General features: G+C 65.1%; 209 protein-coding genes and 2 pseudogenes (1 of these 211 running past the window's edge). 101 read left to right on the forward strand and 110 right to left on the reverse strand.

Going from position 1 to position 225,434, the window contains the following annotated elements:
• The first annotated feature begins 6 nt into the window (after positions 1-6).
• Genes AAFN84_RS18980 through AAFN84_RS19025 form a run of 10 tightly spaced genes read left to right on the forward strand, consistent with a single transcriptional unit; the run spans position 7 to position 8,984 of the window.
• Positions 7-1,179 carry an acyl-CoA dehydrogenase family protein gene (locus AAFN84_RS18980; protein WP_347516238.1) on the forward strand — a complete coding sequence of 391 codons (1,173 nt, stop codon included), beginning with the start codon at positions 7-9 and terminating at the stop codon, positions 1,177-1,179.
• Positions 1,180-1,189: 10 nt separating this feature from the next.
• Positions 1,190-2,335, forward strand: a complete 1,146-nt coding sequence (locus AAFN84_RS18985; RefSeq protein WP_347516239.1) for an acyl-CoA dehydrogenase — start codon at positions 1,190-1,192, stop codon at positions 2,333-2,335.
• Complete coding sequence (locus tag AAFN84_RS18990) at positions 2,332-3,147, forward strand: enoyl-CoA hydratase/isomerase family protein (RefSeq protein ID WP_347516240.1); 816 nt, start codon at positions 2,332-2,334, stop codon at positions 3,145-3,147. The genes AAFN84_RS18985 and AAFN84_RS18990 overlap by 4 nt, the downstream gene beginning before the upstream one ends.
• A gap of 2 nt (positions 3,148-3,149) precedes the next feature.
• Positions 3,150-4,094 carry a Rid family hydrolase gene (locus tag AAFN84_RS18995; RefSeq protein ID WP_347516241.1) on the forward strand — a complete coding sequence of 315 codons (945 nt, stop codon included), beginning with the start codon at positions 3,150-3,152 and terminating at the stop codon, positions 4,092-4,094.
• Positions 4,094-4,585 (forward strand): MaoC family dehydratase N-terminal domain-containing protein, encoded by a 492-nt coding sequence (locus AAFN84_RS19000; RefSeq protein ID WP_347516242.1) that lies wholly within the window; start codon positions 4,094-4,096, stop codon positions 4,583-4,585. The genes AAFN84_RS18995 and AAFN84_RS19000 overlap by 1 nt, the downstream gene beginning before the upstream one ends.
• Positions 4,582-5,055: a MaoC/PaaZ C-terminal domain-containing protein gene (locus AAFN84_RS19005; RefSeq protein ID WP_347516243.1), complete on the forward strand. Its 474-nt coding sequence runs from the start codon at positions 4,582-4,584 to the stop codon at positions 5,053-5,055. The genes AAFN84_RS19000 and AAFN84_RS19005 overlap by 4 nt, the downstream gene beginning before the upstream one ends.
• Positions 5,052-6,080 carry an alcohol dehydrogenase catalytic domain-containing protein gene (locus AAFN84_RS19010; RefSeq protein ID WP_347516244.1) on the forward strand — a complete coding sequence of 343 codons (1,029 nt, stop codon included), beginning with the start codon at positions 5,052-5,054 and terminating at the stop codon, positions 6,078-6,080. Before AAFN84_RS19005 ends, AAFN84_RS19010 begins: the two co-directional genes overlap by 4 nt.
• 26 nt (positions 6,081-6,106) lie before the next feature.
• Positions 6,107-6,880, forward strand: coding sequence for an enoyl-CoA hydratase-related protein (locus AAFN84_RS19015; protein WP_347516245.1), 774 nt, complete (start codon positions 6,107-6,109; stop codon positions 6,878-6,880).
• 51 nt (positions 6,881-6,931) lie between these two features.
• Entirely contained in the window at positions 6,932-8,095 is a 1,164-nt protein-coding gene (locus AAFN84_RS19020) for an acyl-CoA dehydrogenase family protein (protein ID WP_347516246.1), read from the forward strand.
• A 28-nt stretch (positions 8,096-8,123) separates the two neighbouring features.
• Complete coding sequence (locus tag AAFN84_RS19025) at positions 8,124-8,984, forward strand: MaoC family dehydratase N-terminal domain-containing protein (RefSeq protein WP_347516247.1); 861 nt, start codon at positions 8,124-8,126, stop codon at positions 8,982-8,984.
• Positions 8,985-9,162: 178 nt separating this feature from the next.
• On the opposite strand, the gene AAFN84_RS19030 is transcribed toward AAFN84_RS19025, so the two are convergent.
• The 6 genes from AAFN84_RS19030 to AAFN84_RS19055 form a co-directional block, all read right to left on the reverse strand.
• Entirely contained in the window at positions 9,163-10,662 is a 1,500-nt protein-coding gene (locus AAFN84_RS19030; protein ID WP_347516248.1) for a tripartite tricarboxylate transporter permease, read from the reverse strand.
• Positions 10,662-11,120, reverse strand: a complete 459-nt coding sequence (locus AAFN84_RS19035) for a tripartite tricarboxylate transporter TctB family protein (RefSeq protein ID WP_347516249.1) — start codon at positions 11,118-11,120, stop codon at positions 10,662-10,664. The genes AAFN84_RS19030 and AAFN84_RS19035 overlap by 1 nt, the downstream gene beginning before the upstream one ends.
• Before the next feature lie 58 nt (positions 11,121-11,178).
• Positions 11,179-11,967, reverse strand: a complete 789-nt coding sequence (locus AAFN84_RS19040; protein ID WP_347516250.1) for an alpha/beta hydrolase — start codon at positions 11,965-11,967, stop codon at positions 11,179-11,181.
• A gap of 1 nt (position 11,968) precedes the next feature.
• Positions 11,969-12,394: a carboxymuconolactone decarboxylase family protein gene (locus tag AAFN84_RS19045; RefSeq protein WP_347516251.1), complete on the reverse strand. Its 426-nt coding sequence runs from the start codon at positions 12,392-12,394 to the stop codon at positions 11,969-11,971.
• A 75-nt stretch (positions 12,395-12,469) separates the two neighbouring features.
• Positions 12,470-13,438, reverse strand: coding sequence for a tripartite tricarboxylate transporter substrate binding protein (locus tag AAFN84_RS19050; RefSeq protein WP_347516252.1), 969 nt, complete (start codon positions 13,436-13,438; stop codon positions 12,470-12,472).
• Between the two features lie 59 nt (positions 13,439-13,497).
• Complete coding sequence (locus tag AAFN84_RS19055; protein ID WP_347516253.1) at positions 13,498-14,082, reverse strand: amino acid synthesis family protein; 585 nt, start codon at positions 14,080-14,082, stop codon at positions 13,498-13,500.
• Between AAFN84_RS19055 and AAFN84_RS19060 the strand changes: the two genes are divergently transcribed.
• Entirely contained in the window at positions 14,077-14,886 is an 810-nt protein-coding gene (locus AAFN84_RS19060; RefSeq protein WP_347516254.1) for a GntR family transcriptional regulator, read from the forward strand. The two genes, AAFN84_RS19055 and AAFN84_RS19060, sit on opposite strands and share 6 nt — an antisense overlap.
• A 520-nt stretch (positions 14,887-15,406) precedes the next feature.
• Positions 15,407-16,585 carry an amidohydrolase gene (locus tag AAFN84_RS19065; RefSeq protein WP_347516631.1) on the forward strand — a complete coding sequence of 393 codons (1,179 nt, stop codon included), beginning with the start codon at positions 15,407-15,409 and terminating at the stop codon, positions 16,583-16,585.
• A gap of 46 nt (positions 16,586-16,631) precedes the next feature.
• Here AAFN84_RS19065 and AAFN84_RS19070 read toward each other — a convergent pair whose 3' ends face one another.
• Positions 16,632-17,840, reverse strand: coding sequence for an aminotransferase class V-fold PLP-dependent enzyme (locus AAFN84_RS19070; protein WP_347516255.1), 1,209 nt, complete (start codon positions 17,838-17,840; stop codon positions 16,632-16,634).
• Positions 17,841-17,927: 87 nt separating this feature from the next.
• Here AAFN84_RS19070 and AAFN84_RS19075 point away from each other — a divergent pair.
• Positions 17,928-18,071, forward strand: a pseudogene (locus AAFN84_RS19075) (IS630 family transposase); the annotation flags it as partial.
• Between the two features lie 89 nt (positions 18,072-18,160).
• Here AAFN84_RS19075 and AAFN84_RS19080 read toward each other — a convergent pair.
• Together AAFN84_RS19080 and AAFN84_RS19085 are read right to left on the reverse strand one after the other, a co-directional pair.
• Complete coding sequence (locus tag AAFN84_RS19080) at positions 18,161-18,472, reverse strand: Atu4866 domain-containing protein (protein WP_347516256.1); 312 nt, start codon at positions 18,470-18,472, stop codon at positions 18,161-18,163.
• A 35-nt stretch (positions 18,473-18,507) separates the two neighbouring features.
• Positions 18,508-19,230, reverse strand: coding sequence for an SDR family oxidoreductase (locus tag AAFN84_RS19085; RefSeq protein WP_347516257.1), 723 nt, complete (start codon positions 19,228-19,230; stop codon positions 18,508-18,510).
• 96 nt (positions 19,231-19,326) lie between these two features.
• On the opposite strand from AAFN84_RS19085, the gene AAFN84_RS19090 reads away from it, so the two are divergent.
• On the forward strand, positions 19,327-20,214 hold the full coding sequence (locus AAFN84_RS19090) for a LysR substrate-binding domain-containing protein (protein ID WP_347516258.1): 888 nt from the start codon (positions 19,327-19,329) through the stop codon (positions 20,212-20,214).
• A 171-nt stretch (positions 20,215-20,385) separates the two neighbouring features.
• Here the strand turns inward: AAFN84_RS19090 and AAFN84_RS19095 are convergent, their stop codons facing one another.
• Positions 20,386-21,159, reverse strand: a complete 774-nt coding sequence (locus tag AAFN84_RS19095; RefSeq protein WP_347516259.1) for a helix-turn-helix domain-containing protein — start codon at positions 21,157-21,159, stop codon at positions 20,386-20,388.
• 249 nt (positions 21,160-21,408) lie between these two features.
• Between AAFN84_RS19095 and AAFN84_RS19100 the strand changes: the two genes are divergently transcribed.
• From AAFN84_RS19100 to AAFN84_RS19130, 7 genes are read left to right on the forward strand one after another with little or no spacing between them, the layout of a single operon-like run.
• Positions 21,409-22,350, forward strand: a complete 942-nt coding sequence (locus AAFN84_RS19100) for an ABC transporter permease (RefSeq protein ID WP_347516260.1) — start codon at positions 21,409-21,411, stop codon at positions 22,348-22,350.
• Positions 22,347-23,228: an ABC transporter permease gene (locus tag AAFN84_RS19105; RefSeq protein ID WP_347516261.1), complete on the forward strand. Its 882-nt coding sequence runs from the start codon at positions 22,347-22,349 to the stop codon at positions 23,226-23,228. The genes AAFN84_RS19100 and AAFN84_RS19105 overlap by 4 nt, the downstream gene beginning before the upstream one ends.
• The gene (locus AAFN84_RS19110; RefSeq protein ID WP_347516262.1) at positions 23,228-25,003 is read left to right on the forward strand and encodes an ABC transporter ATP-binding protein; all 1,776 of its coding nucleotides are present in this window, start codon (positions 23,228-23,230) and stop codon (positions 25,001-25,003) included. Before AAFN84_RS19105 ends, AAFN84_RS19110 begins: the two co-directional genes overlap by 1 nt.
• 28 nt (positions 25,004-25,031) lie before the next feature.
• Positions 25,032-26,369 carry an MmgE/PrpD family protein gene (locus AAFN84_RS19115; protein ID WP_347516263.1) on the forward strand — a complete coding sequence of 446 codons (1,338 nt, stop codon included), beginning with the start codon at positions 25,032-25,034 and terminating at the stop codon, positions 26,367-26,369.
• 27 nt (positions 26,370-26,396) lie between these two features.
• Positions 26,397-27,959 (forward strand): ABC transporter substrate-binding protein, encoded by a 1,563-nt coding sequence (locus AAFN84_RS19120; protein ID WP_347516264.1) that lies wholly within the window; start codon positions 26,397-26,399, stop codon positions 27,957-27,959.
• Between the two features lie 59 nt (positions 27,960-28,018).
• Positions 28,019-29,314: an FAD-binding oxidoreductase gene (locus AAFN84_RS19125; protein ID WP_347516265.1), complete on the forward strand. Its 1,296-nt coding sequence runs from the start codon at positions 28,019-28,021 to the stop codon at positions 29,312-29,314.
• A gap of 23 nt (positions 29,315-29,337) precedes the next feature.
• Positions 29,338-29,715, forward strand: coding sequence for a RidA family protein (locus tag AAFN84_RS19130; RefSeq protein ID WP_347516266.1), 378 nt, complete (start codon positions 29,338-29,340; stop codon positions 29,713-29,715).
• A gap of 27 nt (positions 29,716-29,742) precedes the next feature.
• Here AAFN84_RS19130 and AAFN84_RS19135 read toward each other — a convergent pair whose 3' ends face one another.
• Positions 29,743-30,477, reverse strand: coding sequence for an SDR family oxidoreductase (locus tag AAFN84_RS19135; RefSeq protein ID WP_347516268.1), 735 nt, complete (start codon positions 30,475-30,477; stop codon positions 29,743-29,745).
• A 143-nt stretch (positions 30,478-30,620) separates the two neighbouring features.
• Between AAFN84_RS19135 and AAFN84_RS19140 the strand changes: the two genes are divergently transcribed.
• The 3 genes from AAFN84_RS19140 (at position 30,621) to AAFN84_RS19150 (ending at position 34,196) form a co-directional block, all read left to right on the forward strand.
• Entirely contained in the window at positions 30,621-31,301 is a 681-nt protein-coding gene (locus AAFN84_RS19140; protein ID WP_347516269.1) for a GntR family transcriptional regulator, read from the forward strand.
• Positions 31,302-31,340: 39 nt separating this feature from the next.
• Positions 31,341-32,309: a TAXI family TRAP transporter solute-binding subunit gene (locus AAFN84_RS19145; protein WP_347516270.1), complete on the forward strand. Its 969-nt coding sequence runs from the start codon at positions 31,341-31,343 to the stop codon at positions 32,307-32,309.
• 93 nt (positions 32,310-32,402) lie between these two features.
• A complete protein-coding gene (locus tag AAFN84_RS19150; RefSeq protein WP_347516632.1) occupies positions 32,403-34,196 on the forward strand; it encodes a TRAP transporter fused permease subunit in 1,794 nt (597 codons plus the stop codon).
• On the opposite strand, the gene AAFN84_RS19155 is transcribed toward AAFN84_RS19150, so the two are convergent.
• The 10 genes from AAFN84_RS19155 to AAFN84_RS19200 all read right to left on the reverse strand — a co-directional run bounded on the left by AAFN84_RS19155 (position 34,180) and on the right by AAFN84_RS19200 (position 46,609).
• Positions 34,180-34,800 carry a hypothetical protein gene (locus AAFN84_RS19155; protein WP_347516271.1) on the reverse strand — a complete coding sequence of 207 codons (621 nt, stop codon included), beginning with the start codon at positions 34,798-34,800 and terminating at the stop codon, positions 34,180-34,182. The two genes, AAFN84_RS19150 and AAFN84_RS19155, sit on opposite strands and share 17 nt — an antisense overlap.
• Before the next feature lie 47 nt (positions 34,801-34,847).
• Positions 34,848-36,242: a M20/M25/M40 family metallo-hydrolase gene (locus AAFN84_RS19160; RefSeq protein ID WP_347516272.1), complete on the reverse strand. Its 1,395-nt coding sequence runs from the start codon at positions 36,240-36,242 to the stop codon at positions 34,848-34,850.
• The gene (locus AAFN84_RS19165) at positions 36,239-38,278 is read right to left on the reverse strand and encodes a hydantoinase/oxoprolinase family protein (protein WP_347516274.1); all 2,040 of its coding nucleotides are present in this window, start codon (positions 38,276-38,278) and stop codon (positions 36,239-36,241) included. The genes AAFN84_RS19160 and AAFN84_RS19165 overlap by 4 nt, the downstream gene beginning before the upstream one ends.
• Positions 38,265-40,079: a hydantoinase B/oxoprolinase family protein gene (locus AAFN84_RS19170; RefSeq protein WP_347516275.1), complete on the reverse strand. Its 1,815-nt coding sequence runs from the start codon at positions 40,077-40,079 to the stop codon at positions 38,265-38,267. Before AAFN84_RS19170 ends, AAFN84_RS19165 begins: the two co-directional genes overlap by 14 nt.
• 24 nt (positions 40,080-40,103) lie before the next feature.
• Entirely contained in the window at positions 40,104-41,096 is a 993-nt protein-coding gene (locus AAFN84_RS19175) for an oligopeptide/dipeptide ABC transporter ATP-binding protein (RefSeq protein WP_347516276.1), read from the reverse strand.
• A complete protein-coding gene (locus AAFN84_RS19180; RefSeq protein WP_347516277.1) occupies positions 41,093-42,112 on the reverse strand; it encodes an ABC transporter ATP-binding protein in 1,020 nt (339 codons plus the stop codon). The genes AAFN84_RS19175 and AAFN84_RS19180 overlap by 4 nt, the downstream gene beginning before the upstream one ends.
• Complete coding sequence (locus tag AAFN84_RS19185) at positions 42,109-43,008, reverse strand: ABC transporter permease (RefSeq protein WP_347516278.1); 900 nt, start codon at positions 43,006-43,008, stop codon at positions 42,109-42,111. Before AAFN84_RS19185 ends, AAFN84_RS19180 begins: the two co-directional genes overlap by 4 nt.
• Positions 43,001-43,978, reverse strand: coding sequence for an ABC transporter permease (locus AAFN84_RS19190; protein WP_347516279.1), 978 nt, complete (start codon positions 43,976-43,978; stop codon positions 43,001-43,003). The genes AAFN84_RS19185 and AAFN84_RS19190 overlap by 8 nt, the downstream gene beginning before the upstream one ends.
• A gap of 93 nt (positions 43,979-44,071) precedes the next feature.
• The gene (locus AAFN84_RS19195; protein ID WP_347516280.1) at positions 44,072-45,727 is read right to left on the reverse strand and encodes an ABC transporter substrate-binding protein; all 1,656 of its coding nucleotides are present in this window, start codon (positions 45,725-45,727) and stop codon (positions 44,072-44,074) included.
• Between the two features lie 213 nt (positions 45,728-45,940).
• On the reverse strand, positions 45,941-46,609 hold the full coding sequence (locus AAFN84_RS19200) for an RraA family protein (protein ID WP_347516281.1): 669 nt from the start codon (positions 46,607-46,609) through the stop codon (positions 45,941-45,943).
• Between the two features lie 175 nt (positions 46,610-46,784).
• Between AAFN84_RS19200 and AAFN84_RS19205 the strand changes: the two genes are divergently transcribed.
• Positions 46,785-47,558, forward strand: a complete 774-nt coding sequence (locus tag AAFN84_RS19205; protein ID WP_347516282.1) for an IclR family transcriptional regulator — start codon at positions 46,785-46,787, stop codon at positions 47,556-47,558.
• A gap of 143 nt (positions 47,559-47,701) precedes the next feature.
• Here AAFN84_RS19205 and AAFN84_RS19210 read toward each other — a convergent pair whose 3' ends face one another.
• The gene (locus AAFN84_RS19210) at positions 47,702-48,463 is read right to left on the reverse strand and encodes an SDR family oxidoreductase (RefSeq protein ID WP_347516283.1); all 762 of its coding nucleotides are present in this window, start codon (positions 48,461-48,463) and stop codon (positions 47,702-47,704) included.
• A gap of 18 nt (positions 48,464-48,481) precedes the next feature.
• Complete coding sequence (locus AAFN84_RS19215; RefSeq protein WP_347516284.1) at positions 48,482-49,255, reverse strand: SDR family oxidoreductase; 774 nt, start codon at positions 49,253-49,255, stop codon at positions 48,482-48,484.
• Between the two features lie 107 nt (positions 49,256-49,362).
• Here AAFN84_RS19215 and AAFN84_RS19220 point away from each other — a divergent pair, with 107 nt between their 5' ends.
• From AAFN84_RS19220 to AAFN84_RS19255, 8 genes are read left to right on the forward strand one after another with little or no spacing between them, the layout of a single operon-like run.
• Positions 49,363-50,559 carry an acyl-CoA dehydrogenase family protein gene (locus tag AAFN84_RS19220; protein ID WP_347516285.1) on the forward strand — a complete coding sequence of 399 codons (1,197 nt, stop codon included), beginning with the start codon at positions 49,363-49,365 and terminating at the stop codon, positions 50,557-50,559.
• Entirely contained in the window at positions 50,556-51,680 is a 1,125-nt protein-coding gene (locus AAFN84_RS19225; RefSeq protein WP_347516286.1) for an acyl-CoA dehydrogenase family protein, read from the forward strand. Before AAFN84_RS19220 ends, AAFN84_RS19225 begins: the two co-directional genes overlap by 4 nt.
• On the forward strand, positions 51,677-53,350 hold the full coding sequence (locus tag AAFN84_RS19230; protein WP_347516287.1) for an AMP-binding protein: 1,674 nt from the start codon (positions 51,677-51,679) through the stop codon (positions 53,348-53,350). Before AAFN84_RS19225 ends, AAFN84_RS19230 begins: the two co-directional genes overlap by 4 nt.
• Complete coding sequence (locus tag AAFN84_RS19235) at positions 53,343-54,068, forward strand: TetR/AcrR family transcriptional regulator (RefSeq protein ID WP_347516288.1); 726 nt, start codon at positions 53,343-53,345, stop codon at positions 54,066-54,068. Before AAFN84_RS19230 ends, AAFN84_RS19235 begins: the two co-directional genes overlap by 8 nt.
• Before the next feature lie 30 nt (positions 54,069-54,098).
• Entirely contained in the window at positions 54,099-55,100 is a 1,002-nt protein-coding gene (locus AAFN84_RS19240; protein WP_347516289.1) for a tripartite tricarboxylate transporter substrate binding protein, read from the forward strand.
• A 52-nt stretch (positions 55,101-55,152) separates the two neighbouring features.
• Entirely contained in the window at positions 55,153-55,614 is a 462-nt protein-coding gene (locus AAFN84_RS19245) for a tripartite tricarboxylate transporter TctB family protein (RefSeq protein WP_347516290.1), read from the forward strand.
• A gap of 4 nt (positions 55,615-55,618) precedes the next feature.
• Complete coding sequence (locus AAFN84_RS19250; protein WP_347516291.1) at positions 55,619-57,118, forward strand: tripartite tricarboxylate transporter permease; 1,500 nt, start codon at positions 55,619-55,621, stop codon at positions 57,116-57,118.
• Between the two features lie 22 nt (positions 57,119-57,140).
• Positions 57,141-57,956: an enoyl-CoA hydratase gene (locus AAFN84_RS19255; RefSeq protein WP_347516292.1), complete on the forward strand. Its 816-nt coding sequence runs from the start codon at positions 57,141-57,143 to the stop codon at positions 57,954-57,956.
• Between the two features lie 156 nt (positions 57,957-58,112).
• On the opposite strand, the gene AAFN84_RS19260 is transcribed toward AAFN84_RS19255, so the two are convergent.
• The 9 genes from AAFN84_RS19260 to AAFN84_RS19300 all read right to left on the reverse strand — a co-directional run bounded on the left by AAFN84_RS19260 (position 58,113) and on the right by AAFN84_RS19300 (position 66,550).
• On the reverse strand, positions 58,113-59,207 hold the full coding sequence (locus AAFN84_RS19260) for a saccharopine dehydrogenase NADP-binding domain-containing protein (RefSeq protein ID WP_347516293.1): 1,095 nt from the start codon (positions 59,205-59,207) through the stop codon (positions 58,113-58,115).
• Positions 59,207-59,983, reverse strand: coding sequence for an amino acid ABC transporter ATP-binding protein (locus AAFN84_RS19265; protein ID WP_347516294.1), 777 nt, complete (start codon positions 59,981-59,983; stop codon positions 59,207-59,209). The genes AAFN84_RS19260 and AAFN84_RS19265 overlap by 1 nt, the downstream gene beginning before the upstream one ends.
• Position 59,984: 1 nt before the next feature.
• Positions 59,985-60,647 carry an amino acid ABC transporter permease gene (locus AAFN84_RS19270; protein ID WP_347516295.1) on the reverse strand — a complete coding sequence of 221 codons (663 nt, stop codon included), beginning with the start codon at positions 60,645-60,647 and terminating at the stop codon, positions 59,985-59,987.
• A 158-nt stretch (positions 60,648-60,805) separates the two neighbouring features.
• Positions 60,806-61,723, reverse strand: a complete 918-nt coding sequence (dapA, locus tag AAFN84_RS19275) for a 4-hydroxy-tetrahydrodipicolinate synthase (protein WP_347516296.1) — start codon at positions 61,721-61,723, stop codon at positions 60,806-60,808.
• Entirely contained in the window at positions 61,720-62,418 is a 699-nt protein-coding gene (locus AAFN84_RS19280) for a dihydrodipicolinate reductase (protein WP_347516297.1), read from the reverse strand. Before AAFN84_RS19280 ends, dapA begins: the two co-directional genes overlap by 4 nt.
• A 9-nt stretch (positions 62,419-62,427) precedes the next feature.
• Positions 62,428-63,825, reverse strand: a complete 1,398-nt coding sequence (locus tag AAFN84_RS19285; RefSeq protein WP_347516298.1) for an aldehyde dehydrogenase family protein — start codon at positions 63,823-63,825, stop codon at positions 62,428-62,430.
• 7 nt (positions 63,826-63,832) lie between these two features.
• Positions 63,833-65,170: a (2Fe-2S)-binding protein gene (locus tag AAFN84_RS19290; RefSeq protein WP_347516299.1), complete on the reverse strand. Its 1,338-nt coding sequence runs from the start codon at positions 65,168-65,170 to the stop codon at positions 63,833-63,835.
• On the reverse strand, positions 65,163-65,381 hold the full coding sequence (locus AAFN84_RS19295) for a 2Fe-2S iron-sulfur cluster-binding protein (RefSeq protein WP_347516300.1): 219 nt from the start codon (positions 65,379-65,381) through the stop codon (positions 65,163-65,165). Before AAFN84_RS19295 ends, AAFN84_RS19290 begins: the two co-directional genes overlap by 8 nt.
• Complete coding sequence (locus AAFN84_RS19300; protein ID WP_347516301.1) at positions 65,378-66,550, reverse strand: FAD-binding oxidoreductase; 1,173 nt, start codon at positions 66,548-66,550, stop codon at positions 65,378-65,380. The genes AAFN84_RS19295 and AAFN84_RS19300 overlap by 4 nt, the downstream gene beginning before the upstream one ends.
• A 159-nt stretch (positions 66,551-66,709) precedes the next feature.
• On the opposite strand from AAFN84_RS19300, the gene AAFN84_RS19305 reads away from it, so the two are divergent.
• Positions 66,710-67,633: a LysR family transcriptional regulator gene (locus tag AAFN84_RS19305; RefSeq protein ID WP_347516303.1), complete on the forward strand. Its 924-nt coding sequence runs from the start codon at positions 66,710-66,712 to the stop codon at positions 67,631-67,633.
• A 147-nt stretch (positions 67,634-67,780) separates the two neighbouring features.
• Entirely contained in the window at positions 67,781-68,605 is an 825-nt protein-coding gene (locus AAFN84_RS19310) for a transporter substrate-binding domain-containing protein (RefSeq protein ID WP_347516304.1), read from the forward strand.
• Positions 68,606-68,674: 69 nt separating this feature from the next.
• Here AAFN84_RS19310 and AAFN84_RS19315 read toward each other — a convergent pair whose 3' ends face one another.
• The 8 genes from AAFN84_RS19315 to AAFN84_RS19350 form a co-directional block, all read right to left on the reverse strand.
• Complete coding sequence (locus AAFN84_RS19315) at positions 68,675-69,196, reverse strand: DinB family protein (RefSeq protein ID WP_347516305.1); 522 nt, start codon at positions 69,194-69,196, stop codon at positions 68,675-68,677.
• A complete protein-coding gene (locus AAFN84_RS19320; protein ID WP_347516306.1) occupies positions 69,193-70,320 on the reverse strand; it encodes an amidohydrolase family protein in 1,128 nt (375 codons plus the stop codon). The genes AAFN84_RS19315 and AAFN84_RS19320 overlap by 4 nt, the downstream gene beginning before the upstream one ends.
• A complete protein-coding gene (locus tag AAFN84_RS19325; RefSeq protein ID WP_347516307.1) occupies positions 70,317-71,408 on the reverse strand; it encodes an amidohydrolase family protein in 1,092 nt (363 codons plus the stop codon). The genes AAFN84_RS19320 and AAFN84_RS19325 overlap by 4 nt, the downstream gene beginning before the upstream one ends.
• A complete protein-coding gene (locus AAFN84_RS19330; RefSeq protein WP_347516308.1) occupies positions 71,405-73,399 on the reverse strand; it encodes a TRAP transporter fused permease subunit in 1,995 nt (664 codons plus the stop codon). The genes AAFN84_RS19325 and AAFN84_RS19330 overlap by 4 nt, the downstream gene beginning before the upstream one ends.
• A gap of 78 nt (positions 73,400-73,477) precedes the next feature.
• On the reverse strand, positions 73,478-74,698 hold the full coding sequence (locus AAFN84_RS19335; protein ID WP_347516309.1) for a TAXI family TRAP transporter solute-binding subunit: 1,221 nt from the start codon (positions 74,696-74,698) through the stop codon (positions 73,478-73,480).
• An 89-nt stretch (positions 74,699-74,787) separates the two neighbouring features.
• Positions 74,788-75,219 (reverse strand): DUF126 domain-containing protein, encoded by a 432-nt coding sequence (locus tag AAFN84_RS19340; RefSeq protein ID WP_347516310.1) that lies wholly within the window; start codon positions 75,217-75,219, stop codon positions 74,788-74,790.
• Positions 75,219-76,490: an aconitase X catalytic domain-containing protein gene (locus AAFN84_RS19345; RefSeq protein ID WP_347516311.1), complete on the reverse strand. Its 1,272-nt coding sequence runs from the start codon at positions 76,488-76,490 to the stop codon at positions 75,219-75,221. The genes AAFN84_RS19340 and AAFN84_RS19345 overlap by 1 nt, the downstream gene beginning before the upstream one ends.
• A gap of 19 nt (positions 76,491-76,509) precedes the next feature.
• Positions 76,510-77,856, reverse strand: a complete 1,347-nt coding sequence (locus tag AAFN84_RS19350) for an FAD-dependent oxidoreductase (RefSeq protein ID WP_347516312.1) — start codon at positions 77,854-77,856, stop codon at positions 76,510-76,512.
• Between the two features lie 151 nt (positions 77,857-78,007).
• Between AAFN84_RS19350 and AAFN84_RS19355 the strand changes: the two genes are divergently transcribed.
• Positions 78,008-78,967: a LysR family transcriptional regulator gene (locus AAFN84_RS19355; RefSeq protein ID WP_347516313.1), complete on the forward strand. Its 960-nt coding sequence runs from the start codon at positions 78,008-78,010 to the stop codon at positions 78,965-78,967.
• Between the two features lie 110 nt (positions 78,968-79,077).
• Here the strand turns inward: AAFN84_RS19355 and AAFN84_RS19360 are convergent, their stop codons facing one another.
• Together AAFN84_RS19360 and AAFN84_RS19365 are read right to left on the reverse strand one after the other, a co-directional pair.
• Positions 79,078-80,175, reverse strand: a complete 1,098-nt coding sequence (locus AAFN84_RS19360) for an ABC transporter ATP-binding protein (RefSeq protein ID WP_347516314.1) — start codon at positions 80,173-80,175, stop codon at positions 79,078-79,080.
• Positions 80,176-80,200: 25 nt separating this feature from the next.
• Entirely contained in the window at positions 80,201-81,973 is a 1,773-nt protein-coding gene (locus AAFN84_RS19365) for an iron ABC transporter permease (RefSeq protein ID WP_347516315.1), read from the reverse strand.
• A gap of 237 nt (positions 81,974-82,210) precedes the next feature.
• Here AAFN84_RS19365 and AAFN84_RS19370 point away from each other — a divergent pair, with 237 nt between their 5' ends.
• The 5 genes from AAFN84_RS19370 (at position 82,211) to AAFN84_RS19390 (ending at position 87,013) form a co-directional block, all read left to right on the forward strand.
• On the forward strand, positions 82,211-83,131 hold the full coding sequence (locus AAFN84_RS19370; protein WP_347516316.1) for a LysR family transcriptional regulator: 921 nt from the start codon (positions 82,211-82,213) through the stop codon (positions 83,129-83,131).
• Between the two features lie 169 nt (positions 83,132-83,300).
• Positions 83,301-84,419: an amidohydrolase family protein gene (locus AAFN84_RS19375; RefSeq protein ID WP_347516317.1), complete on the forward strand. Its 1,119-nt coding sequence runs from the start codon at positions 83,301-83,303 to the stop codon at positions 84,417-84,419.
• Positions 84,416-85,525 (forward strand): amidohydrolase family protein, encoded by a 1,110-nt coding sequence (locus AAFN84_RS19380; protein WP_347516318.1) that lies wholly within the window; start codon positions 84,416-84,418, stop codon positions 85,523-85,525. Before AAFN84_RS19375 ends, AAFN84_RS19380 begins: the two co-directional genes overlap by 4 nt.
• 3 nt (positions 85,526-85,528) lie before the next feature.
• Entirely contained in the window at positions 85,529-85,939 is a 411-nt protein-coding gene (locus AAFN84_RS19385) for a Rieske (2Fe-2S) protein (RefSeq protein WP_347516319.1), read from the forward strand.
• 48 nt (positions 85,940-85,987) lie between these two features.
• Entirely contained in the window at positions 85,988-87,013 is a 1,026-nt protein-coding gene (locus AAFN84_RS19390) for an extracellular solute-binding protein (RefSeq protein WP_347516321.1), read from the forward strand.
• A 66-nt stretch (positions 87,014-87,079) separates the two neighbouring features.
• Here AAFN84_RS19390 and AAFN84_RS19395 read toward each other — a convergent pair whose 3' ends face one another.
• The 14 genes from AAFN84_RS19395 to AAFN84_RS19460 all read right to left on the reverse strand — a co-directional run bounded on the left by AAFN84_RS19395 (position 87,080) and on the right by AAFN84_RS19460 (position 102,835).
• Positions 87,080-87,916 carry a DUF296 domain-containing protein gene (locus tag AAFN84_RS19395; protein ID WP_347516322.1) on the reverse strand — a complete coding sequence of 279 codons (837 nt, stop codon included), beginning with the start codon at positions 87,914-87,916 and terminating at the stop codon, positions 87,080-87,082.
• Positions 87,916-88,659, reverse strand: coding sequence for an SDR family oxidoreductase (locus tag AAFN84_RS19400; RefSeq protein WP_347516323.1), 744 nt, complete (start codon positions 88,657-88,659; stop codon positions 87,916-87,918). Before AAFN84_RS19400 ends, AAFN84_RS19395 begins: the two co-directional genes overlap by 1 nt.
• Positions 88,656-90,272: an acyl-CoA synthetase gene (locus AAFN84_RS19405; RefSeq protein ID WP_347516324.1), complete on the reverse strand. Its 1,617-nt coding sequence runs from the start codon at positions 90,270-90,272 to the stop codon at positions 88,656-88,658. Before AAFN84_RS19405 ends, AAFN84_RS19400 begins: the two co-directional genes overlap by 4 nt.
• Positions 90,273-90,274: 2 nt before the next feature.
• Positions 90,275-91,132 (reverse strand): IclR family transcriptional regulator, encoded by an 858-nt coding sequence (locus AAFN84_RS19410; protein WP_347516325.1) that lies wholly within the window; start codon positions 91,130-91,132, stop codon positions 90,275-90,277.
• Positions 91,129-91,932 carry an SDR family oxidoreductase gene (locus AAFN84_RS19415; RefSeq protein ID WP_347516326.1) on the reverse strand — a complete coding sequence of 268 codons (804 nt, stop codon included), beginning with the start codon at positions 91,930-91,932 and terminating at the stop codon, positions 91,129-91,131. The genes AAFN84_RS19410 and AAFN84_RS19415 overlap by 4 nt, the downstream gene beginning before the upstream one ends.
• A 69-nt stretch (positions 91,933-92,001) precedes the next feature.
• Positions 92,002-93,015, reverse strand: a complete 1,014-nt coding sequence (locus AAFN84_RS19420) for a TRAP transporter substrate-binding protein (RefSeq protein WP_347516327.1) — start codon at positions 93,013-93,015, stop codon at positions 92,002-92,004.
• Between the two features lie 38 nt (positions 93,016-93,053).
• On the reverse strand, positions 93,054-94,922 hold the full coding sequence (locus AAFN84_RS19425) for a TRAP transporter large permease subunit (protein ID WP_347516328.1): 1,869 nt from the start codon (positions 94,920-94,922) through the stop codon (positions 93,054-93,056).
• A 205-nt stretch (positions 94,923-95,127) separates the two neighbouring features.
• Positions 95,128-96,108: an oligopeptide/dipeptide ABC transporter ATP-binding protein gene (locus AAFN84_RS19430; protein ID WP_347516329.1), complete on the reverse strand. Its 981-nt coding sequence runs from the start codon at positions 96,106-96,108 to the stop codon at positions 95,128-95,130.
• Positions 96,092-97,093: an ABC transporter ATP-binding protein gene (locus tag AAFN84_RS19435; RefSeq protein ID WP_347516330.1), complete on the reverse strand. Its 1,002-nt coding sequence runs from the start codon at positions 97,091-97,093 to the stop codon at positions 96,092-96,094. The genes AAFN84_RS19430 and AAFN84_RS19435 overlap by 17 nt, the downstream gene beginning before the upstream one ends.
• Positions 97,093-97,989: an ABC transporter permease gene (locus AAFN84_RS19440; protein WP_347516331.1), complete on the reverse strand. Its 897-nt coding sequence runs from the start codon at positions 97,987-97,989 to the stop codon at positions 97,093-97,095. The genes AAFN84_RS19435 and AAFN84_RS19440 overlap by 1 nt, the downstream gene beginning before the upstream one ends.
• Complete coding sequence (locus AAFN84_RS19445) at positions 97,986-98,909, reverse strand: ABC transporter permease (protein ID WP_347516332.1); 924 nt, start codon at positions 98,907-98,909, stop codon at positions 97,986-97,988. Before AAFN84_RS19445 ends, AAFN84_RS19440 begins: the two co-directional genes overlap by 4 nt.
• Positions 98,910-98,987: 78 nt before the next feature.
• Entirely contained in the window at positions 98,988-100,520 is a 1,533-nt protein-coding gene (locus AAFN84_RS19450) for an ABC transporter substrate-binding protein (protein ID WP_347516333.1), read from the reverse strand.
• On the reverse strand, positions 100,517-102,031 hold the full coding sequence (locus tag AAFN84_RS19455) for a M81 family metallopeptidase (RefSeq protein ID WP_347516334.1): 1,515 nt from the start codon (positions 102,029-102,031) through the stop codon (positions 100,517-100,519). The genes AAFN84_RS19450 and AAFN84_RS19455 overlap by 4 nt, the downstream gene beginning before the upstream one ends.
• 24 nt (positions 102,032-102,055) lie before the next feature.
• Entirely contained in the window at positions 102,056-102,835 is a 780-nt protein-coding gene (locus AAFN84_RS19460) for an SDR family oxidoreductase (RefSeq protein WP_347516335.1), read from the reverse strand.
• A 280-nt stretch (positions 102,836-103,115) separates the two neighbouring features.
• Between AAFN84_RS19460 and asnB the strand changes: the two genes are divergently transcribed.
• From asnB to AAFN84_RS19500, 8 genes are all read left to right on the forward strand, one after another.
• Positions 103,116-104,636 (forward strand): asparagine synthase (glutamine-hydrolyzing), encoded by a 1,521-nt coding sequence (gene asnB / locus AAFN84_RS19465; protein WP_347516336.1) that lies wholly within the window; start codon positions 103,116-103,118, stop codon positions 104,634-104,636.
• Between the two features lie 566 nt (positions 104,637-105,202).
• Complete coding sequence (locus tag AAFN84_RS19470; RefSeq protein WP_347516337.1) at positions 105,203-106,030, forward strand: response regulator transcription factor; 828 nt, start codon at positions 105,203-105,205, stop codon at positions 106,028-106,030.
• A gap of 242 nt (positions 106,031-106,272) precedes the next feature.
• Positions 106,273-107,688, forward strand: a complete 1,416-nt coding sequence (locus AAFN84_RS19475) for a calcium-binding protein (RefSeq protein ID WP_347516338.1) — start codon at positions 106,273-106,275, stop codon at positions 107,686-107,688.
• 178 nt (positions 107,689-107,866) lie between these two features.
• The gene (locus AAFN84_RS19480; protein ID WP_347516339.1) at positions 107,867-108,559 is read left to right on the forward strand and encodes a hypothetical protein; all 693 of its coding nucleotides are present in this window, start codon (positions 107,867-107,869) and stop codon (positions 108,557-108,559) included.
• A gap of 170 nt (positions 108,560-108,729) precedes the next feature.
• The gene (locus tag AAFN84_RS19485) at positions 108,730-109,002 is read left to right on the forward strand and encodes a hypothetical protein (protein WP_347516340.1); all 273 of its coding nucleotides are present in this window, start codon (positions 108,730-108,732) and stop codon (positions 109,000-109,002) included.
• Between the two features lie 220 nt (positions 109,003-109,222).
• Complete coding sequence (locus AAFN84_RS19490) at positions 109,223-112,240, forward strand: calcium-binding protein (RefSeq protein WP_347516341.1); 3,018 nt, start codon at positions 109,223-109,225, stop codon at positions 112,238-112,240.
• A 28-nt stretch (positions 112,241-112,268) separates the two neighbouring features.
• Entirely contained in the window at positions 112,269-114,101 is a 1,833-nt protein-coding gene (locus tag AAFN84_RS19495) for a type I secretion system permease/ATPase (protein ID WP_347516342.1), read from the forward strand.
• Positions 114,101-115,453, forward strand: a complete 1,353-nt coding sequence (locus AAFN84_RS19500; RefSeq protein WP_347516343.1) for an HlyD family type I secretion periplasmic adaptor subunit — start codon at positions 114,101-114,103, stop codon at positions 115,451-115,453. Before AAFN84_RS19495 ends, AAFN84_RS19500 begins: the two co-directional genes overlap by 1 nt.
• Here AAFN84_RS19500 and AAFN84_RS19505 read toward each other — a convergent pair.
• Positions 115,422-116,063, reverse strand: a complete 642-nt coding sequence (locus tag AAFN84_RS19505; RefSeq protein WP_347516344.1) for a hypothetical protein — start codon at positions 116,061-116,063, stop codon at positions 115,422-115,424. The genes AAFN84_RS19500 and AAFN84_RS19505 overlap by 32 nt on opposite strands.
• Before the next feature lie 326 nt (positions 116,064-116,389).
• On the opposite strand from AAFN84_RS19505, the gene AAFN84_RS19510 reads away from it, so the two are divergent.
• Together AAFN84_RS19510 and AAFN84_RS19515 are read left to right on the forward strand one after the other, a co-directional pair.
• On the forward strand, positions 116,390-116,818 hold the full coding sequence (locus AAFN84_RS19510) for a hypothetical protein (protein ID WP_347516345.1): 429 nt from the start codon (positions 116,390-116,392) through the stop codon (positions 116,816-116,818).
• A 109-nt stretch (positions 116,819-116,927) separates the two neighbouring features.
• Positions 116,928-117,881 carry a DUF1403 family protein gene (locus AAFN84_RS19515; RefSeq protein ID WP_347516346.1) on the forward strand — a complete coding sequence of 318 codons (954 nt, stop codon included), beginning with the start codon at positions 116,928-116,930 and terminating at the stop codon, positions 117,879-117,881.
• A 16-nt stretch (positions 117,882-117,897) separates the two neighbouring features.
• Here the strand turns inward: AAFN84_RS19515 and AAFN84_RS19520 are convergent, their stop codons facing one another.
• From AAFN84_RS19520 to AAFN84_RS19550, 7 genes are all read right to left on the reverse strand, one after another.
• Positions 117,898-118,842, reverse strand: coding sequence for a dihydrodipicolinate synthase family protein (locus tag AAFN84_RS19520; RefSeq protein ID WP_347516347.1), 945 nt, complete (start codon positions 118,840-118,842; stop codon positions 117,898-117,900).
• A 126-nt stretch (positions 118,843-118,968) separates the two neighbouring features.
• The gene (locus AAFN84_RS19525; RefSeq protein WP_347516348.1) at positions 118,969-119,820 is read right to left on the reverse strand and encodes an ABC transporter permease; all 852 of its coding nucleotides are present in this window, start codon (positions 119,818-119,820) and stop codon (positions 118,969-118,971) included.
• A 78-nt stretch (positions 119,821-119,898) separates the two neighbouring features.
• Positions 119,899-120,960, reverse strand: coding sequence for an extracellular solute-binding protein (locus tag AAFN84_RS19530; RefSeq protein WP_347516349.1), 1,062 nt, complete (start codon positions 120,958-120,960; stop codon positions 119,899-119,901).
• 82 nt (positions 120,961-121,042) lie between these two features.
• On the reverse strand, positions 121,043-122,104 hold the full coding sequence (locus AAFN84_RS19535) for an ABC transporter ATP-binding protein (RefSeq protein ID WP_347516350.1): 1,062 nt from the start codon (positions 122,102-122,104) through the stop codon (positions 121,043-121,045).
• Between the two features lie 4 nt (positions 122,105-122,108).
• The gene (locus AAFN84_RS19540; RefSeq protein ID WP_347516351.1) at positions 122,109-122,960 is read right to left on the reverse strand and encodes an ABC transporter permease; all 852 of its coding nucleotides are present in this window, start codon (positions 122,958-122,960) and stop codon (positions 122,109-122,111) included.
• Positions 122,957-124,210, reverse strand: coding sequence for an amidohydrolase family protein (locus AAFN84_RS19545; protein WP_347516352.1), 1,254 nt, complete (start codon positions 124,208-124,210; stop codon positions 122,957-122,959). Before AAFN84_RS19545 ends, AAFN84_RS19540 begins: the two co-directional genes overlap by 4 nt.
• Positions 124,211-124,253: 43 nt before the next feature.
• The gene (locus tag AAFN84_RS19550) at positions 124,254-125,489 is read right to left on the reverse strand and encodes an amidohydrolase family protein (protein WP_347516353.1); all 1,236 of its coding nucleotides are present in this window, start codon (positions 125,487-125,489) and stop codon (positions 124,254-124,256) included.
• Between the two features lie 245 nt (positions 125,490-125,734).
• Here AAFN84_RS19550 and AAFN84_RS19555 point away from each other — a divergent pair, with 245 nt between their 5' ends.
• The 4 genes from AAFN84_RS19555 to AAFN84_RS19570 all read left to right on the forward strand — a co-directional run bounded on the left by AAFN84_RS19555 (position 125,735) and on the right by AAFN84_RS19570 (position 130,241).
• Positions 125,735-126,751, forward strand: a complete 1,017-nt coding sequence (locus AAFN84_RS19555; protein WP_347516354.1) for a GTP-binding protein — start codon at positions 125,735-125,737, stop codon at positions 126,749-126,751.
• Positions 126,748-128,220 carry a M20/M25/M40 family metallo-hydrolase gene (locus tag AAFN84_RS19560; RefSeq protein ID WP_347516355.1) on the forward strand — a complete coding sequence of 491 codons (1,473 nt, stop codon included), beginning with the start codon at positions 126,748-126,750 and terminating at the stop codon, positions 128,218-128,220. Before AAFN84_RS19555 ends, AAFN84_RS19560 begins: the two co-directional genes overlap by 4 nt.
• Before the next feature lies 1 nt (position 128,221).
• Positions 128,222-129,445: a Xaa-Pro peptidase family protein gene (locus tag AAFN84_RS19565; RefSeq protein ID WP_347516356.1), complete on the forward strand. Its 1,224-nt coding sequence runs from the start codon at positions 128,222-128,224 to the stop codon at positions 129,443-129,445.
• A gap of 112 nt (positions 129,446-129,557) precedes the next feature.
• The gene (locus tag AAFN84_RS19570) at positions 129,558-130,241 is read left to right on the forward strand and encodes a GntR family transcriptional regulator (RefSeq protein ID WP_347516357.1); all 684 of its coding nucleotides are present in this window, start codon (positions 129,558-129,560) and stop codon (positions 130,239-130,241) included.
• Between the two features lie 15 nt (positions 130,242-130,256).
• On the opposite strand, the gene AAFN84_RS19575 is transcribed toward AAFN84_RS19570, so the two are convergent.
• From AAFN84_RS19575 to mtnK, 3 genes are all read right to left on the reverse strand, one after another.
• Positions 130,257-133,358, reverse strand: a complete 3,102-nt coding sequence (locus AAFN84_RS19575; RefSeq protein ID WP_347516358.1) for a hypothetical protein — start codon at positions 133,356-133,358, stop codon at positions 130,257-130,259.
• A 137-nt stretch (positions 133,359-133,495) separates the two neighbouring features.
• A complete protein-coding gene (gene mtnA, locus AAFN84_RS19580; protein ID WP_347516359.1) occupies positions 133,496-134,587 on the reverse strand; it encodes an S-methyl-5-thioribose-1-phosphate isomerase in 1,092 nt (363 codons plus the stop codon).
• Complete coding sequence (mtnK, locus tag AAFN84_RS19585; protein ID WP_347516360.1) at positions 134,584-135,852, reverse strand: S-methyl-5-thioribose kinase; 1,269 nt, start codon at positions 135,850-135,852, stop codon at positions 134,584-134,586. Before mtnK ends, mtnA begins: the two co-directional genes overlap by 4 nt.
• A 122-nt stretch (positions 135,853-135,974) precedes the next feature.
• Between mtnK and AAFN84_RS19590 the strand changes: the two genes are divergently transcribed.
• Genes AAFN84_RS19590 through AAFN84_RS19600 form a run of 3 tightly spaced genes read left to right on the forward strand, consistent with a single transcriptional unit; the run spans position 135,975 to position 139,565 of the window.
• On the forward strand, positions 135,975-137,480 hold the full coding sequence (locus tag AAFN84_RS19590) for a sugar ABC transporter ATP-binding protein (protein WP_347516361.1): 1,506 nt from the start codon (positions 135,975-135,977) through the stop codon (positions 137,478-137,480).
• A complete protein-coding gene (locus AAFN84_RS19595) occupies positions 137,480-138,466 on the forward strand; it encodes an ABC transporter permease (protein ID WP_347516362.1) in 987 nt (328 codons plus the stop codon). Before AAFN84_RS19590 ends, AAFN84_RS19595 begins: the two co-directional genes overlap by 1 nt.
• A gap of 52 nt (positions 138,467-138,518) precedes the next feature.
• Positions 138,519-139,565 (forward strand): substrate-binding domain-containing protein, encoded by a 1,047-nt coding sequence (locus AAFN84_RS19600; protein ID WP_347516363.1) that lies wholly within the window; start codon positions 138,519-138,521, stop codon positions 139,563-139,565.
• A gap of 54 nt (positions 139,566-139,619) precedes the next feature.
• Here AAFN84_RS19600 and AAFN84_RS19605 read toward each other — a convergent pair whose 3' ends face one another.
• Positions 139,620-140,084 (reverse strand): hypothetical protein, encoded by a 465-nt coding sequence (locus tag AAFN84_RS19605; protein ID WP_347516364.1) that lies wholly within the window; start codon positions 140,082-140,084, stop codon positions 139,620-139,622.
• Positions 140,085-140,318: 234 nt separating this feature from the next.
• On the opposite strand from AAFN84_RS19605, the gene AAFN84_RS19610 reads away from it, so the two are divergent.
• The 3 genes from AAFN84_RS19610 to AAFN84_RS19620 all read left to right on the forward strand — a co-directional run bounded on the left by AAFN84_RS19610 (position 140,319) and on the right by AAFN84_RS19620 (position 144,476).
• Positions 140,319-141,236, forward strand: coding sequence for a DUF4214 domain-containing protein (locus AAFN84_RS19610; RefSeq protein ID WP_347516365.1), 918 nt, complete (start codon positions 140,319-140,321; stop codon positions 141,234-141,236).
• A gap of 195 nt (positions 141,237-141,431) precedes the next feature.
• A complete protein-coding gene (locus AAFN84_RS19615) occupies positions 141,432-142,376 on the forward strand; it encodes a sugar-binding transcriptional regulator (protein WP_347516366.1) in 945 nt (314 codons plus the stop codon).
• A 42-nt stretch (positions 142,377-142,418) separates the two neighbouring features.
• A complete protein-coding gene (locus AAFN84_RS19620; RefSeq protein ID WP_347516367.1) occupies positions 142,419-144,476 on the forward strand; it encodes a bifunctional aldolase/short-chain dehydrogenase in 2,058 nt (685 codons plus the stop codon).
• A 110-nt stretch (positions 144,477-144,586) separates the two neighbouring features.
• On the opposite strand, the gene AAFN84_RS19625 is transcribed toward AAFN84_RS19620, so the two are convergent.
• Positions 144,587-145,474: an AraC family transcriptional regulator gene (locus tag AAFN84_RS19625; RefSeq protein WP_347516368.1), complete on the reverse strand. Its 888-nt coding sequence runs from the start codon at positions 145,472-145,474 to the stop codon at positions 144,587-144,589.
• 405 nt (positions 145,475-145,879) lie between these two features.
• Here AAFN84_RS19625 and AAFN84_RS19630 point away from each other — a divergent pair, with 405 nt between their 5' ends.
• Positions 145,880-146,746, forward strand: a complete 867-nt coding sequence (locus AAFN84_RS19630) for a polysaccharide deacetylase family protein (protein ID WP_347516369.1) — start codon at positions 145,880-145,882, stop codon at positions 146,744-146,746.
• A gap of 55 nt (positions 146,747-146,801) precedes the next feature.
• Here AAFN84_RS19630 and AAFN84_RS19635 read toward each other — a convergent pair whose 3' ends face one another.
• Genes AAFN84_RS19635 through AAFN84_RS19645 form a run of 3 tightly spaced genes read right to left on the reverse strand, consistent with a single transcriptional unit; the run spans position 146,802 to position 149,781 of the window.
• Positions 146,802-147,692, reverse strand: a complete 891-nt coding sequence (locus AAFN84_RS19635) for an alpha/beta fold hydrolase (RefSeq protein ID WP_347516370.1) — start codon at positions 147,690-147,692, stop codon at positions 146,802-146,804.
• A 7-nt stretch (positions 147,693-147,699) separates the two neighbouring features.
• A complete protein-coding gene (locus AAFN84_RS19640) occupies positions 147,700-148,617 on the reverse strand; it encodes an alpha/beta hydrolase (protein ID WP_347516372.1) in 918 nt (305 codons plus the stop codon).
• 9 nt (positions 148,618-148,626) lie between these two features.
• Complete coding sequence (locus AAFN84_RS19645) at positions 148,627-149,781, reverse strand: LLM class flavin-dependent oxidoreductase (RefSeq protein WP_347516373.1); 1,155 nt, start codon at positions 149,779-149,781, stop codon at positions 148,627-148,629.
• A gap of 192 nt (positions 149,782-149,973) precedes the next feature.
• On the opposite strand from AAFN84_RS19645, the gene AAFN84_RS19650 reads away from it, so the two are divergent.
• Entirely contained in the window at positions 149,974-150,762 is a 789-nt protein-coding gene (locus AAFN84_RS19650; RefSeq protein ID WP_347516374.1) for an SDR family NAD(P)-dependent oxidoreductase, read from the forward strand.
• Positions 150,763-150,773: 11 nt separating this feature from the next.
• On the opposite strand, the gene ugpC is transcribed toward AAFN84_RS19650, so the two are convergent.
• From ugpC to AAFN84_RS19680, 6 genes are all read right to left on the reverse strand, one after another.
• The gene (ugpC, locus tag AAFN84_RS19655) at positions 150,774-151,790 is read right to left on the reverse strand and encodes a sn-glycerol-3-phosphate ABC transporter ATP-binding protein UgpC (protein WP_347516375.1); all 1,017 of its coding nucleotides are present in this window, start codon (positions 151,788-151,790) and stop codon (positions 150,774-150,776) included.
• Between the two features lie 253 nt (positions 151,791-152,043).
• Positions 152,044-152,886 (reverse strand): carbohydrate ABC transporter permease, encoded by an 843-nt coding sequence (locus AAFN84_RS19660; protein WP_347516633.1) that lies wholly within the window; start codon positions 152,884-152,886, stop codon positions 152,044-152,046.
• Positions 152,887-152,891: 5 nt separating this feature from the next.
• Positions 152,892-153,752 carry a sugar ABC transporter permease gene (locus AAFN84_RS19665; protein ID WP_347516634.1) on the reverse strand — a complete coding sequence of 287 codons (861 nt, stop codon included), beginning with the start codon at positions 153,750-153,752 and terminating at the stop codon, positions 152,892-152,894.
• 78 nt (positions 153,753-153,830) lie between these two features.
• Entirely contained in the window at positions 153,831-155,075 is a 1,245-nt protein-coding gene (locus AAFN84_RS19670) for a sugar ABC transporter substrate-binding protein (protein WP_347516376.1), read from the reverse strand.
• A gap of 98 nt (positions 155,076-155,173) precedes the next feature.
• Complete coding sequence (locus AAFN84_RS19675; RefSeq protein ID WP_347516377.1) at positions 155,174-155,971, reverse strand: SDR family oxidoreductase; 798 nt, start codon at positions 155,969-155,971, stop codon at positions 155,174-155,176.
• Positions 155,968-156,735, reverse strand: a complete 768-nt coding sequence (locus AAFN84_RS19680) for a FadR/GntR family transcriptional regulator (RefSeq protein WP_347516378.1) — start codon at positions 156,733-156,735, stop codon at positions 155,968-155,970. The genes AAFN84_RS19675 and AAFN84_RS19680 overlap by 4 nt, the downstream gene beginning before the upstream one ends.
• A 133-nt stretch (positions 156,736-156,868) precedes the next feature.
• Here AAFN84_RS19680 and AAFN84_RS19685 point away from each other — a divergent pair, with 133 nt between their 5' ends.
• The 4 genes from AAFN84_RS19685 (at position 156,869) to AAFN84_RS19700 (ending at position 159,492) form a co-directional block, all read left to right on the forward strand.
• Positions 156,869-158,011 carry a mandelate racemase/muconate lactonizing enzyme family protein gene (locus tag AAFN84_RS19685; RefSeq protein ID WP_347516379.1) on the forward strand — a complete coding sequence of 381 codons (1,143 nt, stop codon included), beginning with the start codon at positions 156,869-156,871 and terminating at the stop codon, positions 158,009-158,011.
• Between the two features lie 10 nt (positions 158,012-158,021).
• Positions 158,022-158,921 (forward strand): DUF6772 family protein, encoded by a 900-nt coding sequence (locus tag AAFN84_RS19690; RefSeq protein ID WP_347516380.1) that lies wholly within the window; start codon positions 158,022-158,024, stop codon positions 158,919-158,921.
• On the forward strand, positions 158,921-159,256 hold the full coding sequence (locus tag AAFN84_RS19695; protein WP_347516381.1) for a hypothetical protein: 336 nt from the start codon (positions 158,921-158,923) through the stop codon (positions 159,254-159,256). The genes AAFN84_RS19690 and AAFN84_RS19695 overlap by 1 nt, the downstream gene beginning before the upstream one ends.
• 62 nt (positions 159,257-159,318) lie before the next feature.
• On the forward strand, positions 159,319-159,492 hold the full coding sequence (locus AAFN84_RS19700) for a hypothetical protein (protein ID WP_347516382.1): 174 nt from the start codon (positions 159,319-159,321) through the stop codon (positions 159,490-159,492).
• Positions 159,493-159,498: 6 nt separating this feature from the next.
• On the opposite strand, the gene AAFN84_RS19705 is transcribed toward AAFN84_RS19700, so the two are convergent.
• From AAFN84_RS19705 to AAFN84_RS19725, 5 genes and pseudogenes are all read right to left on the reverse strand, one after another.
• Positions 159,499-160,350, reverse strand: coding sequence for a DMT family transporter (locus AAFN84_RS19705; protein WP_347516383.1), 852 nt, complete (start codon positions 160,348-160,350; stop codon positions 159,499-159,501).
• Positions 160,347-161,366 (reverse strand): hypothetical protein, encoded by a 1,020-nt coding sequence (locus AAFN84_RS19710; protein WP_347516384.1) that lies wholly within the window; start codon positions 161,364-161,366, stop codon positions 160,347-160,349. The genes AAFN84_RS19705 and AAFN84_RS19710 overlap by 4 nt, the downstream gene beginning before the upstream one ends.
• Before the next feature lie 22 nt (positions 161,367-161,388).
• Positions 161,389-161,637: pseudogene (locus AAFN84_RS19715) on the reverse strand (hypothetical protein); the annotation flags it as partial.
• Positions 161,579-162,202, reverse strand: a complete 624-nt coding sequence (locus tag AAFN84_RS19720) for a 2-dehydro-3-deoxy-6-phosphogalactonate aldolase (RefSeq protein WP_347516385.1) — start codon at positions 162,200-162,202, stop codon at positions 161,579-161,581. The pseudogene AAFN84_RS19715 and the gene AAFN84_RS19720, both read right to left, overlap by 59 nt.
• On the reverse strand, positions 162,192-163,145 hold the full coding sequence (locus AAFN84_RS19725) for a 2-dehydro-3-deoxygalactonokinase (RefSeq protein ID WP_347516386.1): 954 nt from the start codon (positions 163,143-163,145) through the stop codon (positions 162,192-162,194). Before AAFN84_RS19725 ends, AAFN84_RS19720 begins: the two co-directional genes overlap by 11 nt.
• A 113-nt stretch (positions 163,146-163,258) precedes the next feature.
• Here AAFN84_RS19725 and AAFN84_RS19730 point away from each other — a divergent pair, with 113 nt between their 5' ends.
• The 9 genes from AAFN84_RS19730 to AAFN84_RS19770 all read left to right on the forward strand — a co-directional run bounded on the left by AAFN84_RS19730 (position 163,259) and on the right by AAFN84_RS19770 (position 173,019).
• Complete coding sequence (locus AAFN84_RS19730) at positions 163,259-164,176, forward strand: dihydrodipicolinate synthase family protein (protein WP_347516387.1); 918 nt, start codon at positions 163,259-163,261, stop codon at positions 164,174-164,176.
• Positions 164,173-165,342: a mandelate racemase/muconate lactonizing enzyme family protein gene (locus AAFN84_RS19735; protein WP_347516388.1), complete on the forward strand. Its 1,170-nt coding sequence runs from the start codon at positions 164,173-164,175 to the stop codon at positions 165,340-165,342. The genes AAFN84_RS19730 and AAFN84_RS19735 overlap by 4 nt, the downstream gene beginning before the upstream one ends.
• A gap of 28 nt (positions 165,343-165,370) precedes the next feature.
• Positions 165,371-166,642 (forward strand): sugar ABC transporter substrate-binding protein, encoded by a 1,272-nt coding sequence (locus AAFN84_RS19740; protein WP_347516389.1) that lies wholly within the window; start codon positions 165,371-165,373, stop codon positions 166,640-166,642.
• A gap of 82 nt (positions 166,643-166,724) precedes the next feature.
• Complete coding sequence (locus AAFN84_RS19745) at positions 166,725-167,630, forward strand: sugar ABC transporter permease (RefSeq protein ID WP_347516390.1); 906 nt, start codon at positions 166,725-166,727, stop codon at positions 167,628-167,630.
• Between the two features lie 11 nt (positions 167,631-167,641).
• A complete protein-coding gene (locus AAFN84_RS19750; protein ID WP_347516391.1) occupies positions 167,642-168,472 on the forward strand; it encodes a carbohydrate ABC transporter permease in 831 nt (276 codons plus the stop codon).
• Positions 168,473-168,475: 3 nt separating this feature from the next.
• Positions 168,476-169,579: an ABC transporter ATP-binding protein gene (locus AAFN84_RS19755; RefSeq protein ID WP_347516392.1), complete on the forward strand. Its 1,104-nt coding sequence runs from the start codon at positions 168,476-168,478 to the stop codon at positions 169,577-169,579.
• The gene (locus AAFN84_RS19760; RefSeq protein ID WP_347516393.1) at positions 169,576-170,568 is read left to right on the forward strand and encodes an NAD(P)-dependent oxidoreductase; all 993 of its coding nucleotides are present in this window, start codon (positions 169,576-169,578) and stop codon (positions 170,566-170,568) included. The genes AAFN84_RS19755 and AAFN84_RS19760 overlap by 4 nt, the downstream gene beginning before the upstream one ends.
• A complete protein-coding gene (locus AAFN84_RS19765; RefSeq protein WP_347516394.1) occupies positions 170,496-172,244 on the forward strand; it encodes an SMP-30/gluconolactonase/LRE family protein in 1,749 nt (582 codons plus the stop codon). Before AAFN84_RS19760 ends, AAFN84_RS19765 begins: the two co-directional genes overlap by 73 nt.
• A gap of 4 nt (positions 172,245-172,248) precedes the next feature.
• Entirely contained in the window at positions 172,249-173,019 is a 771-nt protein-coding gene (locus AAFN84_RS19770; protein ID WP_347516395.1) for an SDR family oxidoreductase, read from the forward strand.
• Here AAFN84_RS19770 and AAFN84_RS19775 read toward each other — a convergent pair.
• The 9 genes from AAFN84_RS19775 to AAFN84_RS19815 all read right to left on the reverse strand — a co-directional run bounded on the left by AAFN84_RS19775 (position 173,016) and on the right by AAFN84_RS19815 (position 182,250).
• Positions 173,016-174,068 carry a dihydrodipicolinate synthase family protein gene (locus tag AAFN84_RS19775; RefSeq protein WP_347516396.1) on the reverse strand — a complete coding sequence of 351 codons (1,053 nt, stop codon included), beginning with the start codon at positions 174,066-174,068 and terminating at the stop codon, positions 173,016-173,018. The two genes, AAFN84_RS19770 and AAFN84_RS19775, sit on opposite strands and share 4 nt — an antisense overlap.
• Positions 174,065-174,769, reverse strand: coding sequence for a TetR/AcrR family transcriptional regulator (locus tag AAFN84_RS19780; protein WP_347516397.1), 705 nt, complete (start codon positions 174,767-174,769; stop codon positions 174,065-174,067). Before AAFN84_RS19780 ends, AAFN84_RS19775 begins: the two co-directional genes overlap by 4 nt.
• On the reverse strand, positions 174,756-175,781 hold the full coding sequence (locus AAFN84_RS19785; RefSeq protein WP_347516398.1) for an NAD-dependent epimerase/dehydratase family protein: 1,026 nt from the start codon (positions 175,779-175,781) through the stop codon (positions 174,756-174,758). Before AAFN84_RS19785 ends, AAFN84_RS19780 begins: the two co-directional genes overlap by 14 nt.
• Before the next feature lie 18 nt (positions 175,782-175,799).
• Positions 175,800-177,257, reverse strand: a complete 1,458-nt coding sequence (locus AAFN84_RS19790; protein WP_347516399.1) for an enolase C-terminal domain-like protein — start codon at positions 177,255-177,257, stop codon at positions 175,800-175,802.
• Positions 177,254-178,102 (reverse strand): sugar phosphate isomerase/epimerase family protein, encoded by an 849-nt coding sequence (locus AAFN84_RS19795; RefSeq protein ID WP_347516400.1) that lies wholly within the window; start codon positions 178,100-178,102, stop codon positions 177,254-177,256. Before AAFN84_RS19795 ends, AAFN84_RS19790 begins: the two co-directional genes overlap by 4 nt.
• Positions 178,099-178,605: a tripartite tricarboxylate transporter TctB family protein gene (locus AAFN84_RS19800; RefSeq protein ID WP_347516401.1), complete on the reverse strand. Its 507-nt coding sequence runs from the start codon at positions 178,603-178,605 to the stop codon at positions 178,099-178,101. The genes AAFN84_RS19795 and AAFN84_RS19800 overlap by 4 nt, the downstream gene beginning before the upstream one ends.
• A complete protein-coding gene (locus tag AAFN84_RS19805; RefSeq protein ID WP_347516402.1) occupies positions 178,602-179,645 on the reverse strand; it encodes a Gfo/Idh/MocA family oxidoreductase in 1,044 nt (347 codons plus the stop codon). The genes AAFN84_RS19800 and AAFN84_RS19805 overlap by 4 nt, the downstream gene beginning before the upstream one ends.
• Positions 179,638-181,161, reverse strand: a complete 1,524-nt coding sequence (locus AAFN84_RS19810) for a tripartite tricarboxylate transporter permease (protein ID WP_347516403.1) — start codon at positions 181,159-181,161, stop codon at positions 179,638-179,640. The genes AAFN84_RS19805 and AAFN84_RS19810 overlap by 8 nt, the downstream gene beginning before the upstream one ends.
• 81 nt (positions 181,162-181,242) lie before the next feature.
• Positions 181,243-182,250: a tripartite tricarboxylate transporter substrate binding protein gene (locus AAFN84_RS19815; protein ID WP_347516404.1), complete on the reverse strand. Its 1,008-nt coding sequence runs from the start codon at positions 182,248-182,250 to the stop codon at positions 181,243-181,245.
• A gap of 266 nt (positions 182,251-182,516) precedes the next feature.
• Here AAFN84_RS19815 and AAFN84_RS19820 point away from each other — a divergent pair, with 266 nt between their 5' ends.
• From AAFN84_RS19820 to AAFN84_RS19835, 4 genes are read left to right on the forward strand one after another with little or no spacing between them, the layout of a single operon-like run.
• Entirely contained in the window at positions 182,517-183,191 is a 675-nt protein-coding gene (locus AAFN84_RS19820; protein ID WP_347516405.1) for a CerR family C-terminal domain-containing protein, read from the forward strand.
• Complete coding sequence (locus AAFN84_RS19825) at positions 183,188-184,132, forward strand: HlyD family efflux transporter periplasmic adaptor subunit (protein ID WP_347516406.1); 945 nt, start codon at positions 183,188-183,190, stop codon at positions 184,130-184,132. The genes AAFN84_RS19820 and AAFN84_RS19825 overlap by 4 nt, the downstream gene beginning before the upstream one ends.
• Positions 184,129-185,046: an ABC transporter ATP-binding protein gene (locus AAFN84_RS19830; RefSeq protein ID WP_347516407.1), complete on the forward strand. Its 918-nt coding sequence runs from the start codon at positions 184,129-184,131 to the stop codon at positions 185,044-185,046. The genes AAFN84_RS19825 and AAFN84_RS19830 overlap by 4 nt, the downstream gene beginning before the upstream one ends.
• Positions 185,043-186,179: an ABC transporter permease gene (locus tag AAFN84_RS19835; protein ID WP_347516408.1), complete on the forward strand. Its 1,137-nt coding sequence runs from the start codon at positions 185,043-185,045 to the stop codon at positions 186,177-186,179. Before AAFN84_RS19830 ends, AAFN84_RS19835 begins: the two co-directional genes overlap by 4 nt.
• 12 nt (positions 186,180-186,191) lie before the next feature.
• Here the strand turns inward: AAFN84_RS19835 and AAFN84_RS19840 are convergent, their stop codons facing one another.
• Positions 186,192-186,743, reverse strand: a complete 552-nt coding sequence (locus AAFN84_RS19840; RefSeq protein WP_347516409.1) for a cytochrome b — start codon at positions 186,741-186,743, stop codon at positions 186,192-186,194.
• Between the two features lie 126 nt (positions 186,744-186,869).
• Between AAFN84_RS19840 and AAFN84_RS19845 the strand changes: the two genes are divergently transcribed.
• From AAFN84_RS19845 to AAFN84_RS19875, 7 genes are read left to right on the forward strand one after another with little or no spacing between them, the layout of a single operon-like run.
• Positions 186,870-187,646, forward strand: coding sequence for a CDP-alcohol phosphatidyltransferase family protein (locus tag AAFN84_RS19845; RefSeq protein ID WP_347516410.1), 777 nt, complete (start codon positions 186,870-186,872; stop codon positions 187,644-187,646).
• Positions 187,643-189,277: a sulfatase-like hydrolase/transferase gene (locus AAFN84_RS19850; protein ID WP_347516411.1), complete on the forward strand. Its 1,635-nt coding sequence runs from the start codon at positions 187,643-187,645 to the stop codon at positions 189,275-189,277. The genes AAFN84_RS19845 and AAFN84_RS19850 overlap by 4 nt, the downstream gene beginning before the upstream one ends.
• Positions 189,274-190,284 (forward strand): lysylphosphatidylglycerol synthase transmembrane domain-containing protein, encoded by a 1,011-nt coding sequence (locus tag AAFN84_RS19855; RefSeq protein ID WP_347516412.1) that lies wholly within the window; start codon positions 189,274-189,276, stop codon positions 190,282-190,284. Before AAFN84_RS19850 ends, AAFN84_RS19855 begins: the two co-directional genes overlap by 4 nt.
• A complete protein-coding gene (locus AAFN84_RS19860) occupies positions 190,281-191,273 on the forward strand; it encodes an ABC transporter substrate-binding protein (RefSeq protein ID WP_347516413.1) in 993 nt (330 codons plus the stop codon). The genes AAFN84_RS19855 and AAFN84_RS19860 overlap by 4 nt, the downstream gene beginning before the upstream one ends.
• Positions 191,263-192,060: an ABC transporter ATP-binding protein gene (locus tag AAFN84_RS19865; protein ID WP_347516414.1), complete on the forward strand. Its 798-nt coding sequence runs from the start codon at positions 191,263-191,265 to the stop codon at positions 192,058-192,060. Before AAFN84_RS19860 ends, AAFN84_RS19865 begins: the two co-directional genes overlap by 11 nt.
• Positions 192,057-193,643, forward strand: coding sequence for an ABC transporter permease subunit (locus AAFN84_RS19870; protein WP_347516415.1), 1,587 nt, complete (start codon positions 192,057-192,059; stop codon positions 193,641-193,643). The genes AAFN84_RS19865 and AAFN84_RS19870 overlap by 4 nt, the downstream gene beginning before the upstream one ends.
• Positions 193,644-193,659: 16 nt before the next feature.
• Complete coding sequence (locus AAFN84_RS19875; protein WP_347516417.1) at positions 193,660-194,718, forward strand: glycosyltransferase family 4 protein; 1,059 nt, start codon at positions 193,660-193,662, stop codon at positions 194,716-194,718.
• Between the two features lie 121 nt (positions 194,719-194,839).
• On the opposite strand, the gene AAFN84_RS19880 is transcribed toward AAFN84_RS19875, so the two are convergent.
• The 8 genes from AAFN84_RS19880 to AAFN84_RS19915 are packed head-to-tail and all read right to left on the reverse strand — an operon-like array spanning position 194,840 to position 202,219.
• Entirely contained in the window at positions 194,840-195,790 is a 951-nt protein-coding gene (locus AAFN84_RS19880; protein WP_347516418.1) for a fumarylacetoacetate hydrolase family protein, read from the reverse strand.
• Entirely contained in the window at positions 195,787-196,536 is a 750-nt protein-coding gene (locus AAFN84_RS19885) for a glutathione S-transferase family protein (protein WP_347516419.1), read from the reverse strand. The genes AAFN84_RS19880 and AAFN84_RS19885 overlap by 4 nt, the downstream gene beginning before the upstream one ends.
• A 9-nt stretch (positions 196,537-196,545) precedes the next feature.
• Entirely contained in the window at positions 196,546-197,544 is a 999-nt protein-coding gene (locus tag AAFN84_RS19890; RefSeq protein WP_347516420.1) for an MBL fold metallo-hydrolase, read from the reverse strand.
• Positions 197,545-197,563: 19 nt separating this feature from the next.
• Positions 197,564-198,883 (reverse strand): TRAP transporter large permease, encoded by a 1,320-nt coding sequence (locus AAFN84_RS19895; RefSeq protein WP_347516421.1) that lies wholly within the window; start codon positions 198,881-198,883, stop codon positions 197,564-197,566.
• Positions 198,880-199,455 (reverse strand): TRAP transporter small permease, encoded by a 576-nt coding sequence (locus tag AAFN84_RS19900; RefSeq protein WP_347516422.1) that lies wholly within the window; start codon positions 199,453-199,455, stop codon positions 198,880-198,882. Before AAFN84_RS19900 ends, AAFN84_RS19895 begins: the two co-directional genes overlap by 4 nt.
• Positions 199,456-199,463: 8 nt before the next feature.
• Positions 199,464-200,534: a C4-dicarboxylate TRAP transporter substrate-binding protein gene (locus AAFN84_RS19905; RefSeq protein WP_347516423.1), complete on the reverse strand. Its 1,071-nt coding sequence runs from the start codon at positions 200,532-200,534 to the stop codon at positions 199,464-199,466.
• A gap of 30 nt (positions 200,535-200,564) precedes the next feature.
• Positions 200,565-201,482 carry a TetR/AcrR family transcriptional regulator gene (locus AAFN84_RS19910; RefSeq protein WP_347516424.1) on the reverse strand — a complete coding sequence of 306 codons (918 nt, stop codon included), beginning with the start codon at positions 201,480-201,482 and terminating at the stop codon, positions 200,565-200,567.
• Positions 201,404-202,219 (reverse strand): IclR family transcriptional regulator, encoded by an 816-nt coding sequence (locus AAFN84_RS19915; protein ID WP_347516425.1) that lies wholly within the window; start codon positions 202,217-202,219, stop codon positions 201,404-201,406. Before AAFN84_RS19915 ends, AAFN84_RS19910 begins: the two co-directional genes overlap by 79 nt.
• Positions 202,220-202,344: 125 nt before the next feature.
• Here AAFN84_RS19915 and AAFN84_RS19920 point away from each other — a divergent pair, with 125 nt between their 5' ends.
• The 7 genes from AAFN84_RS19920 (at position 202,345) to AAFN84_RS19950 (ending at position 211,548) form a co-directional block, all read left to right on the forward strand.
• Positions 202,345-203,871: a M81 family metallopeptidase gene (locus tag AAFN84_RS19920; protein ID WP_347516426.1), complete on the forward strand. Its 1,527-nt coding sequence runs from the start codon at positions 202,345-202,347 to the stop codon at positions 203,869-203,871.
• A gap of 131 nt (positions 203,872-204,002) precedes the next feature.
• Positions 204,003-205,571: an ABC transporter substrate-binding protein gene (locus AAFN84_RS19925; protein ID WP_347516635.1), complete on the forward strand. Its 1,569-nt coding sequence runs from the start codon at positions 204,003-204,005 to the stop codon at positions 205,569-205,571.
• Positions 205,572-205,647: 76 nt separating this feature from the next.
• A complete protein-coding gene (locus tag AAFN84_RS19930; protein ID WP_347516427.1) occupies positions 205,648-206,589 on the forward strand; it encodes an ABC transporter permease in 942 nt (313 codons plus the stop codon).
• Positions 206,590-206,618: 29 nt separating this feature from the next.
• Entirely contained in the window at positions 206,619-207,473 is an 855-nt protein-coding gene (locus AAFN84_RS19935) for an ABC transporter permease (protein ID WP_347516636.1), read from the forward strand.
• A gap of 3 nt (positions 207,474-207,476) precedes the next feature.
• Positions 207,477-209,138, forward strand: coding sequence for an ABC transporter ATP-binding protein (locus AAFN84_RS19940; RefSeq protein ID WP_347516428.1), 1,662 nt, complete (start codon positions 207,477-207,479; stop codon positions 209,136-209,138).
• Between the two features lie 27 nt (positions 209,139-209,165).
• On the forward strand, positions 209,166-210,329 hold the full coding sequence (locus AAFN84_RS19945; RefSeq protein WP_347516429.1) for a M20 aminoacylase family protein: 1,164 nt from the start codon (positions 209,166-209,168) through the stop codon (positions 210,327-210,329).
• Between the two features lie 88 nt (positions 210,330-210,417).
• Complete coding sequence (locus tag AAFN84_RS19950) at positions 210,418-211,548, forward strand: M20/M25/M40 family metallo-hydrolase (RefSeq protein WP_347516430.1); 1,131 nt, start codon at positions 210,418-210,420, stop codon at positions 211,546-211,548.
• A 62-nt stretch (positions 211,549-211,610) separates the two neighbouring features.
• Here AAFN84_RS19950 and AAFN84_RS19955 read toward each other — a convergent pair whose 3' ends face one another.
• Together AAFN84_RS19955 and AAFN84_RS19960 are read right to left on the reverse strand one after the other, a co-directional pair.
• Positions 211,611-211,853 (reverse strand): helix-turn-helix transcriptional regulator, encoded by a 243-nt coding sequence (locus AAFN84_RS19955; protein ID WP_347516431.1) that lies wholly within the window; start codon positions 211,851-211,853, stop codon positions 211,611-211,613.
• A 55-nt stretch (positions 211,854-211,908) separates the two neighbouring features.
• Positions 211,909-212,928 (reverse strand): LLM class flavin-dependent oxidoreductase, encoded by a 1,020-nt coding sequence (locus tag AAFN84_RS19960; protein ID WP_347516432.1) that lies wholly within the window; start codon positions 212,926-212,928, stop codon positions 211,909-211,911.
• A gap of 167 nt (positions 212,929-213,095) precedes the next feature.
• Between AAFN84_RS19960 and AAFN84_RS19965 the strand changes: the two genes are divergently transcribed.
• Both AAFN84_RS19965 and AAFN84_RS19970 read left to right on the forward strand, forming a co-directional pair.
• Positions 213,096-213,704 carry a helix-turn-helix domain-containing protein gene (locus AAFN84_RS19965; RefSeq protein ID WP_347516433.1) on the forward strand — a complete coding sequence of 203 codons (609 nt, stop codon included), beginning with the start codon at positions 213,096-213,098 and terminating at the stop codon, positions 213,702-213,704.
• Positions 213,694-214,398 carry a gamma-glutamylcyclotransferase gene (locus AAFN84_RS19970; RefSeq protein WP_347516434.1) on the forward strand — a complete coding sequence of 235 codons (705 nt, stop codon included), beginning with the start codon at positions 213,694-213,696 and terminating at the stop codon, positions 214,396-214,398. Before AAFN84_RS19965 ends, AAFN84_RS19970 begins: the two co-directional genes overlap by 11 nt.
• A 12-nt stretch (positions 214,399-214,410) precedes the next feature.
• Here the strand turns inward: AAFN84_RS19970 and ggt are convergent, their stop codons facing one another.
• From ggt to AAFN84_RS19995, 5 genes are all read right to left on the reverse strand, one after another.
• Positions 214,411-216,147, reverse strand: coding sequence for a gamma-glutamyltransferase (gene ggt / locus AAFN84_RS19975; protein WP_347516435.1), 1,737 nt, complete (start codon positions 216,145-216,147; stop codon positions 214,411-214,413).
• A 139-nt stretch (positions 216,148-216,286) separates the two neighbouring features.
• Positions 216,287-217,552 (reverse strand): ABC transporter substrate-binding protein, encoded by a 1,266-nt coding sequence (locus AAFN84_RS19980; RefSeq protein ID WP_347516436.1) that lies wholly within the window; start codon positions 217,550-217,552, stop codon positions 216,287-216,289.
• Positions 217,553-217,624: 72 nt separating this feature from the next.
• Positions 217,625-218,674 (reverse strand): aldo/keto reductase, encoded by a 1,050-nt coding sequence (locus tag AAFN84_RS19985; RefSeq protein WP_347516437.1) that lies wholly within the window; start codon positions 218,672-218,674, stop codon positions 217,625-217,627.
• Position 218,675: 1 nt separating this feature from the next.
• Positions 218,676-219,029 (reverse strand): TIGR04076 family protein, encoded by a 354-nt coding sequence (locus tag AAFN84_RS19990; protein ID WP_347516438.1) that lies wholly within the window; start codon positions 219,027-219,029, stop codon positions 218,676-218,678.
• Complete coding sequence (locus AAFN84_RS19995; protein ID WP_347516439.1) at positions 219,026-219,748, reverse strand: GntR family transcriptional regulator; 723 nt, start codon at positions 219,746-219,748, stop codon at positions 219,026-219,028. Before AAFN84_RS19995 ends, AAFN84_RS19990 begins: the two co-directional genes overlap by 4 nt.
• Before the next feature lie 119 nt (positions 219,749-219,867).
• Here AAFN84_RS19995 and AAFN84_RS20000 point away from each other — a divergent pair, with 119 nt between their 5' ends.
• Genes AAFN84_RS20000 through AAFN84_RS20020 form a run of 5 tightly spaced genes read left to right on the forward strand, consistent with a single transcriptional unit; the run spans position 219,868 to position 224,692 of the window.
• Positions 219,868-220,638, forward strand: a complete 771-nt coding sequence (locus AAFN84_RS20000; RefSeq protein WP_347516440.1) for an ABC transporter ATP-binding protein — start codon at positions 219,868-219,870, stop codon at positions 220,636-220,638.
• The gene (locus AAFN84_RS20005) at positions 220,635-221,366 is read left to right on the forward strand and encodes an ABC transporter ATP-binding protein (RefSeq protein WP_347516441.1); all 732 of its coding nucleotides are present in this window, start codon (positions 220,635-220,637) and stop codon (positions 221,364-221,366) included. The genes AAFN84_RS20000 and AAFN84_RS20005 overlap by 4 nt, the downstream gene beginning before the upstream one ends.
• On the forward strand, positions 221,363-222,274 hold the full coding sequence (locus AAFN84_RS20010) for a branched-chain amino acid ABC transporter permease (protein ID WP_347516442.1): 912 nt from the start codon (positions 221,363-221,365) through the stop codon (positions 222,272-222,274). Before AAFN84_RS20005 ends, AAFN84_RS20010 begins: the two co-directional genes overlap by 4 nt.
• Positions 222,271-223,227: a branched-chain amino acid ABC transporter permease gene (locus AAFN84_RS20015; protein WP_347516443.1), complete on the forward strand. Its 957-nt coding sequence runs from the start codon at positions 222,271-222,273 to the stop codon at positions 223,225-223,227. Before AAFN84_RS20010 ends, AAFN84_RS20015 begins: the two co-directional genes overlap by 4 nt.
• A gap of 4 nt (positions 223,228-223,231) precedes the next feature.
• The gene (locus AAFN84_RS20020) at positions 223,232-224,692 is read left to right on the forward strand and encodes an aldo/keto reductase (RefSeq protein WP_347516444.1); all 1,461 of its coding nucleotides are present in this window, start codon (positions 223,232-223,234) and stop codon (positions 224,690-224,692) included.
• 4 nt (positions 224,693-224,696) lie between these two features.
• Here the strand turns inward: AAFN84_RS20020 and AAFN84_RS20025 are convergent, their stop codons facing one another.
• Positions 224,697-225,365, reverse strand: coding sequence for an aspartate/glutamate racemase family protein (locus AAFN84_RS20025; RefSeq protein WP_347516445.1), 669 nt, complete (start codon positions 225,363-225,365; stop codon positions 224,697-224,699).
• A gap of 10 nt (positions 225,366-225,375) precedes the next feature.
• A protein-coding gene (locus AAFN84_RS20030) for an aspartate/glutamate racemase family protein (protein ID WP_347516446.1) crosses the window boundary here: on the reverse strand, positions 225,376-225,434 show its final stretch. The gene runs 700 nt beyond the window's last position; the window shows 59 of its 759 coding nt (coding positions 701-759); the start codon falls outside the window, past its right edge — the gene reads right to left on this strand; it ends in the stop codon at positions 225,376-225,378.

The raw sequence follows: 225,434 nt of genomic DNA on the forward strand, positions 1-225,434 counted from the left end.
TAACCCATGGATTTCCGATTTTCCGAAGACGAGGTGGCCTTCCGCGACGAGGTCAGGGATTTCCTTCGTCGCGAGCTCACCGCGGATGTCATCAGGGAGCATCGCGACCATTCCGAACAGGGAATGTGGACGGCGAGCTTCACCAAGTCCTTCCGCCGCAAGCTCGGTGACGCTGGCTATATCGGCATGGGCTGGCCCAAGGAATATGGCGGTGGCGGCGCCAGCAAGCTCTATCAGATGATCCTCTGGGACGAGATGGAGTATCATCGGGCGCCAGGTATCGACCGCTCGGTGACGTACATCCCCAACGCGATCATGTCGTTCGGATCACCGGCGCAGAAGGCCGAGTTCCTGCCGAGGATCGTCAAGGGCGAACTGTCCTGGTTCGTCGGTTACAGCGAACCGGAGGCCGGTTCCGACCTCGCGGCCCTGAAATGCGTCGCGGTAGAAGATGGCGACGATTTCGTCATCACCGGCCAGAAGGCGTTTTCAAGCGACGCGCATATGGCCGATTATGGCTGGGTCGCGGCGCGTACCGACGTTGGAACCAGCAAGCACCAGGGCATATCGATGTTCATCGTCGACATGTCGCTACCGGGCGTCCACGTAACGACGCAGGAGACGCTCGCCGGGTGGACTCACCATTCGGTCTATTTCGACGCGGTTCGGGTTCCTCGTTCGATGCTGGTCGGCGAACGGGGCCAGGGTTGGAAGGTCGTCATGGGCGCGATCGATCATGAGAGGGCGGCACTCGCCAGCCCCGGCCTGGTCTCGATGCAGATCGATCGCCTGCTCGATTTCGCGTCGGTCGAGACCGACGGCGAAAGACCGATCGACGATCCTGTAGTCCGCGACAGGCTGGCTGACCTCGCGATAGAGGCCGAAGGCGCACGCCTCATCGCATACGAGGTCGCCTCAATGCACGTGCGCGGCCTGTCGCCCCAGCACGAGACGTCGGTCGCGGTGCTGGCAAAGCGCGAGACGGCGCGCAGCCTCGACGCGTTCGGCCTCGACATGCTCGGTCTTTCGTCACCGCTTCGAGCGGGCTCGGAACACGCTCTCCTCGGCGGCGACATCGAGCTCGAATATCGCGACCACCTCTATTTCCAGTTTGCCGCCGGCGGTTTCGACATCACGCGCAACATCGTTGCGATCCGTGGCCTCGGATTGCCTCGCTAGGAGAAGCGCCATGGATATCACGCTCACCGACGAACAGCGCATGCTTCAGGAGACCGCCGCAGCCTTCGCTCGCGATGTATCGGATGCCGCGCGGTCGCGTCGGCTGGAGGCGGGAGAAGCGTCCTACGACAAGGACGTCTGGACGCAGATGGCCGAACTCGGCCTTGCAGGCGCTCCGCTGTCTTCCCGTCACGGCGGCTCAGAGCTGAGCATGCTCGAACTGGGCCTGATCGTGGAGGCGATGGGCGCGAACGCGCTCGCCAGCCCGCTCTTTTCAAGCATCGTCGAGGCCGGAATGCTGCTTGCCGATTGCGCCCCCGAGGGGGTGCAGGACAAATGGCTGCCGCACGTCGCCCAGGGAGACAAGACCCTTACGGTTGCCTATCTCGAGACGCAGCGAAACTACGATACCGCAATCGCCCGCACGACCCTCCATGCCAGCGGCAATGGGCATGTGCTGAACGGAGCCAAGCGCTTCGTCCGCGATGCAGGATCGGCGGATGCGATCATCTGTTCCGCGACTGCGCAGGGCGGCGGCACGGTCCTTGCCATCGTCGATGCGCAGAGCGCCGGTGTCCGCCTCGAGAGAATGCCGGCGGCGGGCGGCGAGGCGTTGTGGGCCGTCGAGCTCGACAGTGTTTCGATCGCCGAAGACGCGGTCGTTCGCGGCAACGACATCTCGGGAGCGCTGGAGCGACTGGGGCAGCGAGGCGCGGCGCTCAAGGCGTGCGAACTCGTCGGCATCGGCCAGGCGGCGCTGGATCTTACGGTTGAATACGCCAAGGGCCGCAAGCAGTTCGGCGTGGCGATAGGCAGTTTCCAGGCTGTCCAGCACCACTGCGCGGAGATCTACAGGGATATATCGATCACGCGTCTTCTGGCCAGAAGTGCATGTGCGGCGATCGACAACGCTGCCGATGCGCAGCGGGCAGTTTCCTTCGCTAAAGCCAAGGCAAGCGCGTCCATGACTGCCGCGACCCGCATCGCGCATCAGGTTCATGGCGCCGTCGCGTTCTATCGCGATTACCCGCTCGAACTCTATTACCACCGCGCCATCGCGGCCCAGGCGGCCTATGGCGACACGATGCATCACAAGCGGGTGCTTGGCGCGATGCTCGCCAGCGACCCGTCGCGTTTCAGAGGAATGCTCGCATGAGTTACGAATTCATTCTTGTCGACCAGGATGAGCACGGCATTGTCACCGTGACGATCAACGATCCGGACGCGAAGAACGCGGTCAACTGGACGATGAATGCCGAACTCATCGCCGAGATGGAGCGGATCGAAAACGATCCTTCCGCCCGCGTGATGATCCTGACAGCCACCGGCCGGATATTCTGCTCTGGCGGCAACATCAACAGGATCATCTCGACAGGCAAGGTGCTGGAGCCGCCGAACCCCTCCGTCCGTGAGGTGCTGTTTCCGTCCGAAGCCGACATCAAGCATGTGGTGACCAGCCTGCGGACGATGTCGAAGCCGGTCATCGGGGCGATCAACGGTCCGGCCGTCGGCTCGGGCGTCGGCCTTGCCGTGGGCTGCGACATTCGCATCGCGTCGACGGCGTCGCGCTTCGGCTGGGTATTCGTCAAGCGCGGGATCGTCCCCGACGACGGCAGCGTCTTCTACATGCAGCAGATCGTCGGCTACGCACGCGCGTTCGAATGGGGCGTGACGGGCCGCTCGCTGAGCGCTGAACAGGCGCACGAGATCGGTTTCGTCAATCACGTGGTGGAGCCGGATCAGCTCATGGCCAAGGCGCGCGAGATCGCCATGGAGATCGTCGAGAACTGCCCCCCGCTGACGGTGCAGGCGTTCAAACTGACGCTTGGCGAGTCCTTGACGCAATCCGTCGAGGAGGCGTCGCGCTTCACTGCGCGCGCGCAGGATTTCGTCGGCGCCACCGAGGATCACCGCGAGGCCGTGCGTGCCTATGCAGAACGCCGCAAGCCGGTCTGGGTGGGACGATAGACGTGCAGCTCAAGCCACTGGAACCCGACGACTATCCGTTCTTCGACTACCGCAGGTTCACGTTCTCGCTGGGTATCGAGACGCCCGAGGGGGTCTGGCTGTCCGGCAGTACAGCCGTTCGCCACGATCCCGAGACCAAGGCGATGGTGGTCCAGGGTGGCCTCGTCACCCAGGCCGCGGTCATTTTCGAGAAGATGGAAGCGGCACTCGTTCCGGCCGGACGGTCCCTGCGGGACCTGACGCGCCTCGTGCGCTACGTCAGGTCGGACGCGATTGCCGACTTGACGTTTCTCGACGCCTACCAGCGTACGGTCCTGGGCGACGTGGTCGTTTCCACCATCATCGTCGAGCGGCTTCTGCGCGATCATGCTCTCGTGGAGATGGACGCCGCGATCACCACCGACGCCGGTCAGGAAACCCTTCCTTCCATCATCGCCAGCAGCGCGCAGGCAGCGGAGGAGGCTTTCGCCGGAGAACTTGCGTCCCGTGGCAGCGACGAAGGCAGCGTGCTGCGTTTCGCGCAGTTCCTGACCGATAAGGTGCCGCCGGTCAACGGCCGTCAATCCATAACGGTCGTGTGTCCGAGCCTGCCGAACGGGTCATCGGGATTGCAGATCGAGGCGACCTTGGCGAAGCGGGCGGACAGCCGGATCATTCATGTCGGCGCGATGGGCGACCCTTCAATCGAGGGCATCGTGGGGCAGTGCCGGGATGCCCTTTCGCGGATCGAGGCACAGCTCGACACGGCGGGTGCAAGCATGGGTGGCGTCATCAAGACGACCGAGTTCATCGCGCCACAGGGCCTGTCCGACTATCGCGACACCGCAACGGTGCGCCGTGACACCTTCGCCGCGCCCTACCCGGCCGCGACCGGGGTGATCTGCAAGGGGTTTCCCGAGCCTGGCTGCCTCATTGCCATCGAGGCCATAGCGAGGATCAACGACTGATGATCAAAGCGACTTCCAATCCGGAGCTCCTCTCGTGGATCGGGCGGGAGGCGACCTATACGGCGCGCGAGGAACTCGGTCGCGCGTCGATCCGCTACTTCGCCCTCGCCATCGACGATGACAACCCGCTCTATCGGGATGCGGACTATGCAGCCGAGAGCCGCTATGGCGGGATCGTTGCGCCACCGACGCTGATTTGTGAAACGAACCAGTTCGCCGGAGAGACCGAGGACAGCAACGGCTATATCGGCCACCACTGGGATCTGCCGATCAACAACGGCCGCTTCATGCGCGGGAGCAACGATTACGAGTTCTTCCACCCTGTCTTGCCGACGGATCGCGTGACCGTGAAATGGAAGATCACCGAGATCTATGAGCGGAAGACGCGGAAACTGGGTACCCTGATATTCGTGTCGTCGGTCGCGTCATACCATAACCAGGACGGCAAACTCCTGGCAACCAACAAAGAAACGAATATCTATCAGCCATGACTATGGTCAGTAAAACCTATGAGTCCGTTACGGAAGGGGAAGTCCTTCCACTCATATCCTACACGGTGAATTTGCACTCACTGGTGAAATATGCCGCGGCGACATGGGATTTTCACCGCTACCACTATGATGCTGAATTCGCCAAGAGCGTAGGGATGCCGGCGCCGTTCGCCGACGGCCAGATGTTTGGAGCCCTGCTTGCGCGCCTGGTCATGTCGTGGGCCGGGCGGGACGCATTCATGCGGCGTCTCCAGTACCGTCAGAACGCAACGGTGTTCGCGGACGAAACCATTATCGTGACGGGCCAGGTACGCCGCAAGTCCATGGATGGCGGCAAGCCGGTCATCCACGTTGTCATGGCTGTCACCAAGGCAGACGGTACATCCGTCATTCGCGACGCGACCGCGCAGGTCGAGCTCGCTCCTGAGGCCGCTCCATCAGCGGCGATGCAACGCGACGAGGCACAATGAGAGCGATCATTTCACGCGAGCCGACGGGTCCGGACGGCCTGTTCGCCGTCGACCTGCCCGATCCGGTTCCCACGAAGAGGCAGGTGCTCGTGCGCGTGCGGGCCTGCGGCGTCTGCCGGCGCGACGTCCTCGTCAGCCGAACCGCCGGCAGGCGCGGGCTGCACGACCCGCTTGTCCTTGGCCATGAGATCGCCGGGGACGTCGTCGGGCTGGGGCCGGAGGCGCGCGGGTTCGCCATTGGCGACCGTGTCGCCTCCACGCAACGCGAATATGTCTGCGGATGCTGCACCAAATGCCGGACTGACCGCGAGACACTGTGCGCAGACCTGCGTTTCCTGGGCCAGCAGGCGATGGGCGGATACGCCGAGCTGGTGCTCGTCAACGACGACAACCTTGCCGTGCTGCCGCCCGAGATCGATTATGTTCAGGGCGCGATCGTCGGTTGCCCGGTGGGCACCGCGTTCAATGCCGTCTGCGACACTGGCGGGTTGCGTCCGAGCGAACGCATCCTGATTACGGGAATGGGGGGGCTCGGCAGCCATGCCGTGCAGATTGCACGGGCGACAGGAGGCTACGTCATCGCTTCGACGCGGACGCCTGCAAAGGAAGCCATGCTGCGCGAGATCGGGGCTCATGTCGTCATCGTCGCGGAGGATGGAAAGTTCTCGGCCGGTGTCCGCGCCGCAACACAAGGCGAGGGGGTGGACATCGTGGTGGACACGGTTGGAGGCGCCATCTTCAACGAGGTTCGCAAGTCAGTCACGTTTGGCGGTCGCATCGTGCTCGTCGGCGACGTCACAGACACCAAGGTCGAACTGACGATCGCCGGCATCTATCGACGGGGCCTCGAGCTCAGGAGCGCGGTGAGCACGTCGCGTCGGCAGTTGCGCAATGCGCTGCGGCTCGTCGCGGACGGCAAGGTCAGGCCGCTGGTCGACCGTACGATGCCGCTCGCCGAAGCCGCCGCGGCACACCGCATGGTCGAGGCGAATGCGGTCGCCGGCCGCATCGTGCTGGTGCCGTAGTCTTGGCCGACGTGGAGAAAGCGGGATTGGACCACGAACTCATCATCGAGACCGAAGGCGCAATCCGGATTTTGACGCTCAACCGTCCCGAGCGGCGCAATGCGCTGTCGCGGACGCTGCGTGAAAAGCTGATCGAGGCGTTCCTCGATGTGCGCGCCGATCCGGCGATCTGGGTCGTTGTTCTGGCTGGTGCTGGCGACAAGGCGTTCTGTGCCGGCGCCGACCTGAAGGAAGGGCCGGCGGCATCGGGACGACGCGATCTGGGTCCCATGCATGCTGCCGCACCGCTGCTGTTCGAGGTGATCGCGGATACCGGCAAGCCGGTCATCGCAGCGGTCAACGGTGCCGCCATAGGCGGCGGCCTCGAACTGATGCTCGCCAGCGACATCTGCATCGCGGCACAGGGCGCAAAGATTGGCCTGACCGAGGCGAAGGTCGGGATGGGGGCTGCCTATGCCAGCGTCGTGCTGCCGCGCGCGATTCCTTCCGCCATTGCGTTGGAAATGATGTTTACGGGGCGACTGATCGATGCCGATGAGGCGCGGCACTGGGGGCTTGTCAACAAGGTCGTCGCGGCTGAAGAGGTCCTTGATGAAGCGATGGAGATGGCGCGGACCATAGCGGGCAATGCGCCGCTGAGCGTCCAGCGCATGAAGGAAATGGCGCGCAAGAGCGAGGGATTGCCTCGGGCGGCTGCCCTGCGGCTCGACGTCGGCCCCAACCCCTACCTTTCCGAGGACAGGCATGAGGGGGCGCGGGCCTTTCTCGAAAAGCGCAAGCCCGTCTGGAAGGGCCGGTAGCTTTGCACTGGGTGCCCGAGCACGATTGATACTTGACCACGGAGTGACCCAATGCAGACGACTGCCGGTGCGGCCCATGACGATATTCGCGAAGCCGTTCGGGCGCTCTGCGCGGAGTTTCCAGCGGAATATCATCGCAAGATCGACGAGGCGCGGGGCTATCCGGAGGCGTTCGTCGACGCGTTGACGAAGGCCGGCTGGATGGCCGCGCTGATCCCGGAGGATTATGGCGGGTCCGGCCTCGGGCTGACGGAAGCCTCCGTCATCATGGAGGAGATCAACCGGGCCGGCGGCAATTCCGGCGCGTGCCATGGCCAGATGTACAACATGAACACGCTGGTGCGCCATGGTTCGGAGGAGCAGCGACAGCGCTACCTTCCGCGTATCGCCACAGGCGAACTGCGGCTCCAGTCGATGGGTGTCACGGAGCCCACCACCGGCACCGACACGACGAAGATCAAGACCACCGCCGTTCGCAAGGGCGACCGCTACGTCATCAATGGGCAGAAGGTGTGGATCAGCCGCGTCCAGCATTCGGACCTGATGATCCTGCTGGCCCGCACCACGCCGCTCGACCAGGTGAAGAAGAGGTCGGAAGGCATGTCGATCTTCATCGTCGACCTCAAGGAGGCGATCGGCAAGGGGCTCGACGTCAAGCCGATCCTCAACATGGTCAACCATGAGACCAACGAGCTCTTCTTCGACAATCTCGAGATACCGGCGGAGAACCTGATCGGCGAGGAAGGGCAGGGGTTCAAGTATATCCTCACCGGGCTGAACGCCGAGCGGACACTGATCGCGGCGGAGTGCATCGGCGACGGCTACTGGTTCATCGACAAGGTGACGGCCTATACGAAAGAGCGCGTGGTGTTCGGCCGGCCCATCGGACAGAACCAGGGCGTGCAGTTTCCCATTGCCGAGAGTTTCATCGAGATCGAGGCCGCAAACCTCATGCGCTACGAGGCGTGCCGCCGCTTCGACGCAAATGAACCATGCGGCACGCAGGCGAACATGGCGAAGTACCTTGCGGCCAAGGCTTCGTGGGAAGCTGCCAATGCGTGTCTGCAGTTTCACGGCGGTTTCGGCTTCGCCTGCGAATACGACATCGAGCGCAAGTTTCGCGAGACGCGGCTCTACCAGGTGGCGCCGATCTCCACCAACCTGATCCTGTCCTATGTGGCCGAGCACGTGCTCGACCTTCCGAGGTCGTTTTGAAACCGTCCGAACGCGTGGAGACAGCACTATGACCGAAGTTTCCGCCCCGCTCGATGTCGCCCATCTGCGATCGTGGATCGGCAGGCAGGATACCGTAGACGACCTGCTGACGGTCGATCTCGTGCGCAAGTTCCGCGCGACGTTCAACCAGCCGGGTGAGGTGCGCGTCGGCGACGTGGCGCCGCAACTGATCCACTTCTGCCTCGGGCAGCCATCCGCGCCGACCGCGTCGCTTGGCGCCGATGGTCACCCCGCACGCGGCGGCTTTCTGCCGCCCGTGCCCCTGCCGCGCCGCATGTGGGCAGCGGGCAAGCTGGTCTTTCATGGTGATCTGCGCGTCGGTGACAGCGTAAGTCGGGTTTCAAGGATTGCGGACGTCGCCGTCAAGGAAGGGCGCAGCGGCACCCTTTGCTTCGTCACCGTCGAGCACGATGTGCTGATTGGCGGCGACCGACGCATCGAGGAGCGGCAGGTCATCGTCTATCGCGAGCCGGATGCGGCTGCCCCCTCCCAGCCGCCGAGCCCCGTCGACCCGGCGCCGGAAGGCGAGCGCCAAAGGCGGGTCGAACCGACTGCGGCCCTGCTGTTCCGGTACTCCGCGATGACCTTCAACGGGCATCTCATCCATTACGACCGCACGTATGCGACGCAGGTCGAAGGCTATCCCGGGCTGGTCGTCCACGGGCCGATGCAGGCCACAATGCTGCTCCAGCTCGCGACCGAACTGCGCGGCAAGGCGCCAGCGCAGTTCTCCTTCCGCAGCGAGTCTCCGCTCTTCGACTCGGACCCGATCGTCCTCCATGCCACCGATACGGCGCAGGGCATGAGCTTGTGGACGACGCGCGAGAACGGCCCGTTTGCGATGCGGGCGGATGCTGCCTGGTCCTGAGAATTCGCATGTCGGTGAAGCGGCGTCCGTGCGCGTCAACGGCGATGCCCCCTTCGCAGGCGAAACGCTTACGATGCGCCGCCTTGTGCAACGGCCAAAGTTCCGAACGGACCATGAGGACAGGGCGGATCACCAAGGTGAGATGGCCGATTCCAAGACAGGTTTGCAGCCCAACCGGTCATGAGCTCAACGAGCCTTCCCTGTCCTTCGATCGTGCCTGTCTCACGCTCCAGATGAGGATCAAGAACGTGATCGCCATGATGACGCCGCTGACAGGACGCTCGACGAAGGTCATCAGGTCGCCTTGCGACAACAGCATTGCGCGGCGGAAATGTTCTTCCAGTAGCGGTCCGAGCACGAAGCCCAGGAGGAGCGGGGCGGCAGGAAACCCGAGGACGCGTATGGCGTAGCCGGTCAGACCGAAGAACAGCACGATCCAGACGTCGAATATGCTGCGGTTGACACTGTAGACGCCGATCAGGATGAACATCGTGATCGCGGGATAAAGGTAGTGGTAGGGGACCTGTAGCAGGCGGACCCATATGCCGATGAGCGGGATGTTCAGAACCACCAGCATCACGTTGCCGATCCAGAAACTCATCACCAAGCCCCAGAACATCTCGGGATGCTGCACCATGACGAGCGGCCCTGGCGAAATGCCGTGCACGATGAGAACGCCAAGCAGAAGCGCCATCGTCGCGCTTCCAGGAATACCAAGCGTCATAGTCGGGATGAAAGCCGTCTGATCCGCGGCGTTGTTGGCGGCCTCGGGCGCGACCACACCCTCGATCGCACCCTGGCCAAACCGGGAAGGGTCTTTCGCGACGCGTTTCTCCAGCGCATAGGACATGAATGACGCGATCGTGGCGCCGGTGCCTGGAAGGGTCCCGAAGAAAGAACCGATCGCTGTGCCGCGCAACGTGGGCAGGATCGACCTGCTCACGTCGGAGCGGGTCGGCAACATTGAGCGCCACGACACTTTCCGTACTTCGCCGGGCTGGACAATCCCTATGCTCGATATCACCTCCGCCATGCCGAACAGGCCCATTGCGAACGCGACAAGGCTGAGGCCGTCCATCAAATCGAGCGTGCCAAAATTGAAACGCGGAACACCAGTGTACATGTCCATGCCGACAGTGCCGAACAATATGCCGAGAACGACCATCGAAATGGCCTTGAGCGTCGACCCGGACGAAATGGTCGACGCGGCAATCAGGCCGAGGATCATCAGCGAGAAGTATTCGGCAGAGTTGAAATGGCGCGCCGCATTAACGATCAGGGGCGAAAAGATCATCATCAAGACAATGCCGATGCTGCCCGCGACGAAGGACGACAAGGTGGTCATGAACAGCGCGACGCCGGCACGTCCCTGCTTGGCCATCGGATAGCCGTCGAGGCATACGATGGCGCTGGATGGCGTACCGGGAACATTCAGCAGGATTGCCGCGGTCGACCCGCCGTAGGCGGTCCCGTAGAAAATGCCGGCGAGCATGATGAGCGCGGATGTCGGCTCGAGGTGATAGGTGATGGGGAAAAGCATGGAAATGGCGGCGAGCGCGCCAATTCCCGGAACCACGCCGATCAGCATGCCCAGAAAGACGCCGAGAAAGCAGTAGAATAGATTGTAGCCCGCGATGGCAGTGAGCAAACCGGCTTCGATATTGGCGAGAAGATCCATTAAAGGGGCCACCGTGCTATGCTGATATGCATGCCCAGCGCTAGCGGGAAGAGCGCCACGGCTATGGCCGCCAAAGCCGCGGCCAGGCATAGGCGGGCGCGCCAGGTCAGCCGCGTTTCGAAAATCGTCGTGGCCAGGCTCGTGCAGACGACTGCCGGCGCGAGTCCGAACGTCTCCAGCAACAGCGCAAACGCGACCGCGCCCATAGTGATTGCGAAGAGGGCACGAAGGTCAAAATCGATAAATCCGGGGTTGTTTCGAAACGAGGAGCCGACCAGGACACCGCCCAAAATTGCCAGGAGAGCGCCGAGCAGCACCGGAACCATACCTGGCCCCATCCGGTTCAGGCTTCCCAGTTCATAGTGCATCAACGCATAGATCGCGACGCAGATGCCGATCACCAAGAGGGCAGCACCGCCTACGGCATCGCGACTTGCTGCAATTCTCGTCAAGTTCATGCATTGCCCTCCGCAATTTGGCTGCGACCTGCCGATCGGCCAATCGCCGATGATGGAGCTAGTATCGATCCAGGAACCGTTCGACGTGATCGAGTACCTGTCCGGGAGCCTCGATCAGGAGAGAATGCCGCAGCTTTGGTAGGATCACGAGTTGCGATCCCTCGATCTGGCTGTGCATGAACGCAGCCATGCGTGGGTTCGAGCCCTTGTCTTCTTCGCCTGTCACGATGAGTGTCGGGATCTGGATCTCACGAAGGCGCTCGGCAAAGTCGGTCTTGGCCAATACCGCGTAGGCCGCCGCGTAGGCGGCCGAATCATTGGCCTGATTGCGCGCCGCATAGCCCTCAATGATCTCGGGATAGAGACGACGGAAATCGTCGGTGAACCATCGCTCCACGGAATTGCTGAAATGCTGGCCCGGGATTCCGCCCTGCACGATCGCGAGTCGGTCGAGGACCAGCTTCTTCTCCTGCTCCGTACGTCCCGCGATCCCGGCGAGCAGCACGAGGCTCGACAGTCTTTGCGGGTCCGCGAGCGCGAAGCCCTGCGCCACCAACGCGCCGAGCGAGGCACCCGCGAGATGGCAAGACTCAATTCCGAGCGTATCGAGAAGTTTGCGGAGATCGCCGGCGAGATCATCTATGTGATATGGCCCACGGGGCTTGTCAGATTGGCCGTGCCCACGCTGGTCGAACCGCAACGTTCTATACCGTCCTCCCAATAGCGTGACAAAACGATCCCACTGGTGAAGGGAGCCGCCAACGCCGTGGACCAGGACGAGCCAGTCGCCGTCGCCTTCAACGCGATAACGGATTTTCAATCCGTCCAGATCTGCAAAGCGATCCATCTCACTCATTGCCTTGGACTGTTGATGCGCCAACGGCGTCTCTCTCGATTTCCTCAATCACGCCATTTGCAACCTTGAATGCGTCTAGGCCTGCGGGAATGCCGCAATAGACGGTGGCATGCAGGAGAATTTCCTTGATCTCCTCCTTTGATACACCGTTGGTCAAGGCTCCCCGCGCATGCAGTGCAAGCTCCTTTGGCCGATTCAGGGCTGTCAGCATCGCCAGGTTGAGCATGCTTCGGGTCTTGCGGCTCAAGCCGGGCCGCGACCAAGTATAACCCCAGCACCACTCGGTGGTGACCTCCTGGAACGCCATCATGAACTCGTTGGCCTGCGCCAGGGATGCGTCCACATAGTCTTCGCCCAGCACATCGCGGCGTATTGCCAGGCCTTGGTCAAAGAGCTTGTTCTGGAGTTTTTCTGTCATTCGCGTTTCCATCTCTCCGCCTATAGACGGCGGGACCCCTTCGGCGCCCGCCGTTGATACTGTGATAGACTATGTCTATTGGGCCTCGACACCGGCGGCACGAATGATCTCGGTCCAGCGCTCGATCTCGGAAAGGAAGAACGCCTGTGCTTCCGCTGGGGTGCCCCTGCGAACGCTCAGCCCCTGCGTGGCGAACTGCTCCTGCAACTGCGGATCATCGAGGGTCTTGAGCGTCGCTTCGGAGATCTTTGCCACGACGTCGTCCGGCGTGGCAGCCGGCACGAAAAGGGCGATCCAGCTTGTGTGCGAATAATTGGGCAAGGAAAGCTCTGCGATCGTCGGGAGATCCGGCAGGGCGTCCGATCGTTCGGCACTGCTGATCCCCAAAGCCTTGACGGTTCCCGCATTGAGCATTTCGGCAGCACCGGTGGCGGTCGTGTAGATCGCCTTGACCTCGCCCGCCAGCAGATCGTTCATCGCGGCGCCGGTGCCCGGATAGGGAATGTGAAGCATCTCCACGCCCAGTTCGCGCCACAGCAGTTCGGCAGACAGATGCATGGCGCTACCCACGCCTGCGCTCGCATAAGGGATCGTGCCCGGCGACGCCTTTGCAAGATCGACGAACTCATCCAACGTGTCGGCAGGGAAATCGTTGTTCACCAGGAGCACATATGGCTGCTCCGAGACGAACGCGATCGGCTTGATGTCGCTCTCGAGATCGTAGGGCAAGGATTTGAAGAGCGCCGGGTGAAAGGTAAGCGTGCTGCCGTTCATCAGGATGGTGTGCCCATCCGGTGCCGAGTTTGCTACATAGGCTGTGCCGACTGTAGTTCCCGCGCCGGCGCGGTTGTCCACGACCACGGTGCCACCGAGATTCTGTGCGAACTTGTCGGCAAATGCACGAGCGATGAAATCGGTGCCGCCTCCCGGCCCGAACGGTACCACGATGGAGACCGTATCCGAGGGATAGTCCTGTGCCACGGCAACTTGCGACCATGTCGCAACGACCGCAACGAGGGCTCCTGAGAGAAAATTCTTAAACATCGCCATTTCCTTGTGGGTTGTCTATCGAACGGATGCTTGTCGGGCATGAGCGCAACGCTTCACGCGTGTGCCGAAAGGTCTTCCATATCCTGGTACCTGTCGCCGATGCGGTGATTTGGCCGAGGTCCGGTCGCAACTGAAATCGCCACGACCATCTCTTCGGGAGCGGGTGCATCCGGAATGCTGAATTCGCTTGTCAGAAAATGACCGCGCGAACCTTCTTGCTCCCTGATCTTGTGCTTGAGCGGGATGGTGATGCTGCAGCCGGGGCCACCGCGCTTGTTGGTGAACGGAAGGAACGACGTGCCCTCGAACGCATCCCGCACCGCGTTTCCGAACCAAAGCGTGTGGATCATTGCTGCGGCGTGCTCGACCTCCCCTGAGGTGCCGACGACAGCGGCCTTGCCGATTGCTTCGACGTGTTCCGCCTTTCCGACACGCGCCAGCGTGGCCTCGATCAGAAGTGCGCTGACAGATGGAGCCAAGGCGCGGGCAAGAGTGCGGAGGTCGGCAGAATAGCCCTTCCATGGGTTCGCCATGACGATCGCCGACGAAATGAGACGGAGACGCGGAGAGGATGCCTGGCCACCCTCGCGATGCAAGGTTTCCTCGTAGACCACGACCTTGCGGATTTCAGCTTGCAACAAAAGCAGTCCCCTCACCCACGTGACACACATTGTCTTCTTGTCATACAAGAATACCATCATGTCAAGTTGAACTCGACGTGCGTTTCTCGTAGGAGAGACCACCACCACCCGTTTCGGAAGGGCCTGAACTTGAACCTGTCCATGAAGATCGAGTCGGCGCCTCGGCTCCGGGAAATGGTCGCGACAAGGCTGAGGCAGGCAATTTCCGTGGGCGAGTTCCATGCCGGCGACAGGCTGATCGAGCGAGAACTATGCGAGTCGATGGGCGTGTCGCGGACGTCGGTAAGGGAGGCCCTGCGCGAGCTCGAGAGCGAAGGCCTCATATCGATGCTTCCGAATCGTGGCCCGATTGTTGCGCTCCTGAGCATCGAGCAGGCTCGATCCATCTACGAAGCGCGGATCGCCTTGGAGGTCCTAGCCACCAAGCTTTTCACTGAACGCGCCAGCGACGAGCAGAGATCACAGTTGCAACAGGCGGTGAGGTTGCTGGAAGAGGCTTATGCTGGCAGAAACCCGCAAAAGATGATTGCCGCAAAGAGCGAGTTCTACAGCGTCTTGCTGGAAGGGTCCGGAAACGAAGTCATCTCGCAGATGCTGCGTGTGATCCACATCCGCGTCTCGCAATTGCGCATCACGTCTCTATCCCGCCCCGAGCGCGCCGAGCAGTCGATCGCCGAAATCCGAGCGATGACCGAGAGGATTGAGAAAAGGGATCCACAAGGTGCCGCGGCGCTTTGCCAGCAACATCTGGAGAACGCAGCGGCGACCGCCCTGGGCGCGATCGCCTCCAAGCCGAAGTGACTTGAACGCCACCCGCCTGAGCCCTGAATTTCTTCAGGCGTCGATGCAGAACGTCTGTTGACCTGGAACGGACGCTGCTCCGTTCGTGGAATGCGGTCACGGCGCGGCGGAGAATTCGTTCGTTTGCGCACTGCGCCCATGCCTCTGCCTCAGCGTGGAACTGGTCAGGAAAGCCGCTGGGTCGTCCGTTTCGTACCCAACCTCTGGAGCATACGACCGGCGCAAGCATTGCGTCACCGGCAGGCAGCCTCTGGCCGACCGCCAGATCTGGTGATCGAATTCTGATGAATGGGCGCACCATCCAAGAGAGGCTGTGATGGGCCTGCTTTCTGGGGTAAGGGTCATCGGCCTTGCCTTCGGTCCTGACGGGGCCGTCCGCGACCCAGTATCTGCGCGACTGCGGTGCGGATGCATCAAGGTGGAACCGCCGTCGGGCGATGGGATCCGTTATGCCGGACCGTCGCGCCTGCCGGCGATGGGGCCGCTGTTCTTCAACAGCCAACTGTCGAGCTGCTGCGTGATGAAAAACGAACCGATCTTTCCCTTGCCGACCGAAGACGATCTGCGTGAACTGACGGCTTTCCGGCAGGATCTGCATCGCTATCCCGAGCTCTCCGGAGAAGAAAAGGAGACGGCGCGGCGTGTCTGCGAGATGCTGGCTCCGACGCGACCCGACAGGGTGCTGACCGAAGTGGGCGGCCATGGCGTCGCGGCAATCTACGACAGCGGCGCGCCGGGGCCGACGGTCCTGTTCCGGTCAGAACTTGATGCGCTGCCGATCCAGGAACTCGGCGCGGCGGAGCATCGCTCGACCGTACCTGGCAAGGCGCATCTGTGCGGTCATGATGGTCATTCCACGATCCTTCTCGGGTTGGCGCGCATTCTTTCGCGGTCGCGCCCCACGAGTGGGCGGGTGGTGCTGATGTTCCAGCCGGCGGAGGAAAACGGAGCGGGTGCCGTCGCCGTCGTGGCCGATCCCCGCTACCCGGAAATCAAGCCGGACTGGGCGTTCTCGCTGCACAACGCGCCCGAAGTGGAGTTTGGCTCTGCCAGGCTCGGCGTCGGGCCGGTCAACTGCGCCTCGCGCGGCATCCGCATACGGCTGACGGGCAGCACGGCGCATGCGTCGCGGCCCGCCGATGGCCGCTCGCCGATGCTGGCCATCTCGGAACTGATGCCCGCGCTGCTTGCCTGCGGCAGTGGCAAGCCGCTTGGGCCTGGCTTCACCATGGTCACGGTGACGCACGCGTCCATGGGCGCCGAATCCTTCGGCGTTGCGCCGGGCGAGGCGAAGATCATGGCCACGCTGCGCACGGTCTACGACGATGACATGGAAAAGCTTGTCGCGCGCGTCGAGGGCCTGCTCGCCGAAACGGCGGGCCGTCACACCCTGTCGCTCGAGTTCAGCTACGACGACGTGTTCTCCGCCTCGGTCAACGATGAGGAGGCGACAGGCATCCTGTCGAGCGGCATGAAGCGGGCCGGCGTGAAACGGCTGGACCAGAAGGTGCCCTCCGTGGGTTCGGAGGATTTCGGGCAATTCGGGCTCAGCGGCGCCAAGGCCGCGATGCTCTTCCTCGGGTCCGGCCCCGACTGGCCGCGCGTCCATACGCCTGAGTACGACTTCCGCGATGAACTGATCCCTGTCGGCATTCGTATTTTCTCGGAAACGCTCGCTGCTTGTCTGGAACGTCCTTGAGGGACGGATCGCGGGCAAGCCCTGGCCGTCGTGGCCAGCGCTTTCCTCAGGATGCGAGAACGGCCGCGGCGCGCGCCAGCGCGCTGCTGCCGTGCGGGATGTTCAGGGCGCTCATGCCGGCCTCGATCGCGCCAAGGACGCCGAGCGTCATATGCGTGTTCACATGTCCCATATGCGCGATGCGAAGATAGCCGTCCGCCCCGAAATCGCCTTCAGGGGCCATGCCGAGCCCGACCCCCAGGGTGACGCCCGCATGAGCCTGGGTCCAGTTGCGCAATTCGGTGGCGTGTGGGGATACGAACTTCACGGTGGTGACGGCATGCGACCGGCTGGAAGGGGCAGCGACGTTAAGGCCGATACCGGTCGGCTGGCCGTCTTCGCCTTCACCCCAGGCGTCGAACGCAGTCCATACGGTGCGCGCCAGACGCTCATGGCGGCGCCATGCTGCCTCGACGCCTTCTTCGCGCACCAGCATGTCCAGCGCGGCGCGCAGGCCGAACAGATGATGCGTCGGGGCGGTACCGCCGAACAGCTGGTAGAAGCGGCTGGGATCGATGCGCGGCAGCCAGTCCCAGTAGGGGGTCCGCCAGCGCGAGCCGAGGCTCGCCTGCCGGGCCTTTTCGTTCATCCATACGAAGCCCAGACCCGGCGGCGTCATCATTCCCTTCTGGCTGGCGCTGACCATCACGTCGACGCCCCATTGGTCCATCTCGAACACGTCGCACCCCAAAGACGCGATGCAGTCGACCGCGAGGAGGGCGGGATGACCTGCCCGGTCCAAAGCGGCGCGGACCGCAGCCACGTCGTTGCGCACCGAGGTTGTCGTGTCGACATGCGACATCAGCACGACCTTGATCCTGCCATCCGTATCGGCGGCAAGCGTTGCGGCCACCGCTTCCGGATCGACCGGGGACTGCTTGCCGAAATCGAGGCGCTGCACAGTGACCCCGAGGGCCTCGACCGACTGCGCCCAGCCTTCGCCGAACCTGCCCGTGACCAGAGCGAGCGCGTGATCGCCGGGACTGAACAGGTTCGTGTTCGCCGCTTCCCAGGCGCCATGCCCGTTGGCGATATAGATTGCCACGTAGTGCTTCGTGCGCGCGAGCTTTTTCAGGTCTTCGTAGATGCCGGGCATGATCTCATGCAGCTCGCCGGAATAGATGTCCGGCGACGCGCGGTGCATCGCATTGAGAACGCGATCCGGCACGACGGACGGGCCGGGAATTGCAAGGTAGTGACGGCCAGTGTTTGTCATGATGATGAAGTCCAGGTGGGACCTCAGCGGTATCGTGGCCTTTGGCGGTAGGTCAAGCCCTGCCTGTGCTCGCGTAGACGTGGATCAAGACCAAACATGGCACCCCTGTGCGGCCGGGAGCGGGAGAGCAAGCGGCGGCGCGGGTTCGCCCCGCACCGTCACTGGTGCACGCTGACTTTCATCGGCGCGTTGCGCTGCGACTGGCTCACGGCGCCATGCGTGTTCGACGGTGCAGGCGGTGATGACGCCGCTTGCAGACGGTACTTCTGGCAAGCTGGTCTCGGTCGCTGGACCAGGAAGGCACGGCCTGGGGCTCTGCATCACTGGCGATGCAGGATCATGCCGGCGTGGTGGAGGACGTCGTCGATGAAGTCTCCATCCGCGGTGAAGCCGGTATCGTCCCAATACTCGATATGGGTTCCCGTCACCTCGTAGCGGCCCTCATAGGCTCGTTCCCGGGAGCCGCGGGCTTCCACATAACGCCCGTTGGGCAAGAGTTCATGACGGATGCGCCCATCCGACGTAACCCACATGCCGACATAGGGGTGATTGGCTTCCATTTCTGTTTCCTCGGCTGCAAGGGGTTGCATTAGAAGTGTTGCGGTGATCGCGGCTGCAAATATGCGCTTCATGATTGGTCTCCTCTCTCGTTGCAGGTCGTCCGGCCTCAGTTGCTCGACGCCGTTGGCCGGATGGTGATCTCGCTCGTGTCCACCTCACTCGGCGCCTCGATCACATGGCGTATCGCGCGGGCGATATCCGCCGGCCGCAGTGCGATCGCGCGATAGGCATCCATTGCCGCCATGGTCTGCGCATGAGTGATGGTGGAGGCGAGTTCGCTTTCCACGACGCCGGGATTGACGCAGGTGACGCGGATGTTGGGACTTTCCTGGCGCAGCCCGTCCGAGATCGCCCGGACCGCGAACTTGGTGGCGCAGTACACGGCGGCCGTTGGCACGACTGAGAGCGCACCAATGGAGCCCATGTTGATGATCTGTCCGCTGCCCTGCGCTTCCATCGACGGCAGCACGGCACCGATGCCCCAGAGCACGCCCTTGATGTTGACGTCGACCATGTGATCCCACTCGTCCTGCTTGCCGGCGGCAAGTGGCGAGAGAGGCATCACGCCCGCATTGTTCACGAGGACGTCGATCCGGCCCCACGTATCGATCGCGGCTTGAGCGAAAGCTGCCATCGACCGGCGATCCGTGACGTCCAGGCTCCGGGCCTCGGCGATGCCGCCCTCGTCACGGATGTCTGCCGCAATCGCTTCGACGCGATCCAGCCGACGGGCGCCCAGCAATAGCTTCGCACCCGCTGCGCCGAGTTCTCTGGCTATGCCTTCGCCAATCCCGCTGGAGGCTCCGGTGATCAGGATGATCTTGTCCATGTCCATTCTCCTCTTCAGTTCGCAGCGAATATGGACAATCGCCAGTGGTGCCGGTATCCGTCGCTTGCTCGACTGAATGTTAAGCCTGGCTGGACAATGAAACTCGATCTCAACCTCCTGCCGCTGTTTCTCGCCGTTGCCGAAGAGCACAATTTCCGCTCCGCAGCCGATCGTCTCGGCGTAACCCGTTCTGCCGTCAGCCAGGGCATCCGGCGGTTGGAGGACGAATTCGCCACGACACTGGTGATGCGCACGACGCGGTCCGTGCATCTGACGGAAGCGGGCGAACGGCTGCGCGAGGCGCTGTCCAGGCCGATGTCAGACATCGAAGCTGCGCTCGAGGCGGTGTCGTCGGAGAACACGCCGCGCGGTCTGCTGCGGATTGCCGTCACGTCGATCGCCGAGCGGTTCCTGTCAGGGCCGCTTCTCGCCGCATTCGCCGCGTCGTACCCCGAGGTGACGATCGATGTCACGGTCACGGATGGCGAGTTCGATATCGTGGCGGCCGGCTATGACGCCGGCGTCAGGCTTGGAGATGTCATCGAGCAGGACATGATCGCCGTTCCACTGACCGGCAACCAGCGCGAAATGGCCGCTGCGGCACCCTCCTATCTTGCAGCCCATGGAGCGCCCGCGCATCCGCGCGAACTGGTCGCGCACAAATGCATCGGCTGGCGCCCGGCACCGAACGTCGCGCCATATCGCTGGGAATTCGAGGAGAACGGGGTTCCCTTCGACGTGGCCGTCGAGCCGCAGATCACGACCAACGACCTGCGCCTGATGCTGCGCACCGCGCTTGCGGGAGGCGGCATCACCTTCGCGCCGGAAGAGACCTTTCGGCCCTATGTGGAAAGGGGCGAACTCGTGCCATTGCTGGGCGAGTTCCTGCCGCCGTTTCCCGGTTTCTTTCTATACTTCCCGCAGCGCCGCAACATGGCGCCTAAGCTGCGCGCCTTGATCGAACATGTCAGGAACTGGAAATAAGCGCATCGATGAACGCCGCATGTGGCGCTGGAACCGGAACGCTACGCCGTCATGTGCCGCCGCCGTCCTCGTCTTCCGATCTCGCATTTTCCGCCAGCCCGAAGCTGAAACTGCAGTGGCAGTCGCCGCCCGCCAGCGTTGTCGAGCGCGTGCCGCTCCGGCGTCGCGCAGCTAGCGTGATCCCACGAGGTCGGGACCCAGGCAGTCGCGCAGTTCGTTGATCGTCGCCTCGATCCAGTCGTCGGTCATCATCTCCAGTGGTGCGTTGAAGGATACCGCGACATTCACCTCATAGGCGCCGCGCCGTGGCACGGGCAGGCCGATCCCGCCTTCTCCCGGCAGGTAGTAGCCCATGTTGATCGCGTAGCCGCGCGTGCGCGCCTGCGCCACGAGTTGAGCGATGAGAGCAGCGTCGACGTGCCTCAGCGCGGGATGGCGCTCGTAGCGTTCCGCATTGGCCCTGATGATGCCGGCGGCCGCGTCCTCGGCTAGCATCGACATCAGCGCGAGGCTGCCGGCGGCGACGCCCATCGGCACGCGCGCGCCCACGCCCATGGTGAACTGGCGCCGCGTCGAGCGGCTGACCATTTCGGCGCAAACGGCGTCCACGCCGGCCTGGACCATCAGGTAGACGGTGAAACCGGTGCGGCGGGCAAATTCGGTCATGCCGGGACGAATGAGCTGGATTTGGGGTTCCAGCCTTTCCTGCCGCCCGGCGATCATCGGGATGGCCGGGCCAAGCCGATAGTACCCGTAGCGCCCGGTGGGTTCGGCGAAGCCCTTGTGGAGGAGCGCGGCGAGGCTGCGATGAGCCGCCGACTTGGCCCCGCCGATCCTGCGCGCGATCTCCGACAGGCTCAACCCCTCCGGCCCGACCTCGCCCAGGACGAGCAGGATTTCCAGCGCACGCTCGGCATTGAGCGAAGATGCGTTCAAAGCCGCCATGAATGTGTCGAATGCTCCAATATTCTGATTATCAGAACAATATCATCGATTCCGTGCTGAATAAAGGAATATGTTGACAGGTCTGGTCAAACGCGTTTTCCTGAGACGGCAAATTCAAGTCTACGGACATCAGGGGGCGGGAGGCTGCGACGAGCCTTTCGATCCTGCGCCCCACAAGGGCGTGGGAGGGGACAGTCGTGCCTTCACCTGCTTTCCCATGACCTGCTTTGGTGCAAAGGGGACGAGCGGATGCTTCCATTTCTCATCAAGCGCCTCGGCTTTGCCATCCTGACCCTGTTCTGCGTGCTGACGCTGGTCTTCCTGATCGTGCGCATCCTGCCGGGTGACCCGGCGCTGGTGATCCTCGGCGACCAGGCGAGTCCGGCCAGCGTCGCGGCGCTGCGCGAGCGCCTGGGGCTCGACCAGCCGCTCCTCGTCCAGTACGGCCAGTTCCTGCTGCAGGCGATGCGGGGCGACCTCGGCAACTCGATGGTGACGGGGCGCCCGGTCTCGCAGGAAATCCTGACCGTGCTTCCCTATACGCTGGAGCTGACGATCGCCGCGCTGGCGCTGGGCGTGGCGCTTGGCGTGCCGGCCGGCGTCTGGGCCGCGGTGCGGCGCAACCGCCTTCCCGATTACGTCTTGCGCTTCATCTCGCTGCTCGGCCTGTCGCTGCCGGCCTTCGTCGCTGCGATCGTGCTCCTGATGGTGTTCGCCATCCAGCTCCGCTGGTTTCCCGTCATCAGCGCCGGCTCGGGCGAGACCATCGCCGACCGGCTGCGGCAGATGGCGCTGCCGACGCTGGCGCTGGCGCTCATCATGATGGCGTACATCACCCGCGTCACCCGCTCGGCCATGCTGGAGGTGCTGAACCAGGACTTCGTGCGCACCGCGCGCGCCAAGGGCGCGAGCCGGGCCGCCGTCGTCTGGAGCCACGCGCTCGGCAATTGCATGATCCCCATCACCACCGTCGTCGGGCTCTATCTCGGCATCCTGATCGGCAATTCGGTGCTGACGGAAATCGTCTTCTCACGCCCCGGCCTCGGCAAGCTGATCCTCACCGCGCTGACCCAACGCGACTACACGCTGCTGCAGGGCATGATCGTCGTCTACACGCTGATGGTCGTCGTCGTGAATCTGTTGACCGACCTGACCTATGGCCTCCTCGATCCGCGGGTTCAGTACAAATGACCGACACCACGCTTGCAAACGAGGTTCCGGCGAAACGGCAAAGCGGATTCCGCAGTTTCATCGGGCGGCTGAATCTCTCGACCTGGATCGGGCTGGCGATCGTCCTGGCACTGGTGGCGGCGGCGATATTCGCGCCGCAGCTCGCCACCCATGAACCGGCCCGCCAGAACATCATGGACCAGTTGATCCCGCCCGGTTCGCAATACCTGCTGGGCTCCGACCAGTTCGGGCGCGACATCTGGTCGAGGCTGCTCTACGGCGCGCGCTATTCTCTGACCATCGGGATGTTCGCCATCATGCTCGCGCTGGTGGTGGGCACGCTGATCGGCATGATCGCCGGCTATCTCGGCGGGCGCATCGACATCATCTTCATGCAGGTGATGGACGTGGTGCTGGCCTTCCCCTCGCTCATCCTCGGCCTTGCGCTGGTGGCACTGATGGGGGCGACGCTGACCAACATCATCATCGCCATCGCGTTCACCGCCACACCGGCCTTCGCGCGGATCGCACGCGCCGGCGTCATTGCCCAGCGCGACCGGGAATATGTGCAGGCCTGCCGGGCAATGGGTTTTTCGGGACCGCGCATCCTGTTTCGCCACATCACGCCGGCGATCCTGCCGGAGGTGATGGTCATGGCCTCGCTGTGGATGGCGACCGCCGTGCGCACCGAGGCGTCGCTCGCCTTCATCGGGCTGGGGCTCGCGCCACCCACGCCGACATGGGGCGGCATGGTGCGCGACGGCTTCGACAACATACTGAGTGCGTTCCATCTCGCGCTCGTCCCGAGCCTGGCGATCCTCGTTCTGGTGCTGGCGTTCAACCTGATCGGCGACGGCCTGCGCGATGCCATCGATCCCCGGCTGAAGGACGCTTCGTGATGGACCATAAGCCCGTCATTTCGGTTCGCAACCTGAGCATCTCCTTCGGCCGCAGCACGGTCGTGCACGACCTGAATTTCGACATTGCCTCCGGCAGTACGCTCGCCGTGGTCGGCGAGTCGGGCTCGGGCAAGAGCGTCACCTCGCTGGCGATCATGGGCCTCCTGCCCGAGCGGATCGGCCGGGCAACCGGTTCGATAACGCTCGAGGGCCGCGAATTGCTGGGACTGCCCGAGCCGCAGATGCGCAAGGTGCGCGGCGGCCACGTCAGCATGATCTTCCAGGAGCCGATGACCTCGCTCAACCCGGTGCAGCGCATCGGCGACCAGCTTGCCGAGGCGATCAGCATCCATCGCGGCCTGCGCGGCGCGGCGCTGAGCGCAGCGGTGGTTGAGATGCTGCGAAAGGTGCGCATCCCCGATCCCGAAACCCGCATGCGGCATTATCCGCACACGTTCTCGGGCGGCATGCGCCAGCGCGTCATGATCGCCATGGCGCTTGCCTGCAACCCGGCGCTGATCATCGCCGACGAGCCGACCACCGCGCTCGACGTGACGGTGCAGGCGCAGACGCTGGCCCTGCTGAAGGACCTGCAGCGCGAGACGGGTGCGGCGGTGCTGTTCATCACCCACGACATGGGCGTGGTGGCCGAGGTGGCGGATCATGTGCTGGTGATGCGCGCGGGCCGCGAAATCGAGAGCGGCACGGTGCACGAGGTCTTTTCCAATCCGCGTGATGCCTACACCCGCAGCCTGATCGAGGCCGCGCCGAGCCTGGTCGGCAAGCTCGCCGACACGGCGGTCGCCGCGCATCCGGTCGAGGGCGTGCCGGCGATGCCGGCAGGCGAAACGCCGGTGCTGGAGATCGAGGACCTGGCCGTGCGCTTCCCCGTCCACAGCGGCTTCTTCGGGCGGCTGACGGGTATGGTCCATGCGGTGGAGGACGTGTCCTTCGCCATCGGCAAGGGCGAGACGCTCGGGCTCGTGGGCGAATCGGGTTCCGGAAAGTCGACCATCGGCAAGGCGGTGATCAACCTGGCGCCGATCCATTCCGGCGCGGTCAAGGTGGCGGGCGAGCGCGTCGACTATGATGATCCGCAAAGCCTGGCGCGGATGCGCCGCGCCGTCCAGATGATCTTCCAGGACCCTTTCGGCTCGCTCAATTCGCGCCAGACCATCGGTTCCGCGATTGTCGAGCCGATGCACGTGCACGGGCTGGCGCGCGGCGCGGAGGCGGTCGAGAAAATGGAATGGCTGATGCAGCGCGTCGGCCTCGATCCGGCGCGCGCGGCCAGCCTGCCGCACGAGTTCTCCGGTGGGCAGCGCCAGCGCATCTGCATCGCGCGGGCGCTGGCCATGTCGCCGAAGCTCATCATAGCGGACGAGGCCGTGTCGGCACTCGACGTGACGATCAAGGGACAGATCATCGACCTGATGATCGATCTCCAGGAGGAGTTCGGCGTCTCCTACCTGTTCATCAGCCATGACATGGCGGCCGTGGAGCGCATCTGCGATCGGGTCGCGGTGATGTATTTCGGCAAAATCGTCGAGATCGGCGCGCGCGACGACGTGATCGGCCGGCCCGGACACGACTACACGCAACGTCTGTTGTCGGCGATCCCGATCACCCATCCCGACCAGCGCGGCACCAGGGCCGTTCCGCCGGCCGGCGGTGACGGCCCGCCACGCAGCCCGATCAAACCGCTCGACCATCACCCGTCACCGGCGCGTTGGAGCATGGCCTCGCAAGGCCATTTCATTCGCTACGCCGGCTGAACGCAGCAGCAAAGAGGACCCCGCCTGCATGCATGCAATAGAAGAACTCGCCGGCTTCGTCGCCGGCCATCGCGAAGGAACGTTGCCGAAGCCGGCGCGTGAGACCGCCGCCTTGCTGGTCACCGACCTGATCGCGGCGACAGCGGCGGGGCTGAACTCGACGCTGGCTGCGTCCGCCCGGGCAGCGGCGGCCGAGCTCTACGGTTCGGGCGCCGCACGTGTCTGGCTGACCGGACACTCGCTGAGCATCGCGGGCGCCGCCATGGCCAATGCGGCAGCCGCCAGCGCGCTCGACATTGACGACGGCCATCGCGGCGCGGCGGGCCATGCCGGCGCCGGTGTCGTGCCCGCCGCGCTCGCGGTCGGGCAGGCCATCGGCGCGCCGGACGAGCGTATCCTCGACGCGATCGCGCTGGGCTACGACATCGCCCTGCGGGTGGCGACGTCCCGTCCCACGGCAATCATAGAAACCTATTCCAGCGGCCGTTGGGTCGGTTACGGCGCCGCCGCGGCCGCGGGACGCCTGCTCGGGCTCGATGCCGGCCAGATGGCCCACGCACTGGCGATCGCCGGAGCCGAGGGGCCGATCAGTTTCCCGACCGGAAGCTCGCTCTATCAGGGCAGCACGGTGAAGGAAGTGATCCCGCCCGCCGTTGTCGCGGGCCTGACCGGTGCCTTTCGCGCCCGCGCGGGAGCAAACGGACCGCTCGACCTCCTGGACGACGATGGCCGCCATGTACGCGCTGTGCTCACGGGTGGGCTGGGTGAAACGTGGTGGCTTCAGCAATGCTACCTGAAGCCCTATGCCTGCTGCCGCTACATGCACGCCGCGATCGATGCGATCGTGGAGCTGCGTGACTTCGGCAAGCCGGTCTCGAAGTTGCGCATCGAGACCTTTCCGCAGGGCTTGCGCCTGTCCAATGCACGGGCGCCGAAGACGCTGGAGGGCGGGCAGTACAGCTTCTATTTCAGTTGTGCGCTCGCAGCGCTGCACGGCGCGGAGGCGCTGCAGCCGGTCGATCCCGCGCGGCTCGCGGACGCCGAGGTGCTCGAACTTGCCGCCCGCATCGAACTTGCCGCGCATGAGGACTTCGCCGCTTCATTCCCCGTCGGCACGCCGTGCCGGGTTATTCTCGACCAGGGCGACGGGCCACAGAGCCTGACCGTGCCGCACCCGCTGGGAGACGTCGCCAACCCGATGTCGCGGGCGCAGGTCACCGAGAAATTCCGCCGCATCGCCGCCGGCAGCATGGGCCCCGACTGGCAGGACAACGTCCTGGCTGCGCTGGACGGGTTGCTCGACCAGGGGTTCGGCCCGCTCTTTGCTGCGCTGGCCGCGCCACGACTGATCCTTGCAGCAGAATAAAGCCGATAACCAATGGAGGTAGGAACAATGATACGCAAGATTTCCGGAACTGTCGTCATGACCGCGCTGCTCGCCGGCGTCGCACTCGCGCCGCTGCCGGCCCATGCGGCGAAGACGGAGCTGAACCTCGGCGCGGCCGCCGCGGACATCGGCTCGCTGGACCCGCATTATGCCGCCAGCACCACCGACCGCACGCTTGTCGCGTGGATCTATGGCGGGCTGGTGCGTTTCGCTCCCGGCACCACCGACCCGGCACAGATCGAACCTGACCTAGCCGAGAGCTGGGAAGTCAGCGACGACAATCTCGTCTGGACGTTCAAGCTGCGCGAAGGCGTGCAGTGGCATCACGGCTATGGCGAGGTCACGGCGGAAGATGTGGTGTTCAGCCTGGAAAAGTCGGCGGATTCCGACCGCTCGGCCTTCGCCAGCGACTATAGCGCCTTTGAAAAGGTCGAGGCGGTCGACCCCTACACGGTGCGCATCACGCTGAAGAACGTGATCCCGAGCGTGCTCGGACCGCTGGCGAACTATGCCGGAGGGTTCATCATCAGCAAGAAGGCCTACGAGGAGCGCGGCGACGAATTCTCCCGCCGGCCGGTCGGCTTCGGCCCGTTCCAGCTCGATTCGATCGAACCCGGCGTGGCGGTGCATTTTACGGCGCATGCCGATTATTTCCGAGGCGCGCCAAAGCTGTCGAAGGTCACCTATCGCTTCCTGAACGCGGCCGCTGCGCGCGATCTGGCCTTCGTGGCCGGCGAGGTGGACGCCGCCACCGGGCTCGCCGACCAGCGCTGGCTGCAGCGCACGCTCGCCACGGAGGGTTCGACCGTGGACATCTTCGATCCGGCAGAACTGACCGTACTGCACATCAACACCAAGAAGGAGCCGTTCGACGACATCCGCGTGCGCCAGGCACTGGCCTACGCAATGGATCCCAGCCGCATTGCCCAGTATCGCGGCCCCGAGTTCACCCGCGTCGGCGAATCGGTGATCCCGTCGAACAATCTCGGCTACACCGAGGACAACGGCCTGCCCTCGTTCGATGCCGAAAAGGCCAAGGCACTGCTGGCAGAGGCTGGCTATCCCGACGGGCTGACCGTCAAGATGATCTCGAGCCAGCTTCCCAGCTACGAGTCCTCCAACCAGATCCTCCAGGCACAGCTCGAGGAGGCGGGCTTCACGCTGGAGCTGGAGCCGGTCGAGCATGCGACGTGGCACCAGATGATCCGCCAGGACCTGAGCCCGCTGGTCACCTACGGCGCCGCGCGCTTCCCGGTGGCGGACGTCTACCTGACCCAGTTCTTCCACTCCAACAGCATCATCGGCACACCGACGGCGGTGACCAATTTCAGCCATTGCGACGTGGCTGACGCGCAGATCGAGGCTGCCAGGGTCGAGACCGATCCTGAAAAGCAGATCGCGTTGTGGGAGGAAGCGCAGCGCCTGATCATCGAGGAGGTCTGCGGCATACCGATGACCGAGACGGCGCAGGTCTGGGCACGCAAGGAGAACCTCGACTGGGGCTTCGAGCTGAAGGGGTCCATGTCGCTGGGACCGCTCGTCACCGAACTCACCCACTTCACCGAATAACCGGACCGGGGCCGTGGCGATCGTTTTTCGCCACGGCCTCCTTCCGCCAGATGGCGACCATGTCCAGACAGACCTTTCCGAGCTATTCCAATATCTGCGGCTGGAACGCGATGCTGCCGCCGCGAACGCCCCGCCCCGCACTCTCTGACGACCTGACCGTGGACTATGCGGTGGTCGGCGCCGGCTTCACCGGCCTCGCCGCCGCCCGCCGGCTGAGCGAACTCGACCCGCAGGCACGCATCGCCGTGCTGGAGGCAACGACGGTGGGCGAGGGGGCGTCGGCACGCAATTCCGGCTTCACCGGTTCCGACGTGCTGCCACGCACGGCGACCCTGCAGGGCGCGGAGAAGGCGCGCCTTCAGACCGCGCTGATGCGCGGCGCCTTCGACTGGCTGACCGGCCTCATCCAGGAACACCGCATCGACTGCGACATGCAGAAGGTCGGTTCGATACGCGCTGCCGCCACGCCGGCCGGCGAGGCCTCGCTGCGCAAGGTGGTCGAGGTCGCGCAGGTCAACGGCATCAAGCACGCGGTGCTCGATCGCGCCGCGATCGGTGAGCGCATCGGCTCCGACTATTACAGGTTCGGCATCCATCTCAACGACACCTACCTGCTTCAGCCGGCCGCGCTGATCCGGGGCCTGGCTGACGCGCTGCCTGAAAGCGTCGCGCTTCACGAGAACACGCCGGTGCAGCAGATTGCGCGCAGCGGCGATGGGTGGGAACTCGCCACCGAAGGCGGGCACGTGCGGGCGCGCTGCGTGGTGCTGGCCAATAACGGCTTCATCCGCAAGTTCGGCTATCTGACGCTGCGCATGGCGACGATCTATACCTATGCCGCCGTCACCGCGCCGGTGCCCGATGCAGACCTGCCGCATCTGGGCGCGATGCCTGCGTGGGGTCTGCTTCCCTCGCACCGGCTGGGCACCACGTTGCGCCGGATAGGGCGCGACCGGATCATGGTGCGCTCGCTCTACGCGCATGAGAACCAGGTCGAGCAGGAGACGGCCGCAGCCAAGCTTCGAGACCGTTTCGAGCGCCGCTGGCCGGGTCTGCGTCATGTCAAGTTCGAGTATCTGTGGGGTGGCGCCACGGCTTTCACCATGAACGGGGCCCCCTGGTGGGGAAAGCTCGATGACGGGCTCTACGCGTCCGGCGGCTGCAACGGCTCCGGTATCGCCAAGGGGACCATGCTTGGCGGCCGCCTGGCCGAACTGATCCGCGGTGTCGGCGATCCGGCGGAGGTGATCGACGCCATGGGCGTGGCAAGCCGCATCGCGCCCGAACCGTTCCGCAGCATCGGCTTTCGTGTCATCTCGGCGCTGGAAAGCCGCAGGGCCGGCCTCGAAGCCTGACCGGGCACAAGAAGGGATCATCCATGAAGATCGAACGATTCGACGTCAACGCGCGCCGCAGCCGGCTCGTGAAATACAACGGCGTCGCCTACCTGTCGGGACAGTTCTCCGACAATGCCGGCGACGTGGCGACCCAGACGCGCGAGACGCTCGCCAAGATAGACGACCTTCTGGCGCGCGCGGGAACCGACAAGTCGCGCCTGCTCACCGCCGAGGTCTGGATCACGACGATGGCCGACTTCGCCGCGATGGACGCGGTGTGGAACGAATGGGTCTCTCCCGGCAACCCACCCACGCGCTGCTGCTGCGCCGTCGAACTGGGCGACCCGGACATGCGCGTCGAGATCATGGTCTCGGCCGCGCTTGGCGATATCGACGAGGTGCCGTTGGAGGACCGATGATATCGGGCGCCGCGGGGCGACCGCCGGTCAGGCCGGCGCTATTGCCGCCGAGGCGCCGCCATCGACAACCAGCGTCTCGCCGGTCATGAACGTGTTGGCGTCTGAAAGAAGGAACATCACGGCTTCCGCGACTTCTTCCACGCGCGCGACGCGCCCGAGGGGCGTGGCGCGGTTCCAGAGCTGGCGCGAGGGCGCGCTGTCGCCTTCCTGAAGCCCGGCGGTGACCGGGCCGGGGGCAACCGCGTTGGCGAGGATGCCGTGCGGCGCCAGTTCGATCGCCATGGCCCGGGTAAGCGCCAGGATCGCGCCCTTGGAGGCGGCATAGGCGGACCGTCCATGGCTGGTGCGCAGGCCATGCACCGAGGCGATGTTCACGAGCCGCCCGCCGGAGGCGTTCGCCACCATCACACGCGCCGCCGCCTGCATGGCGAGGAAGCCGCCGACAATATTGACGGCCGTCACCGCGTGGAGGTCATCCGCCGTCACGTCGAGAAAACCGCCGCGCCGGATGATGCCCGTGGCGTTGACACAGGCGTCGAGGCGGCCGGCGCCCGCGACGTGCCCGAAGGCGTCGTCGATGCTGTCTGGAGAGGTGACGTCGCAAGCGACGAAGCGCGCGCCCGAGGTGCCATGGCGCTTCTCGACGTCGTCGCGTCTGGCGGGAAGATCGAGCAGGAACACCTGGTCGCCGCGTTCGATCAGCCGTTCCGCGATATGCTGCCCGATGCCGCCTCCCGCGCCAAGCACCACCGAAACGCGCATATCATCCCCCGAAATGTATTATAATCCGATTGATCCTTATATGCGCGACGCTATAGTCGCAAGCAACCGCAGCCCACTGGCAGTGGTGCGTTGCTTGAGGAAGGCCCGGGGGAGACCGCGCCTGCGGCGGGATGGAGGGCAAGGTGATCGGAGGCGGCGCGGAAGCGATGCGGCATGGGCCGGGCGCGGGCCCGGTCGTGCAACATCTGGTCGACGACCTCCGCCGCGCGATCTCGCTCGGGGAATTCCGTCCCAGCCGCAAGCTCAAGATCGAGGAACTGCGCCGGCACTTCGGCGTCAGCGCCATTTCCGTGCGCGAGGCGCTGTCGATCCTGACGGGCGAAGGCTATGTCAGCGCCTTCCCGCAACGCGGGTTCTTCGTCAGCGCCTACTCGCTCGAAACCCTGCGCGACATGACGCGGGTTCGCGGCGAGATGGAAAGTGTCGGGCTTCGCTGGTCTATGCGCAACGCCACCCGGGACTGGCGGGCCACGGTTGCCGGGGCCTATCACGCGCTCAACGAGGCCGAAAAGCTGGTCCGCGAGGACCGCGCCGTGCATGGCGTGGAATGGGACAGTCGAAACAGGGATTTTCACCTGGCCTTGTGCGCGGGATGCGGGTCGCCGACGCTTCTGGAACAGGTTCAGTCATTTTACGATCTGACGCGGCGCTACCGTCTGGCGTCCTTGACGGACACCGGCACGCCACGCGCGGATTCGATGCGTGAGCATCAAGAGATCTTCAGTCTGGTGCTGGAGGGGGAGGCCGAGAAGGCCGAGGAGACCCTGAGACAGCACATCTGGAGGGCAACCAGCGATATCTGAACCGCGGATTTCGCCAAAGCAACAAAGGGAGGATCGGAAATGTTCCACTTCAAATCCATCATGCTCGCATCGGCGGTATCCGTCGCCGCCGCCATTGCAGGCATCCAGGGTGCCGACGCGCAGACGCGCGTCACCTACAAGTCGGCAGCCTCGGGAACGGCGTATTACCAGATGGGCGTCGAGCTCTCGGAAGCGATCCGCAGCGGCACGTCCGACGCCGTCGTGCTGACGCTCGAGGAAAGCCAGGGGTCGGTCCAGAACGTCCTGGAGGTGTCGGTCAGGCAGGGCAACTACGTGTTTACCACGCCGCCCGGGCTGGTGCGCCAGTCGCAGGCGGGCGAGGGTCCGTTCGCGGACCGGCCGAGCGAACGATACGCCGAGATCCGCGGCCTTTTCCCGATTCCCGCGATCACCATGCACATCGTGGTCGGCGGCGACGAGGGCGTCATCGGCCTCGACGACCTGGAAGGCAAGCGCATTCTCATCGGGCGCGGCAGCTTCGGCGCAACGGAGGCGCAGCGCTACATCGACCTGTTCGAAATGGGAGACCGGATCACGATCGCCAACGCGGAAATCGGCAGTGGACCGGACGCGCTCAAGAACGGCCAGATCGACGGTTTCGTCACGGCCAGTTCCTTCCCCACGCCGAACGTCATCGAAACGGCCGCCGGCATGCCGATCAGCCTCGTCTCCTTCACCGACGAGCAGATCGAGGCGACGGGCGCCGCGCGCCAGACCATTCCCGCCGGGACCTATCCGGGCATCGACGAAGACGTGCAGACGACCTCGCTACCCGTCATCGCCTATACCACCACGGACATGGATGACGACACGGCATACCAGATCACCAAGACATTCTGGGAGCGTCGTGACGCGCTGGCACAGAACACGCCCTGGTGGGGTGGCATCGTGCCGGAGATGGTGGGCAACATTGCCGGAAAGATCCACCCCGGAGCCATCCGCTACTACGACGAGGCCGGGTTCGACATTCCAGACGAACTCCGCTGAGGCCTGCCGTCGCTGCCCCGTCAGCGGGGCGGCGACTGTGCCGATCACCGCGCGTGGCGCCGCTCACAAAGACTTTGCCGGTACATCATGTCGATGCCAATCGAAAACGCGGCTCCGCCGCAGGAAGCGCGCGCCAACATCCATATTGGCTGGGTGACGCTGGGCGCCATTTCTGTGGTCTTCCATCTCGGCCTGATCTTCTACGGTCTGACGCCGGCGCTGATCAGCCGTCCGATCCACATGGCGCTGACGCTGCCTTGGATCCTCGTCTTTGCCGCCAAGGGTCGGGTGCAGCGCGTCAGCGGTTGGGTCCTGACCGTGCTCGGCGTTGCGGCATGCGGCTGGATCGCGCTCAACGAAGAGCATCTCGCCAACCAGTACGGCTTCATCAGCGACAATTTCCAGATGGTCATCTCGGTTTTCCTGATCGTGCTGGCGCTCGAAACAGCGCGTCGGGCCATCGGGTGGCCCTTGCCGCTGGTGGCGGCGGCCGCTCTGGTCTACGCGGTCTTCGGCGACCGCATCCCCGGCGAGTTCGGACATCCCGGGCTGCCGATGCAGACATTCGTCGGGACGTTGACGATTGCCGAGGGCGGACTGTGGGGCTCGCTCACCGGTGTCAGCGTCGGCGTCGTGGCGATTTTCGTCATATTGGGCGCGATGCTGAACGCCGGTGAAGCTGGGCAGGGGTTCATGAACCTCGCCAGCGCCGTTGCCGGACGTCTCACCGGTGGCGCGGCCAAGGTCGCTGTGCTTTCCTCGGCGCTGTTCGGATCGATTTCCGGCTCGGCCTCCGCCAACGTGGCATCGACCGGCGCCATCACCATTCCAACGATGATCCGCCTGCGCTACCCACGCTCGTTTGCCGGCGCGGTCGAGGCGGTCGCCTCTTCCGGCGGCCAGATCATGCCGCCCCTGATGGGCGCGGGCGCGTTCGTGATGGTGGAACTGACCGGCACGCCCTATTCCCAGATCATTATGGCGGCGATCCTGCCTTCGATTCTGTATTTCACAACCGTATGGATCGGCATCGACGCCTATGCGACGCGCTACGACCTGAAGCCGCTGGATGCCAGCCAGCAGCCGGGCGGGCGGGAAGTCTTCATCACCTCGATGTTCTTTGCGGTTCCGTTCGTGATCCTGCTCGAACGCATGTTCCATGGCGGGTTCACGCCACAATATTCCGCCAGCATCGCCATCCTCGCGGCCGCCCTGCTGCTGTTCGTGAATGCGCGCCTCGAATTCTCGCTTCGCGGGTTTGCCGTCCGCCTAGCCGACGCGCTGGTCAATTCGGGAAAGCAGATCGCGCTGATCGGGTCGATCATCATCTGCGCCTCGCTGGTCATTGGCGTTCTCGCCATGACCGGGCTGGGGGTGAAGGTCACCTCCCTGATCCTGTCGGTATCCCGCGACGCCCTGTGGCCGGCGCTCGTGCTGACCGCGATCGCCTGCCTGATCCTCGGCATGGAAGTTCCCACGACCGCCGCCTACGTCATCTGCGTGTCGGTGGCCGGACCCGCGCTGACGGCGCTGGGGCTCGAGCCGTTGCTCGCGCATCTCTTCGTGTTCTGGTTCGCGCTGATTTCGACCATCACGCCGCCGGTATGCGGCGCCGTCTTCATCGCCGCGGGCATGGCCGAGGAGAACTGGCTGAAAGTGGCGCTGACGGCGATGGCGCTGGGCATCGGCCTCTACATCATTCCGCTGGCCATGGTCGCCAATCCGGACATCATCCGCCTTTCCACCGAACCGGCTGCAGCCCTGATCGATTCCGCGAAGATCGCGATCGGGCTGGCGGCGGTGTCCTATGGCGTTCTGTCGAAACTCGCTCCGGCTCTGCGCGTGGGACTCATCCTGGCCGGGTTGGGGGCTATTTTCCTGATCTGACGCCGGCGAACAGACGGACGGCGGGCGCTTCCGGGTCGAGCACGAAATCCTCCGTCAGCGGTTCTCGCCCGAACAGGACCCATGCATCGAGCGCGGCGCCGAGTTCGCGATCAACGCGCAGCCGATCGGGATATCGAGCGGCAACATCCAATGCGGCGATGCCAGAATCGTAACGGCCGGCGAGAAGCCCCTCAGCCACCGCAACGATCGTCGGTTCCTCGACCTGCGTCGGCCAAGGGGACAGGTCGGTGTAGTGTCGCGTGGCCGGCTGCAGGCCGATCGACCCTGGCACCGTGACCTCCGTTCGGCTGAGGATTGCAAGCGGCCTGCTCCTGGCGATGAAGGTGTCGACGATGAACGCGCGACCCATCGTCCTGCTGACCCACTCGCTGTGCGAAGCATGTGCCGAGACCTGCAGCACATAGTCGACCGACCCGTCCAGCAGCGCGGCGAACGCCGCCGAGAAATCGCCGAACAGGCATTGCTGCCCATCGGCCAATCCGCGCCGGACGAGATAGTGCGACAGGATCAGTGCATGGTTGCTCTGGGAAGGCCCCAGCGTGCCGAAGATGGGATGCCGTTGGTCTGGTGTTTGGCTTGCCATGACATGCTCGGGCTTGTTTCCGGAAACGCCTCGCGTTGCCTACTCCATCATGTTGCGCGGGCGACGGACTCGCGTGAGAGCTGGCCGAGCTGGTGCAACAGGGCGCTGCCGGTACGGATGCCGTCGATAAAGCGTACGATCTCGAGATTCTCGTTGGGAGCGTGGTTTGCCTCGTCGGCATTGGCGTAAGGCACGACGAAGGACGGTATGCCAAGGATCTTCGTGAAGACGTAGTCGGGCAGGCTGCCGCCGGCGCTGGGATAGAGCAGCGGCTCCGTCCCGCGCGCGTCGACGATGGCCTTGCGGATCGGCGTGGCGAATGGCTGGTCGATCGGCGTCTTCGACGGCAGCATGCCGTGCCCGGGCACGAATTCGACGTCCGGCGCGTGGCGCTCGACATGGGCTGCGACCTTGTCGAGCACATAGTCGGGTGTCAGCGGCTCGACCAGGCGAATGTCGCATTTGGCGAAAGCCTCGCAGGGTAGCACCGTCTTCGACCCCGGCCCGCCATAGCCGCCATGCAGGCCATTGATCGTCAGCGTGGGATGAAACATCAGGCGCTCGTAGTAGCCGCGCTCGCGGGGTTCGTCGAACGCCGCCAGGCCGAGCTTGGCCTTGACGCCCTCGATGTCGACCGGAAGGTTGGCGACGGCGTCGCTTTCATAGTTCGTCGCGGCGATGACGGGCTCGTTGATGCCCTCGATGGTGATCTCGCCTTGCGGGGTTTTCATCGTGGCAAGCAGGTTGACGAGCTTCCAGATCGCGTTGGGAACCACGCCGCCGAAATTGCCGGAATGCACGTCCCGGTTCGCGGTCTTTGCCCGCAACTCGAACGTGGCGATGCCGCGAACGCCGAAATGGATGACCGGCGCGCCGGATTCATGCAGGGTGCCGTCCGAGGTGATCACCAGATCGGCCTTGAGGCGATCCGCGTGCTCGCGCACGAAGTCGGCGATCTGCGGGCTGCCGATTTCCTCCTCGCCCTCAAGCAGGAAGATGACGTTGCACGGCAGTTCGCCATGCACGGCAAGGTGCGACTCCAAGGCGAGGAGTTGGGCGAAGTGCTGGCCCTTGTTGTCGCCGATGCCGCGCGCATAGATGCGGCCGTTGCGGATGGTCGGCTCGAAGGGCGGGCTGTCCCACAGCTCCAGCGGGTCCGGCGGCTGGACGTCGTAGTGGCCGTAGAGCAGCACGGTCGGCTTGTCGGGCGACACGTCGCGCCGGCCCAGCACCATGGGATGGTTCTTCGTCGCCACGGTCTCGGCCTCCATGCCGAGCCCCTTGAGGATATCCACCAGCATGGCGGCGACTTCGCCGATGCCGACATTGTGGGCGCTGATGGACGGATGCCGGACATAGTCCATCACCCGGGTGATGAAAGAGTCGCGGTTTGCCTCGACATGGTCGAAAACGCGCTGGAGGCGTTCGTCTATTGTGCTCATTGCACCGGCCCTTCTGCTTTAGTCAGGAGCATGGCTCCATTCTCCGCGACATAGCCGTTCCATCCCGGCGCGACCAGCGTCGTCGTATCGAGCTGCGTCACGATCATCGGCCCCTTGAAGCGGGCACCGGCGCCGAACGCGCTTCGTTCGTAGAGCGGAACCTGCTGGACGCCGGTGGCGAACGCAACCGGCGCGTGATCATAGGGTTGCGGCACCGCCGAGACCGCCAAGGCGATCTGCGGCGGCTGTACCGTGACACCCGTCGCTTCCACGCGCAACGTCACCACCTCGATCGTGGTCTCCATGGCGAAGCCGTAAAGCTCCTTGTGGCGGGCGGCGAAATTGGCCTCCACCGCTTCGCTGGATCCCGCCCACGGGATTGAAATCTCACCGCCCTGGCCATGATAGCGCAGCAGGGCGACGCGGGAGATGCGCCTGTCCTGGTCGCCAACGCCTTCGGCCGCCAGCCATCCGTCGGCCTGCGCTTCCAGTTCATCGAAGACGGCTGCTGCAGCATCCATGTCCACGACGCCAGCGCGAGGGAGCGTACGGCTGAACTCGGCGCGCAGATCCGCGAAAAGCAGACCGTCTGCACACAGGATGCCTGGAGCCGGGGAGATCATGACGCTCGACATGCCAAGCAGTTCGGCCAGCGCGCAGCCATGCAGCGGACCGGCGCCGCCGAAAGGCATCAAGGTGAATTTTCGAGGATCATGGCCGCGCTCGACGGACACGACACGGACTGCCCCGACCATGTTGTTGTCCACGATGGCCAGCATGCCGCGTGCGGCCTCTTCGACCGACAGGCCGAGTGGCCGGGCGACTTTGCCCTCGATCGCGGTGCGGGAGGCCTCGACGTCCAGTTCCATGCGGCCGCCGAGCAGCCGCGATGGCAGGTGACCGAGCGCGACATGCGCATCCGTCACCGTCGGTTCGGTTCCACCGTGTCCGTAGCAGGCAGGGCCTGGCCGCGCACCGGCACTTTGCGGACCGACGGAGAGCGTGGAATGCTCGATCCTGGCGATGGAGCCGCCGCCGGCCCCGATGGTGACCATGTCGACCATGGGAAGCGGAAGGGGCCACTCGCCCACCTTGCCCTGCTGGGTGAGGCCGATACGTCCATCCTTGATGAGACAGATGTCGGCGCTGGTGCCGCCGATATCGACAGTGATGATGTCGGCTATGCCGCAGGCAGCGGCGACAGCGCGCGCGCCGACCACGCCGGCGGCAGGGCCGGACAACGCCGTCAGGGCAGGAGCCTGGCGGATGGCGGCTGCTCCCGCCACGCCGCCGTTCGACTGCATCAACAGCAGCGGCGCTTTCACCTTCTCGTCCGCCAGACGCTGTTCCAGCCTCTCGACATAGGTGGTGACGCCGGGCATGACGGAGGCGTTGAGAACCGTGGTCATCGATCGTTCGAACTCGCGGGCAACGGGAAGCACGTCCGTCGAAATCGTCACGGCGACGCCCGGCAGCTCGGCGCGCAGGATCTCCGCTACGCGTCGCTCATGGGCGGGATTGGCGAATGCATGAAGCAGGCAGACGCCGACGGCCTCGACCTGCATATCGCGGATGGCGGCGGCGGCGGCGAGCACGCTCGTCTCGTCGAGCGGCAATGTCACCTCGCCGCCCGCAATGATGCGCTCGTCTATTTCCACGATGCGCGAGGCGGGCACCGGACGCTCCGGCTTCACCCAGGTGTAGAAATTCGAGTGACGTGGAATATCCTGGCGGCCGATTGCCAGCACATGCCGGAATCCCCTCGTGGTGACGAGCGCCGAACGCGCGCCCTTGTCCTCCAGGATCATGTTGGTGGCGACGGTGGTGCCGTGAAGCACCTGCGTCAGGGCGGAGGCCGGCATTCCAGCGTCGGAGAGCGCAAGCCTGATCCCGTTCAGGAATGCTTCGGATGGGTCCGACGGTATGCTCGGCGTCTTGGCCCTCCAGACGCGTCCGGTAACCCGGTCAAGCAGCGATATGTCGGTGAAGGTGCCGCCGATGTCGACGGCGATCGAGAGTGACTCAGGCGAGGGCATCGACATACTCCTGGCGATGGAAACGGCGAACTGCGGGACGTGAGGATCGATGCGCCGTCGTGGCGGCCTCGTCGATGCGGTTGCCGTCGAAGACGACGCCGTAGTGACGCTCGGCCGCCTCGCGGCTGACGAAGCCGCCAAGCACATCTTCGAGAACGGCATCGAGGGCGCGATCGTAGGGGTGGCCATGTCCGCCGCCTCCGCCCGTCGCGACGCGAAGGATGTCGCCGCGAACCAGCCTGTTGCCGTCCGACAGCGGTTTGAGAACACGTTCGCGGTCGGTGCCGGGATTGACGATGGCGCGGCCGATGCCGCCCGACATGCCGCCATCGAAGCCCCAGGGGGGATTCGAAACGCCGGAAATGCGCAGCGACAGCATGACGTCCTCCGCCATGATCTCGTAGTCGCGCAGGATGCCGCAGCCGCCACGGAACCGTCCGGGGCCGCCGGAATCTTCCGCGATGCCGTAGGCGCGCAGCCGCACGGGGTATCCGGCCTCGAGAAATTCTACCGGATAGTTCTCCTGGGCGACGAAATAGACGGCGTCGATGCCGTCGGAATCCGGCCGTGCGCCATACCCGACGCCGATGCCGTCACCGAGCAGGAAGCGTTCGAGCCCACCGGTTTCGGTGCGGAACGTGCCGCGAAACGTGGCCACGACATAGGAGGAGTTGCCTGCCGCGGCATTGCCCCCGGCAGCGTTGATGAGGCCGGTCACCGAGGAGAAGACGCGCATCATGGTCAGGCCGCGCATGCCCAGCGCGGCTGGAAATTTTGGCAGCAGGATCGAGCCTTCGCGCAACCGCACCTCATCGATCGCATTGGGGCCGCCGGCATTGTTTATCTGCGAGGAATCGCCGCCGAGATAGTAGAGGCCGAGCGCGATGCCGGGCACGCCGACATTCATCAGATAGTTGATGGGCCCCACCGCCTGGTCGTCGGATTCGGTGGCGTCGAAGATGAACCGGTCCTCGCCGTCGCCGCCCCGCTCACGCGTCATGGCAAAGCGCAGCTTGAACGGTCCGTTGCCATGACCGTCGCCGTCAATCGAATCCGTGAAGCGGTGTGTGCCGTAGTCGAAGCTCTCCGCCAGCCGCTTGCGCACGAGGTTGCGCGTGCGCGCCAGCAATTGGGCGAATGCGTCCGAGACCACCTCGACGCCGAAACGCTCCATGATTTCGCGGACGCGACGCACGCCGAGCTCGACGCTTGCCATCAGCGCGCGCATGTCGCCTTCGCTTTCATCGGGAAAGCGCGAATTGCGGTGGAAGATTTCGAGCGCGGCCTGATTGAGCCTGCCGCCTTCGCTCAGGCGCGTCACCGGAATGATGATGCCTTCCTGGAAATTGTCCGTGGCGTCCGGGCTGATGGAGCCCGGGCGAATGCCGCCAATGTCGGCGAAGTGGGCCCAGCACATGACGAAGGCGCATCGCTTTCCGTCATGGAAGACCGGCGCGAGCAGCACCTGATCATTTGAGTGCGAGACGGCGCCGCGCGAGCCGTAGCAGTCACTGTACCAGAAGAGGTCGCCCGGCTTCATCTCGTCGACGGGATATTTCTCGAAGACGGGAGTCGTCATGTCACCGAAAAGCGGCACGTTGGAGCCGACCGCCATGACGCCGTCGGCATCGAAGAGGGCGGTGAAGAAGTCCTTCTTCTCGCGAATGCCGGCAGAAATGGCTGTACGCTCCAGCAGCGCTTCCATCTCGGCCCGCGCGGCCGCGATGGCGCCGCGGACGATCTCCAGGGAGATCGGGTCGCAGACAACCCTGGTTGACGTTTCCACGGGCGATAGATGCATCGGTTTTCCTTCGTGTCGGCAATGTCAAACGAGGTGGCAGGCCACGCGACGCGTGCCCACCGACCTGAGTTCGGGCGCCGCAGTGGCGCATAATTCGATCGCCCTGGGGCAGCGGTCGCGAAAGACGCAGCCGGAGGGTGGATTGCGGGAGTCGGGAGCACCGCGCCCGATCGGAAGAGGCGCGTGGCTCTGGTCGGGATGTGGCACGGGCACAGCGGCGACCAGCGCCTGCGCATACGGATGGAGCGGGTCGTGGACGATGTCCTCGGTCGGACCATCCTCCATGATCTTTCCCAGATACATGACGATCGTGCGCTCGCAGACATAGCGCACCAGTGCGAGATCGTGGCTGATGTATATCGCGGTTAGGCCGAGGCGATCGCGCACGTCGCGGAAGACGTTCAGAACGCCGGCCCGCACCGAGACGTCGAGCATCGAAACGGGTTCGTCCGCAACGACGAAGTCGGGTTCCAGGATCAGGGCGCGTGCCATGACGATGCGCTGCAACTGACCACCCGAAAGCTGATGCGGGTAGCGGTCGAGGAACTGGCGTGGCTCCGGCAGCCTGACAAGTTCGAGTGCGCTGATGATCCGCTCTTCGCGCTCCGAGGCCGGTATGCGGGCGTTCTCCAGCGGCTCGGCCAGGATGGCCCGGATCGAAAGCCGCGGATTGACGGCGTCGAACGGGTTCTGGAAGATCAGCTGCGCGCGTGCTCGATAGCGCTTCAGCCCGGCGCCCTTGAGGGTCTGGATATCCTCGCCGTCGAAGAGCAATTCTCCCGACGTTGCGGTTTCCAGCCGCAAGAGCATCCGGCCCATCGACGTCTTGCCGCATCCCGATTCGCCCAGCAGGCCGACGCTTTCGCCGCGCCCGATGGTGAACGAGACCCCGTCGACGGCCTTCACCAGTGTCGAGCGTCCGCCCAGCGATGCCAGGGCGCCGCCGACCTTGTAGTGGAGCCGGGCGTCACGCACATCGACGAGCGGCTGTCCCGCAATGGTAGAGCGGATGCTCATGCAGGCACCATCCAGGTCTCTGCCTTTTCGGCGATCTGCCGCAGAGCGCCTGCCTCGTCTGCGCGATGGCATGCAGCAAGGTGCGATGTGGTGACGTTCACCGGCGGCGGCACGACGCTTTTGCACATGTCCATGACAAAGGGGCAGCGCGGGGCGAAGCGGCAACCGGGAGGCGGCGAAGCGAGGTTGGGCGGAGCGCCCTCGATCGGGGTCAGCACGCCCGACGCGGCGCCCTTCAAATCCGGAAAGGCATTGCGCAGGCCCATCGTATAGGGGTGGGCGGGTTGCAGCAGGGCATCGCGGGTGGTGGCCTGCTCCGCGACGCGGCCGGCATACATGACGACTGTCCGGTCGCAGATATACGCAACGACCGAGATGTCGTGCGTCACCAGGATCACCGAGATGCCGAGCCGCTTCTGCAAGTCCTGCAACTGGTCGAGAATCTGGCGCTGGACGATGACGTCGAGCGCGGTGACCGGTTCGTCTGCAATGATCAGCTTCGGGTTCAGCGCGAGCGCCAGGGCGATCGCCACGCGCTGGCGCATGCCGCCGGAAAACTGGTGCGGATAGTCGCGGAGCCGCTTGGCGTCGACGCCCACCATATCGAACAGTTCTTCGCAGCGCAGCCGGGCTTGCGCCCTGCCCATGCCTCCGCGCCGGCGCAGGACTTCGTTGAGCTGGTATTCGACGGTGTAGACCGGATCGAGCGAGTTCATCGCGCTTTGCGGGATGAAGGCGATATCGCGCCAGCGCAGTGCGTTCATCTCCTTCTCGGGAAGGGCCGCCAGGTCTCGGCCTTCGAACAGCATCTTGCCGCCCGTGATCCTGGCGTTGTCGGCGATCACCCGCGTCAGGGCGCGGGCAACAGTGGTCTTGCCACAGCCGGATTCGCCAACGAGGCCGACGATCGACCCCGTCTCGACGTCGAAGCTTGCGCCATCGACGGCATCGATCTGGCCTCGACCGACACGGTAGCTGACCGTCAGGTCCTGTACGGAAAGCAGAATACCGCTCATCGTCCGACCTTCGGAAACAGGATGTTCTCGTAGCCACGCGTGATGAAGAAGCCGGCCGACACGACGAGGATGATGCAGAGGCCGGGCGGGATAAACCAATGATAGGACTGCTTGGCCAATGCCTGGCTCGCAAACGCGTCCTGCAGCATGTAGCCCCAGCTTATCGATTGCGGGTCGCCAAAGCCGAGGAAGCTGATCGACGCCTCGGTGAGGATCGCCCAGCCGATCGCGACGGAGCCATAGAGGAACGACATCGGCAGGATGTTGGGGGCGATGTGTCGAAGGATGATCTTGATGTCCGACGACCCTGCTACACGCGCTGCATCGACATAGCCGCGTGAACGCAGCGTCAGTACCTGGCTGCGGATGACCCGTGCCGTGTCGCGCCAGAGCACCAGGGCCATCGCCAGCACGACATTCCAGATGGATGGTTCGAGGAAGGCGGCGAGAACGATCACGAAGGGCAGGAACGGGATGCCGAATGCGATGTCGGCGAGCCGCATCAGCACCATGTCGACCCAGCCGCCGAAATAGCCCGAGACAAGTCCGATCACCGAACCGATCAGCGCCACCATGAAGGCAGCCGTGATGCCGACGAGCAGCGCCGAGCGCGTTCCCATGACGATCTGGGAAAAGATGTCACGGCCGAGGCTGGTCGTGCCGAGCACGAAGCCCTCGGTGAAGGGCATCAGGTCGGAGGCGAGATCGTAGTCGGCCGTGAACAGGATTTCGGTCGGATCGTATGGCGCGATCCGATCCGCGAAGATCGCGGTCAGCGCGAAGACCGCGTAGATCACCAGTCCGGCGACAGCGAAGGGGTCGTTCAGCGGCAGCCGCAAGCTGCGGAACATTGCCGCGAAAATACGGGACGGTCTTCCGGCGATCGCCTCAAGCATGGCTGATCCTCGGGTCGAGGAACGCGTAGAGCAGGTCGGCTACCAGGTTCATCGCGATAACAACGACGGCGATGGCGAGGAACGCGCCCTGTGCAAGTGGGTAGTCCGATCCAGAGACGGCGTTGACCAGCTCGCGTCCCAGTCCGGGCCACGAGAACACCGACTCCACCACGACATTGCCCTGGAGCTGGTAGCCGACAGCGATCGCGAACGAGGTCATCACCGGCAGCAAGGCATTGCGGGCGGCATGGCGCACGATGACCGTCCAGTTTGACAGCCCCTTGATGCGGGCCATGGTGACGAAGTCGTCCTTCATCACGTCGAGCATGTTCGAGCGCATGAGAAGAAGCGGCAGGCCCTGGCTGTAGATCGCAAGCGTCAGCGCCGGCAGAGCGAGATGGGTGAGGAACTCCGTGGAGGTGTAGAGCGCGAAATAGCTGTCATAGCTCGCTCCCGCCCCGCGCGTGCCACCCGCCGGAAACCAGCCGAGCCAGAACGAGAACACCGCAAGAAGCACCATGCCCAGCCAGAACTCGGGCATCGCGCGTGTCGTCAGCACCAGCGGAATGGCAATGTTCTCCACGGCGCTGCCGCGCCGCCAGGCGAGGTAGGCGCCAGCGAGGATGCCGAACGCATAGGCGACGATGAGCGAAGAGAATGTAAGGACCAAGGTATTGGGCAGGAGCGACAGTATCCGCCCCGCAACGGGCTCGCGGTAGCGGAAGCTGTCTCCGAGCTCGCCCTGCAGCAGGTTGCCGAGGTAGATGAAGTACTGTTCCCACAGCGGCTTGTCCAAGCCGAACTGGGCCATGAGGATTTCCTGCTGCTCGACCGTGAATGTCGGGTCGATATAGGCCGCCATCGGATTGCCCGGCATCAGCCGGAACATGAAGAACAGGATCGTCACCACCGCCCACAGCACGAAGACGAGCTGCAGCAACCGGGCCGATGCGGGTTTCAGGAAGGACATGGACTGCTCACAGCATCCTGAGGTTCAGGAGACGTTGGTAGATGCCGGACGAACCGGTCGCGGCGCGCCTCGCGAGGAGGCGCGCCAACGCCGCTATTCGGTAATCGTTTCCTTGATGTCGCCCGGATAGTGCAGGCGACCGTCGATCAACTCGTAGCCTGCATCCTCGAGAAGTTTCGCGGCATAGTCCGTGCCGGTCTCGAAGCCATCCGACAGGCCCGGCTTGCGCCAGTAGTCGAGTGCCGGCGAGATCACCGAGTTCGACTCTTCGGCAAAGCCCTTGTAGGCGGCATTGACGATGAGCTTGCGGTTTACCGACCGCGAGAGCGCCTTGCGGAAGGCAGGATCGTTGAACGGCGCCCGGCGCAGATTGAAGGCGATGTACTTGAAGCCCATTTCGATCGTCTGGGCGATTTCGAGATCGCCGTCTTCGGCGGCCATGTCGATGAGCACCTGCGGGTCGCCCGGATAGTCACCGAGGAAGTTGATCTCGCCCGACCGCAGCATGCCGAGCGTGGCCTCCACATTCGGAACGATGCGCAGGATGAAGCGCTCGGCCTTCGGCGGCTGGAAATGGGTCGGCACGGCCTCAAGTACGACTTCCTCGTTCGACAACCAGCGGACGTACTTAAACGGACCGGAGCCGACCGGCATTTCCTCCTGATAGGATTCGGCGTTCTCCGGCTTGGTCTTGAGGTCTTCCAGGATCGGCTCCCAGATATGCTTGGGAGTAATGTTCAGCTTGGCGAAGCTGGAAGTTATGAAGCTCGCCGATGGCTGCTTGAGCTTGAACACGAGCGTGGTGTCGTCGACGATCTCGATCGATTCCACATTGGATGCGAAGGGCTGGTACATCGGCGCTTCGCCGCTGACCGCCGCGTCGTAGGTGAACTTGACGTCCTCGGCGGTCAGCGGGACGCCGTCGTGCCACATCATGCCGGAGCGAAGCTTGACGTTGATCGTGGTGTCGTCGACCCACTCGTAGCTCTCCGCCGCCCAGGGCTGGGGTAGTCCATCGGGCCCGACACGTGCGAGCCGGTCATAGAGCAGTTCGACCACCCAGCTATCGACCGCGCCGGACTGGCGCAGCGGATTGATCATGTTCAGGTTGGTGCCGGAATTGACGATGATGTCCTTCTGGTCGCCAAGCGGGGTGATGTTGTTGAACGTCCAGGTGTTGCGGATGCCGATGCCGCTCTGGTCGACGACGGATGCCGGATCCCAGACGGTCTTGTCGTAGGCCAGCACCACGGTCGAATGCGCGAGCATCATGTTGGGCTCGTCGCGCGCGAGAATCTCCTGCGCCTCGAAGATCAGTTCGCGCCGCTTTTCCGGATCGATCTCGATGCGCTGCGCATCAGCGACCGCATCATACTCCGGATTGACGTAGCCGATGAAGTTGTAGCCCTTCTCGACGGTGCTCGAATGGAAAAGATTATGGATGAACTCGTCGGGATCGGAGCGTTCGGGACGCCCGACCATCTGCCACGAGCCCGTATCCCACGTCTCGCGGTTGTACCAGACGACGTCGGTGATCTGCTCCCAGGGGATCGCCCGCACGTTCACGTCAAGGCCGAGCTTGCGCCATTCCTGCGCGACGAGCTGCGCCGACTGGAACTCTGGCGGATTGACCGCCTGAGGGCGCGTCAGAATGTCGATACGCCGAATGGGGTCGCCGGCGAGAGCCGGCGATGCGGCCGTGAGCGCGATCAGCGCACCGGCCGCCAACATCTTGTATGTGGATCGCATGTGAAATCCCCTCACGAGGTTGTTTTATCTGTCGAAACATCGTTTCGTGGCATGAACATGAAATCACAATCGGCGAAGGATGCAAGCGGCTATCGGCATCCCGCCCGCAAAAAAGCGCGTGGTGCCTAAACGACTCGCAGAGATGATCGCCAGATGCACAATCGATGAGCCGGCTGCCTGTCACGCATGCATGCGCAAGACGCCGTTGCCGGTTCACCAGGGCGGTGTCTTGCCCTGGGCTTCCAGGCCGCGCCGCACGATCGCATCGGCACCGGAAAGGTCGCCGAGCTTCACCCCCGCCTGGAGTTGTTCGACCGTGGCCGGTTTTCTTGCCTGTCGCGCAAGTGCCTCCGAAGTTATCTCCGCGACCCGCCAGGGCGAGGAGATAAAGACTCCGTTGTCGTCGGCGAGAATGGCGTCGCCCGGACGGATCACGACGCCGCCGATCTCGACCGGGACGTTGAGGCCACCGCCGAGCCCGAGCTTCTTTGTCGTAAGCGGAGACGTCCCCCGACCCCAACAAGGCATGGCGGCGGAAAGTTGGTCGGCGACGTCGGTGGTGGGGCCGTCGATGATCGCACCCGAGACACCTGCAAGCTTTGCCGCAAGCGCAGTGGTTCCGCCCCAGCACGCGTGGTCAGTCTCGCCTCCGCGCGCAATGACGAGCACATCTCCAGGGCGGGCACCGCTGATGGCGTAATGCACCAGCACTGAATCGAGAGGCGGCGTTTGAATTGTCACCACGGTTCCAGCAATCCGCTGCCCGGCAATGACCGGCATGAACGAGGTCGGCAGGAACCCACCATTCTCGAAATGCCCGATCGTCGCGGTATTGCAGCGCGCCAATTCGTCGATCAGTTCACGCTCAACCTGCGCCGGCATGGGTTCTATTGAATAGGGCATGGCTTCGAAACCGAATTGATAAGACCGGGATTATCGAGACTAAGCGAAGGCAAAATACGGCGGAACAATCGTGCGTTTCGCCTTGTAAAACGATATTTCGGCATTCTATACCACCGCACATGCATCGGCTGCGAGCACAAATGAAGGTTTTTCCATGAACGACAGCGACGGCAAGGACTATACGATTGCCGCGGTGGACCGTGCGATGACGGTTCTGGAGGCTCTGGGGGAACGCTCGGAACAAGGAGTGACGGATCTGTCGAAAACGCTCGGCATGACCAAGTCGCTGGTTTTCCGGCTCCTCCACACGCTGGAGGCGCGCGGCTTCGTCACGCGCGACCCGAACACGTCGACCTTCTCTCTGGGCTATCGGGTCGGCGTACTGGGCGAACGCATGGGCCACCACGGCAGCCTCGTCTACGCGGCGCGGCCGGTCATGGAGAAGGTGCGCGACCAGACGTCGGAGACGGTCAATCTCGTCATTCGCGAGGGCACCCGTTCGCTCAACATCGCCAACAAGCAGGGCCATCATTCGATGCGGATCTATTCGCATATCGGGCACGGGCCGCTGTATGCCGGTGGTGGATCACTCGTCGTCCTGGCCCACAGCGGAGACGCGGTGCTGGACCAGTTGCTGGCAACACCCCTCGAGCAGCTTACCCCAAAGACAGTGACCGAACCGGAGAAGCTGCGCCTTCTCCTCGCCCGTATCCGGGCGCAGGGCTACAATATTGCCCTCGACGACATGATCGACGGTGCGTTCGCGGTCGCCGCGCCGATCCGCGACAGCCATGACGAGGTCATCGCCGCGCTTTCGATCGCCGGCGCCTCCGTGCGCTTCACAGAAGAGACAAGGGGGATGTTCATCCGGCAGGCCGTTGACGGCGCCGCCGAGATTTCCGCCAAGCTGTCGCTTCGCAGGGGTTGAGAACCGGGAGCTGTAGCAGCGCGGCCAGCGCCTCGACCCATGGCCCGTCCAGAACCGGTAGACGTTCAGACAGCGTCGATCGCCGACGCTCGCGGCACCCGCCGATGAGAGATCAGGGCCGCCCCGCTCGCCGAATAGCTGCCCTATGCCGTCATGCCGCCGTCGACCGTGTAAATCGCGCCTGTGACATAGCTCGCCTCATCGCTCATCAGCCACGCGATCACATTGGCGATCTCGCCAGGGTTCGCCTTGCGCGTGATCGGCCTCTTCTGGATGTCCGGCCTGCTTCCGCCAAGCATGCGCGCCGCGTCGACCTGCACGGACATTGGCGTCTCGGTCGCCCCCGGAGCGACCGCGTTGATGCGGATTCCGTGTGCGCCGAGGTCGTGACTGGCGCCCTGGGTGATTGCGATCACTGCCGCCTTCGAGGCGGCATAGGCGAGGCGCTTCGGGTTTGCACGCATCGCGCCGATGGATGCGGTGTTGACGATGGCGCCCGGCCTGCCGGCGTCGATCAGGTGCCGCGCCATGGCGCGCATGCCAAGCACCACGCCGCGCGCGTTGACGGCCATCACCTGGTCCCAGTTCTCCATCGACAGTTCCTCAAGCGCCGCCGTGGCGCCGAGAATCCCGGCATTGTTGGCGAGCAGGTCTGCTCCGCCGAACCGGTCTTCAGCCGCCCGCATGATCTTCGACCAGCCATCTTCCGTGGCGACGTCGGCGGCGACGGTTGCACAGGCGCCGGTCTCATCGGCCTGTGAAAGCGCAGCGAGGCGGTCGCTGTCCCGATCCACCGCCAGCACGCGCGCACCCTCCGCCAGCAGCCTTGCGACGAGTGCTTCTCCGATGCCGGCCCCGCCGCCCGTCACGATGGCGGTCTTGCCCGCGATGCCCTTCAAGCTCATTGGCTTACAGTCCTTTCTCTATCGCACGCCGCGAATCTGTCCGTCCGAACCGGCGCGCATCACCTTGAGCGGCAGCGTCAGGCCGCCATCGGCGACGATCGTCTGGCCCGTCACGAAACTCGCAAGCGGCGAGGCAAGGAACACCAGGACCTGCGCGATCTCCGAAACCTCCCCGGCTCTCTGTAGGGGTGTTTCCGCCGCGACCTCCTGCCACTGCGCGGTGCTGAAGCGATCCAGCATCCGGGGCGTGCGCACGAAGCCGGGCGCCACCGCGTTGACGCGAATGCCGCGATGACCGAGCTCGGCCGCGGCGCCGGCGACGAGATGATGGAGCGCAGCTTTCGCGGCACCGTATGCCGTCTGGCGTGGCAGGCTCATCACGCCGGCGACCGATCCGACGAAGGTGATCGAACCGCCGTTGCTCAGATGCGCTGCCGATTGCCTGACGACCGAGAACTTGTGCGTGAGGTTCAGGGCCAGTTCGCCGGCGACCGCCTCTTGCGACTGCTGGTCGATCCAGCCCCCGTTCGACGCGCCGACGATGTCGATGACGCCGTCGAGGCGATCCTTCCATGCGAAGGCGTGGCGGAAGGCACCGGCAAGCTGCTCTTCGTCCCCAAGTTCGGCTTCTACGGGCTCGCCACCCACCGACGCCGCAGCCGCGGCGGCACGCCTGCGGTCGCGGTCCACACAGCACACGGATGCGCCTGCCTGAGCCAATAACTCGACGGTAGCCAGGCCGATTCCCTGCCCGGCACCCAGCACCATGTACGTTTTTCCCGACAGATCCATCGCCGTACGCCTCCTCCCTGGTCGTCTTCAAAAAAGATTTGACTGACCAGTCACCATTATGCAAGAGATTTTATGACTGGACAGTCAGAAGAAGGGCGACGCGGCGCATGAGGCATTGGGAGGACGAGGATCTCGGCAGCTTCCGCAGGGAAGTGAGGGCGTTCTGCGCGGAAAAGCTCCCCCAGGACATCCGCAACAAGGTCGAACTCGGCATCGTCCTCGAAAAGGAGGATCAGGTCCGCTGGCAGAAGATCCTTCATCAGCGCGGCTGGTTCCTGGGGCACTGGCCTCGCGAGCAGGGCGGCCAGGGATGGGACGTGCGTCGCAGGTTCGCGTTTCTCGACGAGGCCACCGCCGCGGGCGCTCCCCGTCTGTCGCCTTTCGGCCTGAGCTATGTCGGACCGGTTCTCTACACGTTCGGCACCAAGGACCAGTGCGACCGGTACCTGCCGGGAATCAGGAATTCCGACACCTGGTGGTGCCAGGGCTATTCCGAGCCGAATGCGGGATCCGATCTTGCGAACCTGAAGACCAGGGCGGTGCGCGACGGCGACTCCTATCGCGTCACCGGACAGAAGATCTGGACGACCACCGCCCACTGGGCCGACATGATGTTCTGCCTGGTACGCACCTCGGTGGAGGAGCGTCCGCAGCAGGGCATCACCTTCCTGCTCATCGACATGAAGAGCCCCGGTGTTTCGGTCCGGCCGATCACCACGATGGATATGGTGCACGAGACCAACGAGGTTTTCCTCGACGATGTCGTCGTGCCGGTCGAGAACCGTGTCGGCGAGGAAGGCAAGGGCTGGACCTATGCCAAGTTCCTCCTCGACAACGAGCGGATCTCGATGATCTACGTCGTCGGGCGCATCAAGCTGATGTTGCGCCAGCTCCGTGAGCTGGCGGGCAAGGTCGACGAAGGGCAGCAGCCGATCTCGTCCGACCCGTACTTCTGGCGTGACTACGCGGCCCTGGAGGTCGATGCGCATACACTCGAGGCACTGGTCGCACGCCAACTCGTCGACGCCGGGGTCGATGACGTGCAACGCACCATCGGCGCGTCCATCCTCAAGCTGAGATGCACCGAAGTCATGCTCGCCATCGCGCAGGCACAAGTCGACCTGATGGCGCGTCTGGGCCTGCCTTATGACACCAGCCGCCTGCACGGTGACGGGCTGTCGCGCGACGATGCGCTGATGATGACCGGTCTCCTGCGAGGCCACCTTTCGGGCCGCGCGGCGACCATCTATGGCGGCACCAGCGAAATCCAGAAGAACATCGTTGCAAAGGCGATCGGGCTATGACTCCGCTCGACATCGAAACGCGCACCATGTTCGCCGCCACCGTGGGCCGTGTATTTTCCACGTCCGACGCCGGCGCAAATGTCGACGGCATATGGGCGGAACTCGCCGAAGGTGGCGTGCTTGCGCTCGGCATACCCGAATGGGCCGACGGCGTCGGCGGCGGCATGGCTGACCTCGGCATGGTGATGCGGTCGATCGGCGCCGCTCTGTCGCCCGCGCCATACCTGTCGACGGTGGTGATCTCTGCATGGCTGGTCGCGAGCCTCGAAGGCCGGCGCGGTAAAGAGGGATTGTCGGCCTTCGCGGCGGGCAAGCGGCGGATCTCCCTCGCGCACTACGAACCGGATGCCGGATATTCGGGCAGCGCGTCGCGCACAGCCGTGGCAGAGAGAGGCTCGGGCCCGGTTCTCAACGGCCGCAAGCACTTCGTCCTCGATGCCGAGCACGCCGATGCCTTTCTGGTGACCGCACGCGATGCGGCGGGCCTGACACGGGTCTGCCTGGTGGACCGTCACGCTCCGGGGCTCGAGGTCTCGGTCGAGCAGGCGGTCGATGGCACCCGGATCGGGCGGCTGACGCTTCGTGGCGCGACGGCGAAGATCCTCGGCGACGGAGACGCGGCCGGCAGGGTCGAGGAAGCGCTCGAACGGGCCAACGTCGCCGTGTGTGCCGAAGCTCTCGGTGCCATGGAAGAGATTACCGAAAAAACGCGCGAATACCTGAGAACCCGCCGCGCCTTCGGGCGTACGCTGTCGCAGTTCCAGGTGCTGCAGCACCGGTTCGTCGACATGCTGATCGCCCTTGAGGAAACCCGCGCGGTGGTCGAGGCCGCCGAGGCCGCGTGCGATCACAAGGACGCGGATCGCGCGACCGCTGTCCATGCCTGCAAGATCACGACAGGGCGTACCAGCCGTTTCGTGTCCGCGCAGGGCATCCAGCTCCATGGTGGCGTCGGCGTGACGGACGAGCTCATCATCAGCCGTTACTACAAGCGACTGATGATGCTCGAGGCGTCTTTCGGCAATTCGGCGCACCACCTCCGCGTTTTCGCCGGCATATGCCAGCAGCGATATGGCGATGATGCGACCGATGGCTCGGCAGTCCGGATACAGCGCTCATGAGCGCGCGGCGCCATCCCGAAGGTGCCTTCCGGGAGCGGGGCCTCGGCTGGACCATACCGCGCGATGAAGCCACGATCGCCGCGATGCGCGCCCAGGGCATATGGCGCAACCGCACCTTGTATGACGACGCCGTCGACCTGATGGCGACTGATCCGGCGCGGGTGATCGCCATCGCCGGCGACAGGCGCGTCACGGTGGCGGAGGCCGTGGGCGCCGGCAAGGCGATCGCGGCGGCGCTGTCAATGCGCGGGCTGCGCCGCGGCGACGTCGTCACCTATGTGTTGCCAAACTGGGTCGAAGCGATCTCGATCAACATGGCGGCGGCGTTCCTGGGGCTGACGGTCAACCCGATCGTCCCGATCTACCGCGAAGCCGAACTGCGCCAGATATTGGCGGATTGCGGGTCGCGCGCGATCTTCGTTCCGGGCCGGTTCCGCAGCATCGACTTCACGCAGGTGCTGGCGGCGATCCGGGCCGACCTTCCCGCCCTCGAATTGGTCGTCGGCGTCCGCTCGGATGGCGACGTGTCGCTCGATGCGCTGGAGCAGGAGGGAAGGCATCTTCCGTTCCAGCCCACGCCCGCCGCACCCGATGCCATCAAGCTCGTCATGTATACGTCGGGCACCACGGGCCCGGCCAAGGGCGTGCTTCACACACACGAGACGCTCGGAAGGGTGATGCAGGTCAGCATCGGCAACTGGCATTTGCCGCCAGGGCCGCGCATCCTCATCGCCACGCCCGTAAGCCATGTCACAGGTTTCATGTGGGGCCTGGAATCGCCCTTCGTGGCCGGCACGCAGGTCGTGCTGATGGAGCGCTGGAACCCGGACGAAGCCGTGGAACTCATCGACCGGCACGCCATCGACCTGACCACCGGCGCGGCTCCCTTCCTGCAGGACACGGTCGATGCGGCGCGCCGGGCCGGCAGCGGACTGCCCAGCCTGCGGCGGTTCGGCTGCGGCGGCGCGGCGGTCTCGCCCGACCTGATACGCCGGGCTTTCGACACCTTCGACCATGCCACCGCCTACCGCATCTACGGCAGCACGGAGGCTCCCAATGTCGGCCAGGGGCACGCCTTGGCGGAAGATCGCGAGCGGGCGGCGACGACCGACGGCCATCCGCTGGACTACGACGTGCGCATCGTGGGCGAAGAGGGCGGCGACCTGCCTGCGGGCCAGGACGGGGAGATCGTGGCGCGGGGGCCAAGCCTGTTCGTCGGCTATACCGATGCGGCGCTGAATGTCGCAGCCTTCGACGACCGGGGGTATTTCCGCACCGGCGACATCGGCCACCTGACCGAGCGGGGCGACATCGTCATCACCGATCGCAAGAAGGACCTGATCATCCGCGGCGGCGAGAACCTGTCGCCCAAGGAGGTCGAGGACGCGCTTGCTTCCCATCCGCTGGTGCGGGAGGTGGCCGTGGTCGGCAGGCCTCATGACCGCCTCGGCGAAACCGTGTGCGCCTTCATCGTGCCCCAGGGTGGGCGTGCAATCACCCTCGCCGACATCACGGCATGGATGGCAACCGCGGGTCTCGCGCGTCAGAAGCATCCCGAACATCTTGAATGCGTCGACGCGCTTCCGAAAACCCCTGCCGGCAAGGTACGCAAGGACATCCTGCGAAAGCAGCTTGCAGACCGGAGCCGGAAGGAGATTTCAGATGAGTAGAGCCGTGGACGGCAACCAGAGCGCGCAAAAGCCGCGGAAGCGCAGGCGCAAATCGGCCGAGCAGGTGGCGAAGACGGAGGCGACGCGGCGCAAGCTTCTCCAGGCCACCGCCGAGGTGATTGGCGAACAGGGGTTCGGCAAGGCGACCATCGACGCCATCACGCAGCGCGCGGAGATCGCTCACGGCGCGTTCTATCTCTATTTCTCGTCTCGCCAGGACGCTTTCGACCAGGTGCTTGCGACCCTCGGCGAGGATCTGCTGTCGGCGATCGCCGAGAACGTCCGGGACAGCCACGACATCGCCGAACTCGAGCAGCGCGGCCTGGAAGCCAACATCGCCTTCTCCGAGACGCACCCCTACATGCACCGGGTGATGACGGAGGCGGAACTGTTCGCGCCCGACGCCTATCGCACCTTCATGCAGAACCTGCGCGAGCGCTACGTCCGCTCGTTGCGCCGGAGCCTCAAGGCGGGTCAGCTCGCCGGCTTCCGCGAGGACGAACTGGAGGCCGTGGCGGTGCTCCTGATGGGACTTCGCCGCGCTCTGATCCATGCCTATTGCCTTGACGGCTGGACGGTGAAGCAGCCGGCGCCGGCTGTCTACGAGACGCTGTCAAAACTCATCGTGCACGGACTCAGGCCGTCGTCCGACGTCGTTGGCGATCGGCAGGCAGGAGACGATCGTGTCGCCCTGGATGGCGCGGCGCGGGAGGACTAACCGCAACGTCAACAACAAGTGGAGGAAACAATGATTACGAGACTTGAGAAACTGCTCCGGGGCGCGGGACTTGCCGCCGCCGTCCTTGCTGCGGCATTCCCGACCATCGGCGCGGCCCAGGACGAAGCCGCCAATTTCCCCGACCGCCCGGTGACGCTCATGGTCGGCTATGCCGCGGGCGGCCCAAGCGATGCCCTTGCGCGTATCGTCGGGCAGAGACTGTCGGAACTTTGGGGTCAGCCGGTCGTCGTGGAGAACCGCACCGGCGCATCCGGCACCATCGCCGCGGCCGCGGTATCGCGCGCCGAACCTGACGGCTATACCATCGCCTTCGGCGGCAGCACGACATTTGTCGGCTTCGAACTGCTCAATCCCGACCAGGTGACCTACCGGACGCTGGAGGACTTCGACGCCATCACGATGATCGCCGACCAGGCGATGGTCTTCACCGCGCGGGCGGACCTCGGCGTCAGTGACATCAAGGGCTTCGTCGATATGGCGAAAGAGAAGCCGGGCGAGCTGAATTTCGCGATGTCGGGCTATGGCAGCCCGCCGCACCTGAACATGGAGCTGCTCAAGGGCATGGCGGGCATCGACCTGCTGACCGTGCCGTTTGCCGGCTCGGCCCCTTCCTCTCAAGCCATGCTGGCGGGCACCGTCGACGTGATGATGGACGGTCCGCTCGGCATGGGAACGCTGGCGAAGGAGGGCAAGGCCGTCATGCTCGGGGTCGCCTCCAAGGAGCGCGTTCCGCAATTGCCCGACGTGCCTACCTTCGTCGAACAGGGCTACGACATTGCCGTGAAGTCCTGGTACGGCATGCTGGTTCCGAAGGGGACGCCACAGGCGATCATCGAGAAGATCGATGCCGACCTGCGGGTCGCTATCGGCGACGACGAGTCGCGCGACGTGATCCTCAATGCCGGCTTCGAACGCGTGCTCCTCGATCCACCGACCTTTCTCCAGGCGATCAAGGACGGCCAGGCGACACTCAAGGGGTTGATGGAGTCAGGCGCGATCAAGCCGGAGTGATCGCGCTGCGGCGAAAGCTGCGGACCTGATGGTGCATCTGACGGGTGGTGTCATGCTGAAGATCAAGAAAGCCGCTGATTTCTGGGCCGGCGCGTTGTTCCTGTCGATCGGGATCGCCGCGGTATACCTGTCCCAGGGCTACACGATCGGGACCGCCCGTCAGATGGGGCCCGGCTACTTCCCGGCGGCGATAGGATGCATCCTGTCGTTGCTGGGCGCCGTGCAGGTGCTGGCGTCGCTGCGCGGTTCGGTCAGGCTCATGTCGGGGGTCTCGCTGAGGCCGGTCTTCTTCGTGTTGCTGGCAGCAGCGAGCTTCGGCTTCCTGCTGCGCCCCGCGGGGCTGGTGGCAGCCGTGATCTCGGTGGTGGTCATCGCTTCGCTCGGCAGCGCACAGTCCAGGCCAGCTCATACGCTCGCCGTGGCCGTGGTGCTCGCTGCCGGCTCGGCCATCGTCTTCGTCCATTATCTGGGCCAGCCGCTTCCGCTCGTCGGAAGCTGGCTGAGCGGGAACTGACCGCATGGATCTCGTATCGAATCTCGCGCTCGGCCTGTCGGTCGCGCTGACCCTTCAGAATATCGGATACTGCTTCGTCGGCTGCCTTCTCGGCACGCTGATTGGTGTGCTGCCCGGCATCGGCCCCGCCGCGACGATAGCCATGCTGCTTCCGGCAACCTTTGCGCTCGAACCCACGACGGCGCTGATCATGCTCGCCGGGATCTACTATGGCGCGCAATATGGTGGCTCGACCACCGCGATCCTCGTCAATCTCCCCGGCGAGGCGACCTCCGTGGTGACCGCGCTCGACGGCTACCGCATGGCACAGGCCGGCAAGGCCGGTGTCGCGCTTGCAGTGGCGGCCATCGGGTCTTTCGTCGCCGGCACGATCGCGACGCTGATCATCGCCGCCTTCGCCCAGCCGATGAGCGATCTTGCGTTGCGGTTCGGTCCTGCCGAGTATTTTTCGCTGATGGTGCTGGGCCTGATGGCGTCCGTGATCCTTGCCAGCGGGTCCCTGCTGAAGGCGCTGTGCATGATCCTGGTCGGCCTGCTGATCGGCATCGTCGGCACCGACATCAATTCCGGCCAGATGCGGTTCACCTTCGGGCTGCTCGAACTCGCCGACGGTGTCAATCTCGTCATCATGGCCATGGGTCTCTTCGGCCTCGGCGAGATCATCAAGAACCTTTCCCTGCCGCCCGAGGAGCGGACCACCGGGCTCCTCACCTCGATCATTCCTTCGCGCGCCGAGATGCGCAGGGTGGTCGGGCCGATCCTGCGCGGGACCGCCCTTGGCTCGGTGCTCGGCATCCTGCCCGGCGGCGGCGCGCTCCTGTCCTCCTTCGCCTCCTATTCCCTGGAGAAGAAGATTTCCAGAACGCCGGAAAAGTTCGGGACCGGCATGGTCGAAGGGGTGGCCGCCCCCGAAGCGGCCAACAATGCCGGCGCGCAGACGTCGTTCATCCCGATGCTGACGCTCGGCATACCCTCCAACGCCATCATGGCGCTCATGGCCGGGGCGATGATCCTGCATGGCATCCAGCCCGGCCCGGGCGTCATCCGCGACCAGCCATCCCTGTTCTGGGGCATCATCGCCTCGATGTGGATCGGCAACGCCATCCTTCTCGTCCTTAACCTGCCGCTGGTCGGCGTTTGGGCACGGCTGGTGACGATCCCGTACCACCTGCTTTATCCGGCAATCGTGGTCTTCTGCTGCGTGGGCGTCTTCACGCTCAACAACAACGGCATCGACATCTACCTGATGTGCCTGTTCGGATTGCTGGGCTATGCCTTCTTCAAGCTCGAATGCGAGCCCGCGCCGCTGCTGCTTGGCGCGGTCCTCGGCCCGATGATGGAGGAGAACCTGCGGCGCACGCTGCTGCTGTCGCGCGGCGACCCGATGGTGTTCATCGAACGTCCGATCAGCGCGGGGATTCTCGCTCTGGCGGCGATCGCCCTCGTAGCAATGGCAAGCCCCTATCTCAGACACCGTCGCGAGGAAATCCTCGTCGAGGAATGATACGCATAATGGAGACCACCTGATGAGCAGACCCGCGATCCTCGAAGAGCGCTTCGGTGCCGTGCTTCGCCTGAGCCACGACCGGCCGGAATCCCGCAACGCCGAAAGCGAGGCCTTGCTGCGGGAGCTCGATGCCGCGCTCGTCCGTGCCGCAGCCGACGACGATGTCCGTGTCGTCATCATCGGCGGCACCGGCGATCACTTCTCGGCCGGCCACGATCTCAAGGAATGGCGCCAGCTCCGCAGCGGGTTCGGCGTGGAACAGCGCTGGTCGTTCGAGGAAGAATGCTACTACAATTATTGCCTTCGCCTCTGGCACTTCCCGAAGCCGACGATCGCCCAGGTACAGGGTGGTTGCATCGCCGGCGCCTTCATGGTCGCCAACATGTGCGACCTGATGGTGGCATCGGATGACGCGTTTTTCGCCGATCCGGTCTCCTCGACGCTGGGCGCGGCGGCGGTGGAAGTGCTCATTCATCCGTGGGTAATGGGCCTGCGCCGTGCCAAGGAGTTCCTCTATACAGGCGAGCGCATCAGCGCCGAGGAAGCCTACCGGATCGGCATGGCCTCCCATGTCGTGCCGCGCGCGGATCTGGAGGCGGAGACCCTGAAGCTCGCCGAACGCATCTCCAAAACCCCACCCTTCGCGCTCAAGCTGATCAAGCGTTCGCTCAACCGGACCGCCGACATGCAGGGAATGGGCAATGCGCTCAACGCGCATTTCGACACCCATCAGCTCTCCCATGTCACCAACGAGTTCAAGGCGATCAGCGAGGGAGGCATGGACAAGGCCATCACGCGCGGCAAGGCAATGCTGGCCAAAGACGGCTCTTCCTGACCGCAACGCCGGCTAGAGAAAGGCCGGCTTGCTCGGCTGAGCCATCAAGCGTTGCCGCCTGGGGGAAGTTGGCCGTTTCCCGCATCCCCGCGCCACGCTGCCGGGCTCTTTCGGCGCGGCGGCTGGCGCTTCACCGGGGTTCGGGCCCGCCAGACGTCACGGCTTCAATGCCGGCTCCAGGACGGCACGTTCGATTTGAATGATGCCCTTGGCAAACCGGCTGTCGAGCACGTCGGCGAATATATTCGGCCGCCATGCGCTGTCGCGGACTTGCGCGGTCCTGATCTGGTCGAGGAGAGAGGCGGCATGCGCCGCGCTGCCCACGGCCAGTGCGTTTCCATAGTCGGGCGACGCATCGATCCTTACCGTGCACTGCCGTTGGCGGTCTGGCCCGGCGGCCGCACGCGCCGACGCGTGCAGAAGCACCATATCCGACCCGGTCTCGCGCAGGCCGCTCTTGAGCACCGTGTGAAGCAGATCGCGACGCTGGCGCAGCCTCAAATCATCCAGCAGCAGCAGCATGTAGTCGAGATGCCCGGGATATCGAATGGTACGGCAGATGAGACTGCGCACATTGCCGCCGGCAAGCGGCCGCATCGAGCCCATCATGCCCGCCGTGCAGAATGCTTCGTAGTCGGTGCCATCGATTGTCATCGCCGTCAGCTTCGACAGGGGCGGCAGCTCCGTGAGCGCGAAGTCCGATATCGCTTCGCAGGGCGAGGTATATTCGGCGAACAGACCGTCGAGGTTCCAGATCAGCGAATAGCCCAGGCGGTTGGTTCGCCGCGTGGGGATGGCGCCGACCGCCAGTTCGACATCGACCGGTTCCTCGAACTCCGCCGCAAGGCTGGCGACGAGGCCGTCGGCCAAGCCGGGCGACACCCCGCATCCCGGCAGGAAGACCGGCCGGCCGGGGGCCTCGGCCAAGGAAGCGACCAGGCTGTCGGGAATCGAGAAGTCGATATAATGGCAGCCGGCCCCCCGCGCAGCCATCGCGACACGCGGCACGATACGATCCGGAACCGCCGCGACCGCGAAATCCGCATCTTCGAGAAAGGCGCCGAGCCGGGTGCTGCTGCTGGCGTCGACCAGCCGCGCATCGATCCCATGACCCGCCGCTCGCGCCACGGCTTCTTCCGTGCAGTCGGCGGCGCGGACCGCGTAGTCGCCGCTGGCAACGAGCATCCGCGCCAGCGCAAGGCCGACATTGCCGGCTCCGACGATGGCGACGGTGAGAGCGGCTCCGGCCATCAGTGGTTGAACCGCGAGACGAAGTTCGCGAGCCGTTCGTTCGTCGGTTGCCGGATGATCTCCTCCGCCGAACCTGCTGCTGCGATCACGCCCTGGTCGAGGAACATCACGCGGTCCGATACGTCGGCGGCGAATGCCATCTCATGCGTGACGATGGCCATCGTCATGCCGTCGTCGGCGAGGCGTCGAATGACTGTGAGAACCTCGCCCACGAGCTCGGGATCGAGCGCACTCGTCACTTCGTCGAGCAGCAGGACCTCGGGTTGCATTGCGAGCGCGCGCGCGATCGCCACGCGCTGTTTCTGGCCGCCCGAGAGGTGGTTCGGGTAGGCGTCGTGCTTGTCCTGCAGCCCGACCTGCGCCAGCAGCCCCTTCGCCAGTTCCTCGGCCTCGGCCTTCGGTGTCTTGCAGACGACGATCGGGCCCTCCGTCACGTTCTGCAGCACCGTCTTGTGCGGGAACAGGTTGAAGTGCTGGAACACCATGCCGACGTTCCTGCGCAGCGTGCCGATACCGATCTTGTCGCCGGAGTCCCGGAACTTGCGACCGATCTCGCGGCCGCGGAAGCGGATGCTGCCCGCGCTCGGCATTTCCATCATGTTGAGGCAGCGGATGAGGGTCGACTTGCCGGATCCGGACGGGCCGATCAAGGCGACGACCTCGCCGCGCGACAGCGCCAGATCCATGCCCTTGAGCACTTCCAGCGTGCCAAAAGACTTGCGCAGGCCGATCGCTTCCACCACCGCGTCGCCGCTGTCGGGTATCTTGTCGTTCATGTCAGTCGCTCACCCTTAGACGCCGTTCGAACCAGTCCGCGGCCTGCGTCAGCGGGAAGAGGACGATGATGTAGAGCGCCGCCATGACGGTATAGGATTCGAGCGGCCGGTATGTCTGTCCGTTCACCACCGCCGCCATGTAGGCAAGATCCGCAACCGAAATCACCGACACCAGGGACGTGTTCTTGAACTGGATCACCGACTGGTTGATGAAGGAGGGCAGCATGCGCTTGACGGCCTGGGGCATGATGATGCGCCTTGTGGCCTGTGCCGTGCTCATGCCGATGGCGGCGGCAGCTTCCCGCTGCCCCTTGTCGATCGACAGGATTCCGCCACGGAAGATCTCCGCGTAGAAGGCGCCGACATAGAGCGAGAGCGTCAGCATCGCCGCGACGCGGTTGTCGATGGTGATGCCGACCAGGAGCGGAAAGGCGTAGTAGAACCACAGGAGCTGCACCAGCAGCGGCGAGCACCGGAAGATTTCCTGATAGGTGCGCGCGATGACGCTGAGCACCTTCCAGTTCGAAAGCCGCGCGCCGCAGGTCAGGAGCCCGATGACGATGCCGAACAGGATCGAGCCGAACGTATAGACGACCGTCAGCCACAGGCCCCACATGAAAAGGTCCCAGTACTGCCAGACGACATCGAAATTCCATCTGTACATCAGGTGCCTCCGCCCGGTGAGCTTGTCTCTTTGCTCAGGTGCATGGTGTTGGTTCCCTCACGTTTGGTCGCTCGCGCATCGCCGGCCCGCACGGTTCTTCATTGGTGTCATCTTCGGGCCCGATCCGACCAGCGACAATATCAGGCTTGGCCCCAGCCTTATCGGATTTCTTGGAAGACCGGGTTCGCGCGAAAGCGAGACAGGACGCCGGAGAGCCGCGCCAGATTGTCCGGTTCCATCTGTGCCATCGGCGCGCGCAGCTCCGGCGAAGCGAGCCCGGCGATCGCCAGCGCGGCCTTTGCCGGCCCGGGATTGGCCTCGATGAACAGGGCGTCGAACAGTTCGGAAAGCTCGTCGTGCAACGACAATGCATTCGTCCAGTCGCCACGCTGCCACGCGCTTACCATCGCCACCATCTCGGCAGGCGCGACATTGGATACGACGCTTGTGACGCCGACCGCGCCTGAGGCAAGGAACGGCAGGGTCAACCCGTCGTCGCCGCTGTGAATCGGGAAGTCCGCACCGCAGGCCCGGCGGATTTCCGTGACGCGTGCGACCGAGCCTCCGGCTTCCTTGATGGCCACCACGTTGGGGCATGTCTCGCGCAATCGCGCGCAGGTCGAGGCAGCAATCTCAACGCCGCAGCGGCCGGGCACGCTATAGAGCATCACCGGCAGGTCCGTCGCCCCGCATACTGCCTGGTAGTGCCCCACCAATCCCGCCTGCGTCGGCTTGTTGTAATATGGTGTCACGACCAGCAGTCCATCCGCGCCGGCCGCCTTGGCGCGCTGCGCTTTCTCGATCGCCACGGCGGTGCTGTTCGAGCCGGCGCCGGCGATGACGATTGCGCGGCCGGCCGCCACCTTGACCGTGCGGCGAATGACCTGGTCGGCTTCCTCGTCGCTCAGCGTCGCGGCTTCGCCGGTGGTGCCCACCGGCACGAGGCCGCTCACTCCGGCGGCGATCTGTCGTTCTACCAGCGCGTCGAAAGCCTCGAAGTCGACGCCTCCGCTGCTGAAAGGTGTCACGAGCGCGGTGAAGACACCGCTGAAGCGTTCGTTTGCGGAAGCAGTCATGGTCTGTCGTCCCTGGTTCTGGATTTGTCGCGGATCGTGTCTGCGAGTGTGTGGAGGCCGGATGTCGGGCCTGAATCGACGAGCCAGTGAGCGGCAGCGAGGGCGCCATCCACATAGGCCGCAAGCGTGCTGACGCGGTAGGTGAGCGTGATTTCCACGCCCCCGGCGTCGAAGCTGTACTCGGTGACGTCGGCCGGTCTTGCGATCATGCTCGGACGCATGTCGGACAGCCCGCCCGCGTCGCGGCGCAGGCGGCGGACGTCGGAGCGCTGCGCCCGTGCACCTGGTGCGGCACCAGCGATCAGTGTCGCCGCTTGCTCGAAGGCAAGCGACCCCGCTGCGTAGTTTTCGCTCTGGACCATCGGGCGATGCCGGGCATGCCTGGCGAGAGCCTTCATATCCCGGTGGCTCAATCCGGTCGTGCCGATGACGAAGGGGATCGGCTTCTCGGCGCAAAGCTCCTGGAACATCATCGTGGAACGCGGGGTCGAGAAGTCGATCATCACGTCGCAGCGCGCGTTGATCGCAGCGTCGCCGGCGCGGTAGGCGATCCCGCCGCCGGCGACCGGGCGCCCGGCATGGCGCGAGCCCGGGGAGACGATGCAGGCGGCAAGTTCGAGACCCGGCGCAGACACGATCGCCTCCACCAGTTTCGTGCCCATCTGGCCGGCTGCGCCGACAACCCCGATCCGCATCGCCATGGCTCAGTCGATCACCACTTTTGTCTCCGACATCTCGCGCAGGGCGATGCGCACTCCCTCGCGGCCCAGCCCGCTGGATTTGATGCCGCCGAAAGGCACGTGCTCGGCGCGGAAGTCGGGCCCCTCGTTGATCATCACGCCGCCGACCTGAAGTTCGCGCGAAAACCGGCGGATGACCGCATGGTCGTTGCTGAAGATGCCAGCCTGCAGGCCGAAGGCCGTCGCGTTGACTTCCGCGATCGCGTCACCGGGTTCCACAAATGCGCGGATCGAGATGACGGGGCCGAAGGTCTCGTCGGCGACCACCGGATGGTCCGGTTCGATATTGGCGAGCACGGTCGGGGCCACGAGCGTGCGCTTGCGGCCGCCGCCGGCAAGAAGCCGTGCGCCGCGCGAGACCGAAGCCTCGATCCGGGTTTGAACGGTCTCGGCCGCCGCCTCGTCGATGACCGGCCCCATCGTCGTTGTCTCGTCGAGCGGATCGCCGTAGCGGACGGCCTCGACTGCCGGGACGAGGCGCTCGATGAACGGAGTTGCGATGGCTTCATGCAGATAGAGCTTCTTGACCGCCGCGCAGGACTGGCCCGCTATCTCGAAGCGGTGACCGATCGCCGTCGCCACCGCCTTGTCGAGGTTGGCGTCGGGCATCACGAACAGCGGGTCGTTGCCGCCGAGCTCCATCAGGCAGCGAACGAGCCCGCTGGCGTTCTTCAGCGCCAGCCCTGCCGCCGGCCCGCCAGTAAAGCTGAGCAGGTCGATGGGCGCGCGCGCCAGTGCAAGCGCTGCGTCCGCGCCGCCATGGACCACCTGGAACAGGCCGCCCGGAAAGCCGGCCTCCAGCGCGAGCTCGGCCAGTCTTGCCGCAGCAAGCGGGGCCTTTGGAGACGGCTTGGCGACGACGGCATTGCCGGCCGCGATCGCGGGGCCGAGCTTGTGGCACAGCAGGTTGAGCGGATAGTTGAACGGCGTGATCGCGGCGACGACGCCTACCGGCACATAAGTGATGGCGGCGTGGCGGTCGACGCCACCCGACACGATGCCGCAATGAAGCACCTCGCCGTCAAGGAAGGTCGCGGCGTCGCCGGAAAGCCGCAGCGTGTTCTGTGCCCGGCGGACCTCGTTGCGCGCCTCCGCGATCGTCTTGCCGACCTCGCCGGCGATGAGCTGCGCCAGTTCCTCGGCGTTGGCGGCGATGCGACAGGCAAGCGCGCCCAGCAGCGCGCGGCGCTCATAGGGTTGCGAATGGCGGAATTCGGCCTGAGCCTTCCTGGCGCGCAGGACGGCGGCGGCAATCTCTGCCGCATCCGCGATCGCGACCTCACCGACGACCGCCTGGTCATAGGGGTTAAGGACCCGGATCGAGTCGTCGGCGTTTTGCCTGCGAATGGCTGCAGTGGTCATGACATCCTCAATCTGAAGTGCTTGGGTTCGGGTCGTGGTCCGCGAGGAGAGACGCGATGGAGACGGGTCGCACCGGCCAGCGGTGGCCGGCAAGCGCGTCGGCGGGAATTGCATCCGGCAGGCCCTGCGCCCGTGCAATAATCGCCGCGGTATTGTCGGCACAGAACCGCCCTTGGCAGGCGCCCATCGCAAAGCGGCCGTTGAGCTTCACTTCACGCGGCGAGATCGCGGGGTTCGCGTCAAGCAGCGCGCGCAGCTCGCCAACCGTGCGCCCCTCGCAGCGGCAGAGCACGGTCTCGTCCGGAAGGTGGTCGAGCCCCGATCCATCGGCTGGCCGAAAGAGCTGTGCCAACGCTGCCTGCGCCTTGCGTTCCCCTGCCACGGCCGAATGGTTGGCTTTGGCCTGTGAACCGCCGCCGAGCTGTTTGATAACCTCCAGCGCGGAACCGCTTCCGTCGGCTTCGGCAGCAACCGCGCCAAGCGCTTCGCGGCAGTCTCCGGCATGGACGATGAACGGTTCAACGCCGCCGGCGGGCAACCCGAATCCATTCGACCTGATGCCGTCATGCAATGCGACGTGGTCGGCGTCGAAACTCATTCGCCGGCCGTTATCCGCTGCGCATTCCACGCGCAGCGCGCCGTCGATCCTTTCGATCGAGAGCACGCGGGTGCGGCGCCTCCAGGCGACCCGTGCGCGGACGAGCCTTGTCAGATAGTGCATCGCTTCGACCAGAAGCCGCGGTCGCGCGAGAAGCGCAAGGCCATGCAGGGGATGCGCTGTCGGGTCGCCGGCTTCCAGCAGCGCCACCGGCGGATTGCCTGCCGCGGCAAGCTGGGCTGCAAGCGCGATGTTGAGAGGTCCGTTGCCGGCGACGAGGATCCGCCCCGCTGGCGGCTTGCCAGTCTCCTTGAGCAGCACCTGCATGCCGCCGGCAGTCCACACGCCGGGCAGTTGCCAACCCGGACGTGGCAGAACCCGTTCCACGGCGCCGACGGCGAAGATCACGGCCCGTGGCCTGACGAGCCTTGTTGTCGCCGAGCGTCGGTCCTCGAGGATCGCCAGACCGTCGCCATCCAGGCCCACAAAACTTGTCTCGCCGTGCAGTCGTGTCGTCATCGCTGCGATGCGGCGGTCCAGCCGCGTCCACTGGGCACGCACCGAAGGCGGCATCGCGGGCTTCGCTTCGGGCTCGGCCGGCTGACGGTGGATGGCTCCGCCGGCGCGGTCGCGCTGGTCGATCCACAGGACGGACAAGCCGGACGCGTCAAGTTCGGCGGCCGCCGCAATGCCGGCCGGTCCGGCTCCGACGACAAGCACGTCGATGTCAGTTGCCGGCTCACTCATCGGCGTCGACCACGCGGGCACCGGCCCGGGCAAGGGTGATGCATGCCTCGACGAGCCGGCCGTCGCACCGCACGACGCAGGACTGGCACGCGCCGATGCCGCAGAAATAGCGCGGGAGGCCGTGGTTTGCCCGCAGCAGCGCCGCTGCAAGCGTCTCGCCGGGGCGAAACGGCACGGCATCGCCGTTCCATGAGAAGGTCGTGTCGCTCATGCGGCCTGCCTTCGCGCCCCGAAGCGGCCGGGATCGAACGGAGCGAGGTCGATCGGCACGGCATGGCCGCTGGCGAGGGCGGCGACGATCCTGCCGGTCAAAGGTCCGAGGCAGATGCCGTCGCCCTCGAAGCCGGTGGCGACGATGACGTTGTCGAAGGCGGGCGCGCGCCCGATCAGCGGCCGGCCGTCGACCGTCGCCGTGCGAACACCGGCAAAGCTTCTCAAGAGGCGTAGCTCGCCGAGCCGGGGAACCAGCGCCACCGCTTCGCGCAGCAGCAAGCGGGCTGCGCCGGCATCCGTGCCGCGGTCATCGGTTTCTTCGCGTGTCCCACCGATGAGGAATTGGCCCGTCCGCAGTGGGTCGATGACAAGCCCGAAGCGGCGTCCGGTCTGCGTCATGCGGGCTTCGGTGGAGTCCTTGCTCATCAGATAGCGGCAGGACATCAGCGAGCCGGGCAGGCCCGCATTGAGCGACGGCGCGCGTTCGGTAACGAGTAGCTGGCCCTTGCGCGGCCGCAAAACGCCTTCAAGGCCGAGAAGCGATGCACTGCCGCCACCGGCGGCGAGCACGACGACATCTGCCTCGATCTTTCCAGCCGTCGTATGAAGCAGGTCGATGGACCGCGATCGGTCAGCCGGATTGATGTCATGAACGTGGCAGCCGCGCATGACTGTCGCCCCGGAGGCCACCAGCAGCCGGTTGACGATCTCGTAGCCGATCGCATGGCCCTCGCCCCGAACTTCCACGGCCGAGCGGACGCCGGATGCCAGGTTCGACACCACCGAGTGGAGCGCTTTTGTCCCATGCTGGCGGATTTCGACCCCGCTCGCGGCCAATGCCGCCGCATGGGCTGCCAGAACCTCGTCCTCGTCCTCGTCCTGGGCAAGCATGAACGTGCTTCGTTGCCTGAAGAGGCCTTCGAGCAGGCCGGACGCATGAAGCTGCCTGTAGGTCTCGACGCCCTCGATCGCCGCCTCCATCAGAGGGCCGGGCCGCTTGCTGGCGACGGAGACCGCCCCGTCGGCTGCACCGCTCGCCGCCGAAGCCGGCGCGGCCGCCTCCACGACGCGGACTTCGAAGCCTGCCTTGGCGAGAAAATAGGCGCTTGCCGCGCCGACGATGCCGGCGCCGATGATCACGGCCTTCTGTCTTCGTGTCGCTGCCATCGCAGGAAACCTTGGGCGAATTCGATGGCGGCATTGTCGAAACGGGCAGCGTGCAAGTCGATGCAAGAACGCGGGCTTGGCTACGCGCTTTTTTTGTATGGCGCAGTGGCGTCGTGATGATCGCACCGGCGCGGCAGCCGTGGTATCGCTTGCACCACCATGGCCAAGATCAGCCTCACGCTCATCCAGACCTTCTACGAAGTGGCGTCCCACGGTTCCTTTTCGGGCGCTGCGCGCGAATTGAACCTCAGCTACCAGTCGGCGGCCAACCACGTGCGCAGGCTTGAACAGATCCTGCGCGAACGGCTCATCGAATCCGAACAGGGCGCCAAGCGCATCTCGCTGACGCCGCGCGGACGCGCCCTCTACAATCTGCTGCATCCCGAACTCGACGTGATGCTGGAACGCCTGACGAAGCTGATCGAGAACCAGCGCACCGCGCTGCGCATCGGCATGCCACAGGCGATCTTCTTCCATCTCCTGCCCAAGGTGCTGAAGCGCTTCCGGCAGGACAATCCGGACATGGAGATCACCGTCTACGAGCGCGACACCGTGCTTGCCGAACTGGTGAAGAACGGCAGTCTCGATGTCTGCATCTCCGAGCGCTATTTCGGCGATCCGGTGGTGCCGCAGACCCTGCTCGGCACCTATCGTCTCAGTCTAGTCTATCCGCGCGAATGGGGCGCCAAGCCCGCCCCTGCCGACGTGCCGGCCTGGGCGGCGGGGCGGCCCTTCATCACCCACGAGCCGGGCCAGACCCTGCGAAACCTTGCTTTCGACTTCCTCAACAGCGGCGGCGGTGATGTGCAGCCGGCTATCGCCACCTCCGGCAGTTCGTCGGTGATGCGCTGCGTGGAGGAGGGGCTGGGCTTCGCAATCCTGCCTTCATGGTGCATCGACGAGAGGGATGCGCGGCTGACCAGCGTCAAGCTGTCCAACCTGCCTGAAGTGCGGGTCTATTTCGGGCACGCCGACTTCCTGCGAAAGAACGAAGCGGTGCGGGGGCTTCACGACGTTTGCCAATCCGAGCTGGTCGGGACAGAGCTCGAAGCGCCGGCCGGCGACAGCAGCTACGTTCCCTAGTTGCGGCGCCGACCTACAAAAAAAGAGATAAGTCGGCCCCTCTCTCTAGCATTGTCCGTCCCCGACGCATGGCTAGGCTGATTGCGAACGGCCGATAGCCATTCGTCGAAACGACAATAAACACCGGGGAATTTTTGGAGGTTTGACATGCGATTGTGGAAAAAGATCGTCGCGGGCGCCGCTGTTGCGCTCGGTCTCTTGGGAGGTGTCGCGCAGGCCGACACGGTCGCCGAGATCAAGGAGCGCGGGGTGCTGCGTGTTCCCGGCATCCTCAACGAGGTGCCTTATTTCAACAAGGATCCGCGCACCAACGAATGGAACGGCTTTGTCATAGAAATGGCGAAGGACATCGCCAAGACGCTCGATGTCGAGCTGGAAGTTGTCGAGTCGAGCTGGGCCAACGCCATTCTCGACGTGCAGAGTGGCAAGGTCGACATGGCGTTCGCGGTGACGGCGACGCCGGCCCGCGCGCTTGCGGTCTCGTTCTCCTCCCCGACCTATTTCAACTCGTTCATCATCGTCAGCGCCAGCGAAGACGTGGAAGGCAAGACCTGGCGCGAGCTGAACGATCCCAAATACACCTTCGCGGTCGATATGGGGTCCGCGCAGGACCTCATCACCCAGCAATATCTGCCGAAGGCCAACATCCTGCGCTTCAAGACGCGTGACGAGGCGATCGTCGCCGCCACCACCGGCAAGGCCGACGGCCTCGTCAACACCATGCTCAACGGGCTGGTGATGACCAAGCGGTCGCCCGACCTCGGCAAGGTGATGGTGCCGACGCCGGTGCTTTCGACCCCCTCGGTGGTGGCCGTGAACTATGGCGCCGACGAGGTGTTCAAGAGCTTCGTCTCCGGCTGGGCCGAATACAACCGCCGCATCGGCAACAACCAGACATGGATCGTCGACAGCCTCGAACCATTCGGCGTGACGCTCGAAGACATGCCGCAGGGCTTCGGCTTCGGCGGCTGAGTTCTGGAAGCACGGATGGAGAGTAAAGGCGGTGCTGCATGGCACCGCCTTTTTACATTGCTAGCCGCATCACCGGGCGCGGGCACGGTCCGCGTCGTCTGCCATTATCCAGATATCGGTCTGGCCGGTATCCTTGCCAAGGGAGGTGAGCACGCCATGGGCCTGGCCACGGTGGTGCGTCTGGTGATTGAACATATGCACGACCTGAAAGGCGCGGGGCGTTTCAAAGGACTTCTCGGTGCCCGCGAACCAGGCGTAGGGCATCGCCAGCCACTGCCGATCGACCGTGCCGGCCCACCGTGAAATCGCGTCATCCGCATCGGTGCGTCGTTGGCGGAACTCGCCGAAACCGACGGTGAACGTGTCGCTGGCGTCGCGTGTGCCTGATGGCTGGTCGCCGGCGCCGAAGCGCCAGAGCCACACGAGATCGGCCCAAAGTATGTGGTTCATCGTGCCCAGGAAGGACTTCCAGAACACCCCGCGATCTTCGCGCAACCGTGGTTCGTCGAGCTCGGCCGCGGCGGCGATGAAGCGCCGGTTCATCTCGGCATTGTAGCGGGCAAGCAATTCCACATAGGCAGGTTCGATCATGCCCTGGCCTTCGCCTCGGCATTCAAGCGGAACAGGGAAATAGCGTTGTCGCGGACGATGGCGCGTCGATCCTGCGGCGACAACGGAACCTTGAAGGCATGCTCGGGGTGGTCGAAATCCCAGTGCGGATAGTCGGTCGAGAACATCAGCCGGCCCGCCCCGATCCATCGCAGCAGGTCATACAGGTGACGATTGTTCTCCGGCTCTTCGATGGGTTGGGTCGTCAGCCAGACGTTGGAGCCCACATAGGACGATGGCGCGCGCGTGAGGTGAGGGACTTCATTGCGCATCCGCGTCCATTCGCGGTCCATGCGCCACATCAGCGGCGGCAGCCATGCGAAACCGCCTTCCACCAGCACCAGCTTCAGACCGGGGTACCTTTCGAAGGCCCCTTCGAAGATCATGCTCGTCAATGCCGTCTGGGCAGCGTTCGAAAAGGCGTAGTGCTCCTCGATGTAGAACGACGTCCAGCCCGCTCCGGTATTTGCCCGAGATCCATAGGCGGCGGAATGCATGCCGATCGGCAGACCGTGGTGCGCCGCCGCCTCGTAGATCGGCCAGTAGCGCTGTCGACCCGCAGGCTCCAGCGCGCGCGGGGGGATGGCGATCTGTACGAAGCGCCTGTCAGAAGCGCGGCGTTCGATCTCTGCCAGCGCGCCTTCGACATCTTCCTGAGGCACGCAGATCGCACCCCTCAGCCGTGGTTCCTTCGACAGCCACTTGTCTATCTGCCAGTCGTTGATTGCCGTACACAGGGCGCGGCCAAACTGCTGGTTGAAAACCGAACTGCCGGCAGCCAGCGGCTGGAGCAGCCCGAATTCGATGTTCAGGGGGTCGAGCAACTGCTCCTGGAGAAATGCGAGGTCGGATGCCGGTGGCCCGCCGGAAGGCGGCCAGGCATCGCGCCGCATGCCGTTGCCGGGCGTCAGGCGAGGATAGGGCATCGAGCCTGCGAAAGGATTGCCGGTGCGCAATCCGAAATCGCGCAGGTGCTCCTGCCAGCGTGCCGGAAGGTAGCGCGCCAGTTCGCTGCGCTCGGAAAATGCCGGATGAATATCGCAATCCACAACGCCGTAAGTCGGTGATACGGTCTCGGCTTGCCTCTCCATGGTCATCTCGTTCATCGGCCGATCTCCAGACGGGGATAGGTATCCTTGAAATTGTCGCGCGCGATGCGGGAGGTCATCTTGCGCGGAAGTGCCTGCGGCCAATTCAAAAGGTTCTGCCCGTGGTCGTGGGGAAAATCGGTGGCGAACAGCAGCATCTCCTCGCTGCCCAGATGCTCGATCGCCTTTTCGGCCTCGCCAGGCTCCGCGGGACCGTCGAACGGCTGCGTGGTCAGGCGAAAATGGGTGCGGATGAGTTCGGCCGGCTTCGTCTTGACCCACGGCACCTCGATGCGCGCGCCGCGCCAATCCTTGCCCATGCGCCACATGAGGCCCGGAAGCCAGGTCACGCCGGATTCGATGAGGACGATACGGATGGCGGGGAATTGCGCCAGCACGCCTTCTGCCAGAAGGCTGCCGACCTGGTTGGCGAAACCCTGCGCCTGCGCGATCTGGTCCTCGACAAGAAATGAAGGAAAGCCGCTTTGCGTCGGCGCGTGGCGATATGAGCTGCCATTGTGGATCGCGATGGCAAAGCCGTTGTCGACCGCCGCCTTGTAGATCGGCCAGTGGTGCCGCCGGCCGAGCGGCGTCTCGCCCATCGCCATGGCGAGCACCTGTACGAAGCGTTCGTCGCCCGCGTATCGCTGGATCTCGGCGACGGCGGCTTCCGGATGCTGGAACGGCACGACGAGCGAGGCACGCAGCCGGCCATCCGCGGAAAGCCATTCATCCGCCAGCCATCGGTTGGTCGCCGAGCAAAGCGCGGCGGCCATGTATGGATCGAAGATGCCATGCAGGCCCGACGCGACGTTGAGAATGGCCGCGTCCAGCCCGAGGGGGTCGAGGTGAGCCCGCCCCATGCTGGCGGCGTCCGCGTTCATGTCCTGGTTCGGCGGGCGGAACGGCGCGGCGGATTCCGGGTAGCCGGTCAACTCGAGATGGTCGACGTCGCGCGACATCACGATCTCGGACCAGTACTCGTCGAGATAGGGCAGGAGGTCGGCGCGACGCGGCGAGCGCGGATGTATGTCGGCGTCGATGGCCCGCAGCCCCTTGATCGGCAGCGGCGCCGGGTGCGTGGTGTCGATGCTGTCCGCCATCATTGCGCCGGCTCGTGGGTGAGCCCGCTGCTGCGCGGCGCGGGGCCGTCGGATGCCGCATCCGGCTCCCAGGAGAGGCCGCGCAACGCGATGATCGCGCCCACCACGACCAGACCCGCGACCGTGCTTATCCATTCCGGGAAACCGATGAGAAGTCCGGCGACAAACAGGATCGGCCGCGTCCATAGCCTGAGGCGCCCGACATACATCAGCCTGCCTTCCGATGCGCCGGCGATGATGATCACCGCCAAGATGTTGGCGAGCACCCAGATTGCCGTGAGGTAGAGCGGCCCCTGCAGGATGAGAGCGGGTTCGAACAGGAAGAAGATGGGAATGAAGTAGAGCACGATCCCCAGCCGCGCCGCCGTCATGCTGGTGACGATCGGGTCCGAGTTGCTGATCCGCGAGGCAAGGAATGCGGCCAGCGCCACGGGCGGCGTGATTGCCGCGAGCGTCGCGTAGTAGGCGATGAACATGTGGATCGCGAGCGTGTTCAGGCCGGCGATCTGTTCCAGCGCAGGCGCGAGCGTCAGGGCGAGCATGAGATAGGCCGCCACGATCATTCCCAGCATGCCGAAGACGATGCACACGGCGATGCCGATGGCGAGCACCGGCACGACGCTGTCACCACCCATTCGCACGAGTTCGGATGCGATGACCGGGGCCACGCCCGTGGCCATCAGTCCGCCGAGAATGAAGCTCGTCGGCAGCAGCAGACCGATGGTCTGGCTCAGCATCTTGCCGATCTCGTAGATGATGTTCGGAATGTGATGGAGGCGGATGCGCAGTTCCTTGCGGAAGAAGGTCAGCGCGATCAGCAGCGCTGAAGCGTAGAACGGCGCCAATCGCTCGAGCCGAAGGAAGACGAGGCAGTAAACAAGGAAGCCGAGAACGATGATGAACGGCCAGCCCTCGATGAGCGTCTTGCGGACCGACGGCAGGTCTTCCTTCGGCATGCCCTGGATGTTGTTCCTGGCGGCATAACCGTCCACATGGCAGTAAAGGCCGAAATAGTAGAGCACGCTGGGAATGATCGCGGCCAGCACGATGACGCCGTACGCCGTGTTGGTGAAATCGGCCATGATGAAGGCGACCGCGCCCATGACGGGCGGCATCAGCATTCCGCCCGTCGAGGCGCACGCTTCGAGCGCACCGGCATAGTGAGGCGGGAAACCGGCTCTCTTCATTGCCGGGATGGTCACCGACCCCGTACCAACCACGTTTGAAAAGATCGAGCCGGAAAGGCTGCCGAAGAAGCCCGACGCGATCACGGCAACTTTGGCGGGACCGCCGCGTGCCTTGCCCATCAGGGCCAAAGCGAGATTGAGAAAGAAGTCCGCAGCACCTGTCGCCACCAGCAGAGCGGCAAGGATGAGGAAGCCGATGATGGTCTCGCCGACGACACGCGTGACGACGCCCAGCATCGCATCGCCGGAGAAGATGTTGAACGAGATGGTGCGCGACAGGGACGTCGGCGGCCCCCAAAGCATGCCTGGCATGTAGACGGCATAGATCGGGTAGAGCGACAGGGCGACGACGATGACCAGGAAGATCAGCCCGCCGGCGCGACGGGCCGCCTCCAGGATCAGCACGTAGAGGCCGACGGCGACGACGAGTTGCCAGGTGTGCTGTACAGGCACCCATGTCTGGAACACGAGCGAGCGGCCCATATAGGCCATGAAGGCCGTCAAGCCGAAGATGGCGATTGCCGGAACATAGGAGAAGATGCCGACGGTGTTCTCGCCTTTCCAGGCGGGAAGCAGAAGGTAGACCCATGGCAGGTACAGCGCCATGAGAAGGAAGTAGTAGGTCACGTCCAGCAGCGGCACGATACCGAAGATGTACACGACGGCGAGGGTCGCGCCCGCCGCGGACATGGTCAGCAGCAGCGCGCGTACGGCGCCCGGCATGCTCTGCCACCGTTCCAGAGTCCGATCGCGCAGATCCTCCGGCACAGCCGCCTGGCTCAGCGCTACTTCCTTGTCATTCAGCATTTCGCGAAACCTTTTCCGCCTTGGCGCCGGCTGATCCGGCCGCCGGCGCCACCCGGCACCGGCGGCCGATACACGCGGCTATTCGAGGTCCAGAACAGCCTTGCCGAAGGACGCCGGCAGCCCGTTTTCCTGGCGATAGTCCGCCCAGAATTCGTGCCATTGCTGGCTGTCGGCGCCGATCGTGATGCCGTCGGCCGTGGCGGCCTCCATCGCGGCCTGATAGCCCGCGACCTGCGCCTGAGCGAGCTCGACCAGCTGGTCCTGGCGCTTCTGGTATTCCTCCTTCCAGAGGCCCTTTTCCTCGAGGTAGCGGATGACACCTTCGTGCAGCGGCTGAAGAGCGCCGGTGTCGAGGAATGCAATCAGATTGTCGATGCTCATCATGTGAGCGTGCTGGAAGTCGTCCTTGTAGCTGTCGTGCTGCTCGTCCATCCACTTGATCAGTTGGTAGACGAATTCAGGATCTTCATCGGCCTTCACGTGATTGGCCTGGAAGGCATGGTCCATGTAGACGCCATGCGACGTGGTGACACCGGACTCGACCTCTCGCGGCACGTATCCGGCGTGGATGGCGCGATAGCGCGCGAACGCCTCCGGATCGTCTTCGCGATGCGGCAATGGCAGCCAGCGGATCGAGTCCGGCGCCGCCTCCGCCTCGTAGCTCGGACCCGATGTCGGCGACGTGAACGTCACGTCCGCGCGGCCTTCGGGGATCACGGCGGTATTCGCCCCGTAATTGCCGACTTCCACGAGCTGGACGTCATCGCGTTCCATGCCCAGATAGGCCAGCAATGCGTCGATGCCGGCGATCAGGAATGACGAGCTCGGAGAGAACGAGATGCGCGTGTCGGGACCGATGTCGGCGAAGGATTGGATCGGCGAGTCGCCGCGCACCATGTAGCCCCAGCCGGTCACCTGGTTCATGTTGAGCAGGCGCGTGTCCGTCGGCCCGGCTTCGGCCGTGGCGTACCCTTCCTTGGCATCCATCTGGTCGAAATAGTCGGAGGCCTGATAGAGCACGATCCGACCTTCACCCTGGTTGAGCCAAGCGGCTCGCGAGAAACCGTTGGGCGCAGGCAGGACCCTGGCACGCGACCCCGTCTGTGCGGTGAACTCCCCCGTCCACGCGACCGCGAGGGAATGGTTGGCAGTGCCGACGATCGGCGTGATGACATTGAAGAATTGGGGCCATTCGTAGGCGTCCTGCGCGAATGTGGCCGGTACCGAGGCGCCCAGCAGGGCGATTGCGCCGGTGCCGGCGAGCAGAATGGATCGTCTGGTGGTCTTGCGGTTGAACATCGTGTCTCCTCCTTGACGTTCGTTGATCGACGGTCGTTTCACTTTCTTCGTTGGCGCAGGCCCGGCTCCTCCATCCGCGCCGCGTGGGTTCAACTCCTTCGGGTTACGGTGACGGTTCCGGCGTCGGCATCGACTTCGACCCAGTCTCCCGTCGCAATCGCCTCCAATGGGTCGCGGTCGCAGTCGGTGACTGACGGAACACGGGTAACGACCGCGCCCAGCGCGATCTTGGTCGTCATCCTGGTGAAGATCATCGCCATTGGGGCGACGCCGTTGAGACGCGTCATGTGGAAGAAGGCCGACCAGCCCGAAGACCCCTTGGCGCCGGGGAACACGAGAACCTTGCCGGCGAAGGACTGCCCGTGCAATTCGTGCAGACGCTCGATGATCGAGCCGTCGCGCTCGTTGATGCCGCCCCAGCCGGAAATCGTCTGCCGCGTCACCAACGCCTCGCCGGCGGCTTTGCCGCCCACCACCTTGCGTGCCTTGATTGTCAGCTTTTCATCGAGGCTCGCGGTCATCAGGCGGCCCCCATCCATTCACCGGCGACGGCGGAATCGACGCAGTGGCGGACGGACCCGAACCAGCCCTGCACCTTGCCGATGGCCGGCAGGTAGTGGGCCTGCTTGGCGGAGTCGGTCGCGATGACCCTGACGCCGGGCGGCATGCGGCGGGAGATGGCGGGGCAGGTGTCGCTCATCACCACGGCTCCCGCCTTCTCGATCACCTCGCAGTAGCCGCTTCGGTCGGCGATCTGCTTGATGGCGCGCGGCGTGTGAACCCACAACTGGACGTCGGGGTGTATCGTGCGGCCTTCGAGCAGGTGCGCGATCAGTTCCATCTGTTCGATCGAGTTGTGCGGGCAACCGAGCATGACGAAGTCGATCTTGCGGTCGGTGGCGCTCTGGATCTTCTCGAACGTCTGCGCGCGCTCCCTGGCGCCGTAGCGGATGACGCTCTTCGTCTCGCGCGGGCCGAACGCCTGTTCCAGCGTCGCGGCTTCAGGTGTTACGCCGGGAATGTGGTACATCTCGACCCCGCCGGAGGAGGCCGCCGCGGCGCCAAAATGCTTGAGCTTGACCAGGCTCGGCTGATGGGCGACGCCGGAGAGGACGGGAATCTCCTCTTCCACCGCATAGCCGATGAAATAGCCGAGCAGGCCCCAATCCATCATGTCGTCGACGGCGATGTCCAGCTCGACGAGATGCTGCGCGTACCGGTTCTCGTCGAGATGAAACCCCCAGTACGGAATTCGGCCCGTCAGCGCCGCGGCCCCGGTGCTTTCCTTGCCCTCGACATTGGTGCGCGCGCCGAGCACCGAGTTGCAGTAGATGACCGCCGACGACTCCATCCAGGCGCAATGCTCACCCTTCACCGGGACGTTGCCAACCTGGTAGGGCGTGCAGGTCGCCATCATGTTGATGCCGCGCTGCCCCAGATACTTCTCCGACTGGCGTTGGAGTTCGGCGAGATGCGGGTCCACGCCCTGGATGCGCCAGTTGTCGTTGTCGATGCCGGTGATCAGTTGGCAGGTGCTGGCCTCCATGCGCGGGATTTCGACGGTCTCGTCGCTGTCGAGGTTCAGCTCGGAAAAGACCTTGTCGAAGCCCTGCTCGGCCAGATGGCGGATCGAGGGCGTCGAGGCGTTGAAGGCACCAGCGACATTGTTGGTCTCGACGAGCCGTTCGGCGCCGAGCGCTTCGCCATAGCGCACCAGGAGATCCATGGCGCGTGCTTTGGCTGCGCCGTGGTCGCCTGAAAGCATCGATTTCTCATGATCCGTCAGTCGCATCGCTGTCCTCCGTGGATGCTCAGTAGACCGAAGCCGTGCGGGCGAGATCGTCGGTCGACCAGCGGTAGTGCTGCTTCTCGACATTGTCGGCCACGCGTGCCCGCATCTTGTCCATGTCGATCTGGTGCACGCTGCCGGACCCGGCGAGGTCGAGTGCGTGGGCGGCAGCCATGCCCATGGCGATGCAGGGGCCCATCACACGCACGCTCGACAGCGCCGCCGAATCGGCATCGATGCAGCGTCCGGCCGCCACCACGTTGTGGCATTCGGCGGGAACGAGGCTGCGCAGCGGAATGTAATGGGCGTGATCCTCGTCGAACACGATCCAATGATGGCCATCGCCATGGTCGTGAAGTTCGATCGGCCAGGCCGTCCTGCCGATGGCGTCGTCAAACTTCGTGCCCGCCCTGATCTCGTCGACGGTCAGGTGGTGGCTGCCGGCAATCCATCGGGTCTGGCGGATGCCCGGCAAACCGAAGGAGCGCACACGCGCGGCGCCGAAACATTCAGGAAACTCCGCGCGGAGAAAATCGACCGCGCGCGATGCCTGCTCCTTGCCTTCCAGCGCCTTGGCGGATGCCTCGACCGGGTGAAGCGGTGTCTCGACATGCGTCATGTTCATCGCCGCGATGCCGCGGCCGGGAATGGTGAAGCCCAGCCCTTCGCGCCGAAGCAGGCCGTAGGCGTCGCCCTTCTCCTTCATGCGCTCGCTGATGAGCTCCTTGGACGGCTGTCCGGCCTCGTCGATGTTCTCCAGAACAACCATCTGCGTGCCGAAGACGCGGTGATTTGCCGGTTCACGGCAGGGAAGACCGGCCTGCCAGACCAGTGCTGCGTCGCCGCTGGCGTCTACATAGCCGTCGGCTTCGACGGTGACTGGGCCGTAGCGCGTGAGAAAATCGACAGCGACGATGCGGCCGTTTTCCATGCGCGTGTCCGAGATCATGGCGCCGAGAAGCGGTGTGATGCCGGCTTCCAGCACGCTGCTTTCAACCCATCGCCCAAGCGCGACCTCGTCGTAATAGACCACGGTGGTGCGCGGGCCATTGCGGTAGAATACGGCCTTGTCCTGCGCTTCGAGAAAGGAGAGCAGGTCGTCGGCGATGCCATAGGTGAACTGGTACCCGTGCGTGCCGTTGGAAAACAGCCCGCAGAAAGTCGCTATGATGGAGTTGACCGCCTGGCCGCCCAATGCCGGCTGGCTGTCGACGATCACTACCTTGCGGCCGAGTTTGGCCGCCTGCAGGGCCGCGGAGATTCCGGCGATGCCCGCGCCGACAACGCAGATGTCGGCCTTGACGCGATGGGGGGTGGCACCGGCTTCCTTGCGCAGCGTGATCGTCTCTGTGCTCGGTGATTGAGCCATGGTGCGGTCTCCTCCCAAAGTTCCGCAGTGCGCCAAGCGAGCCTGCGGCGGCTTGTCGGAGGCATCCTAGAGAGGAACGTACTGCGAAAAAAAGACTGTTTTCATGCCAACACCTAGCTCAATATGCGAAAGATGCGACAGGGAGGTCATCATGGACACGCTCGACAACATGCGCACCTTTCTCGTTGTGGTGCGGACCGGGAGCTTTTCAGCGGCGGCACGCGAACTCGACACGGTTCCCTCCGTGATCGCCAAACGCATCAACCAGCTCGAACACACGATGAAGATGCCGCTGTTCCGGCGTTCGACGCGCAGCCTCGAACTGACACCGGTCGGTCACCGTTGCCACGCCCGGTTCATGGCAATCGTCACGGAGGTGGACCACGCCTTCAAGGATGCGGTGTCGAATGCGTCCCGGCTGGAGGAGCGTTTGCGGATCAAGTGCCCGACCACGCTGACCATCCTGCATTTCGGCGCGCTGCTGACGCAATTCCAGGCTGAGAATCCGGGTATCCAGATGGAGCTGGTGCTGATGGATCGCTCGGTCAATCCGGTCGAGGAGGGTTTCGACCTCGCCATCGGCGCGCTGCCTTCTTCCTATGCCAATGTCGTCGACGTCCCGCTGTGTCCGATGCCGCGCGCCGCGTACGCGGCACCGGCCTATATCGAGCGTCACGGCCAGCCCGTCCACCCCCGCGATCTCACCGACCACAAATGCCTGTCGTTCCTGGCAACGGGCAGCAACTGGCAGTTCGAGGGACCGGCGGGCGCGGTGTCCGTCAACGTACCCACCTCCTTCTCCGTCAATGACAGCCACGTTCTCCTCAATGCCGTGGAGCAGGGGTTGGGGATAGCGATGATCGCGAGCCACATTGCCCGGCGAAGCCTGGCGGCCGGGCGGATCGTACCGGTTCTGACGCAGTTTCCGGTCCAGGATCTGTGGGTCAAGGCGCTGGTGCCCGCCAACCGGCACAAGAATCCCGCTGTCCAGGCGGTCATATCATGCCTGCGGGAGGCGTCCGCGCCGATCGCGCCGTGGGACCGCGAGGATGCGACGTCGGGTCCGGCGGCAGGGGCGGACCGTGCCTTGCCCCTGGAGTGGCCTTCCTAGATCGCGATGAATTCAGGTCGAATCGACCTGAATTCATGAACGGGATCGATTCCAAGGAGATAGAGCGGGATGCGGGCGGAAAACCGCTTCACACTTTTCCTCATCCCGCTCTAGCCTGCGGCCAGAGCCCACACCGCAGCGGCCGGCGCGCTTACGGTGACCTGGTTGCCAATCGAGGGATTGGCAAGCGAGGATGTCTCCGCGTTGAGCGAATGGCCCGGCGTGTCGATGACGATCGATCTGTGGGAGCCGCGGAAGATCGACTGCGAGACCGTGCCGGTCCATTCCAGCGCCGGCCCTTCGCCGGCCGCGTCACCGACGCGCAGGCTTTCCGGCCGCACCACGATCGTGACTTTCGACCCGCTGGAAACAGCCACGGCCGCACGGCATTCCCCGCTCCAGCCCGGTCCCTCCACGTCGAGCGCGAAGACGTCCGCGCTCAACTGCCGGCAGTCGCGAACATCGGCCTCGATGAGATTGGGATCGCCGAAGAATGTCGCCACCTCGCGCGATAGCGGACGGTGATAGATGCTTTCCGGCGCACCGATCTGGAGGATGTTTCCGCTCTTCATCACCACGATGCGGTCCGAGAGCGCCATGGCCTCCGATTGGTCATGGGTGACGTAGATCGTCGTGATGCCGAGGCGCTGCTGAAGCTGACGAAACTCGTCGCCCATCTGCGTGCGCAAACGGGCATCGAGATTGCTCAATGGTTCGTCGAGGAGCAGCACCTCAGGCTCGAAAACCAGGGCGCGGGCGATGGCGACGCGCTGTTGCTGTCCCCCGGACAGGGCAGGCGCGGGGCGGTCGGCGAACGCCTCCATCTCGACCATGCGAAGAGCCTGGCGCACCCGATCGTCGATCTCGCCGCCACTCCTGCGGCGAATCCGCAGCGGATAGGCGACGTTGTCGAAGACCGACATGTGCGGCCAGATCGCATAGGACTGGAAAACCATGCCCAGCTTGCGCCGTTCGGGCGCCAGGAAGAGGTTGGCGGATGCATCGCTGACCAGCGTTTCCCCGATGCGGATGGTGCCGCCGGTGTTCTTTTCCAGCCCGGCGATCATCCGCAACGTCGTCGTCTTGCCGCAGCCGGACGGACCTAGCAGCGTCACGAACTCTCCGCTTTCCACGGTGAGCGAAATCCCGTCGACCGCGACGAAGCTGCCATAGTCACGCCTGACATCCCTGATCGATACGCTCGACATCAATCCAATCCCTTCGTCAGTGCGGCTAGAGCGTGCTGAGACGCTTCTTCAGCAGGCGCAGATGCACCCAGCGGAAGACGATAACCATCAACATCATGATCAGGCCGATGACGCTGACCTGTTCGGCGAGGCCGTTGGTCCACATCTTCAGCAGAACCACCGAGAGCACCTCCGAACCGGCCGAATAGAGCAGGATCGAGGCGCTCAACTCGCGCATGATGCCGAAGAACGTCAGGATCCAGCCGACGGCGAAAGCAGGCCACGACAAGGCGACGATCACGCGCCAGAAGGTCTGGAGCCAGCTTGCGCCATGCACGCGCGAGCATTCCTCCAGATCGTAGGCGAGCTGGTGATAGCTGCCGCTCATCACCCGCGTGGCGATGGGGGTGCCGAGCGTTATGTAGGCGAGAAGCAGTGCCCAGATGGTGCCGTAGATGGTGATCGGCCCCGGCAGCATCGCGAAGGCCCACAGGAATCCGACGCCCAGCACCATGCCCGGCATCATCCATGGCAGCCAGGCGAGTGCATCGATCAGCAGCCTGCCGCGCCACCGGGTCCGCACGGAAATATAGGCGACGACCGCGCCCAGGATCATGGTGACGGTGGCGCCCGTCAGTCCCAGAAACAGCGTGTTTCCAAACGCGCGCCAGACCTCGCGATTGGACCATACCGCGCGATAGTGATCGAGCGTCAGCATGTCCCAGCCGTAGAAGCCGAAGAACTGGAAGAACGAGCCGAGGAAGAGTTGGCCCACGGGCAGCACCACCGTGACGACGAAGAAGAGGACGCAAACTGCGAAGGTCACCCATTTCCATCGCCCCAGCTCGGTCACGCTTGGGCGATAGCCCTTTCCGGTCACGGTCTGGAAGGAGCGGCCCCTGAGCAGGCGCCACTGCCAGATCACCAGAACGAACATCAGCATCAGGATGGCGAAGCTCAGCGCCGTGGCATACTGGTAGTCGGGCACCGCGCGATGATTGATCGCTTCATAGATCTCGGTGGTGATGACCTTGATGCCGGCGGGGGTGCCGAAGAACAGCGCCGACTCGAACGATTCCACGCCCCGGATGAAGCTGAGAATGAACGAACTCGTCAGAACCGGAAGCATGAGCACCAGCGTGACCCGCCGAAACGTGGTCCATCGCGAGGCACCGCACATGCGGCTGGATTCCTCCAGCGACGGGTCCATCGCGCGAAACGCGTCGACGATGAACAGGAACAGGAATGGCACGGAGTACTGGCACATGTGCCAGACGACCCCGCCATAGGAGTAAATGTCGACGAGGGCATTGTCCGAACCGGAGAGCCAGCGCCACGCCATGTTGATGAGGCCGACCTGCTCGTTGCCCAGCATGCCCCACGCCATCGCGGTCAGGATCGGCGGAATGAAGAAGGGCAGGGTGATCAGCACTTCGAGCGCGCCGCGAAAAGGCGTGTCGGTGCGCGCGATGATCCAGGCGAGCAGGATCGCCATCAGCAGGGACGGGATCGTCTTGGCCAGCGATATGCCAATGGTGTTGACCAGCACGAGTGCGTTGCTGGCTGTGAAAATTGCGCGGTACCCGTCCAGATTGAACTCGCCCGCGACGCCTGGCGGAGTTGAGTGAAAGCTGCCGTAAAGCAGCATGCCAAGCGGGTAGATCGTCAGGAACCCAAGGATGATGACGAGGCAGCCCAGCGCAACATGACGCGTCAGCGAGCCGCCGCCAAGTCTCCGGGGGCTGGCAAGGCGTCGACCGGGTGATCGCCGCGGTGCGGCCGACGCAGCCTCCGGTCGCGGATGAAGCGTCGTCGTCACGAGGAACGCAGCCTGAATTGCGCGTCCGGAACGGGGTACTGCGCCATTTCGGGCCTCCCTGTCGCATCGCATGTCCGCCGCTGCGGCCACGCCCGAATTCGCCAGGTCTCCTCCCCGGCGTGCCGACGCTAGCGGACGACAATGCGTCGGGGGAATAGCTGAATTCGGCGCATCACCTTTTCCGAAGCGAGAAAAATGGGCTTGACGAGGCGACGCGCACCGCCCGCATTATGGGCCATGGATACCATCGACAACATCCGTGCATTCCTGGTCGCGGCGCGCTGCGGCAGCTTTTCCGCCGCCGCGCGCACGATCGGCGTCGCGCCGTCCGTGATCACCAAGCGGATCGGCCGGCTGGAAGACCAGATGAAGGTCAAGCTGTTCGTGCGCTCGACACGGCGCCTGCAACTGACCGAGGCCGGCAGTCTCGCCATCCCGCGCTATTCGGAAATCCTGCGCGATCTCGAACGCGCCATGCAGGGAGAGGAAGCGATGGGGGCGGGCGTGGCTGGCCATCTGCGCGTCAAGGTCCCGCGCACTTTTTCCAGTCTTCACCTCAGCGAAATCTTTGGCGAATTCCAGAACAGGAACCCGAACCTGACGCTCGAGATCGTGCTCGTCGACAGGTCGGTCGACCCTGCCGAAGAAGGGTTCGACATCGCACTCGGCGCACTGTCGCCGTCCTATTGGAACGTGCACGACCAGCCGCTGTGCCCGTATCCCCGCATGTGTTGCGCAGCGCCCGACTACATAAGGTCGCGCGGTGCGCCGCTCCATCCGCGAGACCTGCTCGAGCATGATTGCCTGACGTTTCACGCCATCGGCACGACGTGGTCGTTCACGACGCCGCAAGGACCAGTCGTCGTGGAAGTCCATTCCAAGACGTCATCGAACGATACGCAGCTCCTGTTCGACATGTGCCGTCGCGGGCAGGGCATCGCGGTGGTCGCGCGTTACCTCGCCCGCGAGGCGATCCGCGAAGGAAAGCTCGTCGAGGTGCTGCCTGATTTCGCGATTTCCGAATTGTGGCTGAAGGCATTGGTGCCACTCAACCGCATGCGCAAACCGGCCGTCCAGGCACTGCTTGCATGGTTGCGCGAGAACCTCGAGCCGCAGCCTGTCTGGGATCGGGACGATGGCGAAGCACCGGCCTCCTGATCACGCGCCACGGATCGCTCTTTCGCGATTCGGAAAAAAAGCTCGCTCAAATCAGTTCATTCTCAGCTTCGTGCGAAAGACGTAGGCTCCTCCACACTAGGGAAGTCGCGGCCCGGGAAATCGTCACGATCATGAATGACGAGCCCCAGCCGAATGGAGAGGAGACGCCGTGAACCACGCGCCATCGCCATCAAACTTCACAGCGGAGCCGTTGCCGACGCGCGGCGGCATCGATTGCGACGTTCACCCTCCCGCGCCGGAGACGGACGCGCTGATGCCGTATCTGGACGATTTCTGGCGCCAGTCGTTCGAGATGCGGGGCTTCAACCGGCTGAACCTCGCCATGACCGCTTCGCCGCCGAATGCGCCGATCAACAAGCGGCCGGATTGGGTGGGGCGGGACGGCGAGGCGCCGATCGATACTGTGCGGCGGGCGGTGTTCGACGAGCTCGGAGCGAGCCTGGCGATCTGCAATCCCCTTCATGGCGCGCAGATACTTCACTCAGACGACATGGGCGCGGTCTTGTGTCGGGCCGTCAACGACTGGCTTGCAGAGCACTGGCTCGATCGGGATTCGCGCCTGCGCGGCAGCATCGTGATTTCGGCGCAGAATGCCGAACTGGCGGTGGAGGAGATCGAGCGGCGTGCCGCCGACACGCGCTTTGTCCAGATCCTGTTGCTGTCGATGAACGACGAACCGCTCGGGCGTCGCCGCTACTGGCCGATCTATGAGGCCGCACAGCGGCACGACCTGCCGGTGGCGATCCATGCAGGGGGGAGCTACCGGCATGCGCCGACCGCGACCGGATGGCCCAGCCACGTCATCGAAGATTACATCGCGCAGGCCGCGATCGCCGAAAGCCAGCTTCTGAGCCTTGTGGCCGAGGGCGTCTTCGCGCGTTTCGAGGCGATCCGCTTCGTCTTCGCCGAAACGGGCTTCATGTGGGTTCCGTCCTTCTTCTGGCGGGCAGACAAGACCTGGAGGGGCACGCGCGCCGAAACGCCATGGATCAAGCAGCCGCCGAGCGAACTCGTCAAGCGCCATGTTCGCTTCACGATCCAGCCCGCCGATGCGCTGGAAGCCAGCCAGATCGAGCGCACGCTGGTGCATCTGGATTGCGACGACCTGCTTCTCTACGCCTCGGATTTCCCCCATTGGCACTTCGATGGCCAGGCGGCGCTGCCAGCCGCCTTCGGTGCCGAGCTGGGCCGGAAGATTCTCCGGGACAATCCGCTGGCCACCTATCCGAGACTACGCGAGGCTCTCGCAAAGGAGCAGACGGCATGAGCGATACGCTGACGATCGAGAACCCCGACGCGATGGCGCGGCAGGGCCAAGGCATCATCGATTGCGACATCCATCCCTCGATGACGACGCCGGACGAACTCATGCCGTTCCTTTCGCAGCGCTGGCGCACGCATATGGCGACGTACGGCAACAGCCTCAGGCAGGGGCTGGCGAACACCTTGTCGCATCCGCGCATGACGCCGGAAGTCGCGCGCGCCGACGCCTGGCCCCCGAATGGCGGCCCGCCGGGCAGCGACGTGCAGTTCATGCGAGAGCAGCACCTCGACGCCCATGGCATCAGGATCGGCGTTCTGGTGCCATTGCGCGGCACACCGGGCAATCAGCGCAATCTCGACTTCGGCATCGCGCTGGCTTCGGCCGTCAACGAATGGCAGGTCGACAAATTCTGCGGGCCCGAACCGAGGCTGAAAGCCTCGCTCGTGGTGACGCAGGAGGATCCCGCCGCGGCCGTGGCCGAGATCGAGAAGCGGGCCGGAGACGCACGATACGCCCAGATCCTTCTGCCGCCGCGCTCGACCGAGCCGCTCGGCCGCCGCCGCTACTGGCCGATCTACGAGGCCGCGACGGCGGCGAATCTGCCCATTGCCATGCATGTCGGCGGTATCGGCGGGCATCCGGCAACGGGCGCGGGCTGGCCCTCCTACTACATCGAGGAGCACCACTCGCAGGTGCAGACGATGCAGGCGCTTCTCGCGAGCTTCATCTTCGAAGGCGTCTTCGCCCGGTTCCCGACCTTGCGCATCGCATTCGTCGAGGGCGGTTTCGGCTGGGCGCCTGCCTTCTCTTGGCGGATGGACCGCGCATGGGAAAAGATGCGCGACGAGGTTCCCCATCTCCGCCGCCCGCCATCGGAATATCTGCGCGAGAATGTCTGGTTCACCACGCAGCCCATGGAGGAGCCGTTCCCGGCGCGCAACCTGCGCGATACGTTGAACTGGATCGGCACCGACCGGCTGATGTTTTCCACGGACTATCCTCACTGGGACTTCGACGACCCGGCCCATGCATTCAAGATTCCGCTCGAGGACGAGGAGCGCCAGGCGATCTTCTCGGGCAACGCGGCACGGTTCTACGGTTGGGCATAGGCGATGGCTCGATATGTGATCGCCCGCGCTGACGAGGTCGCGCCCGGCACCGCCAAGCATGTCAGCGTCGCCGGGCGCGAGATCGCCCTGTTCAACGTCAAGGGTGACTTCTTCGCCATCGCCAATCGCTGCCCGCATGAAGGGGCGGACCTGTGCAAGGGACAGATCATAGGCCTAGCGGAGTCGGACGGACCCGGTCACTACCGCATGACGCGGATCGGGGAGATGGTGCGCTGCCCCTGGCATGGCTGGGAATTCGACATCAGAACGGGCCGCTCCTACTGCGACCCGGCGCGCACGCGGGTCAAGAGCTTCGATGTCAGCGTCGCCAAGGGCGACCGGATCGAAGGGCCATACCAAGCCGAAACCTTCAAGGTCACGCAGGAGGAAGACTACGTGATCCTGGAGGTCTGACGAACTCTGCGCCCGCATGAGCGGCGCAGGCGAACGGGAGGAGAACCCATGAAATTGTCAATTGCAGTTGCCGCGTTTGCACTCGTCCTGGGAGTGACGAACGGGGCGAGCGCGCAGTCCTCCGCGGACTGGGATGCCGTGGTCGCGGCCGCCAAGGAGGAAGGCACCGTGACCGTCTACAACTCGCAGCTCGGATCGCCGCAGTTCCAGAAGGTGATCGACAGCTTCGAGGAAGAATACGGAATCACCGTCCAGTCCATGGACGTACGGGCCAGCGAATTGAGCGAGCGGGTCCGTACCGAACAGTCGGCGGGCCGCTATCTCGGCGACGTCCTGATGCACTCGGCCGGCTCGATCGAGATCCTCAAGGAGCAGCAGGGCGTCGAATACGAGCCGCATGGCGACATACCGAACATGGCAAATCTGCGTGACGACCTGCTGACCAAGCCAACCGACATACACATTCCCGGATTCCTCCAGGTCTATGGAATCCTGGTCAACACCAATCTCGTCGCCCCCGAAGACGAGCCCAAGACATGGAAGGATCTTGCCGATCCGAAATGGAAGGGCAAGATCCTGTCGGACGACATGCGTCCCCTGGGCAGCGGCGGAACGATGTTCGTGGTGCTCCAGAAGACATATGGCCGAGAGTTCAACGACCAGCTTGCCGCGAACGAGCCCGTGTTCAGCCGCGACCTTCGCAACGACGCCCGTCGCGTGGCGCGTGGTGAATATCCGCTCTACATCCCGCAGATGTTCGCCTTCGCCAATGACCTCCAGCAACTGCCCGTCAAAGTGGTCATCCCCGAAGACGGAGTGCCTTATGTGCCGATCCACTTCGCCATCCTCAAGAACGCGCCAGCGCCGAATGCCGCGCGCCTCTTCATCAACCACTTTCTCGCCCTGGAGCAGCAGAAGACATATGCTGAGGCCTGGATGTTTCCGGTGGTCGAGGGCGTGGTGGAAAATCTCGACGAGCAATCGCGCCGCTTCGCGCAGGCGAAGCTCCTGGGAACACGCGAACTGGACGAATACGGTCCGATGATGGAAATCGCGCGCGAAATCTACGACTGATCAGCCTCCCGGGCGGCGTGTGGGTAGCGGTGCGAACCGCTGCCCACACGTTATCACGCCATCGGTCTAGTCAGCGAATGCGACCAGAAGCTCGAAGGTGATGCAGACCGGATTGGTGCCGCGTTTCAGCCTGCCTTCGTGGATTTCGCCGTCGAGGCCGACAAGAGCGACGTCGAGCGAACATGTCGATGCCGATACCTCACCACGGGTGATGAAGACTTCGGTGGCATAAGACGGCACGTGGCGATTGTCGGTGAAGTCGACGCCGACGAGACTGCCGACACCATGGATCGTCGCCGAGCTGCGGCCATTGGCGCGGCACAGCGCCTCGATCGCCAGGCAGACGTCGCCGTTGGGCCTTATCGTGGCGACCAGTGCATTGGGCCTGGCGGCTGCCGGTTCCGTCGGCTCGGCGGCGAACAGCTTGAAATTGGTCTCGGGATCTTCGCGGGCGACGAAGACCGCTCCTTCCGTGCCCCAGCCATGGAGCTGGGCGTTGGCGGCAATGATCGTGTCGTGCGGCAGCAGGTGGCCGGCCCGTCGCGCGCCGTCCGGCTCGCGCCAGATGCCGTGGCAATGCATGAACGGCTCGCCGTCCCGGGTGCCGACGATGACGCCCGCCCGTTCGATGACGACCACGCCGTCGGGAGCGTGCGTGTCGCTGTACCAGGCGACATGCGTGTCGTCCGGCGCGTTGGCGGGGATCACGTAGCGCATCGGCGCCACGGCGACGTTTTCGAGCGTGACGTATCCCGACGAGAAACCCGCCCGCGCCAGGGCACCGGTGATCGCCTCGTTGACCGTGGCGCCGGCGGCAAGAGGAAGTTGCACAGGATGGGCGCGGCAGGGGACGGCCTTCATCCTCTCTGTGGCGACCGGTCCGGGCTGCGTCAGAGAGCGCATCAGTTGGACAGTCCGGCGGTGGCGAAGCCGCCGTCCACCGCAAGCACCTGCCCGTTGACGTAACTCGCGTCGGGCGACAGCAAGAACACGACGACTCCGGCGATCTCGACCGGGTTCCCGTAGCGCCGCTGCGGTATGCGCTGATGCCATTGGCGGCGCACGTCGTCGGTGTGCACCGCGCGAGACAGCGGCGTGTCGACCGGGCCGGGTGCGACGGCATTGACCCTGATGCCGCTGGGGCCAAGCTCGTTGGCCATCACCAGGGTGAGCAGGTTCTGACCACCCTTGGACGCGCCATATGCGCTGCGGCCCTTGTTGCCGATCACGCCCGAAACCGAGGTGATGTTGACGATCGACCCCGGCAGCTTCGCCGCGAGCCACACGCGCGCAGCCGCCCGCGACACGATGAACGTGCCCGTGAGGTTCACGTCGACGATCTTGCGAAATTCGTCGACGCTTGTCTCGACGGCCGGGCGGTCAAGGCCGATGCCGGCGCAATTGACGAGCCCGGCAAGGGTTTCGTACCCGGAAATCCTGGCGATCGCTGCGTCGACCGCGTCTTCGTCGGTGACGCTGAGCGCGATGCCGTGTCCACCCTCCAGCCCGAGCGTCGCGCAGGCTTCATCCAGCGCGTCCTGCTTCATATCGAGAAGGTAGGGGCTCCAGCCGCGCGCCTTCAACAGGCGGGCGGTTTCGAGCCCGATGCCCGATGCCCCGCCGGTCACGATCACCGCGCCGCTCACGTTGCCGGCTCCCTTTCGGGGGCCGCGAGTTCTCCGCGCCGCTCCAGTTCCTCGCGGATCATCTTCTTGGTGATCTTGCCGTAGGCCGACTTCGGCAGTTCGCTCCAGAAGATGAATCGTTTCGGCATCTTGTAGCGGGCGATCTTCGGCTCGAGCCATTCCCTCATGTCGATGTTGTCTTCTCCAGCACCCTGACGCGCGACGCAGACGGCAATGCCGATCTCGCCCCACACCGGATCGGGCACGCCGAGCACCGCCACCTCGCTGATCGCAGGATGCTCGAGGATCTTCTCTTCGATCTCCCTCGGATAGATGTTGGAGCCGCCGGAGATATACATGTCGGATGCGCGGCCGGTGATGTAGACGAAGCCGTTCGCGTCCATGTGGCCGAGGTCGCCGGTGCGGAACCAGCCGTTGCGGAACGCCTTGGCGTTGGCCTCGGGATTGTCATGATATCCGGCAAACACCGCCGGCCCGATCACGCAGATTTCGCCGGTTTCGCCGGCCGCGACCGCGTCGCCGGCGTCGTTCTGGATCTCCACCTGCATGCCGGTGCGCGCGAAGCCGCAGGTGCCGATGCGGGCATGCGGGCCGTCCTCGACCGAATGCAGCGCCGGCGGCAGGACCGTGATGTTGCCCGTGACTTCCCCGAGGCCGAAATACTGCACCAGCACCGGTCCGAGCGCCTTGAGCGCCCGTTTCTGGTCCTCGCGATACATCGGCGCGCCGGCATAGATCACGTAGCGCAGCGAGGAGTGGTCGAAGTTCTCGACCGCGGGGTCTTCCACCAGCATCTTCAGGATCGTCGGCACGGTGAAGACGTTGGTGACGCGCCATTTCTCGACCAGCGACCATATCGTGCCGGCATCGAAGCGTTGCTCCGGCGGCAGGATGGTCTTGGCGCCGTGCGCCACCTGGACGAGCTGGTGCACACCGGCCCCGTGCGACAATGGCGCGACGACGATGGATGCGTCGGCCAGGCTCGTGCCTGGCATCAGGTCGCACAAATGGTTGGTGACGACGAAGGCCATCTGGCCGTGCGTCAGGACCGCCGCCTTGGGGCGGCCGGTGGTGCCCGACGTGAAGAAGAACCAGCAGGGATCGTCGCGGTCGACCGCAACCGGCCTGACCGGCCTGCCACGGTTGCGGGCGACGATGGTGTCGTAGTCCTCGCCGAAATCCGATGTGCCAATCGAAATGACGAACTGCAATGCCGCCGAGGCGGCGCTGCAAGCGGCGGCGTGGCCGGAAAAGCCGGCGCCGCAGATCATGCCGCGCGCGCCGCTCGCCTGTGCGAGATAGGCCACTTCATCCGGCGTCTGGCGGAAATTCGTCGGCACCCACACCGCGCCGATGCGGAAGCAGGCGAACATGGATTCGAACATCTGGTTGCAGTTGGATGACTGAACCAGGACGCGGTCGCCCTTGGCGATGCCGAATTCACCGGCGAGCGCTGTCGCCATCGCGTCGACCCGCGCTTCCATTTCCCGCCAGGTCCATGTGTCCTCGCCCCACACGAAGCCGATGCCATCGGGGTCGCGCTGCATGGCCTGGTGCAGGAACTGCGAAAGGTTCATCACCCTCGTGCTGGCGGGACTGGTCGCCGCGTTCATCTCTAGGGTCTCCTGTCCGAGGTTCGCGCGTTGGCGGCGGGGCGTGCCGTCCTGCGCGACGCAAACATTTGTGCCAGCTTTGCCTCGACGATGCGCGCCTCCTCCAGAAGGTAGCCGGCAAGCTCGTCCTGGCGGCTTTCGTGCATGCGGCTGTCGATGGCCGCCATGCTGAGCGCGCCCGCCAACCGGCCTTCGGGCGTGCGCAAGACGACGCCGATACCCCAGGAATTGGCGAAGATCAGGCCGGGATTGAGCGCGTAGCCCTTTCGCCGCGTGGTGGCGACGTCGTCAAGGATGCGCTCCGGCGGCAGCATCGGATATCTCTGTGCGAGCACCTGGGCATTGGTTTGCAGGACGGCCGCAACCTCGTCGTCGGGCAGCGATGAAAGCATTGCGAGCGACCCCGCGCCCACGCCCAGCGGATGTTCGAAGCCGGCCTGCAGCGCATGTGTGCGCACAGGGTAGGTGCCTTCCTCACGATAGAGACAGACGGCGTAGCTGTCGCGGCGGATGGAGAGGAAACTGGTGTCTTCCGTCCGCTTCGAAAGCCTCTGAAGGCTTTCCATCGAGAGCTGGAGCAGCCCGAAGCGGCGTGAGGCGAGGCTGCCCAGCACGTACGCTTCCTGTCCGAGATAGTAGCGTCGGCTTTCCTCGTCCTGGTCGACCAGTCCCGCACGCATCAGTGCCAGCAGGAGCCGCCGGCAGGTCGGCTTGTTGAGGCCACTTTCCTCGACGACGCCGGACAGGGAGACACCGCGCTCGGCATGCCGGCCGACCGTCGACAGCAGCCCGAGCGCACGGTCGACGCTTTGCGAACCGGTGGCATCCCGATCGGGGGAGGCGATCGTGAGCATGTTCATTGAACCGGCGAAATGGCGCAGCTCTGGCCGCCATCGACCGGCAGGCAGACGCCGGTGATGAAGCGCGCTTCGTCGCTGGCGAGAAACACCGCCGCCGCCGCCACGTCCCACGCGGTCCCCATATGGCCGAGGGGCACCAGCGCGTTGCGCGCCGCCACCATGTCTTCCTGGGAGCCATATTGACCCGAGATCTGCCTGTAGATCATGGGTGTATCGATCAGGCCGGGCATGATGCAATTGGCGCGTATCTTCTGCCGTGCGTACTGCATGGCAAGTGCCACGGTTGCCTGGTTCACCGCCGCCTTGGTGGCGTAGTAGGCGAAATAGGGATAGCCGACATAGCGGATCGCGGCGAGGGACGAGATGTTGACGATCGCGCCGCCGCCAGCCTCGATCATGTAGGGCAGGACCGCCTTGGCCGTTCGGTAGACCGGCCCGATATTGAGGTCGAGCGCGGCCTGGAACTGCTCTTCCTCAAGTTCCACCGGCCCGCCCATATGGGTCACGCCGACATTGTTGTGAAGAATGTCGATCCCACCGAATTGCTCCGCCGCCTTTGCGGCGGCTTCCCTGACGGACTCGAGCCGCGTGACGTCGGCGGCAACGGCGATCGCTTCATGTCCCTCGTCGCGGATGATCGCCGCGGTCTCCTCCGCCGCTTCCGGCATCAGGTCGACGCAGCACACGCGGGCGCCTTCGCGCGCATAGGCCACGGCGGCAGCCTTGCCGTTGCCCCATCCGGGCCCGGACGAGCCCGCGCCAAAGACGATCGCCGATTTACCCTTGAGACGGTCGCTCACATGGACCTCGCTGCATCTGCGGATGCGGGCGGGCCCGAAGGTCCGCCCGCGCGTTCATCCGGCGTCCTGTCAGCCGAGCTTGGTGCCGACGGCCTTTTCGAGGATCGCCCAGGCGTCCTCGCCGTAATTGCCCTTCCATTCGCCGTAGAACCCGGCATCGGCGAGCTTCTGGCGGAAGGAGGCCGTGTCCGGCTCATTGATCGCCATGCCGTTGGATTCCAGTTCGCCGCGCAGGGTGGCGTTCAATTCCGCGACGTCGGCACGCTCGTTGACCGCCGCCTCGTTGACGTGGCCGGCAACGATCTCGCGCACGTCTTCCGGCATCGCTTCCCAGGCCCGCTTGTTGGCCAGGAACCAGAAGCCGTCCCACATGTGGTTGGTCATCGACAGGAACTTCTGCACCTCGAACAGCTTGGCCGTCGAAATGATGGCCAGCGGGTTCTCCTGGCCGTCGACGATGCCGGTCTGGAGCGAGGAATAGACCTCGGCGAAATTGATCGATGCCGGGGCGGATTCGAACGCCGTGAACATCGAGGTCCACAGCGGGCTGACCGGAACGCGGATCTTGAAGCCCTTGAGGTCTTCCGCGGATTCGATGGCGCCGGTCGACGAGGTGATCTGGCGGAAACCGTTGTCCCAGATCTTGTCGAGCACGACGAGGTTGGACTTCTCGATCTCCCCGCGCACGAACGCGCCGAGATCGCCGTCCATGGCGGGCCAGACTTCATCGTAGCTCGGGAATGCGAAGCCGATGCCGCTGATCGACGCCTTGGCGACCAGCGTCGACAGGATGAGCGGCGACAGCGTGAAGAACTCGACGCCACCGGACCGGACCTGGCTGAGCATGTCGGTGTCGGCGCCCAACTGGTTGTTGGGGAAGATCTGGATCGACACGCGCCCGCTGGTCTCCTCGCGGATCTTGTCCATCGCCTCCTGGGCGCGCACGTTCATCGGGTGCGTGAGCGGCAGGTTGTTGGCGTATTTGTAGTTGAACTCGGCGGTCTGCGCGCCGGCGAAGCGGATGGTGCTGACGAGCGGCACGGCCGCCGCGCCCAGCACGAGTGTTCTGCGGTTGACGTTCATGTAGGTCTCCTCCTTGGTCGCATGTTTGACTTCTTCGGTTATAGGTATGCGGTCGACAGTGCGGGTACGGCCGCGATCAGCAGCAGTCCCAGCACCAATGCGCCGAGATAGGGCCAGATCGCTCCCATCGCCTCGTCCGGCGACACATCGCCGATCTTGCAGGCGATGTAGAAACCGATGCCGATCGGCGGCGCCATCAGCCCGACATTCATCGCCGTGACGACGACCATGGCGTAGTGCACGTCGTTGATGCCCATCTGGGTCGCGATGGGGAACATCAGCGGCGCCATCAGCACGATCGCCGGCAAGCCCTCCAGGACGCAGCCAAGCACCATGAAGACGGCGATCGTGACCAGCATGTAGCTGAACCAGCCGCCCGGCAGGTCGCGCATGTGTCCGGCAAGCTGATGGGCGAAGCCGGTCTGCGTGAGGGCCCATGCCATTGCCGAGGCCGATCCCAGGATCAGCAGGATCGCTCCCGACATCGCCGCCGTTTCAACGAGCATGGCATAGACCTTGGATGGCCTTATCCCGCCATAGAGCACGATGCCGATGACGAAGGCATAAAGGACCGCGATCGTCGAAACCTCGGTGGCGGTGGCAATGCCTCCGCCGACCGCGCCGCGAATGATGAACGGCAGCAGCAAGGCGGGCGCGGCGATCAGAAGCGTGGTGCGCACCACCTTGAACGATGCCCGCCGCACGCCTTCGGTGTTTTCGTGCCGCGCCTTCCACCGCGCAAGCACGGCGAGAGCCAGAAGCAGCACCATGGCGATGACGAAGCCGGACGTGAACAGCGCCGCGATCGAGACGCCGGCGACCGAGCCCAGCACGATCAGCACGATCGATGGCGGCACGGTGTCGGCCATCGCCGCACCCGTGGCCAGGAGCGCGATCATCTCCTTGGGCTTGTGTCCGCGCCGCTTCATTTCAGGGAAAAGGGCAGGGGCCACGGTCGCCATGTCCGACACCTTCGAGCCTGAAATGCCCGACACGAGGAACAGCGAACCGAGCAGCACATAGGACATGCCGGCCTTCACATGGCCCAGCAGCGAGCCCATGAATTCCACGATCGCCTTGCCCATGCCGGTGGCATCGAGGATGCAGCCCAGGAGCACGAAGATCGGCACCGACAGCAGGATCAGGCTCGACATGCCCTCGTCCATCCGGCCGATCATCACGATCATCGGAACGTTCGTCGAGAAGACCAGGAACGAGATGGTGCCGATGCCGAAACAGAAGGCGATCGGAACGCCGATCACCAGCCCCAGGACCGCCAGCCCGACCAGGAAGATGAGGATGTTGGTGTGCCCGAGACCGAGGAAATACGGCTTTCCCATCCACAACAGGCCGCCGATCACGGCTACCGTCACCGCCGCCATCCCAATATCGGCGGGGCGGCAATCACGCCACAGATGCCCGATCGCCACGACCAGCATCAGCGCGATGCCCAGCACGATCGCCGAGACACGATAGCTGACCGAGATGTTGAGGGCCGCGGACGTTATGAACGACTCCTCGCGCACATAGTCGATCGCCGGCATGATCAGCGCCGCCAGCACGACGACGACCACCAGCAACGCCAATGCGTTGACGAAGCCGCGCAATTGCGCCGGGAACATGTTGACGAACACCGTCAGGCGCAGATGTTCGTTCCTGTCGATGGCGATCGCCGCGCCCATCATCGCAAGCCACAGGAAAGAGATCGATGCTGCTTCGTCGATCCACACGATCGGCGTGTGCAAGGCGTAACGCGCGACAACGCCCGTCAGCAACAGCCCGACGATGACGACCAGAAGTACCGACGCGACGACCTCGACGGGCCGCATCAGTGCCGACCCCGGCCTCGCGTCGACCACCTCGGCCTGCGTCTCTACGGGCAGCGCCTCGTTGTCTGTGAGCTGCATGGCGGCTCGCTCCTCCCATTCCCCGTCCGCCGAGACGCGCTGCTCCTCAACAGCGGTCCTGCAGGGCCGGATGAACGGTCATCGACAAACCCGCAGGGCGGACATCGATCCATACGATGGATCGGTTTGGCCTGTAAAGCCGGGAAATCGCCGAAATCAGGGCGGCAATTGTTCCACAATATGGACCGGCCGCGCGGTCAGTCGCTCAGGCTCGTTCCATGTCGTCTGCGGTGAGAGGGAACAGGCAGGCGCTGGCGCGGTCCGGCGCATTCGTCATCTCGACCGCCGGCTCGGTCGTCGCGCACACCGGACGCGCGACCGGGCAGCGTGGGTGAAACACGCAGCCGCCAGGCATTTCCATCGCGTTGGGGAAATTTCCCCTCAGCCCGAGATCCGGCACGCCGCCCTCGTCCTCCGGACTGAACACCGCGTCGCGCAGCACGCCGGTATAGGGGTGCGCCGGTTGCGCGAAGATCGTCGAGGTGGGGCCCGCCTCGACCACGCGGCCGAGATACATCACCATCATGCGCTCGGCCATGTGCTCGATGACCGAAAGATTGTGCGAGATGAACAGCATCGCGATGCCGTGTTCGGCGCGCAGGTCGAGCAGCAGGTTGAGGATCTGTGCCTGCACCGAGACGTCGAGCGCGGAGGTCGGCTCGTCGCAGATGACGAGCTTCGGTCCCGAGACCAGCGCCCTGGCGATCGCCACCCGCTGGCGCTGGCCACCAGAGAGTTGTGCGGGACTGGCCGTCAGGGCGCGGCGCGGCAGCCCCACCTGGTCCGCCATCGCGGCCACGCGCTTCTGCCGTTCCGCGCGGGTACCGATGCTGTGCACCTGCAAGGGCAGCGCGATGATGTCCGCGACCGACATCGACGGGTTCAGCGAGCCATAGGGGTCCTGGAAGACCGGCTGTACCGCAAGTGCCCGTTCCCTGCGAGCGAAGTCCGATATCGGCCTTCCTTCGAGCATGACCTCGCCTGCGGTCGGCGTTTCGAGGCCGAGAAGGATGCGTGCCAGCGTGCTCTTGCCGCAACCGGACTCACCCACGATGCCGAGGATTTCGCCTTTCGCGATCGAGAGGCTGACGCCGTTCAAGGCCTTCAGTGGTGTGGCGCGCGCGAGCAGACCGCGCCGCACCGAATAGACATGGCTGAGGTTTCGGGCTTCAAGAAGCGGTGTCATGGATTGCCGCCTCCTTTGCTTCGAACTGCAGGTGACAGGCCACATGCTGGCCCGATGGCGCGACCTTGAGAGGTGGTGGCTCGACCGCGCAGACATCCATGCGCCTGGGGCAGCGCGACAGGAACGGGCAGCGGGCGTCCTCTGAATGGAAGGCCGGCACGTTGCCAGGAATGCTGGCGAGCCGCGCGGTTCCAGGCTGTGCGCCCTGCGGCTTCGGCACCGAGGCGATCAGGCCCTTGGTATAGGGGTGGGCGGGATTGCGCAGCACGGCCTGTCGGGCGCCATGCTCGACGATCCGCCCGGCATACATCACCGCAACGCGGTCTGCGATGCGGGCGACGACGCCGAGATCGTGGGTGATGAAGATCATGCCCATGCGGCGCTCTTCCTGCGCCTGCTTGAGGATGCGCAGGATCTGCGCCTGCGTCGTCACGTCGAGCGCCGTCGTCGGTTCATCGCAGATCAGCATCCGCGGCTCGCACATCAGCGCCATGGCGATCAGGACACGCTGACGAAGACCGCCGGAAAGCTGGTGCGGATATTGCCGCAGCCGCAGGGCGGCGTTGGTCAGGCCGACGCTTTCGAGCACCGCGATGGCGCGATCCTGGGCTTCGCGCTTGCCGGCTCCGGTATGCCGGCGATAGACGGCGCGCAACTGGTCGCCGATGGTGAAGACCGGGTTCAGCGCCGTCATCGGCTCCTGGAAGATCATCGACATCTGCCGGCCCCGCAAGGCCGAAAGCCTGCTCTCCGAGAGCGCGGAGAGGTCGGTGTCGCCAAAGCGGAGTTCGGATGATGCCAGCTTCGCGCCACGCGGCAGCAAGCGCATGATGGACAATGCGGTGATCGACTTGCCGCAGCCGGATTCGCCGACCAGGCAGAGCGTCTCGCCCTCGTCGACATCGATGTCGATGCCGCGCACGGCATGAAGGCGCTCGCCCTGGTCGGGCAGGGTGACCTTGAGGTCGCGGATATGCAGAAGCATCAGCCACGCCCTCCAGCGGTCAGGTCCCGCATCGCGTCGCCCATGAGGTTGATGGCCAGCGCCAGCACGAACAGGCAGGCGCCCGGCAGGACGATCAGCCAGGGACTGAAGAACATCGACGTCTTGGCCTCCGACAGCATCAGCCCCCAGGACGGCAGAGGGGCCTGGACCCCAAGACCAAGGAACGAAAGCGCGGCTTCGAGGAGAACCGCATGCGCCATTTCCACCGTGGCGACGACCATCAGGGGGGCGCGGATGTTGGGCAGGATCTCCCGAAACAGGATATGCGGCAGCGAACTGCCGAGCACGCGCGCCGCCATGACGTAGTCGCGGGCGCAGACCTGCTGCGTGGCGACACGCGTGACCACCGCGAACTGGTCCCACAGAAGCAGGCCGAGCACCACGATCACCACGGTCAGCGATGGCCCGACGATGGCGACCACGGCGAGCGCGATGAGGATGATCGGCATCGAGAGCCGCGTGGTGACGATCGTCGAGATGGCCGTGTCGATCCAGCCGCCGTAATAGCCCGCCAGCAGGCCGAGCGTGATGCCGATCACGGCCGAGACCACAGTGGCTGCAATCGCGATCGTCACGGAGATGCGGGCACCATAGATCAGGCGGCTCATATAGTCGCGGCCGAGCTGGTCGGTACCCAGCACATGTTCGGCCACGGTGGTGTCGTGCCAGAAGGGCGGCTTCAGCCGCATCGCGATGTTCTGGGCGAACGGATCATAGGGAGCCAGCAGATGCGCGAAGACCGCGACGAGCAGCAGCACGAGCAGGATCGTGCCGGAGAAGACGAAGGTGCGATGCGCCATCGCCTTGCGCCAGAAGCCGAGCTTGCGGACGAGCGTGTCTTCTTCCGGTGTCATCGGCGTCGATTGATCGGTCATTTGCCGCCGCTCCGCAGCCTGGGATCCATGTAGCCGTTGAGCAGGTCGGCCAACAGCGTCAGCACGATGTAGAACAGCGAGATCAGCAGAACGATCGCCTGGATGACCGGCATGTCGGAGCGCGACATCGACTGCCAGGCAAGGTAACCGACGCCATTGAGCGCGAAGATCGACTCCACGACCACCGATCCGCCGAGCATGAAGCCGAACTGCACCGCCGACAGCGAAATGACGGGCAGCACCGCGTTCTTGAGCGCGTATTTGAACGTCACCTGCCACGGGCGGATGCCCATGGCGCGGGCGGTGCGGATATAGTCGGAGGCGAGCACCTCGATCATGCCGGCGCGGATCAGGCGCATCAGCGGGGGCATGGCGAAGGTGCCGAGCGTGATCGTCGGCAGAACGAAATGCGCCAGCGTCTGTGAGCCGGAGATCGGCAGCCACCGCAACTGGACGCCGAAGACGACGATGAGCAGTAGACCGGCCCAGAAATTGGGGATCGCCTGCCCGGCGACGGCGAGAAGCTGCGCGATGCGGTCGACGATCGTGTTCGGCCAGAGTGCTGCGGCGCACCCGAGCGGAAGTGCGATTGCGAGAGCCAGGGCCATCGACAGGACCGCAAGCAGCGCCGTCACGGGCAGGCGCTCGGTGATCATCTCGAGGACGGGCCGCTTGGACAGGTAGGAGGTGCCGAAGTCTCCCTGGACGAGGCCGCCCAGATAGTCGGCATATTGCACCGGCAGGGAGCGGTCGAGACCGTATTGCCGGCGGATCAGGGCAAGGTCCTCGTCGGTGGCCTGGGCGCCGGCAATGCCCATTGCGGGGTCGGACGCCACATTGCTGAGGACGAAGCAGATGACCGAAACGATCACCATCACCACCGCCGCCAGCGTGGCCCGTCGCAAAAGATAGGTCAGCATCCGCCTGCCGTTTCCTGCGTCAATCGAAAACGGCCCCGCAGCAATGCGCGGGGCCGTGCGTCATCGTGGGTTACACTATCACTTCCAGCTTGCGTCGTAGAAACGCGGAAGTTCGTCAAGCGTGGGGGTGAAGTCGAGCGTGTTTGTGTAGGCGTAGCCCATCACGATCGTGTGCATGGGCACCCAATAGGCATTCTCGGTGATGATCTTGATCGCCTCGGAATATTTCGCCTGGCGTTCATCTGGGTCCATCACCGATGCCGCTTCCTTGACCAGCGTGATCACCTGTTCGTCGCGCGCGCCGTCATTGCTCGAACCGTCGAACATGGTGCCCATCGATGCGGAGCTGTCGGCGAGCGAGAATGAACCCCAGTCGCCGTACCACATGCCGACCTTGCCCTCGCGCCAGCCGGAGAAGGAAGCGCTCGCCTGGAGCATTTCGAGTTCGGCATTGATGCCGACCGCCGCGAGGTTCGCCTGCACGGCTTCGGCGCGGGCGCGGTCGCGATAGCTGCCCAGCGTGACGGTGAAGCCGTCGGCGTAACCGGCCTCCGCCAGCAGCGCCTTGGCTTTTTCGGGATCGTAGTCATAGACGACGGCCGCCTCCTGGTCGCAGCCGAACTGGACGGGGTGGCACGGCGCGTTGATGATCTCGCCGTCGCCGCCAACGAGGTTCGCCACGATGGTCTCGCGGTCGATCGCGTGGTTGACAGCCTGACGCACCTTCACGTCGGTCAGCGGGTTGTCGCCGGTGCGGCCGGCAGCATCGAGGCCGATGAAGGCGATGCGCAGCGTCGAGGCGAGCGCGACGTCGAGCGTCGGCACGACCTCGAGCTGCTCGACCTGGTCGGACGGGACGTTCCAGATCCAGTCGACGCCGCCGCCGATCGCCTCGGCGATGCGCGTCGCCGTGTCGGGGATGATGCGCCAGTTGATGGTCGTGATCGTCGGCGTCCGCTTGGAGCCGCCTTCGTAATATCCCTCATAGGCAACCAGCTTCACCATGCCGTCGCCAAAGGACTCGACCATGTAGGGGCCGGCGCCGATCGGCTTCTGGCCATAGGCCTCGGGACCGACTTCCTCGAAATGGTCCGACGGATAGATCGGCAGCGAGCCGGCGACGAATTCGAGCGCGGCCGGGAACGGCGTCTTGGAGATGACGCGCACGGTGAAGTCGTCGACCACCTCGGCGCGGTCGATCCAGGAAACCGAACCCTGCGAGCGGGCGCCGTGCTCCGGATCGGCCCAGTAATTGTAGGTGAAGGCGACATCCTCGGCGGTAAAGGCGGAACCGTCGTGGAAGGTCACGCCTTCGCGCAGCTTGAACTCGATCGTCTTGTCGTCGATGCGCTCCCACGAGGTGGCCAGGAGCGGCTCGTATTCGAACGTCTCCGGGTTGCGGTAGATCAGCATGTCGTAGATGTGCATCGTCATCACGACGCCGTCACGCGCGGTGTTGACGTAGCCGTCGAGTGTCGGGAAGTCCTCGCCCATGCCAAGCGTGATCGACTGGTCTTCGGGGCCGGCGACGGCGGGAGCGGCGAGGAAACCTGCGGCGGACAGGGCCGTGCAGAATGCGGCCATGCGTGAGAATTTCCGGAACTGCGTCATGCGTTGGACCTCTTCGGTTGGGGAGACAATGGACGGGCCGGCTTGCGCATTGCATGCCGGTAGGGGAGGCGCGACAGATCCGCCTCGACGGCGCCCGGGGCGATGGCCGGCAGGATGGCGCGAGCCATGTCCTGATAGGCGCCGCGGAAATGGACGGAACTCTTGACCACGAGGATCGGCAGCCTTTCCGGTTCGAGCCCGAGATGCAATAGAAGCCCTGGCTCGGATGCCTGCATCTTGCGCGGCGCGACGATCACCCTGACGCCGTCGCGTTCAAGCAGTGCGACGGGGCCGAGTGAAATCGGATTGTCCCGGTACATGGGGCCGACACCGACGAAATCGCCGCTGCCGAGCTTCACAACCGTCCACGGGCCGTCGACGGGGTCGCAATAGCGGCCCGACAGGCCCGCACCGATAGCACGGTCGATGGACCCACCCTCGCCGGCCCGGTGCGCCGCCGTGCAGGCCTCGGCATCGGCGATGTGGACCAGCACCGCGCCGCGCGCGCCAGCGTCGATGAGCGCCTGCAGCATGCCGGTTGTATCGCCGGTGCCGCCGCCGCCCGGGTTGTCCTGCGTGTCGGCGATGACCACGGGCCCGGCACCCGCAGCGCTGGCGCGCTCCATCGCCTGGGCGACGGCATCGCTGGCTGGAAGCAGCGTGCTAGCAAAATGAGGTTCGGCCTCGAGCCACGCGGCCAGCATCGCATCCGCGGCAGCCTCGACAGCCTGCGGGTCGCTCCCCTGAACCATGATCGAGGGGCCGCAATCGGGAATGTCGGCGAGGGGAAAGCCGAAGAACTGGCTGATGCAGGCGATGCGCGCGTCTTCTTCCAGCGCGCGTGCCCGCGCGAGAAGCCCGCGTGTCGGCTCGACGAATGTGCACTGGTCGTTGATCGATGCGAGGTAGGGAACCGCGCGATAGGCGATCGCTGGCGCGGGATCGCTGCGCAAAAGTGCGACCAGCCGGTTCATCACCCGCGCCCCGGTCTCCTTCAGGTCGGTGTGTGGGTAGGTGCGGTAGCAGTCGAGCAAGGTGCAGTCGCGCACCATCGGCTCGGAGATGTTGCCGTGCAGATCGAAGGACGCAGCGATCGGGAACGGTTTCGGGGCGATCCGCCGCAGCCGCGCCAGCAATTCGCCCTCCGCATCCGGCCAGGACGGTGTCGCCATCGCACCGTGCAGGTCGAGATAAAGGGCATCCGCGCCCTGTCCGAGCGCGTCGCGGAAGCGCGTGCAGATGTCACCGGCGATATCTTCGAAGGCGGCATCCTCCACCGGGCCGGAGGGCAGGCCGATGCACCATGCCAGCGGCAGCGCCTGTGCACCGGCTTGTACCGCCGCCGCCATCGCGCCGGATGCCGGCGTGCCGGCGCCGGAAATGATGCGCTGCATCTCTTCGCCGGCGCAGTAGGGAGGCCAGCCGCCGGGTCGCTCGAAATCGGCGCGCGTGGCGACGGTGCCCGCGAAGCTGTTCGTCTCGTGCTGGAAACCCGCGACCGCGATCTTCATGCGCCTGCCTTGCGCTGCGATGTCTCAGTAGGTGCCAGGATATTCTCCACCGTCTATCAGGAGGTTCTGGCCCGTTATGAAGCCGGCGTGCTCGCTCGCCAGAAACGCGAAATAGGCGCCGATCTCCGAAGGGCGGCCATAGCGGCCTGCCGGGTTCTTTCCTGCGCGCTGCTTCCAGATATCGTCATAGGACCGGCCGCTGGTCTCGCTCATCTTGGCAACGTGCTGGCGCTGGCCGTCACTGTCGAAAATGCCCGGCAGCAGATTGTTGATGGTGACGTTGCGGATGACCGTCTGGCGTGCGAGGCCGGCCGTGAAGCCGACCAGACCGGAGCGCGCACCGTTGGACAGGCCGAGTTCGGCATGGGCGATCTTGACGCTGCGGGACGCGATGTTGACGATGCGGCCAAAGCCGCGCTCCATCATGCCGTCGACAGTCGCCTGCATCATGAAGATGGGCGGCAGCATCATCAGGTCGATGGCCGCTATCCAGTCGTCGCGCGTCCATTCGCGAAAATCGCCCGGCGGCATGCCGCCGGCATTGTTGAGCAGGATATCCGGCTCCGGGCACGCCGCCAGCGCCGCCTTTCGGCCGTCTTCGCTCGTGACATCGGCGACCACGGCCGTCACCGTCGCGCCCGTCGCGCGCCTGATTTCGTCCGCTGCCGCCATCAGCGTGGACTCGGTGCGGGCAACCAGCGTGACGTCAGCCCCGGCTCTGGCGATCTCGAGCGCGCAGGCCTTGCCCATGCCCTTGCTCGCCCCGGTCAACAACGCCTTTCGGCCACGAATTCCCAGATCCATTGCTTTTTCCTGGCACGACGATCCGGCACCGAACCGCCTTGCAAGCCGGCATGTCCCGTCAGATCCGCGCGATCTCCATCGGCCAACTGTGAAGTCCGGATGCATGCCCGGCAAATATAAAAACCGAAACGCCTCATACGGAAAACTTATGGCAATTCTCGGGGCGCAAGGAAGCGCGGCCCGTGCGCAGCAGATACCGGGTCATCTGGGCGCATTCACCGCTTGACCTCATGACCGTGATCGGAAAGCCTTCACATGCAAACCTTGGAGGAAACAGCCGATGTGTGGGTTCGTGTGTCTTTGGAATTACGGGGACGAGGCACTGGCGGCCCGGATGATCGGCAAGATCGCGCATCGGGGGCCGGATGCCGTCGAGGTCATCCGCGCCGACGAGGCCTCGGTCATCATGGCCCACAGCCGGCTTTCCATCATCGGCACCGAAAACGGCGCCCAGCCGATTTATCAGGGAAACCAGATCCTCGTCGTCAATGGCGAGATCTATAATTACGCGGATCTGCGGGCGATTCTCGGAGAGGGGCTTTTCCACACGCAGAGCGACAGCGAGACGATCCTGCATCTGTTTCGTTCGGCGATGCCGCGCTGGGTCGCGCGCCTCGACGGCATGTTCGCCTTCGTGCTCGCCACGCCCGATCGCATCGTCGCAGGCCGCGATCCGCTGGGGATCAAGCCGCTCTATGTGGCCCGCATCGGCGAAGGCCTGGCATTTGCCTCTGAACTGAAGGCTTTCGATGGGATCGGCATCGACTCGGTGGAAGCCATACCGCCCGGCGGCCTTCTCGACAGCCGCGATGGAATGCGGCGCTGGTACCGCACGCCGCAGGGTGCGGCGGATGCTGAGAAGGATGCCGATGTGGGCGCGATCGGCCGCGAGCTGCGCCTGGTGCTCGAGGAAGCGGTGCAGAAATGGATGGTCGCCGACGTCGAGGTCGGGTCGTTCCTGTCAGGCGGGCTCGACAGCTCCATCATTGCCGCGCTCGCGATGCGGGCAGGGCGGGGCCGTCTGAAGACGTTTTCCGTCGGCACCGCCGGAAGTCCCGACCTGGTGGCGGCGCGCCGGGTCGCGGAGCACATCGGTTCCGAGCATTTCGAGCGCGCATTCACCGCCGAGGAGGTGGCCGAAGTTCTGCCGCATGTCATCTACCACCTGGAAAGCGCCGACATCGACCTGGTGCGCAGCGCCATTCCGACGCATTTCGCGGCAAAGCTCGCGCGCCAGCACGTCAAGGCAGTGCTCACCGGCGAAGGCGCCGATGAACTGTTTGCCGGCTACACCTATCATCACGCCTATGTCGACCGCACGCGCGAGCTGGCGGACGAACTGACCCGGTCGCTGGGGACGATGCACAACATCAACCTGCAGCGTGTCGACCGCGTCACCATGGCCGAAAGCCTGGAGGCGCGGACCCCGTTTCTCGATCGCGAACTGATCGCCTTTGCGCAATCGATCCCCGCCTCCCTCAAGCTGCGGCGAACCGATGCCGGGGCGCGCGACAGCACCGGGCTGACGACCGAGAAGTGGATATTGCGCAAGGCATGCGAGGATTTGCTGCCGCATGATCTCGTCTGGCGCAAGAAGGCGCAGTTCGATGAAGGATCGGGAACGGTCGAGGCGCTCGGAAAGGCCCTGCAGATCGTCGCCGGGACCAGTGTGCCGCTGGAGCGTGAAGAAGAAGGGGCGCTCTATGAGCGGCTGCTGCGGCAGCGCTATGTCGATCCCGAGCTCATCTTGCGCAACGCCGGCGTGTGGACATCCGGCCGAGCGGCCATTCCGGCTCCTTGAATTTTACTTCAAGGCAGCGGCCGCAGCGTTGCTCGTCTGTCCGGCTTGATCGCGAGCTGGCGCCAGAAAAGGCAAGCATGCTCGACCCACCCATGTTCGCACGTCGCCCGCGACTCTGCCTCGCATGCACAATTCATGCCTGCCGGCACAAGCAACATCTGTGGGAATGAGGTCGGACGGCGTCTGATCACTCGGCGAATTTTCCCGTTTATTCGATATTTGCAGAATGAAAGTGTTCTTTGAACCAAACACGGCGGCAATCCACTGCCAATCACCCCAGTTACTTCATTTTTCGTCTATTGGCTCGGTCGGCTGTTCGCTGGATTGAGATTCAAGTACAAAAATCTACTGACTCTCACAAAATCTTTCACCAGTAAAACAAGTGTCATTTTGCGTAGGCAGCTTTCCTTTGCGTGGCTACTACACACAAAGCGGTAGAGCGATTTTGCGCCTTCGCAGAATGTTAATATTAGAGTAAGTTTGAATAACCGGTGGGAGATTGCGTAGGGTTCATTTTGCCACGGGCCGCTGCTTTATTCCAAGCAGGGGGTTGAAGGGAGTGGGTCATGTCGACGGAAGCGAAGCACTCGACGGTTCTCATCGTCGATAATCTCGAATTGAGACGCGCAGGCCTTTACTATCTGGTGGATGGTTGGGCGGGGCGCGTGGGTCTCAAGACCAGGGCTGCCGGCCTCAGGGAGGTGCAGGACGGCATGACGGAGCTGGGCGACGTCAAGCTCATCTTGTTCAGCATCGGCGGGATCACGATACGTGAACCCGCGGTCCAGGAAGCAACGCAGGCGTTGCGCAACCTCTTCCCAAGCATTCCGTGCGCGATCATTTCGGACCGGCGCGAGCCGGACGAGGCGATCGAAGCGGCGGCCATGGGCGAGCAGGCGTTCTTCTCGACGAGCATGCAGCCGGAAGTCGCGTGCCAGGCATTCACCTTCCTGCTGGGTGGCGGAACCTATTTCCCGCGCGAAGCGCTTCTGGAATCGGCGATGTCGAGGTCGCACAGGGATCAGGCTCCGACCAAGTTCGAGGGCGTATCCGACGGTCTCACGCGACGCCAGGTCGAGGTGCTGGAACGGCTCCGCCACGGCAAGTCGAACAAGCACATCGCCCGCGAACTCAGCATGCAGGAGTCGACGGTCAAGGTGCATGTGCGGCAGATCATGCGCAAGCTCGGGGCGGCAAACCGGACGCAGGCGGCGCTACTGGCAACCGCGGCGCTCGCGCACCAGGAGAGCACGGTCAGTCTGCGGGAAACCGAAATCATCAATGCACAGATCGCGCACGCAGTGCCGCCACCGCCCAAGCTGCCGGTGCAACTCGTGGTCATTCCATCGGATCTCATGAGTCTGCCGGCATCGGGACACAGCCGACCCATCTGAATTCCTGCTTCGCATATCCTGCTCGCAGCCGGAGCGGCCAAGGCCGCTGCCGGCGCGATTGCGTTGGGCCGGCGCGTTCATGGCCGCCGATCCATCAATCGCTCTCCCCCGATCGACGTAGACGGGGCCGCACGCCTCCGCCTTTCGGTGATGGTTCGGTCCATCGGATGTATCACTGCCTGCTCCAATGAGTGTGACGGTGAAACTGGCTACGCTCTGGTTCTCACTGGGGGACTAGGACAATGTCCAGACACTACTCATCCATCATCCGCAAATTTCTCAGCTTCGCGACAACCGATACGACGACCATGACATCGCAGGGTGCGCTGGCGGTCAACGTCACCGTATCCGCCGATGCCTTCGGCGAAGACACGCTGGCCGACGCGACGCTCAACATCACCATCATCGACCGGGGCCTGGCGTCGTTCGCGTTCGGCACGACGACCGTGCTGGCCGCCGCCCAATCCCCGGATCCGGGTTCCGCCTATGCGATCACCTCGACCTCGGTCGATATCGTCGGCGCCGAATTCATTCGCACCGACCAGGTTGCCGGCAGCACCTGGGACGACTACGCGATGGCCGACATGCAGGCCGTCGAGTTCCAGGCGATCGACACGCATTTCTTTTCCGCGTTGGCCGTCAACTCGGGCAGCGCCTCGGCCGGCGACCCGCAGATAGGTAACATCAGCGGCAACCTTGCGACCTTCGAAGCCGACATCTCGGCCGAAGGAGATGACACCTTCGTCGAGCTGCTGACCGATGCCATCGCGGTCGAAGACAGCTTCTCGAGCACGGTGCTGTCGGGAACCGCGGCCGCCGAGACCTACGTGACCTACGAGATGGCCACCGGCAGCAAGAAACTGGATCTGATCATCACCGACGACCGGACGACGCTGGTGAAGGCCCGCGCTGGAACGGACCTGGTGTGGACCGGGAAGGGCGACGACTGGATCTTCGGCAACAAGGGCAAGGACCTGCTCGATTCTGGCAAGGGCGACGACACCGTGTTCGGCGGGCGAGATGCCGACTTCATTCGCGGAGGTGCTGGCGGCGACTGGCTGTTCGGCGGTGCCGGCAACGACAAGTCCTATGGCGGCGACGGCAACGACCTCATGTTTGGCGATGCCGGCGACGATCTGCTCAGCGGCGACGGCGGCGATGATCTGCTCGTCGGTGGTGCGGGGCGCGACACGCTTCTGGGCGGCGCCGGCAACGATTTCTTCCGACTCGGCAGCAACCGGGGCGACGGCAACGACAGCCATCGCGGCGGCAAGGGCGCGGATACCTACGCGATCGTCGACGATTTCGGCAAGGACACCATCCTCGACTTCTCGCTTGGCGAGGGGGACCGGCTTCTGCTGCCGAGTCTGTTCGAGGTGGCGCGCGAGGACGGGCTGGAACCGTTCGACATGCGTCGAGCGGGAGGCAACGATCTGGTGATCGAGTTCGAGTACCTGGAGGGTCGCTCGATCCTGACGCTGGACGACTTCTTCAAGCTGAATGCCGGCTATTTCGGCTCGATCGCCAAGGGCGAACTGTCGTCCGGCCAGGTTGATCAGGTTCTGGATGCCATCGCCGACACGATCTCCAGCGACCCCGCTTCCGTCGGTGTCCTCGACCTGCTCTCGCTTGCCGATCAGGTTACGCTTCTCGGCTGATCGGCTCTGCGGGGCGTTCCATCTACGTCGTTGTGTGCATCTTCGGTAAAACTTTGGAGGATCATGCTGAAGCCGTCTCTTCGGGCGTATCCATTCTTGAACGTCTAAGTAACGAGGACCACACGCGTTAGTATAGCCCTGAAAAGTGACACAAGCGGCGAAGTCCGGAGAGACAGGCATGGGCGCGACACGAACCTCCACCCTCTCGACCAGCATCGGGATTTCAAGCGGCGACCCCGGAGAAGGCACGTCCGACGTGTATTCCTCGCAGGTCGATGTCTATATGGGCTCGATGGAAGGCGAAGGCGCCTTCGCAGCCGAGATCTATGGCAGCGCGACCGCCTTTGGAACCGACACCTTCGCCGAGCTCGCCATTGATGCGCAGGTCAGCGGAAGCGGCCTCTCGATCGACTTCAGCGCGGAATCGGCCGCGCAGAGCGGCGACGATTCCGCCTACGCATCATCGATCGGCGAGATCTACACTTATGGCGCCGCGGATGCGTATGTCGGCATCTCCCGGCAATCCACCTCGTCGGAGATCGGTCCGGAGGGGTCGACCGTCGTGTCGACCTATCACGAGTCGATATATGCGGTGAATCTGGGCGGCGAGAGCGGGTCTGTCATACCGGTGGGAACGGCTGCGACCGACCTGCCATCATACGATCCCATGCCCTATGCGCCCGAGCCACTCGAGCCGTGCGGGTGCGACAGCTTCGACCCTGGCGGATATGAAATCGACGGAAATCTGGCGATCTACGAGATCGACGCGGTCGCATTCGGCGAAAACAGCTTCGTCGACGTGCTGCTCGACGCGATTGTCGTCGAAGACGCGTTCTCGGATATCACCGCAGTGGTAGTGATTGCAATATAGGAGTGATGAGGCCCTCGCCTCATCAACAAAAGACGTACGAGTGGTAGGCGTTGGTTAATAACAGCCAAAAAGTCTCGTACCTCCAGTGAATAATTGAACAACATATCGCGATTTCGTAGCTTTGAATTGCCGGAGAAAAGCACGGCGATATCAAACAGCGGAGAAATAGAATGACTTATTACAGCGACGTCAACCTCGACGCTTCCTACGATTTCAACTCCAATATCGATATGGATTTCTACTCCGACCTCGACGTCTACAGCGATTGGGACGTGGATCACAACATCGACGTCTGCGTCGACATCGACGGCAATGATGCCACCTTCGCAATCGACGTCCAGGCGTATGGTAGCGACACCTCCGTCGAGCTGAACCTGGTGGTCGCGGTTGAAGAGGGTGAATGGTCGAGCATCACGGCATCGGGCTACGCTGCCGCCAGCTGATTTCGATCGATCCCATCTGCCTCGGCGAAAGGAGGCTCCGACCTGGTCGGAGCCTCCTTTTTCGCTATGAAATGCGCCGCGAAAAACGCAATTCCAGCAATGGATTAGCCGTTAGGTGTACACCCCAGGACGTGTCCACCTATGCGCAATGTCGCTCGACCTCCCGCTTCTCCTAGAGTTCTCCCGATCAGACGCTTCAGGCACAATCAAGGAGGGCATCATGGCACGCAATGTCTCACGCAGCCGGGGAACCGCCACCCCTCAAGCTGAACTCCAGGCGGCGGCACCCGCGACGCTGTCAGCCGCGTTGGCGAGCATGGCCGCGGTGGTGCCGACCTACACCGACATCAACCTCGGCAACACGGCCAGCACCCATACGCAGAACACGAATGGCCCCTTCCGGATCAACGGCAATGGCGGCAACGACACCATCACCGTGGCGCTGACCTCCACCGGCGGGGATTATCTCGACGGCGGCGCCGACAACGACACGCTGAGGGCGGCCAACACCGACGACGTGCTTGTCGGCGGTTCCGGCAACGACAAGCTGTACGGCAATGGCGGCAACGATCTGATGCGCGGGGGCCTCGGCAGCGACACGCTCGACGGCGGCGCGGGCATCGACACGGCAGACTATTCGACCTCGACGGCGAAGGTGAACATGAGCCTTCCCACAACGCCCCAGTTGCCAGGACGCGGCTCGGGCGGCGAGGCAACAGGCGACACGCTGGTCAACATCGAGAACCTCATCGGCTCGGCTTTCAACGACATCCTGACCGGCAACAGCCTCGACAACCAGCTCGTGGGCAACGCCGGTGCGGACATCCTGCGCGGCATGGATGGCAATGACGTCCTGATCGGCGACGGCATGATCGACGTCGACATGAACGGCCTTGCCGATGACGACGACAATGATGGCGTCCCGGACGGTGTCGACGAACAGGAGGAGGGCGCCGACGACACGCTTGACGGCGGGTTCGGCAACGACCGCCTCTACGGCGGCGGCGGGGATGACACCCTCAATGGCGGCTTCGGTGACGACGTCATTCATGGCGGCTTCGGCGAAGACTTCGTCAACGGCGGAGATGGCAACGACACGCTCGTCGGCGGTGCCGGCGACGATGATCTGATCGGAAGCCTCGGCAACGACACGATGGATGGCGGCGACGGCAACGATTTCCTCAACGGCTCGATCGGTATCGACATCCTCGATGGCGGCGACGGCGACGACGAAATGCTTGCCGGCGATGGCAACGACACGCTGGACGGCGGCGACGGCAATGATCGCATGTTCGGCAATTTCGGCGACGACGTCATGCGCGGCGGCGAAGGCGATGATCACATGGACGGCAGCGACGGCATCGACGACATGCAGGGCGGCGCCGGGGACGACACATTGATCGGCGGCCAGGGCGCCGACACGATCGATGGTGGCGCGGGCCTGGACACGGCCGATTATTCGTCCGGCGGCGCGGCGGGCATCAACATGGGAACCGGCGAAACCAGCGGCTCGGCCGCAGGCGACGTGCTGATCGGGATCGAAAACCTGCGCGGCTCGGCGCAGGCAGACATTTTCGTCGGCGACGGCAACGACAACACATTCTTCGGCAGCGGTGGCGCCGACACCATGATCGGCCAGAGCGGCCTCGACACGGTCGACTACTCGTCGTCAGCGGCCGCAGTGACGATCAACACCAACTCTTCGGCCGCCGATCCGCTCGTTTTCGGGACCGGTACCGGCGGGGATGCTGAAGGCGACCAGTTGCAGCTCATCGAGCGCTATGTCGGATCGGCATTCGCCGACACCTTCAACGGTGGCGAGCGTGACGAGTTCTTTGTCGGTGGCGCTGGCGCGGACACGATCAACGGCGCCGGCGGCACGGACACCGCCGAATACGGCTCCTCGACTGGCGCGGTCACGATCGCGCTGGACGAGGGAGGACCGGGTTCCGCGTCTGGCGGCGATGCCGCGGGCGACCTGTTGAGCGGCATCGAGAACCTCATCGGATCGGCTTTCGGCGACGTGCTGATCGGCAATTCCGAGACCAACCGGCTCGAAGGCGGCGATGGCGACGACACCCTCAGGGGCGGAGCCAATACCAGCACCGAAGTTCTCATCGGCGGCGACGGCATCGATACGGCTGACTATTCCACGTCGGTTGCGGGCGTCACGGCCCGACTGTCCGACAACCCGGAGTCAGGTCCCCTGTCTTCCGGCGGCGACGCGGCCGGCGACCTCCTGCTGCAGATCGAGAACATTGTCGGTTCGGGTGCGGCAGACACGATGTTCGGCAACGCTGCCGCCAACAGGCTTGAAGGCGGAGGCGGCAACGACTTCCTGCTCGGCCTCAATGGAGCCGATACGCTGATCGGTGGCGACGGCTTCGACTATGCGATCTATGCCAACTCGACGGTCGCGGTGCAGGTCGCCTACAATGCAGCAGGCAATGCCGTCGGCGTTGGCGGCGAAGCCCAGGGCGACCAGCTCAGCACGATCGAGGGCATCATCGGCTCGAATTTCAACGACGTCTTCATCGGTCATGCCGGGGCGAACAGGTTCGAAGGCGGCAATGGCGACGACTTCTTCCGCGGCGGAGCCGGCGCGGACACGATGCTTGGCGGGGCAAACTTCGACACGGTCGACTATTCGAGCGCAACGACGGGTGTCTACGTCCAGCTCCACGCGACGGGTGCCGTCACACAGCCCGCCACCTGGCCGACGGCGCAGTCAAACGGAGACGCTGCCGGCGACATCCTGATGCTCATCGAGGGCATAATCGGCTCGAACGCCAGCGACACGCTCTACGGCAGCGCCATAAGCAATCGCTTGATCAGTGGCGCGGGCAACGACCAGATGCGCGGCGGGTCGGGCGGCGACATCCTGTCGGCGAACGGCGCTGGAACGCGCTTCCTCTACGGCGACGGCCTGAATGATGGCGGGACGGCAGGCCAGGACCAGTATCGGATCCTGGCGGGCACGAACATCATCATGGACTATCAGTCTGGCGAAGACATCATCTTGAGGACGACGTCGCTCGCCACGGGAACGATCACCGCTACCATCAGCGGCACGGCCTATTGGGCGGCCCGCTTCCAGAGCAACGTGTCCGGCATGCAGCACACGACGGACGTCATCCTCGGTACGCAAGCGGAGCTGACGGGCACACAAGCAAACGACATGCGGCTGGCGATGCTTTCGGGCGGCGACATCATCGTCGATCCGGGCCTGGTTGCTTGACGCTGGATCGGGACGGAGGGCGACAAAAGTGGCCAATAACGACAATCGCCGGCGACCGCGCAATGGCGAATTCGAAGATGCCGTCGGACAGGTGCGTTCGATCCTCGTCGTGATCGGCATCTTCAGCCTCGTCATCAATCTGCTGATGCTGGCGTCACCGCTCTACATGCTGCAGGTCTATGACAGGGTGCTGGTGACGGGGAGAACCGAGACGCTGATCCTGCTGACGGTCGTCGTCGGCGGCGCGATGCTGATCCTCGGGCTCATCGACGGGCTGCGCAGCATGATCATGGTACGGATGGCCTGCTGGCTGACGGACCGGCTCAGTCCGGGCCTCATCGCCAGCGGCGTCCGCGCCCGTCTCGCCGGCGACACCGCCGGCGCTCAGCCTTTGCGTGATCTGATCCAGGTCCAGCACTTTCTGTCTTCGCAGGGCCTCGCGGCCCTGTTCGACGCTCCCTGGACGCCGATCTTTCTCGCGCTCGTCTGGCTGCTTCATCCGACTCTGGGGATTTTCGCCACGGTTGCGGCGCTCGTCCTGGTGGCGCTCGGCCTGACCAATGAACTCCTCACGAGGCGGGCAACGCAGTCGGCGAACACCGCCCAGCTCATCGCCCTGCAGCAGGCCGAGGCAACGATCCGCAACGCGGAAGTCGTTCGCGCGATGGGCATGCTTCCCAATCTCCTCGAGCGCTGGCGTGCCGGCAACGAGGTTGTGACGCGCGACACGCTTTCCTCATCGCATCTCAGCGCGTTCATACTGGGTATCACCAAGGCGGTGCGCTTCTTCGTCCAGTCGGCAACGTTGGGGCTGGGTGCCTATCTCGTCCTCAGGGGCGAGGCCAGCGGCGGCGTCATGATCGCGTCGTCGATCCTGCTCGGCCGGGCGCTCGCGCCGATCGAGCTGGTGATGGGCGGCTGGCGCAGCCTGACGGCGACCCGCATCGCCTATGGAAGGCTTCGCTCGCGCATGCAGTCGGTTCCCGCCGAGCCAGCGCGGACCCGTCTTCCCGAGCCTTATGGCCACGTCACCCTCGACAAGGTGAGCTACATGGCGCCCGGCAAGAAGGAACCGATCGTCGACAATGTCAGCATTCGACTCCGGCCGGGCGAAGCGGTTGCGGTGATCGGCCCGTCTGCCGGCGGCAAGAGCACGCTGTGTCGCCTGATTGCCGGCACCGCGAGCCCGAGCAGCGGCGTGATCCGGCTCGACGGGTCGGAGCTGCACCATTGGGACAGCATCCAGCTCGGCCAGTATTTCGGCTACCTGCCGCAGGACGTGGAGCTGTTTGCCGGGTCCGTGCGCGACAATATCGGCAGAATGGGCGAAGCCAGCGACGAAGCCATCGTTCGCGCCGCAATTCTCGCCCAGGCGCACGACATGATCCAGAAGCTGCCGCAGGGCTACGATACGTCGATCGGCGAGTCCGGCATGCGGCTTTCGGGCGGTCAGCGCCAGAGGATCGGCCTTGCGCGCGCGGTCTTCGGCGATCCGAAGCTGGTGGTGCTCGACGAGCCCAACGCCAATCTCGACCAGGCCGGGGAGGCCGCCTTGGCCGCCGCCGTCCAGGAGCTCAAGGCGCGGGGCACCGCGCTGATGATCGTCGGCCACCGGCCATCGACGCTTGCCCAGGCCGACAAGGTGCTGTTCCTGCGCGATGGCCGCGTTGAACTCTTCGGACCCCGCGAGGACGTGCTCGCGCGCCTGCGCGTCGCTGCCAGCGAGGCACAGCGTAACCCGGAACGCGGCGATCAGGCCGCGCAACTCGATGCGTCTCCGGTTCCCCGGATGCCGTCCACCGCACAACTTTCAATCGAGCCTGGCGAACCTAGACACGCCGGCGGCAATGGAGCGCTGTGATGCCCATTCGCGATCTCGTCCCTATCGAACCCAAGGCGGCGCGCACGGAGGCGTTGCCCCCATCGCTGCGTCTCCATGCCAGGGGTCCGGTCAGGATCGGATATGGCCTGATGCTTGTCGGCGTCGCCGGTTCTCTTCTCTGGTCGGCAACGGCTCACCTTGCCTCCGGGGCGGTAGCCAACGGCATCATCAGTCCCGACGGCAGCCGCCGCGTGGTCCAGCACCTGGAAGGCGGCATCGTCCACGAGATCAAGGTGCGTGACGGCGACGAGGTCAAGGTGGGGGATCCGATCCTGGTCCTGCAAGACACGCAGGCAGCGGCATCCTACGATCTTCTCCTCGAGCAGGCGCGCACGCTTGCCGCCACACAGGCTCGTCTCGATGCCGAACAGAACGATCTCGACGCGGTCGTCTTCCTGCATCCCTTGCTCGACGCGAAGGCCGCGAAGGTGCAATCCATCATTCGTGGCCAGGGTTCGCTGTTTGCCAAGCGGCGTGATGCGTTCAACGCCCAGAAGCGGATTCTGGCTGACCGCAGGCGACAGTTCGAGGAGCAGATCGGCGCCTTCGAGGTGCAGATCGACAGCATTGACCAGCAATTGGCGATCATCGCCGAGGAACTGGTGGGCAAGAAGGTGCTTTTTGCGAAAGCGTTGACCACCAAGCCGGAATTGCTCCGACTTGAGCGGACGCGCGCAGCGCTCGAGGGCGACCGCGGCCGTTTTCTTGGCTCTATCGCCGAAACCGGCCAGCGCATCAGCGAGATCGACGCACAGGCGATTTCGCTGGAAGCCGAGCGCGCACAGGACGTGTCCACCCAGATGGAGCAGGTGCGCACGGATTTCGCGACGATATCCGAACGGCTGAACGCCAGCCGGGACATCCTTGACAGGACGGTGATCTCCGCGCCGATCAGCGGCAAGATCGTCAATTTGCGCTTCAAGACGACTGGCGGCGTGGTGATGGGCGGCGAGCCGATCCTTGAGATCGTACCGACGGAGGAAAGCCTCCTGATCGATGCGCGGATCGATCCCGGCGACATCGACGTCATCACCATCGGCCTGAAGGCGACGGTCCACCTCACGGCCTACTCCAGCCGGTCGCTTCCCAAGATCGAGGGCATCGTGCGCAGTGTTTCGGCGGACAGATTGGTCGATCCCAATACAGGACAAGCCTACTTCCTTGCCCGCGTGGAGGTGTCGAAGGAAGAGATCGACGCCCTCGACGTCGGTATCTCGTTGGTTCCCGGCATGTCAGCCGAAGTTCTCATCGTCACCGGCGAACGCACGGCGCTCGCCTATATCATGGAGCCGCTCAGGGCTACCTTCCGGCGCGGCCTGCGAGAACAGTGACTTCAAGCGATATCGGGGGTTCCGGGCGGAACGAGGTCGGGTGCGATGGGCTATGGTGTTCCCATCCGTTTCCCGCCTCGTCTTCGTCTTCCAGGTGCCTCAAGCTGCTTCCAGACCGCCGGCGGACCGTGTCGGTTGCGCCGCATTGCTGCATGCCGGACGGCATCAATGCCGATGGTGGGAAGAAGTCGCCACCGTTCAGGATGAATGTCAGGGCGCTCATCGCGAGACCAGGATCCGTGTCCGTCGGCAGATATCCGCGAAGTCCACGCTCGAACGCCCAGGCGATCTCTTCCTGGCACATGCGATCCGAGATGATGACGATCGGCAGGTCGGCAGCCAAGGGAAGCAGCATGTCGCGAAGAGCGCTGAGTTCTTCGTCTCGAAGACACTGACCGCCGATGCTCAGGATCACCATCGCGCTTTGGCGCACCAAGGCGGCTTCCAACGCATCTTCTCCCGCGTAGTCGAGAAGGTCGACCGCGTCATCGGCCTGGGTCCACCGTTCGAGAAAGGCGCGTACGGCCGCGCGGCGCAGAGCCAGCGGATCGATCAGCACGATCGTCTTCGACACACTGCCCGCTTTAGCTTCGGTATCCGGGTTAGCCATGATTGGTGCCGCAGCCTATCTGATTGAAGACGCGACACTTTCAAGGCCGCACCTATGTGTACTCCAGCCGGACGGCATTGTTGAGTTAGCCTTACGTCACGCGGTGACCTGCCGAGGGTGAATCACCGTTGGGGTGCGCCAACCGCGATCGCATGCGGTACCGCGCATCTTCGCGCATTCGGCGTAGCCCTTTCCCCTTCAGGCGTAGCGGTCTCGCCTTAGGGACCACTTGGCGAGTTGGCTCCGCAGAGATAGATTCCGGCATTGCCGTTTCTTCGAGCGGCGCGGCGCCAGCGCCTGATGGCCGGGCTCCGGAGGGACGGACAATGGAAAAACTCGCTTCCTATATCCCGATGGAGCCGGCACGACTTGTCGAACAGGAACTGTTTGCTTCGGCCCCGCTGATCGGATTGGTCATCGCCCTGGTGCCCGTCGCGCTGGCGCTGTTGACGCGCCACAGGCTCTGTCTGCTCGAGACGATCGCACTGGCCCTGCTGGCGATCGTCGTCTACTCCGCCGGTGACGTTCTCTTGGCGGCGACACTGACGACGTTCGCGCTGATCAACGCGGCGCGTGGGTTCGAGCGGCGCAGGGTCCTCGAACTCCAGCGTCGCTCCGGCCAGCGTCTCCAGCAACTCGATGAAATGGTGGAGGGCTTCCTGACCGGTCTCGACCGCAGGAGCCAGGCGAACGACTTCCATCGCGAGTCTCCGGCGCGCGACGGTCATCCGCAGCAGATGGCGATCGAGCGCTGATCGAACGTTCTTGCCGTGCCCCATGCGTGGCCGCGACCGTGCCCGGTATCCGGTGCGGTCACGGCCGCCGGCAGTGGCACAATCCGCACCGCCGCCCTAAGCTTCACCCATGAATGCCGACATTGATTCGAGCTTGGCCTCTGCCGCGCCGGTGCCGCGCGTGCCGCCATGGGCGGTGCCGAAGGCGCCCGTGGAGAACGATGCAGAGGCCGCCTACATGGCCGGTGCCGCGCTCGGCGCGATCGACGTGCTGGTGCGGTCCGACGCGCCGTGGCTCGGCGCCTGGCGGCACCGGCTGGCGTTGAAATCGGCGGCCGCCACGGTGAGGCTGCTGGGGCGCCGCGAGAACGAAAACACGTTGCGCGACGCGCTGATGCTGAAGCAGGGCTCCGACGACGCCGGACCTGGTGGCAACGTCCTGGCCGCGTGGCGACGCCTGGCGCGCGGCTCCGCCACAGTGGATACGGAGCTGCTGGCGACCGTCAGTGAAATGCTCGGCATCGCATGGTCCGATGAACTGTCCGATCTCGCCGAAATCGCGGAGGCATCGGTGTCGTCCTCAGCGCCGGCGCCACTCGTCGCGGCGGGGATCGCCAATGCCGTCGTCGCGCGCGATCCTCGGGCGGAAGCGCTGGCCTGGTGGCTCGCCGATCACGTGCTTTCGGCGCGCATGCGCTGGCCGCAGGCCGTGCCGCTGCTTGCAACGCAGATCCATTCGCCGCTGCTGCGCTTCGGCGGCGAGCGCCTGCGCTGCCGCCCGGGTGATGACGGGTTCGAACGGGCGGTCTGCATTGCGACGGCCGCGGCTGCGGCCGAAGCGTGCAGGCTCGGCTCAGCCATCGACATCCAGGCACGGCGGCTGCTGGCGGTGGCGCCGAAACTGCGATCCAAAGGGGCAGGGCAGGTGATCGACCTGCTCCTTAGAGACGATGCGGTTTCAGGGTCGCTGACGACGAAGACGCTGTCGCGCTGGGCCAGCCGACGCCTGTTCGAACGGCTGATCCAGCTCGATGCCGTCCGCGAGCTTTCCGGGCGCGATACGTTCCGTCTATATGGCCTTTGATGCTTCGCGCGGGGGGCTACTGCCCCGCCTCGGCCGTCCAGTTGCGATACCATGACTTGAACTGCGCATATTGCGCCTCTGCAAATCGACGTTGGGAATCGCTGAGAGCATCCCCCTCGTTGAAATGCAGCGTGTATTCCTCGTCGCCGTTCAGCACCATCAGATGCTTGTAATACAGGACGAGGTCCGGGCCCTCGTCGAATGTCGAAAGCACCATCAGGGCCGCCTCCAGCTCCCGGGCCTTGCGGCGGGCCTCGGCATCGCCGGCCGCCGCCTTCTCGCACAGGTCGACGAGATGGAGAACCTCGCGCGGCAGGGCGTTGCCGATGCCGGTGATGGCGCCCTTTGCGCCGCAGTTGACGAAGCCATGGAAGACGGTCGTGTCGACACCGACCATGAGCGTCAGTGCATCGCTGCGCGACGTGATGTGCTCTGCGGCATAGCTGAGATCCGACGCGCCGCCGAACTCCTTGAAGCCGATGAGGTTGTCATGCTCGCGGTGAAGCTCGAAGAACAGGTCGGCGCGCGTGGCGAAACCATAATAGGGGCTGTTGTAGATCACCGCCGGCAGCTTCGGCGCCGCGCTCAGGACCGCCGAGAAATGCGCCTTCTGCGCGGCGGGCGAGGTGCCGCGGGAAAGCAGGCGCGGGATCAGCATCAGGCCCTTGGCGCCGACCTCGGCGGCATGGGCGGCATGGGCGGCCGCCGATTTCGTGTTGACCGCTCCGGTACCGACGATCGTCGGCACGCCGGCTTCCACGAGATGGCGAACGCCCTCCATGCGCTGCTCGTCCGTCAAGAGCGGCCAGTCACCCATCGAGCCGCAATAGACGACCGCCGACATTCCCGCCTCGATCAGTTGCTTCCCCTTGCGCGCCAGGGCGACGGGATCGGGCGTGCGATCGGGCAGGCAGGGGGTCATGAGGGCCGGGATGCAGCCGGCGAATATGTTCTGCGACATGTCGGTTCCGTCTTCAGGTGCTGTCGTTATGGCGGCTGGCCGCCTTAAAATCTGATGCTGACGCGCGATACGGGATTGTCCCGCCCGGATCAAGCAGGCCGCCCCGGTTCGGAGCGGCGAAAAGGGTCACGTCCTGAAACGCTGCCGCGTCATCACCCCTACCATGATGGTCAGAAGCAGGGTGGTTATCATCAGGATGAAGGCGATCGCCGCCGCCCCCGGCCAGTTGTTGAGTTGGAACTGCCCGTAGACCAGCGGCGCCATCATGCGGAAGCTTGGACCGCCAAGCAGCACCGGCGTGGCATAGGCGTTCATCGCCAGGATGAACGTCAGGATCGTACCGGCGGCGACGCCGGGCAGCGCCAGCGGCAAGAGCACGCGCCTGAACATGATGAGCGGCCGCGCGCCCATGCTGAATGCCGCTTCCTCGACATTGCGATCTATGCCCTCGATGACGCTTTGAAGAGAAAGCACCATGTAGGGCAGGTTGACGGCGATGATGCCGACGATCACGGCGAACTCGGTATACATGAACTCGATCGGTTCGGCGGTGATGCCGAGCTTCATCAGGGTGACGTTCAGCAGGCCGCGATTGCCCATGAAGCTCATCCAGCCGGCGGCGCGCACCGCGTTGCCGACGAAGAGCGGTATCACGACGCCGATGATCATCAGGTTCTTGAAGCGGGACTGGGTGCGCGCCAGCACGTAGGACAGCGGGAAGGCGAAGACGAGGCAGATCAGCGTGCAGATCATCGCCACCCGGATGGTCGTGTAGTAGGCATTGAGGAAATACGAGTCCGTGAAGAAGACGGTGTAGTTCTCGAGCGTGAACGCCTCCACCATCAGGAGACGCGGGTCGAACTCGTTGAAGCTGTACCGCAGCAGGAACAGCAGCGGGACGATCACGCCGAGCGCCGTGACGAAAGTGGCGGGACCGACGAGTGACGCTGCAGAAATCAGCTGGGAACGCTGCTTCATCTGGGATGCTTTCCAAATTGACCGCTCCGGCCGAATGTGCCGGAGCGGAACGGTGCCAGGAGCGGAGGGGTCAGGCGATCAGGCCTTGAACTCCCGGTCCCACCAGTTCTTGAGCTCGACGTCGGCCTCGAGCAGGAACTCGTAGTCGAGATCCTTCATGTTGGCGGCCTCTTCCTCGGTGAACCCGATGCGTTCCTTCAGCTCGCCCTCGATGCCGGTGTTGGTGATGGTGCCGTCGTAGCCCATGTCCTCGGCGAAGCTGAGCTGGGCCGCCGGCTCGAGCATTGCATTGAGATAGGCATAGGCGCCGTCGACATTCGGCGCGTTCTTGGCGATCACCATGCCCGACGTGTAAGGCAGGATGCCTTCGCTCGGCGTCACGGCCACGACGTTGATGCCCGCGTTCTGCCACTGCACCACGCGCGCCTTCCACATGATGCCGCAATTGATCTCCTCCGTTTCCAGCCCTTGCGCGAACGCCTCGTTGGTCGGGTAGATGCGTGCACCGGCGCTGCGCAGCTCCAGGAGAAGGCGCTTTCCTTCATCGACCGCGGTGACCGAACCACCCGCCGCGAGTGCGGCGGCCGAGATCACGTACTGGTACTGAATGTCGATGATGCCGAGGTCGGAGCCGCGTGCGGGATCGAGCGCCTCGGCATAGCTGGTCGGCTTGGATTCCACCGTGTCGGGATTGAAGACGACGACCTTGCCCGAGTAGATGTGGGGAACCGCATAAGGCAGCTTGAAGGACGCCATCTGGTTCTCCCCGTTGGGGATGCGGCTCCAGTCGATTTCCTGCGTCAGGCCAAGCTCGAACATCTGGTACATGTTGACGCCGTTGAGGCCCTGGATGTCGGTCGACCCGGTCGGCAGGCGCCGTTCGGCGAGCAGCTTGGCGCGGCGTTCCGGATCGCCGGCCTGGTCCTGGACGACCTCCCAGCCCTCGGGGATCAGGAATGGCTGCTCGATGTTCTCGTTGAGAAGGCGGGCATAGTCGCCACCCCACGTGCCGACCACGACGCGTCCGGGCGACTGGGCCCGTGCCCACGAAGGAGAGAGCAATGCCGATGCGCCCGTCGCGGCCAGACCTGCCATGAACTCGCGGCGGCGAAGATAGAATTTCCCATTGCCATTTCGCATTTCAATTCCCCTTGTTATGTGTTGGCGAACTTGCACTGCGCGATTGCCCGTCGGTCTTTTCACACGGGCGTCTCTGCCTTCCTCAGACAGCATTTGCGGCGGCGAAAACCGTCGTCGCCGGCGGCCACGAGACGTAGACGCTGTCTCCACGCTTGAGAGCGGCTTCCTCATCCTCGCGGTTCATTATCTGCGCGACGATCGTGTCGCCGCCCTGCAGGTTGATGTGAACGTCGGTCATGCCGCCGAGAAACGAGACGAACTCGACCTTTCCCGGGAAGCAGTTGGGTGCTCCGTCAACAGGCGCGCTGCTGACGGAGACGCGCTCCGGACGCAGCGCCATCATGCCGCTGCCGCTGAGCCTCTTGCCGACGGCGATTTCGAGGCCTCCATCGGTCACCAGCAGGCCGTCCTTGAAACGGCCGTTGATGAAGGTGCTGCGACCGACGAACGAGGCGACGAAGGCGTTGGCCGGCCTGTCGTAAAGCTCACGCTGGGTGCCGGTCTGCTGGATGCGACCTTCGTTCATGACGACGAGACGGTCGGCCATCGTCAAGGCTTCTTCCTGGTCGTGGGTGACCATGATGGTGGTCAGCCCCAGCCGCTGCTGCAGGCTGCGGATCTCGAGACGGACTTCGGTGCGCAGCTTCGCGTCGAGATTGGAGAGCGGTTCGTCGAGAAGCAGCACGTCCGGTCGGAAGGCGAGCGCGCGGGCCAGCGCCACGCGCTGCTGCTGGCCGCCGGAAAGCTGTCGTGGGTAGCGATCGGCGAGATGATCGAGGCGGACGAGCTGAAGCGCTGATACGACCTTCTCCTCGGTCTCGGCCTTTGGAACCTTGCGCATTTCCAGCCCGAAGGCGACGTTCTGCGCGACAGTCATGTGCGGAAACAGCGCATAGTTCTGGAACACCAGTCCGGTGCTGCGCTCCCATGGCGCACGCGCGGTGACGTCCTTGCCATCGATGCGGATCGAGCCGCCGGTCGGCTCGATGAAGCCGGCGACCATGCGCAATGTCGTCGTCTTGCCACAGCCTGAAGGGCCCAGCAGGGTTATGAACTCGCCATCGGCGATGTCCAGATTGATGCCCTGGGCGGCGTGGAAGTCGCCATAGGCCTTGGACAGATTTTCGAGTTCGATACGCGCCATTGCCTCAAACCACCCTGCTGATCCGGACGAAACGATCTGTGATCAACATCGCGACCACGATGATGAGAATCTGGAGAACCGACACCGCGGCGATGGTCGGATCAATCCGCCATTCGAGATATTGAAGGATCGCGATCGGCAAGGTCGTGCGGCCGGGGCCGACGAGAAACAGGCTCAGTTCCAGATTGCCGAACGAGGCCACGAAGCCGAACATCGCGCCCGCGACGATGCCGGGCAGGATTGCGGGCATCGTCACGCGCCGGAAGGCGACGAAGGGCGTGGCGCCGAGGTTCATCGCCGCTTCTTCCTGCGTACGGTCGAAACCGATGAGGCTGGCCGTGATAAGACGCACGCTCCATGGGATGACCAACAGGGTATGGCCGAATATCAGGCCGAGCGGAGACGACAGCATCCGGATGCCGGTGGCGATCTCGGTCTCGACCTGGAACACATAAAGGGCGATGCCGAGAACGATGCCGGGCACGATCAGTGGCATCAGCATGAGGTTGTTGACGGTGGTCCGTCCGCGAAACTGAAAACGCGTGATCGCGATGGCGGCGGGGAGCGCGAGCGCAAGTCCGATCAGCGTGGCGATGACGCCGACGCGAAGGCTGAGCCAGAAAGCATCGATGAAGCGGCTGTTGCCGATCGCTGCGGAATACCAGCGCGTCGAATAGCCGTCCGGCGGAAAGGACGGGATCTCCTGGGAATAGAAGGAAAGCCACGTCACGAAGATCAGCGGCAGCAGGACGAAAATGAACGCCGCGGTTGCGAAAGTGTTGAGCGTCCACTTGCCGAGCCGCCGCCGCGACAGGAAACCGCCGCGGTTGCCCGAAGATGCTTCGGCGGTGCTCACGCCGCCGCCCCGATGCGGTTCTTGTGGAAGACGCCGCCCTTCATGATGGCGGCCATCCGGGCGCCCTGGTTCTCGAGGACGCTGATGTCGTCCAGCGGATCACCGTCGACGACGATCAGATCCGCCCATGCGCCTGCCTTCAGCGTGCCGAGCTGACCCGGCCTGCGGATCACTTCCGCCGCGATGGTGGTTGCCGAGCGGATGACATCCATGGCGGGCTGCACCTCGCGCCGGATCGAGAATTCGCGGCTCTGGTCGGTTGCGAGCGGGCCGAGAAGATCGGAGCCGTAGGCGACCTTCACGCCGGCCTCGCGGCAGATTTCCAGGGATCGATAGCCACCTTCAAGAACCATATCGTTCTTCTCGAGCATGGCGGGGGGCATGCCGTATTCGGCCGCCCGCTCCTTCATCGCGACATAGGCTACCAGATTTGCAACGAGATAGGCACCATGCTCGGCCATCACCGCCGCCGCCGCCGCGTCGATCAGGTTGCCATGCTCGATGGTGCGAACGCCCAGGGTGACGGCGCGGGTGATCGCGCGCGGCGTATAGGCATGGGCGCAGACATAGCGCCCGAAGGCCTCCGCTTCCTCGACGGCGGCCGAAATCTCATCGTCGCTGAACTGGTCGGAATCCAGCGGGTCGTGGGGGGAGGCGACACCGCCTGAAACCATGATCTTCACGTGGTCGCAGCCCTGCCGCATCTGTTCGCGAACCGCCTTGCGGACCTCGTCGGCGCCGTCGACGACGAGCCGCAGGAAGGCCTGCCCGTTGCAGCAGGGACAGGCATAGCCGGAATTGGTGCGCGAGCGTCCGTCGCTGTGCCCGCCCGTCGGTCCGATCGAGCGTCCGGCGATGAACAGCCGCGGGCCCGGGATCAGCCCCTGATCCACCGCAGCCTTCATCCCCCAGTCGGTGCCGCCGGTGTCGCGCGCGGTGGTGAAGCCGCGGTCGATCATCTCGCGGATACGCCGCGCACCGCGTGCGGCCGCCATCGTCAGCGGGACGTCCTCCATGCGGCGCATGTAGACTTCGGAATGCATGCAGTGCACGTGGCAGTCGATGAGCCCGGGCATCACGACGCGCCCGCCGCAGTCGATCACCTGTGCCAAGGCGGCAGTGATCGGCGTGTCGGAGAGTTCGCGAATGCGGTCGCCTTCGATGAGAATCTCGTACCCCTCGCGGACCTCATCGAATGTCGGCTCGAGAAGTTTCAGATTTCGCAGGACTATCGGGTGGCTGGACGACATTGTGGGCGCTCCGATGGAATGGCGTTGCGAAACGAGATCGACCTCAGTTCAGCGCGTATTTGTGGAAGACGCCGCCCTTCATGATGGCGGCCATGTGGGTTCCGCCGCCGGCAAGCAGATCGATATTGGCCAGCGGGTCGCCATCGACCAGCAGCAGGTCGGCATAGGCGCCTTCTTTGACGCAGCCGAGCTTGCCTTCATGGCGCAGCAGACGCGCCGCGACACTCGTGGCCGACCTGACGATCTCCAGCGGACTCAGCACCTGCGAGCGAATGGCGAATTCACGGTTCTGGTCGACCTGCAACTGGCCGAGCAGGTCGCTGCCATAGGCGACCGGAACACCGGCGCGCTTGCAGATCTCCAGCGAACGCAACCCGCCTTCGATGACGAGGTCGTTCTTTTCGAGCATTTCGCCGTCCATCCCGTATTCGGCGGCCCGCTCCTTCATGGCGTAGTAGGCGACGAGGTTGGCCACGAGGAACATGTCCTTTTCGGCCATCAGTTTCGCCGCCGCCTCGTCGATGAGGTTTCCATGTTCGATCGTGCGCACGCCGGCATGGGCGGCCCGGGTGATCGCCTCGGCCGAATAGGCATGGGCGCAGACATAGCGCCCGAAGGCGGTTGCTTCCGCGACCGCGGCATTCACTTCAGGCATCGAGAACTGCAGGGAATCGAGAGGATCGTAGGGGGAGGCGACGCCGCCCGACATCATGATCTTCACCTGGTCGCAGCCCTGCCGCATTTCCTCGCGGACCGCGCGCCTCACCTCGGCGACGCCGTCGGCCAGGCACATGGAAAAGCTCAGCGCATCGCAGCACGGGCAGCGCGTGGCTGAATCCGTGCGCCTGCGGCTGTCGCTGTGGCCGCCCGTAGGCCCGATGGCGCGTCCGGCGATGAACAGCCGCGGCCCGGTGATGTAGCCCTCGTCGACGGCGCTTCGCAGCCCCCAGTCGGCGCCGCCGGTGTCCCGCACGGTCGTGAAGCCGCGATCCAGCATCGCTCCCATCTGCCGCATCGCGCGCGCCGTCATCAGGGTGATCGGATAGTTCTCGAGGTTGCGGATATTGACTTCGCTGAGCACCACATGGACGTGGCAGTCGATCAGGCCGGGCATGAGCGTCTTGCCGCCGCAATCGATCACATCGGCATCCGCTGACGTGATCGGACTGGACGACACTTCCCGGATCACGTCGCCTTCGACAAGCAACTCGTGACCGTCCAGAAGATCATCCCGCTCAGGATCGAGCAGGCGAAAATTCTTGAATAGCATCAGTGCCATTGCGGGCCTCCGGCTATGGCAGTCTTTACCCCAGGGGCGTCCTTGTGGGCGCTCGTATACTTGCCTCGTCCTGCCGAGTTCCTCGTCGGCGGCCGGGCTGTTGTCGGTATATTTTATCCAATATACCATTCAGTCAACACTTTTTGCGGCTTTTGCAGCAGCGCTTGCAAGCGGCGACTTGCGAAATTGGATACCATATCCATAATCACGTCAACCGGGTTTGTTTCGGAAGGGGTGACGCGACCATGAAACATCCGCCACGCGAGCCGGTCCCCGTGACGGTCATCAGCGGGTTCCTGGGTGCAGGGAAAACCACGCTGCTGCGCCACATTCTGTCCCAGCCGCAAGGCCGGCGTTTCGGTGTCCTGGTCAATGATTTCGGCGAGATCAACATCGATGCGGCGCTTATCGTGGAGACGGCGGGGGACCAGATCTCGCTCAGCAACGGCTGCGTGTGCTGCACCATCCAGGACGATCTCATCGAGGAGATCGCCGCGCTGGTTGCGGACCGACCCGATATCGACGGCATCCTCATCGAGGCCAGCGGCGTCTCGCGCTCGATCCCGATCGTCGAGGCCATCGAGACCTCGAAACTCGCGTCGCTGGTGGTGCTCGACGGTGTCTTCTGCGTGGTTGATGCCGCCGCCATGCCGGAACTCGACTATGCCGCCATGGAACTCGCCATCGACCAGATCACCGGCGCCGACATGCTGATCCTGAACAAGGTCGACCTGGTCGCGCCGCCGGAGCGCGATGCGATGGAGCAGCGTCTGCGAGGCGTGATGCCGTCGCTGCGGATCGTGCCGGCAGTCGAGGCGAACGTCCCGCGCGAATTGTTGTTTGGCGTCACACGCCAGGCTGACACGAAGGGTAAGATCACCGAAGAAACCTGCTCGTGTTCTGACCATGATTGCCACCACCACCACGAGCATCATCACCACGGCGACCCCCATGCCGAGGTCTTTGCGTCATGGTCCTGGCAGACCGAGGACGTACTCGACGAGAAGCGGTTCCGTGCTGCGATCCGCAAGATCCCGCCGGCAATCATGCGCGCCAAGGGCATCCTGCATCTGCAAGGGGACGGCGGTCAGCGCGTCATGGAATTCCACCTCGTCGGCAAGCGATCGTCCCTGACGCCGGCCGCGGCCGCACTGTCTGACGGGAATCCCGCCAGCACGCTGGTGATGATCGGCATGCGCGAAGCCATCGACCCGCAGGCATTGCGCAAGACCTTCGAGGCGTGTTTGGAGGTCCACGCATGAGGTCAGCCGACGACACAGGGCGAAGCCTCCGCCATCAGGCGTGTTCGGAAGCGCGCGGGAGCCTGGACGAAGGCGATTTCCTGGCGACGCTGGAACGCCTCGTGGCGATCCCGACCGAAAGCCAGCACCCAGAGCAACGTCACGAGCTGCTGCGCTACATGTCGGACGGGGTAGGCCCCTTGCTCGCCGACATGGGCTTCGACCTGCAAAGCTTCGATGTCGACGATCCCGCACGCATTCCCTGCCTGCTGGGCACCAGAATCGAATCCGAAACTCTGCCGACGGTGATGATCTACGGCCATGGCGATGTCGTTCGCGGCCTGCCCGACCAATGGCGCGACGGGCTCGATCCGTGGCGCCTGGAGCGTCAGGGCGACAAGCTCTACGGGCGCGGCACCGTCGACAACAAGGGCCAGCATCTGATTGCGCTGCAGGCCCTGCGTGCCGTGCTCCAGGTTCGCGGCTCGCTGGGCTTCAACGTCAAGTTCTTCCTCGACATGGGCGAGGAAGTGGGTTCGCCGGGCCTGCGTTCGGTTCTGTCGCGTCATCGCGAAGCGTGTTCCGCCGACGTCTTCATCGCCTTCGATGGACCGCGTCTTGCGGTTGGCGCGCCCGAAATCAACCTCGGCGCGCGCGGCGTCTGCAATCTCGACCTGGTTGTTCGTCTCCGCGAGGGCACGCATCATTCGGGTCATTGGAGCGGGCTGCTTGCCGATCCTTCGATCCTCTTGGCGCACGCGCTGGCATCCATCCTGTCGAAGGAGGGGGAAATCCTCGTTCCCGGCTGGACGCCGAAGCAAATACCGCCGGCAGTCAGGCAAGCCTGCGCGACCCTCGAACTCGAGGAGCAGGATCACCCGAAGACGGAGCCCTGGTGGGGGGAACGCGGCCTCAGCCGCGCCGAGCGGATATTCGCATGGACTGGCGTCTGCGTGCTGGCGATGCAGTCCGGTCGGCCGGAAGCGCCTATCCATGCGGTGCAGGGCGAGGCAAGGGCCCGCGTTTCGATCCGTCACACGACGGATGTGCCGTCATCAACGTTCGCACCGGCGTTGCGCGCGCATCTCGTGGCGAATGGACATGGCCATGTCGAGGTTCACGAGATCAACGACGACGATCAGTTCCAGCCCGCGCGAACCGACCCGCGCCATCCCTGGGTCCGCCGCATCGCCGCCTCCATGGCGATCACCGCAGGCCGGCCGATCCACGTCATCCCGAACAACTCCGCCGGTAATCCGTCCAGCCTCTTCGAAGAGGAACTGGGCGTCCCCACGATCTGGATACCTTACTCCTATCCGGGCTGCGAGCAGCATGGACCCAACGAGCACGCACTTGTGCCGCTGTTGGCCGAGGGGCTCGAACTGACTGCCGGCATTTGGTGGGATTTCGGCGATCCGGAATTTCTGGCGAGGCACGGCGAAGGCGCCGACCGAAACTTTCATGATGGTCTGACGAGCAAGGAGCGATGACATGACGATAGGTGTTGGCGGATCGACGGCGGAAGCCGAACTGGCGCGCATGATCAACCTTGCCCAGGGTGTGGAAACAATCCAGCCGGAGGAACATGAGGCCAGGATCGAGCGCGCCCGCGCGCTGATGAAGGAAAAGGGCATCAACGCCCTTTATCTCGATACGTCGCCCAGCCTGCTTTACTTTACCGGAATGCGTCTCAAGCCGACCGAGCGCCTCCATGGGGCGATCATCCCGGTGGATGGACCGCTGATCTACCTGAGCCCCGTCTTCGAGATCCCGAAGACCGAAACGCTGGTCGTCGTGAAGGGAGATATCCGCGGCTGGGAGGAGCATGAAGACCCCACGGCGCTCGTCATCGACTCCGTCGAGAGCCTGGGCATCGATTCCGGAGTCCTGGCGATCGATCCGGCCACGCCATTCTTCACCGCGGATGGCCTGCGCAAGGCGGGCAACCGCTTCGAGCTGACCAACGGGTCGGCGGTGACCGCAGAGTGCCGCATGTACAAGAGCCCGCAGGAGATCGCGCTGCTGCAGCGGGCAAACGAGATCACGCTGGAAATCCACAAGGCCGCGGCGCGCATCCTGCACGAAGGCATCACCACCAGCCAGGTGCAGGACTTCATCCTCCAGGCGTTCGACCGCTGCGGCGGAACGTCCCCGGGCGGGCGTCCGGCCGTCCAGTTCGGCGAAGCCACCGCCTATCCGCACGGCGTGCCCTACGGCCAGACGCTCAAGGATGGCGACATGGTGCTGATGGACTTCGGCTGCTTCGTCGGCGACTACCGCGCCGATATCACCCGCACCTATGTCTATGGCGACGCCAGCAAGAGACAGCGCGAGATCTGGGAACTGGAGAAAGCTGCCCAGGCGGCCGGCTTTGCCGCCGCCGTGCATGGCGCGCCTTGCGAGGCCGTCGACCTTGCCGCGCGCGGCACCATCGAGGCGGCCGGTTTCGCCAAGGAGTATGGCCTGCCCGGCCTGCCGCACCGCACCGGCCATGGAATCGGCCTGGAGGTGCACGAGGACACCTACATGGTCCGCAACAACAAGCGTCCGATGGAAACGGGGCTGTGCTTCTCGGTCGAGCCGATGATCTGCATCTATGGCGAGTTCGGCGTCCGGCTGGAGGATTGCGCCTACATGGCCGAGGACGGTGCGCACTGGTTTACCCAGCCCGCGGCAAGCGTCGACGACCCTTTCGGCCATGAGACCGCATCATGATTTGATGTCGTAGGTTCACCGCGCGAAGGGAGGGCCGCGCGCGGTTGATTAATGCACGCCATAATTGCATGTAGCGACAACACACGGTCGGCATGCGAGCAAGGGACAGGACATGGCGGAGGAGAAGCTCAATGTGGCAACGATCGATCTGGGCACGTCGCCATCGCCGGCGAACGTGATCTTTGACGCGCTCCGGCAGGCCATCCTCCACGGCAAGCTGGCGGAGGGCGCGTCGCTGCGCCAGGACGCGCTGGCGCGCATGTTCAACGTCAGCCGCATTCCCGTGCGCGAAGCGCTGCAGCGTCTCGAGGCCACCGGCCTTGCCGCCTCGGTGCGCTATCGCGGCGTGGTGGTCAAAGGGCTGAACCCCGACGAAATTCGCGAGATCTTCGAGTTCCGGGCGCTGCTGGAACCGGATGTGATCCGGCTTTCGGTTCCCCACCAGTCCGCAAAGACGCTGGAGGACGCCGCCGAACTCTATGAGCGTTTTTCCACCGAGACCAATCCGGCCCTGTGGTCTGACCTGAACACGCTGTTTCACGGCGCCCTGTACCGCGACTGCAACCGGCCCTACTACCTCTGGGTCGTGGCGCGCTCGAACGACCTTGTGCAGCGTTACGTGCGTCACCAGCTCGAATTGACCGACGGCATGGCCGAGGCCAACAAGCAGCATGCAGACATCCTCCGCGCCTGCCAGATGAGAGACCCGGACCTGGCGGCCGCGCGCACCCGGCACCATATCCTCTACGCCTGCGAGCGGTTGATCGATTTCGTCTCGAAAAGCCGTCCAGGCTGAGCGCACGGGCTCGCCTTAGCGGTGCTCGTCGTGCATCAGCGCCTTGAGCGACTGCCGCTCATTGTCGCTTCCAAGCGCATCGACGGCACGGCTGGTCAGCATCAACAGCCGCTCATCATGACCGGCGCGAACCAGCGCCGTTCGCGCGGAATGAAGTGCACGCACCCAGTCCCCGTGCTCGCAAAAATGTTCGGCCTGCTCGGATGCGAGCGCCGTGAACCGGCGCTCCAGATGCTGGCGATAGACGAGTAGCGACACGTGGTCGCCGAATTGATGCACGAATGCCCCGCCATACAACTCGATGACATCCGGCCGCGACGCTGCCGGCACGCTGCCGGCGCTGTCGGAGATCGCCTCGAGTCTCCAGGAATCCACCGCAACGACCGCGGGATTCAGCGTCACGCGTCCTGCGGCGGTGATCACGGCGGCGGAGTTGCCGAATAGCTGCCGCAGCCGGTAGACCGTCGACTTCAGGCGCCGTCGCGCGGATTGCCCGTCCGCCTCGGGCCAGAGGCGGTCCATCAGCGTTTCCGCGTCCTCGCCATTGCGCCCGGCTGCAACCAGATGCACGGCCAGCGACATGGGACCGCGTTGAGGCTTGGCCGAAATCAGTCTCGACTTGCCGTCGACGACGATGTCGAAGCGGCCGAGCGTGACGAGCGCGATGTTGCATTTGCTTTCGGCGTCATTGCCGGGAAGGTCGAAGATTTGGATGAGCTCGCTCGCATAGTCGGCCTCGATGCCGGCGGCGAGCGACCTTTGCATCAGCCGCGCCATTTCATCCCGCCTGATCCATTGGTGGATGTAGAAGCGCTTCGACGCGCCCGCAGCCATTGCCGCCCTGAGATAGATATCGGCTCGGTGCGGTCTGCAACTCGAAAGCGCCAGCGCCGCGCCGCGCAGGCAGGTGAGGAAGATGAGGATGAAGCTGCGCTGCTCGACAGCGCGCCGGCGCGCCTGGCGCATCCAGGCCAGCGCCTCCCGGCGACGGCCCATCGACTGCAGGATCGCGGCGACGGCGATGCCGTAATAGAGCGGCGAAATCGAAAAGCCGGTGGCCACGCTGGCCCGAAAGGCTGCCAGGGCATGGGTCAGCGCGCCTTCGTGGCGCCCATCCAGCCAGTGGTCGTAGCCGAGGAAATGCTCGTGGATCGCGATATGATGCGGGTTGGAGTGCGGTCCGAGGCGCTCTCCCAGCAAGGCCAGATAGCCCTGCGCGCGCTTGCGGTCCTCGAGCGACATGGCCCGGTAGAGCGCCGCGTTGATGAGGGTGACATCCCAGAATCCCTGCTGATGGCGGGCGGTCGCAGACAGACCCTGTTCGAGTGTGAGGAACACCTCCTCGGAATCCGGTTCGAAAAGGCTCATGAATTCGGTGGAGACGACGTAGCGCGTGCAGATGTCCGCGACAGGCGCGCTTTCCTCGTCGAACACGTAGTTTAGGCGATTGCGGACCTGTGAGGCTTTCCAGCGCTCGCCATCACCCCAGCAATAGCGGAAAAGCAACTGGATGCCGCGCCGGATGGTTTCGTGCCGCGGCATCGGGCGCCAGAAGAAGCCGAGATTGCGTTCCTCCCAGCTCGGGAAATCCTCCTTGGCCGGACACCGGAAGGACAGGGCGGCAAAGGCGCCGCGCGCCAGCATGGATTCGGCGACCGGTCCCTTTGCCGCGGCGCTTTCCTCGAGCACCGGCAGCATGGCGATCAGTTCGTCGAAGCGGGTGCAGTCGACCCATTCGAGCCAGATGGCATCCACCAGCGCTGTCCATGCGGGGATGAGCAGATCGCTGTCGATATCGTCTTTCACGGAGAGGAACGTGTCGTGGAGCAGTTCGCGCGCGCGCACCGGATTGATGCTGAGCAGGCAAACGCCGAGCCAGTAGCGCAGGCCGACATGCATGCCGAGTTGCTCCTGCGGGACCTGCTCCAGGGCCGCGAGCAGGACGCCGAGTTCGCCAGCGTCGTTCATGGCCTTGGCGTGAGCGAGTACCGCCTCGCACAGCGGTTCCCAGGCTTCCGAAGACGCCAGCAGCGACAGGCCGTCGCCAATCTCGCCGCGCTCCAGCAATGCCCGCCCGGCTCGCGCCTGCAGGCGCTGCTGTTCCTCGCGCGACTGCTCGTCGGCGTAACGCCGCGCCAGCGCCGCCTTCAACAGGTCGTGGACCTGAATCTGGCCGCGGCCATCGCGTTCGACGAAAAGCATGTTCTGCACCAGCCGGTTCAGCGCCCGCCCGCCATGCGGCATCTCCAGCGCCTCGGCGAGGATCGGAGCGGGAAGGTTTGGCATCTGCGCCACGTGAATGAGCAGGCGCCTGTCGTCATCCGTCAAAGGCACGACGAGTTCCTGGACGATCAGGTCCAGCAATCCCGACATGTCATGCTCGATCAATCCGGCCTGGCTTTCGCGAGCCGTGCCGGGCGGAGCCTGGAGCAGGAGGCGTGCGCCGAGGATCCAGCCTCCCGAGGCGGATAGCAGCGTCTTCGCCGTCCAGCCGCGATCGGATTCCGGCCGTTGTGCGATCAGTGCACTTGCTTCGTCGAAACCGAGCCTGAGCTCCTCGAAGTCGATGGTCGCGACCTCGTCGTTGGCCGTGTACCAAAGCCAGGCTGGATGTGCCGGCTCCCGCGATACCAGCACGATGCGCATTGCGCCGGGCGCATCGCGCATGGCTTCAGCCAGGACATGCAGCGGAGCCGCACCTGCCGGCAGCGTGTGGGTGTCGTCCAGCACGAGCATCGTCGCGCCGCTGTTGCTGGCGGCGGCAATCAGGCGTCGAAGATAGTCGACAGGCCCGGCAATGCTTTCGGAAGCCAGAGCGGGCAGTTCACCATCGGGACAGGCCTTGCGGAAGGCAGCGAGCATCGCCGTCAGGAAGACACCCATATTGGCCATGGGTGGCTCGACGCGAAGCCAGGCGAAACCCTGACCGTGATGCTCGCAGATCTGGGTTGCAAGGGTCGTCTTGCCGCTGCCGGCCGCCGCCGTGATCCAGATCACGCGCTTTGCCGACGCGATCACGGAGGCGGCGTGGCGCCTTCGAATGGGCGACCCGGCATTGAGGCTCACACCTGCGACGGGATCGCGCCGCGATGTGGTTGCTCGCTCAAGCTGCGTCATGATGCGCCCCCGCCTTGCCCGGTGGCACAGGTCACCGGCGCGGCAAGCCTAGCGCAAGCGCATCACCCGTGATTGGGGGCAGAGCTACAACTATCAGGGTTCAGCGCTATCGCCACATTGCGGTGATCGAGCGGGGCTCACCGCTCCGGAAACAGACGCCGCAATCCTTCGGCCGATGCCTCGGCGACGCCGCGCTCGGTAATGAGTCCGGTCACCAGGCGTGCCGGGGTCACGTCGAAGGCCGGGTTGGCCGCGCCGGTGGCTTCCGGCGATATGCGGACCTGCAGCACCTCGCCGGCCGCGGTGCGGCCCCAGACCAGCGAGACCTCGTCGCCGTCGCGTTCCTCGATCGGAATCTCGGCGACGCCGTCATTGACCGTCCAGTCGATGGTCGGCGAGGGCAGGGCGACATAGAATGGCACGTCGTTGTCCTTTGCCGCGAGTGCCTTGAGATAGGTGCCGATCTTGTTGCAGACGTCGCCATTGGCCGTGGTGCGGTCGGTGCCGACGATCACCATGTCGACCTGGCCGTGCTGCATCAAATGGCCACCGGCATTGTCGACGACGAGCGTGTGCGGCACGCCGTGGCCTGCCATCTCCCACGCGGTAAGCTGCGCGCCCTGGTTGCGCGGCCGCGTCTCGTCGACATAGACGTGCACCGGTATGCCTTCCTCGACCGCGAGATAGATCGGCGCGGTGGCGGTGCCGTAATCGACCGTCGCAAGCCAGCCGGCATTGCAGTGGGTGAGGATGTTGACCTTCTCGCCGGGCTTCTTGGAGGCTGCGATCTGGCGGATCAGGGTGAGCCCGTGTGCGCCGATGGCGCGGTTCAGCTCGACATCCTCGTCGGCGATCTCGGCGGCGCGCTCGTAGGCCGCGTCGGCGCGTTGGTCCGCCGGCAACGGCTTGAGCACCCGCTTCATCTCGTCCAGCGCCCAGCGCAGGTTGATCGCGGTCGGCCGCGTCTCGTGCAGCGTCTCCCAGACGGCCGCCAGCGCCTCGTCCGACGGGTCTTCGCGCATGGCGATCGCCACGCCGTAGGCGGCGGTGACGCCGATCAGGGGCGCACCACGCACCCACATGTCGCGGATCGCGGTGGCCACCTCGTCCACCGTGGACAGGGTGACGACGCGAAAGTCGTGCGGCAGCCGGCGCTGGTCGATGATCTCGACCGAACGGCCATCCTCTGCCAGCCAGATGGTACGGAAGTGCCTGTCGCCTACTCTCACGCTACCGCTCCTGTCTCGATCAGCGTTGCCAACGCATTGGCTTCGGTCATGGAATGCATTCGGGCGCGGTTGACCGCGATCTGGCGGCCAAATTGCAGCGCCTTCGCCTCGCAGCGCGCCCGGATGTCGGTGTCTTCGATGGATTCGAAATCGGCATTGTGGGCAAGGCCGAGGATACGGCGGTGGATCTCGATGCCGGCGAAGCCGAGCAGGTCCGTCCACATCTCGTGCATCACCGCGTCGAGCGCCTGCTCGGCGCCGAGCACGTCGCCGCGATCCTCGAACAGGCTCTTCTGGTAGAGTATGCCGTCGCGTTCGCTGCGCCACAGGCGCGAGAACTCGACGCGAAAACCGCTCCAGCAACGCTCCAGCACGCCGAGCAGATAGGCGCGCATCGCCTCGCGGCTGCCGCCTTCCTCGTGGCCGGATTGCGAGAAATAGGACATCCAGAAATTGGCGAACAACATGCCGACATCGAAGGCCATCGGCCCGTAGAAGGCGAATTCGGGGTCGATGACCCGCGTATCCGTATCCGTTACCATGATCGACCCGGTGTGCAGGTCGCCATGCAGCAGCGTCTCGGCCTTGGCGGCGAACAGGTGCTTCATGCGCTGCGCGGTGACCTTCAGGTCGCGGTCGGCGCGAAGCTGCGCAACGATCCCGTCCAACTGCGGCGCGGTGTGCGCATTCAGCTCGGCTTCGAAATAGGGATCGGAGAAGACGAGGTTTTCGGTGATGTCGCACAGTTCGACATTGTCGGCGAAAAGCGCGAGGTCCGCCTTGCGCTTGCGGGTCTCCATGGCGAGGTCGGAACCCCGGAACAGGGTGCGCGCCATGAACAGGGCGAGGTCGTCGGCGATCTTCGGCAGTTGGCGGCCATCGATCAGCGCGCGCCGCAGGATCACATGCGGGGTCAGGTACTCCATCACGATCAGCGCTTGCGCCTCGTCGAAATGGAAGATTTCCGGCACCGAGCCACCCGCCCTGGCGGCCTGGCGCGTCAGTGCATGATATTCGAAGTACGAGCGCTTGAGGGGCAGGGGCCAGCTCTCTCCGACCAGCCGCACGTAAGGCAGCGCCTGCTTGACAACCACTCCGCCCTTGTCGCTTTCGACGATGAAGACGAGGTTCAGGTTGCCGTCGCCGACCTCGCGTGTGCGCCACGCCGCGACGTCGTCGCCCAGCCGTGCGCGCAACGCTTCCAGACCGCCAAGCCTGCGGCCCAGCGTGTCCACGGTCAGCGCTTCGAACGAACCGGCATCCATGCAATTCCTCCCGTCATGGCGTGCTGTCCGAAAAACGCTAGTCAGTGAGCTGGCAATTGTCAATGCTGTTGACAATTGCTGATGCAGTGCCGTAGCGTCGTCTTCGGGAGGAGTCGGCGTTCATGGAAGCGATGTTCCGCATTGCGGGTCTGGAAAAGTCGTTCGGGCCGATCCGGGTGCTGAGCGATGTCGACCTCGATTTGCCAGCCGGCACCGTCACGGTGCTGATGGGCGCGAACGGCGCCGGCAAATCGACCCTCGTCAAGATCATGAGCGGGGTCTACGCGCGCGGCGGCGGAACGATGGAGCTGGGCGGCCGGCCATTCGCCCCGTCCTCGCCGGCGGAAGCCATTCGCGCTGGCGTCGTCACCGTGCACCAGAACATCAATGACGGGGTCGTCGCATCCCTCGACGTCGCCACCAACCTGACCATGGACAGGCTCAGCGGCAAGGGCGCGCCGTTCTTCTTCAATCCGCGCAGGGTGCGCCGCGAGGCGAGGGTGGTTGCCGAGCGGCTCGGCCTGCATGTCGACCTTTCCGCCAGCATCGCCGAACTGTCGCTCGCCGACCGCCAGATGGTGGCGATCGCGCGTGCCCTGGCGCACGAGCCCAAGGTGATGATCCTCGACGAGCCGACCTCGTCGCTGTCGAGTTCAGAAGCCAACCGGTTGTTTTCCGTCGTCGAGCGCTTGCGCGCCCAAGGGGTTGCGATCCTCTACATCTCGCATCGCATGTCGGATATCCGCCGCATTGCCGACCGCATCGTGGCGCTGCGCGACGGCGTCATTGCCGGCGTGTTCACCGGCGCGCCGCTGGACTACGAAGGCGCGGTCGATGCGATGCTCGGGCGCAAGGTGGACCTTTCCACGGTTGCGGTGATGGATGCGACGCGTCCCGTCTTTTCTGCCCAGGGCCTGCGCATCGCGCCGCAGGCGAGGCCGTTCTCGCTGTCGCTGGGCGACGGCGAGGTGGTCGCCATCACCGGTCTGGTGGGGGTTGGCAAGACCAAGCTTGCAGAAACGCTTTTCGGTGCGCGTCGCCCTCTGGCCGGCTCGATGGAAATTCAGGGCCGCGCCTACACGCCGCGCTCGTCAGCCGATGCGATCCGGCAGGGTGTGTTCCTCGTTGCCAAGGACCGTGGCGAAAATGGCATCGTCGGGGATTTCAACGTCTACAAGAACATCAGCCTGCCATTCCTGCGCAGGCTGTCACGCGCCGGCATCTCGCGGCCCGGCCTCGAGCGCGCGATCGCGCGTGAACAGATCGACAATATCGGCATCGTCTGCCGCGGCGAACGCGACCGGATGCACACGCTTTCGGGTGGCAACCAGCAGAAGGTGATGGTGGCGCGGTGGCTGTCGCAGCCGGCCTCGCTGCTGATCCTCGACGAGCCCTTCCAGGGTGTCGACATCGCCGCGCGCCGCGACATCGCCGCCAAGCTGCGGGCGAGCGCGGCGGGCCGCGCGACGCTGTTGTTCCTGACGGAACTGGACGAAGCGCTGGAAACGGCCGACCGCATCCTGGTGATGTCGGAACACACCATCGTCGGCGAGCACCGCAACGCCGACCTGGACATGGACAGACTGCTGGCGCAGGTCGCCGGCGAAGACTTGCGAGGCGCCGCCTGATGGCCGAAACCGTCATCCGCTATGGGTTCCTGACCCTCCTGGCCGGTCTGATCGTCTTCTTCGCGGTGGCGGCGCCGGGTTTTGCCTCGCCGCAAAGCGCGGTATTCATCTTCCAGTCGGTCGCCATCACCGGCATCCTCGCGCTGGGCGTCACCGCCACCCTCGTCGTCGGCGGCTTCGACCTGTCGATCGGCTCGGTCGCAACCACGGCGATGATGGCGGCAGCCTACGCCATGGTGGTGCTGGAGCAGAACGCGCTCGTCGCCGTGCTCATCTGCCTGGCGATCGGTGCGCTGGTCGGCCTCGTCAACGGCATCATCATCGTCTACATGCGCGTGCCAGACCTGCTGGCGACGCTCGGCATGATGTTCCTGCTGATCGGCCTGCAACGCATTCCCACGGAAGGGCGCTCGATCGCCGCGGGCATGACCATGCCCGACGGCTCCACGGCCGGCGGCACGTTCAGCGCCAACTTCCTAGCGCTGGGCCGGCATCGCTTCGACTTCTTCATCGACAACTTCCTGCCGACCTCCGTGGTGGTGCTGATCGTTCTCGCCGTGCTGATCTGGTTCTTCCTCGAATTCACCCGCTTCGGGCGGATGATGTACGCCGTTGGCTCCAACGAAAAGGCCGCCGAACTCGCCGGCGCGCCGGTCAAGGCATACAAGATCTGGGCCTATGTGATCTCGGGAATATTCGCCTCCATCGGCGGCATTCTCCTGGCCGCCCGGCTTGGACGCGGCGACATCGCATCGGGTAACAATCTGTTGCTGGATTCCGTTGCCGCGGCGCTGATCGGTTTCGCGGTGCTCGGCGCCGCCAAACCCAACGCCTTCGGCACGGCCATCGGCGCGCTTTTCGTCGGCGTGCTCCTGCAGGGGCTGACGATGATGAACGCGCCTTATTACACGCAGGATTTCGTCAAGGGCGCGGTTCTGGTCGTCGCCCTCGTCTTTACCTTCGCGCTGTCCAACAGGGCAAGGTGAAAGTCACCAGACCGACACGGGTTCGCAGTCAAGAAAAGTGGAGGAAATGAGCATGAGCATCACACGCAGGACTTTCAACAGGCTGGGCCTCGCGGCCGCCGCCGGCCTCATGGCACTGCCGGCGATGGCGCAGGATCGCCCGGCGCCGTTCGATAATGCAGGCGAGGTGCAGATCGCCCTCGTCCGCTATCTCTCGACCGGCGACTTCTTCCAGGCCTATCTGGCGGGCGTCGAGTCGCAGGCGGCCGCGCTTGGCGTCGACCTGCGGGTCTTCGACAGCCGCCAGGATGCGGCCCTGCAGGCCGACATGGTCGACCAGGCGATCGCGCTTGGCGTCGACGGCATCATCATCCAGCACGGCCTGACGGAATCGATGAAGGAGGCCGCGCAGCGTGCGGTCGATGCCGGCATCAAGGTCGTCGCCTTCGACGTCAATGTCGAGAACGAGGCGATCCCGCAGATCGAGCAATCAGACCGCGACCTTGCCCGGCTGGCGCTGGAGCAGGCGATCGAGGACAATGGCGAGGCCTGGAAGGCGGCCTATGTCTACGTCGCCGGCATCGCCCCGCTCGATCGGCGCGACGAGACTTGGCGCGAGTTCAAGGAGCGCTATCCGGGAATCGAGGAAGTGGCGATGTTCGGCACGCTCGACAACCCGATCGCCAACTCCGTCGCCAACCAGGCGCGCTCGGTGCTGACCGCCAATCCCGGAGTGCAGGTGGTGTTCGCGCCCTATGACGAATTCGCCAAGGGCGTGAAGATCGCCGTCGACGAGGCCGGGCTCTCATCCGACATCAAGATCTACTCGGCCGACATCTCGACCGCCGACATCGCCGCGATGCGTGAGCCCGGCTCGTCATGGGTGGCGACGGCTGCCACCAACCCGGCCGTCGTCGGCCAGGTCTCGGTACGCGCGCTGGCGATGATGCTCGCCGGCGAGGAGCCGGGCGCCAGCGTCATCGTGCCGCCGACGCTGATCACCCAGGCCGAGCTCACCGATAGCGACATCAAGAACATGGAGGAACTGTCGGAGAAGATGCCGCAGTTCAACCATGCCGACGTCGCCATGCCGGACTGGATGCCCAACCCGAACGAATAGGCAGTAGCGTCGCCGCCTGATCACGTGGTCAGGCGGCGATTGTCACAGCGCCTCTCACGGGCCGCATTGCCAAAGGCCGTCGAAGACGCGGCTGGCTCCGTCGGCCCGCTGGTAGGTGAGTGTTGCCGGGCGGGGCGGGGATTCTCCCTCGCCGATGGCTGGCCCGGCCAGCGCGATGTCGATGGTCTTGCCCTGGCCGGTGAAGGTCGGATCCTCGAGCATGCCGTCGAACCCGCCCGGGGCGCCGATGCGCTCGACATAATCGGAGACCTTCACGACACCCTGCGCCGGCTCTTCCGAGGCGACGATGCCGGTGGCGTAAAGCAAAGGCGCGTCGTCGGCGGAGAAGCTGCAGACGAGTTCGCCTGACAGGTCGGCGCCTTCGATGTCATCCCGGGTCAGTTGCTGCAGTTCGATCTGCGACCCGTCGCCACCCACCGTTTCGCCGGCCCAGGAAAACGCGGTCGTCAGCGGTGTCGCCAATAGCGCCATGGCGAACGGCACGACGACACGTGCCACGGTTGGATAAACAGGCCGATCTAAAGACAACGGTCACCTCTCATTTGCATGATATCGCCCCTCACACAGTCCACGTTAGGAAATGAGTAAGGCACGTTTGCGGCGCACCGGCGCGTGACGTCAGTGCTCTTTTCACGCGAGATTGCTACACGTCACGAGGCGTTAGAGAGCCGTTCTTGACCATCATTCTTACCGATCCATATTCCCTCAGTACAACCCTGAGAGGAAAGATCGTTGGCGAAAATCATCAGCAATGCGTACATCAATTTCTCCGAGCACGGCGTCGATAACTGGATAACCAACTGGGCGCCGGAGCGCATCGACATCGGGTTCGCAGGCGGCTCCTCCGTTTTTCTGGGGAGCGATTTTGCTTTTGACTATGCCTCGGAGCTTTGGTCCGGCACGGCGACCTATTACGCAGAGTTCGATAACAGCGGCAACATCACCCTCGAACTGAGCGAATTCGCCCACCCGGCTCCGCTCTTCCAGTATGACTGGACCACGATATTCAACGAGGTCCTCGCAGGCCCCGACGTGATCGGCCTTCTCGGCACGTCGAACGACGTGGTGTTCGCCGGCGGCGGCGACGACGCCATCTACAGTCATCGCGGGTCGAAGTTTATCGACGGCGGTTCGGGGATCGACACTGTCGCCTATGAGATGCCGGTGGCCAGCTATGAGCGCACACGCGACAACGAGGCGCTTTACGTCAGCGGCGAAGGATCAGACGACACTCTCGTCTCAGTCGAGCGCGTTGCCTTCGCCGACGGCGTCATCGCCTTCGACGACAACGCGTCGCAGATGTACCGCCTCTATCAGGCCGCTTTCGACCGTACGCCGGATAGCGAGGGCCTTTCATATTGGGTCGCACAGGCAGACGCGGGGGTCTCGCTCGGGCAGGCCGCGAACGGCTTCATGGCGTCAAACGAGTTCCGCGACATCTACGGCCAGAACCCGACTGATTCCGACATCATAAATCTGCTCTATCTCAACGTCCTCGACCGTGAGGCAGATCAGGCCGGCTTCGACTATTGGGGCGGGCAACTGACGGCCGGCCTCTCCCGCGTGGACCTTCTGGTCCAATTCTCCGAAAGTGGCGAAAACGTAGCAAACTCCGCCGCGGCGATCGAAGGCGGTATTTGGCTGGTGTAGAGGTTGCCGCATCGGCAGTGCTGGGCGTCCCCGGCGGCGCGGACACTCGCGCCGGGGCATGCGACGAGGTTACCGGACGGCTTCTCGGCGGTTCTGCCTGACGCGATAAGCCTCCAGACACGCCCCCACGCGTCTGATCTCGAATTGACTTTTGTCACCTAGATTGACTATTGTCTAAGCTCACAGGAGCTAGGCATGCCAGTCCGTTCCGGCGACCAGATCGTGCACAAGGCCGCGTGGTTGTATTATACGCATGGCTTGCGCCAGGACGAGGTCGCGCGCCGGCTCGACATATCGCGCGCATCCGTCGCGCTCTACCTGCGCAAGGCGCGCGAAACCGGTATCGTCACCATCACCACCTCGACCCGGCTGTTTGCCAGTGACGTGCTGGCGCGCCGCATCGAGGATGCTTACGGGCTGGACGGGGTCTGGGTGGTGCCGGATGCGGGCGCGGGCGTGGAGCCCGGCGCAGAAATCCCGGCGCTTGCGGCGAGCGTCTTCCTGTCTCTTGCCGCCAGCGGGCAGAAGATCGGCATCGCCTGGGGTCGCACGGTTTATTCCATCGCCGACGCCATGCCCTATGCCGACCTGCAGGACGTCACGGTCGTCCAGCTCTGCGGCAATCTCGGCGCACCCTATTCCTACCGGCCCGACCAGTGCACGATGGAGATCGCCCGCCGTCTCAACGCCAAGGGCCTCAATTTCTATGCGCCGCTGGTCCTGTCGAGCGAAAGGCTGGCACGCGAACTGCGCGAGGAGCCGGTGATCCGCGAACAGCTCGCCGGCGTTTCCGACTGCGACCTTGCGCTGTTTTCCGCCGGCCTCGTCGACGAGGACGCACATGTCGTCAAATGCGGCGCCATGACCGCGCAGGAGGTCGAGGCCCTGCGCGCGCAGGGTGCCGCAGGCGTCATTGCCGGGCAAATGATCGACGCCGATGGCAATCTGCTGGACTGCGACTACAACCGCCGCGTCATCTCGGCGGACTTCGCTTCCCTGCGCAGGATTCCGCGCCGCATGGTGGCAGTGCAGGAAAACGCCAAGCTGGCGCCCCTGCGTGCGGCACTCGCCGGCCGCTTCGCCACCCATCTGGTGCTGTCGCAGGCGATGGCCGAAGGGCTCATGGCCGACGCCGCCTGACCAGCCTCAATTCAACACCTTATCTGACGGAATGGACTGACCATGAAGAACCTCTGGAACGATACCGAAGCGGAAGCACTCGTCGCCCACTATGCCGCCAAGGGGATCGAGCGCGACCTGGCGCTGCGCGTCTACACGACGCGGCTGCTCGGCGGTGAGCCAAGGTTGGTCCTGCATGGCGGCGGCAACACATCCGTCAAGCTCGAGGCGACCGACCTCGTTGGCGATACATGGCCGGTGCTGTGCGTGAAGGGCAGCGGCTGGGACATGGGCGTGATCGAGCCGCAGGGCCTGCCGGCGGTCAAGATGGCGCCGCTTCTCAAGGCGCGCGCGCTCGACGCACTGTCGGACGAGGACATGGTGGCGCTGCAGCGCGCCAACCTGATCAACCCTGCCTCGCCCAACCCCTCGGTCGAGACGCTGCTGCACGCCTTCCTGCCGCACAAATTCGTCGACCACACGCATTCCACCGCCATCCTCGCCATCGTCGATCAGGGTGACGACAGCGAACCGCTGATCCGCAAGGTGTTCGGGCCGAAAATGGGCTACGTGCCCTACATCAAGCCTGGCTTCGACCTCGCCAAGGCTGCCGCCGAGATCTACGACCAGGACCCGTCGGTGGAGGGGCTCATCCTCGACAAGCACGGCATCTTCACCTTCGCCGAGACCGCGAAGGACGCCTACGACCTGATGATCCGTTACGTCACCATGGCCGAGGACTATGTCGCGGCCAACACCGTCAACCCGCTCAAGCCGATCGCACTGCCCAAGCGCCTGCCCGACCCGGCGGAGATCGCCTCGATGCTGCGCGGCGCGGTGGCCGCCGGCCTCGGCGAGGGCCGCTACGACCGGATGATCAGCGATTTCCGCACCTCGCCTTCGGTGCTGGAATTCCTCAATGCCGAGGGGCTGGAACGCCGTGCGGCACGCGGGGTCTCGACGCCGGACCTGTCGATCCGCATCAAGACCGGGCCGATGGCCCTGCCCGCGCCCGACGCCGACGACCTTGCCGGCTATGCGGAGACGGTGAAGAAGCACGTCGCCGACTACGTTGCTGAATACACGCGCTACTTCGAGGAGAACGACGCGCGCGACGACGTCACGCGCACCATGCTCGACCCGATGCCGCGCCTGGCGCTGGTGCCGGGGCTCGGCATGTTCGGCTTCGGCCGCACGCTGAAGGACGCGAAGATTGCCTCGGACGTGGGCGAGATGTGGATCGAGGCGGTGCGTGGCGCCGAAGCCATCGGCGATTTCCGCCCGCTGGCGAAATCCGACCTGTTCGAGCTCGAATACTGGTCGCTGGAGCAGGCCAAGCTCGCCGGCAACAAGCCCAAGCCGCTGACCGGGCAGGTCATGCTGGTCACCGGCGGCGCCGGCGCCATCGGTGCGGCCACTGCTAAGGCGTTTGCCGCGCAGGGCGCGCATGTCGTGGTGGTCGACCTCGACGCCGACAAGGCGAAGGAGGCCGCGAAGGCTGCCGGCAACGCCTCGATCGGGGTGGGCGCCGACGTGACCAAGCCGGCCGACATCGCGGCCGCCTTCGAGCAGGCGGTGCGCAGCTATGGCGGCGTCGACATCGTCGTCTCCAATGCGGGCGCGGCCTTCGAGGGCGGCATCGGCGAGATTGACGACGCGCTTTTGCGCAAGAGCTTCGAGCTCAACTTCTTCTCGCACCAGAATGTCGCGCAGCAGGCGGTGGCGATCTTCAAGGCGCAGGGAACGGGCGGCGTGCTGCTCTTCAACACCTCCAAGCAGGCGGTGAACCCGGGTCCGAAATTCGGCGCCTACGGCCTGCCCAAGGCGGCGACCTTGTTCCTGTCGCGCCAATACGCGCTGGAATATGGCGGCATCGGCGTGCGTGCCAACGCCGTCAACGCCGATCGCATCCGCTCTGGCCTGCTAACCGACGACATGATCGCCAGCCGCTCCAAGGCGCGCGGTCTGTCGGAAAAGGACTACATGTCCGGCAATCTGCTGGGGCTGGAAGTGACCGCCGACCACGTCGCGCAGGCCTTCCTGCACCACGCGCTGGCCGAGCGCACCACCGCCGACGTGACCACCGTGGACGGGGGCAACATCGCGGCGACGCTGCGCTGAGGGCATTTGATCTTCGCTGGCCTGTGCATCCCGATGGGCGAACGAAGTGAGCCTCTAGGGACGCATGGCATCGATGACGGTCGCCCGGTGCCAGACCCGCCGACTGGGGGTCAGGCCGCGAGCTGCTGCGCCGTCTCGCGGCGCCATTCTGTTGCCGAAATGCCGTAGCGGTGCTTGAAGGCGGCGGCGAAGTGGGCCTGGCTCCTGAAACCGACGCGGTAGGCGATCTCGCGGATCTGGACGCTGGCCTTCAGCGGGTCGGCGAGATCCTTGCGGGCGATCTCCAGCCGCGTGACCCGCATGAACTCGCACACCGTCTCGTCGGCCTCGTGGAACACCTTGTGCAGGTAGCGGACCGAGATGCCCATCGCCTCGGCGATCTTCGCCGGCCCGAGCGCGGTGTCGGCGGCGTTGGCCTTCACATAGGCCGCGCAGCGCCGGAAGATGGCGTTGCGGCCGGACGGCGCAAGCGTGTTCTGCGTATCTGCCTCGACCGCGATGCTGACGAGTTCGATGACCTGCGTGCCGTAGCCGTAGGCCATCGGCACCGGCATGTGGCGCACCTCGCTGACGAGAAGCTTGAGGTGGTTGGCGGCGATCCGCCATGGTGAGCCACTGCAGTTGATCGGCTGGGCGAGGAGCGACTGCACGTGGCGCAGCCGTGCCTGGAACAGCGACGCGGGAACGAAGACGCCGAGCGCGCAGTAGTCGCCCGAGCCCTCGAAGGCGAGGCTGTGGGCGCAGTCGAACAGCGCGTACTGGCCCTTTTCCAGCTCGCAGCGCCGGTTGCGGTGGATCACCGAGATCGACCCGCTCTCGACAAGCAGCAGCAGGAAGCGATCGGCACGCGTGTAGGCGAGGCCGGAGAGTTGCTCGACCGTGTGAGCTCTCTCGACGGTCAGCGTGACGAGCTCGACATTGCCGAGCAGCGTCACCGGGACCTTCGAACTCTTCGGGGCAAGCGGATGTCCCGAGACGCGCAAGGATGAATTGATCATTGTTTGCTCCGCACAACGTACGAGGCGAGTTCCCATTGTCGAGCCCGCGCGCCGCTCTGCGTCGGCTTGGCGGAACGGCCAGTTCACTCAGCCACTCACAACGATATGCATACATATGAAAAGTATACTGTCAATAAGATTGCGCTTCGGTTTCTGTACGCTCGGTAGCCCTTCCCGGGCCAAAAGCCGCCATCCGCATAGAATTCTGGGCGAGGCGTTCGGCGGCCGCTGGCCGGCTTGGCAGTGGTGACGGCGTTGATTGCGCGCCTCGCTTCGGCCAGTCGAGGTTCGGGGGACTGGTTCGCTCATGGAAAAGCCACCATGCGCGGTGGCGATGGGCCGTGCTGTGTCGGCGCAATGCGGGCGGATAGACTGCGCCCACAGCAACCCAACGGAGACTCGGCAGTGACGAAGAAAAGACGGTTCTTTCCGCGTGAATGGTCGTGGCCCGACGGCAAGGTGATGGCCGTCACGATCGGCGTGCCGTTCGAGGCATTCCGGTTCCAGAGCCAGTTCAACTACATCGCCACGCCCGGCAAGAAGGACCTCCTGTCGCTGTCCTACGCCGATTATGCGTGGAAGTCCGGCATCTGGCGGCTTCTCGATCTGCTCGACCGCTTCGGCGCCAAGGCATCGATGGCGACCAACGGCCAGGCGGCCGAGACCCACCCCAACATCGTCAGGACCTTTGTTGACGAGGGCCACGAGGTGATGGGCCATGGCTGGGTCAACGACATCTACATCAAGGACGCCGGCGAGGAAGAAGAGCGCGCCGAGATCAGGCGATGCACGCAGGTGCTCACCGAAGCCTCGGGCGGTGTGCGCCCCGTCGGCTGGACCAGCCCCGGCAGCACCGGCTCGGACCACACCATCCGCATCCTCAAGGAAGAGGGCTATCTGTGGAACGGTGACGACCTCAGCGACGACCTGCCTTTCGTCGTCGAGAGCGGTGCAGGGCCGTTCGTGATGATGCCGCGCCAGAGCCTCGCCACCAACGACATCACGCATTGGGTGTTCTCGCGGCACTCGCCGAACGTCATGTGGGAAGGATTCCGCGACACTTTCGACGCGCTCTATGCCGAGGCGAAGGAAGGCGGCGCACGCTCGATCGACATCACGCTGCATGCACACATGGCCGGCCGCCCGACGCTGATACCGGCGATCGAGAAGATGCTGTCCTACGCGATGGAACATGACGGGGTGTATTTCACCCGCAAATGCGACATCGCCCGCTGGACGCTCGACCGGCACGAGAGGCAGGGCACGGCCTGAAACGCATGGAGCGGCGGTCGTGGACCGCCGCTCCTTTTCATTGTCGGCTGTTTCTTCAGGCCGCTTGTTCGGCACCAAGCCCGGCGTGGAACGCGGTCAGCAGCCGAAGGAACTCCTCCGGTTGCTCGCGGAAGGGGAAGGAGCCGGAACGGTTGATCAGGTGGAACTGTGCCGCCCGCTGCTTCGCCGCGATGATCCTGTACAACCACACCCCATGATCGACGGTGACCAGCGGGTCGTTCTTCGCCCAGATGATCTGGGTGGGCACCTTGACGCCGTCTTCGCGCGCGACCCGGAAGAAGCGCGACTTCGCCCGCATGATCGAGACGTGCAGGGCGCTGTCTGCGGCGATCGTGTCCTGCGCGGCGACGGCCCGATGTCCCGCCTTCGTTGCTGCGGCCACCGATGCGTCGAGCAGCGCGTCGTCGATGTGATGGTGGCTGTAGGACAGCCTCTCATACGCCCAAAGCTGGGATTCCTTCGACCATAGCGGCCGCGGCGGGCTGAGCAGCGTGAGGTTCTCGACGCCGTCGCCGGTTGGCGAGGCGGCATTGCTGGCGACGATCGACAACGAGGCGACGCGCGGGGCGTGGTCGATCGCCGTCCACAGCGCGACCAGCCCGCCGAGATCGTGGCCGACCAGATGCACCGGCCCGTCCTGCTTTTCCAGCAGTGCGGCGACATGGGCGACCATGCGGTCGACGGTGAGGGGGCCGGAACCCGCTTCGGTGCCGGCGCTCGCCAGCATGTCTGGGGCAAGCACCGGTCCGTGCGCGGCGAGGCTTTCCAGCAGCCGGCCCCATAGATGGGTTCCGCCGCAGAACGGCGACAGGCCCGGCAGTCCACCATGCAGCAAGACCGTCGTGCGGCCACCGCCGGACCCGCCGCCCACCACCCTTGTGGAAACGCCGTCGACGCTTGAAATCGTTTCGGTTAGATTGGTCATGGGTCCCTCAGGCGCTGTGCGATGCGACGAAGCCGTCGAGCAGGGCGTTGAAACGGTCCGGATGCTCGCGATAGACGAAGTGGCCGGCCTCGTTGATGATGTTCAGCGTGGTGCGGCGTTCGTGGGCAGAGATCATGTTGAACATCTCGACGCCGCGTTCGGCGACGACGGTACGATCGTTGAAGCCCCAGATGATCTGCGTGGGGCGCTGCAGCCTGCCCTCGTTGATCCACGCCAGCGTCTCGCGCTTGTAGCGGGCGAGGTCGGTGATGAAGAGCCGGGCGCCGAGCTTCTCGTCGACCATCTTGGCGACGCCCTTGCGGTATTCCGGCTGCGACAGCACGTCCATCACCACGTCTATCCATTGCTCGGTGACGGTGTCGGGCTTGTAGCAGTAGTTCTCGTAGACCCATCGCGCCGATTCCCGCGTGTAGGGCGGGAAGGGGGGGCTGGCGAGCGTCACCTCATTGGTGCCGACACCGGGGCTGAGCGTGCCGGAAGAGACGATCGTCAGCGAGCGCACCAGTTCCGGGCATTCCATTGCCAGGCGCGCGGAAGCAAAGCCGCCACGGGAATGGCCGACGACGTGCACCGGCGCGAGGTCCAGCGTGCGGATGAAATCGGCGATGTGGCGCACCACGCGGGACATGACATAGTCCTCGTCGCGCTCCGGCACGTCTGTGTAGCCCTGGCCGATCTTGTCGGGCACGACGACGCGGTAGTTTGCCGACAGGGGCACCGCGTTCAGGTCCCACACCGAGGCGCTGGAGGCGGCTTCGCTGCCGCCGAAATTGCCGCCATAGATGAACACGATGGTCTCCTTGCCGGAGCCGAGATCGTGATAGGCGGTGCGAATGCCGCCGGCATCGACATACTGGCGGGACGGAAAGGCGCCGGCGGGCGCGGACGAGGTCGAGGCGGGCATTGTCATCTCCTATGCGGCTGCCTTGCCGGCGTTTGCGAAGGGTGCCCGGAGGCCCCGTTGTTCGAGCACCGGCAGCACGTCCCTGTTGAAGCGGGTCATGCCGTCGATGAAATCGACATAGGTGAAGAGGATGCCGTCGAGCCCCGCCTGCGAAAGCTGCGTCAGCCGCTCGGCGATGTGGTCGGCGGTGCCGACGAGCTGGTTTCCGCCGCCGCCGGCGGCGAAATGCGTGCGCAGATTGTTCAGCGTCTCGATCGACATGCCCTTGCCCGTGGCAGCATTGCCGGCCACCCAGCCGTCGACGCTTTCCTTGTCCTGATGCTCGACGGCGTAGTGGTGCAGATAGTCCTGCGCTTCCTTCATGGTGTCGCGCTGCACCATCGGCGCGTAGGTCCAGACCTGCACCTCGCGGCCGAACTCGTCGCGGGCAAACTGCTTGTAGGCGCTGATCTGCGTGGCCCATTCCTCCGGGTCCTCGGAGTGGAGCAGCAGGAAGCACACATCGGCGTTCTTGCAGGCGAAACGCCGGCCCGTCTCCGAGCCGCCGGCGCTCATGATCGGCGGGCCGGGTCTCTGCAGGGGCTGCGGCATAGACATGGCGCCCTGCACCTTGAAGTGCGCGCCCTCGAAGTCGAACTCCTCCTTCGACGTCCACAGGCGGCGGATGATGTCGAGCCATTCGGCCAGGTGCTCGTAGCGCTCGGTGTGTTCGCGCAACGGCGCGCCGAACATCTCGAGCTCCGGCTTGTTCCAGCCGGCCACGACGTTGAGGACCAGCCGGCCGCCCGAGATGATGTCGATCGTCGCGCATTGCTTGGCCGCGGCGATCGGGTGGATCGTCGGCGCGTGGCTGGTGGCGAACACGGCGGCGTGCGACGTCGCCTGGGCGACGCCGGCGGCGAAGGTGAACGGGTCGAGGATGATGCCGCCGGGGCTGTCCACGCGCCCGGGGATATAGCCCTTCCAGCGCGCATAGGCGACGATCGCCTCGTAGCCCGCCGCGTCGGCTAGCTGCGCCGTGCGCACGACATTGTCCCACGTCGGCCTGTAGGCTTCCTGCACGAGCGTATGGGCGGAACCCTTGCCGTTGGTGCCGAAAATCCCGATCTTGAGCCGGTTGGGGCCGAACAGCGGATTGTTCGGCCGGCTGGCAGGTTCAGTCATCGAGCATCTCCCGGTCATCACGGCGCGGCCGTGCAATTCGATGCTCCGACATCTATGACCAGCAGCGCCGGAACGCCATGCGGGGCTTTTCGCGGCAGCGCCCGGAAGTTTTTCTGATGACGGTCGCACCTTCCGGCACGGGGCGGCGGCGTAATATCCGGTCGGCTGAGAAGCAGCATCGGAGCATCGCAAATGGCTTTCCAGGGCAAGCTTGCCGTCGTCACCGGCGCGGCCGAAGGCATCGGCGCGGCGATCAGCCGTGCCTTGTGGGAGGCCGGTGCCGACATCGCGGCGATCGACGTCAAACCGGTCGAGGAGGTGCGTCTGACGGGCGGCCAGGCGCAGGACGGGCAGCGCTTCCGGTCCTATCTCTGCGATGCCACGGCGTCGGACGAGGTGCGCGCCGTCTGCGCGCGGCTACAAGCCGATCTTGGCCCGGCCGCGATCCTCGTCAACAACGTCGGCGGCGGCGGCAACGAGCCCGGCGACGACGTCGAGACCATCACCGACGAACAGTGGGAGTTCGTGCTTTCACTCACCCTGTCCAGCGGCATGCGGTTTACCCGTGGGCTGGTCGGCGGCATGAAGGCGCAGGGCTACGGGCGCATCGTCAACATCTCGTCGTCGCTCAAGGACGGCGTCTTCGGCTCGGTTGGCACCGTGCGCGGACGGCTCCCCTACGTGACCTGCAAGACCGCCGTGGTCGGCTTGACGCAGCAGCTCGCCAACGACCTCGGCCCGTTCGGCATCACGGTCAACTGCGTCAGCCCCGGCCTGACCTTGCCCGGCGCGGACGCGCGCATCACACTGCGCTACAACGCGCTGCCTGCCGAGGAGCAGCAGAAGCTCCACGGCCACATCCCGCTCGGCCGGCTGGCCAGCGGGGAAGACATCGCCAATGCGGTGCGGTTCCTGGCGACCGAGGAGAGCGGCTACATCAGCGGCCAGACCATCACCGTCTCGGGCGGCGGCTATCGCTGAAAGCTGCGGCTTCAGCGCAGGGCGCGGCCGTCGGCATCGAAATAGTGCAGGTGCTGCGGCGGGGCGGCGAGGCCGACGGCGGCATCGGCGTCCGGCAGGTCGCCTTCATGCACCACGAGGCAGGTCTCGCCGCTGTCGAGCCGGACATGCAGCAGCGACGACGCGCCGGTATATTCGCCGATGGTCATGTGGCCGGCGAGTTGGCCTTCGCCGGGCGCGACGATGCGCAAATGCTCCGGCCGCACGCCGACGCTGGCCGTGCCCTGCGGCACCGCTCCCAGCCCGGTGGCGGACGCGGCCTGCAGGATGTTCATCTTCGGGCTGCCGATGAACTGGGCGACGAAAAGATTGTCGGGCCGCTCGTATAGATCGCGCGGCGAGCCGACCTGTTCGACGAGCCCGTCGCGCAGCACCACGATGCGGTCCGCCAGCGTCATCGCCTCGATCTGGTCGTGGGTGACGTAGATCATCGTGTTGCCGAGCCGCTTGTGCAGCGCCGCGATCTCCGAGCGCATGTGGACGCGCAGCTCGGCATCGAGGTTCGACAGCGGCTCGTCGAACAGGAAGACGTCCGGATTGCCGACGATGGCGCGGCCGATGGCGACACGCTGGCGCTGGCCCCCGGAAAGCTCGCGCGGGAAACGGTCGAGCAGCGCGTCGAGCTTGAGGAGTTCGGCCGCCTGGCCGACGCGTTCGGCGCGTTCTGCGGCCGGCACTTTCCGCACCTTGAGGCCGAAGCCCATATTGTCGCGCACGTTCAGGTGCGGATAGAGCGCGTAGGACTGGAACACCATCGCCACGCCGCGCTTGGCCGGCTGAACCTCGTTGACGACGCGGTCGCCGATGCGCAATTCGCCCGACGTGATGTCCTCCAGCCCCGAGACCATGCGCAACAGCGTGGACTTGCCGCAGCCCGACGGCCCGACGAAGACCACGAACTCGCCATCGCCGACATCGAGGTCGATGCCGCGGATGACATCCACCCGCCCGAAGCGCTTCTTGAGGTTGCGAAGGGTCAGGCTGGACATGGTGCCTCCCGGAGGGTGTTGGATGGAAGGGGCGGAGGGGGAGGTGCTCTACGTTGCCCCCCTCTGTCCTGCCGGACATCTCCCCCACATGGAGGGAGATCGGCTGTGTTTAGAGGCGGCTTCAATCGCCGACGTTGCAGGAATGGCGACACCAGATATGAAGGCCAATCTCCCCCCTCGTGGGGGAGATGTCCGGCAGGACAGTGGGGGGCAACGTAGAGCGGAGGCGCATACGAATAGGGGCACGTGCCGCTCATCCCTTCACCCCCGACAGCGCGAAGCTTTCGATGATCTGGCGCTGGGCGATGAGGTAGACGATGAGGATCGGCACCACGGCGAGGCTGGTGGCGGCGAGCTGAAGGTGCCAGAGCGGCGTGCCGTAGGGGTCGGTGAAGTTGGACAGCGCCAGCGGCAGGGTGAAGTTCTCCAGCGACGAGATGAAGATCAGCGGTTCGAGGAACAGGTTCCACGAATTGAGGAAAGTGATGATGGCGACGGCGGCGAGCGCGGGGCGCGACATCGGCAGCGCGATGCGCCACCAGACGCCGAAGCGCGACAGGCCGTCCATCTTGCCGGCTTCCTCGAGTTCCCTGGGCAGAGCCAGGAAATACTGACGCATCAGGAAGGTGCCGACGATGCCCTGCGGGCCGAATACAGGCAGCAGGATCAGCGGCCAGTGGGTGTCCATCAGCCCGGCCCAGCGCATGAGGAAGAAGTTGGGGATGATCGTCACTTCTTCCGGCACCATGAGCGCCGAGACGAGGAACAGGCCGACGAGGGCCGCACCGGCGAAACGCAGCCGCGCCAGCGCATAGCCGGCCAACGAAGACACGAACAGCGTCAGGCAGGTGACGGCGACCGCGATGTAGAGCGAGTTGAAATACTGCCGCGCGAAGGGCTGGTAGGTGAAGACCTCGATGAAGTTGCGCCACTGGAACGAGGTCGGGATCAGGCTCGGCTGCCCGAAAATCTCCGTCGGTCCCTTGAGCCCCGACGAGACCATCCACAGGAACGGGAAGACGAAGGGGATCGCCACAACGGAAAGCGACAAGGTCCAGCAGACCTGGCTGACGATGCGAAGCTGCTTGCGAGTCAGCGCCATCAGGTGTCCCTCCGGCGCAGGACGAGCTGGAAGACGGTGAGCACCATGACGATGACGAACATGATCATCGCCAGCGCAGAGGCGTAGCCGACATTGAAGAACTGGAAGCCCTGCTGGTAGATGTAGAAGGCGAGCACCAGCGTGCCGTTTTCAGGTCCGCCGCCCGTCATCAGGTAGATGTGGTCGAATACCTTGAACGAGCCGATCGTGGTGATGACCATGATGACCAGCGTGGTAGGCCCCAGCAGCGGCCAGGTGATCATGCGGAAGATCTGCCAGTTGGAGGCGCCTTCGAGGCGTGCGGCGGCCTCGTAGTCGCGCGGGATCGCCTGCAGCGCGGCTATGTAGAGGATCATGTTGAGCCCGACCATCTTGATGACGCGGGTGACGATGACCGCGACCATCGCCCAGTCGGGTTCGCGCAGCCAGTTGGGACCGTCGATGCCGATGCCGGCCAGCATCTGGTTGACGAAGCCGGCCTCGCCCTGGAGCAGGAACTTCCACACGATCGCCCATGCAACCGCCGAGGTGACGACGGGCGCGAAGAAGACGGTGCGGAAGAACACCACGCCGGGAAAGCGCCGCGACAGGGCAAGTGCGAGCATCAGCGCCAGTGCCATGTTGAACGGCACGAGGCCGATGGCGAAGACGATGGAATTGCGAACCACGAGCCAGAAATCGGCATTGTTGAACAGCGCGTCTTCGTAATTGGCAAGGCCGACGAAGGTCGCCTGCTGGCTCAGCAGGTTCCACTCCGTCAGCGAATACCAGACGACGGCGACGAGCGGCCCGACGAAGAAGATCAGGAAGCCGGCCAGCGTCGGGCTGATGAAGAGCCATGCCTCCATCGCCTCGCGCATCTTCAAGGTGAGCCACGGCGCGCCTTCGCGCGCCGTGGTGCGGGTTGCCGGCTTGGCTGCCACTGTCCCGTCCTTGCTCTAGAGCAGCGGCTCGATGGCCGCGCAGACGGCCGTAAGCGATTCCTCGACATTGGCGTCGGGGCGCCACAGCGCATCGACGCGCGGCTTCATCGCCGCGAGGATCTGCGGGCTCTTCTCATGGCTCGGCAGCACCTTGCCATTAGCGATGGCGTCGGCGACCACCTTCATCTGATCGGCCGGGATGAGTTGGTTGGAGCTGACGAAGCCGTCGCTGGCGAGCACGCTCTTGCGCGCCGGCGGGAAGAACTGCGCCATGGTGGCGACATTCTCCTCGTTGGTCATGTGGGCGACGAACTCGGCCGCCAGTTCCTTCTGCTGGCCGGCCGTGAAGACGACGATGGCCGCCTGGCCGATGACCGGCGATTCGCCGCCGGGACCCGAGGGCAGGGGCGCGATGCCCCAGTTGAAGCCGGCCTTCTCCATCAGCGAGGCGCGCGAGATCTGGTTGATCGTCATCGCCGCGCCGCCGGAGAAATAGTCGCCCTGCTCGCCGGGCGGCACGATCGACTTGTCGGTGAACACCATGTCGTGGAGCTGCTGCACGGCGGCGATCGCCTCCGGCTTGTCGAAGCCGCATTCGCCATTCGCCCACACGTCGCCGCCATAGGCGCGGATCGGCGGCATCATGGCGTGCATGATGCGCGAATCGTAGCCCTGGCCATCCTTGAACTCGAAGCCGTAGGCCTCGTTGGCCTCGGCCAGCGCCTTGGCGACTTCTTGGAAGTTGTCCATGTCCCATTCACCGGCGGCGGCCAGCGCCAGCGGGTCTTCGAGACCTGCCTTGTCGAACATGTCCTTGTTGTAGAAGATGACGAAAGGCGAGGTCGAGAACGGCACGCCCCAGACCTTGCCGTCGCCGCTCCACAGGCCCATGGCGGGCTCGGAGAAGTCGGCGAGGTCGTAGCCCTCGGCGGCATTCAGCGCCGGTGCGAGGTCTTCCAGCACGCCGGCATTGGCGAAGGTGGAGGCTGCGTCCTCCATCATCCAGCCGGCATCCGGCGGGTTGCCGCCGGCAAGCTGGAACGTCAGCTTCTGCGTGTAGTCGGCCGCCGGGATCGTCTCGAAACGAACGGTCACGTCGGGGTGCGTCTCCTTGAAGCTTTCGGCAATGCCGTTGAGCATCGCCAGGTGCGCCTCGTTGCCGGTCCACACCGTGAAGCGGAGTTCGGCGGCACTGAGCGCGGTCGACATCATGCCGAGCGCCAGCGCCGACATCGTGATGCTTTTGAACAATGGTCTCATGTCATTCCTCCCTAGAACCTCTAACCAGATTGAACTTTGGTCTTCCTCTCACGCATCGATGGCCGGCAGCGCCCGCCACGAGTCCTGAACCGCTTGCCTCACGCGGCACCTCCCGGAAGCGCGCCGGGGGCGTCGCCGATCGTCCAGCCGCCGTCGACCGGAAGGTTGATGCCGGTGACGTAGGCGGCGGCATCCGAGCAGAGGAACGCGACCGGGCCCGCAATGTCGTCCGGCAGGCCGGGACGCGCGGCCGGAATCTTCGCCGTCACGGCGGCGCGGAAGGCGGGATCGGCATAGCGTTCGGCGGAAGGGCCGGTCTCGATCGCGCCGGGAGACACGACATTGATGGTCACGCCATTGCCGGCGACGTCGCGCGCCACGGCCTGGACCGCCGTCAGCAGCGCAGCCTTGGTGGCGGCATAGGCAACCGTTTCTGCGCGGGGACGCGCGGCCATGACGCTGCCGATCGCCACCACGCGGCCCCAGCCGCGCTCGGCCATCGGCGGCACCAGCACGGAGGCAAGCGACAGGAACGCGCCGACATTGACGGCGAGATGTTCCTGCAGATGCTTCGGCTCGACATCCTGCCATGGACGCCGGACCTCGACGGCCGCGCAGCAGACCAGGATGTCGATCGCGCCGTGGCCGGCCAGCATGTCACGCGCGAAATCCGCGACGCTGTCGGCGGCGAGGAAATTCGCCTCGACCACGCCGACGCTGCGTCCCGACGCCTGCAGTTCATCGGCAAGCGCAAGCGTCGTCTGCGCATCAGCGAAGTGATGCAGCACGATGTCGGCGCCATCACCAGCCAGCCGGCGGGCGATCGCCGCGCCGATGTCGGAGTTGCCACCTGTCAACAAGGCGCGGCGGCCAGCCAGGGGCAGGGTCACGCTCACGACGCCGTCGCTCCCTCGTCGCCGAGCCTGTCGGCGACCTCGAAGGAGGCGATGTCGGCGGCCTCGAAATGGATCTCGATGCGCTTTTGCGCCGCGTCGGCATCGCCTGCGACGATGGCGTCATAGATCGCCTGGTGGCGCTCGACGGTGGCGTGCCAGTCGGCGTCGGTGCGGTTGGAACGGCGCGAGAACAGTTCGGAGACCTCGCGCTGCACGGCGCGCATGCCCTCCATCTGCACCCGGATCATCGTGTTGCCGGTAGCCAGCGCAAGCCCGAGATGGAACAGGATGTCGGCCTCGGTGAAGCCTTCCGGCTCCTTGAGCGCATGGCGCATCTCGACCAGCGCACGCTCCATGACCGCCAGGCCCGACTTGTCCTGGCGCTGGGCGGCGAGGCGGGCGATGCCGGTCTCGACCACGCGGCGCATCTCGTTGGCCTCGCGCAGGCGCTCAAGGCTGGAGCGCACCGCATAGCCGTAGATGCGCTCCATCGGTTCGCCATTGATCGCCTTGGCGCGGGCGACCTTGCCCTGCTGGGTGGAAATCAGTCCGGCGGAGGTGAGCTGGCGCAGCGCTTCGCGGGCGATCGGCTTGGAAACGCCGAACTCGCGGGCGATCTCGCCCTCGGCCGGCAACGCATCGCCCGGCGCGATGCGACCATCCAGCAGCGCGGCGGCGATGGCGTCGGAAACCGTGTCCGCGAGCCGTGCGGGGATTGCCGGCTTGGCGGAGAAAAACGACTTCTTGCCTGCGTCTGCGCTCATGGACCTCCCCTTTGTCTGGCGATGCGTAACATGGTCATTCCAACTTAGCAACTAAGTTTATCAGTTGCCAAGCAATCCGGTTCCTGTCTACAAGAGCAGGCGCGATTTCGCCGCGACGACGAGGGAGGAACACGTGACAGAGACCGCATCGCAGAGCGCGGACATCAAGATTACCGACATCATTGCCCACCCGCTGACGCAGACGCTGCCGCGTCCCACCGTCACCTCATGGGGCAAATATTCGGAAGTCTCGATCGTGCTCGTCGAGGTGCGCACCGACGCCGGTATCACCGGCGTGGGCGAGGCGCTGGCGCGGTTCTCGCCGCGTGCCTATGCCGATCTCATCGAGACGTCGCTGAAGCCGCGCCTTGTCGGCCAGGACCCGACCAACATCACCGCGCACTGGCGCACCATGCGACGCGCGCTTTCGGGGCGAGGCGGCGGCATGCTTTTCGAGGCGATCTCCGGCGTCGACATCGCGCTGTGGGACATTCTCGGCAAGGTCGCCAACATGCCGATCCACCGCCTGCTCGGCGGCATGGGCCGCACGGAAGTGCCGTGCTACGCCGCCTCGGTGAACTGGGGCGACGACGCCTTCATGGACGAGCAGCTCGACGCCTATCTCGAAAAGGGCTTTCCGCGCATCAAGGTCAAGGTCGCCAAGCCGGTGAAGGATGCCTGCCGGCGCATCGAGCGGCTGCGCAAGCGCGCCGGCGACGATATCGATCTGTGCGTCGACGCCAACTGGGCCTACACGCTTGAGGAGGCGGTGCAGGTCGGGCGCGCACTCAGCGCCAACGGCTATTTCTGGTTCGAGGAGCCGCTGCGACCCGAGGACGAGGCCGGCTACGAGGAACTGCACCGGCGCTGCGACACCGCGCTGGCGGCGGGCGAAAGCAATTACACGCTCGACCAGACGATGCGGCTCGTGGCCAACCGGACGCTGTCCTACATCCAGCCGGACGTGGCGCGCTCGGGCGGGATCACGGAGACGCGGCGGATGGCGGAATTCGCCGACGCGCATGACGTGCAGTACGCACCGCATATCGGCATGTCCGGCATCATCTGCGAAATCGCGAGCGTGCATCTCGCCGCCGCCATGCCGAACGTCAAGGCGATGGAATGCGAGACGGACGAAAGCCCGTTCAAGACCTGGATCACCGGTGCCGCGCCCGGCGCCGACCGGCAGAAGAACGGCATGCTGCCGGTCCCGACGGGTCCCGGCCTCGGCGTCGAGGTCGACTGGGATGCGGTCAAGCGGCTGCGGGTTCAGTGAGGGGAGCGGCATGACACAGACGATCGAAGACATGGCGGAGGCGATGCGGCTGGCGATGCTGCGCGCCGACCCGAAGCTGAGCCGTTTCGACCCGCTGCAGCGTATCATCAGTCACGACATGTTCTCGGAAGGGCATGGCGGCTGGTCGCAGCTCGTCGGCAACTACCAGGGCGACCTCGACACGATGCTGCCGGGCTACGCCCAGCACACCAGCGCCATGCTGTCGACGCTGCCGCACTGGGACGCCGGGTCGCATGGCGGCATGGGCTCGTCCTATGCGCTCAAGATCGCGACGCGGCCGCGCCGCGGCGCGCAGAACGCGGCGATCAAGCGCCACACCTTCCGCCACCGCGGCAAGATCCGCTTCGAGACCTATTTCACCTTCAAGCCAGAGGCGACCGAGCTGAAGCTGGGCGAGACCGACGTGCGCGCCGTCGGTTTCCTGTTCGATCTGCAGTCGGGCGACAGCGATGCCGGCGGAGAGCGCGTGATGCCGCATATCCGCTTCCTCAACGCGCTCGACGGCGAGCATGTCCAGAAATGGCAGTTCAAGCGCTCCAACACCGAGTTTCAGCCGGTGGGGGAGGGAGACGGCGTGCTCAGCCACTACCATCTGGCACCCGAGGGCTGGGAAGACCTGCCCGGCGGCAGGCAGCGCCTGTGCTACAACGAGATCGCGACCAAGATTAACTGGACCTATCTCTGCTTCGACTTCGACCTCGACACGATGATGCCGCTGGCGCTGCGCTGCAACGACCGCGAACTGGACGTGTCGGGCATGGATTCGATCCGCATGCCGGCGATGAAGAACCTGTGGTGCATGCTCAACTTCGTGTTCTTCGCCGAGACCGACACCGACAAGCGCGCCTTCCTCTATGTCGACTCGGTCTGCATTTCGGGGGATTTCTGATGCTGCCGGAAAACATCACCGCCATCGTCGCCCGCAACGACCGCTGGACAGGCAGCGCGGCCAGCGAACCGCACGAGGCGGGCTGGGCGCGCGAGGCGGTCTTCTTCGTGCGCGCGCTGAAGGCGCCAACCGGCCCGCAGCCGGTCGTCCGGGTGGAGATGTCGCCCGACGGCATGCACTGGGTCGCTGAAGGTAGCGAGGCGCCGATGCCGGCGCGCAAGGACGAGATTGTCGCGCTGCGGGTCAGGCATTTCGGCGGCTGGCTGCGGATCGCGGCGGATTTCGACGGCCCCGCGCAAAGCACGGTGCTGGTGACGCTGCACCTGAAAGCCTAGCGCGTATTGCGGAACAGTCCGCGCCCGAAACAGTTGGGGTCACTCCAAACGGGAGAATGACCATGACGAAAACAGACAAGCAGGACCTTCAGAAATCCATCGAGAAGGCGGTCGACAACACCAGCGGCGGCGGTCATCTCGGCGGCACGCATTTCGGCCAGTCGGCGGACGCCAAGACGACGTCCACCGTCACCGACAAGGGCAGCAAGGCGCGCCCCAACAACGGCCGCAACTGACGTTCTTCAAGCGCCCGGGCGTCGCCGCTCGGTGAGCATCAGCCCGAGACCGCAGGCGATGATGAGAGCAGCGCCGGCCAGCGTCGCGGGATGGGGAAAATGCGCGAAGACGAGGATGTCGACGAGCATCGCCCAGACCACCGTCGAATAGCGCGTCGTTGCCACCAGCGCCGGCCGGCCATTGCGGGTCGCGGCGACGATCAGCAGGTTGCTGGCGACGTAGAGCACGATCATGCCGGCAACGACCGTCATGTCCGCGGCGTCTATCGGCAGCCAGCCGTGCCGGCCGCCGGCGACGAGCGCGAAGACCAGCGTGATCAGGCTCGCCGTCAGCGACATTTCCAGTGCCGAGACGAACTCGCGGCGGCGGCGGGTCATCAGGTCGCGAAGCACGAACAGGGCCGCCGAGCCGAGCGCCGCTGCCCCGCCCATCAGGTCGCCGCCGAAGGTCGGCGTGGTGGCGATCGCCGCACCCGCGAAGCCGACGCAGACCAGCACCTGCCCGGTCCTGCTAAGCCGTTCGCCCAGCACCAGTGCTGCGCCGCACATCACGCCGATCGGGATTGCCATCATGATGGTGGCGACCAGGCTGAGCGAGGTTGTGACGAGCGCGAAGACGAGCAGCAGGGTCGCGGACGCCTCGACGCCGGCGCGCAGCAGCGAGAACAGCGACGGCCTGCGCCAGCCCGTCCACAGGATCACCGGCAGCAGGATGAGGATCGCGCCGCCGGCGCGCAGCAGCACGATCTGCAGGACCGGCAAGGTCGCCAGCGTCGCGATCAGCGCATTGTTGCCGACGCCCGCCGCGACCGCGCCCAGCCCCTGCAGGATCGCCAGGCGTTCGGAAGGCGGGCTCATCCCCGGCCGCCCCGGGGGGACTGCCTATGAGTTGGTCGACCCCCACTCCGATCGGCTTCGCCGACCACCTCTCCCCCGCTCGACGGGGGAGAGGAACCCAAGCTGGAAACACGCTCGCGTTGCGGCAGCGCCTTTCCTTTCCCCCGTCGAGCGGGGGAGAGGTGGCCCGCGAAGCGGGACGGAGTGGGGGTCGACGCACTCCCCAGAGCCCCTATGCGATAGCCCTGCCCGTCGCCCGGCACGAAGCGAAAGCCGGTGCGTTGGCGATAGGGCGCGCCGGGGCGCAGGATCGTATCGGGAAAGGCTGGTTGGTTGGGCGCGTCGCTGAAGCGCGTCGGCTCCAGGCACAACCCGTGGCGCGGCTTGTAGGCGACGCCACCATGACCGGGCACCGGGACGTCGAGCTTGAACCCGTCATAGAAATGCAGGCCGGGCTCGGTGGTCCAGACTTCCATGGCGAGATCGCCGCTGGTGCTCTCGACGAGGCCGGCGAACCGTGGGGCGTCGCCGGGCTTTTCGTCGAGCATGTAGCTGATGTCGTAGCCGACGGCCGGATCAGAGGTGCGCGGGTGGCGAAAGTCGAGCGCGCCTTCGACCGGCACGAAACGGCCGGTCGGGCAGTTGTCCTCGGCCCATTCCAGCCGGGTTGAGGCAGGGATCGTCAGCCTGTGGCCCGCGATCGTGCCCGTCCCGTCGAGATTGAAATAGCCATGGTGAAGCGGATTGAACGGCGTCGGCCTGTCGCTTTGCGCGGTGAGCTCGATCCATAGCCAGCCATCGGCGAGGCTCACGGTGCACCGCATCGTCACCGCGCCCGGATAGCCTTCCTCGCCGTCCGGCGAATGCAGGGAGACCGTTGCCTGCGCTGGCCCGGCCTCGACCGCCTGCCAGTTACGCCGGCCGAAGCCGTTGTGCCCGCCATGGGCGTGGTGCGCGCCGCCATTGCGGCTGAGTTCGAAGACATCGCCATCGACCCTGACGTCCGTCGCGGATGCGCCCGCCGAAACGGCCGGCAATGGCGCCTATATGCGGCGAGTGATGGAGGTACGGCTCGGCATGGTCGAAGCCCAGCACCACGCGGCGGATTTCGCCGGGCAGTTGGACGGTCAGGTCGGCGACGACCGCGCCAAGCGTGATGATCTTCGCCTCCAGCCCATCGGCGGCAATGTCGGCGGAGAGGATGGGCTGCCCGTCGGGCATGGTTCCGAATGGCTGGAAGCCGGGCACGTCATGCTGCAAGATTATTGGCCTCGTCAACGAACGCCTTTGCGCGGCGTGACAGTTCATCGAGCCCGATGCCGGGCTTGTAGAGCGCCGAGCCGATGCCGTATCCGCTTGCTCCGGCCTGGTGCCAGGCCTTGAGCGCGTCCGGCGTGACTCCGCCCACGGGCAGCAGGCGGATGTCGGCGGGCAGGACCGCCCGCCATGCCTTGAGCCCGACAGGTCCCAGCGTCTCTGCAGGAAACAGTTTTAGCGCGTCGGCACCGGCCTCGATGGCGGCGAAGGCCTCCGAAACCGTGGCGACGCCGGGCATGGCGTGGAGTTTCGCCGCGCGTGCCGCCTTCACCACGCGGGCGTCGAAGTTCGGCGCCACCACCAGCCGCCCGCATGCATCGGCAAGCCGGGCGCAATCGTCGGCGCGCAGCACCGTGCCGGCACCGATCAGCGCGCGGTCGCCGAACGCTTTTGCGATCAGGCGGATGCTCTTGAACGGCTCCGGCGAGTTGAGTGGCACCTCGATGATCCGAAAGCCGGCGTCGACCAGCACGCGCGCCGTGTCGACCGCCTCGGCCGGCTCAAGCCCGCGCAGGATGGCGACCAGCGGGCAGGCGTCGAGCATGTCATGCAGCATCGTTGGATGCCTCCTGCACCGTTTCGAGAATGGCGAGCGCGCCGCGGATCGCCGCCTCCTCGCCGCCGTCTATCACGACCAGTCCGAAAGTTTCAGCCGCACGCGCGTAACGCTCGTTGAGCCCGTCATTGCCGACGATGCCGATCGCGCCGCCGCGTTCGAACCAGCCCTGTTCGTGCGCCTGGCGGAACTCGCAGCCGATGACGAGGCCGGAGACATAATCGGTAATCTCGCTTGCCGCGAGCTTGCCGGCCAGCATTCCGGTGCGCGCCGAGAAGATCAGCGAGAGGAAGGCGGAGGCATCCGTGCGTTCGTCGGCCGCGTAGGCCAGACCACGCGCGAAGGCCTCCCACCGCGGCTCCGGCGACGCAGGTGCGGCCGAGCGCGCGATGAACGAATGCTGCGACAGAAGCGCGAAGATTTCGCCGGTCACGAAGGTCTGGAAACCTGCGATCCGCCCGCCTGCCACCCGCGCCCACTTGCTGTGGGTGCCGGGTAGAACCACCGTCGCCTCGCGGTCGAGGCCGAAGCCGGCGATCTGGGTTTCCTCGCCGCGCATCACGTCGGGATAGGGCCAGCGCGCCGGGTCGGTGAGACCGCCGAGGAAAATCAGCGGCGAGCCGTTGGGCAACGCCGTTTCGTGCGCGCCGCGTGCAAGCGCCCGCAGATCTGCCGGGCAGGGCACGTAGGGCAGCTCGATCCAGCCATTGCGGCTGGTGATCATGCCAAGGCAGACGACCGGAAGAGCCGGCCACTGGCCGAGCCAGTCGTCGAGATTGCGCAGCAGCAGCGGCTCGAACTCGTCCTTGGCAAGCTTGCCGATGCCGTCCGCCGTCTCGATCGCATCGAGCACGCTACCGTCCGGCGCGGTGAGGAAGGCGCGGAACGAGGTCGTGCCCCAGTCGACGACGATGCAGCGCGGCGCGGTTTGCTGGGCGGTCATTTTTGCGGGCTCCACTTCGCTGCGCGACAAATTTCGATGTGGGCTTGTCATAGGCAATCGCCCGCTGTAGTGTCAATAAGTGAATTTATAGTCTCACCAATTGGACCTACCGAATGTCAGGCATGTTGAGCGGCATCTTGCCCGTCCTCCCCACACCCTTTCGTGCCGATGGCGCGGTCGACATTGAGGCGATGCGTCGTCTGGTTCGCTTCGCCTGCGACGCCGGTGTCCAGGGGGTGGTTTTTCCGGGCTTCGCCAGCGAGGTGGAGACCTTGACGCCGAGCGAGCGCGCGGAGCTGCTGGGTGTCGTGGTGAAGGAAGCGGCCGGCCGCGTGCCGGTTATCGCCGGCGCCAGTGCGGCCTCGCCTCAGGAGGTCATCGACCATGGAAAGGTTGCCGGGGCGCTGGGCGTGACGCATCTGATGGTACAGCCGCCGAAATCGGTCGGCGCCGGCGCCCGTGAGGTCGGGGCGTTCCTTGCCGAGGTCGCGAACGCACTGCCTGCCATGGAGATCATCCTGCAGAACGCGCCCGCGCCGCGCGGCTCGGACCTCGCGCCCGAGGCGATCGTCGAGATTGCTGCCGCGATCCCGCAGATCACCTATGTCAAGGAAGAGACCCTGCCGGCAGGTCCCGCCATCACCCATATCCTGGCCGAGGCCCCCAAGACGCTCAAGGGCGTGATTGGCGGCGGCGGCGCACGCTATATCCTCGACGAATATGCCCGCGGCGCCTGCGCGGCGATGCCTGCTCTGGAGCTTGCCGACGCGCATGTCGATCTCGACGCCGCATGGCGGCGCGGCGACCGGGAAAAGGCGAGCGCGATCTATGTGCGCACCCTGCCTTTGCTGACGCTGCAGGCTGTCTACCGCATGCGGCTGACCAAGCATGTGCTGATGCGGCGCGGCATGCTGTCGGAGGTGCAGGTGCGCGCGCCGACGCCGATGATGGATCGCTACGCGGTCGAGGACATCGACGCCAATTTGCGCACGCTCGGCCTGCTTTCCGACGCGGCAAGCGAGGTGGCATGAGCGGACCGGTCGAAAGCGTCGAGGTCTTCACGCTGACGCTTCCGCGCGACACGCCCTATCTCGGCGCGCTGCGGCCGGGCGAGAGCCCCAATGCGCAGGGCTATATCGTGCGCAAGGGCAACCGCACCGTCTACCCGACCTTCGACCGCAGCGTGCTGGTGCGGGTGAAGACGCGCGGCGGCACCACCGGCTGGGGTGAAACCTACGGCATCGTCGCGCCGGGCGCGGTCGGCGCCATCATCAACGATCTTCTGGCGGGCTTCGTCATCGGCCGCGAGGTCGAGGACCCGTCGGCGATCTATGACGATCTCTACGATCTGATGCGGGTGCGCGGCTATACCGGCGGCTTTTATGTCGACGCGCTGGCGGCCATCGACATCGCGCTGTGGGACATCGCAGGCAGGCAGGCAGGCAAGCCGGTTTCCGCACTGCTGGGCGGCGCGGCCCGCAACGATTTTCCCGCCTATGTCTCCGGCCTGCCCGAGCCGACGATGGCAAAGCGCGCAGAATTGGCGCGGCACTGGCAGGATCGCGGCTTCGACGCCTTCAAGTTCGCGACCCCCGTCGCCGACGACGGACCGGCGGCGGAACTGGAAAACCTGCGCGCGGCGCTCGGGCCAAAGGCGAAGATCGCCGCCGACATGCACTGGAACCAGACGGCGGACGAGGCGCTGGCGCTGATCGAGGCGATGAAGCCGCACGGCCTGTGGTTTGCCGAAGCACCGGTGCGCACCGAGGACATCGCCGCGCTCGAGAGGGTCTCGACGGGCACCGATGTGCCGATCGCGGTGGGCGAGGAATGGCGTACCGTTTGGGACATGCGCCACCGCATCGAGCGTTGCGACATCGCCATCGTGCAGCCCGAGATGGGCCACAAGGGCATCACCAACTTCACCCGCATCGGCGCGCTGGCAGCCGAGCACGACATCAAGGTCATCCCCCACGCCACAATCGGCGCGGGCATCTTTCTCGCGGCCAGCCTGCAGGCGTCCTCGACGCTGCCGACGCTGGCGGGCCACGAGTTTCAACACTCGATCTTCGAGCCCAACCGCCGGCTTCTCGTCGGCGACATGGACTGTCGCGAGGGCACCTACCGCCTTCCCGCCGGGCCGGGCCTCGGGGTCGAGCCATCCGAGGAAGCGCTGGGACTGCTCCAGCCGATTTGACTGTAAACTGTAGATCCGGGAGGAAAACATGACTGGACTGATAGGTAAGGGCCTTGGCACGCTCGCCGTGGCCGCGCTGCTTTCGGCATCGGCGCTGACGCCGGCCATGGCGCAGACGACGCTGAAATTCATCTCGTGGCAGGTCGACGACGCCGGCAATGGCGACTGGTGGGCATCCGTCATCGAGGAATTCGAGAAGCAGCACGAAGGCGTGACGATCGAGTTCACCAAGGTCGAGCGCGGCGCCTATGCCGACACGATGACGACGCTGTTCGCCGGCGGCCAGCCGCCGCAGATCGTGCACCTGGCGTCGTTCGAGTTCCAGTCCTTTGCCGACACCGGCTGGCTGGAAAACCTCGACCCGTGGATCGAGCGCGACAACATCGACCTCGAAGGCTGGGCAGGCCAGTCCGTGTGCCAGTGGAACGGCGAGACGGTCTGCATCATGCTGAGCTACTTCGGCTACATCATGGCCTACAACAAGGCGATCCTCGAGGACGAGGGCATCGCCGTGCCGACCACCTATGACGAGTTCCTGGCCGCCGCCCGCGCGACCACCAAGGACCTGAACGGCGATGGCATCCCCGACCAGTTCGGCACCGGCCACGAGACGCGCGGCGGCGCCGGCCAGTACCTCACCGAGATGCTGAGCTACATCATCGATGCCGGCGCCTATTGGACCGACAAGGAAGGCAACGTCACCATCGACACGCCGGAAATGGTCGAGGGCCTCAGCCGCTGGAAGACGGTGATCAAGGAAGGGCTGACGCCGATCGACATGTCGGCCGGCGACGTGCGCAAGCTCTTCGCCGACGGCAAGATCGCGCTCAAGCTCGACGGTCCGTGGCTCTACGGGACCATGCAGGAAGGCGAGGCCGCGGCCGACACCGTCGTCGCCGCGCCGCCCTTCACCGTGCCGCTGGGCGGCTCGTCCAACGTGCTGACCATGCCGAGCGAGATTCCAGACGAGGAGAAGGAACTGGTCTGGGAGTTCATCAAGCTGACGATGTCGCCGGAATTCCAGCGCACCTATGCCACGGTCGCCGGCAACACACCGCCGAGCCCGACCGCTGACGTGACGGGCGTGGAAGAAGCGGTTCCTCACTTCCCGATCCTGGTGGAAACGATGCAGGCCGCCTCGGCGGGCGGCATTGACCGCATCCCGGTCGGGCTGGAGCTGAACTACAACGAGTTCAGCAAGATGATCCAGGAAGAGACCCAGCGCATGATCATCGAGGACCTCGACCCGGCCGAAGTGGTCAAGACCATGCAGGCCAACGCCGAAGCCCTGGCGAACTGACCATCGCAGAACGCTGGCGGCCGTCCCCCTTGGCGGGGGGCGGCCGTCTTACCCCGCCGTCCTTTCTGAAGGCCGTTGAATCATGTCCCACGCCAAGATGTTCGACCTGGCGCGACCCAGCCGCCAGCACCTGCTCGGCTACATCCTGCTCGCGCCGGCCGTGCTGCTCGTCGGCTTCATCATCGTCTATCCGCTCGCCATCGCCGTCGACCTGTCGTTCCAGGACGTGCGCATCCCGCGCATGGGCCGGCGCGGCGAGTTCACGCTCGACAACTACGAACGGCTCTTCGCCTCGTCCGAATTCTGGATGGCCTGCTGGGTGACGATCAAGCTGGTGGCGGTGGTGACGATCGGAAGCCTCATCGTCGGCATGTCGACGGCGCTGCTCGTCAACAACCGCTTTCGCGGCCGTACCCTGGCGCGGCTCGGCATGGCGCTGCCCTGGGCGGTGCCGGAAGTCATCGCCGTCGTCATCTTCGCATGGATATTCGACTCTTCCTTCGGCCTGATGAGCTGGCTGTTCGTCGTCACCGGCATCACCGACACGATGATCCCCTGGGTCTCCAGCCCCTCCGCCGCCTTCTGGGCGGTCGCCGTCACCATGGTGTGGAAGGGCTTTCCGTTCGTCTCCATCATGGTGCTCGCCGGCCTGCAGTCGATCCCGGCGGACTATTACAACGCCGCCAAGGTCGATGGTGCCAGCGCCGCCCAACGCTTCCGCTGGATCACGCTGCCGCTCCTGATGCCGGTTCTGGGCGTCACGCTGGTGCTGGTGATCCTCTGGGTTTTCCGTGATTTCTCGATCATCAAGGTGCTCACCGAGGGCGGCCCGCTGCGCACCACGCAGACTTTGTCGATCATGACCTACGACCAGGCCTTCGGGTTCCATAATTTCGGTTATGCATCTGCCGTGGGTGTGCTGACGCTCGTCATCAGCGTCGTCGCCAGCATGTTCATGCTCGGTCGCGGCACCAAGGCGATCTACTGAGGAGCGACGCGATGACACGTACTTTCAACCAGAGCCTGATGCTCTATCTCGGCGTGATCGCGACGCTGGCGCTGATCCTGTTCCCGATCTACTGGCTGTTCATCACCGCCATCTCGACCTCGGCGGAGTTGTCCGCCCTGCCGCCGAGCTTCTGGCCGGCAGACGCGCAGTGGGAGATCTTTGCCCGCGTCTGGGAGGCGCGCCCGATCCCGACCTGGCTGATGAACTCAATGATCGCCGCGCTCGGTTCGGTGGCGCTGTCGATGGTGGTGTCGGTGTTCGCCGGCTACGCGCTGTCGCGCTACCAGTTGCGCGGCGGCCATGCGCTCGGCCTGTTTATCCTCACCGCCAAGATGCTGCCGGCGACGCTGCTGGTGATCCCGCTGTTCGCGGTGTTCCGCAATCTCGGCCTGATCGGCAGCATGTGGACGCTGGTGATCGCGCATTCGACGCTGATCGTGCCGTTCGCGACATGGATGCTGAAAGGCTATTTCGACACCATCCCGCGCGAGCTGGAACAGGCCGCCATGGTCGACGGCTGTTCGCCGATGGGCGCGATGGTGCGTGTGGTGCTGCCGATCGCCACTCCGGGCCTGGCGGCAACCGCGCTCTATGCTTTTGTCCTGTCCTGGGCCGACTACGCCTATGCGCGCACCTTCCTGGTCAATGCGCAGGACAACTGGACCGCCAATCTCGGCATCACCACGATGAAAGGCGAATACGTCACCGACTGGAACGAGATCTCGGCCGCGGCCGTGTTCGTCGCGGTGCCGGTCATCATCATCTACCTTTTCCTCGAACGCTATCTGGTCGGCGGGCTGACCGCCGGTGCGGAGAAATAATCCATGGCCAAGATTTCCATTCGCAACGTGCACAAGAACTACGGCGCGCTGAACGTACTGAAACCGTTCTCGCTGGAGATCGAGGATGGCGAGTTCGTCGTGCTTGTCGGGCCGTCGGGCTGCGGCAAGTCGACGATGCTGAAGATCCTCGCCGGGCTTGAGCCGGCCACGGGCGGTTCGATCTTCATCGGCGACCGCGACGTGACGGACCTGGCGCCAGGCGACCGCGACATCGCCATGGTGTTCCAGAACTACGCGCTCTATCCGCACCTCACCGTGCGGCAGAACATCGGCTTCGGGCTGAAGATGCGCGGCACGCCGAAGGCAGAGATGGAGCAGCGCATCGAGGATGCCGCGCGCATCCTCGAGGTCACCTCCTATCTCGACCGGCGGCCGAAGGAGCTGTCGGGCGGCCAACGCCAGCGCGTCGCGCTCGGCCGCGCCATCGTGCGCCAGCCGCAGGCCTTCCTGATGGACGAGCCGCTGTCCAACCTCGACGCCAAGCTGCGCGTCCACATGCGCGCCGAGATCGGCGCGCTGCACCGGCGCATCGGCACCACGACCGTCTACGTTACTCATGACCAGATCGAGGCGATGACCATGGCGCAGCGCGTGGTGATCATGCGCGACGGCGAAATCCAGCAGATCGCGCCACCCGACGTGCTGTTCGAAAAACCAGACAATCTGTTCGTCGCCGGCTTCATCGGCTCGCCCGGCATGAACTTCATGGAGGCGGAGGTGAGCGGCGGCGATGCACCGCATGTCCGCCTCTTCGAACAGGACGTGCCGCTGGAAGGCGCCCGCCCTCCCGCCGGCCCGATCATCGCCGGCCTGCGCCCGGAACACCTGTCGCTGGGCGCCGGCCCGGTGACCTTCACCGTGCGTCCGACGCTGGTCGAAAGCCTCGGTTCGGAAAAGTACATCTATTTCGACGCCGGCAGCCAGAAGCGTGTCGTCGGGCACGCGGAGGATGAAGCCGCCAGGGGCATGATCGCCCGCGTCGACCATTCGGGACCGCTGGCGGCGGGCGAGGAAGTGACGCTCTCCTTCGACCCGGCGCGGCTCTATCTCTTCGACGCGCAGACCGAAAAGGCGATCCGCCCATGAGCATTCTCGTCACCGGATCGTCCGGCCGCGTCGGATCGGCCGTCGTGTCGCGGCTCCTCAAGGAAGGCGAGACGGTTCGCGGCTTCGACCTGCGCGCCTCGGGCCGCGCGCATCCGGACTTCAGCGAGGTCACCGGCGCGCTGAGCGACGCGCAGGCGGTCGAAACCGCGATGGCGGGCGTCACCCACGTCCTGCATCTGGGCGCCTTCATGTCGTGGGCGCCGGCCGACCGCGCGCGCATGTTCGAGGCCAATGTCGAAGGCACGCGGGTGCTGCTCGACGCTGCCGCGCAAGCTGGTGCCACACGCTTCGTCTTCGCCAGTTCCGGCGAGGTCTATCCGGAAAACGTGCCGCAATTCCTGCCTGTGACTGAGGAGCACCCGCTTCACGCCAACTCGCCCTATGGCCTGACCAAGCTGCTCGGCGAGGAGCTGGTGCGCTTCCACCAGCGCGCCGGGAAAATGGAGACGGTGATCCTGCGCTTCTCGCACACGCAGGACGCCGCCGAGCTGCTCGACGAGACGAGCTTCTTTTCCGGTCCGCGCTTCTTCCTGCAGCCGCGCATCCGCCAGCAGGAGGGCTTCGGCAATCACGCGGCAGCCGACATCCTGCGCGCCGCAGATCCAGGCGTTCCGGCGCATGTGGTGGCGCGCAACGAGAACGGCCGGCCGTTCCGCATGCACATCACCGACACCCGCGACATGGTCGAAGGCGTGCTTCTCGCCATGCTCAGCGAAAACGCCGCTGGACAGGTCTTCAATCTGGGTGCAACCGAGCCGGTGGACCTCGCCGGACTGGTTCACGCCATGGCCGCATCCACGGGGCTGCCGGTGGTCGAGGCTGACCTGCCGGGTGCCGGAGTCTGGTATCATACGTCGAACGACAAGATTCGGCGCGTTTTGAGGTTTGAGCCGCAATGGACGATCGAGCGGATGCTGGAGGAAGCCGTGCAGGCAAGACGCGCACGTCTCGCGAAGACCGGGACCTGACGACGCCTGCCGGCACCGCCGCCCTGTCCAAGGGCCTGACGCTCCTCGACATCGTCGCGGACGCGCCCGACCCGATGCGCTTTGCCGACCTGCTCAGGGCCTCGGGGCTGCCGAAGCCGACCTTCGCGCGCATCCTGCGGACCCTCGTCGCCTTCGGCCTGGTGCAGCAGGACGAGGCGAAGGGCACCTACATGCTCGGCCGCCGCTTCCTCGAACTGTCGCACCGCGTGTGGGATTCGTTCGATCTGGTGGCGGCTGCGGTGCCCGAACTCGACCGGCTGTCGGCGGAGATCGGCGAGACGGTGGCACTGTGCCGGCTCGACGGCGACGTCGTGCAATATCTCGACGAGCGCTCCGGCGATGGGCTTTCGGTGCGCGTCGATGTCGGCCGGCGTGTGCCGCTGCACTGCACCGCCGCCGGCAAGGTGCTGCTCGCCTACCAGGATCCCGCGCTCGGCCGCGCCATCATGGAGAGGCTGAAGCTCGACGGCTTTACCCGGCAGACGATCACCACCACCGAGGCGCTGCAGGCCGACCTGACGCTGACGCGCGCGCGCGGCTATTCGGTGTCGTACGAGGAACACCTTACCGGCGTGAATTCCGTCTCCGCGCCGATCCTCGGGCGCGACGGCACGCCGATCGGCGCGCTGGTGGCGCTGGGGCCCTCCTCGCGCCTCGACGCAACCAGCATTCACCCTGCAGGCCGCGAGCTGATCGCGGCGGCGCGGCGCATCACCGGATCGGCCGGCGCGGTCGCCATTACCTCGCGGCCACGGCCGCGCGCCTCGCAGGGACGCCCGCAGGCCAGCCTGAGCTGCGTGCTGCCGTGGGGCGCGCAGCTCGGCGAGGCGCCCGTCTGGCACGACGCGCAGCGCCTGCTCTACTGGGTCGATATCCTCCATCCGGCCGTCTACCGCTTCGCGCCGGAGACCGGCCGCAACGAGGCCTGCGACACCGGCAAGCTGATCAGCGCCGTGCTGCCGCTGGAGGACGGGCGGTTGCTCGTCGCCTCGCAGGACGGCATCGAATGGCTGAATTTCGAGACCGGCGAGATGACGCCGTTCGCAAGCCCCGAAGCGGGCCTGCGCGACAACCGCCTCAACGACGCCAAGATCGGCCCCGACGGGGCGATCTGGATCGGCTCGATGCGCATTGATGCGAGCCGGCCCACCGGGGCGCTCTACCGGGTCGAGCCGGACGGCACCACGACGCGCAAGGAAAGCGGCATCACGGTGTCGAACGGCATCGCCTGGAGCCCGTCCGGCGACACGCTCTATTTCGTCGACACGGTGCCGGGCCTCATCCACGCCTATGATTGCCAGCCGTCGACCGGCGCAATCGCCAATCGCCGGGTTTTCGCCCGGATACCGGAATCGGAAGGCCGACCGGACGGCATCGCGGTGGATGAAGAAGGCGGGCTATGGTGCGCCATCTGGGACGGCTGGCGCGTCAACCGCTACGACACCGAAGGCAGGCTGGAACGGGCGATCGACCTGCCGGTGCCGCGCCCGACCAGCGTCGCCTTTGGCGGTCCCGACCTTTCCACCCTCTACATCACCAGCGCCCGCACCCGCCTGCCCGCGTCGAGCCTTGCCGAAGCGCCGCTTTCGGGCGGGCTGTTCGCCTGCACGCCGGGCGTCGCCGGCGCGCCGGTGGGGCTTTTCCGGCACGGATGACCCAATGATCGCAGACCCCTTCGACCGCTTTCGACTCGACGGCAGGACCGCGCTCGTCACCGGCTCCAGCCGCGGCATCGGCGCGGCGATCGCCGAAGGGATGGCAGGCGCAGGCGCGCGGGTGGTTCTGCATGGCCAGAGTGCCGAGGCGGCCGAGCCTGTACGCGCGCGGATCGCGGCCAGCGGCAAGCAGGCCTGGGCGCTGGGCGCCGACCTGCGCGAACGCGGCGCGGGCAAACGGCTTCTGGAGGACGCCGAGCGCGTTGCCGGGCCGGTCGACATTCTCGTCGTCAACGCGTCGGCGCAGGTCAACGCGGTGCTGGCCGACATGACCGACGAGGATCTCGACCTGCAGCTCGACGTCAATCTGCGCTCGACCTTCGAGATGCTGCGCCATGTGCTGCCGGCCATGGCGGAGCGGCGCTGGGGCCGCGTCGTCAGCATCGGGTCGATCAACCAGCTCCGGCCGAAATCGATCGTCACCGCCTATGCCGCCACCAAGGCGGCGCAGCACAATCTGATCCAGAGCCAGGCGCGCGACTACGCCGCGTCGAACGTGCTTCTGAATACGCTCGCACCAGGACTGGTCGACACCGACCGCAACGCCGACCGCAAGGCCGCCGACCCTCAGGGCTGGGACGCCTATGTGCGCCAGCTCAACTGGATGGGCCGCGCCGCCAACGCCGACGAGATGGTCGGCGCAGCACTGTTCCTGGCCTCGGATGCCTGCAGCTTCATGACCGGCGAGACCATCGTGCTGTCCGGCGGCTATTAGCCGGCAAGCCAGCGGTCGAGATTGTCCCGGACGAAGGCGTCGTCGTTGAGTTCGGGATAGTCGCGGGCGATGCGGTCGAGTTCCGCGGCCTGGCCCGGTCCCATCGTCTCGTCGGGGTTCAAGCACCATGTGCCTTCGAGCAGCCCCTGCCGGCGCAGCACCTCGTGGATGGCGGCGATGCAGCCGGCGAAGTCGTTGGCGACGTCGAAGAGCACGCCGTTGGCATCGGTGGTGCGGGCATCGAGTTCCAGCCATTCGGACGCCGAGCGCGCATCCGGCCGCTCGTGGATGTCTGCCAGAAGCTCCACCGCCTTCCTCGTCCACACTGCCCAGTGGCCGAGCAGTCCGCCCTTGATGCGCACGCTCACCGGCTTGCCGTCGCGCGGGAAGGTGAAGCGCGTCATCAGGTCGGCGACGATGTGGTCGTCATTGCCGGTATAGAGCGTGATGCGCTCCTCGGCGCGGGCGTCGATGACCGCGCGCACCACGTCGAGCGTGCGATAGCGGTTGAACGGCGCCATCTTGATCGCCACGACATTGTCGATCTCGGCGAAGCGGCGCCAGAACGAATAGGGCAGCGGCTGTCCGCCGACGGCGGTCTGGAGATAGAAGCCGACCACCGGCATGATCTCGGCCACCGCCCGGCAATGGGCGATGAGCTCGTCCTCGCTGGCGTGCTTCATCGCCGCCAGGCCCAACAGTACCGCATGGTAGCCCTTGGCGCGGGCAAGCTCGGCCTCGCGCAGCGCCTGCTCCGTCTTGCCGATGGCGCCAGCCACCAGGAAAGGTTCGGATGGATGGCGCGCGGCTTCTTCGGCAGCCAGCGACAGCACCGGCTCGAGCAGGCCGTGGTCGCGGATCTCGAACTGCGTCGTGTGGACCGCGACCGCCATGCCATGGGCGCCGGCGTCGAGATAGTAGCGCGACAGCGCGCGCTGGCGGCGCTCGTCGAGCGTGCGCGAGGCGTCGAGCGCGAGCGGATGGGCGGGAATGACGCCGCCCCTGCGCAGGGCCGCGAGAGGTACTGACGGAATGTCGTCGATCTTCATGTCGGTGCTTTCGGAAGTGCTTCTTGGGTCGAGTCGGGACGCAGGTAGCCGAGGATCACCTCGATGACGTGCCTGCGGCGCATGGCCAGTACGTCCTGCGTCTTGGGCAGCGCAAAGATGGCTGACAGCGTGTGGCGGTTGGCGATGAAGAAATAGCAGATGCTGGCGATCGAGATGTAGAGCTGCACCGGGTCGACGCCTTGGCGGAAGACGCCGTCTGCCTGGCCGCGCCTGAGGATCTGGTCGATCAGCGCCGCCAGCGGGCTATTGAGGTCGCGCGCGCGGACCGAATGCGACACGTGCACGCCGCCATGCATGTTCTCGTCGTTGATCAGCGAGATGAACTCGGGATGCTCGCTGACATAGTCGAAGGAGAAGCCGATCAGCTCCTCCATCGCCTCCTGCGGCGAGCGATGCGCCAGCTCGAGATTGTGCTCGGCCTCGCGGATCTTCTGGTAGGTCAGCTCCAGGACGGCGCTGAACAGATTCTCCTTGCTGCCGAAATAGTGGTAGATCAGCGCCTTGTTGCAGCGCGCCCGCTTGGCGATGGCGTCGATGCGGGTGCCCTTGAGACCCTTCTTCGCAAATTCCTTCTCGGCCGATTTCAGGATGCGGGCACGGGTGGCGACGGCGTCGCGCGTCTGCCGGGGCTTGTCGCCCGCGTCCGCCGCCTTGCCGCCCGTATCCTCAGTAAGTGCCATCTCGTACCTCGAAATGCGTCGGCTTGCCGAGCGATCGGCCGCCTTCGGAAAGCCACTTCGCCGTCCAGTCGATCAGCCGCGGCAGCGGCACGGTCGGATAGCCGAAGAGCTGCTGCTGCAGGCTGGTGTCGACGATCCACGCCTTGTCCTGCTCCTTGCCCTCCAGCACCGGCTCGGTGCCGAAGCGCTCGCCGAATTTCTGCGCCAGGCGCCGCACGCTGACCAGCTCCGGGCCCGAGAGATTGAGCACGAAGGGCGGCGAATCGGCATGCGCCAGCGACTGCAGCGCGATGTCGTTGGCATCACCCTGCCAGATGACATTGCAATGGCCGCTGTCGATCTGCACCGGCTCACCCGCCTGCACCGCGCTCGCCACGTCGTGCAGCACGCCATAGCGCATGTCGATGGCGTAGGACAGGCGGATGAGCGACACCCTGGTGCCGCGCGTGCGCGAGACGTGCTCGAACATGCGCTCGCGGCCGACGCAGGAATTGGCGTATTCGCCGGGCGGGTTCAGGTCGAGGTCCTCGCGCGCGCCCTGCCCGGCAATGTCGACGAAGGGATAGACGCAGGCCGTCGAAAAGACGGCTAGGCGCGAGGCGGCGAAGGTCTCGGCGACCATGGCCGGCACCTGCACGTTCATCGCCCAGGTCAGCGACTGGTTGCCGGCCGAGCCGAACTTGCGGCCGGCCATGAAGACGACGTTGGCGGTCTTTTCCAGGCCTTCGAGCGCGGAACGGTCGAGCAGGTCGCAGGCGACCGTCTCGATGTCCCAGCCCTGGAGCTTTTCCTTCAGCCCGGGCTCTGAGAAACGGGCGACGCCGATGACCCGCTTGCCGGGTGCCGCGCGCTTGGCCATGCGTGCCAGCGTCGGGCCCATCTTGCCGCCGACGCCGAGGATGGTGATGTCGCCGTCAAGCGCGGCAAGGGTTTCGACCAGCCTGTCGCTGGGCCGGGAGAGCATCTCCTCCAGCTCTTCCTCGTTGCGGATTTCGGACGGCAATGCGGTCATGGTCTTGTTCCTTGAACGTCAGGTTCTTGTTTTTGTTTCGAGCATCGCGAACGACCAGTCGCGCGGCGCGATGCGTTTGTCCATGTCGGGTGTCACGCTGGAGCCCAGGCCAGGCGTCGCAAGCGAGCCGACCGCGATACGGCCGTCTCGGATGGCGAGCTGCACCCGGCTGCCGGCGCGCTCATAGAGATCCGGATGGGCGGCGAGCGCGGCCTCGGCCTCGGCCGCCGGCAGATGATCGAGCCCGCGGAAATAATGATGGCCGTTGCGCTCGACATGGCTGATGCCGAGCGCGGCCACCACCGAAAGGTCGGCATGCAGCGAGACGTTCGGCAGGCAGGTCAGGTCTTCCGCCGACTGGAAATAGCTGCCGGGTTCGCCTGCCAAGCGGCTGTGACGGGCGGCGAGCATGGCGTTGAGGAAAGAGCGGATGACGCCCTTGCAGTTCTTGTGGCTGACGCCGCGATAGCCGAGTTCGATCGCTTCGCGATAGGCGCCCGTCCAGCCATCGGCCTCGTCGATCAGCAGCGGCTTGCCGATCGCCTCGAGCGCCCTGGCATCCAGCGTGCCGGCTAGGGCTACAGAGCGCTCCAGCGGCTGTTCGATGAACAGCGTCGCGTCGTAGAGCGCTTCAAGCGACGGTGTCGACCGGATCGCCTGCATCAGCGCGGCGAAATCCTCCAGCCGCTTGTACTGCTCGTTACCGTCGATCGTTGCCTTGATGACATCGCCACGCTTCGCTACGAGCCCGGCTATGGCGTCGAGGCGCGCAAGATCGGCGTCGAGGTCGCCGCCCACCTTGATCTTGAGATGGCGGATGCCGTCATGGCGCAGATAGTCTTCCAGCGTCTCCGGCAGGCCATCGCCGACCGGCTCGAACGGGTCGGAGGCGGTGAGCGGATCGACCATGCCGATCGTGTGGCGCACGTCGAGCGCCGTCAGCGGCGCGGCCGGGATCGCCTCGGCCAGGCTCATGCCGTCCAGCTCGGGGAAGATCTCGGCCGGGCGCAGGCCCAGCGCATCGCCCGCCAGCATGGCACGGAAACCGAGGCCGAGCGCCTTGCCGACGCCGTCGATCATCGCACGCTCGATCATCGAGGTGCCAAAGGAGGCGCCGAGCCGGTTGAAGCCGCCTTCGAGTGCCACCCGCTCCACCGCCTGGTCGAGCTGCCGCCATAGCGCGAAGGGCGTCGCCTCCGGCAGGTCGCGGGCGATGTCGGCGGCGCGCTCGACCATCCAGAGAAGGTCGGCGACATTGTCGGCAGGCGTCTTTTCCGGGCGCTTGTCGAACCATTTGTAGGCCAGCAGGTCGGCGGCGTAGCCGATGCTGCGCTTGCCGTCGACCGTCATCTCCAGTTCAAGCGTCAGCGACGCGGCGGCCTCGATGGTGACGACGCCGAAGCGGAACGGCATGCGCGCGAACGCATTGTCGAAACCGAAGCGCGCCGCGCCGAGCTTTACCCTTGGCGTGCTCATGAGCGTGCCTCCATCGTTTCCATGAGGCCCTGCAGATAGCCGATGGCGCGCGCGGCGGCCGTCGATCCGTCCGGGTGATAGTCGAAAGGCTCGATGCCGACCACGCCCCGATAGTCGAGGTCGAGCAGCGCGCGCATGACGGGCGCGAAGCCCCGCGCGCCCTGTCCCGGCGCGCGATTGTTGTCGTCGTTGAGATGGACGTGGCGGATCGCGCCCGACGGCAGGTGCCGTCGGATCAGCGCGTCGGGCTGCTCGTGCTCACCGCTCCATGCGGCGCATGTGTCGAGCATGGTGGCAAGTGCCGGCATGGCGATCTCGTCGACGATGGCGCGCGCTTCATCGATCGTGGTGACAAAGTCGGTGAGGATGGGCGACAGCGGCTCGATGCAGTAGGTGACGCCGGCGGCCCCTGCCCGCTCGGCGGCATGGCGGAAAAGCGCGACGGCATTGGCGCGCGCGGCGTCCGGCGTGGCGGCATCGCCCAGCGCGCGCTGCTTCGGTGATCCGTGGACGAGGATATCGCCGCCGAGCTCGGCGCAGAGATCGACCATCGCGGCGACATGGTCGCGCGTCTTCTGCTGGACCCGGGCGTCGCCGCTGGTGATCGAGAGGCCGGCGGGCGCGTTGAGCAGCCAGTGCAGGCCGGTGATGGCGATCCCTTCGCGCTCGGCGGCGCGGCGCAGGTCCGCGCGGGCTGCGGATGACAGCGTTGCCGGATCGTCGGACAGCGTGAACGGCGCGACCTCAAGCCCGTCATAGCCGAGCGCGGCGGCAAGCGCGCATTGCCGCTCGAAAGGCAAGGCTGCGACCACCTCGTTGCAGAGCGCGATGCGGAAATGCTTCATCCGGGCAGCCTCACCAGGAACAGCTCGACGAAGACGAAGCGGATCGCGAAGGCGGCGCAGAGCGACAGCACCAGCGCGCCGATGCCCAGCGGCAGCAGCGACAGCTTGCGCTCCGGATTGAGCAGTTCCGCACCCATGGTGAAGGCGAAGACGAAGATCGCTGTCGCAACCAGGAACGACATGTTGCCGAACAGGAAGAAGCCGTAGACGACGACCGTCACCAGCGTGAAGATCATGCGTGAAGCGCTGCCGCGCGACCAGTCGAGGATCGGCAGCGGCAGGGCGCCCGACCTGCCGGCCAACGCCCGCAGCACAAGCGCGACGCCGAGCACGGACAGCACAGCGCACAGCAGGCCGGGCGTCAGCCCCGGCACGGTGAACGGATCGGCGTTGCGGCTTTCGAAGCGCGGCATGCGCCATGATTCGACGAAGCCCGCCACACCGATGGCGGTGACGACGGCACCGGCCACGATGTCGGCACGGACCGGACGGGCATGGGTCATGGCGAAACTCCTTCGATGCGCGTGGCGCTGCGTGTCTGCCCGGCGAGCGCGGTCTCGATCGCGGCAAGCGTGGCCGCGAGTTCCAGCGCGCCCTCTTCGGCGCCGCACATCACCGGTGCGCCGGAACGGACGGCGTCGACGAAGAGGCCGAAACTGCGCGCCAGCAGCATTTCCGGCGTGGCGCCGAGTGCCGAGCGGGTTTCGACCGCGAGCGGCGCGACGTCGTGTCCGCCGGCCGAGCGCGTGTATGCGACCTTCGACAGGGTCAGCCGGTTGCGGTTGAAGTCGATGAGGATATTGCCCCTTTCGCCGATCAGTCGCAGCGTCTTGGTCGTCACGGCGCCGGGCACGAAGGCGTCTTCGGTCTCGCCTGCCGCAAGCACGCCGAGACGTAGCCGGCCACGCAGTGCGCCGCCGAAGCCGATTTCGACCACGATGTCGTCCGCAACATCCGCGTCGAGCGTCGCCCACGACCGCGCCTCGACGTCGTGCGCCGGTACGCGCGCGAAATGGCGCATCAGGTCGAGGAAGTGCACGCCGTCGTTCTCGATGAGGGATGAATCCGCACGCATCCGTTTCCAGCCAGAGAAGTCACCCTCCATGGCGTGCAGGGTGCCGATTTCGCCGGCATCGAGCATCTGCCGCGCGGTGGCGACCAGCGGATGCGCCCGCAGCACCAGGCCGATCTGGATCGGCGTTGTGCCTGCGGCTTCGACGAGCCGGCGCGCCTCGGCGACGGTCTTCACCGCCGGCTTCTCGATCATCACCGGTTTGCCGGCGGCGAGCGCCTCCAGCGCGAGAGGCAAATGTAATGCCGGCGGCGCGACCACGTCGACGATACCGGCGCGATCGATCAGCGTTGCCGCGTTGCCGCTCAGCGCGTCCGCCACGATGCCAAGTTGCGCGGCGCGCGCCCGTGCCTTTGGCGACGGGTCGGCGACCATCAGCGAAACGTCCGGGTCGAGCCGGCGCCACGCCCTGGCGTGCAGCTCGCCGAACGCGCCGAAGCCGCAGATGAGGACGGGCGGCGTGCTAGCCATGATGCTTGCCGGAGGCCGTGACCCGCGCGACGGCGGCGGCAATGGCGCGCTGGACAACCGGCAACGACAGCACGATAACCAGCAGCACCAGCGCCGCGATCACGCCGCTGATCGGACGCGTCAGGAACTGCAGCGGATCGCCCTGCGACAGCGACAGGCTGCGGCGCAGATTGTTGTCGAGGATCGGTCCCAGCACGACGCCAAGGATCATCGGCGCGACCGGGAACCCCATTTCGCGCATCAGGAAGCCGACGAGGCCGAAGCCGATCATCACCCAGACGTCGAAGATGCGGCCCGCGATCGCGAACGACCCGACGACGCAGAGCACGAAGATCATGCCCATCAGCCACTCCCGCCGGATGCGCAGCACGTAGAGAAGCGGGCGCGTCATCAGCAGGCCGAGAACCAGCATGGCGCAGCTTGCCCAGAACACCATGGCGACGACGGAATAGAAGAAGTCCGCCTGCGTGATCATGATCAGCGGCCCGGGGCGAAGCCCATGGATGACCATGGCGGCCAGAAGCACGGCGGCCGGCGCGGAGCCGGGGATCGCCAGCGTCAGCACGGGAATGAGCGCGCCGGGAACGGCGGCGTTGTTGCCGGTCTCCGCGGCGAGCAGACCGTCCGTCGAGCCGTTGCCGAACTCTTCCGGGGTCTTGGAGGCGCGCTTTGCCGCTGCATAGGAAACCCATGCACCCATGTCCTCGCCGACGCCCGGCACGACGCCCATGAAGGTGCCGATGATGCCCGAGCGCAGCCATGTCCGCGTGTAGCGCACGCAAGACAGCGCCGAGCGCAGGACGTTGCCGACCTTGGAAGCGACGAGTTGGGTCGCCTCCTGCCGCATGACGGCGAAGACCTCGGCGCAGCCGAAGGCACCGACGAGCACCGGCAGCAGCCCGAAACCGCCTTCGAGGTCGCCGATCCCGTAGGAGAAGCGCGCATAGGCGTGCAGGCTCTCCTGCCCGACCATCGCGATCAGCAGGCCGAAGAAACCGGCGATCCAGCCCTTCAGCGGATCGTCCATGGCGGTGAGCTGGCCGCACAGCACGATGCCGAAGACGGCGAGCCAGAAGAATTCGAACGAGGTGAAGTCGAGTGCGAATTCGGCCAGCCACGGCGCGACCACCGCCAGCGCGACCATGCCGACCATCGAGCCGAGGAACGATCCCGTGGTGGCGACCGCCATCGCCTCGCCCGCACGGCCCTGCCTGGCGAGCGGAAAACCGTCGAGCGCCGATGCGGCGTTTGCCGGCGTGCCCGGGATGTTGAGCAGGATCGCGGTCCTGCCGCCGCCATAGATCGCGCCGATATAGACGCAGATCAGCACCAGGATGGCGGTGTTCTGCTCCATGGAGAAGGTAAGCGTGGTGACCAGCGCGACGCCGAGCGTCGCCGTCAGTCCGGGTATCATGCCGACGACGATGCCAAGCAGCGTCGCCCAGACCACGGTGAACAGGTCGGCCGACAATCCGATCGCCAGGACCGCGTTGAAAAAATGAGAGAGACCGTCCATGCGCGGAATGCCTGGATCGCAAAGGCTTCAAGGAGTGCCCCCGGGGCGGATGCCCCGGAGGCGGTTTACGTCCGGGAGGACTTACTCGGGCTTGGGAATGCCGAACTCGCTCGGGTCGTTCGGAGCCGCGCCGCTTTCGAATTGCTGCCAGGCATTGATCGACAGGAACGGCGTTGCCGCTGCCACCGCATCGTCGCCATGGGCGGCGTTGAACAGCGCACCGCGCTCGGCGGCATGCTTCTTGATCACCTCCGAGGTGGCGATCTTCTCCGCCCAGACCTTGTCCATGGCGTCGAGGACTTCCTGCGGCGCGTCGGCGGGAATGTAGATGCCGAAATAGTTCGGCGCGCTTTTAACCTCCGGCAGCCACTCGGTGACCGGCGGAACGGTGCCGAAGCCTTCCAGTTCGAGCGGCTGGTCGGCGATGACGGCCAGCGGACGCAGGCGGCCGGCGCGGATCATGTCGACCTGCTCGGTGGCGGTCTGCGCCGTGAACTGCGTCTCGCCCGCGACGGTGGAGATCACCGCCGGGTTGCCGCCTTCATAGACGATCTGGCGGTAGTTGATGTCGGTGGCCTTCTCCAGCGTCTGCATGCTGATGGCGGTGGCGGACGAGAGGCCGCCCGACGAGACGGTGATTGGCTCGCCTTCGGCCTGCAGGGCCTCGAGCAGGTCGCCGAAATCCTGCCATTCGCTGTCGGCCGGGACGGAGACGAGGCCCGGATTGGCGACGTGGATGTAGAGCCGCCAGTCTTCCAGCGTCGCATCGAGCGTGCCGAAGACCGGATAGGCGCCGAGATCTGCAACCGCGCCGGCGGCCATCGTCATGCCGTCATGCTCGGCTTCCCACACCGCGCGGGTGCCGACCGAGCCGGACGCGCCGGGCTGGTTGAGGATGACGAAGTTTTGGCCGAAGGCTTCCGAAAGCTCCCCGGCGACGACGCGGGTGACGGTGTCGGTGGAGCCGCCAGCGGCCCACGGTACGATGATCGTCACCGGTTCGGACGGCTTCCACTCCTGCGCGGAGGCCGAAAAAGAGACTGTCAACGCTGCGGCTGCAGCGAGGTATGCAAGACGTTTGATGACCATTGCCTGTTCCCCTAACTAACCAAACGGTTAGATAATCAGACGATGGAAGCATGCGCCTGTCAAGAGCCTTGTTGGCCTGGCCGGCGAGTCCGTTTCCGGACGTGGCCGGAGCGGGATTTTCTGGCCGGCTTCCGGTCACGGGGCATGAGCCCTCCGCGCCTGGCAAGCCACGCAGTGGCGCATTGCGTTGCGGACAGATTGGATCAGGACCGTCTCCGGCATAATTCCATTTGCATTTAATCAATCGATTGATTAAACGCACTTCCATGACCCAGTCACCAACACCGACCGCACAATATTCCGGCAAAGGCGGCAGTACCCGCGCGGCTCTGATAGAGGCCGGCCTGCGCCTTTTTGGCGAGAAAGGCTTTGCATCCACCTCGACGCGCGAGATCGCTGCGGCTGCCAATGCCAATATCGGCTCGATCGCCTACCATTTCGGCGGCAAGGAAGCGTTGCGGGATGCTTGCGCCACGCACATCGTCGAGACCATGAGCAAGGGCGCCGGCCTCGTCCTGACACTGCCTCTTCCCGGCAGCCCCTCCGAAGCGCAGCAGCAGTTGCGTGCCACCATCGATCGCATGGCGATGTTCATGCTGGCAGGTCCTGAGGTCGGCGGCTTCGTACGGTTCATCCTGCACGAGCTGCAATACCCGACCGCCGCGCTGGACATCATCTATGACGGCATCTTCGAGCCCGTTCACCGCCGGCTGTGTGACGTCTGGGCCATTGCCGTTGGCCAGGAGCCCGAGAGCGAGGAGGTGAAGATCGCGATCTTCACCATGATCGGCCAGCTCATCTACTTCCGCATCGGCCGCGAGGCCGTCCTGCGGCGTCTCGGCTGGACGGAAATCGGCGCGGAGGAAGCCCGCCGGATCGCCGAACAGGCCTCCCGCAACATGATCGCCGTCATCGAGTCATCGCGCAAGGATACGCCATGAGTTTCCTGTGTTCGCTCCCCCTCGCCGCCTCGTTCTTCATGGCCTGCGGCCAACCCGCGCCCCTTGCCGTCGGCTATGTCGAGGGGGACTATGTCCTGCTCGCGCCGATCGAGACCGCGCAACTGCGCTCGCTCGACGTGCGGCGCGGCGACCGTGTGGAAACGTCGCAGACGATCGCCGACCTCGAAAGCGAGGACGCACGTCTGGCCGTGGCCGAGGCGAAGGCGGCGCTCGACCAGGCGCAGGCCCAACTCGCCGACCTGAAATTGGGCAAGCGCCCGGAAGAGATCGCCGTGCTGGAGGCGGCCTTGAGCTCGGCCAGGGCAGAGGCTGCCGAGGCAGGCCGGGTTCTCGAGCGCACACGTGATCTCAATGGTCGCGGGATCGCGACCCGCGCCGAACTCGACAAGGCCGAAACGGCGTTCGAGCTCGCCAAAGCGGGGATCGAGCAGGCCGAGGCCAATCTGTCCGTCGCCGGCCTGCCGGCGCGTGAAGAGACCATTCGCGCCGCGCAGGGCCAGGTCGAACGCGCGGGCGCCGCCCTCGCGCAGGCCCGCTGGCGGCTGGAGAAACGGACGATCGTCGCGCCTGCTTCGGGGCGTATCGCCGATGTGATCCGTGGGGCTGGCGATATCGCAGGTCCGAGCGCGCCCGTCGTGTCGCTGCTGCCGGACGGTGCCGTCAGGCTCAAGCTCTACGTGCCCGAACCGGCCTTCTCTTCCGTTCAGATCGGCGCGCTGCTGGACATTCGCTGCGACGGCTGCCCGGCGGGATTGCGCGCGCGCGTCAGCTATGCCTCGCCGGAGCCCGAGTTCACACCCCCGGTCATCTATTCACTCGAGACGCGGCAGAAGCTCGTCCATCTGGTGGAGGCGCGGCCCGAAGGCGACGCCGAGACACTCAAGCCCGGCCAGATCGTCGATGTGAGGCTGGTGCCGTGAATGCCATCGAGGTCAACGGACTGGTCAAGCGCTTTGGCGACAAGACCGTCGTCGACCATGTTTCCATGAGCGTGGGGCAAGGCGAGATCGTCGGCTTCCTCGGCCCGAACGGGTCCGGCAAGACGACCACCATACGGCTGATGTGCGGCCTGCTGACGCCCGATGAGGGCGATGGCCGTGTGCTCGGCTTCGATCTGCGGACCGAAGCGCTGAGGATCAAGCGCGAGGTCGGCTACATGACCCAGAAATTCTCGTTCTACGAAGACCTGACGATTGCCGAGAATCTCGAATTCGTCGCCCGGCTCTATCAGTTGAAGCCGGCACGCGAGCATGTCGACCGTACGCTGGAGGAGCTCGGTCTCACCAGCCGTCGCAGGCAACTTGCCGGAACGCTTTCGGGAGGATGGAAGCAGCGCCTGGCGCTGGCGGCCTGCATCATGCACAAGCCGAAGCTGCTGCTGCTCGACGAGCCGACCGCCGGCGTCGACCCGAAGGCAAGGCGCGACTTCTGGGACGAGATCCACAGGCTCGCGGCCGACGGTCTGACGGTGCTCGTCTCCACCCATTACATGGACGAGGCGGAGCGCTGCCACCGCATCAGCTATATCGCCTATGGCAGGATGCTGGCGGCCGGGACGGTCGAGGAGGTTGTCAGCAAGGCCGGTCTGGCAACATTCGTCCTGCGCGGCGACAACCTCCACCAGCTTGCGCGGGAAGTGTCCCGCCTTCCCGGCGTCGAGCAGGCGGCTCCCTTCGGCACCACGCTGCACGTGGTGGGCTCCGACGCGGCGCTCATCGAGGCCTCGCTCGAGCCGATCGCGCGGCGTCCCGGCATCAGCATGACGCGTGGCGAGACGAGCCTCGAAGACGTCTTCATCCAGTTCATGTCGGGCGCGCGGGACAACATGCAATGAACCGCTTCTTTGCATTCGGACGCCTCGGCGCCCTTCTGACGAAGGAATTCATCCAGATGCGGCGCGACCGCATCACCTTCGCGATGATGCTCGGCGTGCCGCTGATCCAGCTTCTCCTGTTCGGCTTCGCCATCAACTCCGACCCTAAGCAGTTGCCCGCCGCGCTGGTTTCGGTCACCCAGGACCATTATGCGCGCGCGATGGTGTCGTCACTCGAGGCGACCGGCTACTACCGCTTCGACCACGTCACCGCGAGCGCCGAGGAGGCCGAGCGGCTGATCGCGTCCGGCGAGGTGGTCTTCGTGGTCACCATCCCGTCCGACTTCGGCCGCCGCGTCGACCGGGGCGACCGCCCGCAGATCCTGATCGAAGCGGACGCCACCGATCCGTCGGCCGCCTCCGGCGCCATTTCCACGCTCGGCACGGTAGCAAGCCAGGCGCTGCTTCGGGAACGCGGCATCCAGGCCGTCTCGGCTGCGGAAGCAGCCTCCCAGATGGAGGTGGTCGTGCATCGCCGCTACAATCCGGAGGGCATATCGCAATACAACATCGTGCCCGGCCTGCTCGGCGTGATCCTTCAGATGACGATGGTGATGATGACGTCGATCGCGCTGACACGCGAGATCGAGCGTGGCACCATGGAGAACCTGCTCGCCATGCCTGCGAGCCCCTTCGAGATCATGCTGGGCAAGGTGCTGCCCTATCTGGTTGTCGGCGCCGTGCAGGTGGCCGTGGTTCTGGTGACGGCGCGGTTGCTCTTCGGCATCCCGTTCGTCGGCGGACTCGGCCTGCTGCTTGGCGCCGTGCTCATCTTCGTCCTCGCGCTGGTGCTGCTCGGCTATTTCATATCGACGGTCGCGCGCACCCAGATGCAGGCGCTCCAGCTCACCTTCTTCTTCTTCCTTCCATCCATCCTGCTGTCGGGCTTCATGTTCCCGTTCCGCGGCATGCCGGTATGGGCGCAATGGCTGGGCGAGCTGTTTCCGCTGACCCATTTCCTGCGCATCATCCGCGCCGTGATGCTGAAAGGCGCGGATCTGGCCGACGTCGCGTCCTCCACCGCAATCCTCGTGCTGTTCATCGTGGCCTACGCGTCGGTCGCGCTCGCACGGTTCCGCCGCACCCTGGACTGAGCCGCAGTCAGATCACGCTCGCGGTCGACCGGTCACCATGCTGGAGAAGACGCCGTCGCGCTTGACGATGGCGTGAAACAGGGCGGCGCCGACATGCATCAGGATCAACACGACGAGCGCGAACCGGACGTAGAAATGGATGCCTTTCGCCGTTTCGGCAAGTTCGTCGGAACGGGGAGCCAGGCGGGGTACGCCGATGGCGTCGAAGACCTCCAGCGGGAAGCCTCCGGCGACGACCCGGATGTATCCGGAGATCGCCATGACGAAGACCAGCAGGTAGAGCAGCCAGTGGGTCGCGTGCGCCACGCTGGCCTGCCATCGCGGCACGCTGTCGGGCAAGGGCGGCGGTGGGTTCACGAGCCGGTAGGCCAGGCGGGCAAGCATCAGAAGCAGGATCACCACGCCAACATTTTTGTGAAAGATGAACAACGCGTCCTGAACTGATCGTGATATGTCCTCGCTGACCATCGTCACGCCGACGGGAATGGTCGCCAGAACGAGAAGCGCCACCAGCCAGTGAAAGGCGCGATGCAAGGGTTTGTAGCCCACAATCCGTTCAGACATCGCTCTGGGTCCCTCTCGCCTCGATCGTTCTCCAAGCTATGCCGGGACAGCGCCAAACAAAAGCAGGAAATCGCTCGCCGGCGGCTGCTTCTTGACAAATTTGCGACGCCGGCAAATTCATCATGCATGAGTGTCACGAGCGTCGGTTCCACCCACCACCAGCACCAAGGACTGCGCCCGGATGGGCGGCATGGCGGAGCGGGCCGTCAACTCGTCCTTGCCGCCTTGCTGTTGGCGGTTCCCGTCTGGGCGCTTGCATCGCATTTGTCGCCTGAAGGCACTGGCGCACTGGCCTTGCTTGCGGTCTTCATCTTCGCCCTGACCGCTGTTGCGGCAGCTCTCGGACTGCGTACCGGCTATCCACATGGCGCGATCGGCGCCTGCAACCTGATCACGCTTCTGCGGGCGGCGCTGGCTTCGGTTCTGGTCGTGCCGCTCGCGCTGGCGGCCGGCCAGACCATCGAAGCAGCGACATGGTGGACGCTGCTTGCCATTGCGCTTGTGGCATTCGCCCTCGATGCCGTCGATGGATGGCTGGCACGCAGAAACGGGATGTCATCGGCGTTCGGCGCGCGGTTCGACATGGAGGTCGACGCGCTTCTGGCGCTGCTGCTCGCATCGCTGGCCTTTCTGTCCGGCAAGGCCGGTTCCTGGGTGCTGGTCCTTGGCCTGATGCGTTACGCATTCGTTGCCGCAAGCGCCGTTGTGCCCTGGCTGGCAGCACCATTGCCGGAAAGCATGCGTCGCAAGACCGTCTGCGTGGTGCAGATCGGGGTGCTCGTCGCGCTACTGGTCCCGTTTGTGGTGCCGCCGCTATCCGGCATTCTGGCGGGCGCGGCGGCCGCGCTGCTGACATGGTCGTTCGCCGTCGACATTCTCTGGCTCTATCGGCAGCCTCGATGAAGCAGGGCGTCCTTCTGTTCCTGGCGGCACTGGTGCTGCATCTCGTCCTCATCCAGCCCAATCATCCCGCGGCCCTGACGCCGGGGGCGCTGTTGCTGTTCCCGCTCGAACTGCCGGCCATCCTGCTGCTGCTGGCCGCGATGCCGTCGCGTGGCCGCGCGACCTCGATCCTGCGTGCGGTGATCGTCTCGCTGCTTGTCGTCTTCGTTGTCATGAAGAGCCTGGATTTCGGCATGTATTCGGCGCTTGGCCGCGCCTTCAATCCTGTTGCGGACTGGCCGCTCGTCGCCTCCGGCTGGCAGGTCGCGCAGGGTGCCCTGGGGCCGCTGAGCGCGACCGGGGTGGCCATCCTGGGCCCGTTCGCCTTCATCCTGATGGTATGGCTTGTCTGGTGGGCGACCGGCGCGTGGGCGAAGGTCGCGCTGCCGCGCTTGCCCCGCAATCTGGCAGCCGGCGCCGCGATGGTCGCCGCCCTGATCGCCACGGCCGATGTCAGCCATGCCATGCGCGGCCTGTTTCCCGGTTTCGAGCCGCCGGGCGCCGCCTTCACCACCCGGGTCGCGATCGAACGCGCCCGGCTCTATGGCGAGACGCTGGCGGATCTGGCCCGCTTCGACAGGGCGGCACGGACCGATCCCTATGCCGGCAAGGCGCATCTCTTCGACCGTCTCGACGGCCATGACGTGGAATTGATATTCGTCGAAAGCTACGGTCGGGCCAGCTTCGACAACCCGCTTTACGCCCCGACCCATATGGCGACGCTGCGCGATGCGCAGGAGGAGATCGCGGCGGCGGGCCTCGCGATGCGCTCCGGCTGGCTGACGTCACCGATCGCCGGCGGCCAGAGCTGGCTTGCGCACGCGACGATCGCCTCGGGGCTGAAGACCGATGGCCAGACGCGCTACGCGGCCCTCCTCGCCAGCCCGCGCAAGACCCTCTTTCACCTTGCCAGCGAAGCCGGCTATCGAACTGCGGCGGTGATGCCCGCGATCACCATGCCTTGGCCGGAAGCCGATGCGTTGGGCTTCGAGACGGTGCTGGCCGCGGACGATCTCGGCTATCGCGGCCAGCCATTCAACTGGGTGACCATGCCGGACCAGTTCACGCTGTCGCGCTATCGCGACCTTTTAGGCACGAGCGAAAGGCCCAGCTTCATCCAGACGGCGCTGATCTCGTCCCATGCGCCCTGGGTGCCGGTACCGGAACTGGTCCCCTGGGACGAGGTCGGCGATGGCGAGATCTTCGACCGCTGGGCGACATACGGCGAGACGCCGGCCGTCATCTGGCGTGATCGCGACCGCGTCCGCGACCAGTACCGCATGTCGATCGACTATGCGCTGCGCACGGTGATGTCCTTTGCAGCCAGGCGCGGCGCGGACGCTCCTTTGATGGTGATACTCGGTGACCATCCCGCGGCGCAGTTCGTGTCGCAGATCGACAGCTTCGATGTGGCGGTCCACCTGATTGGTCCGCCGCGCCTGCTCGCCGCCATCGACGACTGGGCGCTTACGCCGGGGCTCGTGCCCGCAGCGGATGCGCCGGTCTGGCCGATGGAGGATTTCCGCGATCGCTTCGTGGAGGCCTTCAGCACCGGCGCCGGTCCCTCGATGGCTGGGCGTTCACTGCCATGAAGAGGACCTGGCGCATCGCCGGCTTCCAGTTGCTCACGGCAGCGGTGCTGCTCGCCGTGCTCTGGGTCGTCGTCGACGGACGAGCCGCGTTCCAAAGGCTGGCCGACGCCCAGCCGCAATGGCTTTTCGCATGCTGGCTGGCGCTCAACCTTCAGACGATCCTTTCGGCGATGCGCTGGCGGATCACTGCCGCAGCGCTCGGCATGCAGATCTCCAGACCGACCGCCATTCGAGAGTATTACGTCGCGCATGTCGTCAACCAGCTTCTGCCAGGCGGTGTCGTAGGCGACGTCGGACGCGCGGTTCGGGCGCGCCCACTCGACGAGCGGCCAGGCGCGGCACTAGCAAGAAGCGGCGAGGCGGTCTTTTTCGAGCGCTTCGCCGGCCAGGTCGTGCTCGGCTCGGTCATGGCGGCGGGGTTTGTCTTCACTTTCGCAATGCCGGGCGGGCTCGATGCACCCGAGGAAGGCGCCGTCTCCGTGTTGATCGTTGCTGTGGTTGCGATCGTACTGATCGGCCTGTTGCGCATCGCCGTGCATCGCCGCGTGACGTTTGCCAGGCGGATCTCCCAGAGCGCCCGGCAGGTCTTCGTCGCGGCCGGCATATGGAAGCACCAGTTGCTGCTTGGCATCGCCATCGCCGCCTGCAACATCGCCGGCTTTGCCTTCGCGGCATTGGCGACCGGTACGGCGCTTGGTTTCGAGGCCAGCGTGACGATCGTTCCGCTGATCCTGTTTTCGATGGTGATTCCGCTGACCATATCCGGCTGGGGCTTTCGCGAGGGAGCGGCTGCAGCCCTGTTTCCACTCGTCGGAGCATCGGCTGACGCGGGGCTTGCGGCAAGCGTCGCCTTCGGTGTGATGATGCTGGCTTCGTCCCTCCCCGGTGCCCTGTGGCTATGGCCTAACGCAAATGTGCGCGGATTCTTGGCATCGCGAGAGACCGGAGAGTTGCCGCCGGCCACAGGCGCCCTACAATCGATCAAAACGGGAAAGTCGACACAATGAGCAAGTTCACGATGAGGCGGCGTGCATTCCTGACCGGCGCGACCTGCGGGGTCGGGCTTGCAGCCACCGGCCTTTTGCCGGCAAGGGCGCAGACCGCGTTGAATTTCCAGCTTTCATGGCTTCATTCGGTACAGTTCGCAGGCAGCTACATCGCGCAGTCGAAAGGCTACTGGAGCGAACTCGGCCTCGATGTTTCGCTCAATCCCGGCGGCCCGAACGCACCTGTCGAACCGCCGGTCATCGCTGGCCAGGCGATCATGGGCATTGGCGCGGCCGATTACACCGCGGCAGCGGTGGAGCAGGGCGCGGCGTTCAAGATCGTGCTGGTGGCCATGCAGAAGAACCCGTTCGTGATCGCATCGCTGCCGGCCAACCCGGTTCGGGAACCGGGCGATCTGGAGGGCAAGAAGATCGGCATGGCGCTGGCGAACATGCCGGTGCTGCAGGCCTTGTGCACGATCAACGACGTCGACATCGACGCCATCGAGGTGGTTCCCACCCAATATGATGCCGCGCCGCTGGTGGCCGGCCAGGTCGATTGCCTCCTGTGCTGGGAGACTGATCTTCCCGTCGCGATGTCGGTGCAGGGCATAGAGAACGTCACCATGCTGATGGCGGACCACGGCTACGCGGTGCATTCCCAGACCTACATCGCCACCGAGGAGACGATCGCAAGCCGCCGTGCCGACCTCGTCAATCTTCTGAAGGGCGAAGTGCAGGGCTGGCAGGATTATCGCGCCGATACAGATGCGGCCGCCCGGCTGACCATCGAGATGTTCCCCGACCAGGGCCTCGAACTGGAAACCCAGATCCTGCAGGCGGAGCGGCAGGTGCCGCTCATGTTTTCCGAGCTTACCGACCAGAATGGTTTCGGCTGGTTCACCGACGAGACGGTGGATGCCAATATCGAAACGCTCGCATTGCTGGGCAGGACAGTGACGCGGGAGATGTGGGACAGATCGCTGCTCGAAGAAGTGTATGCAGCCTAGGTCCGACGTTCGCTGCATCGGACTTGCCAAGGTGTTCCAGTCGCGCGCAGGGGCAGTACCTGCCCTGGCACCCTTGGATATCGTCTTTGCGGCCGGTCGTACGACCGCGATCGTCGGTCCGTCCGGTTGTGGGAAATCGACATTGCTGCGGCTCGTCGCGGGTCTGGAAGCGCCATCTTCAGGCGAGATCCTCATCGGCGCCGAGACGCCCGCCGACGTGCAGCGCCGGGGTGGTCTCGCGATGGCATTCCAGGACGCCGCGCTCTTACCCTGGCGGACGGTGCGCGGCAACGTTGCCTTGTCGCGCCATCTCGCCAGGCTGGCGCCCGATCCGCATTTCGTCGACGAACTCATTGCGCTGGTGGGGCTCGACGGGTTCGAGGACCGCCGTCCGGCGGAATTGTCCGGCGGCATGCGCCAACGCGTTGCGATCGCGCGCTGCCTTGCGGCGAAACCCGACCTGCTGCTGCTCGACGAGCCGTTCGGGGCGCTGGACGAGCTGACGCGCATGCGTCTCGACCAGGAGTTGCCGGCGCTCTGGCAACAAGGCGGCGCGACCGCGATTCTCGTCACCCACTCGGTCAACGAGGCGATCTTCGTTGCCGACCGCATCATCGTGCTGAGCGACCGGCCGGCGCGCGTTCACGCCGACATCGTCGTCGACCTGCCACGTCCTCGCGACCTGTCCGTCCTGCGAAGCCCGGAATTTCGCGATCTTTCGATGCAGGTCACCGACGCGTTGGGCATGGGCGGCCCATATGAACGGCACCCGCTGGTGGCGGAATGACCGCCCTTGCCGAAAGACCGGCCGCCCACCTGCCTTCCGGCATCACCGGCGCGGTCGGGGTTCTGCTGGCCTGGGAGCTGGCGGCAAGGGCGCTCGACGGCACATATCTGCTTGCGGGCCCCGTATCCGTCGCTGCCTACCTCATGGAAAATGCCGGGCTGGTGTCGCGCGCCTTGGCGGTCACGTTCGAATCCGCCGCGCTCGGCTTCGTCATCGGCAATCTCGTGGCCATCGCGCTGGCGCTGATGGCGTTGCTGGTGCCGCGAGCGGAGCGCCTCGTCGCCGCGGTCGCGCTGTTCGTATCCTGCCTGCCGTTCGTCGCCACGGGACCGATCCTGCGGGTGATCGGCGGCCCGGGCACCGCACCGCAGATCACCCTCGCGGCACTTGCCGTCTACTACGTCACCTTCCTGACCCTGATGGTCGGCCTGCGCGCCTCGCCATCAGCCTGGCTGGATCTCGTGCGCAGCTACGGCCGCAACCGATGGACCGAGATCGTGCAGGTCCGCGCCCGCGCGTCGCTTCCCTACCTCATCGCCGGGCTGCAGATTACGGCGCCGGCCGCCTTCCTCGGCGCGATGGTGGGCGAATTCACCGGCGCCGAACGCGGCATGGGCGTGCTCGCCATCCGCGCGATGCGAGGCCTCGACGTGACCGCGACCTGGGCGCTCGCCACCGTCGCGTCCGCCACAGCCATCCTCGTCTATGCCGGAATCGGCTGGATCGGCCGCAGACTGAACGCCGCGCCGCCGCCGATCATTCTTTCCGCACCACCTCCGGAGACGCGAAGCTCGGCGCTCGGTTCGGTTGGTAGCTGGCTGCTGCTTGGTGCGGTGGCGACATGCGCCATACTGCTACTCTGGGCGGGGCTGATGGAGCTGTTCGGCCTCAATGAGTTCTTTGCCAAGCGGCCGTGGCACGTGTTCGACTTTCTCGTCACGGCGAGCGATGCGGCGGACCATCGTGCCGCGCTCTTTTCAGCCCTTCTCGAAACGATGTATTCCGCGGCGCCGGGCTACCTGCTTGGTCTGCTTCTTGGCGCGGGCCTGGCCGTGATCGTCGTTTCGCTCCCCGCACTGGCGTCGACCGTCCTGCCCACGGCAATCGCCCTGCGTTCGATACCGATCATCACCACGGCGCCGCTGATCGTGCTCGCGCTTGGTCGTGGCAGCGTGGGCACGATCACCATCGTCGCCATCATGATCTTCTTTCCGACGCTCGTCGCGTGCGTCGAGGGCATGCGCCAGGCGCCTGCCCCGGTGATCGACCTGTTCCGCACATATTCCGCCAGCCGCTGGACCAGCCTGCGCCTGGCGCGGATTCCGGCCATGCTGCCGGCCTTCTTCGCCTCCGCCCGCATTGCCGTTCCGGCCGCGATCCTTGCGGCGACGGTGGCGGAATGGCTCGCCACCGGCACCGGCATCGGCAGCCTGATGGCGATCTCCGCCTCGACCTCCGCCTATGCCATGCTCTGGTCGTCGATCGTCGTCGTCGCCGCGCTCTCCGCAGCGAGCTATGGGCTTGTCAGCCTCGTTGAACGCCGCGTGCTCACTGTCTATGCAAGCGAGCAACTGAGCCGCTGAACATGGAACAACCCGCATGAAGAATGCCGCCTTCGCGATCCCCGGAGACATCGACCAGCGGACCGGCGGCTATATCTACGAACGCAGCCTGCTGCATGCGTTGCGTGACGATGGCAGGACGGTGCGCCATGTCGAACTGCCGGGAACCTTCCCCTCGCCCTCACCCGCCGAGATGGCGCAGTCGGTCGAACTGCTCGCCGGGCTGCCTGCCGAAGAACCGTTGATCCTCGACGGGCTGGTCTACGGTTCCATCGACACGCAGGGGCTGGCGCGCGTGCGTTCGCCGCTCGTGGCCATGATCCACCACCCGCTCGGGCTGGAGACCGGCCTTCCTGCTGACCGCGCCCGCCAGCTGATCGAGACGGAGACGGCAAATCTTGCCCTTGCAGACCACGTGCTGGTTCCAAGCCCGCATACGGCGCGTGTTCTCGTCGCCGATTTCGCCGTGGCCGAGGACCGCATCACCATCGCTCCGCCGGGATTCTCCAAACCGTCGAATACAGCCGTCACCAAGGCAAGCCCACCACTGATCCTGTCGGTCGGCCTGCTCGCGGCGCGCAAGGGCCACGACGTGCTGCTGCGTGCGCTTGCCCGCGTGACCGATCTGGAGTGGCGCGCCGACATCGTCGGCAAGACCCATGATCCGGCCGTCCACGCCGAACTCGCAGCGTTGATCGATGCGAACGATCTTGGAGACCGCGTGAGGTTGTGCGGCGAGCTCGATACGCCGGCGCTCGACAGCCTTTTCCGGCAGGCATCGCTTTTCGCGCTGGCGACGCGATACGAAGGCTACGGCATGGTGTTCAGCGAGGCCCTCGCATACGGACTGCCGATCGTGACCTGCCGCGCCGGAGCGGTGCCCGAGACGGTCCCGGATGGAACCGGCATTCTCGTCGAGGTCGACGACGACGAGGCGTTCGCGCATGCGCTGCGCCGCATGCTTGCCGACGAAGCGTTGCGCGACGCGATGGCCAGCCACGCAAGCGTGGCGGGTGGGGCCCTGCGGAGCTGGGCCGACACCGCGCGCTCCGTGGGCGTCGTGCTCGACCGCCTCGCCGCAGCCAGGGGTCGCTAAGATCGCGATGAATTCAGGTCGAATCGACCTGAATTCATAAACGCGATCGATTCCAAGGAGATAGAGCGGGATGCGGGCGGAAAACCGCTTCGCACTTTTCCTCATCCCGCTCTGGCGAGACTTACGCCGCCTTGTCCCCATCCTGCCTGACGACGCGGTTGCGCAATATGCCCAACCCCTCGATTTCCAGCTCGACCACGTCGCCGTCGTTCAGGAACTTGCCCAGTTCCAGCCCGCAGCCGCTGCCGACCGTTCCAGAACCGATGAACTCACCGGGGTGGAGCGTCTCGTCGCTGGATATGTGTGCCAGCACGGCCGGAAACTTGTGGTGCATTTCGCCGGAATTGCCACGCGACCACTCCTCGCCATTGACCCGCGCCACCATTGTCAGATCATGCGGATCGGCGATCTCGTCGGCGGTGACGAGCCAGGGGCCGAGGGCGTTGCCGGTGTCGAAATCCTTGCCCTTGGCCGGCCCGAGCTGGCCTGTCATCTCCCGCAACTGCGCGGTGCGTGCGGTATAGTCGTTGAAGATGCAGAAGCCGAACATGTGCTCGCGCGCGTTCTCGGGCCGGATGTCCTTGCCCTTGCGCGAGATGACCAGACCGAGCTCGAGTTCGTAGTCGAACCGGGTCTCGCCGCGCGGGACGGTGATGTCGGTTTCCGTGCCCACGACCGAAAAGCGATTCGCCTTGTAGTAGATCGGCTGCTCGTACCAGACGGCAGGCACTTCGATCTTGGCTGGGTCGCGGGGCACGCCCTCGAAGCCGAACAGGTGGCGGTTGGCGCGCGCCTGGCGCAGGTGCTTTTCGAAACACAGCGCGTCGCGCATCTGCCGGGGCTCCGGCAACGGGGCAAGCAGGCGCACATCGCTTGCCGCGTGCACGGTCTGGCGCTTCGACAGATGATCTCGCGCCAGGTCCAGCGCACCCTCGGCGCCGTCGATCAAGGCGAGCATGCTGGTGAAATGGGCACTTGCCGATGACGGGAATTCGCAGATGGCGCCATCGTCCAGCACTGCGCCGACGCGTTGCTGCTCTTCTTCCCCGACGGTGAACGTGACGAGCTTCACGTGGAGACCTCCTGCAATTCCGGATAGCGATGGGAAAGCCGGCTGCCTTGATAGTAGGTCGCCGGATAGGACGGCCGCGCGCGCAGGGCCTCGAACCATCGATCGACATCGGGAGCGTCGGCCCACATCGACGCGTGGCCGAGATCGGCCATGCGGTCGAACGACGGATAGACGCACAGGTCGGCCAGCGTCAGCCGCTCTCCGCACAGCCACGCATTGCCCGCAAGCCGCTTCTGCATGCGTTCGATGGTCTGGGACAGCGCCTTGAAGGAGGCATCGACCTCGTCATCGGAGAAGCCCGTCCGTCCCATCTTCTGGTAGAAATGGGTGCGCAGCGGGCGCGCCTTGGCGGCGGCGTCGAACGCGTCGTCGTCCAGATCGGCGAAATGCCGGACGAAGATCGTCGAGAATGACGGCACGCGGATCGCCGCCGTGGGCACTTCCTCGAAAAAACGCAGCCAGGCCCGCATGTCGGCGCGCGTCACGGGTGTCGCTGGAGACAGGGGCACCTGCGGGAAAACCTCTTCGAGATACTCCATGATGACGGAAGAATCGACGATCGGCTGCCCGTCATGCACCAAAGTCGGCACCACGCCGTTGGGGTTGAGCGCCAGATACTCCGGCGCAAGGTGCTCGTTCTTGCGAAAATCGAGCTGCGTGTCCCGGAACTCGAGCTGCTTTTCATGCAGGCACAGCCGCACCTTCTGGCTGCAGGTCGAGTATGCGTTGTTGAGAAGTTCGATCATGACCGTGCCCTAGTGCGAATGGCCGCAATTGCAAACGGGCGCTTCGTGCGGTGATTTTGCGCCCGCCCTGTAGCGCCCCATCAGTTTCATGAGTTCCGCGCGCTCCGGCACGATCGTGCCGCCCGACAGCTCGCGATAGATCTGCGCGACATTGACGACGACGCGCTCGCGGTCGATCCAGCTGTCATAGGCGTCGAAGGCGATGTCCCAGGCGGCATCCGCGTATGTCATGCCGGCTTCGTAGCGGGTCTTCGCCTCGTCGCGGGTGTGAACGAGGTAGTCGCGCATGGCGCGCACCGCGCGCTTGTCGCCCACCGGCCCATGGCCCGGCACAACGATGTCGACGTCCCAGCCGAGGATCGCCTCGCACGCGTCGATCCAGTTGCCGACCGGACCTGCCCACAGGATCGGATGCCCCTCGGCGAACAGCAGATCGCCGGTGAAGACGGTCCTGGCCGACGGGACATAGGCGACGATGTCGCCGCGCGTATGGGCGGGGCCGAACTCATGCAGTTCCACCGCCGTGCCGCCGACCGTCACGTCATGCCGCCCACTGAAGGTGATGTCGGGCGGGGTCAGCACGATGCCGGAGAAATCGAAATGGGCACCCATCACCTCATGCAGGAACTTGCCGGCTTCGCCCTGTTCGCGCCAGCGCTCCATATTGGCGCGAAATTCCTCGGGTGGGCGCTCGTACATCTCCTCCTTGCACGCGGTGGAGGCGATGATGCGCGCGCCTTCGACAAGCTGGTTGCCGAAAGTATGATCGCCGTTTGAATGGGTGTTGACGAGCGTATTGACGTGTCGCGCCGCAGGCGTGACGTCGCGAAACGCAGCAAGCATCTCGCGCGTCAGGTCGAGCGTGAACAACGTGTCGACCAGCAGGCTTGCATCGCCATCCGTGATCAGGCCGGAATTGCTCCAGCCCCATGAGCCGTCAGGCTGGATATAGGCGTAGAGCCCGTTGCCGAGGTCTTCGACCCCTTTTCGGAATTCACCTTGGGACATGCATGCTGCCTTTTCGACTTCACAGAAGGGCGGTGGCGAGTTGGGGTATCAGCAGGACGAGCCCGATCATCACCAGCATGGCGATGACGAAGGGTACTGCGCCGGCGAAGATGACGTTCAGCGGTATGTCGAGCTTTTCGAGATTGGCCTTGATGACGAAGCAGGCGATGCCGAGAGGCGGGGTCAGAAGGCCCACTTCCACGGCGATGATCGTCAGGATGCCGAACCAGATCAGATCGACCTGGAAGGCGGTCATCACCGGAAGGATCAGTGGCAGCACGATCAGCATGATGGACGATGAATCCAGGATCGTTCCGAGCGCGATCACCGCCATCAGATAGAGTGCCATCACCGCGAACAGGCCCAGCTCGTAGTGCTGGATCAGCGCGTTCATCTGGCTCGGCAGGCCGGACAGGGCCAGTAGTCGCGCATACATGTGCGCGGCGACGATCAGGAAGGTGATCGCGGCGGTGACACGCCCGGTCTCGATGAGCAGGTCCCAGAACTGGCGCAGTCCGAGCTTGCCGCGAAGGACGGTGATGATGAGCGCGGCAAGGGCACCGACCGCGCCTGCCTCCGTCGGCGTGAAGACGCCGCCATAGATGCCTCCCAGCACGATGAGGATGAGCAGGACCACGGGCAGCGACTTCATCGCCATGTCCCCCACCGAGAGATGCTCGGCGGAGGTCGCCAGGGTGCCCGCTGCCGGATCGGCAAACACGAAACCCGGCCTCAGCCTGGCGAGCAGGAGAATGGTGGCGATGAACAGCAGCGACAGGACGATGCCCGGCAGGATGCCGGCGGTGAACAGGTCGCCGATCGAAACCTCGGCGATGATGCCGTAGAGGATCAGCAGCAGGCTGGGCGGTATCAGCATGCCGAGGACCGACGAGCCGGCAACGACGCCGACCGAGAACCTGCGGCTGTATCCGGAGCGAAGCAGCTCGGGAACCGCGATCCGGGTGAAAACCGAGGCTGACGCGATGCTCGTGCCGTTGACCGCCGCAAACACGGCGTTGGCGAAGACGGTCGCGATGCCGAGGCCACCGGCCAGCCCGCGGAACAGTTGTCCCGCGACCGCGAACACGTCCCGGCCCAGGCCCGAGATCCCGACCAGCAGGCCCATCAGCACGAACAGCGGAATGACGCCGAAGGAATAGCGCGCGACGGCCTCGAGCGCGGCCAGCGACAGGAACGTGCCGGCGACGTCGATATTGCTGCGGATCAGGACGACCCCGAAGAACGAGACGGCGGCCAATGCGATTGCGACATGCAGACCCGACTGGATCAGCACCAGTATGACGACGATGGAAGCGAGGCCGATCTGGAGATTGCTCATGCGTCCTCGCTCCTGGATGACGGCGTGGCGATCGCCAGACGCAGGCTGTGCACGGTGGCAACGGCATATTCGACGGTGGCCAGCGCCGCCCCGACGAGGACGCCGGCGTAGAACGGCCACACAGGTGCGAGGAACACGCCGTAGACGCCGATGGTGTGGGTTGCCGAATAGGCACGCGCCACCTTCGGATAGACGTAGTAGACGATCAGCGCCAGCATCACCGCGCCAAGCAGGTTGAACGCCGTTTCAAGCCCGGCGGCGGCACGCGGCCGACGGGCGGTGAGCCTGCCGATCCACATGTCGGAACGGATCATGCGGCCGCTGAAGATGCAGTCCGGCAGTTGCAGGAAGATGATCGTGACGATGGACGCGGAGACGATCTCGGCCACCCCGGGTATGGGTTGGTTGAAAAGATACCGCATGCCGACATCGGCGTTGATCAGCACCATGATCGCCACGATCATCAGCGTGCCGACGACCGAGGAAATCTCGGTCGCCCAGCCAAGCGGGGCCGCGCGCAAGGATGGCGCACCCGACGCGGGCGAACCGCCCGCGCTGTTGTCCGTGTCCATGTCGAAACCTACTCGGCCAGCCAGTCGCGGGAAAACTTCACCCCTGCCTCATCCGACAGACGCAGATAGGCTTCGAGCGTCTCGGTGCCCGGGATGCCGCGATCGTCGAGCGACTTGGCCCACTCGGTCGCGATGTTCGGGATCGCGTTGGCGAAACCGGCGCGCACCTCGTCGGACACTTCCTTGATCTGCGCACCACCCGCGACCGCGGTCTCCAGGCTCTTGCCGGCATTGCTCATATATTTGTCGGCGGCGTAGTCCTGATACTCGACCGCGACTTCCTCGATGATCTGCTTCAAATCGTCGGGAAGCCCTTCCCACACGTCGAGATTGACGGTCAGGGCCGAGGACGACTGTGCGCCGTAATTGACCTTGGTGACATGCGGCGCCACCTCGAAGAACTTGTATGGCGCCAGCGCGGATTCGAACGTGACGGTGCCCTCGGTGAGCCCGGTCTGGATCGAATTGTAATAATCCGGCAGTGCGCCAGCGACCGGCACTGCGCCGGTTCCGCGCAGCCAGTTGGTCTGGAGGCCGGCGGTCGAGAGCTTGCGGCCATCAATGTCCTCGACCGTCTCGATCGGGAAGCTGGTCATCAGGTGATAGTTGTCGACGCCGACCGCCGCCAGCATGAGCTGGTTGTTGTCGCGCCACGCCTGCGCCATTTCCGGCACTTCCTCGTGGAGATCGCGCACGATGCGCATCATCGTCTTGAGGTCTGCGGTGCCGAAAGGCGTGACATAGGTGATCTGCTCCAGCGGCAGCTTGTCGGCTTCGAACAAATGCGGCACGTAGCCGAAATCCCCGACACCGCCTTCGACGGCTTCCAGCACGCCCTGCACGTCGGCCAGCGCGCCGGCATAGGCCTCGTTCCAGGTAATGGTGTGGTTGCCGCCGGCCTCTTCGAGCCGCCGATTGACCTCCGGAATGAAGAAGTCGCGGATCGCCGCGACACCGGCGGTGATCGGCGGATGGCCGGCGACGACGGTGAACGAGAAATCCTCGGCGGCCGCGCTATGCGGCCAGGTGGAAACCGCCGCGATGATGGCGGCTGTCGAAACGGCAGCGATGGTCCTCATGTATTCCTCCCAGGTTGTGGTCTGCTTGTCTCAGGTGGCGCCGCTCTCATTTTCCTCCACGAGAACGGTTGCGCGCACAGGCTGCGCGCGGGCAACGGGCTCGGCCGGCGGGCCCTCGAACATGTTGATCAGCACGCTCCGCAACTGCGCCGCCAGCGCATCGGCGCGCGCGGTGTCGCATTCGCCCTGCGACAGGCTGAGAAGCCGCTTCGAGCGGGGGGCGTCGGAGAGCGCGAAAATCACCGTGCCCGGCATGAAATAATAGCGCCAGAAGAGTTCGGACTTGTCGAAATCGGGCAGCGCGAGATGCATCGCATCGATGAACTCGCCGGCAAGCGGGTCGAACTGGTCCTTGATGATCTCCCGCGTCCAGGGCGTCGGATCGACACGGTGCAGCATGACCAGATGCACCAGCAGCATCGACGTCCAGGGCTCCTCGCTGCCCACGTAGGGCTTGAGGAAGATGTCGACGAGATCGGCGACGGAAGGTGTCTCGCCTTTGGCACCAGCTGCGGCGACGCACGCGGCGATCTCTTCGCGGCGGCGGGTATTCACACGGTCGGCCAGATCGCGAAACACGCCGTTGGCGAGCGCTTCCTTGCTGCCGAAATGGTAGTTAACGGCAGCCATGTTGACCTTGGCCGCCTTGGTGATTTCGCGCAGCGTGGTGTTGGTCACACCGTTCTTTGCGAACATCGACGCCGCAGCCTCAAGGATGCGGGCGCGGGTGCTTTCGGATTTGGCCAACGGCTGTTTCAATTCCATATTTGAAACATACGTTTGAAAGTTTACGAATGTCAACGCCGCTCGTGCAGTGTCGCGCTGCAACTGTCGATTATTATCAGGTGGTTTAGGCCCCGCTGCGCCGCTCAGCGCACCCTGTTGATCGCGTAGGCGGCTTCCGAAGCCAAGGGCGCGAAGCGTTCGGCAAATGCCGTTGGGGTCCACTCGCTCAGGGAGCCGGCGATGTGGATGGCGCCAAGCGGCCTGCCGCTCGGACCCAGCACGGCCACGCCCAGGGCCACCTCGCCGACGAGGACTTCCTCGACGGTCAGCGCATAGCCCACCTGTCGCGCCTCCAGCACCCGCTCCCAGACTTCGGCGGGATCGGTGATCGTCTTGTCCGTGAACGGCCTGCGGTCCGATCGCGCAATTATGTCGTCGACTTCGGCATCGGGAAGATGCGCCATGACCGCCCTGCCGCCCGATGTGCACAAGGTCGGCACCGAATGCCCGACAAGCGTTGCGAAGAACGTCTCGCGCTTGCTCTGCATACGCGCCGCATAGACCATGCGCAGGTCGTCGAAGAGACTCAGGTCGATACGCTCGCGCGCATTGCGCCGCAGATCGAGCAAGACCGGGGTCGCCCTCTCGATCAGCGGGTTGAGCCGCAGATAGTCATGCGTGTGGTCGAGCAAACGTATGCCGGGCACATAGCCCCGGCCAGCCTCGTCGCGCTCGATATATCCCAGTGTCTGCAGCGTATGCACGACACGCTGGGCCGCGCTGCGACCGACGCCGCTTGCCTCCGCGATTGCCGTCAGGCTGAGCGGGCTCTGGCTGCGGTGGAACGCCGACAGCACCTGCAGCGCGCGGGCCACCGACTGCACGAAAAGCTGGTCCTCGCGGATGTCGGGCTCCGGGTCGCGGATGCCGTTCTCGCCGCTGACGATATTGCGAAGCATTCCATCCCCGTTGCCTGTTGACGAAGCCATTGGCTCTCTCTACCGTTAAGCGACGATATAACTGTATCGTCTGTCGATACAAGGCGCAGCGACGCTGGGCCAATCGAAACGCGACGGTGGGTTGAATGATCAGGCGTGTTGCGATCGGCGGCTTCCTCCACGAGACGAACACGTTCGCGCCGACGCCGGCCCGCTACGACAATTTCGAACAGGGCGGCGGCTATCTTCCGCTCAGTCGCGGCGATGAAATCCTGGAGCGGTGCGGCGGCGTCAATCTCGGCATCAGCGGCTTCGTTGACTACGCCAGGCAGGCCGGTTGGGAACTCGTCCCGCTGCTGTGGACGGGCGCCATACCCTCGGCCCATGTCGAGAAGCAGGCCTATGAACGCATCGCCGACGAACTGGTGGAACGCCTGCGGGACGCGGGCCCGATCGACGGGCTGCTGCTCGACCTTCACGGTGCCATGGTGGCCGAGCACGTCGACGACGGCGAAGGCGAACTGCTCGCCAGGATGCGCGCGGTGACAGGCCCTCACCTGCCGATAGCGGCGAGCCTCGACCTGCACGGCAACGTGACACGACGGATGGTGGATCTGGCCGATGTGCTGGTGGCCTTCCGCACCTACCCGCATGTCGACATGGCGGAAACCGGCTTTCGCGCCGCCGAGCAGCTCGACCGCCTGATGACCCGTGGCAAGCCGTTTGCAAAAGCGTTCCGGCAATTGCCGTTCCTCATTCCGATCCCGTGGCAATGCACGATGCTCGAACCTGCCGGATCGCTCTACGAGGACGTTCGAGCCGCCGAGACGGGCGCGGTGTCCAGCGCATCGGTCCTCACCGGATTCCCCGCCGCGGATTTCGAGGATTGCCTGCCGAGCGTGCTCGCCTATGCCGAGACGCCGGAAGCGGCCGACGCGGCGGCCAATCGCCTGGAAAAAGCATTCCTCGACCGCGAACCGCTCTTTGCCGGCACATCCTATTCTCCCGTGGAAGCTGTGCGCGAGGCTGCGCGCCTTGCTGTGACCGCGACGCGTCCCGTCGTGATCGCCGACACCCAGGACAATCCGGGAGCCGGCGGCGACTCCAACACCACCGGCATGCTGAGGGCACTGATCGCGGAAGACGCCCAGCGCGCTGCGGTCGGATTGATCGTCGATCCTGAGGCCGCCAGCGCTGCCCATCGGGCCGGGGAAGGCGCGGAGATCACGATTGAGCTTGGAGGCCAATCGGGCATCCCCGGGGATTCACCGCTGCATGGCACGTTTCGCGTCGAGCGCGTTTCGGACGGCCGGTTTGCGGCCACCGGCCCCTACTACGGCGGCGCCCAGATGAATCTCGGGCCGTCAGCCTGCCTGTCGGTCGGCGGCGTCAGGATCGTGGTGTCCACCTACAAGGCGCAACTGGCGGACCGCGAGATGTATCGCTTCGTGGGCATCGACCCAGAAGACCAATGCATCCTCGTCAACAAGAGTTCGGTGCATTTCCGCGCCGACTTCCAACCGATCGCCGCTGCGATCCTGGTGGCGACCGCGCCGGGGCCGATGGCGCTCGACCCGGCCGACCTGCCGTTCACCCGGCTTCGGCCAGGCACGCGGCTATCGCCGCGCGGCCGGACATTCCAACACGAGGAGGCCGCCCGCCGCGCGGTATGAAAGCGGCTGACCAAACTGAACCGGCGCCAAGACCGGAACAAGACACAGGCCAAACCAAACGAAGAGGGAAACCAATGACACTGATGTCACACCATTTTTCCGGATCGATCCTGTCCAGGGGCCGCTCCGTCATGGCGGCGGCGCTGCTGGCGGCGTCGACCGCCATCGTCCCGGCGGGCACCGCGCTCGCTCAGGACAGCGAAACGATCACCGCCGTCATGCATTCGGGCTTGCGCGTGCTCGACCCGATCATCACCACCGCCCATATCACCCGCAACCATGGCTACATGATCTATGACGTCCTCGTCGCGCAGGACAAGGACTTCGCGCCACAGCCGCAGATGGCCGACTTCGCCGTCTCTGATGATGGCCTGACCTACACCTTCACGCTGCGCGACGGACTGATGTTCCACAATGGGGAGCCGGTGACGGCCGCCGACGCGGTTGCCTCGCTCGAGCGCTGGGGCAAGCGCGACTCGGGCGGCCAGCTCATCTTCGACATCACCGCAAGCCTCGAGGCCACCGACGACAAGACCGTCACCTGGACGCTTTCCGAACCGTTCGGCCCGCTGCTCGACATCGTCAGCAAGCAGTCTGCCGTCCCGCCCTTCATCATGCCGGCAAGCGTCGCCGCCACCTCGGCCGATGAGGCGATCACCGACTACACGGGGTCCGGACCGTTCGTGTTCGTCGAGGAGGAATTCGAGCCGGGCGTCTCGGTGACTTACGCGAAGTTCGAGGACTACGTCCCTCGCGAGGAACCCGCCGACTGGATGGCCGGCGGCAAGGTCGTCAACGTCGACCAGGTGAAGTGGATCGCCATGCCGGACGCGCAGACGGCAATCAACGCGCTGGTGTCAGGCGAGATCGACTATCTGGAGCAGACGCCGATCGATCTGCTGCCGATCCTCGAAGCGAGCCCCGACGTCGCCGTGGAAGTGCGCGATCCGCTCGGCTACCAGACGATGGGCCGGATGAACTTCAAGCACCCGCCCTTCGACGACGAGAAGATCCGGCAGGCTGCGCTGATGGCGATGAGCCAGGAACCGATCCTGGCTACCCTCATCGGCAATCCGGAATACTACCAGATGTGCGGCGCCATCTTCGGCTGCGGAACGCCGCTCGCTTCGGAGACCGGCACCGAAACCCTGACCGGCGCGGGCGACGCGGCGGGCGCAAAGGCGCTTCTGGAGGAGGCCGGCTATGACGGCACGCCAGTCGTGCTGATGCAACCCACGGACGTGGTCACGCTGACCGCGCAACCGGTCGTCGCGGCCCAGCAACTGCGTGAAGCGGGCTTCAACGTCGACATGCAGGCGATGGACTGGCAGACCCTGGTCACGCGCCGTGCCAGCCAGTCGGCACCGGCCGATGGCGGCTGGAACATCTTCTTCACCAACTGGATGGTGCCGGAGATTTCCTCGCCGCTGATCAACCCGATGGTGAACGGGCGTGGTGACGACGCGTGGTTCGGCTGGCCGGAAGATCCGGCGCTCGAAGAGCTGCGCGCCGAGTTCATCGCCGCAACCAGCGTCGATCAGCAAAAGGAAATCGCCGAGCGCATCCAGGCGCATGTCATCGATACGGTCAACTACGTGCCGCTGGGCCAATACCTGCCGGTCCAGTCACGCCGTACCAACATCGTCGACATGATCCCGGCACCGGTTCCGGTGTTCTGGGAAGTCGACAAGACGGAATAGTCCTTCCTGTCCGTCCCGTCCCCCGCCAGCCGGTGGGGGACGCCTTTCGCCCGCGCTCCAGAAGGGTCATTCGCCGATGTTTGGCTACATCATCCGGCGCATCCTCGCCGTCATTCCGGTGATGGCGATCGTCGCGATCTTCGTTTTCCTGCTCTTGCGCCTGACGCCTGGCGACCCCGCCGCCATCATCGCCGGCGATTCCGCCACGCCGGCCCAGCTCGAGCGCATTCGTGAATCGCTGGGTCTTTCGGAACCCCTGCACGTCCAGCTCGTCACATGGATCGGCCAGCTATTCCGCGGCGATCTTGGCACCTCGATCATCTCCAACCAGCCGGTGACCAGGCTGATCGGCCAGCGCATTTGGCCGACGCTGCAGATCGGCACGCTGACCATCATCCTGTCCGTGCTCATCGCCGTGCCGCTCGGCGTGCTGGCGGCATGGCGTCATCGCACATGGGTCGACTACGCGGTGATGACCTTCTCGGTGCTGGGCTTTTCGATCCCCGTCTTCGTGATCGGCTACATCTTCATCAAGATTTTCGCCATCGACCTGCGCTGGCTCCCTGTCCAGGGCTATAGCGCGCCGAGCGAAAATCCGCAGGCATTCTTCACCCGCGCCATCCTGCCCTGCCTGACGCTGGCAACGATCTACGTCGCACTGATCGCACGGATGACCCGCGCGAGCATGCTCGAGGTGCTGGGCGAAGACTATGTGCGCACCGCACGCGCCAAGGGTGTGAGGGAGCACATCGTGCTGTTCCGCCACGCCCTGCGCAACGCCGCCGTTCCGATCATGACCATCATCGGCACCGGCTTCGCTTTGCTGATCTCCGGCGTAGTGGTGACCGAAAGCGTCTTCAACATTCCCGGCATCGGACGGTTGACCGTCGACGCGATTCTCGCGCGCGACTATCCGGTCATCCAGGCGATGATCCTGCTGACGAGCGCGATCTACGTCTTCGTCAATCTTCTCATCGACATCTCCTACACCTTCTTCGATCCGAGGATTCGCTACTGATGGCCGCCCATCCGCAACCGACGTCCGCCATGCAGGTCGTGCTCGGCGCGATCCAGCTTCCCGCGACGTTCCGCGTCGGGTTCGGGCCGATCCTCGCCGCGATCGTGCTGGTGCTGATCGTGCTGGCCACGGCAACCGCATATCTCTACGTGCCGCACGATCCCATGGACATGAACGCCCTCGAGCGCCTGAAAGGGCCGAGCGAGACGTTCTGGCTCGGCACCGATCCCTACGGCCGCGACCTGTTCTCGCGCGTGATGATCGGCGGCCAGGTGTCGTTGCTGATCGGCATCGGCGCGGCGATCGTCTCCGTCTTCATCGGGTTGATGATCGGACTGGTCTCCGGGTTCTTCCGCACGGCCGACGCCATCATCATGCGCATCATGGATGCGCTGATGGCGATCCCCTCCATCCTGCTCGCCATCGCGCTCGTCGCGCTCAATGGACCGAGCATCTGGTCGGTGATCTTCGCCATCACCATCCCGGAAATCCCCCGTGTCGTGCGCCTCGTGCGGTCAGTGGTCCTGTCGGCGCGCGAAGAGCCCTATGTCGAGGCGGCGATCGCGCTCGGCTCCTCGATGTCGAAGATCCTGTGGCAGCACCTGATGCCCAACACGCTGGCGCCGATCATCGTCCAGGGCACCTATATCTGCGCCTCGGCGATCCTGACGGAAGCGATCCTGTCGTTCCTCGGCGCCGGCGTCTCGACCGAAATCCCCACCTGGGGCAACATCATGGCCGAGGGGCGCATGTTCTTCCAGATCAAGCCGGAACTGATCTTCTGGCCCGGCCTGATGCTGTCATTGTGCATCCTGTCGATCAACCTGCTCGGCGACACCGCGCGCGACCTGCTCGACCCGCGCCTCAAGAAGCGGGAGGCCTGAGCGATGCTGTTCCGCAATCGCGATTTCTCGGACCGTCCCACCGCGCTGCGGATCACGGGGTTGTCGGTCGCCACCGCCGGCAGCCGGACCAATACCGCGATCCTGTCTTCCATCGACGTCACGATCCGCGACGGCGAGACCGTCTGTCTCGTTGGCGAATCCGGTTCCGGCAAGTCGGTCACCTCGCTCGCCGTCATGGGACTGCTGCCAAAGGGCTCGCTGGAGGTGACCGGCGGGCGCATCGAACTCGAGGGACAAGACCTCCTCGCCCTTGATGCAGGCGCCATGCGCGAGATGCGCGCGCGCCGCATCTCGATGATCTTCCAGGAGCCGATGACGGCGCTCAACCCGGTGATGACCGTCGGCGCACAGATCGAGGAGGTGCTGGACAGCCACACACGCCTGCCGGCCCGCGACAAGAAGCAGCGCGTCATCGACATCATGGAGCAGGTGCATCTTCCAGACGTCGAACGCATCTACGGCTCCTACCCGCACCAGCTTTCAGGCGGCCAGCGCCAGCGCATCATGATCGCCATGGCCCTGATCCTCGAGCCGAAACTGCTGATCGCCGACGAGCCAACGACCGCGCTCGACGTCACGACGCAGAACCAGGTGCTCAAGCTGATCTCCGAACTGCAGGAGCGGCATGGCACCGCGGTGCTCTTCATCACCCACGACATGGGCGTCGTCGCCGAGATCGCCGACACGGTGTATGTGATGCGCCACGGAGAGATCGTCGAGCATGCGCCGGTCGAGACATTGCTGCGCGCGCCCGTCGAGACCTACACGCGCGAGCTGCTCACCGCCGTGCCAAGCCTGATCCCGCGCGCGGCCAGGGAGAACCGTGAAGACGCACCGGCGCTCGAGGTCAAGAACCTGACCAAGATCTACGACACGCGCGGCATGTTCAGGAAAGGCAGGCAGACGCGTGCGGCCGAAAAGGTCAATTTCGCCATCCGCCGTGGCCGTACCCTCGGGATCGTCGGCGAAAGCGGCTCCGGCAAGTCGACGGTGGCACGGTGCATCATGCGCCTCATCGACCCGACCGATGGCGAAATCCGCGTCGGCGACGCCGACATCGCCAAGCTCGGACGTGCGGCGCTTCAGCCGCATCGCAAGCAGATCCAGATCGTCTTCCAGGATCCGTTCCGCTCGCTCAACCCGCGATGGACGATCGGCGACAGCCTGATCGAGGGATTGCTCAACTTCGGCCAGTCGCGCCAGGAAGCGATGAAACAGGCGGCGGAACTCATCGAACTCGTCGGCCTGCCCCGCGATGCGCTGAAGCGCTACCCGCATCAGTTTTCCGGCGGCCAGCGCCAGCGCATCGCGATCGCACGCGCCATCGCCATGCGCCCGGACATCCTCGTCGCCGACGAGGCGGTCTCTGCCCTCGACGTCTCCGTGCAGGCGCAGGTGCTCAAACTGCTCGACGACCTCCAGGAAAGGCTCGGCATCGCCATTCTCTTCATCACCCACGACCTGCGCGTCGCAGCGCAGATATGCGACGAGGTCGTCGTGATGCAGCACGGGCACATCGTCGAGCACGACACGGCGCATAACGTGCTTTCGCGCCCGAGCCACGAATACACGCGCGCGCTCATCGACGCAGCACCCGGCAGAAGCTGGGATTTTGCCAATTTCAGGGAACTCGCGACGAATTGAGCGTTGCCAATAGCAAGGAGACCGATCATGCCCACTTTGCCCCGGATCGAGGATTACGCCGACGAGCTGACCGCCATCAGGCGCGACCTGCACGAAAACCCGGAGATCGGCTTCGAGGAAACCCGCACGGCAGGCATCGTGGCGGAGAAGCTGCGCTCGTGGGGCATCGAAGTGCATACGGGCGTCGGCAAGACCGGCGTCGTCGGGGTGCTTGAAGGCAAGGGCGGTGGCGGACGCGCCGTCGGGCTGCGCGCCGACATGGACGCACTGCCGATGGACGAGGAAACCAACCTGCCATGGCGCTCGAAAGCGTCGGGCAAATTCCACGGCTGCGGCCATGACGGGCATACGACGATGCTGCTTGGCGCGGCGCGCTATCTTGCGGAGACGCGGGACTTCTCCGGCAAGGCGGTGTTCATCTTCCAGCCGGCCGAAGAAGGTCTCGGCGGCGCCCGCGCGATGATCGCCGACGGTCTTTTCGACCGCTTTCCCTGCGATGAAATCTACGGCATGCACAACAACCCGCTCGCGGCGCCCAACAAGGTCGGCGTGAAGCCCGGTCCGGCGATGGCCGGATCGACCTTCTTCGACATCCATGTCAAGGGTGTCGGCAGCCACGGCGCCATGCCGCATCATTCGAAAGACCCGATCGTCGCCATCACGTCGCTCGTCCAGACGCTGCAGTCCATCGTCAGCCGCAATGTTCCGGCGGTGAAGCCGGCGGTGCTTTCCGTCACCCAGATACACTCCGGCTCGGCCTACAATGTGGTTCCCGACAAGGCGGTCATCTGCGGAACGATCCGTTATTTCGACGATGACGTCCGCGATCTGATCCACAAGCGCATCGGCGAGATGTGCGAGGGATATTCCAAGCTGTTCGGCATCGAGGTAACGGCGGATCTGCGGCCGATCTTCACGGTGCTCATGAATGATGCCGACCTGAGCGAGGCTTATCTGGACGCGGCGACGGATATCGTGGGCAGCGACAACATCACCCAGGACAACGAACTGGTCATGGGCAGCGAGGACTTTGCCGACATGCTCAAGGCGGTTCCCGGCGCCTATTGCACCATCGGTCATGGCGGCGACGTACCCGTCCACAATCCGGGTTTCGTCCTCGACGACGCAATCCTGCCGGTGGGCGCCAGCGTCATGGCACGCATTGTTGAAAAGCGCCTGCCGCTGAGCTGATCCCTCTCCTTTCGGGTCCGGACCTCGACGCATCGGCGGGGTCCACCTGCCCGCGCGCCGTCTTTAGCCGATGCCGAAAGACGCATACATGAACCTCAATGCCCTTCCCTTCGACAGCGACGCCATGGTCAGCGGGCTCAAGCCGTGGATCGAGTGCGAAAGCCCGACCTTCGATGCAGCGGCCGTGGACCGGATGATGGACCTTGCCAGCTATGACCTGGCAGCCGCCGGCGCCGAGATAGAGCGTATTCCCGGCCGCATGGGCTTCGGCGGCTCGGTGCGGGCACGCTTCCCGCACAAGGATTCCGGCAAGCCCGGCATCCTGATTTCCGGCCATCTCGACACCGTCCACCCGATCGGCACGCTGGCGAAGCTGCCGTTCCGCCGCGAGGGCAACAAGTGCTACGGCCCCGGCATCCAGGACATGAAGGGCGGCAACTACGCAGCCGTGGAGGCAATTCGCCAACTCGCGCTTGCCGGGATCGAGACGCCGCTGCCGGTCACCGTGCTGTTCACTCCGGATGAGGAGGTCGGCACCCCCTCGACCCGGGAGCTGATCGAAATGGAGGCGCGAAAGAACAGATACGTGCTCGTCCCTGAGCCCGCCCGTCCGGATGGGGGCGCGGTGACCGGGCGCTACGCGATCGCCCGTTTCAACCTCAAGACCGAGGGCCGCCCAAGCCATGCCGGCTGGGCGCTCAAGGATGGGCGCTCCGCGATCGCGATGATGGCCCGCAAGCTGCTCGAGGTCGAAGCCATGACGAGCGACGACTGCACGTTCTCGGTCGGCGTGATCCATGCCGGCCAATGGGTCAACTGCGTCTCTTCGGTCTGCGACGCCGAAGCCCTGTCGATGGCCAAGCGCCAGGACGATCTCGATCGCGGGGTCGAGGCGATGCTTGCATTGGCTACCGAGGAAAACGACGTCACGTTCGAGGTGACGCGCGGTGTCACCCGGCCGGTCTGGGAGCCGGACGAGGGCACGCTGGCGCTCTACGAGATCGGCCGGCAGGTTGCCGCGGAGATCGGATTCGACATGACACACGGCAGTGCCGGGGGGGGCTCGGACGGCAATTTCACCGGCGCGCTCGGCATTCCGACGCTCGATTCCATCGGCGTGCGGGGGGCCGGCCTTCACACGCTCGGCGAACATATCGAAGTCGACAGCCTGCCAGAGCGCGCGCGGCTGATGGCCGGTCTGCTGGCGCGCCTGAAGTAACATGAAAAAGGGTCCGCGCGGTTGCGGACCCTTTTTCAAGCCATTCGTGGCGGATTGGGCATTCAGCCGAGAAGCGCATCCTCCGGCAGGCCGAGCGCGGAAGCGATGCGGCGGAGCCGCGTCGGTTCGGCATCCTCGCCCGCCTCGATGGCGCCGATCTCGTCGGTCGCCAGACCGCAGGTCAATGCGAGCTCTTCGATACTGTAGCCGAAGGATTCCCGCAGCGCCCTGACGATGTTTGTACCGGCTGCGACCGCAGCAGCGATCGATTCCGGAAGCGTCTGATCGTTTCTCAAGTGTGACATTGCAACCTCCATGGAAGCATGTGGAAATTCGGAATTGGGGGTCGGCAGGCGAGGATCAGCTCGCCCTGGCCAAAGTGCCGGCTTCGGCGGACCGGATGCCGGCCGCCTCGGCGATGAACTCGAACGAGCGCAGGCGGGCGGAATGCTCGTAGACGTCCGAAACCACGATCAACTCGTCGGCCCGGGTTTCGTCCGCCAGTTGCCTGATGCCTGCGCGAACGGTCTCCGGCGAGCCGACTATGGAGCGCGCCAGCATCCGCATGACCTGCGCCTTCTCGGTCGGCGACCAGTAGCTCTCGATGTCGTCGATCGGAGGGCCGCTGAGCCCGCGCGCCCCGCGGAAGATGTTGGCGAAGGACATCTGCTGGGTCGTGGCGAGCCGCCGCGCCTGTTCATCGGTTTCGGCCGCGATGATGTTGACGCCCACCATCGCATAGGGGCGATCGAGCTGCTCGGATGGCTTGAAGCGGCTTCGATAGAGTTCCAGCGCCTGGAGAAGCAGGTCGGGTGCGAAATGCGACGCGAATGCATAGGGCAGGCCGAGTTCGGCTGCGAGAAGTGCACCGAAATTGCTGGAGCCGAGGATCCACAGCGGCACGTCGGTGCCTGCGGCCGGCACCGCCTGGATGCGTTGCGCGGGACCGGCAGGCGCCAGAAACGCCTGCAGTTCGAGGACGTCCTGGGGAAAGTTCTCGGCATTCTCCGGCGCGCGTCGCAGCGCCCTCAAGGTCAGTTGGTCGGTGCCGGGCGCTCGCCCGAGACCAAGATCGATCCGGTCGGGAAACAGCCGTGCCAGCGTGCCGAACTGCTCGGCGATGATGTAGGGTGCGTGGTTGGGCAGCATGATGCCGCCGGCGCCGACGCGGATGGATTTGGTCCCGGCGGCGATATGCGCCAGCACGACCGAAGTGGCGGCGCTGGCGATGCCGGGCATGTTGTGATGCTCGGCCACCCAGATACGCTGGTAGCCCCAGCCCTCGGCATGCGCGGCGAGGTCGCGCGCATTGTCGAGGGCGCCGCGTGCGTCGGTATCCTCCGTGACCCGAACAAGTTCGAGGATGGACAGTGGCGTCATGGATCGCTCCTGGAATGTCCGATGTCGGGCGGCCCGCACTCCAGCAGGGCGCCGATCTCGTTGGCGGGAAAACGGAGGCGACCTCCATTTCTCTTGACCCTATATGGAGGCTGCCTCCATATTGTGTCAAGGAGACAGCAACACGGACACCAAAATAGGAACCCAGCATGACAACCGAAAGTCCGGTCGAAGAGCCTGCGGGCTTGCGGGCTGATGCCCGGCGCAATCGCGACCGCGTCCTCAAGGCAGCCATGCAGCACTTCGAGCTTCACGGCATTTCCGCCTCGCTCGAGGAGATCGCGCGGCAGGCCGGCGTCGGCGCAGGCACGCTCTATCGCCATTTCCCCTCGCGTGAAGCATTGCTCGCCGCCGCACTGAGCGATCGCAAGAGCGCGCTTCTGGCCGTGTCACGGCAGGCGCGCGAGATCGAAGACGCCGACACCGCGCTGGAACGCTGGCTGGAGGCCTTGCAGGACTATCTGCGCAGTTTCAATGGTTTGCCCGCGCCCGTTCTCGCGGCGCTCAAACAGGAGGCATCACCGCTCTCGCTGTCATGCGAAACGCTGGTTTCGATTACCGGAGAATTCCTCGAACGGTCGCAGACGCACGGGTCCGCCCGTGCGTCGATCACCGCGAACGATCTCTTCATGTGCGCGATCGGCATGGCCTGGGTGCTCAACCGCGCGGAAGCCTGCGGCACGAGCACCAAGGCGCTGAACTCGATCTTCGCCAGTGGCTATCTCGAAAAGACAGGCAAGACCGCCCATGATGGATGACGTGCCCGCACGAACGATGACGCTTACCGCCGAACATGTGGCGCTAACGATGCGGCCCGAGCCGGATTTGGGTCCCCACCCCCACTGGACATTGATGTCGGATGAGGAACTCGACGACCTCGCCCGCAGATATGACGCGGAATGCGGTGACGGGCCGTGCTGGGTCTTTGCCTACGGATCGTTGATCTGGAAGCCGGATTTCGACGCCATCGACCACAAGCGAGCATCGGCCTATGGCTGGCACCGCTCCTTTTGCATGAAGCTCGACCGCTGGCGCGGAACGCCCGAGCAACCTGGCCTGATGATGGCGCTGGAACGGGGCGGCCGCTGCGACGGCGTGATCTATCGCCTTCCGGACGAGGACCGGGTCCAGCAGATCAGACGCGTGCTGTTTCGCGAGATCCGGTTTCGAGAAATCGCGCATATGGTGCGCTGGATTCCCGTGCATACGGAAACCGGCAAGGAACGCGTGCTGGTGTTCTGGGCCGGCCCGACAGGCGACAACATCGCGAACCGATTGCCGCTCGACGAGGTGGCCTGGATACTTGCGCGCGCCTGCGGCCATGCCGGCTCATGCGCCGAATATCTCTTCAACACCGTCGCGCATCTGGAGGCCTTCGGCATCCATGACCGCAACCTCTGGCGATTGCAGGAACTGGTGGCCAGGGAGATCGACGCACTTCACGCGGATTGAATCCGGTGTTGCTCACTCGCCCATGACCAGCCCCTCGCGCCGCTTGTCAGCGGCGCCGACGAGGCCGTCGTCCGTGACGGCGATCACGTGCAGGCCGGAATTGAGATTGACGATGGCGACCTCATGCCCGAGCGCTTCGAGCGCCTCGGCCAGGTCTTCGGCGCCTTCGCCTTCCTCGATGCTGGTACGGCCATTGAGGTTGGTGACGTGCGGCAGGTCTATCGCCTCCTGCGGATCCATCTTCCAGTCGAGGATCGATATCAGCGACAGCGCCGTATAGTGGATGATCGCCGCACCGCCGGGGCTGCCCGTCAGCAGGACCGGTTCGCCGTCCTTGAACACGATGGTCGGCGACATCGACGAACGCGGTCGCTTTCCCGGCTCGACCCGGTTGGCGACCGGCGCACCATCCAGTTCAGGCACGAATGAGAAGTCGGTCAATTCATTGTTGAGAAGAAATCCGCCCGTCATCACGCGGCTGCCGAAACCGCTCTCGATGGTGGTCGTGGCCGAAATCATGTCGCCGGCGCCGTCGACAATGACGAAATGCGACGTTCCCTTCCGCGGGCGCTCGCTGTCCGGCGCAAGGTCCCCGCGGTCGGGGCCGGGAGGGGTGCCTGGAGCCGCCGTCCCCATCGACGTGTCGGGATCGATCAACGTGGCGCGTTCCATGAGGTAGGCCGGGTCGAGGAGGCCTTCCGGCACGTCGACGAAATCGCTGTCGGCCATGTAGAGCGCCCGGTCGGCGAAGGCCAGCCGCGACGCTTCGGCAAACAGGTGCCGGAAGGCCGGCCCGTCTTCCATCGAACCGAGATCGAACTGCTCGAGGATGCCCAGTATCTGTCCGACGGTGAGCGCGCCGGAACTCGGCGGCCCCATGCCGCATACGTCATGGTCACGATAGGTCATGCAGACGGGCGTGCGCTTGACGACCTTGTAGGCGGCGAAATCCTCCATCGAGAGAATGCCGGGATTGATGTTGGTCTTCAGCGCCGCGACGATCCGCTCGGCGATCTCGCCGGTGTAGAATGGTGCAGCGCCGTGTTGGGCGAAGAGCCGCAGCGTCTGCGCGTAGGCGGGGTTCTTCAAGGTCGAGCCTTCGGCAATCGGCTCTCCGCCAGGCAGGAAATACTCGGCCGTTGTGACGAACGTGTCGAGGCCCTGCGCCGCCGCCACCGACTCCGCCATCCTTTGCGTAACGGTGAAGCCGCGCTCGGCGGTCTCGATGGCCGGCTGCATCAGGCTGGTCCATGGACGGCTGCCGTGGTCGCGGTGCAGGGTTTCCAGCAGCATCGGCGTACCCGGCACGCCGGCCGAGCGTCCACCGACGACGGCATCGCGAAAGGCCAGCGGCTCGCCGTTCTCGTCGAGCCAGTAGGCGTCATCCGCTTCCAGCGGCGCGGTCTCGCGCGCGTCATAGGTTGTCAGTTCACCCGCTTCGGCATCCCAGTAGAGCAGGAAGGCGCCCCCACCCAGGCCCGAGCTTTGCGGCTCGACGAGGCCGAGCATCGTCTGGACCACCACGGCGGCGTCGGCGGCCGTTCCTCCGGCCGCAAGCACGGCATGCCCCGCTTCCGTTGCAAGCGGATGAGCCGTCGCGATCATGAATTTCTGCGCCCGTACCGACTCGCGTTCGGCGACAGCCACCGTCGCCTCGGGCTGCGGCCTGTCCTGCGCCGACACGGAAGCAGCGGCAAGCAAGGGGACGCCAAATGCGAGGCGAAGACATACTCTGCGAACCGAACGCATCACTGAACTCCTGTCTGTAACCAGCGGCGGTGACGCAAGCGACCGCTTGGCGATCTTTCGCGGAGTCGGTCAGGATGTAAAGATGTGCGGTGCCCGGGCGATGCCTTCGGCGGCATCGCCCGAGCGATCCCAGGTCAGGTCAGAGACCGCCCTTGATCTCCGACACTTCCTCGGCGCTGATCTCGCCGACGGTCGTCACCTCGCCTTCCTGGATGCGCCACAGGCGGAACGGCCCGGTGATGTCCCCGTATTCGTCGAAGGATACGGGACCGATGACGCCTTCATACTTGATCGGCTTGCCTTCCTCGATCAGGGCGAGTGCCTTTTCGAACTGTTCCTGGCCGGCATAGATCGGTTCGCCCGCCGGATCGAGAACCTCACGGATCGCGTCCCGGATTGCCTCGGACTCGGCAGATCCGGCCTTGGCGATCGCCAGGCCGACAATGGCGCCGGCATCGTACGAACGGTCGGCAGCCGGCGCGCTGGGCTCGATCCCGCCGGAAATCTCGCCATAGTTGGCATAGAAATACTCGGTCGATTCCGTTTCGACTGTGCCTGACGACGTGCCGTAGGCGTCGTTGAGATACTGCGCTCCGACCGCCTCGATGAACTCCGAGGAGTTCATGCCGTCATTGAGCAGGAACTTGGCGGGACCGCCCTGCGAAATCCAGGCGCGCGCGATCGTCGATCCATCGGTCGGATAGGAGACCAGATAAAGCGCCTCCGGCTCGCCTTCCATGCCTGCCGTCACTTCGGCGGAATAGCTGGGCTGGCGTTCGTTATAGGCCGTTTCCGACGTGATCTCGCCGCCCAGCGCTTCGAAGGAAGTCCTGAACTCGTTGACCATGTTGACGCCGAAATCATTGTTGACGTGGATGATCGCGAGCTTCTTGAGGCCCTGGTCGATGGCATATTTGGCCGCTGCCGTACCCTGCAGGGCGTCCGACGTGATGGTGCGGAAGAAATACCCGTTCGTCTTGCCGTCGCGCGCCATCGCGGTCAGCGTCGGCGATGACGAAGCGGGCGAGACCTGAACGACGCCGGCGGATGCCGTCACCGAGGTCAGGATCGGGATCGACACCGAGGAGATGATTCCGCCGATGATGACCGGCACGTTCTCGACATTGACGAGCTGCGTTGCCTGGTCGACCGCGACGTTGCCCTGGCTTTGCGAGTCGCGGACGTCCATTGTCAGGTCGCAGCCTGCCGCGCCGCCAGCCTCGTTGATGTCGCGAAACGCCATCTCGACGGATTTCGCACCCGCCTGGCCGTATTGACCGGCAGGACCGGTGAGTTCCATCACGACACCGATCTTGATTTCACAATCCGCGTCCTGCGCCAGTGCCGGCGAGGCCATCGTGCCTGCCAGAAGCGCCAGTGTCGTCAGCTTCAAAACGTTCCTCATTTGACTTTCCCCATTTCGCGTTGCCGGCGCTGATCGAAGGGCGGCCGGTTGCCCGTTTCCCGCGGTGCCGCTTCAGGCGGGTTCCGCATTGAGATTGTATTTCATGATCGCGCCGTGCCTGCCGGCGCGGTCGCGTTCGAGTTCATAGACCTCGCCGTCGAGCGAGCGTCGAAGGGCGAGGACCGGCGCGAGTATCTCGCGGTCCGCCTCGTCGAGCCGTAGCGCGCCGACGGCCAGATTCGCATCGAGATGGGCCCGGTTGCGCGCGCCCACGATGACGCCGGCGACATGGTCGAAGCCGAGCACCGCCCTGCTTGCCACGGTTGCGATATCGCTGTCGTGGCGGTCCGCCACCTTGCGCAGCGCGGCCAGCAGCGACTGGAACCAGGCCCATCCGCCGGCATCGTCGATGATCAGCTTGTATTTCGTCAGCGACCGGTTCTCCAGCGGATCGGCAGGCTCGGACTGTCCCAGCCACCGGTCCGACAGGAAGCCGCCGGCCACGGTTCCGTAGCACAGGAGCTTGAACCCCAGCCTTGCCGCAGCCTCGCTCATGCGCCGTGCGGGACGATCGTCGAGCAGCGAGTACTGCACCTGAACGCTCGTCACCGGGATGCCGGCGCTAGCGATCGCCTCGATATGGGCGGCGTCGAAATTCGTGCCGCTGATGCGCTCGATCTTGCCGGCGCGACGCAGTTCGTCAAGCCAGCCGGCCGTCTCCAGGAAGCCGGGCTGGGCATAATCCCACCAGTGGAACTGGACGAGATCGAGCCGCTCGATCCTGAGGCGCGTGAGCGACGTGTCGATGACCTTCTCGACATACGCCTTCGAAATCGTCGGAAGGACTTCCAGGTCGGGCACGAACTTGGTGTGGACGCGGATGCCTGCCAGCGCGTCGGCGCCGTGGCGGGCGCCGTAGGCGGCACGGAATGCGCCGATGAGTTCTTCCACGCCGGTGTAGATGTCCGCACAGTCGAAGGTGGTGATGCCGGCCTCGGCCGTCGCCATGAGGTCGTCGACCGCCGCGTGTCGATCCACGGCGCCGTGGCCGCCGGCAAGCTGCCAGCCGCCGCGAATGACGCGCGAAATCTCGTAGCCGGGGGCGAGCAGTGTCCGTTCCATGTCAGTCCTTGTCGTTGCCGGGCAGCGGAACCGCAGTCGTCTGCGCATGGCTGAAGCGCCGCTTGCCGAGCCGGGTGATCTTGAGCCGCGACGGGCAGTTCGGATCTGGACAGGCGACCTCCGCGTCGGAGGTCATCCAGTCGTTCGCGTGGGTGACGCGCTGCTTTGCCGGGAGAAGCGGCAGCAGCGCGGCGAGCGAATAGATCGAGAAGCCCTGCCCCTCCGGCAGATGCAGCATCTCGCCATGCAGTTCGAAATGATCGCCCGGCTGTCCGCAATAGATCTTTGCGCCGTCCGGCGCGACGATCTCGACGCGCAGGTCGTAGAGTTCGAAGCTGTCGTCCGGCGCCGTCATGCCGCCTCCCGATCGAACTCGTAGCGCTGACGCAGGAGATCGAACGCCCGGCCTATGTCGGCGACGAGCGCCTTGCGTCCGGCCTGCACGTTACCCGCCTCGATGGCCTCCATCAACGCATGGTGGTGATTGGTCGCGGGTGCGTCGCGCCCGGTCTCGAAGATTTCCGCGGCCTTGCGGATATAAGGCCCCGACTGCAGCCAGAGGCTCTCCACGACCGGGATGAGCACGTCCGAGCCGGCGGCGCGATAGATGCGAAAGTGGAAGTCGTGATTGAGGTCGGCGGCCTCGCGCGCCGTCTCGATCCGGCCGGCGGCAAGGTTGTCGTAGGCGCGGGTGGCCGCGCGCAATGCCTTGAGGTCGGCGCTTGTCAGGCGCGGCAGCGCCATCGCCGTCAGTTCTCCCTCGATCAATGCGCGTGCATGGGCCAGGTCTTCCAGATGGGCGCGCCGGATCAACGGCACACGCACCGAGCGGTTGGGCAGCGGCTCCAGCGCACGCTCCGAAATGAGCCGCGCCAGCGCCTCGCGAACCGGCATGGTGCTGATCGACATGCGCGCTGCGAGATCGCGAATGCGCAACACCTCTCCGGCATCGAACGCCCCCTGGATCAGCGACCGGCGCAGTTCCGAATAGACCTGGTCCTGCACCGTCTGGCGCGCGACCGGGCCGAGCACTGCAAGGGTGGATTGCGGTCTGGGGTCTGCACTGTGAGCCATCGGCGTCTCCCGGCGGAATGGGTTTACACTATGCAGGGTTTGTGATCATGTAAAGTGTGATCACAAATCAAGATGCGGCTTGAGCCGCACGGGGAACGGGCGATCCAGTGACGACGTCAATGCCACAGCCGCCACTCCTTTCGGCGCGTAGTCTCGTCCGCAGCTTTTCCGGCCTGCGCGCCGTGGATGGCATGTCGATCGAGCTCGTTTCGGGCGAGATGGTCGGCCTGATCGGGCCCAATGGGGCCGGCAAGACAACGCTGTTCAACCTGATCGCCGGGACCCTGCGTCCCGACGGAGGCGCGATCCATCTTGGCGAAGCCGACCTCACCCACGTCGGTCCCGAAAGACGATTGAAGGCGGGGCTCGGCCGCACGTTCCAGATTCCCAGACCTTTCGGCGAAATGACGGTGCTGGAAAACGTGCTCACCGCCGTGCAGAACCAGACCGGGGAACGGATGCTCGCCAACATCTTCCTGCCGGGACGCATTGCGCGGGAAGAGCGCCGATCGGTCGAGCGGGCGCTTGAGATTCTCGACTTCCTGTCGCTTTCGCGGTTGGCGGGAGAGCCGGCGCGCGTGCTTTCCGGCGGCCAGCGCAAGCTGCTGGAGCTGGCGCGCGTACTGATCACCGAGCCGAAGGTGATCCTGCTCGACGAACCGGCGGCAGGCGTCAACCCCGCGCTGCTCGACCTGATCATCGACAGGATCGCCGAGATCAACCGGCGGGGTATCACCATCCTGCTCATCGAGCACAACATGGAGATGATCCAGCGCCTGTGCAGCCGTGTCGTCGTCATGGCGCAGGGAAGCCTTCTCGCGGAAGGCAGGCCAGCCGACATCGCCCGCGACGAGCAGGTCGTCGGCGCCTATCTCGGAGAGCCTGCATGAGCGTGCCGGTCATCGCCACGCGCGGCTATGTCGCCGGCTACGAACGCGACCTGCCGATCGTCAAGGGCATCGACTTCACGCTGGCGAAAGGCGAGTTCGTCGCCATTTTCGGCCCCAACGGCGCCGGAAAGTCCACCTTCGTCAAGGCCATTGCCGGTGTCGTGCCCTGCTTCGGCGGCACGGTGGAGCTGGACGGAGCCGACATCACCGGCCACAAGCCGCACGAGATTCTCAAGCGCGGCATGGCGTTCGTGCCGCAGACGGAGAACATCTTCACCACGCTGACCATCCGCGAGAACCTCCAGCTCGCCTCGCAGCCGCTGCCGCGCGAACGCCAGACCGGGGCCATCGAACGCATGTTCGAGATGTTTCCCGATCTCGCACGCCAGTCGGGCAGGCTCGCGGGAGCGCTATCGGGCGGACAGCGCCAGATGCTGGCGGCGGCCCGTGCCCTGCTGCTCGAACCGTCCGTGCTGGTGCTCGACGAACCATCGGCGGGGCTCTCCCCCAAGCTGGTCTCCGATGTGTTCGCGACCCTCAAGGAAATCAGCCAGAGCGGGGTCACGATCCTGCTGGTCGAACAGAATGTTCGCGCCGCTCTCAGGATCGTGGAGCGCGGCGTCGTGCTCGTTGACGGCCAGCTTCGCTACGACGCGTCGGCGCAGGAGCTGATCGACCATCCCAATCTCGGGGCGCTCTTCCTCGGCGCGGAAGGGGCACACGCATGAACCCGCAGGTGCTCATCGACGGCCTGATCTCGGGATCGATGATCGGTCTCGGCGCCATCGGCCTGACGCTGGTCTATTCCATATTGCGCTTCCCCAATTTCGCCCATGGCGAACTGATCACATGGGGCGCCTATTTCGCCATGTCGGTGGCCGCACTTCTGGGCGGCCTCGTAGCCGGCGCCACCGCTCCACTTGGTCCATTTTCCTTCGGCTGGGGGCTGATTGTTGCGGCAGTCGTCGCGATGGGCCTCACCGCGGTACTGGCGCTCGCGCTCGACACGGTGCTCTTCAAGCTCTTCCGGCAGCGCCAGTCGGTGATGATCATCGTTGTGATGGCAAGCTTCGGCGCATCGATGGCGTTGCGCAGCCTGCTCGAGTTCATCTACACGGCGCGGCCGGGCTATTTCACCCGTGAGCTCCAGATCGCCATGCCACTTGGCGGCGGAATGCGCGCCACGCCGGACCAGTTGCTGGCGCTCGCCATGACGGGGGTTCTGGTGGTGGCCGTGCATCTGCTGTTGACCCGCACACCCACCGGCCGCGCAATGCGCGCCGTGAGCGAGAATCCCGGGCTCGCCGGGCTCTTCGGCGTCGACGTCGACAAGGTTATCCGTACGGTGTGGATCCTGGGCGCAGCACTTGCCTGCGCGGCCGGCATCATCGCCGGGTTGCTGGTCCAGATCCGGCCCTATATGGGCTTCGACCTCCTTCTGCCGCTGTTTGCGGCCGCCATCCTCGGCGGCATCGGCTCGGTGCCGGGCGCCATCCTCGGCGGGCTGATTGTCGGCCTTGGCGAAGCCCTCGCTGTTCAGTTCGTCGGCGCACAATGGCGTGCTGGCGTGGCCTTCTTCATCCTGATCGCCATTCTGCTCGTGCGGCCAACCGGCATCTTCGGGAGGCAGGCATGAGCCCCGAACTCGTCGCCTATGGCGCATTCTTCCTGACGATGGCGCTGACCTACGCCATCGTCTGCCTCGGGCTCAACGTCCAGTGGGGGCAGACCGGCCTGTTCAATGTCGGCATCGCCGCCTTCGTCGCCGTCGGTGCCTATGGCTCGGCCATTCTCACGACACCCGATACGGCGGACCGCATCGGCGGATTCGGCTTGCCTCTGTTTGCCGGGTGGGCGGGCGGCGCAGCACTGGCCGCACTGCTCGCCTTCCTCATCGGCTGGCTGACGATACGGCTTCGTGCCGACTATCTGGCGATCACCACGTTCGGCGTCTCCGTTACGGTGCAGCTTGCCGCCCTCAACCTGACGAGCCTCACCGGCGGTCCCTTCGGGATATCCTTCATTCCGCGCCCCTTCGGCGACCTTGCCGGCAACGCGCTGGCCTTCAGCCTTGCCAACCTCGCCATCGTCGCCGGTGTCGTGCTCGTCACTTACCTGATCCTGGAGCGCCTCGTGCGCAGCCCCTGGGGACGCGTGCTGCGGGCGATCCGCGAGGACGAGGTGGCAGCCCAGGCGCTGGGCAAGAGCCCGAAATGGCTACGCATCCAGGCCTTCACGCTGGGCGGTGCGATCATGGGCCTTGCCGGCGCGGTTCAGGCGCATTTCATCGGCTTCATCGCACCGGAGAACTACCTGCCGATGATCACCTTCCAGGTTTGGGCGATGCTGATCGTCGGCGGGTCCGGCAACAATCGTGGCGCCATCCTCGGCGCGATCCTCGTCTGGGCGCTGTGGGCGCTTTCGGGCCAGCTCATCGAAGCCACTTTCCCGGCCGGCTCGCAGGCGCGCGCGGCGTCGCTGCGCCTCGTGGTGATCGGCGTGGCGCTTTGCGTCATCCTGCTCTGGCGGCCGCAGGGCATCCTTCGTGAAGTGCGCACGCTGTCGCGCCACGCAATCAAGGGCAAGTAGAACCATGCAACGACCCGACCGCTACCGGCTTGCGCCCGGCCTCGAGATTTCCCGCGTCCTCACCGGGCTCTGGCAGGTCGCCGACATGGAGAAGGACGGCGCGGCGCTCGAGATCGAGCGCGCCGCCGACCACCTTGATGCCTACCCCGCCGACGGCTTCACCACCTTCGACATGGCGGACCATTATGGCAGCGCAGAGCTGATCGCCGGCGCTGTGCTCAAGCGGCATACTGGCGACGATCGCCCGCTCGCCTTCACCAAATGGTGCCCCGAGCCCGGACCGATGACGGCCGATGTCGTGCGCCGCGGCGTCCAGGATCGGCTCGATCGTCTGGGCCTCGACAAGGTCGACCTGCTCCAGTTCCATTGGTGGACTTTCGAGCATCCGGCGTGGGTCGACGCCCTGCACGAGATGGCGGGCTTACGCGAAGAAGGCCTGATCGGCGAGATCGGATTGACCAATTTCGACGCCGCGCATCTGGGCGTCGCGCTGGCGGACGGCATACCGATCGTCTCCAACCAGGTGTCCTTCTCGCTGATCGACCGGCGCGCGGCGGGGCAGCTCTCGCAGCTTTGCAAGACGTCCGGCGTGCGGTTGCTGGCCTATGGCACGCTATGCGGCGGGTTTCTGTCGCAGCGCTGGCTCGGCAAGCCGGAGCCGACCGAGATCGCCGACTGGTCGGGCATGAAGTACCGCCGCTTCATCGAGGCCGCGGGCGGCTGGGACGCCTATCAGGGCATTCTGCGCGCCGCGGCCGGGATCGCCGCAAAGCATGGCGTGTCGATTTCCAACGTCGCGACCCGCTGGGTGCTGGAACACGAGGCTGTCGCCGGCGTCATCATCGGCGCGCGGCTCGGCCAGAGCGAGCACCGGGCGGACAATGCGAAGCTGTTTTCTTTCTCGCTCGATGCCGACGACCTTGCCCGCCTCGACGCGGCGTTTGCCGCCACCCGACCGATCCCGGGAGATTGCGGCGACGAGTATCGCCGGCCTCCCTACCTGACGGCGTCAGGCGACCTGTCGCACCATCTCGATGCGATCCCGAGCATCTACACCGCCGAGCCCGTCCCCGGCCGGCCCGACCGGCAGCGCGTCTCGACCGGCAGCGTCTGGGAACCGCTCGCCGGCTATTCCCGGGCCATGCGCACGGGCACCACGATCCGCGTCTCCGGCACCACGGCGACCCATGGTTCGGACCGTGTGGTTGCGCCCGGCGACGCCGGCGCGCAGGCCGTCTACTGCCTCGACAAGATCGCCGCATCGCTGCGTGCGCTCGGAGGTACGATGGAAGACGTGGTGCGCACCCGCGTCTATCTGGCGGACGTCAACGACTGGGAGCCGGTATCACGTGCACATGGCCGCTTCTTCGGCGAGACGCGTCCCGCCAACACGCTGCTCGCCGTGGGCGCGCTGGTCGGAGACTACAAGGTCGAAATCGAGGCGGAAGCGGAGCTGCCTGCCTGACCGCTCAGTCGCCGCGCGCGAAGCCGTCTCCCGCAAGTGCTGTCAGTAGATCAGCCTTGCTCACCTGCGGCGCGGGATACGCGACGCGGCTGTGCGTCAGCCCCAGGCCCAGGAAGCTTTCCGCGAGCTTGACGGTCAGCGTCAGCGGATCGACGGTCGGGACGCGCGTTTCGCCGGCTGCGCCTGCCGTACCGGGCGCCATGACCAGCACTTCGGCCTGCCGCAGCAAGGGTTCCATCGCCTGGCCCTGCTCCATCACAATAATCCCGGCGCATTGATGGTCGAGGCCATATTCGTGGACCAGCTTCCCGATGCGGTTTCGGTCTCGAACCGTCGCCAGCACGGTGAAGCGCGATCCGAGCGTCAGCGCATGCAGCATCGACGCCCGGCCGGCGGTGACCACGGGAATGTCGAGCACCGACCGCAACGCGTTGGCACCGAAATCGCCAAAATCGGCAAGGCAGACCGCGTCGAACCCCTCGTCTTGCGCGCCCTGCCCGGCTGCGAGAACGGCGAGGTCGGCGAGCGCCCAGTCGTGGGCGCCGATCGGCGGGCACGAGGCGTAGGCGACGCGCCGGTGCACGACCTGCGTGTCGGCATCGAAGGTGCCCTCCCCATCTTGATCCAGCGACAATTGGAGATCGGCGGGCGATAGAAGCAGGATACGGCTCATGCTGTCCTCTCTAGAGACCCTGGGCGATCGCGCCCATCGCCGACAGCCTCTCGTTCGAGACATCCGACG

Origin of the sequence: Mesorhizobium sp. CAU 1741 (assembly GCF_039839275.1) — a bacterium.
GTDB lineage: Bacteria > Pseudomonadota > Alphaproteobacteria > Rhizobiales > Rhizobiaceae > Aerobium.

Bases quoted from the DNA above. Each gene is read 5' to 3' on its own strand.
- AAFN84_RS19535 (WP_347516350.1), bottom strand. From the start codon at position 122,104: ATGGCGCGTATCGAACTCGAAAATCTGTCCAAGGCCTATGGCGACTTC.
- AAFN84_RS19320 (WP_347516306.1), bottom strand. From the start codon at position 70,320: ATGAACGAGATGACCATGGAGAGGCAAGCCGAGACCGTATCACCGACT.
- AAFN84_RS20005 (WP_347516441.1), top strand. From the start codon at position 220,635: ATGAGCGTGCCGGTCATCGCCACGCGCGGCTATGTCGCCGGCTACGAA.
- AAFN84_RS19965 (WP_347516433.1), top strand. From the start codon at position 213,096: ATGACAACCGAAAGTCCGGTCGAAGAGCCTGCGGGCTTGCGGGCTGAT.
- AAFN84_RS19435 (WP_347516330.1), bottom strand. From the start codon at position 97,093: ATGCTTCTGCATATCCGCGACCTCAAGGTCACCCTGCCCGACCAGGGC.
- AAFN84_RS19945 (WP_347516429.1), top strand. From the start codon at position 209,166: ATGCCCACTTTGCCCCGGATCGAGGATTACGCCGACGAGCTGACCGCC.
- AAFN84_RS19145 (WP_347516270.1), top strand. From the start codon at position 31,341: ATGTTCCACTTCAAATCCATCATGCTCGCATCGGCGGTATCCGTCGCC.
- AAFN84_RS19150 (WP_347516632.1), top strand. From the start codon at position 32,403: ATGCCAATCGAAAACGCGGCTCCGCCGCAGGAAGCGCGCGCCAACATC.
- AAFN84_RS19765 (WP_347516394.1), top strand. From the start codon at position 170,496: ATGGACGATCGAGCGGATGCTGGAGGAAGCCGTGCAGGCAAGACGCGC.
- AAFN84_RS18985 (WP_347516239.1), top strand. From the start codon at position 1,190: ATGGATATCACGCTCACCGACGAACAGCGCATGCTTCAGGAGACCGCC.
- AAFN84_RS19300 (WP_347516301.1), bottom strand. From the start codon at position 66,550: ATGGCAGCGACACGAAGACAGAAGGCCGTGATCATCGGCGCCGGCATC.
- AAFN84_RS19725 (WP_347516386.1), bottom strand. From the start codon at position 163,145: ATGACCGCCCAGCAAACCGCGCCGCGCTGCATCGTCGTCGACTGGGGC.
- AAFN84_RS19070 (WP_347516255.1), bottom strand. From the start codon at position 17,840: ATGACAAACACTGGCCGTCACTACCTTGCAATTCCCGGCCCGTCCGTC.
- AAFN84_RS19020 (WP_347516246.1), top strand. From the start codon at position 6,932: ATGCAGACGACTGCCGGTGCGGCCCATGACGATATTCGCGAAGCCGTT.
- AAFN84_RS19080 (WP_347516256.1), bottom strand. From the start codon at position 18,472: ATGAAGCGCATATTTGCAGCCGCGATCACCGCAACACTTCTAATGCAA.
- AAFN84_RS19115 (WP_347516263.1), top strand. From the start codon at position 25,032: ATGCATGCAATAGAAGAACTCGCCGGCTTCGTCGCCGGCCATCGCGAA.
- AAFN84_RS19010 (WP_347516244.1), top strand. From the start codon at position 5,052: ATGAGAGCGATCATTTCACGCGAGCCGACGGGTCCGGACGGCCTGTTC.
- AAFN84_RS19745 (WP_347516390.1), top strand. From the start codon at position 166,725: ATGTCCCACGCCAAGATGTTCGACCTGGCGCGACCCAGCCGCCAGCAC.
- AAFN84_RS19355 (WP_347516313.1), top strand. From the start codon at position 78,008: ATGGACACGCTCGACAACATGCGCACCTTTCTCGTTGTGGTGCGGACC.
- AAFN84_RS19385 (WP_347516319.1), top strand. From the start codon at position 85,529: ATGGCTCGATATGTGATCGCCCGCGCTGACGAGGTCGCGCCCGGCACC.
- AAFN84_RS19570 (WP_347516357.1), top strand. From the start codon at position 129,558: ATGGCGGAGGAGAAGCTCAATGTGGCAACGATCGATCTGGGCACGTCG.
- AAFN84_RS19865 (WP_347516414.1), top strand. From the start codon at position 191,263: ATGCAGCCTAGGTCCGACGTTCGCTGCATCGGACTTGCCAAGGTGTTC.
- AAFN84_RS19555 (WP_347516354.1), top strand. From the start codon at position 125,735: ATGAAACATCCGCCACGCGAGCCGGTCCCCGTGACGGTCATCAGCGGG.
- AAFN84_RS19995 (WP_347516439.1), bottom strand. From the start codon at position 219,748: ATGGCTCACAGTGCAGACCCCAGACCGCAATCCACCCTTGCAGTGCTC.
- AAFN84_RS19200 (WP_347516281.1), bottom strand. From the start codon at position 46,609: ATGCCGGCGCAGGTTGAGCGTGAACTGATCGACGAATTGGCGCGCTGC.
- AAFN84_RS19085 (WP_347516257.1), bottom strand. From the start codon at position 19,230: ATGGACAAGATCATCCTGATCACCGGAGCCTCCAGCGGGATTGGCGAA.
- AAFN84_RS19245 (WP_347516290.1), top strand. From the start codon at position 55,153: ATGCTGAAGATCAAGAAAGCCGCTGATTTCTGGGCCGGCGCGTTGTTC.
- AAFN84_RS19120 (WP_347516264.1), top strand. From the start codon at position 26,397: ATGATACGCAAGATTTCCGGAACTGTCGTCATGACCGCGCTGCTCGCC.
- AAFN84_RS19905 (WP_347516423.1), bottom strand. From the start codon at position 200,534: ATGAGGACCATCGCTGCCGTTTCGACAGCCGCCATCATCGCGGCGGTT.
- ggt (WP_347516435.1), bottom strand. From the start codon at position 216,147: ATGCGTTCGGTTCGCAGAGTATGTCTTCGCCTCGCATTTGGCGTCCCC.
- AAFN84_RS19410 (WP_347516325.1), bottom strand. From the start codon at position 91,132: ATGAACATGCTCACGATCGCCTCCCCCGATCGGGATGCCACCGGTTCG.
- AAFN84_RS19730 (WP_347516387.1), top strand. From the start codon at position 163,259: ATGTCAGGCATGTTGAGCGGCATCTTGCCCGTCCTCCCCACACCCTTT.
- AAFN84_RS19100 (WP_347516260.1), top strand. From the start codon at position 21,409: ATGCTTCCATTTCTCATCAAGCGCCTCGGCTTTGCCATCCTGACCCTG.
- AAFN84_RS19000 (WP_347516242.1), top strand. From the start codon at position 4,094: ATGATCAAAGCGACTTCCAATCCGGAGCTCCTCTCGTGGATCGGGCGG.
- AAFN84_RS19850 (WP_347516411.1), top strand. From the start codon at position 187,643: ATGAAGCAGGGCGTCCTTCTGTTCCTGGCGGCACTGGTGCTGCATCTC.
- AAFN84_RS19405 (WP_347516324.1), bottom strand. From the start codon at position 90,272: ATGAACGCGGCGACCAGTCCCGCCAGCACGAGGGTGATGAACCTTTCG.
- AAFN84_RS19940 (WP_347516428.1), top strand. From the start codon at position 207,477: ATGCTGTTCCGCAATCGCGATTTCTCGGACCGTCCCACCGCGCTGCGG.
- AAFN84_RS19595 (WP_347516362.1), top strand. From the start codon at position 137,480: ATGGCCGAAACCGTCATCCGCTATGGGTTCCTGACCCTCCTGGCCGGT.
- AAFN84_RS19920 (WP_347516426.1), top strand. From the start codon at position 202,345: ATGATCAGGCGTGTTGCGATCGGCGGCTTCCTCCACGAGACGAACACG.
- AAFN84_RS19090 (WP_347516258.1), top strand. From the start codon at position 19,327: ATGAAACTCGATCTCAACCTCCTGCCGCTGTTTCTCGCCGTTGCCGAA.
- AAFN84_RS19460 (WP_347516335.1), bottom strand. From the start codon at position 102,835: ATGGATCTGGGAATTCGTGGCCGAAAGGCGTTGTTGACCGGGGCGAGC.
- AAFN84_RS19575 (WP_347516358.1), bottom strand. From the start codon at position 133,358: ATGACGCAGCTTGAGCGAGCAACCACATCGCGGCGCGATCCCGTCGCA.
- AAFN84_RS19450 (WP_347516333.1), bottom strand. From the start codon at position 100,520: ATGACGCAGTTCCGGAAATTCTCACGCATGGCCGCATTCTGCACGGCC.
- AAFN84_RS19720 (WP_347516385.1), bottom strand. From the start codon at position 162,202: ATGCTGCATGACATGCTCGACGCCTGCCCGCTGGTCGCCATCCTGCGC.
- AAFN84_RS19665 (WP_347516634.1), bottom strand. From the start codon at position 153,752: ATGCGCGAGGCGATGGAGGCATGGCTCTTCATCAGCCCGACGCTGGCC.
- AAFN84_RS19915 (WP_347516425.1), bottom strand. From the start codon at position 202,219: ATGCTTCGCAATATCGTCAGCGGCGAGAACGGCATCCGCGACCCGGAG.
- AAFN84_RS19510 (WP_347516345.1), top strand. From the start codon at position 116,390: ATGGAAAAACTCGCTTCCTATATCCCGATGGAGCCGGCACGACTTGTC.
- AAFN84_RS20025 (WP_347516445.1), bottom strand. From the start codon at position 225,365: ATGAGCCGTATCCTGCTTCTATCGCCCGCCGATCTCCAATTGTCGCTG.
- AAFN84_RS19775 (WP_347516396.1), bottom strand. From the start codon at position 174,068: ATGAAGATCGACGACATTCCGTCAGTACCTCTCGCGGCCCTGCGCAGG.
- AAFN84_RS19955 (WP_347516431.1), bottom strand. From the start codon at position 211,853: ATGTCACACTTGAGAAACGATCAGACGCTTCCGGAATCGATCGCTGCT.
- AAFN84_RS19390 (WP_347516321.1), top strand. From the start codon at position 85,988: ATGAAATTGTCAATTGCAGTTGCCGCGTTTGCACTCGTCCTGGGAGTG.
- AAFN84_RS19445 (WP_347516332.1), bottom strand. From the start codon at position 98,909: ATGCTGACCTATCTTTTGCGACGGGCCACGCTGGCGGCGGTGGTGATG.
- AAFN84_RS19110 (WP_347516262.1), top strand. From the start codon at position 23,228: ATGGACCATAAGCCCGTCATTTCGGTTCGCAACCTGAGCATCTCCTTC.
- AAFN84_RS19265 (WP_347516294.1), bottom strand. From the start codon at position 59,983: ATGAACGACAAGATACCCGACAGCGGCGACGCGGTGGTGGAAGCGATC.
- AAFN84_RS20015 (WP_347516443.1), top strand. From the start codon at position 222,271: ATGAGCCCCGAACTCGTCGCCTATGGCGCATTCTTCCTGACGATGGCG.
- AAFN84_RS18980 (WP_347516238.1), top strand. From the start codon at position 7: ATGGATTTCCGATTTTCCGAAGACGAGGTGGCCTTCCGCGACGAGGTC.
- AAFN84_RS19235 (WP_347516288.1), top strand. From the start codon at position 53,343: ATGAGTAGAGCCGTGGACGGCAACCAGAGCGCGCAAAAGCCGCGGAAG.
- AAFN84_RS19285 (WP_347516298.1), bottom strand. From the start codon at position 63,825: ATGACCACTGCAGCCATTCGCAGGCAAAACGCCGACGACTCGATCCGG.
- AAFN84_RS19345 (WP_347516311.1), bottom strand. From the start codon at position 76,490: ATGCGACTGACGGATCATGAGAAATCGATGCTTTCAGGCGACCACGGC.
- AAFN84_RS19210 (WP_347516283.1), bottom strand. From the start codon at position 48,463: ATGAGCTTGAAGGGCATCGCGGGCAAGACCGCCATCGTGACGGGCGGC.
- AAFN84_RS19490 (WP_347516341.1), top strand. From the start codon at position 109,223: ATGGCACGCAATGTCTCACGCAGCCGGGGAACCGCCACCCCTCAAGCT.
- AAFN84_RS19515 (WP_347516346.1), top strand. From the start codon at position 116,928: ATGAATGCCGACATTGATTCGAGCTTGGCCTCTGCCGCGCCGGTGCCG.
- AAFN84_RS19835 (WP_347516408.1), top strand. From the start codon at position 185,043: ATGAACCGCTTCTTTGCATTCGGACGCCTCGGCGCCCTTCTGACGAAG.
- AAFN84_RS19890 (WP_347516420.1), bottom strand. From the start codon at position 197,544: ATGTCCCAAGGTGAATTCCGAAAAGGGGTCGAAGACCTCGGCAACGGG.
- AAFN84_RS19950 (WP_347516430.1), top strand. From the start codon at position 210,418: ATGAACCTCAATGCCCTTCCCTTCGACAGCGACGCCATGGTCAGCGGG.
- AAFN84_RS19360 (WP_347516314.1), bottom strand. From the start codon at position 80,175: ATGTCGAGCGTATCGATCAGGGATGTCAGGCGTGACTATGGCAGCTTC.
- AAFN84_RS19620 (WP_347516367.1), top strand. From the start codon at position 142,419: ATGAAGAACCTCTGGAACGATACCGAAGCGGAAGCACTCGTCGCCCAC.
- AAFN84_RS19820 (WP_347516405.1), top strand. From the start codon at position 182,517: ATGACCCAGTCACCAACACCGACCGCACAATATTCCGGCAAAGGCGGC.
- AAFN84_RS19550 (WP_347516353.1), bottom strand. From the start codon at position 125,489: ATGGCACTGATGCTATTCAAGAATTTTCGCCTGCTCGATCCTGAGCGG.
- AAFN84_RS19780 (WP_347516397.1), bottom strand. From the start codon at position 174,769: ATGGCACTTACTGAGGATACGGGCGGCAAGGCGGCGGACGCGGGCGAC.
- AAFN84_RS19315 (WP_347516305.1), bottom strand. From the start codon at position 69,196: ATGATCGAACCTGCCTATGTGGAATTGCTTGCCCGCTACAATGCCGAG.
- AAFN84_RS19970 (WP_347516434.1), top strand. From the start codon at position 213,694: ATGATGGATGACGTGCCCGCACGAACGATGACGCTTACCGCCGAACAT.
- AAFN84_RS19045 (WP_347516251.1), bottom strand. From the start codon at position 12,394: ATGACAGAAAAACTCCAGAACAAGCTCTTTGACCAAGGCCTGGCAATA.
- AAFN84_RS20000 (WP_347516440.1), top strand. From the start codon at position 219,868: ATGCCACAGCCGCCACTCCTTTCGGCGCGTAGTCTCGTCCGCAGCTTT.
- AAFN84_RS19690 (WP_347516380.1), top strand. From the start codon at position 158,022: ATGACACAGACGATCGAAGACATGGCGGAGGCGATGCGGCTGGCGATG.
- AAFN84_RS19800 (WP_347516401.1), bottom strand. From the start codon at position 178,605: ATGACCCATGCCCGTCCGGTCCGTGCCGACATCGTGGCCGGTGCCGTC.
- AAFN84_RS19985 (WP_347516437.1), bottom strand. From the start codon at position 218,674: ATGGAACGGACACTGCTCGCCCCCGGCTACGAGATTTCGCGCGTCATT.
- AAFN84_RS19785 (WP_347516398.1), bottom strand. From the start codon at position 175,781: ATGACCGCATTGCCGTCCGAAATCCGCAACGAGGAAGAGCTGGAGGAG.
- AAFN84_RS20020 (WP_347516444.1), top strand. From the start codon at position 223,232: ATGCAACGACCCGACCGCTACCGGCTTGCGCCCGGCCTCGAGATTTCC.
- AAFN84_RS19260 (WP_347516293.1), bottom strand. From the start codon at position 59,207: ATGGCCGGAGCCGCTCTCACCGTCGCCATCGTCGGAGCCGGCAATGTC.
- AAFN84_RS19750 (WP_347516391.1), top strand. From the start codon at position 167,642: ATGACACGTACTTTCAACCAGAGCCTGATGCTCTATCTCGGCGTGATC.
- AAFN84_RS19530 (WP_347516349.1), bottom strand. From the start codon at position 120,960: ATGCGAAATGGCAATGGGAAATTCTATCTTCGCCGCCGCGAGTTCATG.
- AAFN84_RS19250 (WP_347516291.1), top strand. From the start codon at position 55,619: ATGGATCTCGTATCGAATCTCGCGCTCGGCCTGTCGGTCGCGCTGACC.
- AAFN84_RS19105 (WP_347516261.1), top strand. From the start codon at position 22,347: ATGACCGACACCACGCTTGCAAACGAGGTTCCGGCGAAACGGCAAAGC.
- AAFN84_RS19225 (WP_347516286.1), top strand. From the start codon at position 50,556: ATGACTCCGCTCGACATCGAAACGCGCACCATGTTCGCCGCCACCGTG.
- AAFN84_RS19845 (WP_347516410.1), top strand. From the start codon at position 186,870: ATGAGTGTCACGAGCGTCGGTTCCACCCACCACCAGCACCAAGGACTG.
- AAFN84_RS19840 (WP_347516409.1), bottom strand. From the start codon at position 186,743: ATGTCTGAACGGATTGTGGGCTACAAACCCTTGCATCGCGCCTTTCAC.
- AAFN84_RS19310 (WP_347516304.1), top strand. From the start codon at position 67,781: ATGCGATTGTGGAAAAAGATCGTCGCGGGCGCCGCTGTTGCGCTCGGT.
- AAFN84_RS19025 (WP_347516247.1), top strand. From the start codon at position 8,124: ATGACCGAAGTTTCCGCCCCGCTCGATGTCGCCCATCTGCGATCGTGG.
- AAFN84_RS19885 (WP_347516419.1), bottom strand. From the start codon at position 196,536: ATGATCGAACTTCTCAACAACGCATACTCGACCTGCAGCCAGAAGGTG.
- AAFN84_RS19805 (WP_347516402.1), bottom strand. From the start codon at position 179,645: ATGGCTAGCACGCCGCCCGTCCTCATCTGCGGCTTCGGCGCGTTCGGC.
- AAFN84_RS19505 (WP_347516344.1), bottom strand. From the start codon at position 116,063: ATGGCTAACCCGGATACCGAAGCTAAAGCGGGCAGTGTGTCGAAGACG.
- AAFN84_RS19600 (WP_347516363.1), top strand. From the start codon at position 138,519: ATGAGCATCACACGCAGGACTTTCAACAGGCTGGGCCTCGCGGCCGCC.
- asnB (WP_347516336.1), top strand. From the start codon at position 103,116: ATGTGTGGGTTCGTGTGTCTTTGGAATTACGGGGACGAGGCACTGGCG.
- AAFN84_RS19130 (WP_347516266.1), top strand. From the start codon at position 29,338: ATGAAGATCGAACGATTCGACGTCAACGCGCGCCGCAGCCGGCTCGTG.
- AAFN84_RS19040 (WP_347516250.1), bottom strand. From the start codon at position 11,967: ATGGATCGCTTTGCAGATCTGGACGGATTGAAAATCCGTTATCGCGTT.
- AAFN84_RS19195 (WP_347516280.1), bottom strand. From the start codon at position 45,727: ATGCGATCCACATACAAGATGTTGGCGGCCGGTGCGCTGATCGCGCTC.
- AAFN84_RS19440 (WP_347516331.1), bottom strand. From the start codon at position 97,989: ATGACCGATCAATCGACGCCGATGACACCGGAAGAAGACACGCTCGTC.
- AAFN84_RS19215 (WP_347516284.1), bottom strand. From the start codon at position 49,255: ATGGATCTGTCGGGAAAAACGTACATGGTGCTGGGTGCCGGGCAGGGA.
- AAFN84_RS19335 (WP_347516309.1), bottom strand. From the start codon at position 74,698: ATGTTCAACCGCAAGACCACCAGACGATCCATTCTGCTCGCCGGCACC.
- AAFN84_RS19480 (WP_347516339.1), top strand. From the start codon at position 107,867: ATGGGCGCGACACGAACCTCCACCCTCTCGACCAGCATCGGGATTTCA.
- AAFN84_RS19925 (WP_347516635.1), top strand. From the start codon at position 204,003: ATGGCGGCGGCGCTGCTGGCGGCGTCGACCGCCATCGTCCCGGCGGGC.
- AAFN84_RS19330 (WP_347516308.1), bottom strand. From the start codon at position 73,399: ATGCTGAATGACAAGGAAGTAGCGCTGAGCCAGGCGGCTGTGCCGGAG.
- AAFN84_RS19855 (WP_347516412.1), top strand. From the start codon at position 189,274: ATGAAGAGGACCTGGCGCATCGCCGGCTTCCAGTTGCTCACGGCAGCG.
- AAFN84_RS19500 (WP_347516343.1), top strand. From the start codon at position 114,101: ATGCCCATTCGCGATCTCGTCCCTATCGAACCCAAGGCGGCGCGCACG.
- AAFN84_RS19520 (WP_347516347.1), bottom strand. From the start codon at position 118,842: ATGTCGCAGAACATATTCGCCGGCTGCATCCCGGCCCTCATGACCCCC.
- AAFN84_RS19280 (WP_347516297.1), bottom strand. From the start codon at position 62,418: ATGCGGATCGGGGTTGTCGGCGCAGCCGGCCAGATGGGCACGAAACTG.
- AAFN84_RS19325 (WP_347516307.1), bottom strand. From the start codon at position 71,408: ATGATGGCGGACAGCATCGACACCACGCACCCGGCGCCGCTGCCGATC.
- AAFN84_RS19635 (WP_347516370.1), bottom strand. From the start codon at position 147,692: ATGACCAATCTAACCGAAACGATTTCAAGCGTCGACGGCGTTTCCACA.
- AAFN84_RS19790 (WP_347516399.1), bottom strand. From the start codon at position 177,257: ATGAGCACGCCAAGGGTAAAGCTCGGCGCGGCGCGCTTCGGTTTCGAC.
- AAFN84_RS19980 (WP_347516436.1), bottom strand. From the start codon at position 217,552: ATGAGGAACGTTTTGAAGCTGACGACACTGGCGCTTCTGGCAGGCACG.
- AAFN84_RS18990 (WP_347516240.1), top strand. From the start codon at position 2,332: ATGAGTTACGAATTCATTCTTGTCGACCAGGATGAGCACGGCATTGTC.
- AAFN84_RS20010 (WP_347516442.1), top strand. From the start codon at position 221,363: ATGAACCCGCAGGTGCTCATCGACGGCCTGATCTCGGGATCGATGATC.
- AAFN84_RS19545 (WP_347516352.1), bottom strand. From the start codon at position 124,210: ATGTCGTCCAGCCACCCGATAGTCCTGCGAAATCTGAAACTTCTCGAG.
- AAFN84_RS19295 (WP_347516300.1), bottom strand. From the start codon at position 65,381: ATGAGCGACACGACCTTCTCATGGAACGGCGATGCCGTGCCGTTTCGC.
- AAFN84_RS19735 (WP_347516388.1), top strand. From the start codon at position 164,173: ATGAGCGGACCGGTCGAAAGCGTCGAGGTCTTCACGCTGACGCTTCCG.
- AAFN84_RS19645 (WP_347516373.1), bottom strand. From the start codon at position 149,781: ATGACTGAACCTGCCAGCCGGCCGAACAATCCGCTGTTCGGCCCCAAC.
- AAFN84_RS19095 (WP_347516259.1), bottom strand. From the start codon at position 21,159: ATGGCGGCTTTGAACGCATCTTCGCTCAATGCCGAGCGTGCGCTGGAA.
- dapA (WP_347516296.1), bottom strand. From the start codon at position 61,723: ATGACTGCTTCCGCAAACGAACGCTTCAGCGGTGTCTTCACCGCGCTC.
- AAFN84_RS19050 (WP_347516252.1), bottom strand. From the start codon at position 13,438: ATGTTTAAGAATTTTCTCTCAGGAGCCCTCGTTGCGGTCGTTGCGACA.
- AAFN84_RS19220 (WP_347516285.1), top strand. From the start codon at position 49,363: ATGAGGCATTGGGAGGACGAGGATCTCGGCAGCTTCCGCAGGGAAGTG.
- AAFN84_RS19700 (WP_347516382.1), top strand. From the start codon at position 159,319: ATGACGAAAACAGACAAGCAGGACCTTCAGAAATCCATCGAGAAGGCG.
- AAFN84_RS19565 (WP_347516356.1), top strand. From the start codon at position 128,222: ATGACGATAGGTGTTGGCGGATCGACGGCGGAAGCCGAACTGGCGCGC.
- AAFN84_RS19560 (WP_347516355.1), top strand. From the start codon at position 126,748: ATGAGGTCAGCCGACGACACAGGGCGAAGCCTCCGCCATCAGGCGTGT.
- AAFN84_RS19205 (WP_347516282.1), top strand. From the start codon at position 46,785: ATGAACGACAGCGACGGCAAGGACTATACGATTGCCGCGGTGGACCGT.
- AAFN84_RS19990 (WP_347516438.1), bottom strand. From the start codon at position 219,029: ATGACGGCGCCGGACGACAGCTTCGAACTCTACGACCTGCGCGTCGAG.
- AAFN84_RS19350 (WP_347516312.1), bottom strand. From the start codon at position 77,856: ATGGCTCAATCACCGAGCACAGAGACGATCACGCTGCGCAAGGAAGCC.
- AAFN84_RS19185 (WP_347516278.1), bottom strand. From the start codon at position 43,008: ATGCTTGAGGCGATCGCCGGAAGACCGTCCCGTATTTTCGCGGCAATG.
- AAFN84_RS19705 (WP_347516383.1), bottom strand. From the start codon at position 160,350: ATGAGCCCGCCTTCCGAACGCCTGGCGATCCTGCAGGGGCTGGGCGCG.
- AAFN84_RS19125 (WP_347516265.1), top strand. From the start codon at position 28,019: ATGTCCAGACAGACCTTTCCGAGCTATTCCAATATCTGCGGCTGGAAC.
- AAFN84_RS19030 (WP_347516248.1), bottom strand. From the start codon at position 10,662: ATGGATCTTCTCGCCAATATCGAAGCCGGTTTGCTCACTGCCATCGCG.
- AAFN84_RS19170 (WP_347516275.1), bottom strand. From the start codon at position 40,079: ATGCATCTATCGCCCGTGGAAACGTCAACCAGGGTTGTCTGCGACCCG.
- ugpC (WP_347516375.1), bottom strand. From the start codon at position 151,790: ATGTCCAGCCTGACCCTTCGCAACCTCAAGAAGCGCTTCGGGCGGGTG.
- AAFN84_RS19795 (WP_347516400.1), bottom strand. From the start codon at position 178,102: ATGAAGCATTTCCGCATCGCGCTCTGCAACGAGGTGGTCGCAGCCTTG.
- AAFN84_RS19860 (WP_347516413.1), top strand. From the start codon at position 190,281: ATGAGCAAGTTCACGATGAGGCGGCGTGCATTCCTGACCGGCGCGACC.
- AAFN84_RS19255 (WP_347516292.1), top strand. From the start codon at position 57,141: ATGAGCAGACCCGCGATCCTCGAAGAGCGCTTCGGTGCCGTGCTTCGC.
- AAFN84_RS19870 (WP_347516415.1), top strand. From the start codon at position 192,057: ATGACCGCCCTTGCCGAAAGACCGGCCGCCCACCTGCCTTCCGGCATC.
- AAFN84_RS19240 (WP_347516289.1), top strand. From the start codon at position 54,099: ATGATTACGAGACTTGAGAAACTGCTCCGGGGCGCGGGACTTGCCGCC.
- AAFN84_RS19425 (WP_347516328.1), bottom strand. From the start codon at position 94,922: ATGCAGCTCACAGACAACGAGGCGCTGCCCGTAGAGACGCAGGCCGAG.
- AAFN84_RS19615 (WP_347516366.1), top strand. From the start codon at position 141,432: ATGCCAGTCCGTTCCGGCGACCAGATCGTGCACAAGGCCGCGTGGTTG.
- AAFN84_RS19430 (WP_347516329.1), bottom strand. From the start codon at position 96,108: ATGACACCGCTTCTTGAAGCCCGAAACCTCAGCCATGTCTATTCGGTG.
- AAFN84_RS19770 (WP_347516395.1), top strand. From the start codon at position 172,249: ATGATCGCAGACCCCTTCGACCGCTTTCGACTCGACGGCAGGACCGCG.
- AAFN84_RS19470 (WP_347516337.1), top strand. From the start codon at position 105,203: ATGTCGACGGAAGCGAAGCACTCGACGGTTCTCATCGTCGATAATCTC.
- AAFN84_RS19900 (WP_347516422.1), bottom strand. From the start codon at position 199,455: ATGGACACGGACAACAGCGCGGGCGGTTCGCCCGCGTCGGGTGCGCCA.
- AAFN84_RS19680 (WP_347516378.1), bottom strand. From the start codon at position 156,735: ATGAGCGCAGACGCAGGCAAGAAGTCGTTTTTCTCCGCCAAGCCGGCA.
- AAFN84_RS19165 (WP_347516274.1), bottom strand. From the start codon at position 38,278: ATGCCCTCGCCTGAGTCACTCTCGATCGCCGTCGACATCGGCGGCACC.
- AAFN84_RS19815 (WP_347516404.1), bottom strand. From the start codon at position 182,250: ATGGTCATCAAACGTCTTGCATACCTCGCTGCAGCCGCAGCGTTGACA.
- AAFN84_RS19525 (WP_347516348.1), bottom strand. From the start codon at position 119,820: ATGAAGCAGCGTTCCCAGCTGATTTCTGCAGCGTCACTCGTCGGTCCC.
- AAFN84_RS19625 (WP_347516368.1), bottom strand. From the start codon at position 145,474: ATGATCAATTCATCCTTGCGCGTCTCGGGACATCCGCTTGCCCCGAAG.
- AAFN84_RS19065 (WP_347516631.1), top strand. From the start codon at position 15,407: ATGAAAAACGAACCGATCTTTCCCTTGCCGACCGAAGACGATCTGCGT.
- AAFN84_RS19895 (WP_347516421.1), bottom strand. From the start codon at position 198,883: ATGAGCAATCTCCAGATCGGCCTCGCTTCCATCGTCGTCATACTGGTG.
- AAFN84_RS19270 (WP_347516295.1), bottom strand. From the start codon at position 60,647: ATGTACAGATGGAATTTCGATGTCGTCTGGCAGTACTGGGACCTTTTC.
- AAFN84_RS19135 (WP_347516268.1), bottom strand. From the start codon at position 30,477: ATGCGCGTTTCGGTGGTGCTTGGCGCGGGAGGCGGCATCGGGCAGCAT.
- AAFN84_RS19875 (WP_347516417.1), top strand. From the start codon at position 193,660: ATGAAGAATGCCGCCTTCGCGATCCCCGGAGACATCGACCAGCGGACC.
- AAFN84_RS19755 (WP_347516392.1), top strand. From the start codon at position 168,476: ATGGCCAAGATTTCCATTCGCAACGTGCACAAGAACTACGGCGCGCTG.
- AAFN84_RS19305 (WP_347516303.1), top strand. From the start codon at position 66,710: ATGGCCAAGATCAGCCTCACGCTCATCCAGACCTTCTACGAAGTGGCG.
- AAFN84_RS19155 (WP_347516271.1), bottom strand. From the start codon at position 34,800: ATGGCAAGCCAAACACCAGACCAACGGCATCCCATCTTCGGCACGCTG.
- AAFN84_RS19650 (WP_347516374.1), top strand. From the start codon at position 149,974: ATGGCTTTCCAGGGCAAGCTTGCCGTCGTCACCGGCGCGGCCGAAGGC.
- AAFN84_RS19640 (WP_347516372.1), bottom strand. From the start codon at position 148,617: ATGCCCGCCTCGACCTCGTCCGCGCCCGCCGGCGCCTTTCCGTCCCGC.
- AAFN84_RS19825 (WP_347516406.1), top strand. From the start codon at position 183,188: ATGAGTTTCCTGTGTTCGCTCCCCCTCGCCGCCTCGTTCTTCATGGCC.
- AAFN84_RS19370 (WP_347516316.1), top strand. From the start codon at position 82,211: ATGGATACCATCGACAACATCCGTGCATTCCTGGTCGCGGCGCGCTGC.
- AAFN84_RS19475 (WP_347516338.1), top strand. From the start codon at position 106,273: ATGTCCAGACACTACTCATCCATCATCCGCAAATTTCTCAGCTTCGCG.
- AAFN84_RS19485 (WP_347516340.1), top strand. From the start codon at position 108,730: ATGACTTATTACAGCGACGTCAACCTCGACGCTTCCTACGATTTCAAC.
- AAFN84_RS19290 (WP_347516299.1), bottom strand. From the start codon at position 65,170: ATGAGTGAGCCGGCAACTGACATCGACGTGCTTGTCGTCGGAGCCGGA.
- AAFN84_RS19190 (WP_347516279.1), bottom strand. From the start codon at position 43,978: ATGTCCTTCCTGAAACCCGCATCGGCCCGGTTGCTGCAGCTCGTCTTC.
- AAFN84_RS19810 (WP_347516403.1), bottom strand. From the start codon at position 181,161: ATGGACGGTCTCTCTCATTTTTTCAACGCGGTCCTGGCGATCGGATTG.
- AAFN84_RS19420 (WP_347516327.1), bottom strand. From the start codon at position 93,015: ATGAACGTCAACCGCAGAACACTCGTGCTGGGCGCGGCGGCCGTGCCG.
- AAFN84_RS19035 (WP_347516249.1), bottom strand. From the start codon at position 11,120: ATGAACTTGACGAGAATTGCAGCAAGTCGCGATGCCGTAGGCGGTGCT.
- AAFN84_RS19695 (WP_347516381.1), top strand. From the start codon at position 158,921: ATGCTGCCGGAAAACATCACCGCCATCGTCGCCCGCAACGACCGCTGG.
- AAFN84_RS19175 (WP_347516276.1), bottom strand. From the start codon at position 41,096: ATGAGCATCCGCTCTACCATTGCGGGACAGCCGCTCGTCGATGTGCGT.
- AAFN84_RS19960 (WP_347516432.1), bottom strand. From the start codon at position 212,928: ATGACGCCACTGTCCATCCTCGAACTTGTTCGGGTCACGGAGGATACC.
- AAFN84_RS19935 (WP_347516636.1), top strand. From the start codon at position 206,619: ATGCAGGTCGTGCTCGGCGCGATCCAGCTTCCCGCGACGTTCCGCGTC.
- AAFN84_RS19340 (WP_347516310.1), bottom strand. From the start codon at position 75,219: ATGACCGCGAGCCTCGATGAAAAGCTGACAATCAAGGCACGCAAGGTG.
- AAFN84_RS19395 (WP_347516322.1), bottom strand. From the start codon at position 87,916: ATGCGCTCTCTGACGCAGCCCGGACCGGTCGCCACAGAGAGGATGAAG.
- AAFN84_RS19760 (WP_347516393.1), top strand. From the start codon at position 169,576: ATGAGCATTCTCGTCACCGGATCGTCCGGCCGCGTCGGATCGGCCGTC.
- AAFN84_RS19740 (WP_347516389.1), top strand. From the start codon at position 165,371: ATGACTGGACTGATAGGTAAGGGCCTTGGCACGCTCGCCGTGGCCGCG.
- mtnK (WP_347516360.1), bottom strand. From the start codon at position 135,852: ATGGATGCCGGTTCGTTCGAAGCGCTGACCGTGGACACGCTGGGCCGC.
- AAFN84_RS19670 (WP_347516376.1), bottom strand. From the start codon at position 155,075: ATGAGACCATTGTTCAAAAGCATCACGATGTCGGCGCTGGCGCTCGGC.
- AAFN84_RS19005 (WP_347516243.1), top strand. From the start codon at position 4,582: ATGACTATGGTCAGTAAAACCTATGAGTCCGTTACGGAAGGGGAAGTC.
- AAFN84_RS19590 (WP_347516361.1), top strand. From the start codon at position 135,975: ATGGAAGCGATGTTCCGCATTGCGGGTCTGGAAAAGTCGTTCGGGCCG.
- AAFN84_RS19380 (WP_347516318.1), top strand. From the start codon at position 84,416: ATGAGCGATACGCTGACGATCGAGAACCCCGACGCGATGGCGCGGCAG.
- AAFN84_RS19455 (WP_347516334.1), bottom strand. From the start codon at position 102,031: ATGAAGATCGCGGTCGCGGGTTTCCAGCACGAGACGAACAGCTTCGCG.
- AAFN84_RS19230 (WP_347516287.1), top strand. From the start codon at position 51,677: ATGAGCGCGCGGCGCCATCCCGAAGGTGCCTTCCGGGAGCGGGGCCTC.
- AAFN84_RS19930 (WP_347516427.1), top strand. From the start codon at position 205,648: ATGTTTGGCTACATCATCCGGCGCATCCTCGCCGTCATTCCGGTGATG.
- AAFN84_RS19160 (WP_347516272.1), bottom strand. From the start codon at position 36,242: ATGAGCACAATAGACGAACGCCTCCAGCGCGTTTTCGACCATGTCGAG.
- AAFN84_RS19180 (WP_347516277.1), bottom strand. From the start codon at position 42,112: ATGAGCGGTATTCTGCTTTCCGTACAGGACCTGACGGTCAGCTACCGT.